This window comes from Sphingomonas kyungheensis (assembly GCF_037120395.1).
Taxonomy (GTDB): Bacteria; Pseudomonadota; Alphaproteobacteria; order Sphingomonadales; family Sphingomonadaceae; genus Sphingomonas; species Sphingomonas kyungheensis.
Genome location: NZ_JBBBDM010000001.1, coordinates 395,027 through 621,317, shown reverse-complemented (window position 1 = coordinate 621,317; position 226,291 = coordinate 395,027). Strand labels below are relative to the sequence as shown.

At 69.2% G+C, this 226,291-nt stretch carries 207 protein-coding genes, 1 tRNA gene and 1 pseudogene (2 of these 209 cut by a window edge); 115 read left to right on the top strand and 94 right to left on the bottom strand.

Going from position 1 to position 226,291, the window contains the following annotated elements; all coding sequences use genetic code 11:
- The 5 genes from glgX to V8201_RS02885 all read left to right on the top strand — a co-directional run.
- On the top strand, positions 1 to 603 hold the end of the coding sequence (gene glgX / locus V8201_RS02905) for a glycogen debranching protein GlgX (RefSeq protein ID WP_336544429.1). It extends 1,515 nt beyond the left edge of the window; 603 of the gene's 2,118 nt are visible here — the last part of the coding sequence; its start codon lies off the left edge, out of view; it ends in the stop codon at positions 601 to 603.
- Entirely contained in the window at positions 600 to 2,294 is a 1,695-nt protein-coding gene (gene treZ / locus V8201_RS02900; protein ID WP_336544428.1) for a malto-oligosyltrehalose trehalohydrolase, read from the top strand. The genes glgX and treZ overlap by 4 nt, the downstream gene beginning before the upstream one ends.
- Positions 2,295 to 2,687: 393 nt before the next feature.
- On the top strand, positions 2,688 to 4,595 hold the full coding sequence (gene malQ / locus V8201_RS02895; protein WP_336544427.1) for a 4-alpha-glucanotransferase: 1,908 nt from the start codon (positions 2,688 to 2,690) through the stop codon (positions 4,593 to 4,595).
- Positions 4,592 to 6,904 carry a malto-oligosyltrehalose synthase gene (treY, locus tag V8201_RS02890; RefSeq protein ID WP_336544426.1) on the top strand — a complete coding sequence of 771 codons (2,313 nt, stop codon included), beginning with the start codon at positions 4,592 to 4,594 and terminating at the stop codon, positions 6,902 to 6,904. The genes malQ and treY overlap by 4 nt, the downstream gene beginning before the upstream one ends.
- 51 nt (positions 6,905 to 6,955) lie before the next feature.
- Positions 6,956 to 7,408 carry a hypothetical protein gene (locus tag V8201_RS02885; protein ID WP_271299312.1) on the top strand — a complete coding sequence of 151 codons (453 nt, stop codon included), beginning with the start codon at positions 6,956 to 6,958 and terminating at the stop codon, positions 7,406 to 7,408.
- On the opposite strand, the gene V8201_RS02880 is transcribed toward V8201_RS02885, so the two are convergent.
- The 3 genes from V8201_RS02880 to V8201_RS02870 form a co-directional block, all read right to left on the bottom strand.
- Positions 7,365 to 7,571 (bottom strand): hypothetical protein, encoded by a 207-nt coding sequence (locus tag V8201_RS02880; protein ID WP_271299313.1) that lies wholly within the window; start codon positions 7,569 to 7,571, stop codon positions 7,365 to 7,367. The two genes, V8201_RS02885 and V8201_RS02880, sit on opposite strands and share 44 nt — an antisense overlap.
- Positions 7,572 to 7,784: 213 nt before the next feature.
- Positions 7,785 to 8,201 (bottom strand): cupin domain-containing protein, encoded by a 417-nt coding sequence (locus tag V8201_RS02875; RefSeq protein WP_037535461.1) that lies wholly within the window; start codon positions 8,199 to 8,201, stop codon positions 7,785 to 7,787.
- A gap of 64 nt (positions 8,202 to 8,265) precedes the next feature.
- Positions 8,266 to 8,463 carry a hypothetical protein gene (locus V8201_RS02870; RefSeq protein WP_037535462.1) on the bottom strand — a complete coding sequence of 66 codons (198 nt, stop codon included), beginning with the start codon at positions 8,461 to 8,463 and terminating at the stop codon, positions 8,266 to 8,268.
- A 175-nt stretch (positions 8,464 to 8,638) separates the two neighbouring features.
- Between V8201_RS02870 and V8201_RS02865 the strand changes: the two genes are divergently transcribed.
- The 6 genes from V8201_RS02865 to V8201_RS02840 all read left to right on the top strand — a co-directional run bounded on the left by V8201_RS02865 (position 8,639) and on the right by V8201_RS02840 (position 22,637).
- The gene (locus V8201_RS02865) at positions 8,639 to 17,134 is read left to right on the top strand and encodes a BapA/Bap/LapF family large adhesin (RefSeq protein ID WP_336544425.1); all 8,496 of its coding nucleotides are present in this window, start codon (positions 8,639 to 8,641) and stop codon (positions 17,132 to 17,134) included.
- A gap of 96 nt (positions 17,135 to 17,230) precedes the next feature.
- Positions 17,231 to 18,526: a TolC family protein gene (locus tag V8201_RS02860; protein ID WP_336544424.1), complete on the top strand. Its 1,296-nt coding sequence runs from the start codon at positions 17,231 to 17,233 to the stop codon at positions 18,524 to 18,526.
- Positions 18,523 to 20,661, top strand: a complete 2,139-nt coding sequence (locus V8201_RS02855) for a type I secretion system permease/ATPase (protein ID WP_336544423.1) — start codon at positions 18,523 to 18,525, stop codon at positions 20,659 to 20,661. The genes V8201_RS02860 and V8201_RS02855 overlap by 4 nt, the downstream gene beginning before the upstream one ends.
- Positions 20,658 to 21,845 carry an HlyD family type I secretion periplasmic adaptor subunit gene (locus V8201_RS02850; protein WP_271299319.1) on the top strand — a complete coding sequence of 396 codons (1,188 nt, stop codon included), beginning with the start codon at positions 20,658 to 20,660 and terminating at the stop codon, positions 21,843 to 21,845. Before V8201_RS02855 ends, V8201_RS02850 begins: the two co-directional genes overlap by 4 nt.
- Positions 21,842 to 22,321, top strand: a complete 480-nt coding sequence (locus V8201_RS02845) for a MarR family winged helix-turn-helix transcriptional regulator (protein WP_051583431.1) — start codon at positions 21,842 to 21,844, stop codon at positions 22,319 to 22,321. The genes V8201_RS02850 and V8201_RS02845 overlap by 4 nt, the downstream gene beginning before the upstream one ends.
- Positions 22,322 to 22,463: 142 nt before the next feature.
- Positions 22,464 to 22,637, top strand: coding sequence for a hypothetical protein (locus tag V8201_RS02840; protein ID WP_153810799.1), 174 nt, complete (start codon positions 22,464 to 22,466; stop codon positions 22,635 to 22,637).
- A gap of 9 nt (positions 22,638 to 22,646) precedes the next feature.
- Here the strand turns inward: V8201_RS02840 and parE are convergent, their stop codons facing one another.
- Positions 22,647 to 24,629, bottom strand: a complete 1,983-nt coding sequence (gene parE / locus V8201_RS02835) for a DNA topoisomerase IV subunit B (protein ID WP_336544422.1) — start codon at positions 24,627 to 24,629, stop codon at positions 22,647 to 22,649.
- Between the two features lie 199 nt (positions 24,630 to 24,828).
- On the opposite strand from parE, the gene V8201_RS02830 reads away from it, so the two are divergent.
- Positions 24,829 to 25,668 carry an outer membrane protein gene (locus tag V8201_RS02830; RefSeq protein WP_336544421.1) on the top strand — a complete coding sequence of 280 codons (840 nt, stop codon included), beginning with the start codon at positions 24,829 to 24,831 and terminating at the stop codon, positions 25,666 to 25,668.
- Between the two features lie 68 nt (positions 25,669 to 25,736).
- Here V8201_RS02830 and V8201_RS02825 read toward each other — a convergent pair whose 3' ends face one another.
- Positions 25,737 to 26,462 carry a GcrA family cell cycle regulator gene (locus V8201_RS02825; protein ID WP_336544420.1) on the bottom strand — a complete coding sequence of 242 codons (726 nt, stop codon included), beginning with the start codon at positions 26,460 to 26,462 and terminating at the stop codon, positions 25,737 to 25,739.
- A 63-nt stretch (positions 26,463 to 26,525) separates the two neighbouring features.
- Here V8201_RS02825 and V8201_RS02820 point away from each other — a divergent pair, with 63 nt between their 5' ends.
- Together V8201_RS02820 and V8201_RS02815 are read left to right on the top strand one after the other, a co-directional pair.
- Positions 26,526 to 27,380 (top strand): ABC transporter permease, encoded by an 855-nt coding sequence (locus tag V8201_RS02820; RefSeq protein WP_336544419.1) that lies wholly within the window; start codon positions 26,526 to 26,528, stop codon positions 27,378 to 27,380.
- Positions 27,338 to 28,666 (top strand): serine hydrolase, encoded by a 1,329-nt coding sequence (locus V8201_RS02815; protein ID WP_336544418.1) that lies wholly within the window; start codon positions 27,338 to 27,340, stop codon positions 28,664 to 28,666. The genes V8201_RS02820 and V8201_RS02815 overlap by 43 nt, the downstream gene beginning before the upstream one ends.
- Here the strand turns inward: V8201_RS02815 and V8201_RS02810 are convergent.
- The 4 genes from V8201_RS02810 to V8201_RS02795 are packed head-to-tail and all read right to left on the bottom strand — an operon-like array spanning position 28,663 to position 31,560.
- Positions 28,663 to 29,178, bottom strand: coding sequence for a GNAT family N-acetyltransferase (locus tag V8201_RS02810; protein WP_336544417.1), 516 nt, complete (start codon positions 29,176 to 29,178; stop codon positions 28,663 to 28,665). The genes V8201_RS02815 and V8201_RS02810 overlap by 4 nt on opposite strands.
- Positions 29,175 to 29,963 carry a LysR family transcriptional regulator gene (locus V8201_RS02805; RefSeq protein WP_336544416.1) on the bottom strand — a complete coding sequence of 263 codons (789 nt, stop codon included), beginning with the start codon at positions 29,961 to 29,963 and terminating at the stop codon, positions 29,175 to 29,177. The genes V8201_RS02810 and V8201_RS02805 overlap by 4 nt, the downstream gene beginning before the upstream one ends.
- The gene (apaG, locus tag V8201_RS02800) at positions 29,960 to 30,358 is read right to left on the bottom strand and encodes a Co2+/Mg2+ efflux facilitator ApaG/CorD (RefSeq protein ID WP_336544415.1); all 399 of its coding nucleotides are present in this window, start codon (positions 30,356 to 30,358) and stop codon (positions 29,960 to 29,962) included. The genes V8201_RS02805 and apaG overlap by 4 nt, the downstream gene beginning before the upstream one ends.
- Positions 30,355 to 31,560, bottom strand: a complete 1,206-nt coding sequence (locus tag V8201_RS02795) for a trans-sulfuration enzyme family protein (protein ID WP_336544414.1) — start codon at positions 31,558 to 31,560, stop codon at positions 30,355 to 30,357. The genes apaG and V8201_RS02795 overlap by 4 nt, the downstream gene beginning before the upstream one ends.
- 466 nt (positions 31,561 to 32,026) lie before the next feature.
- Here V8201_RS02795 and V8201_RS02790 point away from each other — a divergent pair, with 466 nt between their 5' ends.
- Entirely contained in the window at positions 32,027 to 33,259 is a 1,233-nt protein-coding gene (locus V8201_RS02790; RefSeq protein WP_336544413.1) for a phospholipid carrier-dependent glycosyltransferase, read from the top strand.
- Between the two features lie 25 nt (positions 33,260 to 33,284).
- On the opposite strand, the gene V8201_RS02785 is transcribed toward V8201_RS02790, so the two are convergent.
- Genes V8201_RS02785 through recO form a run of 3 tightly spaced genes read right to left on the bottom strand, consistent with a single transcriptional unit; the run spans position 33,285 to position 36,195 of the window.
- Positions 33,285 to 34,382 carry a glycosyltransferase family 2 protein gene (locus V8201_RS02785; protein ID WP_037534276.1) on the bottom strand — a complete coding sequence of 366 codons (1,098 nt, stop codon included), beginning with the start codon at positions 34,380 to 34,382 and terminating at the stop codon, positions 33,285 to 33,287.
- 10 nt (positions 34,383 to 34,392) lie between these two features.
- Entirely contained in the window at positions 34,393 to 35,436 is a 1,044-nt protein-coding gene (leuB, locus tag V8201_RS02780) for a 3-isopropylmalate dehydrogenase (RefSeq protein WP_037534228.1), read from the bottom strand.
- A gap of 27 nt (positions 35,437 to 35,463) precedes the next feature.
- Positions 35,464 to 36,195: a DNA repair protein RecO gene (gene recO, locus V8201_RS02775; RefSeq protein WP_336544412.1), complete on the bottom strand. Its 732-nt coding sequence runs from the start codon at positions 36,193 to 36,195 to the stop codon at positions 35,464 to 35,466.
- A 157-nt stretch (positions 36,196 to 36,352) separates the two neighbouring features.
- Here recO and V8201_RS02770 point away from each other — a divergent pair, with 157 nt between their 5' ends.
- Complete coding sequence (locus V8201_RS02770) at positions 36,353 to 36,520, top strand: hypothetical protein (RefSeq protein WP_336544411.1); 168 nt, start codon at positions 36,353 to 36,355, stop codon at positions 36,518 to 36,520.
- Between the two features lie 128 nt (positions 36,521 to 36,648).
- Here V8201_RS02770 and V8201_RS02765 read toward each other — a convergent pair whose 3' ends face one another.
- The 13 genes from V8201_RS02765 to V8201_RS02705 form a co-directional block, all read right to left on the bottom strand.
- On the bottom strand, positions 36,649 to 37,530 hold the full coding sequence (locus V8201_RS02765) for a GNAT family N-acetyltransferase (protein WP_336544410.1): 882 nt from the start codon (positions 37,528 to 37,530) through the stop codon (positions 36,649 to 36,651).
- Positions 37,527 to 38,477: a polysaccharide deacetylase family protein gene (locus tag V8201_RS02760; protein WP_037534230.1), complete on the bottom strand. Its 951-nt coding sequence runs from the start codon at positions 38,475 to 38,477 to the stop codon at positions 37,527 to 37,529. The genes V8201_RS02765 and V8201_RS02760 overlap by 4 nt, the downstream gene beginning before the upstream one ends.
- Before the next feature lie 40 nt (positions 38,478 to 38,517).
- On the bottom strand, positions 38,518 to 40,440 hold the full coding sequence (uvrC, locus tag V8201_RS02755) for an excinuclease ABC subunit UvrC (protein ID WP_037534279.1): 1,923 nt from the start codon (positions 40,438 to 40,440) through the stop codon (positions 38,518 to 38,520).
- Between the two features lie 96 nt (positions 40,441 to 40,536).
- Entirely contained in the window at positions 40,537 to 40,989 is a 453-nt protein-coding gene (locus tag V8201_RS02750) for a hypothetical protein (protein WP_271299328.1), read from the bottom strand.
- 73 nt (positions 40,990 to 41,062) lie between these two features.
- Positions 41,063 to 41,383: a DMT family transporter gene (locus tag V8201_RS02745; protein ID WP_037534234.1), complete on the bottom strand. Its 321-nt coding sequence runs from the start codon at positions 41,381 to 41,383 to the stop codon at positions 41,063 to 41,065.
- A 189-nt stretch (positions 41,384 to 41,572) separates the two neighbouring features.
- Positions 41,573 to 42,214, bottom strand: coding sequence for a F0F1 ATP synthase subunit B family protein (locus V8201_RS02740; RefSeq protein WP_336544409.1), 642 nt, complete (start codon positions 42,212 to 42,214; stop codon positions 41,573 to 41,575).
- Complete coding sequence (locus tag V8201_RS02735) at positions 42,207 to 42,701, bottom strand: F0F1 ATP synthase subunit B family protein (protein WP_037534236.1); 495 nt, start codon at positions 42,699 to 42,701, stop codon at positions 42,207 to 42,209. Before V8201_RS02735 ends, V8201_RS02740 begins: the two co-directional genes overlap by 8 nt.
- Before the next feature lie 60 nt (positions 42,702 to 42,761).
- Complete coding sequence (locus V8201_RS02730; RefSeq protein ID WP_037534237.1) at positions 42,762 to 42,989, bottom strand: F0F1 ATP synthase subunit C; 228 nt, start codon at positions 42,987 to 42,989, stop codon at positions 42,762 to 42,764.
- Positions 42,990 to 43,030: 41 nt separating this feature from the next.
- Positions 43,031 to 43,822, bottom strand: a complete 792-nt coding sequence (locus V8201_RS02725; RefSeq protein ID WP_037534239.1) for a F0F1 ATP synthase subunit A — start codon at positions 43,820 to 43,822, stop codon at positions 43,031 to 43,033.
- 36 nt (positions 43,823 to 43,858) lie between these two features.
- Entirely contained in the window at positions 43,859 to 44,185 is a 327-nt protein-coding gene (locus V8201_RS02720) for an AtpZ/AtpI family protein (protein ID WP_037534241.1), read from the bottom strand.
- 247 nt (positions 44,186 to 44,432) lie between these two features.
- Entirely contained in the window at positions 44,433 to 44,801 is a 369-nt protein-coding gene (locus tag V8201_RS02715; protein ID WP_336544408.1) for a YdbL family probable chaperone protein, read from the bottom strand.
- A 1-nt stretch (position 44,802) separates the two neighbouring features.
- Positions 44,803 to 44,964 carry a YnbE family lipoprotein gene (locus V8201_RS02710; protein WP_200870400.1) on the bottom strand — a complete coding sequence of 54 codons (162 nt, stop codon included), beginning with the start codon at positions 44,962 to 44,964 and terminating at the stop codon, positions 44,803 to 44,805.
- 44 nt (positions 44,965 to 45,008) lie between these two features.
- Positions 45,009 to 48,164, bottom strand: coding sequence for an intermembrane phospholipid transport YdbH family protein (locus tag V8201_RS02705; protein ID WP_336544407.1), 3,156 nt, complete (start codon positions 48,162 to 48,164; stop codon positions 45,009 to 45,011).
- Positions 48,165 to 48,239: 75 nt separating this feature from the next.
- Between V8201_RS02705 and radC the strand changes: the two genes are divergently transcribed.
- Together radC and purB are read left to right on the top strand one after the other, a co-directional pair.
- Complete coding sequence (gene radC, locus V8201_RS02700) at positions 48,240 to 48,932, top strand: RadC family protein (protein WP_336544406.1); 693 nt, start codon at positions 48,240 to 48,242, stop codon at positions 48,930 to 48,932.
- A gap of 73 nt (positions 48,933 to 49,005) precedes the next feature.
- Positions 49,006 to 50,316 (top strand): adenylosuccinate lyase, encoded by a 1,311-nt coding sequence (purB, locus tag V8201_RS02695; RefSeq protein WP_336544405.1) that lies wholly within the window; start codon positions 49,006 to 49,008, stop codon positions 50,314 to 50,316.
- Between the two features lie 110 nt (positions 50,317 to 50,426).
- Here purB and V8201_RS02690 read toward each other — a convergent pair whose 3' ends face one another.
- The 4 genes from V8201_RS02690 to dnaK form a co-directional block, all read right to left on the bottom strand.
- On the bottom strand, positions 50,427 to 50,945 hold the full coding sequence (locus V8201_RS02690; RefSeq protein WP_037534247.1) for a thioredoxin family protein: 519 nt from the start codon (positions 50,943 to 50,945) through the stop codon (positions 50,427 to 50,429).
- A 330-nt stretch (positions 50,946 to 51,275) separates the two neighbouring features.
- Entirely contained in the window at positions 51,276 to 51,734 is a 459-nt protein-coding gene (locus tag V8201_RS02685) for a TM2 domain-containing protein (protein ID WP_336544404.1), read from the bottom strand.
- 79 nt (positions 51,735 to 51,813) lie between these two features.
- Complete coding sequence (dnaJ, locus tag V8201_RS02680; protein WP_037534251.1) at positions 51,814 to 52,932, bottom strand: molecular chaperone DnaJ; 1,119 nt, start codon at positions 52,930 to 52,932, stop codon at positions 51,814 to 51,816.
- Positions 52,933 to 53,019: 87 nt separating this feature from the next.
- Positions 53,020 to 54,918, bottom strand: a complete 1,899-nt coding sequence (dnaK, locus tag V8201_RS02675; RefSeq protein WP_037534253.1) for a molecular chaperone DnaK — start codon at positions 54,916 to 54,918, stop codon at positions 53,020 to 53,022.
- Between the two features lie 171 nt (positions 54,919 to 55,089).
- Between dnaK and V8201_RS02670 the strand changes: the two genes are divergently transcribed.
- Positions 55,090 to 55,539, top strand: coding sequence for a copper chaperone PCu(A)C (locus V8201_RS02670; RefSeq protein ID WP_037534255.1), 450 nt, complete (start codon positions 55,090 to 55,092; stop codon positions 55,537 to 55,539).
- A 118-nt stretch (positions 55,540 to 55,657) separates the two neighbouring features.
- Positions 55,658 to 56,116, top strand: coding sequence for a vgr related protein (locus V8201_RS02665; protein ID WP_336544403.1), 459 nt, complete (start codon positions 55,658 to 55,660; stop codon positions 56,114 to 56,116).
- Positions 56,117 to 56,277: 161 nt separating this feature from the next.
- On the opposite strand, the gene V8201_RS02660 is transcribed toward V8201_RS02665, so the two are convergent.
- On the bottom strand, positions 56,278 to 57,504 hold the full coding sequence (locus V8201_RS02660) for a threonine synthase (RefSeq protein WP_271299346.1): 1,227 nt from the start codon (positions 57,502 to 57,504) through the stop codon (positions 56,278 to 56,280).
- A 72-nt stretch (positions 57,505 to 57,576) separates the two neighbouring features.
- On the opposite strand from V8201_RS02660, the gene V8201_RS02655 reads away from it, so the two are divergent.
- Positions 57,577 to 57,852, top strand: coding sequence for a BrnT family toxin (locus tag V8201_RS02655; protein ID WP_037534259.1), 276 nt, complete (start codon positions 57,577 to 57,579; stop codon positions 57,850 to 57,852).
- Entirely contained in the window at positions 57,815 to 58,069 is a 255-nt protein-coding gene (locus V8201_RS02650; RefSeq protein WP_271299348.1) for a BrnA antitoxin family protein, read from the top strand. The genes V8201_RS02655 and V8201_RS02650 overlap by 38 nt, the downstream gene beginning before the upstream one ends.
- Positions 58,070 to 58,176: 107 nt before the next feature.
- Here V8201_RS02650 and grpE read toward each other — a convergent pair whose 3' ends face one another.
- Both grpE and hrcA read right to left on the bottom strand, forming a co-directional pair.
- Positions 58,177 to 58,731, bottom strand: a complete 555-nt coding sequence (grpE, locus tag V8201_RS02645) for a nucleotide exchange factor GrpE (RefSeq protein ID WP_037534260.1) — start codon at positions 58,729 to 58,731, stop codon at positions 58,177 to 58,179.
- A gap of 14 nt (positions 58,732 to 58,745) precedes the next feature.
- Positions 58,746 to 59,786, bottom strand: coding sequence for a heat-inducible transcriptional repressor HrcA (gene hrcA / locus V8201_RS02640; protein ID WP_037534261.1), 1,041 nt, complete (start codon positions 59,784 to 59,786; stop codon positions 58,746 to 58,748).
- A 125-nt stretch (positions 59,787 to 59,911) separates the two neighbouring features.
- Here hrcA and rph point away from each other — a divergent pair, with 125 nt between their 5' ends.
- From rph to V8201_RS02620, 4 genes are all read left to right on the top strand, one after another.
- The gene (rph, locus tag V8201_RS02635; protein ID WP_037534263.1) at positions 59,912 to 60,625 is read left to right on the top strand and encodes a ribonuclease PH; all 714 of its coding nucleotides are present in this window, start codon (positions 59,912 to 59,914) and stop codon (positions 60,623 to 60,625) included.
- A complete protein-coding gene (gene rdgB / locus V8201_RS02630; protein WP_271299349.1) occupies positions 60,622 to 61,248 on the top strand; it encodes an RdgB/HAM1 family non-canonical purine NTP pyrophosphatase in 627 nt (208 codons plus the stop codon). The genes rph and rdgB overlap by 4 nt, the downstream gene beginning before the upstream one ends.
- A 4-nt stretch (positions 61,249 to 61,252) precedes the next feature.
- Positions 61,253 to 61,879, top strand: coding sequence for a GNAT family N-acetyltransferase (locus tag V8201_RS02625; RefSeq protein ID WP_336544402.1), 627 nt, complete (start codon positions 61,253 to 61,255; stop codon positions 61,877 to 61,879).
- 103 nt (positions 61,880 to 61,982) lie between these two features.
- Positions 61,983 to 63,332, top strand: coding sequence for an FRG domain-containing protein (locus tag V8201_RS02620; RefSeq protein ID WP_336544401.1), 1,350 nt, complete (start codon positions 61,983 to 61,985; stop codon positions 63,330 to 63,332).
- 6 nt (positions 63,333 to 63,338) lie between these two features.
- On the opposite strand, the gene V8201_RS02615 is transcribed toward V8201_RS02620, so the two are convergent.
- Positions 63,339 to 63,905 carry a CAP domain-containing protein gene (locus V8201_RS02615; RefSeq protein WP_333781833.1) on the bottom strand — a complete coding sequence of 189 codons (567 nt, stop codon included), beginning with the start codon at positions 63,903 to 63,905 and terminating at the stop codon, positions 63,339 to 63,341.
- 21 nt (positions 63,906 to 63,926) lie between these two features.
- On the opposite strand from V8201_RS02615, the gene hemW reads away from it, so the two are divergent.
- Positions 63,927 to 65,084 (top strand): radical SAM family heme chaperone HemW, encoded by a 1,158-nt coding sequence (gene hemW / locus V8201_RS02610; protein ID WP_037534283.1) that lies wholly within the window; start codon positions 63,927 to 63,929, stop codon positions 65,082 to 65,084.
- Between the two features lie 746 nt (positions 65,085 to 65,830).
- Here hemW and V8201_RS02605 read toward each other — a convergent pair.
- Positions 65,831 to 67,036: a penicillin-binding protein activator gene (locus tag V8201_RS02605; protein WP_373276444.1), complete on the bottom strand. Its 1,206-nt coding sequence runs from the start codon at positions 67,034 to 67,036 to the stop codon at positions 65,831 to 65,833.
- On the opposite strand from V8201_RS02605, the gene rsmI reads away from it, so the two are divergent.
- The 5 genes from rsmI to V8201_RS02580 all read left to right on the top strand — a co-directional run bounded on the left by rsmI (position 67,035) and on the right by V8201_RS02580 (position 71,314).
- Positions 67,035 to 67,886 (top strand): 16S rRNA (cytidine(1402)-2'-O)-methyltransferase, encoded by an 852-nt coding sequence (rsmI, locus tag V8201_RS02600; protein ID WP_336544400.1) that lies wholly within the window; start codon positions 67,035 to 67,037, stop codon positions 67,884 to 67,886. The two genes, V8201_RS02605 and rsmI, sit on opposite strands and share 2 nt — an antisense overlap.
- A 225-nt stretch (positions 67,887 to 68,111) precedes the next feature.
- The gene (locus tag V8201_RS02595; RefSeq protein ID WP_336544399.1) at positions 68,112 to 69,155 is read left to right on the top strand and encodes a CAP domain-containing protein; all 1,044 of its coding nucleotides are present in this window, start codon (positions 68,112 to 68,114) and stop codon (positions 69,153 to 69,155) included.
- Between the two features lie 128 nt (positions 69,156 to 69,283).
- Complete coding sequence (locus V8201_RS02590; RefSeq protein ID WP_336544398.1) at positions 69,284 to 69,664, top strand: YraN family protein; 381 nt, start codon at positions 69,284 to 69,286, stop codon at positions 69,662 to 69,664.
- A 68-nt stretch (positions 69,665 to 69,732) separates the two neighbouring features.
- Positions 69,733 to 70,689, top strand: coding sequence for a glutathione synthase (gene gshB, locus V8201_RS02585; RefSeq protein WP_336544397.1), 957 nt, complete (start codon positions 69,733 to 69,735; stop codon positions 70,687 to 70,689).
- A gap of 22 nt (positions 70,690 to 70,711) precedes the next feature.
- Positions 70,712 to 71,314: a DedA family protein gene (locus tag V8201_RS02580; protein ID WP_336544396.1), complete on the top strand. Its 603-nt coding sequence runs from the start codon at positions 70,712 to 70,714 to the stop codon at positions 71,312 to 71,314.
- 36 nt (positions 71,315 to 71,350) lie between these two features.
- Here the strand turns inward: V8201_RS02580 and V8201_RS02575 are convergent, their stop codons facing one another.
- Positions 71,351 to 72,244 (bottom strand): tyrosine recombinase XerC, encoded by an 894-nt coding sequence (locus tag V8201_RS02575; RefSeq protein ID WP_336544395.1) that lies wholly within the window; start codon positions 72,242 to 72,244, stop codon positions 71,351 to 71,353.
- Positions 72,245 to 72,319: 75 nt separating this feature from the next.
- On the opposite strand from V8201_RS02575, the gene V8201_RS02570 reads away from it, so the two are divergent.
- Genes V8201_RS02570 through V8201_RS02560 form a run of 3 tightly spaced genes read left to right on the top strand, consistent with a single transcriptional unit; the run spans position 72,320 to position 76,994 of the window.
- Positions 72,320 to 73,765: a diguanylate cyclase domain-containing protein gene (locus V8201_RS02570; protein ID WP_037535484.1), complete on the top strand. Its 1,446-nt coding sequence runs from the start codon at positions 72,320 to 72,322 to the stop codon at positions 73,763 to 73,765.
- Between the two features lie 39 nt (positions 73,766 to 73,804).
- Entirely contained in the window at positions 73,805 to 75,976 is a 2,172-nt protein-coding gene (locus V8201_RS02565; protein WP_271299360.1) for a primosomal protein N', read from the top strand.
- A gap of 31 nt (positions 75,977 to 76,007) precedes the next feature.
- Positions 76,008 to 76,994, top strand: a complete 987-nt coding sequence (locus V8201_RS02560) for a glycosylasparaginase (RefSeq protein ID WP_037535487.1) — start codon at positions 76,008 to 76,010, stop codon at positions 76,992 to 76,994.
- Between the two features lie 186 nt (positions 76,995 to 77,180).
- Here the strand turns inward: V8201_RS02560 and V8201_RS02555 are convergent, their stop codons facing one another.
- The 6 genes from V8201_RS02555 to V8201_RS02530 all read right to left on the bottom strand — a co-directional run bounded on the left by V8201_RS02555 (position 77,181) and on the right by V8201_RS02530 (position 82,421).
- On the bottom strand, positions 77,181 to 77,432 hold the full coding sequence (locus tag V8201_RS02555; RefSeq protein WP_037535488.1) for an ATP synthase F1 subunit epsilon: 252 nt from the start codon (positions 77,430 to 77,432) through the stop codon (positions 77,181 to 77,183).
- A 5-nt stretch (positions 77,433 to 77,437) separates the two neighbouring features.
- Positions 77,438 to 77,827 carry a CCDC90 family protein gene (locus tag V8201_RS02550; protein ID WP_336544394.1) on the bottom strand — a complete coding sequence of 130 codons (390 nt, stop codon included), beginning with the start codon at positions 77,825 to 77,827 and terminating at the stop codon, positions 77,438 to 77,440.
- 35 nt (positions 77,828 to 77,862) lie between these two features.
- The gene (gene atpD / locus V8201_RS02545) at positions 77,863 to 79,344 is read right to left on the bottom strand and encodes a F0F1 ATP synthase subunit beta (protein ID WP_037532219.1); all 1,482 of its coding nucleotides are present in this window, start codon (positions 79,342 to 79,344) and stop codon (positions 77,863 to 77,865) included.
- 25 nt (positions 79,345 to 79,369) lie between these two features.
- Entirely contained in the window at positions 79,370 to 80,254 is an 885-nt protein-coding gene (locus V8201_RS02540; RefSeq protein WP_037532215.1) for a F0F1 ATP synthase subunit gamma, read from the bottom strand.
- Positions 80,255 to 80,330: 76 nt separating this feature from the next.
- Complete coding sequence (atpA, locus tag V8201_RS02535) at positions 80,331 to 81,860, bottom strand: F0F1 ATP synthase subunit alpha (RefSeq protein WP_037532212.1); 1,530 nt, start codon at positions 81,858 to 81,860, stop codon at positions 80,331 to 80,333.
- A gap of 6 nt (positions 81,861 to 81,866) precedes the next feature.
- Entirely contained in the window at positions 81,867 to 82,421 is a 555-nt protein-coding gene (locus V8201_RS02530; protein ID WP_037532210.1) for a F0F1 ATP synthase subunit delta, read from the bottom strand.
- Between the two features lie 190 nt (positions 82,422 to 82,611).
- Between V8201_RS02530 and V8201_RS02525 the strand changes: the two genes are divergently transcribed.
- Complete coding sequence (locus tag V8201_RS02525) at positions 82,612 to 83,547, top strand: hypothetical protein (protein WP_336544393.1); 936 nt, start codon at positions 82,612 to 82,614, stop codon at positions 83,545 to 83,547.
- Between the two features lie 49 nt (positions 83,548 to 83,596).
- Entirely contained in the window at positions 83,597 to 84,625 is a 1,029-nt protein-coding gene (ada, locus tag V8201_RS02520; RefSeq protein ID WP_336544392.1) for a bifunctional DNA-binding transcriptional regulator/O6-methylguanine-DNA methyltransferase Ada, read from the top strand.
- 6 nt (positions 84,626 to 84,631) lie between these two features.
- Here ada and V8201_RS02515 read toward each other — a convergent pair whose 3' ends face one another.
- On the bottom strand, positions 84,632 to 86,164 hold the full coding sequence (locus tag V8201_RS02515) for a hypothetical protein (RefSeq protein ID WP_336544391.1): 1,533 nt from the start codon (positions 86,162 to 86,164) through the stop codon (positions 84,632 to 84,634).
- A 36-nt stretch (positions 86,165 to 86,200) separates the two neighbouring features.
- Entirely contained in the window at positions 86,201 to 87,712 is a 1,512-nt protein-coding gene (locus tag V8201_RS02510) for a S1C family serine protease (protein WP_336544390.1), read from the bottom strand.
- A gap of 135 nt (positions 87,713 to 87,847) precedes the next feature.
- Here V8201_RS02510 and V8201_RS02505 point away from each other — a divergent pair, with 135 nt between their 5' ends.
- The 4 genes from V8201_RS02505 (at position 87,848) to V8201_RS02490 (ending at position 91,886) form a co-directional block, all read left to right on the top strand.
- On the top strand, positions 87,848 to 89,371 hold the full coding sequence (locus V8201_RS02505) for a TadA family conjugal transfer-associated ATPase (protein WP_200870351.1): 1,524 nt from the start codon (positions 87,848 to 87,850) through the stop codon (positions 89,369 to 89,371).
- A 95-nt stretch (positions 89,372 to 89,466) separates the two neighbouring features.
- Positions 89,467 to 90,132, top strand: a complete 666-nt coding sequence (locus V8201_RS02500; protein WP_336544389.1) for a hypothetical protein — start codon at positions 89,467 to 89,469, stop codon at positions 90,130 to 90,132.
- 250 nt (positions 90,133 to 90,382) lie between these two features.
- A complete protein-coding gene (locus V8201_RS02495) occupies positions 90,383 to 91,498 on the top strand; it encodes a peptidoglycan DD-metalloendopeptidase family protein (RefSeq protein WP_373276454.1) in 1,116 nt (371 codons plus the stop codon).
- Positions 91,499 to 91,502: 4 nt separating this feature from the next.
- Positions 91,503 to 91,886 (top strand): bactofilin family protein, encoded by a 384-nt coding sequence (locus V8201_RS02490; protein WP_037532199.1) that lies wholly within the window; start codon positions 91,503 to 91,505, stop codon positions 91,884 to 91,886.
- Positions 91,887 to 92,064: 178 nt separating this feature from the next.
- On the opposite strand, the gene V8201_RS02485 is transcribed toward V8201_RS02490, so the two are convergent.
- A complete protein-coding gene (locus V8201_RS02485; RefSeq protein ID WP_037532197.1) occupies positions 92,065 to 92,679 on the bottom strand; it encodes a DUF4893 domain-containing protein in 615 nt (204 codons plus the stop codon).
- A complete protein-coding gene (locus V8201_RS02480; RefSeq protein ID WP_336544388.1) occupies positions 92,676 to 93,461 on the bottom strand; it encodes a 3-hydroxybutyrate dehydrogenase in 786 nt (261 codons plus the stop codon). The genes V8201_RS02485 and V8201_RS02480 overlap by 4 nt, the downstream gene beginning before the upstream one ends.
- A 104-nt stretch (positions 93,462 to 93,565) precedes the next feature.
- Between V8201_RS02480 and ypfJ the strand changes: the two genes are divergently transcribed.
- Positions 93,566 to 94,477 (top strand): KPN_02809 family neutral zinc metallopeptidase, encoded by a 912-nt coding sequence (ypfJ, locus tag V8201_RS02475; RefSeq protein ID WP_037532191.1) that lies wholly within the window; start codon positions 93,566 to 93,568, stop codon positions 94,475 to 94,477.
- A 21-nt stretch (positions 94,478 to 94,498) separates the two neighbouring features.
- Here the strand turns inward: ypfJ and V8201_RS02470 are convergent, their stop codons facing one another.
- A complete protein-coding gene (locus V8201_RS02470) occupies positions 94,499 to 95,740 on the bottom strand; it encodes an N-acetylmuramoyl-L-alanine amidase (RefSeq protein WP_037532190.1) in 1,242 nt (413 codons plus the stop codon).
- A 490-nt stretch (positions 95,741 to 96,230) separates the two neighbouring features.
- Here V8201_RS02470 and V8201_RS02465 point away from each other — a divergent pair, with 490 nt between their 5' ends.
- A complete protein-coding gene (locus V8201_RS02465; RefSeq protein ID WP_336544528.1) occupies positions 96,231 to 98,939 on the top strand; it encodes an Rne/Rng family ribonuclease in 2,709 nt (902 codons plus the stop codon).
- Between the two features lie 117 nt (positions 98,940 to 99,056).
- Entirely contained in the window at positions 99,057 to 100,781 is a 1,725-nt protein-coding gene (locus tag V8201_RS02460) for a hypothetical protein (protein ID WP_336544387.1), read from the top strand.
- Here V8201_RS02460 and V8201_RS02455 read toward each other — a convergent pair.
- Together V8201_RS02455 and V8201_RS02450 are read right to left on the bottom strand one after the other, a co-directional pair.
- A complete protein-coding gene (locus tag V8201_RS02455) occupies positions 100,771 to 101,760 on the bottom strand; it encodes an NADP-dependent oxidoreductase (protein WP_336544386.1) in 990 nt (329 codons plus the stop codon). The genes V8201_RS02460 and V8201_RS02455 overlap by 11 nt on opposite strands.
- 115 nt (positions 101,761 to 101,875) lie before the next feature.
- Positions 101,876 to 103,093 carry a DUF2171 domain-containing protein gene (locus V8201_RS02450; RefSeq protein ID WP_336544385.1) on the bottom strand — a complete coding sequence of 406 codons (1,218 nt, stop codon included), beginning with the start codon at positions 103,091 to 103,093 and terminating at the stop codon, positions 101,876 to 101,878.
- Positions 103,094 to 103,373: 280 nt separating this feature from the next.
- On the opposite strand from V8201_RS02450, the gene V8201_RS02445 reads away from it, so the two are divergent.
- From V8201_RS02445 to V8201_RS02435, 3 genes are all read left to right on the top strand, one after another.
- A tRNA-Ala gene (locus V8201_RS02445) sits at positions 103,374 to 103,449 on the top strand.
- Positions 103,450 to 103,508: 59 nt separating this feature from the next.
- Positions 103,509 to 104,252, top strand: coding sequence for an NUDIX hydrolase (locus tag V8201_RS02440; RefSeq protein ID WP_336544384.1), 744 nt, complete (start codon positions 103,509 to 103,511; stop codon positions 104,250 to 104,252).
- The gene (locus V8201_RS02435) at positions 104,252 to 104,977 is read left to right on the top strand and encodes an extensin-like domain-containing protein (RefSeq protein ID WP_336544383.1); all 726 of its coding nucleotides are present in this window, start codon (positions 104,252 to 104,254) and stop codon (positions 104,975 to 104,977) included. Before V8201_RS02440 ends, V8201_RS02435 begins: the two co-directional genes overlap by 1 nt.
- A 20-nt stretch (positions 104,978 to 104,997) precedes the next feature.
- On the opposite strand, the gene V8201_RS02430 is transcribed toward V8201_RS02435, so the two are convergent.
- The 4 genes from V8201_RS02430 to V8201_RS02415 form a co-directional block, all read right to left on the bottom strand.
- Entirely contained in the window at positions 104,998 to 105,555 is a 558-nt protein-coding gene (locus tag V8201_RS02430) for a hypothetical protein (protein ID WP_037532184.1), read from the bottom strand.
- Between the two features lie 238 nt (positions 105,556 to 105,793).
- Positions 105,794 to 106,063, bottom strand: coding sequence for a hypothetical protein (locus V8201_RS02425; protein ID WP_271299375.1), 270 nt, complete (start codon positions 106,061 to 106,063; stop codon positions 105,794 to 105,796).
- A 66-nt stretch (positions 106,064 to 106,129) separates the two neighbouring features.
- Complete coding sequence (locus V8201_RS02420) at positions 106,130 to 106,909, bottom strand: transglutaminase-like domain-containing protein (protein WP_336544382.1); 780 nt, start codon at positions 106,907 to 106,909, stop codon at positions 106,130 to 106,132.
- Positions 106,910 to 106,986: 77 nt separating this feature from the next.
- Positions 106,987 to 107,739 (bottom strand): Bax inhibitor-1/YccA family protein, encoded by a 753-nt coding sequence (locus tag V8201_RS02415; RefSeq protein WP_037532177.1) that lies wholly within the window; start codon positions 107,737 to 107,739, stop codon positions 106,987 to 106,989.
- 134 nt (positions 107,740 to 107,873) lie between these two features.
- Between V8201_RS02415 and thpR the strand changes: the two genes are divergently transcribed.
- Both thpR and V8201_RS02405 read left to right on the top strand, forming a co-directional pair.
- Positions 107,874 to 108,470 carry an RNA 2',3'-cyclic phosphodiesterase gene (gene thpR, locus V8201_RS02410; protein ID WP_336544381.1) on the top strand — a complete coding sequence of 199 codons (597 nt, stop codon included), beginning with the start codon at positions 107,874 to 107,876 and terminating at the stop codon, positions 108,468 to 108,470.
- Positions 108,470 to 109,006 (top strand): superoxide dismutase family protein, encoded by a 537-nt coding sequence (locus V8201_RS02405; RefSeq protein WP_037532173.1) that lies wholly within the window; start codon positions 108,470 to 108,472, stop codon positions 109,004 to 109,006. The genes thpR and V8201_RS02405 overlap by 1 nt, the downstream gene beginning before the upstream one ends.
- 16 nt (positions 109,007 to 109,022) lie before the next feature.
- Here V8201_RS02405 and V8201_RS02400 read toward each other — a convergent pair whose 3' ends face one another.
- From V8201_RS02400 to V8201_RS02390, 3 genes are all read right to left on the bottom strand, one after another.
- Positions 109,023 to 110,576: a spinster family MFS transporter gene (locus V8201_RS02400; protein ID WP_336544380.1), complete on the bottom strand. Its 1,554-nt coding sequence runs from the start codon at positions 110,574 to 110,576 to the stop codon at positions 109,023 to 109,025.
- A gap of 233 nt (positions 110,577 to 110,809) precedes the next feature.
- A complete protein-coding gene (locus V8201_RS02395; protein ID WP_336544379.1) occupies positions 110,810 to 111,631 on the bottom strand; it encodes a hypothetical protein in 822 nt (273 codons plus the stop codon).
- Positions 111,604 to 112,839: a TIGR04063 family PEP-CTERM/XrtA system glycosyltransferase gene (locus V8201_RS02390; RefSeq protein ID WP_336544378.1), complete on the bottom strand. Its 1,236-nt coding sequence runs from the start codon at positions 112,837 to 112,839 to the stop codon at positions 111,604 to 111,606. Before V8201_RS02390 ends, V8201_RS02395 begins: the two co-directional genes overlap by 28 nt.
- A gap of 119 nt (positions 112,840 to 112,958) precedes the next feature.
- Here V8201_RS02390 and V8201_RS02385 point away from each other — a divergent pair, with 119 nt between their 5' ends.
- The 3 genes from V8201_RS02385 (at position 112,959) to V8201_RS02375 (ending at position 115,846) form a co-directional block, all read left to right on the top strand.
- Positions 112,959 to 113,129: a hypothetical protein gene (locus V8201_RS02385; protein WP_336544538.1), complete on the top strand. Its 171-nt coding sequence runs from the start codon at positions 112,959 to 112,961 to the stop codon at positions 113,127 to 113,129.
- Entirely contained in the window at positions 113,122 to 114,471 is a 1,350-nt protein-coding gene (locus V8201_RS02380) for a DUF5935 domain-containing protein (RefSeq protein WP_037532171.1), read from the top strand. The genes V8201_RS02385 and V8201_RS02380 overlap by 8 nt, the downstream gene beginning before the upstream one ends.
- A gap of 364 nt (positions 114,472 to 114,835) precedes the next feature.
- Entirely contained in the window at positions 114,836 to 115,846 is a 1,011-nt protein-coding gene (locus V8201_RS02375) for an acyltransferase family protein (protein WP_336544377.1), read from the top strand.
- Between the two features lie 141 nt (positions 115,847 to 115,987).
- Here the strand turns inward: V8201_RS02375 and V8201_RS02370 are convergent, their stop codons facing one another.
- Positions 115,988 to 116,554, bottom strand: coding sequence for a type 1 glutamine amidotransferase domain-containing protein (locus tag V8201_RS02370; protein ID WP_037532167.1), 567 nt, complete (start codon positions 116,552 to 116,554; stop codon positions 115,988 to 115,990).
- A 109-nt stretch (positions 116,555 to 116,663) separates the two neighbouring features.
- On the opposite strand from V8201_RS02370, the gene V8201_RS02365 reads away from it, so the two are divergent.
- Positions 116,664 to 117,680: a DNA topoisomerase IB gene (locus tag V8201_RS02365; protein ID WP_037532164.1), complete on the top strand. Its 1,017-nt coding sequence runs from the start codon at positions 116,664 to 116,666 to the stop codon at positions 117,678 to 117,680.
- Between the two features lie 11 nt (positions 117,681 to 117,691).
- The gene (locus tag V8201_RS02360) at positions 117,692 to 118,858 is read left to right on the top strand and encodes a mechanosensitive ion channel family protein (RefSeq protein ID WP_271299382.1); all 1,167 of its coding nucleotides are present in this window, start codon (positions 117,692 to 117,694) and stop codon (positions 118,856 to 118,858) included.
- A 9-nt stretch (positions 118,859 to 118,867) separates the two neighbouring features.
- Here the strand turns inward: V8201_RS02360 and V8201_RS02355 are convergent, their stop codons facing one another.
- The gene (locus V8201_RS02355; protein ID WP_336544376.1) at positions 118,868 to 119,821 is read right to left on the bottom strand and encodes a DUF2167 domain-containing protein; all 954 of its coding nucleotides are present in this window, start codon (positions 119,819 to 119,821) and stop codon (positions 118,868 to 118,870) included.
- Positions 119,822 to 120,298: 477 nt separating this feature from the next.
- Positions 120,299 to 123,238: an L-glutamate gamma-semialdehyde dehydrogenase gene (locus tag V8201_RS02350; RefSeq protein WP_373276453.1), complete on the bottom strand. Its 2,940-nt coding sequence runs from the start codon at positions 123,236 to 123,238 to the stop codon at positions 120,299 to 120,301.
- Between the two features lie 156 nt (positions 123,239 to 123,394).
- On the opposite strand from V8201_RS02350, the gene V8201_RS02345 reads away from it, so the two are divergent.
- The 3 genes from V8201_RS02345 (at position 123,395) to V8201_RS02335 (ending at position 125,888) form a co-directional block, all read left to right on the top strand.
- Complete coding sequence (locus tag V8201_RS02345) at positions 123,395 to 123,829, top strand: MaoC family dehydratase (protein WP_336544527.1); 435 nt, start codon at positions 123,395 to 123,397, stop codon at positions 123,827 to 123,829.
- Between the two features lie 39 nt (positions 123,830 to 123,868).
- On the top strand, positions 123,869 to 125,047 hold the full coding sequence (locus V8201_RS02340) for an acetyl-CoA C-acyltransferase (protein WP_037532154.1): 1,179 nt from the start codon (positions 123,869 to 123,871) through the stop codon (positions 125,045 to 125,047).
- A gap of 358 nt (positions 125,048 to 125,405) precedes the next feature.
- The gene (locus V8201_RS02335) at positions 125,406 to 125,888 is read left to right on the top strand and encodes a pyridoxamine 5'-phosphate oxidase family protein (RefSeq protein WP_037532152.1); all 483 of its coding nucleotides are present in this window, start codon (positions 125,406 to 125,408) and stop codon (positions 125,886 to 125,888) included.
- Between the two features lie 36 nt (positions 125,889 to 125,924).
- Here the strand turns inward: V8201_RS02335 and V8201_RS02330 are convergent, their stop codons facing one another.
- Complete coding sequence (locus V8201_RS02330) at positions 125,925 to 127,157, bottom strand: polyhydroxyalkanoate depolymerase (protein WP_336544374.1); 1,233 nt, start codon at positions 127,155 to 127,157, stop codon at positions 125,925 to 125,927.
- 174 nt (positions 127,158 to 127,331) lie between these two features.
- Between V8201_RS02330 and V8201_RS02325 the strand changes: the two genes are divergently transcribed.
- The 5 genes from V8201_RS02325 (at position 127,332) to V8201_RS02305 (ending at position 134,901) form a co-directional block, all read left to right on the top strand.
- The gene (locus tag V8201_RS02325; RefSeq protein WP_037532147.1) at positions 127,332 to 129,101 is read left to right on the top strand and encodes an ABC transporter transmembrane domain-containing protein; all 1,770 of its coding nucleotides are present in this window, start codon (positions 127,332 to 127,334) and stop codon (positions 129,099 to 129,101) included.
- Between the two features lie 159 nt (positions 129,102 to 129,260).
- The gene (locus V8201_RS02320) at positions 129,261 to 130,412 is read left to right on the top strand and encodes a saccharopine dehydrogenase family protein (RefSeq protein WP_336544373.1); all 1,152 of its coding nucleotides are present in this window, start codon (positions 129,261 to 129,263) and stop codon (positions 130,410 to 130,412) included.
- A gap of 75 nt (positions 130,413 to 130,487) precedes the next feature.
- Positions 130,488 to 132,998: a penicillin-binding protein 1A gene (locus V8201_RS02315; RefSeq protein WP_037532145.1), complete on the top strand. Its 2,511-nt coding sequence runs from the start codon at positions 130,488 to 130,490 to the stop codon at positions 132,996 to 132,998.
- Positions 132,999 to 133,054: 56 nt separating this feature from the next.
- A complete protein-coding gene (prfB, locus tag V8201_RS02310; RefSeq protein ID WP_037532143.1) occupies positions 133,055 to 134,182 on the top strand; it encodes a peptide chain release factor 2 in 1,128 nt (375 codons plus the stop codon).
- A gap of 35 nt (positions 134,183 to 134,217) precedes the next feature.
- Positions 134,218 to 134,901 carry a class I SAM-dependent methyltransferase gene (locus V8201_RS02305; protein ID WP_051583271.1) on the top strand — a complete coding sequence of 228 codons (684 nt, stop codon included), beginning with the start codon at positions 134,218 to 134,220 and terminating at the stop codon, positions 134,899 to 134,901.
- A 107-nt stretch (positions 134,902 to 135,008) separates the two neighbouring features.
- Here the strand turns inward: V8201_RS02305 and V8201_RS02300 are convergent, their stop codons facing one another.
- Entirely contained in the window at positions 135,009 to 135,398 is a 390-nt protein-coding gene (locus V8201_RS02300; protein ID WP_336544372.1) for a JAB domain-containing protein, read from the bottom strand.
- A gap of 77 nt (positions 135,399 to 135,475) precedes the next feature.
- On the opposite strand from V8201_RS02300, the gene V8201_RS02295 reads away from it, so the two are divergent.
- From V8201_RS02295 to V8201_RS02270, 6 genes are all read left to right on the top strand, one after another.
- Positions 135,476 to 136,270 (top strand): thymidylate synthase, encoded by a 795-nt coding sequence (locus tag V8201_RS02295; protein WP_037532139.1) that lies wholly within the window; start codon positions 135,476 to 135,478, stop codon positions 136,268 to 136,270.
- The gene (locus tag V8201_RS02290) at positions 136,267 to 136,734 is read left to right on the top strand and encodes a dihydrofolate reductase (RefSeq protein WP_336544371.1); all 468 of its coding nucleotides are present in this window, start codon (positions 136,267 to 136,269) and stop codon (positions 136,732 to 136,734) included. Before V8201_RS02295 ends, V8201_RS02290 begins: the two co-directional genes overlap by 4 nt.
- A 91-nt stretch (positions 136,735 to 136,825) precedes the next feature.
- Positions 136,826 to 138,208, top strand: a complete 1,383-nt coding sequence (locus V8201_RS02285; protein WP_443026750.1) for a M48 family metalloprotease — start codon at positions 136,826 to 136,828, stop codon at positions 138,206 to 138,208.
- Positions 138,205 to 138,918, top strand: coding sequence for a DsbA family protein (locus V8201_RS02280; RefSeq protein WP_336544370.1), 714 nt, complete (start codon positions 138,205 to 138,207; stop codon positions 138,916 to 138,918). Before V8201_RS02285 ends, V8201_RS02280 begins: the two co-directional genes overlap by 4 nt.
- Before the next feature lie 436 nt (positions 138,919 to 139,354).
- Entirely contained in the window at positions 139,355 to 140,284 is a 930-nt protein-coding gene (locus tag V8201_RS02275) for an ABC transporter ATP-binding protein (protein ID WP_037532131.1), read from the top strand.
- Positions 140,281 to 141,042, top strand: a complete 762-nt coding sequence (locus tag V8201_RS02270) for an ABC transporter permease (RefSeq protein WP_037532128.1) — start codon at positions 140,281 to 140,283, stop codon at positions 141,040 to 141,042. Before V8201_RS02275 ends, V8201_RS02270 begins: the two co-directional genes overlap by 4 nt.
- On the opposite strand, the gene V8201_RS02265 is transcribed toward V8201_RS02270, so the two are convergent.
- From V8201_RS02265 to V8201_RS02240, 6 genes are all read right to left on the bottom strand, one after another.
- Positions 141,032 to 141,745, bottom strand: a complete 714-nt coding sequence (locus tag V8201_RS02265) for a CPBP family intramembrane glutamic endopeptidase (RefSeq protein ID WP_336544369.1) — start codon at positions 141,743 to 141,745, stop codon at positions 141,032 to 141,034. The two genes, V8201_RS02270 and V8201_RS02265, sit on opposite strands and share 11 nt — an antisense overlap.
- 190 nt (positions 141,746 to 141,935) lie before the next feature.
- Positions 141,936 to 142,898: a class II fructose-bisphosphatase gene (gene glpX, locus V8201_RS02260; protein WP_271299395.1), complete on the bottom strand. Its 963-nt coding sequence runs from the start codon at positions 142,896 to 142,898 to the stop codon at positions 141,936 to 141,938.
- A 141-nt stretch (positions 142,899 to 143,039) separates the two neighbouring features.
- Entirely contained in the window at positions 143,040 to 144,446 is a 1,407-nt protein-coding gene (locus V8201_RS02255) for a carbohydrate porin (protein ID WP_336544368.1), read from the bottom strand.
- Positions 144,447 to 144,543: 97 nt separating this feature from the next.
- Positions 144,544 to 144,963 carry a hypothetical protein gene (locus tag V8201_RS02250; RefSeq protein ID WP_037532239.1) on the bottom strand — a complete coding sequence of 140 codons (420 nt, stop codon included), beginning with the start codon at positions 144,961 to 144,963 and terminating at the stop codon, positions 144,544 to 144,546.
- Positions 144,960 to 145,709, bottom strand: a complete 750-nt coding sequence (locus V8201_RS02245) for a prepilin peptidase (RefSeq protein WP_336544367.1) — start codon at positions 145,707 to 145,709, stop codon at positions 144,960 to 144,962. Before V8201_RS02245 ends, V8201_RS02250 begins: the two co-directional genes overlap by 4 nt.
- Position 145,710: 1 nt before the next feature.
- Positions 145,711 to 145,971 (bottom strand): hypothetical protein, encoded by a 261-nt coding sequence (locus V8201_RS02240; protein WP_235199541.1) that lies wholly within the window; start codon positions 145,969 to 145,971, stop codon positions 145,711 to 145,713.
- 729 nt (positions 145,972 to 146,700) lie between these two features.
- Between V8201_RS02240 and V8201_RS02235 the strand changes: the two genes are divergently transcribed.
- A complete protein-coding gene (locus V8201_RS02235; protein WP_336544366.1) occupies positions 146,701 to 147,885 on the top strand; it encodes an acetyl-CoA C-acyltransferase in 1,185 nt (394 codons plus the stop codon).
- A 481-nt stretch (positions 147,886 to 148,366) separates the two neighbouring features.
- Here V8201_RS02235 and V8201_RS02230 read toward each other — a convergent pair whose 3' ends face one another.
- Entirely contained in the window at positions 148,367 to 148,855 is a 489-nt protein-coding gene (locus tag V8201_RS02230; protein ID WP_037532116.1) for an SH3 domain-containing protein, read from the bottom strand.
- A 101-nt stretch (positions 148,856 to 148,956) separates the two neighbouring features.
- On the opposite strand from V8201_RS02230, the gene V8201_RS02225 reads away from it, so the two are divergent.
- Complete coding sequence (locus V8201_RS02225) at positions 148,957 to 149,949, top strand: 2-hydroxyacid dehydrogenase (protein WP_336544364.1); 993 nt, start codon at positions 148,957 to 148,959, stop codon at positions 149,947 to 149,949.
- Positions 149,950 to 150,048: 99 nt separating this feature from the next.
- Positions 150,049 to 150,246: a YMGG-like glycine zipper-containing protein gene (locus V8201_RS02220; RefSeq protein ID WP_336544363.1), complete on the top strand. Its 198-nt coding sequence runs from the start codon at positions 150,049 to 150,051 to the stop codon at positions 150,244 to 150,246.
- Positions 150,247 to 150,271: 25 nt separating this feature from the next.
- Here the strand turns inward: V8201_RS02220 and V8201_RS02215 are convergent, their stop codons facing one another.
- Both V8201_RS02215 and V8201_RS02210 read right to left on the bottom strand, forming a co-directional pair.
- Positions 150,272 to 150,733 carry a nucleotidyltransferase domain-containing protein gene (locus tag V8201_RS02215; RefSeq protein WP_336544526.1) on the bottom strand — a complete coding sequence of 154 codons (462 nt, stop codon included), beginning with the start codon at positions 150,731 to 150,733 and terminating at the stop codon, positions 150,272 to 150,274.
- Between the two features lie 19 nt (positions 150,734 to 150,752).
- Positions 150,753 to 152,156 (bottom strand): NAD(P)H-dependent flavin oxidoreductase, encoded by a 1,404-nt coding sequence (locus V8201_RS02210; protein WP_037532111.1) that lies wholly within the window; start codon positions 152,154 to 152,156, stop codon positions 150,753 to 150,755.
- Between the two features lie 176 nt (positions 152,157 to 152,332).
- Here V8201_RS02210 and V8201_RS02205 point away from each other — a divergent pair, with 176 nt between their 5' ends.
- Positions 152,333 to 152,788, top strand: a complete 456-nt coding sequence (locus V8201_RS02205) for a hypothetical protein (RefSeq protein WP_271299402.1) — start codon at positions 152,333 to 152,335, stop codon at positions 152,786 to 152,788.
- A 233-nt stretch (positions 152,789 to 153,021) separates the two neighbouring features.
- Here the strand turns inward: V8201_RS02205 and V8201_RS02200 are convergent, their stop codons facing one another.
- From V8201_RS02200 to V8201_RS02190, 3 genes are read right to left on the bottom strand one after another with little or no spacing between them, the layout of a single operon-like run.
- Positions 153,022 to 154,146 carry a glycosyltransferase family 4 protein gene (locus V8201_RS02200; RefSeq protein ID WP_373276443.1) on the bottom strand — a complete coding sequence of 375 codons (1,125 nt, stop codon included), beginning with the start codon at positions 154,144 to 154,146 and terminating at the stop codon, positions 153,022 to 153,024.
- A 33-nt stretch (positions 154,147 to 154,179) separates the two neighbouring features.
- On the bottom strand, positions 154,180 to 155,382 hold the full coding sequence (locus V8201_RS02195; RefSeq protein ID WP_037532107.1) for a DUF418 domain-containing protein: 1,203 nt from the start codon (positions 155,380 to 155,382) through the stop codon (positions 154,180 to 154,182).
- Entirely contained in the window at positions 155,379 to 156,236 is an 858-nt protein-coding gene (locus V8201_RS02190; protein ID WP_271299405.1) for an alpha/beta fold hydrolase, read from the bottom strand. Before V8201_RS02190 ends, V8201_RS02195 begins: the two co-directional genes overlap by 4 nt.
- A gap of 50 nt (positions 156,237 to 156,286) precedes the next feature.
- Here V8201_RS02190 and V8201_RS02185 point away from each other — a divergent pair, with 50 nt between their 5' ends.
- Positions 156,287 to 157,645: a protein adenylyltransferase SelO family protein gene (locus V8201_RS02185; RefSeq protein WP_336544362.1), complete on the top strand. Its 1,359-nt coding sequence runs from the start codon at positions 156,287 to 156,289 to the stop codon at positions 157,643 to 157,645.
- A 60-nt stretch (positions 157,646 to 157,705) separates the two neighbouring features.
- On the opposite strand, the gene V8201_RS02180 is transcribed toward V8201_RS02185, so the two are convergent.
- Positions 157,706 to 158,143 carry a hypothetical protein gene (locus tag V8201_RS02180; RefSeq protein WP_152542124.1) on the bottom strand — a complete coding sequence of 146 codons (438 nt, stop codon included), beginning with the start codon at positions 158,141 to 158,143 and terminating at the stop codon, positions 157,706 to 157,708.
- A gap of 98 nt (positions 158,144 to 158,241) precedes the next feature.
- Here V8201_RS02180 and astD point away from each other — a divergent pair, with 98 nt between their 5' ends.
- Both astD and V8201_RS02170 read left to right on the top strand, forming a co-directional pair.
- Positions 158,242 to 159,654, top strand: a complete 1,413-nt coding sequence (astD, locus tag V8201_RS02175) for a succinylglutamate-semialdehyde dehydrogenase (protein WP_037532100.1) — start codon at positions 158,242 to 158,244, stop codon at positions 159,652 to 159,654.
- 268 nt (positions 159,655 to 159,922) lie between these two features.
- Complete coding sequence (locus V8201_RS02170; RefSeq protein ID WP_336544361.1) at positions 159,923 to 160,453, top strand: P-loop NTPase family protein; 531 nt, start codon at positions 159,923 to 159,925, stop codon at positions 160,451 to 160,453.
- On the opposite strand, the gene V8201_RS02165 is transcribed toward V8201_RS02170, so the two are convergent.
- Entirely contained in the window at positions 160,440 to 161,153 is a 714-nt protein-coding gene (locus V8201_RS02165) for an EAL domain-containing protein (RefSeq protein WP_271299409.1), read from the bottom strand. The two genes, V8201_RS02170 and V8201_RS02165, sit on opposite strands and share 14 nt — an antisense overlap.
- Positions 161,154 to 161,371: 218 nt before the next feature.
- On the opposite strand from V8201_RS02165, the gene cobA reads away from it, so the two are divergent.
- The 6 genes from cobA (at position 161,372) to V8201_RS02135 (ending at position 167,160) form a co-directional block, all read left to right on the top strand.
- Positions 161,372 to 162,163: a uroporphyrinogen-III C-methyltransferase gene (cobA, locus tag V8201_RS02160; RefSeq protein WP_336544360.1), complete on the top strand. Its 792-nt coding sequence runs from the start codon at positions 161,372 to 161,374 to the stop codon at positions 162,161 to 162,163.
- Positions 162,160 to 162,456: a DUF2849 domain-containing protein gene (locus V8201_RS02155; RefSeq protein ID WP_336544359.1), complete on the top strand. Its 297-nt coding sequence runs from the start codon at positions 162,160 to 162,162 to the stop codon at positions 162,454 to 162,456. The genes cobA and V8201_RS02155 overlap by 4 nt, the downstream gene beginning before the upstream one ends.
- Positions 162,457 to 162,632: 176 nt before the next feature.
- The gene (locus V8201_RS02150) at positions 162,633 to 164,258 is read left to right on the top strand and encodes a nitrite/sulfite reductase (protein ID WP_336544358.1); all 1,626 of its coding nucleotides are present in this window, start codon (positions 162,633 to 162,635) and stop codon (positions 164,256 to 164,258) included.
- Complete coding sequence (locus tag V8201_RS02145; RefSeq protein WP_037532085.1) at positions 164,251 to 164,679, top strand: DUF934 domain-containing protein; 429 nt, start codon at positions 164,251 to 164,253, stop codon at positions 164,677 to 164,679. Before V8201_RS02150 ends, V8201_RS02145 begins: the two co-directional genes overlap by 8 nt.
- Positions 164,672 to 165,430, top strand: coding sequence for a phosphoadenylyl-sulfate reductase (locus V8201_RS02140; protein ID WP_336544357.1), 759 nt, complete (start codon positions 164,672 to 164,674; stop codon positions 165,428 to 165,430). The genes V8201_RS02145 and V8201_RS02140 overlap by 8 nt, the downstream gene beginning before the upstream one ends.
- Positions 165,431 to 165,531: 101 nt before the next feature.
- On the top strand, positions 165,532 to 167,160 hold the full coding sequence (locus tag V8201_RS02135; protein WP_336544356.1) for a histidine kinase famiy protein: 1,629 nt from the start codon (positions 165,532 to 165,534) through the stop codon (positions 167,158 to 167,160).
- A 74-nt stretch (positions 167,161 to 167,234) separates the two neighbouring features.
- On the opposite strand, the gene V8201_RS02130 is transcribed toward V8201_RS02135, so the two are convergent.
- Positions 167,235 to 168,515, bottom strand: coding sequence for a mechanosensitive ion channel (locus V8201_RS02130; RefSeq protein ID WP_271299412.1), 1,281 nt, complete (start codon positions 168,513 to 168,515; stop codon positions 167,235 to 167,237).
- Between the two features lie 89 nt (positions 168,516 to 168,604).
- Complete coding sequence (locus V8201_RS02125) at positions 168,605 to 168,970, bottom strand: hypothetical protein (protein ID WP_051583264.1); 366 nt, start codon at positions 168,968 to 168,970, stop codon at positions 168,605 to 168,607.
- Positions 168,971 to 169,284: 314 nt separating this feature from the next.
- Between V8201_RS02125 and V8201_RS02120 the strand changes: the two genes are divergently transcribed.
- Both V8201_RS02120 and V8201_RS02115 read left to right on the top strand, forming a co-directional pair.
- Entirely contained in the window at positions 169,285 to 169,902 is a 618-nt protein-coding gene (locus tag V8201_RS02120; protein ID WP_336544355.1) for an OB-fold-containig protein, read from the top strand.
- Between the two features lie 35 nt (positions 169,903 to 169,937).
- On the top strand, positions 169,938 to 171,626 hold the full coding sequence (locus tag V8201_RS02115; RefSeq protein ID WP_037532221.1) for a flotillin family protein: 1,689 nt from the start codon (positions 169,938 to 169,940) through the stop codon (positions 171,624 to 171,626).
- Between the two features lie 18 nt (positions 171,627 to 171,644).
- On the opposite strand, the gene V8201_RS02110 is transcribed toward V8201_RS02115, so the two are convergent.
- Positions 171,645 to 172,535: an SDR family oxidoreductase gene (locus tag V8201_RS02110; RefSeq protein WP_336544354.1), complete on the bottom strand. Its 891-nt coding sequence runs from the start codon at positions 172,533 to 172,535 to the stop codon at positions 171,645 to 171,647.
- A 93-nt stretch (positions 172,536 to 172,628) separates the two neighbouring features.
- On the opposite strand from V8201_RS02110, the gene V8201_RS02105 reads away from it, so the two are divergent.
- A complete protein-coding gene (locus V8201_RS02105) occupies positions 172,629 to 173,462 on the top strand; it encodes a helix-turn-helix transcriptional regulator (RefSeq protein WP_336544353.1) in 834 nt (277 codons plus the stop codon).
- Positions 173,463 to 173,489: 27 nt separating this feature from the next.
- Here V8201_RS02105 and V8201_RS02100 read toward each other — a convergent pair whose 3' ends face one another.
- From V8201_RS02100 to V8201_RS02090, 3 genes are all read right to left on the bottom strand, one after another.
- Complete coding sequence (locus V8201_RS02100; RefSeq protein ID WP_271299417.1) at positions 173,490 to 175,109, bottom strand: M28 family peptidase; 1,620 nt, start codon at positions 175,107 to 175,109, stop codon at positions 173,490 to 173,492.
- A 152-nt stretch (positions 175,110 to 175,261) separates the two neighbouring features.
- A complete protein-coding gene (locus V8201_RS02095; protein WP_336544352.1) occupies positions 175,262 to 178,039 on the bottom strand; it encodes a TonB-dependent receptor in 2,778 nt (925 codons plus the stop codon).
- 319 nt (positions 178,040 to 178,358) lie between these two features.
- The gene (locus V8201_RS02090) at positions 178,359 to 181,775 is read right to left on the bottom strand and encodes an autotransporter domain-containing protein (protein WP_336544351.1); all 3,417 of its coding nucleotides are present in this window, start codon (positions 181,773 to 181,775) and stop codon (positions 178,359 to 178,361) included.
- 373 nt (positions 181,776 to 182,148) lie between these two features.
- On the opposite strand from V8201_RS02090, the gene V8201_RS02085 reads away from it, so the two are divergent.
- Together V8201_RS02085 and V8201_RS02080 are read left to right on the top strand one after the other, a co-directional pair.
- The gene (locus V8201_RS02085) at positions 182,149 to 183,522 is read left to right on the top strand and encodes a DEAD/DEAH box helicase (protein ID WP_037534990.1); all 1,374 of its coding nucleotides are present in this window, start codon (positions 182,149 to 182,151) and stop codon (positions 183,520 to 183,522) included.
- 139 nt (positions 183,523 to 183,661) lie between these two features.
- Positions 183,662 to 183,928 (top strand): hypothetical protein, encoded by a 267-nt coding sequence (locus V8201_RS02080; RefSeq protein ID WP_336544350.1) that lies wholly within the window; start codon positions 183,662 to 183,664, stop codon positions 183,926 to 183,928.
- A 97-nt stretch (positions 183,929 to 184,025) separates the two neighbouring features.
- On the opposite strand, the gene V8201_RS02075 is transcribed toward V8201_RS02080, so the two are convergent.
- Positions 184,026 to 184,805 (bottom strand): crotonase/enoyl-CoA hydratase family protein, encoded by a 780-nt coding sequence (locus tag V8201_RS02075; RefSeq protein WP_336544349.1) that lies wholly within the window; start codon positions 184,803 to 184,805, stop codon positions 184,026 to 184,028.
- Positions 184,806 to 184,894: 89 nt separating this feature from the next.
- Here V8201_RS02075 and V8201_RS02070 point away from each other — a divergent pair, with 89 nt between their 5' ends.
- Positions 184,895 to 185,320, top strand: a complete 426-nt coding sequence (locus V8201_RS02070; RefSeq protein ID WP_037534993.1) for a PaaI family thioesterase — start codon at positions 184,895 to 184,897, stop codon at positions 185,318 to 185,320.
- Complete coding sequence (locus V8201_RS02065; RefSeq protein ID WP_037534994.1) at positions 185,317 to 185,712, top strand: PaaI family thioesterase; 396 nt, start codon at positions 185,317 to 185,319, stop codon at positions 185,710 to 185,712. Before V8201_RS02070 ends, V8201_RS02065 begins: the two co-directional genes overlap by 4 nt.
- Before the next feature lie 27 nt (positions 185,713 to 185,739).
- On the opposite strand, the gene V8201_RS02060 is transcribed toward V8201_RS02065, so the two are convergent.
- Positions 185,740 to 186,567, bottom strand: a complete 828-nt coding sequence (locus tag V8201_RS02060; RefSeq protein ID WP_336544348.1) for a shikimate 5-dehydrogenase — start codon at positions 186,565 to 186,567, stop codon at positions 185,740 to 185,742.
- Positions 186,568 to 186,829: 262 nt separating this feature from the next.
- Positions 186,830 to 187,969 (bottom strand): PQQ-dependent sugar dehydrogenase, encoded by a 1,140-nt coding sequence (locus V8201_RS02055; RefSeq protein WP_336544347.1) that lies wholly within the window; start codon positions 187,967 to 187,969, stop codon positions 186,830 to 186,832.
- A gap of 220 nt (positions 187,970 to 188,189) precedes the next feature.
- On the opposite strand from V8201_RS02055, the gene rimP reads away from it, so the two are divergent.
- From rimP to pnp, 13 genes are all read left to right on the top strand, one after another.
- Positions 188,190 to 188,777, top strand: a complete 588-nt coding sequence (gene rimP, locus V8201_RS02050) for a ribosome maturation protein RimP (RefSeq protein ID WP_336544346.1) — start codon at positions 188,190 to 188,192, stop codon at positions 188,775 to 188,777.
- A 1-nt stretch (position 188,778) separates the two neighbouring features.
- Complete coding sequence (gene nusA, locus V8201_RS02045) at positions 188,779 to 190,410, top strand: transcription termination factor NusA (protein ID WP_037534998.1); 1,632 nt, start codon at positions 188,779 to 188,781, stop codon at positions 190,408 to 190,410.
- Positions 190,410 to 190,652: a tautomerase family protein gene (locus V8201_RS02040; protein WP_037534999.1), complete on the top strand. Its 243-nt coding sequence runs from the start codon at positions 190,410 to 190,412 to the stop codon at positions 190,650 to 190,652. The genes nusA and V8201_RS02040 overlap by 1 nt, the downstream gene beginning before the upstream one ends.
- 105 nt (positions 190,653 to 190,757) lie before the next feature.
- Positions 190,758 to 191,492 carry a DUF448 domain-containing protein gene (locus V8201_RS02035; RefSeq protein WP_037535000.1) on the top strand — a complete coding sequence of 245 codons (735 nt, stop codon included), beginning with the start codon at positions 190,758 to 190,760 and terminating at the stop codon, positions 191,490 to 191,492.
- Positions 191,489 to 194,332: a translation initiation factor IF-2 gene (gene infB / locus V8201_RS02030; protein ID WP_336544345.1), complete on the top strand. Its 2,844-nt coding sequence runs from the start codon at positions 191,489 to 191,491 to the stop codon at positions 194,330 to 194,332. The genes V8201_RS02035 and infB overlap by 4 nt, the downstream gene beginning before the upstream one ends.
- Positions 194,333 to 194,535: 203 nt before the next feature.
- On the top strand, positions 194,536 to 194,922 hold the full coding sequence (gene rbfA / locus V8201_RS02025; protein ID WP_200870393.1) for a 30S ribosome-binding factor RbfA: 387 nt from the start codon (positions 194,536 to 194,538) through the stop codon (positions 194,920 to 194,922).
- Between the two features lie 31 nt (positions 194,923 to 194,953).
- A complete protein-coding gene (locus V8201_RS02020) occupies positions 194,954 to 195,235 on the top strand; it encodes an AbrB/MazE/SpoVT family DNA-binding domain-containing protein (protein WP_336544344.1) in 282 nt (93 codons plus the stop codon).
- The gene (locus V8201_RS02015) at positions 195,232 to 195,621 is read left to right on the top strand and encodes a type II toxin-antitoxin system VapC family toxin (protein ID WP_336544343.1); all 390 of its coding nucleotides are present in this window, start codon (positions 195,232 to 195,234) and stop codon (positions 195,619 to 195,621) included. Before V8201_RS02020 ends, V8201_RS02015 begins: the two co-directional genes overlap by 4 nt.
- Entirely contained in the window at positions 195,621 to 196,202 is a 582-nt protein-coding gene (locus tag V8201_RS02010; RefSeq protein WP_336544342.1) for a thymidine kinase, read from the top strand. The genes V8201_RS02015 and V8201_RS02010 overlap by 1 nt, the downstream gene beginning before the upstream one ends.
- 71 nt (positions 196,203 to 196,273) lie before the next feature.
- Positions 196,274 to 196,963, top strand: a complete 690-nt coding sequence (locus tag V8201_RS02005) for a site-2 protease family protein (protein ID WP_336544341.1) — start codon at positions 196,274 to 196,276, stop codon at positions 196,961 to 196,963.
- A gap of 10 nt (positions 196,964 to 196,973) precedes the next feature.
- Positions 196,974 to 197,972 (top strand): tRNA pseudouridine(55) synthase TruB, encoded by a 999-nt coding sequence (truB, locus tag V8201_RS02000; protein WP_336544340.1) that lies wholly within the window; start codon positions 196,974 to 196,976, stop codon positions 197,970 to 197,972.
- A gap of 21 nt (positions 197,973 to 197,993) precedes the next feature.
- Positions 197,994 to 198,263 (top strand): 30S ribosomal protein S15, encoded by a 270-nt coding sequence (gene rpsO / locus V8201_RS01995; protein ID WP_037533902.1) that lies wholly within the window; start codon positions 197,994 to 197,996, stop codon positions 198,261 to 198,263.
- Positions 198,264 to 198,473: 210 nt separating this feature from the next.
- Complete coding sequence (gene pnp, locus V8201_RS01990; protein WP_271299430.1) at positions 198,474 to 200,849, top strand: polyribonucleotide nucleotidyltransferase; 2,376 nt, start codon at positions 198,474 to 198,476, stop codon at positions 200,847 to 200,849.
- A gap of 415 nt (positions 200,850 to 201,264) precedes the next feature.
- Here pnp and V8201_RS01985 read toward each other — a convergent pair whose 3' ends face one another.
- On the bottom strand, positions 201,265 to 201,651 hold the full coding sequence (locus tag V8201_RS01985) for a response regulator (protein WP_271299431.1): 387 nt from the start codon (positions 201,649 to 201,651) through the stop codon (positions 201,265 to 201,267).
- Positions 201,652 to 201,749: 98 nt separating this feature from the next.
- Here V8201_RS01985 and V8201_RS01980 point away from each other — a divergent pair, with 98 nt between their 5' ends.
- From V8201_RS01980 to V8201_RS01970, 3 genes are all read left to right on the top strand, one after another.
- Positions 201,750 to 202,502 carry a Crp/Fnr family transcriptional regulator gene (locus V8201_RS01980; RefSeq protein ID WP_271299432.1) on the top strand — a complete coding sequence of 251 codons (753 nt, stop codon included), beginning with the start codon at positions 201,750 to 201,752 and terminating at the stop codon, positions 202,500 to 202,502.
- Complete coding sequence (locus V8201_RS01975) at positions 202,489 to 203,403, top strand: sensor histidine kinase (RefSeq protein WP_336544339.1); 915 nt, start codon at positions 202,489 to 202,491, stop codon at positions 203,401 to 203,403. The genes V8201_RS01980 and V8201_RS01975 overlap by 14 nt, the downstream gene beginning before the upstream one ends.
- A gap of 85 nt (positions 203,404 to 203,488) precedes the next feature.
- Entirely contained in the window at positions 203,489 to 203,650 is a 162-nt protein-coding gene (locus tag V8201_RS01970; RefSeq protein WP_200870394.1) for a hypothetical protein, read from the top strand.
- A 33-nt stretch (positions 203,651 to 203,683) separates the two neighbouring features.
- On the opposite strand, the gene V8201_RS01965 is transcribed toward V8201_RS01970, so the two are convergent.
- Positions 203,684 to 204,541 carry a 2,4-didehydro-3-deoxy-L-rhamnonate hydrolase gene (locus V8201_RS01965; protein ID WP_037533898.1) on the bottom strand — a complete coding sequence of 286 codons (858 nt, stop codon included), beginning with the start codon at positions 204,539 to 204,541 and terminating at the stop codon, positions 203,684 to 203,686.
- A 216-nt stretch (positions 204,542 to 204,757) separates the two neighbouring features.
- Between V8201_RS01965 and V8201_RS01960 the strand changes: the two genes are divergently transcribed.
- The 3 genes from V8201_RS01960 (at position 204,758) to V8201_RS01950 (ending at position 207,064) form a co-directional block, all read left to right on the top strand.
- Positions 204,758 to 205,858, top strand: a complete 1,101-nt coding sequence (locus tag V8201_RS01960) for an AI-2E family transporter (RefSeq protein ID WP_336544338.1) — start codon at positions 204,758 to 204,760, stop codon at positions 205,856 to 205,858.
- Positions 205,859 to 205,989: 131 nt separating this feature from the next.
- The gene (gene ctrA / locus V8201_RS01955) at positions 205,990 to 206,685 is read left to right on the top strand and encodes a response regulator transcription factor CtrA (RefSeq protein WP_037533896.1); all 696 of its coding nucleotides are present in this window, start codon (positions 205,990 to 205,992) and stop codon (positions 206,683 to 206,685) included.
- 202 nt (positions 206,686 to 206,887) lie between these two features.
- Complete coding sequence (locus V8201_RS01950) at positions 206,888 to 207,064, top strand: hypothetical protein (protein WP_336544337.1); 177 nt, start codon at positions 206,888 to 206,890, stop codon at positions 207,062 to 207,064.
- Position 207,065: 1 nt separating this feature from the next.
- Here the strand turns inward: V8201_RS01950 and V8201_RS01945 are convergent, their stop codons facing one another.
- A complete protein-coding gene (locus V8201_RS01945; RefSeq protein ID WP_336544336.1) occupies positions 207,066 to 208,745 on the bottom strand; it encodes an amidohydrolase in 1,680 nt (559 codons plus the stop codon).
- Positions 208,746 to 208,800: 55 nt separating this feature from the next.
- On the opposite strand from V8201_RS01945, the gene V8201_RS01940 reads away from it, so the two are divergent.
- Positions 208,801 to 210,039 carry a threonine ammonia-lyase gene (locus V8201_RS01940; protein ID WP_037533895.1) on the top strand — a complete coding sequence of 413 codons (1,239 nt, stop codon included), beginning with the start codon at positions 208,801 to 208,803 and terminating at the stop codon, positions 210,037 to 210,039.
- Positions 210,040 to 210,295: 256 nt separating this feature from the next.
- On the opposite strand, the gene V8201_RS01935 is transcribed toward V8201_RS01940, so the two are convergent.
- The gene (locus V8201_RS01935; protein ID WP_037533893.1) at positions 210,296 to 210,538 is read right to left on the bottom strand and encodes a hypothetical protein; all 243 of its coding nucleotides are present in this window, start codon (positions 210,536 to 210,538) and stop codon (positions 210,296 to 210,298) included.
- A 223-nt stretch (positions 210,539 to 210,761) separates the two neighbouring features.
- Between V8201_RS01935 and V8201_RS01930 the strand changes: the two genes are divergently transcribed.
- Positions 210,762 to 211,526, top strand: coding sequence for an arginyltransferase (locus V8201_RS01930; protein ID WP_037533924.1), 765 nt, complete (start codon positions 210,762 to 210,764; stop codon positions 211,524 to 211,526).
- A gap of 6 nt (positions 211,527 to 211,532) precedes the next feature.
- On the opposite strand, the gene V8201_RS01925 is transcribed toward V8201_RS01930, so the two are convergent.
- From V8201_RS01925 to V8201_RS01900, 6 genes are all read right to left on the bottom strand, one after another.
- Positions 211,533 to 212,471: a cell wall hydrolase gene (locus V8201_RS01925; RefSeq protein ID WP_336544335.1), complete on the bottom strand. Its 939-nt coding sequence runs from the start codon at positions 212,469 to 212,471 to the stop codon at positions 211,533 to 211,535.
- A gap of 109 nt (positions 212,472 to 212,580) precedes the next feature.
- On the bottom strand, positions 212,581 to 214,668 hold the full coding sequence (locus tag V8201_RS01920) for a catalase (protein WP_336544334.1): 2,088 nt from the start codon (positions 214,666 to 214,668) through the stop codon (positions 212,581 to 212,583).
- 86 nt (positions 214,669 to 214,754) lie between these two features.
- Positions 214,755 to 215,555 carry a transglutaminase family protein gene (locus tag V8201_RS01915; protein WP_336544333.1) on the bottom strand — a complete coding sequence of 267 codons (801 nt, stop codon included), beginning with the start codon at positions 215,553 to 215,555 and terminating at the stop codon, positions 214,755 to 214,757.
- Positions 215,555 to 216,490: an alpha-E domain-containing protein gene (locus V8201_RS01910; RefSeq protein WP_037533922.1), complete on the bottom strand. Its 936-nt coding sequence runs from the start codon at positions 216,488 to 216,490 to the stop codon at positions 215,555 to 215,557. Before V8201_RS01910 ends, V8201_RS01915 begins: the two co-directional genes overlap by 1 nt.
- A complete protein-coding gene (locus V8201_RS01905; RefSeq protein ID WP_336544332.1) occupies positions 216,490 to 217,995 on the bottom strand; it encodes a circularly permuted type 2 ATP-grasp protein in 1,506 nt (501 codons plus the stop codon). Before V8201_RS01905 ends, V8201_RS01910 begins: the two co-directional genes overlap by 1 nt.
- Before the next feature lie 120 nt (positions 217,996 to 218,115).
- Positions 218,116 to 220,110, bottom strand: coding sequence for a protein-disulfide reductase DsbD family protein (locus V8201_RS01900; RefSeq protein ID WP_336544525.1), 1,995 nt, complete (start codon positions 220,108 to 220,110; stop codon positions 218,116 to 218,118).
- A gap of 91 nt (positions 220,111 to 220,201) precedes the next feature.
- Here V8201_RS01900 and V8201_RS01895 point away from each other — a divergent pair, with 91 nt between their 5' ends.
- From V8201_RS01895 to V8201_RS01880, 4 genes and pseudogenes are all read left to right on the top strand, one after another.
- Positions 220,202 to 221,863 carry an alkaline phosphatase family protein gene (locus V8201_RS01895; protein WP_336544331.1) on the top strand — a complete coding sequence of 554 codons (1,662 nt, stop codon included), beginning with the start codon at positions 220,202 to 220,204 and terminating at the stop codon, positions 221,861 to 221,863.
- A gap of 97 nt (positions 221,864 to 221,960) precedes the next feature.
- Positions 221,961 to 222,770 (top strand): annotated as a pseudogene (locus V8201_RS01890) (sialidase family protein); the annotation flags it as partial.
- Positions 222,771 to 222,843: 73 nt separating this feature from the next.
- Positions 222,844 to 223,023 carry a hypothetical protein gene (locus V8201_RS01885; protein ID WP_336544537.1) on the top strand — a complete coding sequence of 60 codons (180 nt, stop codon included), beginning with the start codon at positions 222,844 to 222,846 and terminating at the stop codon, positions 223,021 to 223,023.
- 6 nt (positions 223,024 to 223,029) lie between these two features.
- Positions 223,030 to 223,269: a hypothetical protein gene (locus tag V8201_RS01880; RefSeq protein ID WP_336544536.1), complete on the top strand. Its 240-nt coding sequence runs from the start codon at positions 223,030 to 223,032 to the stop codon at positions 223,267 to 223,269.
- Positions 223,270 to 223,321: 52 nt separating this feature from the next.
- On the opposite strand, the gene V8201_RS01875 is transcribed toward V8201_RS01880, so the two are convergent.
- Positions 223,322 to 224,248, bottom strand: a complete 927-nt coding sequence (locus V8201_RS01875; protein WP_037533880.1) for a right-handed parallel beta-helix repeat-containing protein — start codon at positions 224,246 to 224,248, stop codon at positions 223,322 to 223,324.
- A 667-nt stretch (positions 224,249 to 224,915) separates the two neighbouring features.
- Here V8201_RS01875 and V8201_RS01870 point away from each other — a divergent pair.
- Both V8201_RS01870 and V8201_RS01865 read left to right on the top strand, forming a co-directional pair.
- Entirely contained in the window at positions 224,916 to 226,124 is a 1,209-nt protein-coding gene (locus V8201_RS01870; RefSeq protein WP_336544330.1) for a cation:proton antiporter, read from the top strand.
- Positions 226,125 to 226,152: 28 nt separating this feature from the next.
- Positions 226,153 to 226,291 carry the 5' portion of a hypothetical protein gene (locus V8201_RS01865; protein WP_153810794.1) on the top strand. It continues 20 nt past the right edge of the window, so the window shows 139 of its 159 coding nt (coding positions 1-139); it begins with the start codon at positions 226,153 to 226,155; its stop codon lies off the right edge, out of view.

Here is a 226,291-nt window from a genome sequence, read left to right as displayed (position 1 = left end):
CGCGGGCGGGTGCAGCGATCGATGCTGACCACCCTGCTCGCCTCGCTCGGCACGCCGATGCTGGTCGCGGGCGACGAATTCGGCCGCACGCAGCAGGGCAACAACAACGCCTATTGCCAGGACAATGCGATCAGCTGGCTCGACTGGCAGGCGGCGGCGAGCGAGGCGGGGCAGACGCAGATCGACTATGTCGCGCGCCTCACCGCGCTGCGCCGCCGCTATCCGGTGCTGCGCGCGGCGACCTTCCTCTACGGACAGGATACGCCGGGCCACGGCATCAACGACATCGAATGGTGGGACGAGCGCGGCGGCCGGCTCAGTCCGGACGACTGGCAGAACCCGGACGGACGCGCGCTGATGATGCGCCGCGCGTCGTGCAATGCGGCGGGCGAGGTCGAGGCGATCTCGCTGCTGCTCAACGGCTCGGCCGATCCGGTCACCTTCCACCTGCCGCCGCCGCAGGCCAAGCGGACCGTGCTGATCGACAGCGCCAAGCCCGATCAGGGCGAGCTGACGATCGACGATCAGTACGAGGTCGCGCCGCAGGGCGCGGTGCTGGTCACCTGGACGCTGCCGCGCGACGACGCGGACGCGGCGGCATGAGCGAACGCTGGGGCGCGCGGCTGCTCGACGACGGCCGCACCCGGTTCGCGCTCTGGGCACCGGCGTGCGAGGCGGTGACGCTGGAGATCGATGCGGGCGAGACGATCGCGATGGATGCGGCGGCGGACGGCTGGTTCGTCGCGACCACCGATGTGCCGGCGGGCACGCGCTATCGCTTCCGTATCGGCGACCTCGCCGTCCCCGATCCGGCGAGCCGCGCGCAATCGGGCGGCGTCCACGGCTGGAGCCTCGTCATCGATCCCGCCTATGACTGGACGACGCCCGACTGGCGCGGCCGGCCGTGGGAAGAGACGGTGCTGATCGAGCTGCACGCCGGCGTGCTCGGCGGCTTTGCCGGGGTGATCGACCAGATCCCGACGCTCGCCGCGCTGGGCATCACCGCGATCGAACTGATGCCGGTCAACGCCTTCGGCGGCACGCGCAACTGGGGCTATGACGGCGTGCTGCCCTATGCACCGGCGGAAAGCTATGGCGCCCCGGCCGAATTGAAGGCGCTGGTCGATACCGCGCACGGCTTCGGCATGTCGGTGTTCCTCGACGTGGTCTACAATCACTTCGGGCCGGACGGCAATTATCTGTCGGCCTATACCCCCGACTTCTTCGATGCCGAGGTCCATACGCCCTGGGGCGGTGCGGTCGCGGTGCACGAGCCGGCGGTGCGGCGCTTCTTCATCGACAACGCCCTGATGTGGCTCGACGAGTATCGCTTCGACGGGCTCCGCTTCGATGCGGTCCATGCGATCGGCGACGATGCCTTCCTCGACGCGATGGCGGCGGAGATCCGCGCCGCGCTGCCCGACCGGCACGTCCATCTCGTGCTCGAGAACGAACGCAACGACGCCGAACGGCTGCGCGACGGCGCTTATGACGCGCAGTGGAACGACGATTTCCACAACGTCCTGCACGTCCTGCTGACCGGCGAGACCAGCGCCTATTACAGCGACTTCGCCGATCGGCCGGCGGAGCGGCTGGCGCGCTGCCTGGCCGAGGGGTTCATCTATCAGGGCGAGGGATCGGGCAATCACGACGGAAAGCCCCGCGGCACGCCGAGCGCGCACCTGTCGCCGACGCGCTTCGTCTCCTTCCTCCAGAACCACGATCAGGTCGGCAATCGCGCCCTCGGCGAACGGCTGACGCGGCTGACCGACACCGACCGGCTGCGCGCGGCGACCGCGCTGCTGCTGCTCGCGCCGCAGGTGCCGATGCTGTTCATGGGCGACACCGAAGGCAGCGAGACGCCCTTCCTGTTCTTCACCGACTTCCACGACGCGCTCGCCGATGCGGTGCGCGAGGGCCGGCGCAAGGAATTTGCCAAGTTCGATGCCTTCGCCGATCCGGCGGCGCGCGCGCGCATCCCCGATCCCAATGCGGTGGCGACGTTCGAGGCGTCACGCCCGACGCCCGGACCGGATGCGACACGCTGGCGCGGGTTGCTCCGCGATCTGATGGCGCTGCGGCAGGCGGCAATCGTGCCGCATCTCGCCGGCACGACCTCGCTGGGCGCGGAAGCGACCGGCGCGGCGGCGGTGGTGGCGCGCTGGCGGCTGGGCGATGGCGCGACGCTGACGATCGCGATCGACCTTGCCGACGCGCCGGGCGGATTGCCCGATGCGGCGGGCGACTTGCTGCATGCCGAGGGTGAGCGCTTTCGCGCGTGGATCGCCCGGTGAGCGGACAGATCACTCCGCCGTTCATCCACCGCCGTGGCCACGCGCCCAAATCAGTGATCCTGGGCATGCACGAATCCAGGGCCCGGCAGAGCGACGTCAGGGTTTCGCAACCCTGGGCTCCGGCTTTCGCGGGAGCACTCGGATATGGGAAGCCGGCTGTTGCCTCTCACGGCGACGGATGCCTCAGCGTGGATCTTTGCGCGCAGAGGCGCAGAAGACGCAGAGAAGAGATTCACGCGAAGACGCGAAGACGCGAAGCCGCGAAGAGCGGGTGCATCCTCTTCGCGGCTTCGCGCCTTCGCGTGACCCAAGTCCAGCCCGGGCCAAACCCGTTCGGACGGCTCACCCTCTCTGCGCCCTCCGCGCCTCTGCGCGCCCCAACGGAGCCTCGGCATGAGTGACCTCGCGCACGAAGCGGAAGCCGCCGGACTGCAGGTCGCGTGGGAGGATGCCGACGGCCGGCAGCATCGCGTCGCCGATACGGTGGTACGCGCGATCCTCGACACGCTCGATACGCGGACGGACGGCGACGCATTCGTCACCGGTGATATCGGCACGGCGATACGGACAAAATCGAGCCCGGGGGCGGCGCGGCTGACGATCGACGGCGGCGAGACGCGCGATGTCGTCATCGCCGCCGACGGGACGATCCCGGCGCTCGATGAGCCGGGCTATCACCGGCTCGAAACGCGCGACGGCCTGGTGACGCTGGCGATCGCGCCGCGGCGATGCGTCGCACCGCCGGCGGGGCATGGCTGGGGTCCGGCGGTGCAGATACCGGCGCTGCGTGGATCGCGCCCCTCGCCGTTCGGCGATCTCGGCGCGCTGGCCGAGGCGGCGGGCGACTTCGCGGCGGCGGGCGCGGATGCGCTCGCGATCAGCCCGACGCATGCCCTCTTTCCTGCCGATGCCGCGCGGTTCAGCCCCTATGCGCCGTCGAGCCGGCTCTATCATCACGCGCTGCTCGCCGATCCGGCGCTCGCCGGGATCGACGGCGCCGGGGAAGCGGGCGGTGCGCTGATCGACTGGACGCAGGCCTGGCCGCACCGGCTCACCCGGTTGCGCGAAGCATTCGACCGGGCGCCGGACGCGATGCGCACCGATTTCGCCACCGCCCGCGCGGCGCATCCCGAATGGGAGGAGCATGCCCGCTTCGACGCGCTGCACGGCCATTTCTTCGCGCAGCGGCGCGCGTGCGGCTGGCAGGACTGGCCCGCCGACTATCACGATCCCGCCGCACCGGCCGTGGCGCGGTTCGTCGCCGGCCATAGCGAGACAGTGGCGTTCCACGCCTTCCTGCAATGGCTTGCCGACGCCAGCCTGGCACAGGCGCAGGCGGCGGCACGCGCGGCGGGGATGCAGATCGGCCTGATCGCCGATCTCGCGGTCGGCATGGATGCGGGCGGCAGCCATGCGTGGAGCCGGCGCGGCGACCTGCTCACCGGCCTGTCGATCGGCGCGCCGCCCGATCCACTCGGGCCGCAGGGGCAGAATTGGGGGATCACCGCGCTGTCGCCCTTTGCCTTGCGACGCACGGGCTTCGACGGCTTCATCCGCACGGTCCGCGCCAGCCTGCGCCATGCCGGCGGCCTGCGGATCGATCATGCGCTCGGCCTCAAGCGGCTGTGGGTCATCCCCGAGGGCGGTGCGGCGAGCGACGGTGCCTATCTGGCCATGCCGTTCGACGATCTGCTGCGCCTGCTCGCGCTCGAATCCCATCGTGCCGGCGCGATCGTGATCGGCGAGGATCTCGGCACCGTGCCGCCGGGCTTCCGCGACACGATGGCGGAACGCGGCATGCTCGGCATGCGGGTGTTGCCGTTCGAGCGCGACGAGGACGGCTTCACGCCCGCGCGCGACTGGGATGCGGCGGCGGTGGCGATGACCGGCACGCACGACACCGCGACGCTCGCCGGCTGGTGGACGGGCCGCGACATCACGTGGAACCACAAGCTGCGCCGCGGCGGCGACGACGAACCCGCCGACCGCCTGCGCCGCGTCGGCGAGAAAGCGACGCTCTGGCGCACCTATCGCGAGGCGGGCGTCGCCGAGGGACCGCCGCCGCAGGACGCCGATGCCGCGATCGATGCGGCGATCGCCTTCACCCGGCAGGCACCCTGCCCGCTGACCATCGTGCCGGTCGAGGATCTGGTCGGCATCGCCGAACAGCCCAATCTGCCCGGCACCACCGACGAGCATCCCAATTGGCGGCGCCGCCTGCCCGACACGACCGCCGGCCTGCTCGCCCGGCCCGAGGTCGCGCGCCGCACCGCCCTCCTCTCAGCCGAGACCCCAGCATGACCGCGCCCCGCCCGCCCCGTGCCACCTACCGGATGCAGTTCCACAAGGACTTCACCTTCGCCGATGCCGAAGCTTTGGTCCCCTATCTCGCCGATCTCGGCATCAGCCACCTCTATGCCTCGCCGATCACCGTCGCGGCCGCCGGGTCGACGCACGGCTATGACGTCATCGACCCGACGCGGATCAACCCCGAACTGGGCGGCGAAGACGCGTTCCGCAGCCTCGTCGCGGCGCTGCACGCGCGCGACATGGGCGTCGTCATCGATATCGTCCCCAACCATATGGGCGTCGCCGGTGGCGGCAATGCCTGGTGGAACGACGTGCTGGCGCGCGGGCCGGACAGTTTGCATGCCCGCGTCTTCGACATCGACTGGTCGCGACCGTTGCTACTGCCGGTGCTCGGCGACACGCTGACCGCGACGATCGCGGCGGGCGATCTGGCGATCGAGGGGCAGCAGGTCGTCGCCTATGGCGAGCATCGCTTTCCGTTGCGCGACGACGTCGCCACCGACGGCGACCTCGCCGAAGTGCTGGCGCAGCAGCATTACCGGCTGGCGAGCTGGCGCGTCGCCAACGACGACCTCAACTGGCGCCGCTTCTTCACCGTCAACGATCTCGCCGGCGTGCGGATCGAGGATCCGGCGGTGTTCGAGGCGACGCACGCCTTGTATTTCCGCCTGTACGCGGAAGGGCTGATCGACGGCGTCCGCGTCGATCATGTCGACGGGCTGACCGATCCGATCGGCTATTGCCGCACGCTGCGTAAGCGCCTCGGCGACGACGCCTATATCGTCATCGAGAAGATCCTCGGCGCGGACGAAGGCCAGCCCGTCGGCTGGGGCGTCGACGGCACCAGCGGCTATGACTTCATGGAACAGGTCGCGACGCTGATCCACGATCCGCTCGGCGCCTTGCCGCTCGAGGAATTGTGGCAGCAGGTCAGCGGCCGCTATCAGGGGTTCGAGGCGGAGGAGTTCGAGGCGCGGCAGGATCTGCTCGCTTGGCAGTTTTCCGGTCAGCTCGACGCCTGCGTCGCCGCCTTCGTGCGGCTCAACCGCGACGAGGCGGTGACCGCGGCGATGCTGCGCCGCGCGATCGAGCGGCTGCTCTGGGTCTTCCCGGTCTATCGCACCTATGGCATCGGTGACGCCGCCGCGCCGCAGGATGCCGCGATCCGCGGGCTGGTGCGCGAACGGGTCGCCTGGCTGATCCCGCCCGGCGAGGCGCATGTCGTCGACCGTATCCTCGCCTGGCTCGCCGGCGACGGGCCCGGCGATGCCGCCGACGCGGTGCGCCGGTTCCAGCAATTGTCCGCGCCGATCGCCGCCAAATCGGTCGAGGACACCGCTTTCTATCGGTCCGGCCGGCTGCTGTCGCGCAACGACGTCGGCTTTGACGCGACGATCCTCGGCGTCCCGGTCGAGGCGTTCCACGCCTTGATGATCGACCGCGCGCGCGAGGTGCCGCAGGCGATGCTGACCACCGCGACGCACGACCACAAACGCGGCGAGGACGTCCGCGCCCGGCTCGCGGTGCTGAGCACCATCCCCGACGTCTGGCGCGCCCGCGTCGAGGCGTGGGAAGCGCTCGCCTGGGGCTGGGGCCATGACGTCGACGGCGGCGACCGCTACATGCTGTTGCAGACGATCGTCGGCGCCTGGCCAGAGGATGGCGCGGACGCGGATTTCGCCGAACGGGTCAAGGCGTGGCAGCAGAAGGCTCTGCGCGAGGCGAAGCTGCGCTCGTCCTGGGAAGCACCCGACGCGGACTATGAGGCGGCGGCGGCGGCGCTGGTCGACCATTACCTCGCCGATCCGCGCTTCTGCGCCGAGGTCACCGCCTTCGTCGCCGAGATCGCACCCGCCGCGCTCGCCAACACCCTGGCGCAGACCGCGCTGCGGCTGACGCTGCCCGGCGTGCCCGACCTGTATCAGGGGTGCGAGCTCGCCGACCTCAGCCTCGTCGATCCCGACAACCGCCGCCCCGTCGATTACGACCGCCGGCGCGCGCTGCTCGGCAGCGCCGAGGCGCCCGACAAGCTGCGATTGATCGCCGATCTGCTGGCGCTGCGGCGGGCGTCGCCGGCGCTGTTCGCCACGGGCGACTATCGTCCGGCGGAGGTCGAGGGCAGCGACCGCATCCTCGCCTTCAGCCGCAGCGCGGGCGACCGGACGCTGCGCGTCGCGGTGCTGATCCGCGGAACCGAGCGGTCGGTCGCGACGATCCGCTTCGCCGATGGCAGGACGCTGTCAGCGGCCGAAGCGTTCGCCGCGGCAACGATCTGGTATGATATCGACGTTACCGACTGATCGGGTCGGAACAAATGGCAAAGACATCTTTTTGAAGCTATATGCCTGCGCATGGTTCGGCAGAAACCAAAGACAGCAAGTTCAGGGAGGACGACAGGGCCGATGCCGCAAGTACGCCGGATCGATTTTTGGGCAAAGGCGATCGCGGCGCGGTCGCCGGCGATGCTGGAACACTTGCAAGGCGTCGCGCGGGCACTTGTCGCGGCGCGACGGGCGATGCGGACGACGCTGCCGCCCGAGTTCGTCAACAATCCGCCGATGGATCTATTGTATACGGTGTTCCTGGCGGACGATCATTGCGCGACGCTACCGCCGCTAATCGCGGCGACCGGCGTTTCCGCGCCGGTGGCGCGGCGATGGATCGACCTGCTGGTCGAGCGTGATCTGGTGTACGAGAGTGCCGGCATGATCCGGCTGACCGATGCCGGGCTGATATTGGTCGCCGAAACCTGTCAGGCGGTCATTGCGTCGCAGACGGGCGTCGATGAGATGAGCTTGAACTGAAGCGCAGCTCGTCGCCGCGCCGGATGACGGTATCGAGCGCCTGTTCGAGCTCCGCCGCCGCCAATGTCTCATCGGCTGCCACGACCAGATCGAGCGCCGCCGCAATCAATTGCCGTGCCTCATCGAGCCGGTCCGCGTTATTCTCTGCCATGCCCAGGATCATGCTCCGAACGAAGGACCTGCCGCCCGGCGTGGGATGCACCATGATCGGAGAAATTCAAACAGGATTCGTATCATCCGGGGGCATTTCATCCCAAGATGATACGGAATCCCATGTGCAATTCGGCGCTGTGGCCGCAACGGCCGAAACTCCGTCGCGATTTACTTCGGGCCGTCAAAAGACTTTGGCAAACCGGACGAAAGTCGTAGCCTAGGATCAGTGGCCGACCGCCGCCTTCACCGCGTCCGCCGCCTTGCTCAGCAAGCCTTTCTCTGCCTCCTCGGCCTCCGCCTTGGTCCTGAACGCGGCGCCTTCCGGTTCGGCGGGCGGGGCATAGACCGAGAACAGCTTGAGCGGCTCGCCGCCCTTGTTGATGATATTGTGCTGCGCGCCCTTGGGCACGACGACGAGGTGATTGGGCGTCGCCTTGGTGGCATGACCATCGATCACCACCTGCGCCTCGCCCGCGACGATGAAGGTGGTCTGGTCGGCGGGGTGCGTCTCCATGCCGATCTCTTCGCCGGCGGGGATCGCCATCAGCACGATCTGCACCTTGGCATCGCGGTACACTTCCTTCTGCCACAGTTCGTTGCGGCCGGCGAGGTCGATCATGTCCTTGTTGAAGATCGTCATAGCGATGTGCGCTCCCGTTGATACGTGCGCAGGTCTGGACGAACGAGCCCGCCTCGGCGTTCCCCTATCCCGCCGCCGCATCCCACAACCGCCGCCAGAGCCGCAGCAGCGGATGCGCCTCCGGCGATAGCGCCGCCCGGCGCGCGGCATAGGCGCTGGCGAGGAGGCGATGCGCGCGCCGTGCCTTCCGGCAGTCGGCGCGGCGCGCCATGCCGCGGGCATGCTGCTCGCGCCGGCGCAAATATTCGACGTCACGCTCCATGATATTGCGCCTCCTGCTGCAAGCAGATCAGCCTAAGGTGCGTGTCCGTGCCGACAACGACTATTGGTTCCGGAAACGGTATTGAAGCAGCTTCGTAACCCCTCCCGCGATTACTGTCCGGGAAAGCGCCGCCCGTGGGGGAAGCGCCGTGCGTAACCGATAGGGGATAGTGCTCATGTCCGTCGAAGTGATCAGCAAGGCGACCGGTGCGGTCCATCAGGTGGCCGGCAACGATGTCGCGCTCGACGCGCCGAGCATCGTCCGCCTCGATATCGCGCGGACGCAGGTCGCCGCCGTCGACCGGCAGGGCAGCGATCTGGTGGTGCGGCTGGTCGACGGCGGGACGGTGCACGTCACCAATTTCTATCCGGCGCAGGCGACCACCACCAACGAACTGGTGTTGCGCGAAAACGACGGCCATCTGTGGGTGGCGCGCGGTACCGGCGTGCCGCGCTTCTCGCTGATCGACGATCTCACCGATCTGACCGCGGCAGCGGGCGGCGGCGGATCGGCGCTTGCGCTGCCGGCGACCCTGCTCGGCGGCGCGGCGGCGGCGGGCGGCGTCGTCGCGCTGGCGAGCGGCGGCGGCAGTGATGCGACCGCGGCCGGCAGCGGCACGCCCGACACCGGCACCGGCACCGGCGCGACCCCCACACCGACGCCGACGCCCACCCCCGACACGACGCCGCCGACAACCCCGACCGCCACCGTCCGCGCCGATGGCGGCGCGATCAGCGGTCAGGGCGAGGCGGGCGCGACCGTCACCGTACGCGACGCCGCCGGTGCGGTGATCGGCTCCACCACCGTCGCCGCGGACGGCAGCTTCGCCGTGCCCCTCGCCCCGGCGCGGGTCGACAATGAGCGGCTCACCGTCACGCAGAGCGATGCGGCGGGCAATGTCTCGCCCGCGGCGACGATCCAGGCCCCCGACCTCACCGCCCCGGCGACCCCGGTCGCGACGATCGACGCGGCCGGGACGAGCGTCAGCGGTCAGGGCGAAGCCGGCGCGACCGTGACGGTGCGTGATGCGAGCGGCGCGGTGATCGGCAGCACCGTGGTCGCGGCGGACGGCAGCTACAGCGTTCCGCTCACGACGCCGCAGGCGAACGGCGGCGCGGTCACGGTGACGCAGGGCGATGCGGCCGGCAACGTCTCGCCGCCGCTCTCGGTCACCGCGCCCGACGTGACCGCCCCCGCCGCTCCGACGGTGGCGATCGACGGCACCGGCACGGTGGTCAGCGGCACCGGCGAGCCGGGCGCGCGCGTCACGATCAGCGGCGCGGGCGGTACGGCGCTCGCCACCGCGATCGTCGCCGCCGACGGCAGCTATAGCGCACCGCTCTCCGCCCCGCAGGTCAACGGCGAGCGGGTCGATGCGAGCCAGTCGGACGCCGCGGGCAATGGTTCGGGCAGCGCCAGCACCACCGCCCCCGATCTGACCGCCCCCGTACAACCGGTCGCGACCATCTCCGCCGACGGTACGCAGGTGACCGGCACCGGCGAGGCCGGCGCGACGGTCAGCGTTGTCACGGCGGCCGGCACCGTGATCGGCAGCGCGACGGTCGCCGCCGACGGCGGCTTCGCGGTGACGCTGACGCCCGCGCAGGCCAATGGCGAGAGCCTGAGCGTGCGCGAGAGCGACGCCGCGGGCAATCAGGCGCCCCCGCTCGCACTGACCGCGCCCGATCTCACCGCCCCCGCCGCCCCGGTGGCGGCGATCGATCCGACCGGCACGACGGTGACCGGCAGCGGCGAGGCCGGCGCGGCGATCACCATCCGCGATGCCGCGGGCAATGAGGTCGGCACCGCGACGGTCGGCGCCAACGGCAGCTATGCCGCGGTGCTGACGGCGCCGCAGATCGACAGCCAGGCGCTGAGCGTGACGCAGAGCGACGCCGCCGGCAACGCCTCGCCCGCGACGCCGCTGACCGCGCCCGACCTGACCGCCCCCGCCGCGCCGACCCTCACCGTCGCCGCGGACGGCGCGAGCGTCAGCGGCAGCGGCGAGCCGGGTGCGACGGTGACCGTGCGTGATCCGGTCGGTACGGTGATCGCGACGGCGACGGTCGCGGCCGACGGCAGCTACAGCGCGCCGCTCACCGTGGCGCAGATCGACGGCGAGCAGCTGAGCGCGCGGCAGGGCGATGTCGCGGGCAATCTCTCGCCCGTCGCCACCGCCAGCGCGCCCGATCTGGCCGCCGACGCACCTCCCGCCGCGCCGAGCGCCACGGTGACGGGGGACGGTAGCGCGGTGACCGGCGTCGCCGGTGCCGGTGCGGCGATCACCCTCTATGACGCCGATGGCCGCGTCATCGCCACCGGCACCGCCGCCGCCGATGGCAGCTACACCGTCGCGCTGACCCCGGCGCGGCTCGACGGCGAGACGATCCGCGTCACCCAGGCGGATGCCGTCGGCGCGGTGTCGCCGCCGGCGACCGCGATCGCGCCCGACCTCACCAATCCCGCCGCGCCGACCGCGACGCTCGATGCGACGGGCACGCTGGTCACCGGCACCGCGGAGGCAGGTGCGACCGTCACCGTCCGCGATGCCGCCGGCGTTGCGCTCGGCAGCGCGGTGGCGACCAGCGCCGGCAGCTATGCGGTGACGCTGACCCCGCCGCAGGCGAACGGCGGCACGCTCGCGGTCACGCAGGCGGATGGTGCGAACAACGTCTCGCCCGCCACCAGCATCGCCGTGCCCGACACCACCGCCCCCGCCGCGCCGAGCGCGCTCGTTGCCGGCGACGGTCTCACCGTCAGCGGAAGTGGCGAGGTCGGCGCGACCGTCACGGTGCGCGACGCGGTGGGCAATCCGCTCGGCAGCGCGACCGTCGCCGCGGACGGCCGCTATACCATCACGCTGACCACGCCGCAGGGCAATGGCGAGACCGTGACCGTCGCGCAGGCGGACGGCGCGGGCAATCCGTCACCTGCCACCGCCGCGGTCGCGCCCGATTTCACCGCGCCGCTCGCACCGACCGCGACCGTCGCGGCGGGCGGCACCCTCGTCACCGGCAGCGGCGAAGCCGGCGCGACCGTGACGATCACCGCCGCCAACGGCAGCGTCCTCGGCACCGGCGTCGTCGCCGGCAACGGCAGCTACAGCGTGACGCTGGCGACGCCGCAGATCGCCAGCGAGCCGCTCACCGCGGTGCAGGCCGACGCCAGCGGCAACGTCTCGCCCGCGACCGGCTTCCTCGCGCCCGATCTCACCGCGCCCGCCGCGCCCGCGGCGACGCTGGACGCGACCGGCAGCATTGTCACCGGCACCGGCGAGATCGGCGCGACCGTCACCGTCCGCGATGCGGCGGGCGTGGTGCTCGGCAGCGCGACGGTGACCGCGCAAGGCTATGCGATCACGCTGACGACGCCGCAGATCGACAGCCAATCTTTGAGCGTGACGCAGAGCGATGCCGCCGGCAACGCCTCGCCCGCGACGCCGCTGACCGCGCCCGACCTCACCGCCCCCGCTGCACCCACCGGCAGCGTCGCGGGCGACGGGCTGACGCTGAGCGGCACCGGCGAGGCCGGCGCGACCGTGGTGGTGCGCAGCCCGGTCGGACTGGAGATCGGCAGCGCGACCGTCGCCGCCGACGGCAGCTATACCGTACAGCTCGCGACCCGGCAGGCGGACGGCGAGGTGCTGACCGTCCGGCAGAGCGACGCGGCCGGCAATGTCTCGCCGGTGATCAGCGCGGTCGCGCCCGATCTCAATCCGGCGACCCTGCCCCCGCCGCCCTTGGCCGAGGTCGCCCCGGATGGCACGGCGGTGGCCGGACGCGGCGTCGGAGCCGCGACGATCACCGTCTATGACGCCGCCGGTACGGTGATCGCCACCGGCACCGCCGCCGCCGACGGCAGCTACAGCGTCACGCTCAGCCCCGCGCGGGTCGACCATGAGACGCTGTACGTCACCCAGACCGATATCGTCGGCGCCTCCGCTCCGACGCAGACGATTGCCCCCGACCTCACCGCACCGGCGGCGCCGAGCGCGACGCTCGATGCGACCGGTGCGATCGTCACCGGCAGCGGCGAGCCCGGCGCGGCGATCGTCGTCCGGGACGTCGCGGGCAATCCGCTCGGCACCGCCATCGTCTCGAGCGCCGGCGGCTATGCGGTGACGCTGGCGACCGCGCAGACCAACGGCGAGCTGCTGAGCGTGACTCAGGCCGATCCGACCGGCAATGTCTCGCCGCCGATCGGACTGGTCGCGGGCGACACCACCCCACCGCTCGCCCCGGTGGCGAGCGTCAGCGGCGACGGCGCCTTCGTCAACGGCAGCGGCGAGCCCGGCACGATGGTGATGGTCCGCGATGCCGGCGGAACCCTGCTCGGCACCGCGACGGTGGCGACGAACGGCAGCTTCTCCGTCGCGCTCACCCCGGCGCAGCTGAACGGCGAGACGGTGCGCGTGACGCTGTCCGATGCGAGCGGCAACGTCTCGCCGTCGGTGACCGCGCCCGCGCCCGACGTCACCGCCCCCGCTGCGCCGGGCCTCGCGGTCAATCCCGACGGGACGGTGGTGACCGGCACCGGCGAGCCCGGCGCGGTCGTGACGATCGCCGCCGGCACCACGCCGCTCGGCTCCGCCACCGTCGCTGCGGACGGCAGCTATACGGTGACGCTGAGCGCGCAGCAGAACAACGGCGGCACGCTGAGCGCGACGCAGGCGGATGCGGCGGGCAATGTCTCGCCCGCCGCCACCGTCACCGCGCCCGACCTGATCGCCCCGGCCGCGCCGACCGCGGGGGTCTCGGCCGACGGCCTGTTCGTCACCGGTACCGGCGAGCCCGGCGCGCGGATCACCGTCACCGACGCGACAGGATCGCCGCTCGGCGTGGCCGTGGTCACCGACGCCGGCAGCTATAGCGTGACGCTGACCAGCCCGCAGGCGAATGGCGAGCGGCTGATTGCGACGCAGACCGATGGCGGCGGCAACGTCTCGCCGCCGGTGGCCGCCTTCGCCCCCGACATCACCGCGCCCGCCGCACCGACGCTGATCGTCGCCGCGGACGGCGCAAGCGCTGGCGGCATCGCCGAGGCCGGAGCGAGCGTCACCGTGACCGGACCGAACTTCACCGCGACGGTCACCGCCGACGCCAATGGCGTCTACAGCGTCGCGATCGATCCGGCGCGGCTCGACGGCGAGACCTTCACCGCGGTGCAGACCGATGCCGCGCTCAACAGCTCGCTGCCGACGAGCGCGCAGGCGCCCGATCTCCTCGCCCTCGCGCCGACCGCGACGATCGCCGCCGACGGCGCGAGCATCACCGGCACCGGCGAGGTCGGCGCGACGGTCACCGTCACCGCCGCCGGCACGGCGACCGTGCTCGGCACCACGACGGTGGCGGCGGACGGCAGCTACACGATCGCGCTGACCCCGGCACAGGTCGACGGCGAGCCGCTCACCGTCTCCCAGACGGACGTGTCGAACAACGTCTCGCCGGGTATCGCGCTGACCGCGCCCGACCTGTTCGCGCCGCCGGCGCCGAGCGCGACGGTGTCCCTCGACGGCACCACCGTCTCCGGCATCGCCGAGGCAGGCGCGACGGTGACCGTCACCGCGCCGGACGGCGATGTCCTCGGGCGTGCGACCGCCGCGGCGGACGGCAGCTACAGCGTCACGCTCACGCCCGCCCAGGGCAATGGCGAACTGCTCGCCGCCACCGCGAGCGACGGCGGCGGCACCTCCGCCGCGACGGCGGTCACCGCGCCCGACTTCACCGCACCGGACGCACCGAGCGCGAGCGTCACCGGCGACGGCCAGTTCGTGATCGGCGCCGGTGAGGCGGGCGCGACCGTCACCGTCCTTGCCGCCAACGGCACGCCGCTCGGCAGCGGCGTGGTCACCGCGACCGGCAGCTATGCTGTGCAGCTCGCCACGCCGCAGGTGAATGGCGAACTGCTCACCGTCCGGCAAACCGATGCCGCGACCAACACGTCGCCGACGGTGCAGGCGGCGGCCCCCGACCTCGCCACCACGGTCGCGCTGACCGCGAGCGTGACCGCGGACGGGGTGGCGGTGACCGGCACCGCCGCCGCCGATGCGGCGATCGTGGTAATGCTCAACGGAGTGACGGTCGGCACCGGCACCGCCGATGGCACCGGCGCCTATTCGGTGACGCTGACAGTCCCGCAGCGCAACGGCGAACTGCTCGACGTCACCCAGTCGGTCGGCGGCGGGACGCCCTCGACGCCGGTGCTGGCGATCGCGCCCGACCTCACCGCCCCCGCCGCGCCGACCGCGAGCGTGATCGGCGGCGGCACGCAGGTGATCGGCACCGGCGAGGCCGGCGCACGCGTCTCGATCCGCTCCGCCGCCGGGGTCGAGATCGGCAGCGCGATCGTCGCCGTTTCCGGCAGTTACGTCGCCGAGCTGACGACGCCCCAGCGCAATGGCGAATCGCTGACCGCGGTGCAGACCGATCCGGCGAGCAACCCCTCGCCGGCGGTGGCGCTGGTCGCGCCCGACATCACCGCACCGCTTGCACCGACCGCCCTCGCGGTCAGCGCGGCCGGCACGACGCTGACCGGCGTCGGCGAGAGCGGCGCACGCGTCTCGGTCCGCAGCGGCACGACGCTGCTCGGCGAGGCGACGGTGGCGAACGACGGCAGTTTCACCGTGGCGCTGACCGCGGCGCAGCTGACCGGCGCGACGCTGACGGTGACGCAGGCGGACCCCGCCGGCAACGTCTCCCCCACCGCCTCGGTCATCGCCCCGTTCGATATCCAGGCGTTCGACAATGCGGCCAATGCGACCATCGACCTGCTTCCCGTCGTCGCCGCGGCGCCCACGCCGATCGGCAGCGTCACCTATGGCGCGCTGCTGTCCGCAGGGGCGCTCAACCTGCAGGCCGAGGCGCTTGGCGAGGCGAATATCCGCTTCACCGTCGCACAGGGGCATAACCTCGCCGCCACCTTCACCTATGACTCGGCGATCAGCATCGGGGCGACGAGCGGCTACAGCGTCGTCGTGCAACGGTTCGACGGCACGCAATGGGTCGCCGTCAACGGCGCATCGGGCGGGTCGCTGCTCGAACTCGGCCTGCTCAACGGCGATCTCACTGCGGCGCAGACACTCGCACCCGGCGAATATCGCGCCTTCGTCACCTATCAGAGCGGGCTCGGCGTCGGCGCCGGCGTGCTCGGCAGCCTGTCGGTCAGCGGCGTCGACATCGACTATACCGATGTCGGCGGCGTCCGCCCGGTGGCGGTGACGGGGAACGTCGTCAGCGATGCCGGGCCCACCGGCGCGGTGGACGTCGTCGCCCCCGGCACGACGATCACCCAGGTGACCAACGGCACGACGGTGACCGACGTCACCGCCAACGGCACGGTCGTCGCCGGCCAATGGGGCACGCTCGTCATCAATCTCGACGGCAGCTACAGCTACACGCCATCGACCAGCGCCACCGCGATCGGCCATACCGACGTCTTCGCCTATACGCTGCTCGATCCGAGCGACGGCGAACGCGAGACCGCCAATCTGTCGATCACGATCGGCAGCGGCGCGATCAGCGGACCGCCGGTGGTGACGGCGGACGTCGCGATCGCCCCGGTGACCTATCAGAACGTCGTCGAGGTGACCGCGCCGGTCGCATCGACCAGCTTCACGGCGACGCCCTTGGTGCAGCTGCCGCTGGCGCCGATCGCAGTCGGGGCGCACGGCGAGGGAACGGGGGCGTTCGTCATCAATCCCGCAACCAAGGCCAACATCACGCTCAGCGCCACCTCGACCAGCGCGCTGTCGGTCGCGCCGACCTATACGCTGACGCTGACCAACACCGATACCAATGCGACGACGACGGTGCGGCAACTGGCGCTGCTCGGCGGCACGGCGTCGACCAGCTTCGCGCTCAACGACCTGCCCGCCGGCCATTACAGCTACCGGCTGGCGGCGGACAGCACGGTCAGCACCAGCTTCGGCACCAATGTGACGCTGGGACGCACGACGACCTTGCTCGACAGCCATGTCGTCGTCAGTCCGGCGGCCGTCGAGGGCAACCTCCTCGCCAACGACAATGCCCACAGCGATTTCATCGCGGTGCGAGTCGGCAGCGGCGCCGCGGCGACGACGCTGACCGAGGTCGGCGAGACGCCGGTGACGCTGACCGGCGCGCACGGCACGCTGACCGTCGACGAGGTCGGCCATTACGTCTATCAGCCGAGCGCATCGCTCGCCTATTCGACGACCGACCTCAGCGACACCTTCACCTATCAGCTCGTCCAGCCCAACGGCAGTGTTGCGACCACGACTCTGACGGTGACGATCGACGTCCCCGGCGACAATGCGTCGGCGGCGGTCCATTATGCGATCGCGCCGGTGCAAAGTATCGAACCCGATGTGGTGTCGATCGATACGACAATGATTGCAAATGACAGCCACACTGTCGCGCTCGACGGCCATACCGCCACGGCCGCGACGGGGGCGGACAGCAGCGTCGCCACCGCGCAGAGCCTCGCCACCTATGACCTGTTCGAAGGGCAAGGCGACATCGGCATCGTCCTCTCACGCTACCTCGATACGCAAGTATCGGGCAGCACGACCCAGACGACAACGACCGACACGACGATCGCCGCTGCCCCCGCGCCGGTCGCCGATCCGCTCGACTATCTCGCCACGCCGGACGATCCGACCCATCATCAGTCAGTCGTCAATCATGTTGTATAAGCAATCCAAAGTGCATCTAAAGTATTGCTGCTGACACATTGAACTATATCATTTGTTAAGCGAACGGGCCTTTCCTGCGGCGCAGGAGAGGTCCCGATGCGTTCAAAACGAGTTCTGGTGGGGATGGCGGCGGCGGGCCTGCTCGTCGGCGCGGCCGGTCGGGCGGCGAGCGGCGACGCGCTGACGCTGGAGGCGGCGGCACGCGATGCGGTCGCCTGGCACCCGTCGGTGATCGAGGCGGCGGGCACGCTCGCGGCGAGCGACGCCGATGTCGCCGCGGCCCGCGCCGGCTATCGCCCGACGCTGAGCGCCGGCCTCGGCAGCGGCTATGACAGCCGGGTCAGCGGCACCTGGCGGCCGCGGCCGCAGTTCGGCGCGTCGCAGATGCTCTACGACTTCGGCAAGGTGTCGAGCGACGTCGCCGCGGCACGCGCCGGCACCCGCGTCAGCCGCGCCGAGATGCTGCTCGCGGTCGATACGCTGATCCGCGACACCGCCTATGCGATCATCGAACTGCAACGCGCCAGCGCGCAGCGGCTGATCGCGCAGGACCAGCTCGCCCGGATCGCCGAGATCAGCAACCTCGTCGGCCAGCGATCGACGATGGGCGCCGCCACCCAATCCGATGCGTTGCAGGCGCAGGCCCGCGTCGAGGCGGCGCAGGCGAGCCTGACGCAGGTCGAGGCGGAGGAGCGGCGCTGGACCAGCAACCTCGTCTTCCTGCTCGGCCATCCGCTGCCCCCCGCCGGCGTGGCGAGCGATGTTCCGGGCTGGCTGGATCAGGGCTGCGCCGGGCCGCCACCGGCGTGGCAGGGCGTCCCCGCCATCGCCGCCGCCGATGCGCAGACCGAGCGCGCCGCCGCCGAGCTGCGCCGCAGCCGCGCCGACCGTTATCCGACGGTGTCGCTCGGCGGCGATGCCTCGACCGACGTCGGATCGCCGTTCGGCGATCGCAGCATCTACAATTTCGGGCTGCGCGTCAGCAGCAACATCTTCGCCGGCGGCCTCACCAAGGCGCGGGTGCGCAGCGCCGGCTTCCGCCTCGCCGCCGCCGAGGCGGGCGCGCGCCGCGTCCGCAACGAAAGCAGCGCGCAGCTCGCCGAGGCGCAGCAGCAGATCGACAGCCTGTCGCGCCTCGCCGCGACGCTCGGCTCGCGCGAGACCAACATGCGCGAGACCGGGCGGCTCTACCGCATCCAATATCTCGAAATGGGGACCCGGACCTTGGTCGACCTGCTGAATGCCGAACAGGAATTGCAACAGGTGCGCTTCGACGCGGTCAATACCACGCAGAACTTGCGTCGACTGCATATCGACTGCCTGTTCACAGCCGGGCGGATGCGCGACGCGTTCGGGCTGGCCGGCACCGCGATCCGCGGGGTGACGCTGTGAGCGTCGCCTTCGCGCCGCCGGGCGCGGTCGATGCCTGGCTCGAACTGCTCGGCCGCGTCGCGCGCGCCTATCGCCTGCCGGTTTCCGACCAGAGCGCGCGGCTCGCCGCGCAATGGGATCTCGGCGGCAACGAGGAGGCGCGCATCCAGGCACTGGCGCGCGCGACCGGCCTTATTCTCCGCTTCGTCTCGCCGCAGGAGGCGCGGCTGAGTGGCTGGCGGCTGCCGATGATCGCCCGCTTCGGCGACGGCGAGATCGCGCTGATCGAGGGGATCGACGGCGAGGACCATGCGCAACTGATCCTCCCCGGCGACCGCGGCGGCCAGACCCGCCGCCCCGTCGCCGAGCTGCGCGCCGCGGCGACCGGATTCGTCGTGCCGCGACCGGCGCGCGCCGCGCCCGATGCGCGGGTCGATACCTATATCCGCCCCTATCAGGAGCATTGGCTGCGCCAGATCCTGATGCGCGACGCCCCCGCCTACAGCCATGTCATGGTCGCCTCGGTCGTCACCAATCTGCTCGGCCTCGCCGGCGTGCTGTTCTCGATGCAGGTCTATGACCGCGTCGTGCCGGCGGCGTCGATCCCGACGCTGACCATCCTGTTCGTCGGCGTGCTCGTCGCGATCGGCTTCGACTATGCCCTGCGGCGGCTGCGCACCAATATCGTCGACGTGCTCGGCAAGCGCGCCGACCTGCGCATCTCCGACCGGGTATTCGGCCATGCATTGCGCGTCCGCAACGCCGCGCGCCCCGCCTCGACCGGCACGTTCATCGCCCAGCTCCGCGATCTCGATCAGGTGCGCGACATGCTGACCTCGACGACGATCGCGGCGGTCGCCGATCTGCCCTTCTTCCTGATGTTCCTCGGCCTGCTCTGGTATATCGGCGGGATGCTCGCGCTGGTGCCGCTGGTCGCGCTGGTGATGCTGCTGCTCCCCGGCCTGCTGGCCCAGCGCCGGCTTCGCCAGCTCGCGACCGAATCGATGCGTGAATCGTCGCTGCGCAACGCGATGCTGGTCGAGGCGATCCAGGGGATCGAGGACATCAAGGCCCTGCAGGCGGAGGAGCGGTTCCACCGCCAGTGGAACCACTACAATGCCGTCGCGGGCGAGGCGCAATTGCGGCTGCGCGGGCTGACCAACAGCCTGTCGGTATGGACGCAGAGCGTGCAGAACGGCGTCTATGCCGCGATCATCTTCGTCGGCGCGCCGCTGGTCATCGCCGGCAGCATCACCACCGGCGTGCTCGTCGCCACGTCGATCCTCGGATCGCGGATGATGGCGCCGATGGCGCAGGTGACGCAATTGCTCGGCCGCTGGCAGCATGCCCGGGTCGCGATGGGCAGCCTCGACCAGATCATGGCGCTGCCCGTCGACAGCGCCGATGCCGATCACCGCATCCCCCTGCCCGCGGTCAACGGTGCCTTCACGCTGCGCCATGCGGTGTTCAGCTATGCCGATCCCAATGCCCCGCCGGCGCTCACCGTCGCCGGGCTCGACATCGCCGCGGGCGAGCGTATCGCGCTCCTCGGCCGCAACGGCGCGGGCAAGTCGACGCTGCTCCAGGGTCTGTCGGGCATGCTGCGGCCGGTGTCGGGCGAGGTGCTGCTCGACGGGCTCGCGCTGCATCAGATCGACCCCGCCGACGTCCGCCGCGACGTCGGCCTGCTCACCCAATCGAGCCGCCTGTTCCACGGCACGCTGCGCGAGAATCTGACGCTCGGCGCCCCCGCGGCGAGCGACGCCGAAATCATGGCCGCGCTCAACATGGTCGGTGCCGAGCCGATGCTGCGCCGGCTGCGCGACGGCCTCGGCCATGTCATCCAGGAAGGCGGGCGCGGCCTGTCCGGCGGGCAGGTGCAGGCGCTGCTGCTCGCCCGGCTGCTGCTGCGCCAGCCGATGGTGGCGCTGCTCGACGAACCGACCGCGGCGATGGACGAGGCGACCGAGCGGCTGTTCATCCAGCGGCTCGGCCAATGGGGGCAGGACCGGACGATCGTCGTCGCGACGCACCGGACGCGGATGCTCGACATCATGGACCGGATCATCGTCATCGATCAGGGCGGCATCGTGCTCGACGGGCCGCGCGACCAGATCCTCGCGACGATGCGCGGCACGCGGAGCGCGGCGGCATGACCAGCATCGCGATGGACGACGACCATCTGTTCGGCGGCGACGGCGAGGCGGCGCGGATCACCGCGACGCGGCTGGTGTGGCTGCTCGCCGGACTGTTCGTCGTCCTGCTCGGCTGGGCGGCGTTCGCCAGCCTCGACGAAGTCGCGACCGGCGAGGCGCGCGTCGTGCCGACCAGCCACGAACAGGTGCTGCAATCGCTCGAGGGCGGCATCCTCGCCAAGCTGCTCGTCCACCAGGATGATATCGTCACACCGGGGCAGTTGCTCGCGCAGCTCGACCCGACGCAGGCGGGATCGACCGTCGAGGAGAGCGCCGCCAAATATCGCGCCGCCCTCGCCAGCGCCGCGCGGCTGACCGCGGAGGCGAACGGCACGCCGCTGCGCTTTTCGCCCGAGCTCGACCGCTTTCCCGACCTCAAGGCTGCGGAGACGCGATTGTACGAGACGCGGCGGCGCAGCCTGCAATCCTCGGTCGGTCTGATCGATCAGAGCCTAGCGCTGATCGGCCGCGAGGTGTCGATCGGCCAGTCGCTGATCACCGTCGGCGCGGCGAGCAACGTCGAGGTGCTGCGCCTGCAACGCCAGCGCGCCGACCTCGAACTCAAGAAGGCCGACCTTCGCTCGCAATATTCGGTCGAGGCGCGACAGGACCTCGCCAAGGTGATGGAGCAGGTCGACACGCTCGGCCCGGTGATCCGCGGCCGCGCCGACACGCTGAGCCGCCTCACCCTGCGCTCGCCGGTACGCGGCGTCGTCAAGAACATCGAGGTGTCGACGATCGGCGGGGTGATCCCGCCCAACGGCAAGGTGATGGAGATCGTGCCGCTCGACGACCGGCTGCTGATCGAGGCGCGCATCCAGCCGCGCGACATCGCCTTCATCCGCCCCGGCCAGCCCGCCAAGGTCAAGGTGACGGCCTATGACTATTCGATCTACGGCGGGCTCGACGGCGTCGTCACCACCATCTCGCCCGATACGATCCGTGACGAGGTGAAGCCCGAGCTGCTCTATTATCGCGTCTTCGTGCGCACCAAGGCGGATTCGCTGGTCAACACGGCGGGGCGGCGCTTCCCGATCACGCCGGGCATGGTCGCGACGGTCGACATCCACACCGGCAGCAAGACGGTGCTGCAATATCTGCTCAAACCGCTCAACCGCGCGCAGGAGGCGCTGCGCGAACGATGAGCCCGCCGCTCGATCACGCCGCCTTCGCCGCAGCGATCGCCGCCGATGCCAATGCGCCGGAGGCGGTGCAGCCGAGCTTCCCGCCGGCGCTGCTCGCCCGCGCGCGGCAGGCGCGGCAGCTGCGCGCGCGAATGAGCCATTTCCTGCCGCGCGACCTGCTGGTCGATCCCGCCTGGGACATGATGATCGACCTGTTCGTCGCGGCGGGCACCGGCGAGCGCCTCTACGTCAAGGACCTGACGCTGATGTCGGGCGAGAGCACGACCAGCGCGATGCGGCGGATCGACCGCCTGCAGGAAGCCGGGCTGCTGTCGCGCCACGCCGATCCTGCCGACCACCGCCGCGTCCGCGTTCGGCTCACCGGCAAGGGCTATCAGGCGATGGCGGCGATGCTCGACCATCTGTTCGACCCGCCCTCCGGCGCGCAGGCCGCCGCCGAGCCGCAGGACTTTGCGCCCGGCCCGGTGCGGGGATGAGGCGGATGCGCCGCGCCACGCCCGCAGCGGTCGGGGAGACGATCGTCCTGATGCAGAGCAGGAATGCCGGCCAACGCGACGAATCGAACCAATTTGATAGTTAACCGGAGGAACGGCGCCGTCGGGGTGGAGTTGGACCGCGATGACCGAAGCCGACACCGTCTTTGCGTTGCGGGAAAATGATCACCTTACCCGCATCCATCTCAAGCTCGCGCTTGAGGATATCGGATTCGTCGTCGACGAAGACGACGTGACCATCCACCTGCGCGGTGCCCCGCAGAACGCGCTCGCCTCGCTGGCCGCCGCCCGCGCCTGATCCTGCCGATCAGGCGTCGATCGCTTCCTCGTCGAGCCGCGCCGCATTCTCCTGGATGAAGGCGAAGCGGTGGGCGGGATTGTTGCCCATCAACCGGTCGACCAGATCCTTCACCCCGGCCCGCTCCTCATATTCCTGCGGCAGCGTGATGCGGATCATGCCGCGCGTCTTGGGGTCCATCGTCGTCTCGCGCAGCTGCGACGGGTTCATTTCGCCGAGACCCTTGAAACGCGCGACCTCGACCTTCTTGCCCTTGAAGGCGGTCCGCTCGATCTCCTCGCGATGCGCGTCGTCGCGGGCATATAATGACTTGGCACCGACGGTGAGCCGGTAGAGCGGCGGCTGCGCGAGATAGAGATGCCCGCGGCGGACGAGGTCCGGCATCTCCTGGAAAAAAAAGGTCATCAGCAGCGTCGCGATATGCGCGCCGTCGACATCGGCGTCGGTCATGATGACGACGCGTTCGTAGCGCAGCTGGCTCGCATCGCAATCCTTGCGCGTGCCGCAGCCGAGCGCCTGGATCAGGTCGGCGATCTCCTGATTGGCGATGATCTTGGCGCTGGTCGCGCTGGCGACGTTGAGGATCTTGCCGCGGATCGGCAGGATCGCCTGCGTCTTGCGGTCGCGCGCCTGTTTCGCCGAGCCCCCCGCCGAATCGCCTTCGACGATGAACAGCTCGGTGCCCTCGTTGCCGTCGCTGGCGCAGTCGGTGAGCTTGCCGGGCAGGCGCAGCTTGCGCGCGCTGGTCGCGGTCTTGCGCTTGACCTCGCGCTCCGCCTTGCGGCGCAGCCGTTCGTCCATCCGGTCGAGCACATAGCCGAGCAGCGCCTTGCCGCGCTCCATATTATGGCCGAGCCAATGGTCGAAATGATCGCGCACCGCCTTCTCGACCAGTCCCGCCGCCTCCGGACTGGTCAGCCGGTCCTTGGTCTGGCTCTGGAATTGCGGATCGCGGATGAAGACGCTGAGCATCAGCTCGCTGCCGATCATCACGTCGTCGGCGGTGATTTCCTTCGCCTTCTTCTGGTGGACGAGCTCGCCGAACGCGCGCAGCCCGCGCACCAGCGCCTGCCGCAGCCCCTGTTCGTGGGTGCCGCCGTCCGGCGTCGGGATGGTGTTGCAATACCAGCTATAGCTGCCGTCGCTCCACAGCGGCCAGGCGACCGCCCATTCGACCCGCCCCTGTTCGTTGGGGAAGTCCTGGCTGCCGGCGAAGAAATCGGAGGTCGCGCGTTCGCGCGTGCCGAGCTGTTCCTTGAGATGATCGCCGAGACCGCCGGGAAACTGGAACACCGCCTCGGCAGGCGTGTCGGTCCCCTCGACCAGTTCGGGCGCGCAATGCCAGCGGATCTCGACCCCGGCGAACAGATAGGCCTTGGAGCGGGCGAGCTGATAGAGCCGCTTGGGCTTGAAGCCGAGATCGGGGCCGAAGATTTCGGTATCGGGGGTGAAGGCGACCGAGGTGCCGCGCCGGTTGGGCGCCGCGCCGACATGGTCGAGCGGCCCCTGCGTCACGCCGCGGCTGAACCGCTGGCGATAGAGCTGCCGATCGCGCGCGACCTCGACGATCGTGTCCGACGACAGCGCGTTGACCACCGAGACGCCGACGCCGTGCAGACCGCCGCTGGTCGCATAGGCCTTGCCCGCGAACTTGCCGCCCGAATGGAGCGTCGACAGGATGACCTCGAGCGCGCTCTTGTCGGGGAATTTCGGATGCGGATCGACCGGAATGCCGCGGCCGTTGTCGACGATCGTCAGCCGGTTGCCCGGCTCCAGCGTCACCTCGATCCGCGTCGCATGGCCGGCGACCGCCTCGTCCATCGCATTGTCGAGCACCTCGGCGGCGAGATGATGCAGCGCCCGCTCGTCGGTGCCGCCGACGTACATGCCGGGGCGGCGGCGGACGGGCTCGAGCCCCTCCAGCACTTCGATCGAAGAGGCGTCATACGAACTGTCGGGCGTCGCGGCGGACGCGAAAAGGTCTTTGGCCATCACCGGGAACCATACGGGAACAGAGCGCCCAACGCCAGCCGCCCGCCGACCTTCGTTCGGTTCCGCCGCCACACCCGCATGTTGCTCGATTATTGCTCATGTGGTGCATATTTGCAACGCTATAGGTGAATCCCTCTGACCATGCATATCCCGCCGCACTGACTCGTTCCTGCGACGCTGCAACACTCCGGGAGAGAATATGCGCAAGACCCTGTTACTCGGCGCAATCGTCGCCGCATCCTTTGCCACTGCCGCGCAGGCACAAGACGGCGGCGAGCCGCTGCCCTTCTCCGGCCTTTATATCGGCGGCGCCGGCGGCTATGACGTTCAGCCCAACGATGTCGGATCGTCGATCCTGTTCGATCGCGGATCGAACGGCAGCTTCGGCGATACGGTGACGACGGCGGCGGGCGCCAACGCCTTCTCGCCCGGCTTCTGTAACGGACGCGCGCGCGGCGCGACGCCGCAGGCGGGCGGCTGCGCCAACGATCGCGACGGCTGGTCCTATTACGGTCGCGTCGGCTTCGATTCGCAGATCGGCAACGTCGTCGTCGGCGCGCTCGGCGAATTCGGCAAGACCGAGATCACCGACAGCGTCAGCGGCTTCTCGACCACGCCCGCCAATTACGTGATGACGCGTGAGGTCAAGTGGGAGGCGAGCGTCCGCGGACGGATCGGCTATGCTCCCGGCACGACGCTGTTCTACGGCACCTTCGGTCCGGGCTATGCCAATATCGATCGCAGCTTCACCTCGACCAACACCGCCAATGCGTTCAGCCAGTTCGGCAAACGCAAGCAGTTCGGCATCGTCGGCGGGGGCGGCGTCGAGCAGAAGCTCGGCGAGCATTTCTCGATCGGGATGGAATATAGCTACCATCTATATCGCGACGACGACGCCCGCGTCCGCGTGACGCAAGGCAGCGCGCCCGCGACCAATCCGTTCATCATCGCCGCGGGTGGCAATTCCACCGACTTCCGCCGGTCGGACACGATGTTCCGCTGGCATTCGCTCCGCGCCACCGCCGCCTTCCGCTTCTGAACGAAGCGCTGAGGCACGAAAAACCCGCGCCGATCACTCGGCGCGGGTTGTTCGGATGCGACGCTGGCTCAGCGGACCCGCGGGCCGCCGAACGGCAGCGGCGGCGGCGGGCGGCGGTCGCGGCGGGGCAGCTGCGCCTGATAGGCGTGGCCGCAATGCGCGACGCAATAGGGAAAACCGGGGTTCACCTTGTCGCCGCAGAAGTGGAAGTCGGGCTCACCGGGATGGCCGAGCGGCCATTTGCAGATCCGGTCGTTGAGATCGAGCAAGGTCGTCTTGCCGGCGATCTCGGGCGAGGGCTTGGCCGGGACGAGCCGACGCGGCGGCGCCGGGGTGGAGGGCGGCTGCTGCTCGCCGGGCGACTGACGGACGAAGCCGCCCGGGCCGACCGAGCGCAGCACCGGCTGCTGCGGTTCGCGACGCACCGGCGCGGCGGCGACATCCTCGTCCTCATCCTCGTCCGCCTCATTTTCGACCGTATCGTCCTCTGCCGCCATGGCGGGCGCAGCGGTGACCGGTTCGGGTGCCGGCGCGGGTGCCGGCGCGGGTGCCGGGCTGGCCGGGGCGGCGACCGGCGCGGCGACGATCTCTGGCTCGGCCTCGGCCGGGATATCGAGCGGCGCGGCCTCGTTGGGCTTGACCGGCGACGGCCGCGATTGCAGCCCCAGCCGGTGCGCCTTGCCGATCACGGCGTTGCGGCTGACGCCGCCCAGCGCCTCGGCGATCTGGCTGGCGGTCTGCCCCGCCTCCCACATCGTCTTGAGCGCATCGATCCGCTCGTCGGTCCACGACATTCGTACTTCCTTATTCCTGCGCCGGGTTGCGGGCGGCTGCGGCTGCGGTTACCCGCTTGGCCCATGAGCAGCCAGCCCCCAATCGGCGAAATCCAATCGGCGATCCGGTCCGCCCCCGGTGTCCCGGTCATCCGGAACGTCAATTGGGGCGGTCTGAGAACCCTCTATGTGAAGGAGGTGCGCCGCTTCTTCAAGGTCCAGCTCCAGACCGTGTGGGCGCCGGCGATGACCACTTTGCTGTTTCTCATCGTCTTCACCATCGCGACCGGCGCCAAGCGGCCGGTGCTGGTCGGCGGCGTCACCGTGCCGTTCGCCGATTTCATCGCGCCCGGGCTGATCATCAGCCAGGGGATGATGGGGCCCGCCTTCGCCAACGCCAGCTTCTCGCTGCTCGTCGGCAAGATCCAGGGGACGATCGTCGATTACCTCCAGCCGCCGCTGTCGACCGCGGAGCTGCTCACCGCGCTGGTCGGCGGAGCGATGACGCGTGCGTTCATCGTCGGCTTCATCTGCTGGTGCGCGATGGCGCTCTACCCCGGCGTCCACGTCACCCCCGCGCATCCGCTCGCGATCCTGTGGTTCGGGCTGCTCGGCGCGGGATTCCTCGCCTTCCTCGGCGTGCTGACCTCGATCTGGGCGGAGAAGTTCGATCATGCCGCGGCGGTGACCAATTTCGTCATCGCGCCATTGTCGCTGCTCTCGGGCACCTTCTATTCGGTTGACCGGCTGGCACCCGCCTTCCGCGCGTTCAGCCACGCCAATCCCTTCTTCTACATCATTTCCGGCTTCCGCTACGGCTTCCTCGGTACTGCCGATTCCCCGGTGGCGATCGGCAGCATCGCGGTACTCGCGGTCGATATCGCTTTGGGGGTGACATGCTATCTCTTGCTCAAGCGCGGCTGGAAGCTCAAAAACTGATCCTGTTCGCGGCGGCAGCGGCGGTTTCGCCGATGCTGTCCGCAGCCGCAGCCGCAGCGGCGCAGGCACCGGCCGCGACCGCGACCGCCGATCCGGCGATGACGACGCAGGCGGCGGCGCTGCTACCGGTGCTCGCCGGCCAGCCCGGTTATGCGGCGCTGTTCACCGACTCGTTCCGGGCGGCGGTGCCGGAGCCGCAATGGACGGCGATCACCTCGCAGCTGCGCACGACGCTCGGTGCGCCGCAGCGGGTGGCGCGGATCGCGCCCGCCGGGCGCTGGGCGGCGACCTGGGTGATCGATTACGCCCGTGGCAGCGCGACGATGCTGGTCGCGCTCGACCCTGCCGTGCCCCATCGCATCGCCGGCTTGCGGATCACCGGCACGACGCTCACCGGCGACAGTCTCGCCAAGCTGCGCGCCGATCTCGCAGCGCTGCCCGCCGGCGTGTCGTTCGGCCTCTACCCGCTCGACGCGACCACCGCGCCGGCCATCGCGCGCGAGGACGACCGGCCGATGCCGCTCGGCTCGGCGTTCAAATTGTGGGTGCTGGCCGAGGCGGCGCGGCAGGTCGCGGCGGGGCGGCATCGCTGGGACGAGGTGGTGCCGGTCGGTCCGCCCTCGCTTCCCTCCGGCATGCTCCAAAGCTGGCCCGCGAAGACGCCGGTGACGCTGCAGACGCTGGCGACGCTGATGATCTCCATCAGCGATAACACCGCGACCGACACGCTGATGCGCGTGCTCGGCCACGACGGGATCGATGCGATCGCCGCCAGATTCGGTGGCGCGACTCCGGTGCCGACAACGCGCGAAGCCTTCGCGATCAAAGCCGACGCGGCCCTGACCAAGCGCTGGACCGCCAGCGACGCCGCCGGACGACGCGCGCTGCTCGATGCGGAGGCCTCCCGGATCGCGGCGGCGCGACTCGATCCGCTGATGTTCTCGTCCGGCGCGGTGGCGAGCGAGTCGGTCGAATGGTTCGCCGCGCCGCGCGACATGGCGCGGCTGCTCGCCTCGCTGCGGGACGCCGGGCCGGTGGTGCGCGCGATCCTCGCGGTCAATCCGGGGATCGACCCGGCGACCGCGGCGCGCTTCGCCTATGTCGGCTTCAAGGGCGGCGCCGAACCGGGAGTCGTCACGCTCAACCTGCTGCTGCATACGCGCGGCGACCGCTGGTATGCGCTCAGCGCCGGCTGGCACCACGCCGAAGGAATCGACGAACCACGCCTGCTCGCGCTGGTGACACGCGCCGCGGCGCTGGTGGCGGACGAGGGACCGAAAGACTAACCCCGCCACTCGCGGGCGAGCAAAGCGTAGAGCAACGTGTCGCGGATGCCGATATGCGTCTGCCACTCCTCGCGTAACCGGCCTTCGCAGACGAAGCCGAGCCGTTCGAGCAGCCGCGCCGACGCCTGCGCGTCGGGATCGACGTCGGCGAAGATCCGCCGCGTGCCGCTGGCGAACAGATGGGTTATCACCGCCGACACCGCTTCGCGCGCGACGCCGCGGCCCCAATGCGCCGGGCCGGTGAGATAGCCGATCTCGCTCACCCCCGGCCGGCGTTCCGCCGCGAAGACGAAGCCGATCACGCCAGGTGTATCCATCACCGCCCAATACCGGGTTCCGGCGGCACGATCGGCGAAATAGCGGCGCAGCTCGGCCTCGTCGACGAACGGCCCGCGCGACCACCAGCGCATCACCGCCGGATCGGCCATCGCCGGGAACAGCGCCGCGGCATCATCCGGCGCGAGGCACCGCAGCGTCAGCCGTGGCGTCGCCAGCGTCGGCGTATCGCTCACCCGGTCAGCGCGTCGACCAGCGCCCGCACCTTCGCCTGCCGCCATTGCGGCAGCGGCGCGACCAGCCAATAGCCGAAGCGCGACGGCTGCGGATCACCGATCACCGACACCTGACCGCCAGCGATCGCCCGCGCGGCGAGCAGTTCGGAGACGGTGGCGCGACCGAGCCCGGCCACCGCCGCGTCGATCGCCAGACCGGCATCGGCGACCCGGACCAGCGCATGACCCTCGCCATTGGGCGCGCCGGGCCAGCCGATCACCGCGTCGCTCGCACCGGGCGCGGCGATCGTCACCATCCCCTCCGATTCGAGCGCCTCGCCCTCATGCTCGCCCGGCCCTTCGCCCCAGCGGATCGCGAGATCGAGATTCGCCTCGGTGAAATCGACCGCATCGTCGGCGGCGATCAGCACGAAGCGCAGCTCGCCGTCCGCCTGCGCGACCTCGGCGAGGCGCGGCATCAGCCATTTTTCGGTCAGGTCGCGCGGCGCGGCGATGGTCAGCGACTTGGACGACTGGCCCGCCTGCATCGCCCGCACCGCTTCCTCGAACTGGAGGAAGCCGCCCCGCAGCGCGCCGAGCCCCGCCTCCGCCTCCGACGTCAGCTCCAGTCCTCGCGTCGTGCGGCGGAACAGCACGACGCCGAGCGTATCTTCGAGCGCGCGGATCTGCTGGCCGACCGCGGCGGGCGTCACCGCCAGTTCGTCGGCGGCGCGGGTGAAGCTGAGGTGGCGCGCCGCGGCATCGAGCACGCGCAGCCCGTTGAGCGGCAGGTGCGTCCGCTTCACGATTCGACCGCCGAGGCGAAGAGCGCGAATTTCGGGATGGTCGCGTCGAAGAAGGCGCCGTCCTCGTCGATCATGCGATAGCTGCCCTGCATCGCGCCGCTCGGCGTCTGCAAGGGGCAGCCCGAGACATAGTCGAAGCTCGCGCCCGGTGCGATCAGCGGCTGTTCACCGACGACGCCTTCGCCCTCCACCGAATGGCGCGCGCCGCGTCCGTCGATGATCACCCAATGGCGGGTGAGCAGCTGCACGGCGCGCGCCGTGTCGTTCTCGATGCGGATATGATAGGCCCAGAACCAGCGGCTCCGCCGCGGCTCGGATTGTTCGGGCAGATAGCTCACCGCGACGCGCACGGTCACCCCATCGGTGGTCGCGGCATGCGGGAAGAATTGCTTCACAGTCCGACCTGGCGGAGCGCCTGGTCGAGATCGTCGATCAGGTCCTGCGGATCCTCGAGCCCGACGTTGAGCCGCAACATGCCCTCGCCGATCCCCATCTCGATCCGCTTGTCCTCGGCGACGCCCGAATGGGTGGTCGAGGCGGGATGCGTCATCAGCGAACGCGAATCGCCGATGTTGTTCGAGATGTCGATCAGCGCGAGCGCGTCGAGCAGGCCATGCGCCTGCGCGCGATCGGCGACCTCGAAGGCGAAGATCGGGCCGGCCGCGCTCATCTGGCGCATCGCGAGATCGTGCTGCGGATGGCTGGCGAGCCCCGGATGCAGGATGCGCGGCACGCGGGCTTCGAGGAAGCGGCCGACGGCGACCGCGCTCTCCGACTGACGGCGGATCCGCAGGTCGAGCGTCTCAAGCCCCTTGAGCACCACCCAGGCGTTGAACGGCGACAGCGTCGGGCCGGTGTTGCGGGTGAAGGGCAGCAGCGTGTTGTCGATGAAGTCCTGGCTGCCGCACACCGCGCCGGCGAGCACGCGGCCCTGCCCGTCCATCATCTTGGTCGCCGAATAGGCGGTGACGTCGGCGCCGAACTCCATCGGCCGCTGCAACGCCGGGGTGGCGAAGGCATTGTCGACGACGGTGGTGATGCCGCGCTCGCGCGCGATGCCGCAGACCGCGCGCAGATCGACGACGTCCATCGTCGGATTGGCGGGCGTCTCGAAGAAGAAGACCTTGGTCTCCGGCCGCACCGCGTCGAGGAACGCCTGCGGATCGCGCGCATCGACGACGGTGGTGGCGATGCCGAACTTGGGCAGCAGCGTATCGGTGAGCCAGCGGCACGAGCCAAAGGCGGCGCGGCCGCCGACGAGATGGTCGCCCGCCTGCAACTGGCAGAGCAGCGCCGCGGTCATCGCCGCCATGCCGGTCGCCATCGTCCGGCACGCCTCGGCCCCTTCGAGCAGCGCGATCCGCTGTTCGAGCATCTCGACCGTCGGGTTTTGCAGCCGGGAATAGGTCATCCCCTCCTGCTCGCCGGCGAAGCGCGCCGCGGCATCGGCGGCCTTGTCGTAGGTATAGCCCGAGGTCAGGAACAGCGCCTCGCTGGTCTCGCCATATTCGCTGCGCGCGGTACCGCCACGCACGGCGAGCGTCGCCGGACGCCAGTTGGCGGTGATCGAACGGTCCTGTCCTGCCTTGCGCTTCATGCGACGCGCTTAGCCGCTGCGGCGCGGACGGTGCAAGGGTCCGCACGTTCCGGCAGGAAGCGCGGGCGCTGGCGCGATGCCCGATCCGCCGCGTCTCGGTCTCGTGCCGACCGGGTCTCTCCCGGCTCTTACCGATCCGCGGGAGGGAAATCCTTGGTGTCGGGCGGCGAGGCATTTGCCCCCCCCTGCGCCTCCCTCCCCAGCGACCGTTCGCAATTCGTGCCGTCCCGCTATGTCCTCCGCGCCTCCGCAAACCCGCTTCTCCGCGACTTCGCCCGACCCATCCTCGTTCAACCGTACATTCGCCCGGCGAGGATACACGCGGAGGCGCGGAGATTGCGTCGGGAACCGTGACTCGCTGCCGATTAGGAGAAGGAATGCGATCCGGCGGCGCGATGGCGCCAGCGATGCCCCAGCGCCGTTTGCCCCCTCTTGCCAATCGTGCGGGCGGCGGAGACAAGGTCGCGTGCGTCTACTGTCCCGCCCCCTCCCCGCCGCGCTGACGATCGGGCTCGTCGCCGAACTGCTGTTCTGCTGGCGGCTGACGACGCCGCATATGCTGGTGTTCGACGAGGTGCATTACGTGCCGGCGGCGCGGATGCTGCGCGATCTCGCCGGTCCGGTGAACATCGAACATCCCTTGCTGGGAAAGACGCTGATCGCGCTCGGCATGCTGATCTTCGGCGACGGGCCGCTCGGCTGGCGGGCGCTGTCGACGGTGGCGGCGACCGGGGTGGTGGTCGGCGTGCATGCGATGCTGTGGCAGATCTTCCGACGGGTGCGCACCGCCAATATCGGCGCGGTGCTGGCGCTGCTCAACTTCACCGTCTTCATTCAGGCGCGGATCGCGATGCTCGACGGCTTCATGGCGGCCTTCGTCGTCGGCGGGCTGGCGATGCTGCTGTGGGCGATGCGGAGCGAGGGCGGCGCGGTCTGGCGGCGGTGGCTGGGCGGCGCGGTGCTGCTCGGCCTAGCGATCGGCACCAAATGGACGGCGCTGCCCTATCTCGGCATGGCGGGCGCCGCCTTCCTGCTCGTCCGCCGCCGTCATCCGGATCTGTGGCCGGGGCTGCCGGCGCTCGCCGGGCTGGCGCTGCTCGGCGGCGCCGCGGCGGCGACCTATTTCGCGACCTTCTGGCCCGCCTTCCTCTACGCCGACCAGCCGCTGACGCTGGCGCGGCTGCTGCCCTTCCAGATCGACATGTACCATCAGCAGACGCAGGTGCTGCCGCCGCATACCTATCAGTCGAACTGGTGGACCTGGCCGTTCGACTGGCGCCCGGTCTGGTATCTCTACGAGCCCGCCGACGGCGCGCAGCGCGGCATCCTGATGCTCGGCAATCCGGTGGTGATGTGGGGCGGGCTGGTCGCGGTGATCGCCTGCCTGATCGCCTGGGCACGCGGCCGCGACGCGCGCGCCGGCGGCATCGCCTTGCTGTGGATCGCCAGCGTCGCGATGTGGGCGCTGATCCCCAAATCGCTCGGCTTCTACTATTATTACTATCTGTCGAGCATCTGGCTGGCGCTGGTGATCGCCGCCGCCTTCGATCACTGGCGCGACCGGCTGCGCTATTGGGACGAGGCGTTCCTGGCGGCGAGCGCGGTGCTGTTCATCCACTTCTATCCCATCCTCTCCGCCGCGGCGCTGCGCGGGCCGCAGTCGTTCCACGGCTGGATGTGGCTCAAGAGCTGGATCTGACCCGGTTCGCGCACCAGCGCGGATCCTAATACCGCCCCCAGACGAACTTCGACGACAAAGCGTAATTCCACACCGCGCCGACGAGGATGCCGAGCAGCGCGGAGGCCGCCGCGCCCTCGTTGTGCACGTCGTGGACGAAGGCGGCGACGCCGACATTGGCGACGACGCCGACCGAGCAGACGACGCAGAAGGACACCCAGCCGTCGACCAGCGCCCTCGCGCCGCGCAGCCGCCGGTCGCGATAGGTGAGCGCGTTGTTGAGGAAGAAGTTGAACGTCATCGCCGCCAGCGCGCCGAGGATCTGCGCGAACAGGAAATGCGCGCCGGCGAGCATCGCCGCGGCGAGCACGCTCATATGCACGCCGACGCCGAGCACGCCGATGCCGGAGAACATCGCGAACCGCACCGGCACGAAGCGGCCGAACATCCGGTCGTAGAGCGCGATCAGATATTCCATCGCGACGACGTGATCGAGCTTCGACTCGCCCTCGCTGCGGCAGCGGAAGGTATAGGGCAGTTCGGCGAAGCGCAGCGGCTCGGGCGCCGCGGTCATCAGGTCGAGCAGGATCTTGAAGCCGATCGCCGACAATTCGGGGGCGAGCCGCCGCGCCTGCTGGGTGCGGATCGCGAAGAAGCCGCTCATCGGATCGCTGAGGTCGCCCTTGAGCACGCGCCGCGACAGGCGAGTGGCGAGGGCCGATTTGGCGACGCGGTCGCGATCCCAGTCGCCGGTGCCGCCACCGTCGACGAAGCGCGAGCCGACGACGAGGTCGAGCTCGGCATCCTGCTGGAGCCGGTCGAGCATGCGCGGCAGCAGCCTCTCGTCATGCTGAAGGTCACCGTCGATCACCGCGACGACGGGCGCGGCGGTGGCGCACATCCCCTCGATACACGCCGAGGACAGGCCACGCCGGCCGATGCGGTGGATCACCCGCACGCGGGGATCGACGCGGCCGATCTCGCGGGCCGCCTCGGCGGTGCCGTCCGGGCTGTCGTCGTCGACGAAGATCGCCTCCCAGCCGCGGCCGGCGAGCGCCTGGTCAAGCCGCGCGACCAGCAGCGGCACGTTGGCGCGCTCGTTGAACGTCGGGATGACGACGGCGATCTCGAGCGGAGCGCTCACGCGGGCGCGATCACAGACCGGCGAGCACCGCATCCCCCATCGCGGAGGTCGACATCGTCCCGCCGAGATCGGCGGTGCGCGCGCCGCCGCGGATCGCCTGCGCCACCGCCGCCTCGATCCGGTCGGCCGGCGCGGCCTGCCCCAGCGAATGGCGCAGCATCATCGCAGCAGAGAGGATCGCCGCGCACGGATTGGCCTTGCCCTGGCCGGCGATGTCCGGGGCGGAGCCGTGGATCGGCTCGTACAGCCCCTTGCCCGCGTCATCGAGGCTCGCCGACGGCAGCATGCCGATCGACCCGACGCACATCGACGCCTGATCCGACAGGATGTCGCCGAACAGATTGCCGGTGACGATGACGTCGAACTGACCCGGATCGCGCACCAGTTGCATCGCCGCATTGTCGACGTACATATGGGTGAGCGTGACGTCGGAATAATCGGCCGCGACCTCGACCACCACGTCGCGCCACAATTGCGAGGTTTCGAGCACGTTCGCCTTGTCGACCGAGCAGAGCCGGCCGCGCCGCTTGCGCGCCGTCGCGAAGCCGACGCGGGCGATGCGGCGCACCTCCGCCTCGCTGTAGCTCATGATATCATAGCCTTCGCGCTGGCCGTCGGCGGTGGTGCGGCGGCCCTTGTCGCCGAAATAGACGTCGCCGTTGAGCTCACGGACGATGACGAGATCGATCGCCCGCGCCACCTCGGGCTTGAGCGCCGAGGCGTCCTCCAGCCCGGCGAACAGCGTCGCCGGGCGCAGGTTGGAGAACAGGCCGAGATGCTTGCGCAGGCCGAGGATCGCCTGTTCGGGGCGCAACGCGCGTTCGAGCGAGTCGCAGCGCGGATCGCCGACCGCGCCGAACAGCAAGGCGTCGGCGCGGCGTGCGAGATCGAGCGTCGCCTCGGGCAGCGGGTGGCCGGCCTGATGATAGGCGACGCCGCCGACCGGCGCCTCCTCGTAGCGGAGGTCGAGGTCGAGCGCGTCGAGCACGCGGCGCGCCTCTGTGATGACTTCGGGGCCGATGCCGTCGCCGGGCAGGAGTGCGATCAATGCCATGGCGCTGCCTAGCCGTGCCGCCGCTACTTACGCAACGGCCCTTTTGAGCATCGCGACCAGCCGTTCGCGCGCGACGAGCGGATCGGCCCGCCGCTCGACCAGCAGGTCGCGGGCGAGGAAATGGCCGGTGATCGCAAGTCCGGCGAGGATATCCGGCCAGTCGGCCGCACCGCCCTCGGTCAGAAAAGCGGGCAGCGCGAACAGCCGCTCCTCATAGCCGAACGCCGCGCCGCGGCTGACCGCCCCCCCGCTGCGCGGGCTGACGAAGGCGAGATCGTCGCCGCCGCCGGTGACGACGCAGGCGCTGAGATCGAGGCCGAAGCCGAGCTCGGCGAGCAGCAGCAGCTCGTAGCGTGCCAGCGCGCTCGCCCAGCCGCGCGCCGCCGGCGCCGCCTCCACCGCATCGAGCACCGCGCCCAAGGCGTCGTAGAGCCGCGGATAGGGCTGCGCCTCGGGCAAGGCGGCAGCGGTCAGCGCGGTCAGCCAGGCGAGCGCCGCGGCGGGGAGCGGCTCGCCGTGCAGCGCGGCGCGACTGTGCAGCGGCTCGACGGTGAGCGCGGCGAGCTGTTCGCCGGTGCGGGCGCGCCATTCGCCGACGATGGCGTTGGCGGGCTGGAGCACCGGCCGCAGCTGCCGCGACCGGCCGCCGCGGACATAGCCCGGCTGCACGCCATCACCGCGGGTCAGCGCCCGCACCACCGCGCCATGCTCGCCATGCGCACGGGTCGCGAGGACGATGGCTTCGGCGCGCAGGTGCATTTGGAGGATATAGGCTGCGGAGGGCCAAGAGTCAGGGCGTGTTCCTTCGCCTGCGGTGCCGGCCTGAGAATGCCAGGGCACCGCCCCTGCGGTCCGTCGAATATGGACGGCCTCCGCGTCCCGGCCTATTGTTACCCAGCGGATCAGGAGCCGGATGATGATGCCAATATGGTTCTATGTCGTCGTCGCGTTCGTCATCGCCGGAGCGTCGTTCGTCGTCGCGCAAATCATCCCCGGCGCCGGCATGACCTTCGTCACCGCTGCATCCACCATATGGGTCAGCTACGCCATCTGGCGCGGACGCCGTCGGACCAGACTCGGCTAGCCTGGGGTGTAACCCGGACGAGACCTTGCCGGGCGGAAAGCGATTCGACCCTCGGAACGCCGTTTCTATCGGTTCAGCGATATCGGATATCCGTCATGATGGTCAGGAAACCCGCGGTCGCTCGGCGTCTACCGTCGCACTTTTCTGGCCAGAGCGGCGATGCGCGGATCAACGGCGGCGCGCTTCGCCCGCGCGATCATCCCGTCGAACGTCGCCAGCGCCAGCGCCAGCGCGCGATTCGACAGGGTCGGGCGCAGCAGCAGCAGGTCGACGCAGGCGATGCCGCCGGTGGCGAACTGGCGTTTGTGCTGGCCCTCGCCCTCGGTGAAGTCGAAGCGGGCGAAGCGGTCGCCGAACAGGTCGCGCAACGCCGCGGCGTGCAGCACAGTGCCGGGCGACAGATCGCCATAGGCCGGATCGTGGCCGACATGATCGTAGCGCAGCGCGCTGCCCTGGGCGGTACAGCAGAGATAGGCGACCGGTGCGTCGTCGATCCGCATCAGCCATGCGCGCAGCCCGTCCGCCGCGGCACAGGCGGCAAGGTGCGCGACCGCTGCCGGATCGTCGGGCAGGCCGGCGTCGAGCAGCCGCTCCTGATAGGTGGTCGCCGAGACGGCGCGGGCAAGCGGATGGAATGCGGCGAAGTCCGCGGCAGTCCGGTAGGCGCGGATCGTCATCCCCGCCGCCTCGGCCTTGCGCATCTTGCGGCGGAGCGTCGCGCGCGCCGATCCCGACAAGGAAGCGAGCCAGGCGTCATGGCCGATGGTGAGATCGGTGTAGAAGCGCGTGTAGCGCTGCCGCACCAGCGCCACCCGGCCGCTGCGATCGATCCGGTCGATCAGCGCGGCGGGAAGCGAGGTGATGAGGTAACCCTCGCCTTCCTGCGGCGGAAGCGACGGCACCGCGCCCGCGAGCGCCGCGTCGAGCGACAGCGCGAGGCGGGTCAGGGTGCGGTGGACGGTGAGGATCGTGCGCGCGCCGATCTGGAACCTCAGCGCGATCCGGCTCATCCGGCGCGTTCCCCCACCCAGTTCGACCAGAGCTGCTCCGCCTGCCGCAGTCGCCGGCGCAGCGCATTGGCGCCGAGCGGGCGGTCGTCGCGATCGAGCGCGAGCGTCGGACGGTCGGCGAAATGCGTCGTCGGCAGCGCCTCGGTGCGCAACGCAAGCAGCCGGCACAGCGTATCGAACCGACGGACATGAACGCCGTTGGCGCGCGTGCCCAGCCGGTTGGCGAGCTCGAAGCCGTGGCTGACGATCGTCACCGCGGCATGATCCTCCGCCACGGCATGATCGAGCGCGGCGGCGGTCTCCGCCCCGGACAGGGCGCACAACTGAAAGGTCCGCCACAGCCCCGGCGCATCCTCGATCACCGTCACCGGCACCTCGACCAGATGATGCGCGACCGGCGCGATCTGCGCCGGCGGCAGCGCGATACGGCTCTCCTCGGGTTCGCCGCCGTTATGGCTGCTGTCATAGACGAAGCCCAGATCGGCGAGTGCGCGCAGTGTATCCTCATTCGCCGCGTAGCCGCCCGCGCGGAAGGCGATCGGCAGCGGCGCCCCCGCCGCGACGAGCAGTTCCACCGCGCCGCGGAGCAGGTCGCGCTGCGCGTCTCGGCCATATTCGTACAATTGGAAGCGGCCGTGATGCGCGCCGCGATCGCCGACCCGCGCCGCGGTCCAGTTCGGATGGAGGTGAAGCTGCACCTCCTGCCCGGCGGCGAGGATCGTCTCGACCATCCGTTTGACCGGAGCGAGGCCGAAGACCAGCGCCGGCATCGGATCGACGAAGAAACACGCCTTCAACCCGTGCGCGGCGAGCCGTTCGAGCTGATAGCCGAGGCCGACGCCGGCCGGCTCGATCGAGCGCGCATAGATCGTCTCGACATCCAGCCCGGCGGCATGGTGCCGCCAGGCGAATTCGGTGTCGATGGTCAGGAAGACGCGCGTCGTCATACCCCGCCTTACGGCAGGAAGATGAACTATTGGTAGGCTTTCACCGCGCGTGGTAGAAGTCGTACACCTGCTGCGCGACACCCGCCGACACGCCCGGTGCCTTCTTGAGATCCTCCAGACTGGCGTTGCGCACGGCGCGGCCGGTGCCGAAATGCATCAGCAGCGCCTTCTTGCGCGCCGGGCCGATACCGGGGACTTCGTCGAGCGGACTCGCGCCGATCGCCTTTGAGCGTTTGTCGCGATGCGCGCCGATCGCGAACCGGTGCACCTCGTCGCGCAGCCGCTGGAGGTAGAAGAGCACCGGCGCATTGACCGGCAGCTGGAACTCGCGCCCGTCGAGCATATGGAACACCTCGCGCCCGTCGCGACCGTGATGCGGCCCCTTGGCGACGCCGACCATGCATACGTCCTCGATACCGAGATCCTCGAGAACCGCCTTGGCCGCGTTGAGCTGCGGCTTGCCGCCGTCGATCAGCACGAGGTCGGGCCAGGTGCCGTCGTCGCGATCCGGCGCCTCGTCGAGCTGGCGGGCGAAGCGGCGGCGGAACACCTCGCGCATCATGCCGACGTCGCTGTCGGTCGCGGCCTCGTTGCCCTTGATGTTGAACTTGCGATACTGGCCCTTGCGGAAGCCCTCCGGCCCGGCGACGACCATCGCGCCGAGCGCGTTCGTCCCCTGGATATGGCTGTTGTCGTACACCTCGATCCGGTCGGGCGGTTCGGGCAGATCGAACAGCTCCGCGACCTCGCGCAGCAGCCGCGCCTGCGTCGTGCTCTCCGCCAGCCGCCGTTCGAGCGCCTCGATCGCGTTGCGCTTGGCCTGGTCCATCAGCCGACGCCGGTCGCCCCGCTGCGGCACCGACAGCGCCACCTTATAGCCGGCCCGTTCGCCGAGCGCCTCGCCGAGCAGCATGCCCTCGCCCAGCTCGCGATCGAGCAGGATCGTCTTGGGCGGCGGCACCTCCTCGTAGAATTGGGTGAGGAAGCTGACCAGCACCTCGTCTTCCGGCACGTCGTTGGTATGCTGCGGGAAGAAGCTGCGATGCCCCCAATTCTGGCCGCCGCGGATGAAGAAGGCCTGGATGCCGATCGTCCCGTCCTTGCAGGCGAGCGCGAAGACATCAGCATCGCCGACCCCTTCCGCGTTGATCGCCTGCGATCCCTGGACGAAGGTGAGCGCCTTCAGCCGGTCCCGCAGCAGCGCGGCCAGCTCGAAGTCCATGTTCTCCGCCGCCGCCTGCATCTGCACGCCGAGCTTGGCCTGTACCTTGGTCGATTTACCGGCGAGGAAGTCGCGGCAGTCGGCGACCAGTTCCTGATATTCCTCCTTGCCGACCCGCCCGACGCACGGCGCTGAGCAGCGCTTGATCTGATAGAGCAGGCACGGCCGGTCGCGCGTCTTGAAGAAACCGTCGGTGCACGAGCGCAGCAGGAACAGCTTCTGCAGCGCGTTGAGCGTGTTGTTGACGCTGCCCGCGCTGGCGAAGGGGCCGTAGTAATTGCCGGGCGCGCGGCGGGCGCCGCGATGCTTCTGCACGCGCGGGAAGTCATGATCGCCGCGCAGCAGGATGAAGGGGAAGCTTTTGTCGTCGCGCAGCAGCACGTTATACGCCGGGCGGTAGCGTTTGATCAGCTGCGCCTCGAGCAGCAGCGCCTCCGCCTCGTTGTTGGTGGTGACGATCGTCATCGAGCGGGTCTGCGCGATCATCCGCTGCAGCCGCTTGGTCAGCCCCTTGACCTGCGTATAATTGGCGACGCGCTGCTTCAGCGAGCGCGCCTTGCCGACGTAGAGCACGTCGCCCTTGGCATCGTGCATGCGATACACGCCGGAGCGGCTGGGCAAGGTCGACAGCACGTTGCGGATCGCCGCGACGCCCGCATCAAGATCCGGCGTATCGGACCCGCGGACGGTGAAAGTGGCGCGTTCTTCGTTGAATCGATCGGGGGGACCGTAACCGGACATCTGCGCCATGTAGGAGTCGACGGCGGGGAGGACCAGAGGCTTGGGGGCGGAAGCGTCGCTGCGCGTTCGCCCGATGCCCTCGGGCGATCGGGTCGCCTACCGGCCGCTCGGCAGCGCGCGGCGCGTCTGGACCTTCGGCAGCGCCGGCTCGGGCGGCGCGCCCTCGATCGCGGCGAGGTCGGTGCCCAGCTTCTTGAGCAGCGCCGGCGTCATCTGCCCGCCGCTCAGCGGGGCGAGCTTGCGCAGCGACAGCGTCTGGAATTTGGGCAGATTGGGATCGTCGCTCATCCCCGGCACGTCGCGATCGAGAATCGCCTTGGTGCGCGAATCGGCGATCAGCTGCGCGATCGGCGTGTCGAGCGAATAGCCGCCGACCGGCGCCGGTGCCGGCGTCGTCACCGGCTGGGGCTCCTGCGCCGTGTTCGGTGACGGCCCGGGCGCCGCGGCGTCGCCCGCTGGCAGATCGAGCGCAAATTTGTCCGCCGCCTGCGCGGCCTGCGACGATTGTGCCTGACCCAGCGTCAGCGCGGCGAGCAGAAGGATCGACATCGGGCCACCTCGACAGCGGCGCATCGAGCCGCGCCGCACCGCCTTGTAGCAGCCCGGCGCGCGCGCGAAAGGGTCAGGCTTGCGCGAACAGCTTGGTGCCGACGATGCCGATCACGGTGAGCGCCATGAACGCCGCCTGCATCCCGCTGACCTTGTCGCCAAACAGCAGCACGCCGCCGATGATGACGCCGACCGCGCCGCAGCCGGTCCACACCGCATAAGCGGTGCCGGCGGGCAGCCCGCGCATCGCCAGCGCGAGCAGCCCCATGTTGACGAACGACAGTATGATCGGAACGCTCGACGCCTGCCACGACGCGACCGTCGCCGCCCATTTCAGGCTGAGCGCCCAGCAGATCTCGGTGAATACGGCAACGGCGAGGATGAGCCACGACATAGGATATCTCCTGTACGGGCTCATTCGGTCGGGACGGCGCCGGAAACCCGGGAAGAGACGCGCGTCGTGATCCTGCCCGGCACGGACCACCGTGCGGCAGGTGGCGGAGGGGCTTCCACACGCGCTTACGCCTGCGGAAGCCCCCCTCCGTCAGCGCTGGCGCGCTGCCACCTCCCCGTGCCGGGAGGATTAATTGGGTCGGCCGAGTCCGGCGATCGAGCGGTCGATCATCGTGCGGTCGGCCTGCGCGTCGAGCTGCTCGGCGATCAGTACCGCGGCGGCCTTGGCGGCCGTTTCGGCGGCGAGCGCGCGCACCTCGGCAATCGCGGTGCGCTCGGCGGCGGCGATCTTGTCCTCGGCGCGCTTGGTGCGGCGGGCCATCAGCTCCTCCGCATCATGCTTGGCCTTGGCGATGATCTGGTTCGCCTCCTGCTGCGCATGGTGGCGCATCGTCGCGGCGTCCGCCTCGGCGGCCTTGGCCTTGGCGGCATATTCGTTGCGCAGCACCTCGGCCTCGGCACGCAACTTCTTCGCCTCGTCGAGCTGCTGCCGCACCGCGGCGATCTGCTTGTCGAGGCCGGCGGCGATCTTGGCGGGCACCTTGACGACGATCATGCCGATCAGCACGACCAGCGCGGCGATACCCACCCATCCGGTGGTGTTAAAGCCGAGCGCGGTCGGCTCCACGACATGGTCCGCCGCCGGTTCGGAGACGTTGGCGGTGAGCTGGCTGCCGTCGCGGACGTCGCGCGGCTGCATCGCCTCCGACGACGCGGCGTCGGACAGATTGGCGGCGACGGTGGCGTTGGGGTTGCTGGCGGCATTAGCCATGCGCATTGCTCCGGCGCACCGCGTCTGCGGCGGCATCGATGCTGACGGTGAGCCCGGCGACCTTGGCGACCAGCTCCTGCGCGACATCCGCCGCGACCGACTGGAGGTTGAGCATCGCCTGCGCCTTGGCATTGCCGACCGCGAGGTCGTGATGCGCAAGCCGCTCGGCGAGCTCGGCGTCGGCCGAGCGGATCTGGCTTTCGGCGGCCTTGGCGGCCTGCGCCTTGGCGGCGCTGGTCTCGGCGAGCGCCGCGGCGCGCGCCTCGTCCATCCTCAGCCGCCAGGCGGCTTCGACCTGGTCGGCGGCGACACGCGCCTGTTCGGCCGCGGCGAGGTCCGCCGCGATCTGGCCTTCCCGCGCGTCCACGGTCGCGATGACCTTCGGCACCATGACCTTGCCGATCCCGAAATACAGGATGCCGAAGGTGATGAGCAGCCAGAAGATCTGCGAGGCGTAGGTAGCAGCGATCTGCGAAATCTGAGGCATTGAAGACCTTTAGCGCGACCGAGCGTCAGGCCGGGGACACCCCGGCCCGACAGCGAGGAATCAGGCGACGAACAGCAGGATGATCATCGTCACGAAGGCGAGCAGGCCGAGCAGCTCGGCGCCCGCGAAACCGATGAACAGACGGCCCTGCTGGCTGTCCGCGGCACCCGGATTGCGCAGTGCGCCCTCGAGGAACTTGGCGAACACGTTGCCCACGCCGAGCGAGGCCACGCCCATGCCGATCGCGGCCAGACCGGCACCGATCATCTTGGCGGCTTCTGCGTCCATGTCAAAACTCCCGTATCATATCAGTTAGGTTGGAAAAAAACTCAGTGCAGGTTGACGGCGTCGTTGAGATAGACGCTCGTCAGCAGCGCAAAGACATAGGCCTGGATGGCGGCGACCAGCAGCTCGAGCAAGGTGATGCCGATCATCAGCAGGAAGCTGGGCAGCGACACGAGCAGGCCATAGCCGATGCCGAGGTTGAGGCCGTTGATGACGAACGCCGCGAGCACCTTGAGCAGGATATGCCCGGCGGTCATCGCCACGAACAGTCGCAGGCCAAGGCTGAACGGCCGCACCAGAAAGCTCATCAGCTCGACGACGAAGATCAGCGGGATCATCAGCTTGGGCGTGCCGTGGGGCACGAACAGGCTGAAGAAGTGGAAGCCGTGCTTGCCGAAACCGACGATCAGCACGATCGCGAAGCTGATGATCGCCAGCACACCGGTGACGGTGAGGTGGCTGGTGATGGTGAACGGATGCCAGCCCGGCACCACGCCGACCGGGGTCAGGCCCCAGACGTTGGCGAACAGGATGAACATGAACAGCGAGAAGACATAGGGCACGAAGCGCTTGCCGGCCGGCCCGATGTTCGAGGTGAGCATGTTGGAGACGAAGCCGGTGAAGCCCTCCACCGCGGCCTGCCAGCGGCCGGGGACGAGCTCGCGCTTCATCCCGCCCAGCATGAACAGCCACAGGCTGACGAGCGTGATCACCATCCACAACGCGGAGTTGGTGAACGAGATGTCGTACCCCGCGACGATCCAATGCCGACCGAACAAAGGTTCGATCAGGAACTGGTGCATCGGATCGATCTTGCTGCCCGATTCTGCCGCCACGCGGGTCTTTCGCTCCCTAATACGACAAACGCCCGGTTATTCCGGGCGTTCGCCTGCAATCCGAATGATCTGCCTGAACGCGACGGCGATTCCGAGGAACAGCATCACGATCAGTGCCCAGGGCGTCGTGCCGAACCAGCGGTCGATACACCAGCCGATCAGCGCACTGCCGACCAGACTCCCGATCAGGGCGGCGAGCACGCGATTGCCGAGCGAATATCCCGCATCGGCCGTCGGCGCCCCCTGCCCCGTCCGCAACGCCTCCTGATGCCGGGCCTCCTTCAACCGCTCGTCGAGCGCGGAAAGCCGCGGATCGTCCGCGCTGGTGAAGTCTCGTCCGGTTCCGTCGTCCGCCACGCGCACCCCCTCGTCTGGTCTCGTCAGCCGGGGGAGAAAGCGCGCAGGGCGACCGATCCCGCCAAGGCAAGGGTCGTTTAGGTAAGGGGTGACAGGGTGTCAACCGTCTGGTTCCTGCCCCAATCCTCGCCGACACGGGGAGGTGGCGGCACGTCAGTGCCGACGAAGGGGGGCTTCCGCAGGCGCTACGCTGGTGGAGAGCCCCCTCGACCGGCGGCAGTGGTCTCCCTCCCCGCAGCCCAAAGGAACAGGCTTATTTGCAGCGCGGGTCGAGTTCCGGCGTGCCGGTATTCTCCTTCCACTGGCCCGACGGCGTCTTGTACATTTCGCCGCGCCCGACCTTGGCGACGAGGTTGCAGCCGCTGGTGAAGGCGAATTGCTCCACCGTCGCGCCGCTCGCCTGCGCGCTCGCGGTATAGGCCGCCTTGCGCTTGATGTTGATGTCGCGAACCAAAGCCTGCACCGAGGCGCCGCCGCTCACCACGCCGAGATAGCCGTCGGGCTGTTCGCCGACCTGCTTGGCCTCACGCGCCGCGGCATAGGCGGGGTCGCGCTGCGCGACCGCCGCCGTGGACAGCGCCGCCAGGGCGAGCGCACCGATACCGATCACCATCGTCTTCATCTTAGAATATCCCCGGATTCTGCTGGATCAGCGACTTCGCCTCGCCATCGAGGCGATAGACCACCTCCTGCGTCACGCTGATGTTGAGGTTGATCTCGATCGGCTTGTCGGGCGCCGACACGTTGATGCAGCCGCCCGTCGTCGCCGTCAGACCGATCGCCATCAGCCTCGTCATGCTTGCAAAGGTCGTGATTCGCTGCCCCATCTTCAATCCTGTTTCGCTTGTGGCACGGTTGCGCTTGCCGAAGGCTGAATGGGCGCGCCCTGTTGCTCTTGCTGCCGCTGGCGTTCGAGCAGGGCGGGCAGGTTGCGCTGGATCAACCGGCTCGGGTCGTAGAACGACTGCGCCGAATCGAGCAGCCCGCGGAACGGCGCCTTGATCCGGATATTGAACACGAACGGCAGCCGTTGCAGCCGCTTGACGATGAAGTTGCTCTTCGCCCCCTGCCCTTGCGTCACCCCGGCGAAGCGCACCTCGGTGATCATTTCGCCGGCGAGCGGCCCGTTCATGCCGATCGTCAGGTTGCGATAGCGCAGCGACTTGAGCGCCTGGAACGCGATATTGCCCCACAGGCCGAGGTCCTTCTGCGACAGGTCGCCGACATAGGCGAGGCTGCCGCCGCCTTGCCGCACGACGAGCCGCCCGCCCTCGATTCGGCCGCCCTGGGCGTCGAACACCATCGGCAGCTCACCGTCGAACACGCCGGTGGCGGTGAGGTTCTTGAAGTCGAACTGTTCGAGGAACTGGTCGGCGGCGGCGCCCTCGATCCGGAAGGTCAGCCGCCGCGCCGCGGTCTCGGTGAAGTCGAGCGTCGTCGGCAGCAGCGTCATCGTGCCGCCGGCGAACGGCCAGCGACCGCCGTCGATGCCGACCTGCAGATCGGGGAGCAGCCGGTAGACGATCGTCCCGTCGGTGACGGCGATACCGGGATTGACCGTCTTGATCGTCGCGACCTGCGCCGGCGCGCTGACCAGGTTGAGCAGATCGGTGAAGGTCAGCGTCGTGCTGATGCCGGTGACCGGCCCGAAGGCGGCGGCAAGGTCGGTGTCCTTGGTGGCGAACCGCCCGGTCGAGCGGACGCCCGCCGCGTCCCAGCCGATATGACCTTCGCCGCTCACCGTGCCGCGCACGTCGGCGACGACGCCGAAGGTCAGCCGGGTGAGCAGATCGGGCTGGAACGTCTTGGTGAAGGTGATGCCGGGCACCGCGATATCCGCCTTGCCCTGCCCGCTCGCCAGCCGGTGATCGATCGTCACGTCGGCGACCTTGACGTCCGCGGTCGGCTCGAACAGCGTGCCGCGCGCGGCGATCGCGCCATCGACCAGCGACAGGCTGACGTCGCGCGCGGCGAGCGTCTTGAAGCGCGGATCGGGCGCGGCATCGTCGACGGTCATCGTCGCGGCGAGATTGAGCGCCCCCTTGCGCAGCGACCAATCCCCCGCCGCCGCACCGAGCAGCAACGGCACGTTGGCGATCTGCCCGGCGCCACCGGTGAACTGTCCGGCGACGCCGCCCGCGGTGATCCGACCGGTCAACGCCGCAAGGTCGATCCGTGTCACCCGCTCCGGCGCGCCGAGCCGCGCCGCGACGCTGGTCAGCGTAAAGCCGCGGTCGGCGAGATGCACCTCCGCCCCGCTCGCCGCGACGCTGATCGGGGTCGTGCCGAGCCGCCCGGTCAATCGCGTCGCCGGCAGTCGCGCGCCACCCGTCAGCGCGCCGCGATTCAGCGTGACCAGCCCGCCCGACAGTGCGCACAATTCGCTGCGCAGCGGATCGAGCACCAGTCCGGCGATCGCGAGCCGCGCGATCGCCAGCGGCGTGCACCCCGGATTGGCGACGAGCCGCCCGCGCTGCCAGCGCAGGTCGAGCGGCAGCGCCAGCCCGTCGACGCGCCCGTCACCGAGCGGCCCCGACAGCGTCGCGCGCGTCGTCACCTGCGTCGCGCCGCCCGGCATCGTCCGGAACAGGACGGGGGCGAGCGCGACGCGCGCCGCGCCGGCGGCATAAGGCGCGATCACCGCACGGCCGGAGATCGCGCCACCCGGCTTCGGCTGACTCAACGCGACCTGCGCGTTGGGCAGGCCGCCGCCCTGCAGCGCCAATCGGGTATCGAGCCGCAGCGGCATACCGGGCCAGCCGATGCTCACCCCGCTACCGCCGTTGAGATCGATCCGTGCGCCGCTCGCCGCCCGCGCCGTCGCCGCGGTGACCCGCGCCTGCCCGCGGCCGTTCGCCTGCACGAGCCTGACGTCGGCCTTGCCGTCGAAGCCCTGCGCGGCGCGGCGCAGCGCCTGGGTCGCCACGGCGAGCAACGGCGCGACCGGCGTACCGGCGGCGGCGACCGGCGCGGGCAGTCGATCGGCGTCGATGACCGCGCCCTGCACCGCGACGCTCCCCGTAAACGCCTGCTGCTCGCCGAGGCGATAGCGGCCGCGGATCGCGGCGCGCCCGGCCTGCAGCGGCGCGACCGTCGCCTGACGCGCGACGAGGTCGACCGCGCCCTCGGTCGCCTTTGCCGATCCGGCGAAGCGGATCGTGCCGTCGATCCCCGCACTGCGCGCGCCCGCGCCTGCGATGGCGCCGCTGGCGAGCCGCAGATCGCCTCGCCAGCCATCGAGCGCCGGCGACAGCCGCACGTCGACGCTCGCGCCGCTCCGCGCCAGCGTCACCCCGGCGCAGCGGACCGCAGCGACCTGCACCGGGCCGCTCAGCCGCGGTGCGGCGGCGGTGACGGACACCTTCAACGCCGCCCGCACGCCCTGCGCGCCGCAGCCGCCTTGCGCGAGGCCATCGCTGACCACCGCCAGCGTCCCGGCGAAGCCGCCGTCGAGCCGGCCGCGCCCGGCCAGCCGCAGGCCCGCGACCCCATAAGGCGTTTCGAGACGCAGCCGCGCGTCGGCGAGCGCAACGTCGAGCGCGGGCAGCGCGAACGGCTTGCCCGATGGCGCGGGCAGCAATTTGTCGATCTCGCCCAGCGTCACCCGCCCGTCGACCATCCGCGCGCGCAGCCGGACGTGACCGGCACGCACGCCGGTCAGCTGCGCACCGTCGAGGCCGATCCGCGTCCGCGTCTCGAGCCAGTCGGCGACCAGATCGGGGTCACGCGGATCGCCGATGACGACATGGGTCAGCCGCTGCCGGCCGAAGCCGAGGTCGTGCACGTCATAGCGGGCGACGACGCCGCGCTTGCCGAGTTCCGAATCGATGACGCGGCCGGCGATCGGCTTGCGCTCGATCCACAGGCCGGCAAGCCCGACGAACAGCGTCCCGCCGACGAGCAGCGCGACCCGCTGTCGTCGCCGCCATCCCGCGACCCGCCGTGGCGGGGACGCTTCGGTCCAATCGTCCTCGCCCTCTCCCATCACCACCCCTCATAGGCGGGGGCGGCGCATCGACGCAATTGCGTCCGTCCCGGCACGACGATAGCCTCCGGCGCGATGGCCGCGCCCCCTCCCCCGCCGGACGACACCGCCGGTCACCGCGAACGGCTGCGCCAGCGCCTGCTCGGCGGCGGCGGCGATGCGCTGCTCGACCATGAGCTGATCGAATATCTGCTGATGCTGGCGATCCCGCGGATCGACACCAAGCCGATCGCCAAGGCGCTGCTGCGCGAATTCGGCGGCATCGGCGGGCTGCTCGCCGCCGATGCCGCGGCGCTCACCCGCGTCAAGGGCGTCGGCGCCTCCGCCGCGGCGGCGATCAAGATCGTCCAGGCGATCGCGGTGCGGCTGCTCCGCAGCGAGACGCTCGACCGGCCGATATTGAGCAACTGGCAGGCGCTGCTCGACTATCTGCGCGCCGACATGGCCTATGGCGGGGTCGAGCGGTTCCGCGTGCTCCACCTCAACACACGCAACATGCTGATCCGCGACGAGGTGATGAGCGAAGGCTCGATCGATCAGGCGGCGGTCCACGTCCGCGAGGTGCTGCGGCGCGCGATGGACCTGGGGTCGGCGGCGATCATCCTCGTCCACAACCATCCCTCCGGCGACCCCGCGCCGAGCCGCGCCGACGTCGCCGTCACCCGCGCGATCACCGATGCCGGCGCGGCGCTCGGCGTCCTCGTCCACGATCACATCATCATCGGCCGCAACAGCCACGTCAGCCTCAAGGCACAGGGGCTGATCTGACGCGCGCCGGAGCATTTGTGGCGGCGCGGCGACGCTGCTAGGGGCGCGGCGGACTCCTGGACGAAGGAACATCATGGTCCCCCGCTATTCCCGCCCCGAGATGACCGCGATCTGGACGCCCGAGGCGCGCTTTCGCATCTGGTTCGAGATCGAAGCCCATGCCACCGATGCGCTCGCCGAGCTCGGCGTCGTGCCGAAAGACGCCGCCGAGGCGCTGTGGGCCTGGTGGCGCACGGATCCGGCGATCGACGTGCCGGCGATCGATGCGATCGAGGCGGTGACCAAGCATGACGTCATCGCCTTCCTCACCTGGGTGGCGGACAATGTCGGCGACCAGGCGCGCTTCATGCATCAGGGCATGACCTCGTCCGACGTTCTCGACACCTGCCTCGCGGTGCAGCTCGCGCGCGCCGCCGATATCCTGCTCACCGATCTCGACGCGCTGCTCGCCGTGCTCAAGCGGCGCGCGATCGAGCATAAGATGACGCCGACGATCGGCCGCAGCCACGGCATCCATGCCGAGCCGGTCACCTTCGGCCTCAAACTCGCCCAGGCCTATGCCGAGTTCGCCCGCTGCCGCGCGCGGCTGGTGGCGGCGCGGGCCGATATCGCCACCTGTGCGATCTCGGGCGCGGTCGGCACCTTCGCCAACATCGATCCCTCGGTGGAGGAGCATGTCGCCGCCAAGCTCGGCCTGACCGTCGAACCGGTGTCGACACAGGTCATCCCGCGCGACCGGCATGCGATGTTCTTCGCGACGCTCGGCGTCATCGCCTCGTCGATCGAGCGGCTGGCGACCGAGGTCCGCCATCTCCAGCGTACCGAGGTGCTGGAAGCGGAGGAATATTTCTCGCCCGGCCAGAAGGGCTCGTCGGCGATGCCGCACAAGCGCAATCCGGTGCTGACCGAGAATCTCACCGGCCTCGCGCGGATGGTGCGCGGCTATGTCACCCCGGCGCTGGAGAATGTCGCGCTGTGGCATGAGCGCGACATCTCGCATTCGTCGGTCGAGCGCTATATCGGCCCTGATGCGACGATTACGCTCGACTTCGCGCTCGCCCGGCTGACCGGCGTCATCGACAAACTGCTCGTCTATCCGGAGCGGATGGACAAGAACCTCAACAAGATGGGTGGCCTCGTCCATTCACAGCGCGTGCTGCTCGCGCTGACCCAGGCGGGGGTGAGCCGCGAGGATTCCTATCGCCTCGTCCAGCGCAACGCGATGAAGGTGTGGGAGTCGGACGGGCAGTTGTCGCTGCTCGACCTGCTCAAGGCCGACCCCGAAGTGACCGCGGCGCTGTCGCCGGCGCAGCTCGAGGAGAAGTTCGACCTCGGCTATCACCTCAAGCACGTCGATACGATCTTCGCGCGGGTGTTCGGCTGAGCCACGGCTCCCCGGCACTGTATAGGGGCTTCCAGACGCGCCGCGCCTGTGGAAGCCCCCCTCCGTCACCGCTGCGCGGTGCCACCTCCCCGTGCCGGGGAGGATTTAGCTCACACCCATTGCGCCAGCCAGTCGGCGAGGCCCTGCGGCGACAGCGAGCGCGCATCCGCCAGCGCGGTCTCGCGTCCGGCGTTGACCAGCCGGTCGGTCTTCGGATCGACGACGAGCAGCGCCGGCACGCCGGCGAGCCGCCCCTTGATGCCGTAATGCGCCGGGATCGCGAGGTTCTTGTCGAACCGGCCGATATCGACGGTGACCACCTCATAATGACGCGCGACGAAGCCGCGCATCGCCGGCAGTTCCATCACCCCGGCAAGCAAGCGGCAGTCGAGGCACCAATTGCCGCCGAGATCGATCAGCAATTTCTTGTGGCCCCTGAGCGCCCGCGCCTTGGCCGCGGCGACCGCGGCGGTCGCATCGGCGCTGGCGTCATAGGGCAGAGGCAGCGGCTGCTTGAGCTGCTCGAACGAGGTCTGGGTCAGGCGCGGCGCGGCGACACGCGCGTCGGCGATGGCGGCGGGCGCCGCGGTCAGCGCGATCGCGGTGGCGAGGGACAGGGCACGGAACATGGCGGTCTCCGAGGACAAAGCGCCAGTCTGACAGCGCGCGGCGGACCGTGGCAAGATATGAGATCTACGCTGCGACGCAGCTCTTGTTACGGTTGCGGGAAACGCATCCTCGCATGCAAGCAACAAAGTTGCGCTTCACGGCAATAAACACCATCTCCCTCTTGCCGGATATTCCTCCGGCATCGGAGACCGTCCATGCGTATGTTCGAAACCGCGGCCAGCAGTGTGCTGGCGATCGCGGCTCAGGCGCTGGTGGTCGGGATGATCATCTCGACGCTGTAAGCCAGACCGACAGCCCCTTTGCCCGACCGGGCCGAGGGGCACAGTCGTTCAAGCAGGGCGCGCATAGCGTACGGCAAACTCCCGCTCCGACATGAAGAGATAGCGCAACGCGTCGATCAGCGCCCAAGGGCCGCTGACCAGCATGCCGACGACGGTGAAGGTCAGCACCAGCATCGTCACCGCCGATCCGGTGCGCCCCAGATAGAAACGATGCACGCCGAGCGTGCCGAGGAAAAACGCCAGCAGCGCGGCGACGAATTTGTTGCGGTCGCTCGCCACCACCCGCGGCGGCGGCGGCGCAAGGACGTGGCGGTCGCCTCCGGGCACGGGCAACGGAAAGACGTTGAGCGCGTGATCGCCGGCGGTTTCGAAATCGACGGTGACACCGATCGCGGGCTCGCCGCGCTGCGCCCAATCCGCCGGCGTGAAGCGGTACCGCTGTCCATCCTCGCCAGCGACGAGTCCGTCGCCACTTCGCTGGTCGACCCCCAAAACCTGTCCGCGCATGCCACCCCCGTCAAGCCGAGCCGACATCTTCCGGATTTGCCGGACGCGCGCAAGATGGCTGCGCCCGCCCGGCATGATCCTATTCCGCCGCAAACACGCCCTTCAGCTTGGCGAAGAAGCCCTGGCTGTCGGGACATTCGTCGCCCGTCTCCGTCTCGCGGAACAGTTCGAGCAATTCGCGCTGGCGCACCGACAATTTGGTCGGCGTCTCGACCTCGATCTGGATCACCAGATCGCCCTGGCCGCGGCCTTGCAGCACCGGCATGCCCGCGCCGCGCTGGCGCAATTGCTTGCCCGACTGGATGCCCGCCGGAATCTTGATGTCGTGCGTCCGCCCGTCGAGCCCCGGGATCGACAGCGCGCCGCCCAACGCCGCGGTGGTGAAGCTGATCGGCGCGCGCGCGAACAGCGTCGTGCCCTCGCGTTCGAAGATCGGGTGACGTTTGACATGGAGGAAGATGTAGAGATCGCCCGCCGGCGCGCCGCGCGGTCCCGCCTCGCCTTCGCCGGACAGGCGGATGCGCGTGCCCTCGTCGACGCCCGGCGGCACGTTGACGCTGAGCGTCTTGGTCTTGTCGACCCGGCCCTCGCCACGGCAGTCGCCGCACGGATCGGCGATGATCTCGCCCGCGCCCTGGCACACCGGACAGGCCCGCTCGACGACGAAGAATCCCTGTTGCGCGCGCACCTTGCCATGGCCGTTACATTGGCGGCAGGTCGACGCATGGGTGCCGGGCTTGGCGCCCGAGCCGTGACAGGTGTCGCATTGCGCCGACACGTCGACGGTGATCTCGGTTGCCTTGCCGTGATAGGCTTCCTCGAGCGTCACTTCCATGTCGTAACGCAGGTCGGCGCCGCGGCGCTGCTGGGCCCGGCCACCGCCGCGCGCCCCGCCCATGAATTCGCCGAACACCGATTCGAAGATGTCGGAGAAGCCGCTGAAATCCTGCGGACCGCCGCCGCCGCCGTTCTGGAAGGCGGCATGGCCGTAGCGATCATAGGCGGCACGCTTCTGCGGGTCCTTGAGCACCTCATAGGCCTCGCTGACCGCCTTGAACTTGGCTTCGCTGTCCTTGCATCCGGCGTTCTTGTCCGGATGGTATTTCATCGCGAGCTTGCGATAGGCGGACTTGATCGTCGCCCCGTCCGCGCCCCGCTCGCATTCGAGCAATTCGTAATAGTCGACTGTGCTGCTCATGCCGGTCCTCTAGCGCGAGACGATAGTCCGGGGCGGCGCCCCCGGAGACATGGCCCCCTCTCCACCGGAGAAGGGGCCTGACGTCACTTACGCCTTGTGGTCGTCGACTTCCGAAAATTCGGCGTCGACCACATCGTCCTTGGGCGCCTCGGCACCGGCGGACTCGGGCGCGGCATCGGCCTGACCCTGCTTGTAGATCGCCTCGCCGAGCTTCATCGCCGACTGGGCGAGCGCCTGGCTCTTCTCGGTCATCTGATCGGCATCGCCGGTCGCGACCGCCGCCTTGGCGGCATCGATCGCCGACTGGATCTCGCCCTTGAGCGCGGCATCGACCTTGTCGCCATTGTCGGCGAGCTGCCGCTCGGTGGTGTGGATCAGCGATTCGGCGTTGTTCTTCGCCTCGGCGCCGGCCCGACGCTTCTTGTCTTCCTCGGCAAAGCGCTCGGCGTCACGGACCATCTGGTCGATGTCGCTGTCCGACAGGCCGCCCGAGGCCTGGATGCGGATCTGCTGCTCCTTGCCGGTGCCCTTGTCCTTGGCGGAGACGTTGACGATGCCGTTGGCATCGATGTCGAACGTCACCTCGATCTGCGGCACGCCGCGCGGCGCCGGCGGGATGCCGACCAGATCGAACTGGCCGAGCAGCTTGTTGTCCGCCGCCATCTCGCGCTCGCCCTGGAAGACGCGGATCGTCACCGCGCCCTGGTTGTCGTCCGCGGTCGAATAGGTCTGCGACTTCTTGGTCGGGATCGTCGTGTTGCGATCGATCATCCGGGTAAACACGCCACCCAAGGTCTCGATGCCGAGCGACAGCGGCGTCACGTCGAGCAGCAGCACGTCCTTGACGTCGCCCTGCAACACGCCTGCCTGGATCGCGGCGCCCATGGCGACGACCTCATCCGGGTTGACGCCGGTGTGCGGTTCCTTGCCGAAGAACTGCTTCACCGCCTCGCGCACCTTGGGCATGCGGGTCATGCCGCCGACGAGGACGACTTCGCTGATGTCGTCGGTCTTGACGCCGGCATCGGCGAGCGCCTTCTTCATCGGCTCGATCGTGCGCTTGATCAGGTCGTCGACGAGACGCTCCAGATCGGCGCGGCTGATCGTCTTGACGAGATGCTTCGGGCCGTTCTGGTCGGCGGTGATGAACGGCAGGTTGACCTCGGTCGAGGCGGCCGACGACAGCTCGATCTTCGCCTTTTCGGCCGCTTCCTTGAGGCGCTGGAGCGCGAGCTTGTCCTTGGTGAGGTCGATGCCCTCATCCTTCTTGAAGCCCTCGGCGAGATAATCGACCAGCTTGTTGTCGAAATCCTCGCCGCCCAGGAAGGTGTCGCCGTTGGTCGCCTTCACCTCGAACACGCCGTCGCCGATCTCGAGGATCGAGACGTCGAAGGTGCCGCCGCCAAGATCGTAGACCGCAATCGTCTTGCCGTCCTGCTTCTCGAGGCCATAAGCCAGCGCCGCCGCGGTCGGCTCGTTGATGATGCGCAGCACTTCGAGGCCGGCGATCTGGCCGGCGTCCTTGGTCGCCTGACGCTGCGCGTCGTTGAAGTACGCCGGCACGGTGATGACCGCCTGCGTCACCGTCTCGCCGAGATAGCTCTCGGCGGTTTCCTTCATCTTCTGCAGCGTGAAGGCGCTGATCTGCGACGGCGAATAATCCTTGCCGCCGGCCTGGACCCAGGCGTCGCCGTTCGGACCACGGACGATATGGTACGGGACCAGCTCGGTGTCCTTCTTGGTGATCGGATCGTCGAACCGGCGGCCGATCAGGCGCTTTACCGCGAAGATCGTGTTGTCGCCGTTGGTCACCGCCTGCCGCTTCGCCGGCTGGCCGACCAGCCGCTCGCCGTCCTTGGCGAAGGCGACGATCGACGGCGTGGTGCGCGCGCCTTCCGCATTCTCGATCACCTTGGGCTTGCCGCCCTCCATCACCGCAACGCAGCTGTTGGTCGTGCCGAGGTCGATACCGATTACTTTAGCCATGTGTGCTTGCTTAGCCCCTCACATACAAAAACCATGGAACCTTTGCCCCGTTACGGCAGCGGAAGGCTCCGATGTATGGCGGCGATATAGGTGGGGTTCCGCTTGCCGCAAGACGGCGTGCGCCATAGGGCTTGCGAAGGAAACGATCGCTTTTGCGGGAAGGAGCCGGGGATGCGCCGGACGGGAGTGGGAGTGGCGCTGGTGCTCGTCGCGGCGCTGGGCGGCTGCGGCGGGCCGGAGCGGGTCACGGCGGATGATGCCTGGATCCGGCTGCCGGCGGTGCCGGGTCGGCCGGGCGCGGCCTATTTCACGCTGCACGGCGGCCGCTCCGATGCGACGCTGATCGACGTTTCCGCCGACATCGCCGTCCGCGGCGAAATGCACGAGAGCATGACCGGGGCCGGCGGCATGGCGGCGATGACACCGCTCGCCAGCGTCGCGGTCCCCGCCAAGGCCAAGGTCGTCTTCGCCCCCGGTGGCCGCCACGTCATGCTGTTCGACATCAACCCCAAGGCCAAGGCGGGGCGGATCTACAATCTGACGCTCAACTTCGCCAATGGCGGGCGCATCTATGTCGGCGCGACGGCGGTGGCGGCAGCGGCGCCGGCACCGTCGTTCTGAGAATGGGCGGCCGAGCCACAGTGTCCATCCGGCGCGGGCAGGTGCCTGTAGACACCGTCGGCGCGGCCGACGAACGACCGGTGCGTCCGGGTCCCCGCCTGTGCGGGGATGACGAAGAATGAGCGCCCCCGCCCGCCCGCTCACGCCCGCCGAACGCGACCTCGCCCGATCGGTCTTCCACGAAACGATCGATTATGACGCGGTGCGGCTGTCGCGGACGAAATGGGCCTTCTTCCAGCCGCGCGACACGGTGATGGCGCCGCGCGGCTGTATCCATTTCCACCCCAAGGGCTCGCAGTGGCGCGACGATTTTGGCACCGCGGCGCTGACCGACCAGGGATTGTTCATCCACGAGATGGTGCACATCTGGCAGCATCAGCGCGGCATCTTCCTGCCGCTCGCGCGCCATCCCTGGTGCCGTTACGATTATGCGATCAAGCCCGGCCAGCCGCTGCACCGCTATGGGATCGAACAGCAGGGCGAGATCGTCCGCCACGCCTTCCTCCTCCGCCATGGCGCCCGCGTCCCCGGCGCACCGCCGCTCGCGCAATATGAGACGTTGCTGCCGTTCCGGTGAGCAACGGCGGGCGGTTTCGGATCCCTCGATCCGGATCCTCTGACGTTGAAAGAGGCCCTCTCATTTTCGTCATCCCGGCTTTCGCCGGGATGACGAAGGTTGGGGGATGACGAGGGTTGGGGGGTGACGCGTCACCCTCTCCCGAAGTGGTGCATCATCTCTCACAAGGCGTCGAAGTCGATCACCCCATGCCGGTCGAGCGTCCGCGGCGCTTCGGGCATCGGATATTTGAGCCCGGTCGCGCAATTGAACAGCACGACGCGCTCCTCCTCGTCGACCTCGCCGGTCCGCAGCGCATCGCGATAGGCGGCGAGCGTCGCGCCGCCCTCGGGGCAGAGCAGTAGTCCATCCTTGCGCGCCGCATCGTCGACCGCCTTGAGGATCGCGGGATCGCCCACGCCCACCGCCTTGCCGCCGCTCGCCCGCACCGCGCGCAGGATCAGGAAGTCGCCGACCGCGCGCGGCACGCGGATGCCCGCGGCGACGGTATGCGCGTCCTCCCAGCGCTCGGCATGCTCCTCGCCCGCCTCGAACGCGCGGACGATCGGCGCGCAACCGCTCGCCTGCACCGCATACATGCGCGGCCGCTTCGATCCGATCCAGCCGAGCGCTTCCAGCTCGTCGAACGCCTTCCACATCCCGATCAACCCGGTGCCGCCGCCGGTCGGGTAGAAGATCGCATCGGGCAGCTGCCAGCCGAATTGCGCGGCGAGCTCCAGCCCCATCGTCTTCTTGCCCTCGATCCGATAGGGCTCTTTCAGCGTCGAAAAGTCGAACCAGCGCCCTTCCGCCGCGCCCTTGCCGACGATCGCTCCGCAATCGTCGATCAGGCCGTTGACCCGCCACACCCGCGCGCCCTGCATCGCGATCTCGCGCACGTTCACCTCGGGCGTATCCTCCGGACAGAAGACGATCGTCTCGATCCCCACCCGCGTCGCATAGGCCGCCAGCGCCGCGCCGGCATTGCCGTTGGTCGGCATCGCGATGCGGGTGACGCCGAGCTCCTTGGCCATCGCCACCGCCATCACCAGTCCGCGCGCCTTGAAGCTGCCGGTCGGCAACCGCCCCTCGTCCTTGACCCAGACGTCGGGCCCGTCGACGCAGCGCCGCAAGGGCACCAGCGGCGTCTCGATCTCGCCGAGGCTGACGATATCGTCCGTCCGCCGCACCGGCAGCAGCTCGCGCCACCGCCACAGATCGGTCGGCCGCGCCGTCAGCGCCTCGCGCGACAGGCTCGCCTGCACCCCTGCCAGATCGTAGCGCACCAGCAACGGCCGCCCGGCGCGCGACAGGCCATGCAGCCGGTCCGCCTCATAACGTTCGCCGGTCAGCGAGCATTCCAGATGCGTGACGAAGGTCGGGCGATCGATGGTGAGATTGGGGTTCATGGCAGCGATACTAGCCGGATCAGGCACATAGCGTCCACTTGATTGACAGGCTGATCGTAGTTACAATCAGCCATGGACGTCACGTTCGATCCGGCCAAGGACGTGATCAACCGCGCCAAGCACGGCGTGCCGCTGGCGTTCGGCGCGCGGATCTTCGCTGACGCTGGCGTGCTGCGCATTCCATCCCCGCGACCGGAAGATGGCGAGGTGCGTTGGAAAGCGGTCGGCATGGTCGACGACCGCCTGTGGACGGCCGTCTTCGTCGAGCGCGCAAACACGACGAGGTTCATCTCGGTGAGGAGAAGTAACGATGCAGAAGCTCGCGGATACCATCGCAATCCCCGCTGATCCGAACGATCCCGAGGACTTTGACATCACCGAAGAAGCGCTCGAACAGGCGCTGATCGAGCGGCGCGAGCGGATGCGGATGCGCGGCGCGCAGGCGGCACCGACCAAGCAGCAGGTGACGCTACGCCTCGACCGCGACGTGCTCGCCAAATTTCGGGAGACCGGACCCGGCTGGCAGGCGCGGATCAACGCGGTGCTCAGGGCGGCGCAGGTCTGACGACCTGTTGGTCCTCATGGCCGACAGGCAAAGGGCCTCAGTCAAACCCACCGCGCGTCGACCTCGCGCTCGAACCCGGCCGGCCCACGAAGGCCGGCCGATCCGCCTTACGCCGGCTTCTTCGCCACGCCGACCAGCGCCGGCCGCAGCAATCGGTCCTTGAGCATATAGCCCGCCTGCATTTCCTGCACGATCGTGCCGGGCTCGGCATCGCTTGCCACTTCCATCATCGCCTGATGCTTGTTGGGATCGAGCAGCGCGCCCATCGCCTCGACCTTGGTGATGCCATTGCGCGCGAACACGCTCTCCAGCTCGCGCCCGGTCGCTTCCAGTCCGGTGATCAGCCCCTTGAGCCGTTCGTCCTCCCGCAGATCGGCGGGGATCGCCGACAGGCCGCGGGCCAGATTGTCGGCGACCGACAGGATGTCGCGCGCGAACGAGGTGGTCGCATAGTTACGCGCGTCGGCCACTTCCTTCTCGGCGCGGCGACGGACGTTCTGAATCTCCGCCTGCGCGTACAGCGTCTGCTGCTTGGCATCGGCGAGCTGATTTTCGAGGTCGGCGATCCGCGCGGCGCTATCGTCATGCTCGGCCACTTCCGGAGCGGCCTCCGCCGTATCCTGGCGCAGCGTGTCCACGTCGATCTTGGTGTCTTCGGTCATGTAGGTCCCTGTGTTCAGCCCATCAAACGGGCGAGCGTTGCCGCCGTGAAATCCACCATGGGCACGACGCGCGCATAGTTCAACCGCGTCGGGCCGATGACCCCGACCACGCCGATCACCCGTCCGCCCGCCCCGCGGAACGGCCGCGCGATCACCGACGAGCCCGACAGCGCGAACAGATTGTTCTCCGCGCCGATGAAGATTCGGGTGGCGTCACCGGCGCTGGCGCTGTCGAGCAGGCGCGCGATGTCCTGCTTGCCCTCGAGATCGTCGAGCAGGTCGCGCACCCGGTCGAGATCCGCGGCGGCGGCGGCGTCGATCAGCCGCCCCTGCCCGCGCACGATCAGCACCGGGCGGCGCGCGCCATCCTCGCTCCACACCGCCAGCCCCGCCTCGACCAGCGCGCGCGCCGCGCCGTCCAGCGCCGCCTCGCCCTCGGCGAGTTGCCGCCCGACGCGCGCGCGCGCCTCGGCGAGTGTCAGGCCGGACAAGGTCGCGGTCATGTAATTGCCCGCCTCTATCAATGCCGAGGGCGTCATGCCCGCCGGCAATCGGATGACGCGGTTCTCCACCGATCCGTCTTCGCTGACCAGCACTGCCATCGCCTGATCGGGAGACAGCGCGACGAAGCCGATCGAGCGCAGCGCCAGCTCGCGCTTGGGCACCATCACCAACCCGGCGCAGGCCGACAGACCGGACAGCGCCGCGGTGGTCGCGGCGAGCGCCTCCTCGACCGGGCCGCGATGGCCGGCGCGCGCCTCGATCGCCGCGCGTTCCTCCGCCGACGGTTCGAGCGCCTGCATCATGCCGTCGACGAACAGCCGCAGCCCGCGTTCGGTCGGGATGCGGCCGGCACTGGTATGCGGGCTGGCGAGCAGTCCCAGCTCCTCCAGCTCCTGCATCACCCCGCGGATCGACGCGGGCGACAGGTTGAGCCCCGAGGCGACCGCGATCGTCTTCGACCCCACCGGCATCCCGCTCGCGACATAGCCGTCGACCACCGCGCGGAAGATGTCGCGCGCACGATCGGTCAGTTCGGTGACGGGCGTAGCCATGGCTCCTTATGTAGACGTGCCGCGCGATGCGGCAACAGCGGCGGCTGGCCGTTCGCCATCTGGCGACTGGCGCGGGCCCGCCCCGCCGTCTAGGGCTGCGCAAAGAGACCCACGAGGAGAATTGCATGCGCCCCAGCGGCCGCGCCCCGGACCAGATGCGCACGATCAGCATCGAACCCAATTTCACCCGCCATGCCGAAGGATCGGTGCTGGTCGGCTTCGGCGACACCAAGGTGCTCGTCACCGCCAGTCTCGAAGAGCGGGTGCCGCCGTTCCTGCGCGGCAAGGGCGAAGGCTGGGTGACCGCCGAATATGGCATGCTGCCCCGCGCCACCCACACCCGCGGCAGCCGCGAGGCCGCCAAGGGCAAGCAATCGGGCCGCACGCAGGAAATCCAGCGGCTGATCGGCCGCTCGCTGCGCTCGGTGGTCGACATGAAGCTGCTCGGCGAACGCCAGATCACGCTCGACTGCGACGTGATCCAGGCCGACGGCGGCACGCGCACCGCGGCGATCTCGGGTGCCTGGGTGGCGCTGCGCCTCGCGGTCAACACGCTGCTGACCAGCGGCAAGCTTACCGCCGATCCGATCCGGCAGAAGGTCGCCGCGGTCAGCTGCGGCATCTACCAGGGTACGCCGGTGCTCGACCTCGATTATGCCGAGGATTCGGCGGCGGATGCGGACGGCAATTTCGTGCTGCTCGAAAACGGCAATATCGCCGAGGCGCAGGCGACCGCCGAACACGCCACCTATGACGAGGAGGCACTGCTCCGCCTGCTCCGCCTCGCGCGGATCGGCTGCGCGGAGATCTTCGCGGCGCAGGACCGGGCGAGCCGATGAGCGGCGAAGGCGATACGCCGCAGGCGATCCGCAAGCTCAGCCCCGGCCGGCTGGTGATCGCCAGTCACAATGCCGGCAAGGTGCGCGAGATCGCCGAATTGCTCGGGCCCTACGGCATCGAGCCGGTGTCGGCGGGCGAACTCGACCTGCCCGAGCCCGAGGAGACCGGCACCACCTTCGTCGCCAATGCCGAACTCAAGGCGTTGCAGGCGGCGGACCTGTCCGGCCTGCCTGCGCTCGCCGACGACAGCGGCCTGTGCGTCGATGCGCTCGGCGGCGATCCCGGCATCTTCTCGGCGCGCTGGGCGGGGGACGCCAAGGACTTCGATCTGGCGATGCGGCTGGTCGAGGATCGGCTCAACGAAGAGCCCGACATGCCGCGCGCTGCGCATTTCGTCTGCGCGCTGGCGCTCGCCTGGCCCGATGGCCATGTCGAATGGTTCGAAGGTCGCGTCGACGGCACGTTGGTGTGGCCGCCGCGCGGCGGCAACGGCTTCGGCTATGACGCGATGTTCCTGCCGATCGGCGGCGAGCAGACGTTCGGCGAGATGGACGCCGCCGCCAAACATGCGATCAGCCACCGCGCCGATGCCTTCCGGCAATTGGTCGCCGCGGTGCTGTAAGGCGATGGCGGGCGTCGATCCGGTCCTGGTGCGGGGCTGGCTCGCCGCCCGCTCGCTGTCGCGCGACCTGCCCGCGCCGGTCGACGATCACGGCGGCTGGCGCGTCGATACCGGCGGCACGATCGAGCGCCGGCGCTATCTCTTCGCCACGCCGGGGCCGGGCCTCACCACACTGCTCGGGTCGATCGATGCGCCGGGCATCTTCGTCAAATTATGCGCCGACGCGGCGACGTTTCGCGCGCTGCTGCCGCCCGGCTGGACGATCACCGACGCCAATTGCATGATGGTGCCCGATCGGCCGGTGGCGGCCGCCCCCGTCCTCCCAATGGATTACCGGCTGAGCGTGACGCGACGTGGCGCGGTGATGCATGCCGTCATCACCACCGACGATGGCGCGGCGGCGGCGAGCGGCTATGCGGCGCAGCATGACGGCATCTTCGTCTACGACCGGATCGTGGTGGGAGACGCGCATCGCCGCCGCGGCCTCGGCCGTGCGCTGATGCTCGCGCTGGGCGCGCAGGCCGATCCCGCCGCGCGGCAGGTGCTCACCGCGACGCAGATGGGCGCCGCTCTGTACGCGACGCTGGGGTGGCGGGTCTATGCGCCCTATACGACGGCGACGATCGGATAGCCTCGGCCGGGTGCCGTTTCCTCCATAACGGCGCGGTCTTTCGCCCCTCGCCGACCGTCATCCTGCACAAGGGTGATCGGACGAGGCAAGCGGCGGTAAATCCATGTTCAACCTGGTGATGATGGGACGCGACGAGGATTGGGACGTACCGATCGGCGAGCCGCATGCCGCCAGTTTCCCGCTCTCCCGCTATCTCGAATATACCGACGTCGCGATCGCCGAGCGGTTGAAACCGGTCGATGCGGCCAGTCTGGCGCAGGTCGGCAGCTTGCCGGCCGTGTTCATGAGCGAGTTGCGCTTCACCGACGCCGGCACCCTCTATGTCACGATGCGGATCGGCCGCATCACCGATCTGCGGGTCGACCGCAACGTCATCCGCTACACCTTCGCGCTCGACCGTCATTTCGGCTGCCTGCCGGTCGAGGACCGCGACGCATTCGAAGCGGCGCTGCATCTCGGAAAATGGGAATTCACCCGCACGCATTGGGCGATCAAGGATGGCGCACTGGAGGACAGCCTCCTCGCGCTCGGCTTGACCGATCGCCGTCACGACGCCGCGGTGCCGCCCGTGACGCTCGCGACGAGCGGCGAGGCGCCAGTCCCTTATCCGGTCGCCGACAGCGTCGAGAGCTTCCTGGCTCATGTGCTCGGCGGGACCATGGATGCCGACGACGTCTTCTACCGCGGCCATGCCGATCATCGCTTTTCGCTCGAACCCTCGTTGTTCCGGCGCAATCCGGACGGCGGCGTGCCACGATATCTGCGCAACGAAGCGGTGATGGTCCGCGAGTTGCTGACCGCGCATCCCGACGAATTCCGCTCCGACACCTTCATGATCGACCGGCTGGTCCGCATGCAGCATTACGGCCTGCCGACCCGCCTGCTCGACGTGACCTCCAATCCGCTCGTCGCGCTCTATTTCTGCTGCTCGGAGAGCATCGTCGACGCGGCGGGCGAGGAGGTCGACGGCCAGGTCGTCATCATCACCACCAAGCGCGCCGACATCAAATTCTTCGACTCGGACACCGTCAGCTGCATCGCCAATCTCGCGATGCTGGAAGACGACCATAAGAACAAGATGCGCACCGATCTGTCGATCGCCGAGTTCAATCGGACCGACGAAGCCAATCGCCTGCTGCACGTCATCCGGGCGGAAAAGCCGTATTTCAAGCCGTGCATCAACCCTGCCGACCTCAGTCGCATCGTCTTCATCAAGGGGCGCAACACCCATGCGCGGATCGCCTCGCAGTCCGGCGCCTTCCTGCTCTTCGGTCACGACGCGCTGCTGCCCGAAACCGGGCACAGCAACCTGGAGGTCCAACGGATCACGATCCGCAACAAGGCGGCGATCCTCGCCACGCTGCACCGGATGAACATCAAGTCGAGCACCATCTATCCGGGCATCGAAAAGACCAGCGGCGAGATCGCCAGACGCTACGAAAACCGCGGGTGAGCGGCCTCAATAGGCGATCGACCCCCAGACGTTGCCCGGCGGCGAATAGCGGCAGACGACATAATCGTCCTTGGCATTGCTGGCGATCGCGCAGCCGACCTGCGTCGTGCCGCGCCAGACGATCTGCGAATAATGGCCGATGTCCTGCCAGCGCCCGGTGCGGCTCGACTGCGGCACGGGCAGGTTGAGGAAGTCCTTCTTCTCCGCGACCCAATGGCCGACCATCTCGTCGAACCGATAGGCGCCGCGCGATCCCATCCACAGGTTTTCGCCCTGCCGGGTCATCCCCTGCGGCTGGTCGGCATGCGCGAAGCGGCCGGTGCGGGCCATCTCCTGCGCATAGGACAAAGCGGCGGCGGCGAGCGGCTCGCTCCACGTCAGCGGCGGCACACCGACATCGGCCCGCGCCGCATTCTGGCCGGCGAGCATCGCCTGCCGCAGCAGCAGCGATCCGCGCGGGGCGGGCCCTTCGGCGGCGCGCGGCTCGACCACCCGCTCGGGCCGCTCGGGCACCTGCGAACAGCCGAGCAGCAGCATCGCCGCGGCGAGCCATGAGTGGCGTTTTGCGATCATCGCCGCCATATCGGCGTCATCATGGATTCCGACAAGACGCCGCTCGCGCTCTACGTTCACTGGCCGTTCTGCGTGTCCAAATGCCCCTATTGCGACTTCAACAGCCACGTCCGCGACAGCGTCGATCAGCAGGCGTGGCGCGACGCGCTGCTCGCCGATCTGGCGCATGAGGCGCGGGCGCTGCCGGGGCGGCGGCTCGGCTCGATCTTCTTCGGCGGCGGCACGCCGTCGCTGATGCCGCCTGCCACCGTCGCCGCGATCCTCGACGCGGCGCAGCGCTACTGGCCGCCGACCGCGGATATCGAGATCACGCTCGAGGCCAACCCCTCCTCGGTCGAGGCGGCGCGCTTCGCCGACATCGCCGCGGCGGGGGTCAACCGCGTCTCGCTCGGGTTGCAATCGCTCGACGAGGCGGCGCTGCGCTTCCTCGATCGCGCGCATGGCGTCGACGAGGGGCTGGCGGCGCTCGCCACCGCGCAGGCGGCGTTCGCGCGCGTCAGCTTCGATCTGATCTACGCCCTGCCCGGCCAGCGGCTGGCGGACTGGGAGGCGGAGCTCGCCCGCGCGCTGGCGCTCGGCACCGAGCATCTCTCGCTCTACCAGCTGACCATCGAGCCGGGGACGCGCTTCGCGACGGAGGCGGCGAAGGGGCGGCTGGTGCTGCCGGACGGCGATGCCGCCGCCGATCTGTTCGAGGCGACGCGCACGCTGACCGACGCCGCCGGCCTGCCCGCCTATGAGACCTCCAACCACGCCCGCCCCGGCGCGGAGAGCCGCCACAATCTCACGTATTGGCGCTACCGCGACTATGCCGGCATCGGCCCGGGTGCGCACGGCCGCCGCGGCGGCCTCGCGACGCAGCGCCACAAGAAGCCGGAGAATTGGCTCGCCGCGGTGGCACGGAACGGTCACGGCCTGCAGATCGAGGAGCCGCTGATCGCGCACGACCGCGCCAGCGAGGCGCTGGTGATGGGCCTGCGGCTGCGCGAGGGCGTCGACCTCTCCCATGTCGCCGCGCTCGCCGGCGGCGAGGCGCCGGTCGACTGGAGCGCGGTGGCGCGGCTCGAGACGCAAGGCCTCGTCGCCCGCACCGACGCCCGGCTGATCGTGACCGCGGCAGGCACGCTGCTGCTCGACGCGATCCTGCCGCTGGTGGTGCGCGATGCGGTGCTGGCGTGAGTGGGTGATCGGGGGGCGCCCGCCGGCGTCCCTGCTGCCGGTCTTGTCCTGCATGCGGAGGTGCGAGGATAGGGCCGGCCGCCAGTCTTCACGGCGATGCCGCGAAGCCGCGTCCTTTCATTTTGCGACGACGATTGCTCAAGGTGCAGTATTCCCGCGCGGGCAAGACCTCTGCAAAAGTCCTGGCCTCGCCCAAAATGCGCCGTCACCCCCGACGTGTTCCGGGGTCCACCGTGCCGCGAAAGCAACACCTTACGCTCTAGCGGAGCAATGGATGCCGGGACACGTCCGGCATGACGTTTCGCAGTATTCCCGCGCAGGCGGGAATCCAGTGGCCAAGCAGAGCAATGGCTGACGGCGTGAAGAACACTGGGCTCCCGCCTCCGCGGGAGCACTGAAGCAAGATCAACGCTCTCGCGCGATAGCAATATTCCAACGTCGCTTCGTACCGTCAGGGAAAGCCAGCACCCTTCCCGATCGCGCCTCCGCGCCTCCGCGTGAGTCAAAATGCCGATCGCGCAGCGTGCCGACGCTGGGTCATTCGTGCGAAGCCGCCAGGACACGACGAAACAGATGGTCACGCGGAGGCGCGGAGGCGCGGAGAAGATGCACGACACGATAGCGCGCGGTCCCACCGTCGATGGTGCAAGTGCAGCACGGCACTCACGCGCACCTTCTTCGCGTCGTCGCGTCTTCGCGTGAACCCAAACCCCGCGGATCAGCCGCCGGTCATCCGGCCGGTCACCCTACTTCCCGAACCCGGCCGGTGCCGGCGAGACCGTCACGGTCGTGCCGTTCTGGATCTCCTGCACCTCCAGCGCCCGCTCGGCGATGCCGTCCCGGCCGAAGCGGAAGGCGCCGTCGATCCCGGCGAAGCCGTCGGCGTCGCGCAGGCGCGCCTCGGGGAAGGGCCGCCCGACCGGCCAGTCGCGCGAGATCCGTACCGTCAACAGGACCGCGTCATAGCCCAGGCTCGACAGGCGATAGGGCGCGGCATTGTAGCGGGCGCGGTATTTGGCGGCATATTGCCGATAGAGCCCGTCGGCGACGCTCGCGAACCAGGCGCCGTTGAGCGCCGGCTTGGCGGCGATGCTCGTCTCCGAATTCCACAATTCGGTGCCGAGGATGTGCGTCGTCGCACCGCTGCCGCGCTTGATCAGCGGTGCAGCGGTGGCGGCGCTCGTGCCGCCGTCGGCGATCAGCACCGCGCCATAGGGCGCCTTGGCAGTGAGCCGCGTCACCGCGCCGGCGATGCCGCCCGCGGTGCGGCCATAGGTCTGCAGCGAGACGACCGATCCCCCCGCTCCCTCGACCGAGCGGAGGAAGGCGGTCGAGGCACGCTCGCCGTACAGGCCGTTGGGGATCAGCCCGGCGAAGCTCGTCACGCCGCGACCGGCGGCATAGCGCACCACCCGATCGATCGACTGCGACGGCGCATAGCCCATCAGATAGGTGCCGTTACCCGCCACCGACGAATCGTTGGAGAAGCTCAGCACCGGCACGTTTGCCGCCTTGGCGATCGGCGCGACCGCGCGCACGTCGTCGGCAAGCAGCGGCCCGAGGATCAGCTGCGCGCCCTCCGCGATCGCGCGATTCGCCGCCGCCGCCGCACCGGTCGCGGTGTCGTAATTGGTGATCCGCACCTTGTCGGTGCCGGTATCGAGCACCGCGAGCATCGTCGCATTGGCGATCGAGCGGCCGACGCCGGCGTTGCTGCCCGACAGCGGCACGAGCAGCGCGACGCGGTTGCGCTGCGTATCGCGCGGCAGCCCCGCCTCGACCGGCTCGGGGCGATTGACCGCCGGCCGGGTCGGCCGGTCGGGCGCGGTCACCGGTGCACGCGGCACCACCGTCGAACAGGCCGCGAGCAGGCTCGCCGCGACCAGGGCGACGCTTCGCCGCAGCCAGCGCCGGGTCATCCCCGGCTGTCCAAGTGTCGCTGCCTCTGCCATGACGTCCCCCGTGGCCATATCCGAACATTTAGAAGCCGGGCTCTACATCGTCGCGACGCCGATCGGCAATCTTGCTGACCTATCACCGCGCGCCGCCGACATTTTGTCCCGCGCCGACGTGATAGCGGTGGAAGACAGCCGCGTCACCGCCGGGCTGCTCCGCCATATCGGCGTCAAGCGGCCGATGATCCCCTATCACGACCATAATGCGGAAGGCATGCGCCCCGGCCTGATCGCGCGCATGGCGACCGAGTCGGTCGCGCTCGTCTCCGACGCGGGAACGCCGCTGATCTCCGATCCGGGCTATAAACTGGTGCGTGATGCCCGTGCCGCCGGACGGCATGTCGTCACCATCCCGGGGCCGTGCGCGGCGATCGCGGCGCTGACGCTTGCCGGCCTGCCGACCGATCGCTTCCTCTTCGTCGGCTTCCTGCCGAGCAAGGCCCAGGCGCGGGCGCAGGCGATCGCCGAGATCGCCCCGGTGCGCGCGACGCTGGTGCTGTACGAGTCCGGGCCCCGACTCGCCGCCTGCCTCGCCGCACTTTCGGAGGGACTCGGCAATCGCGACGCGGCGGTGACGCGCGAGATCAGCAAGCGGTTCGAGGAAGCCGTCACCGGGACGCTCGACCAGCTCGCCGCCCGTTATGCCGATGCGCCGCCCAAGGGGGAGATCGTCATCGTCGTCGCCCCGCCGATCGCACCGTCGCCGCCCGACCCGCTCGACGCCGACGCCGCGCTCGCCGAGGCGCTGACCCGGCTGCCCGTCGCCAAGGCGGCGGGCGAGGTCGCCAAGGCGTTCGGGCTCGATCGCAAGATCCTCTACGCGCGGGCGCTGGCGATGAAGGGATAGCTCGTACCGGGCCGCAGGGACGCGGCGACCCGCCCTGGTCGCATTCGCTCACCCCTGGAAGGACCGCTGACATCGACGGTCGCGCCGCCTGCGCCACGTGTTGCAACGAAGTGGTGACGCGGCACGCCCGGGTTTGCCGACGCCGCGCCGAACCGTGCCAACAGGGCGACAAAAGCAACGTTCAAACAAGACCTTGGCAATAATCCCCCGGCTAGACTGGCGGCCATGCAGATCGCCAGGACCAGCGCCGCAACCGCCCTTCTGATCGCGCTCGCCGGTTGCGGCGGCGGCGGCGGCGACACCAGTACGGCCGGTACTCCGGTCGCGGTCGTCACCACGCCGACCGGGACACCGACGCCGAGCGCCACGCCGACCCCGACTCCCGCGCCAACACCGACGCCAACCCCTGCGCCGACGAGCTGGGCCGCCGCCGCCGGCGCGCTCTACGACGTCGCACCCGATGCCGCGACCTGTCGCGCCGGCACGCTCAAGGCGAGCGTCAAGGCGGATTTCCTCGCCAAGCTCAACGCGATCCGCGCGCTCCACCAGCTCCCCGCCGTCACCTATTCCGATACGGAAGATACGCAGGAGGCCGATTCGTCGCTGATGATGGCGGTCAACAAGCAGCTCAGCCACACGCCGCCGACCAGCTGGACCTGCTATAGTGCGAGCGGCGCCACCGCCGCCGGATCGAGCAACCTGATCGGCGGCTGGGGCAACGGCCTCGGCTTCGACAGCGAGGATGACTATCTCGGCCTGTGGCTGACCGAAGGCGGCAGCGCGTCGATCGGCCACCGCCGCTGGATCCTCAACCCCTTCCTGGGCAAGACCTCCTACGGCCGCGTCACCCTCGTCCTGCCCGACGGCAGCCGCGCCAGCGCCGCCTCGATGCGCGTGTTCAACTTCACCGGCGGCATAGCGGCGCCGGCGAGCGTGCCCGGCTATGTCGCCTATCCGTCGGGCGACTATCCGGCGCGCTATTTCAGCTTATCGAGCTATCTGTCGTTCAGCGTCATCGCCGGGACGACGAGCACCTTCGGCGCCAATGCCAACGTCCGCTTCACCAACGCGACGATCACCGTCACCGGCCCGTCCGGCACGCTCGCCGTCACCGACGTGTCGAGCGACAACGAAGGCTATGGCGTCGCCAACAACATCCAGTGGCGCGTCACCGGCCTGCAAGCGGGCGTGCGCTACACGGTGCGCATCGCCGGCGTCACCGGCGCGCCGCAGAGCGAATATAGCTATATGTTCCGGGTGGTGAGCTGAGCCGCAGCATAGGGAAGCACATCGCTCGCCCTCTCCTCGGCAGCCGGCAGGGCGGCAATAGACTCATTGGGCGCATCGTCATCCCGCCCCATCTTGCCCCGCCCCCGGCCCTGCGGCACCATCGCCACATGCGCCCGCCCCGCCGCGTCACCACCGCCGCCCGTCGCTCAGCCGAAGCGGCGGGGCGGCGCGGCGAGCGGCTCGCCGGATGGTGGCTGCGGCTGCACGGCTGGACGATCCTCGCCCGCCGCGTCCGGACGCCCGCCGGCGAGGTCGACCTGATCGCGCGCCGGGACGCGCTCGTCGCCTTCGTCGAGGTCAAGACGCGGCGTACCCCTGCCGAGCTCGATCGGGCGATCGACGAACGCCGCCTCGCCCGCGTCGCCGCCGCCGCCGAAATGCTGATGGCGGAATACGCCGGACCGGGTGACGACATCCGCATCGACGTCATCCTACTCGCCCCCGGCACGCGGCCGCGGCATATCGAGAATGCCTGGATCGGCAGCTGAGTGCGGGTGACATTCCGCCACCGCCACCCTAAGTCCCGCTCCCAGACCAACAGCCGCGCGAGACCCCGATGCCCCTTACCGTCGCCGTCCAGATGGACCCGCTCGACAGCATCGCCATCGCGGGCGATTCGACCTTCGCGCTGATGCTGTCCGCGCAGGCGCGCGGGCATCGGCTGTTCCATTATGCCGCCGAAGACATCAATTACAGCGACGGCCGAGTCTGGGCGAAGGCGCATCCGGTCACCGTGCAGCGCGTCGAAGGCGACCACTTCCGCTTCGATACGCCCGTCAGCCTCGATCTCGGCGCACAGGCGGACGTGGTGCTGATGCGGCAGGACCCGCCGTTCGACCTCGGTTATATCACCGCGACGCACCTGCTCGAACGGATCGCCGACCGCACCCTGGTGGTCAATGATCCGGTCAGCGTCCGCAACGCGCCCGAGAAGGTGTTCGTGCTCGATTATGCGCGCTTCATGCCGCCGACGCTGATCACCCGCAGCCTCGACGAGGCGCGCGCCTTCCTTGCGCAGCATGGCGAGATCGTCGTCAAGCCGCTGCACGGCAACGGCGGCAAGGCGATCTTCAAGGTCGGCAGCGACGGCGCCAATCTGTCCGCGCTGATCGAGGTGTTCAACCAGACGTGGCGCGAACCGCACATGGTGCAGGCGTTCCTGCCCGCGGTGGCGAAGGGCGACAAGCGGATCGTGCTGGTCGACGGTGTCGTCGCCGGCGCGATCAACCGCCTGCCCGGCGAAGGCGAGATCCGCTCCAACCTTGCGGTCGGCGGTTCGGCGGTGAAGACCGAGCTGACGGCGCGGGAGCGCGAGATTTGCGAGGCGCTCGGGCCGGAGCTCAAGCGCCGAGGGCTGATCTTCGTCGGCATCGACGTGATCGGCGGCGAATGGCTGACCGAGATCAACGTCACCAGCCCGACCGGCATCGTCGCGATCGAGCGGTTCGACGGCACCGATGTCGCCGCGCTGATCTGGGAGGCGATCGAGCGCCGCGTCGCCGAACGCGGCTGACGCCACCGCGCCGCTGGCGATCATGACCGACCTTATCCTCGATGCGATCGCCTGGGGCGGCTATCTCGGCATCGCGCTGCTGATGGCGCTGGAGAACATCATCCCGCCGATCCCGTCGGAGGTGATCATGGGGCTCGGCGGCATGGCGGTGGCGCGCGGGCAGATGGCGATGGTGCCGCTGGTGGTGGCCGGCACTATCGGTTCGACCGCGGGCAATTACGTCTGGTATTATCTCGGCCGCCATATCGGCTATGCCCGCTTCCGCCCCTTCGTCGACCGGCACGGCCGCTGGCTGACGATGGAATGGGAGGATGTCGAGGCGCTGCACCGCTTCTTCGTCCGCCGCGGCGGCGGGGTGGTGTTCGTCTTCCGCTTCATGCCGACCTTTCGCACGATCGTCTCGCTGCCGGCCGGGATCACCGGCATGCCGGTAGGGCGGTTCCTCGTCTGGACCTTCGCGGGCAGCCTGATCTGGAACACCATCCTCGCCGCCGCAGGCGTCTACCTCGGCTCGCGCTTCGCCGAGCTGGATCGCTACGTCGGGCCGCTCGCGATCGCCGTGATGGTCGCGATCGTCATCGGCTATGTCTGGCGCGTCGCCACCTGGAAGCCGCGGCGACGCTGATCCCGCACGCACGCCGCTGCGACAATTGGTACAGCCTCACCCGTGCGGATGCGCGTTGCGGTAGACGTCGAGCAGATGCGCCGCATCGACCGCGGTATAGACCTGCGTAGAACTCAGGCTGGCGTGGCCGAGCAGCTCCTGCAAGGCGCGCAGATCGGCGCCGCGGCCGAGCAGGTGCGTCGCGAAACTATGACGGAGCGCGTGCGGCGTGGTGCTCGCGTCGAGGCCGAGCCGGCCGCGCGCCGCCTGCACCGCCCGCCGGACGACGCCGGGCGCGAGCGGCCCGCCCTTGGCGCCGCGGAACAGCGGTGCGTCGGGGGCGAGCTCCCACGGCTGCTGGCGCAGGTAATCGGCGATCGCGTCGCGCACCGCCGGTAGCAGCGGTACGATCCGCGTCTTGTCGCGCTTGCCGGTCACCGCCAGCGTCTCGCCGAGCGGTAGCACGCGCGCGGGCAGCGCGATCGCCTCGCCGATGCGCAGGCCGGCGCCGTAGAGCAGCAGCAGCACCGCCCAGTCGCGCGTGCCGATCCATGGCTCGGCGGCATCGTCGGCGACGGCGTCGGCGAGCGCGAGCGCTTCATCGGGCGAGATCGGCCGGGGCACCCCCGCCTTGACCCGCGGACCGCGCAGCCGCGGCGCCTCGCCGCCCGGCACGACGAAGGCGAGGAATCCGCGCACCGCCGACAGTTCACGCGCGGCGGAGGCATTGCTCAGCCCCTGCCCGCGTCGCGCGGCAAGGAAGGCGCGGAGATCCGCGGCGGTGACGCGCGCCAGAGCCGCCGCGTCGACGCGCTCGCCCCAATGCGCCTGGAGAAAGGCGGTGAGCCGCTCGGCGGTCGCCTGATAGGCGCGCACGGTATGCGCAGAGCGCCGCCGGTCGCGCGCCAGATGCGCCGCCCACAGCACCGAAGGCGGCGGCGCAGCGGTCATCGCCGGGCGGTCGTTACGACTGGAGTTGTATTCCGAAACAACATCTTAACTCTCACTGGACATAGAGATCAGGTCATGCACGATCTTCCGACAGCGCTGCCCTATGACGAGGTCGGTCGGCTCGCCGCGCTCCATGCGCTGGCGTTGCTCGACAGCGAACCCGAGAAGGAATTCGACGCCCTCGTCGCACTCGCCGCCGAATTGCTCGGCTGCCCGACCGCGCTGCTGACGCTGATCGACCAAAAGCGGCTGTGGATCAAGGCGAGCACCGTGCCGGGCGCGCGCGAGCTCGATCGCGACGTCGCCTTTTGCGACCGGACGATCCGCGAGGACCAGCCGCTCGTCATCGGCGACCTGCGCGACGATCGGCGCTTCGCCGACTTCCCGCTCGTCACCGACGGCGGCATGCGATTCTATGCCGGCACGCCGATCCGTGTCGCCGACGCCAGCGGCACGCGCCAGCCGATCGGCACGCTGTGCGTGCTCGACACGCAGCCGCGCTCGCTCAATGCCGCCGGCCATGCCGCGCTGCGCCACCTCGCCAGCCTGGCCGAGGCGCTGATCGCCGCGCGCCGCAACGCGCTGGAAGCGATCCGCTTCGCCACGTCGAGCGAGGAGATGACCCGGGAGCTGGTGCGCAAGGAACGGATCTTCCGGCAGGCGGAGCGGATCGCCAGGATCGGTTCGTGGCGGCTGTCGATCGCCGATTCCCGGCTGGAATGGTCGGAGAACGTCTTCCGCATCCACGGACTCTCGGACGGAGCAGTGCCGCCGCTCGACAAGGCGCTCGACTTCTATCCGCCGGAGGCGCGGGAGATGGTCAGCGACATCATCGCCCGGACGATCGAAACCGGCCGGCCCTTCGACTTCGAAACCGACCTCATCACCGCCGACGGCCGCCACCTCCGCGTCCGCGCCGCCGGCGAGCCGGAGTCGGCGGACGGCGTCGTGCAGGCGCTGGTCGGCGTGTTCCAGGACATCACCGAACGGTTCGAGCTCGAGACGCGGCTGCGCCATTCCGCCGATACCGATGCGCTGACCGGCATCCCCAATCGCGCCGCCTTCGATCGCGAGCTCGACCGGGCGATGGATCGCGCCCGCGTCGAGGGCACGCCGCTGATGCTCGCGCTGATCGACCTCGACGGGTTCAAGGGCATCAACGATTCGCTCGGCCATGCCGTCGGTGACGACGTGCTGCGGATGACGGGCGCGGCGCTGAGCGAGCCGTGGCTCCACGGCTGCTTCGCGGCGCGGATCGGCGGCGACGAATTCGCGGTGGTGATCACCGACCCCGCGCTGATCGCCGATCCCGACGCCTTGCGCGGCCGGCTCGAATCGGCGTTGCACATCCCGGTCGAGGCGGGCGGCATCACGATGACCAGTGCCGGCTCGGTCGGCCTCGCGCTGTTCGATCAGGACTGCCACTCGCTCCGCGACTTCGCGCGACGTGCCGACGTGGTGCTCTACGCCGCCAAGCGCGCCCGGGTCGGGCAGCGCCCCGGCGTCCGCCGCGCCGCTTAAAGCTTTCCGCCGACTCGCCTAATCCCCATATGGGGCGGCATGTCTTCGCGTGCCCGCGTCCTCGTCCTCAATTCCGCGCTCGGCCCGCTCGATTATCGCGTGCCGGCGGGCATGACGGTCGAGCCGGGATCGGTCGTGATCGCGCCGCTCGGGCCGCGCCAGCTGCTCGGCGTCGTCTGGGAGCCCGAGCGGCTGCCCTCCGATGCGGAGGTCGGCGACAACCGGCTGCGGCCGCTGCTCGGCGTCGTCGACGTGCCGCCGCTCGCCGCGCCGCTGCGCCGGCTGGTCGAATGGACCGCCGATTATTATCTCGCGCCCCCCGCCGCGGTGGTGCGGATGGCGCTCGCCTCGACCTCCGCGCTCGAAGGCAAGCGCACCGCGACCGAATATCGCGTCACCGGCGAGGTGCCGCCGCGGCTCACGCCGCAGCGCGAGCAGGCGCTCGCGCGGATCGGCGACCGGCAGGGGCTGATCCGCGAGCTCGCCGATATCGCCGACGTCTCCGATGCGGTGATCCGTGGGCTGGTCAAGGTCGGCGCGATCGAGGCGGTCGAGGTGGCGATCGACAGTCCCTATCCGCATCCCGACCCCGGCTTCGGCCCGCCGACGCTTGCCGGGGCGCAGGCGGAGGCCGCCGCGACGCTGGTCGAGGGCGTCGCCGCGCAGGCGTTTCGCCCGACGTTGCTCGACGGCGTTACCGGATCGGGCAAGACCGAAGTCTATTTCGAGGCGGTGGCGGAGGCGATCCGGCAGGGCCGGCAGACCTTGGTGCTGCTGCCGGAGATCGCGCTCACCGAACCCTTCCTCAAGCGCTTCCATGACCGGTTCGGCTGCGAGCCCGTCGCCTGGCATTCGGGGCTGCGCTCGACGCAGCGCCGGCGCGCCTGGCGGGCGATCGCCACCGGCGAGGCGCTGGTGACGGTCGGCGCACGGTCGGCGCTGTTCCTGCCCTATCGCAACCTCGGCCTGATCGTCGTCGACGAGGCGCACGAGACGAGCTTCAAGCAGGAAGAGGGCGTCCATTACCACGCCCGCGACGTCGCGGTGATGCGCGGCAAGTTCGAAGGCTGTCCGGTGATCCTCGCCAGCGCCACCCCGGCGATCGAGACGCGCCAGCAGGTCGCGCTCGGCCGCTATGCCGAACTCAAGCTGCCCGGCCGCTATGGCGCGGCGGAGATGCCGACGATCGAGCCGATCGACCTGATCCAGCAGCCGCCCGAACGCGGCCGCTGGCTCGCCCCCAAGCTCGTCACCGCGCTTCAGGAGACGCTGGCCAAGGGCGAACAGTCGCTGCTCTTCCTCAACCGGCGCGGCTATGCGCCGCTGACCCTGTGCCGGACGTGCGGGCATCGCTTCCAATGCCCCAATTGCACCGCCTGGATGGTCGAGCACCGGCTGACGCGGCGGCTCGCCTGCCATCATTGCGGCCATGTCCTGCCGACGCCGCGCGCCTGCCCGGAATGCAAGGAGGAGGACAGCCTCGTCGCCTGCGGCCCCGGCGTCGAGCGGATCGCCGACGAGGTCGCGGCGCTGTTCCCCGAGGCGAAGACCGCGGTGGTCACCTCCGATACGATCTGGTCGCCCGCCAAGGCGGCCGAGTTCGTCGGGCGGATGGAGGCGGGCGACATCGACATCGTCGTTGGTACGCAGCTCGTCACCAAGGGCTATCATTTCCCCAACCTCACGTTGGTGGGGGTGGTCGATGCCGACCTCGGCTTGGAGGGCGGCGACCTGCGCGCGGCGGAGCGGACCTTCCAGCAGATCCGCCAGGTCTCCGGTCGGGCCGGGCGCGGCGCCAAGCCGGGGCATGTCTTCATCCAGACGCACAGCCCCAAGGCGCAGGTGATGCAGGCGCTGATCACCGGCGACGCCGAGGCCTTCTACGACGCGGAGACCGAGGCGCGGCGCGATGCCGGCGCGCCGCCGTTCGGTCGCTATGCGGCGATCGTCGTCTCGTCCGAGGAACAGGCCTGCGCCAACGAGGTCGCGCGGCTGGTCGCGCGCGCCGCGCCGCAGGTCGAGGGGATGGCGGTCTATGGCCCCGCGCCCGCGCCGCTGGCGATGCTGCGCGGCCGCCACCGCTTCCGCCTGCTCGTCCACGCCCGCCGGGCGCTCGACGTGCAGGACGTCATCCGTGACTGGCTCGGCGCACTCGACTGGCCGGCGAAAGCGCGCGTGACGGTGGACGTCGATCCGTATAACTTCCTCTAGCAGACCAATACCGGTTCAACGGGGATGACAGATGACGACACGGCGCGGCTTTCTCGGGGGTGCGGCGGCGACCGCGGGCATGGCGTCGCTCGCCGGCGCGGCGGAGCCTGCCGGCGCGGCGATGATCGTGTCGACCTGGGATTTCGGCGCCGCCGCCAATGACGCCGCCTTCGCCCGGCTGAAGGCGGGCGGCACGCTGATCGATGCGGTCGAGGCGGGCGGCATGGTGCCTGAGGCGGACCCCGACAATCATTCGGTCGGCTATGGCGGCTATCCCGATCGAGACGGCCATGTCACGCTCGATGCGGTGATCATGGACGATGCCGGCGGGGTCGGCGCGGTCGCGGCGCTGGAGGATACCGTCCACGCCATTTCGGTGGCGCGGCGGGTGATGGAGAAGACGCCGCACACCTTCCTCGTCGGCGAGGGCGCGACGCAATTCGCGCGCGACCAGAACTTCCCCAAGGTCAATTTGCTCACGCCCCCCGCCGAACAGGCGTGGCGCGACTGGCTCAAGACCTCCGCCTACAAGCCCGAGGCGAATATCGAGAACCGCCGGCCGCGCGGCGGCGCGCTCGATCATGATACGATCGGCCTGCTCGCCCGCCGCGCCGACGGCCGGATGGCGGGGGCGTGCACGACCTCCGGCATGGCGTTCAAGATGCGCGGCCGGGTCGGCGATTCGCCGCAGGTCGGCGCCGGCCTCTATGTCGAGCGCGGCGTCGGCGCCGCGACCTCGACCGGGCTCGGCGAGGAGGTGACGCGCGTCTCGGGCAGCGCGCGCGTGGTGGCGTCGATGCGCGCCGGTCTTTCGCCGCAGGCGGCGTGCGAGGAAGTGGTGCGCCATATCGCGACGCTGCGCGGCGATGCGATCAAGGGGACGCAGGTCGGCTTCCTCGCGCTGTCGCCCAAGGGCGAAGTCGGTGCATTCTGCCTGCTGCCCGGATTCACCTATGCGGTGACCGACGGCAATGGGGTTACGAAGGTGTACAAGGGCCGGTCGCTGTTCGCGGCGTGATCGATCGGGCCGTAGGTAGGGCCGCGCCCTGCCCGCGGCCGCGCATCGTCCAACATGAACAAGTTGGACACCTTAACGGAAACGATCGCCCCCGATCGTTTCCGGTTTTGGACTGATACGAAAGAGCCGGACGATTCGCCTGCCGCTAGCAACGTCGCGGCGTGTAGGACAGCGCCCGGCCTCGCGTCAGGCGGCGCGCTCGGCGAGCACGGTGAGGCCCTTGGCATTGACCTCGGCGAAACCGCCCTGGATCGCGATCGTCTCGGGCTGGCCGCCCTCGGTCCGATAGACCGACAGCGCGCCGTCGCGCACCGTCGACATCAGCGGCGCATGGCCTTCGAGCACGCCGAAGTCGCCTTCGGTGCCGGGGACGACGACCATATAGACGTCCTCGGAACGGACGAGCTTTTCAGGCGTGACGAGTTCGAAATGGAGCATGGGACCTACAATTTGATGACTGCGATGATGATGCCGGCGAGCGCGATCTGGGTGCCGACAAGGCCGACCAGCAACTGATTGCGCGAGCGTTCGATCTCAGTCCGGACCTGTTCGATCTCGGTGCGCAACCGTTCGATCTTGCCTTCGAGGCTGAGGCGGACCTGCTCGATGCGCCCGTCCAGATCCGACCGAACCTGCTCGATCCGGCTGCCGAGGTCTAACCGGACCTGTTCGATCCGCCCGCTCAGATCCGACCGCGCCAACGCGAGGTCGCCCTTGGTCGCAATCGAGTCGCCGATCACATGGCCGATCGCACTGGCGATCGCTTCCGCTTGTCCGGCAGGAAGTTGTGCAGCCTTGAGATCCCTGGCGATCGAGAGCGTGTCGATGGTCACCAAGGCAGCCTAGCCTAACCTCCTGCCGAAGTCGATTAGGCCTCCTGGGCGAGCTTCTCGGCCTTGGCGACGACCTCGTCGATGCCGCCGACCATGTAGAAGGCTGCTTCCGGCAGATGATCATATTCGCCGTCGACCACCGCCTTGAACGAGCGGACGGTGTCCTCGATCTGCACGAACTTGCCGCTGATGCCGGTGAAGACCTCGGCGACGTGGAACGGCTGGCTGAGGAACTTCTGGATCTTGCGGGCGCGCGTGACGGTCAGCTTATCCTCTTCGGACAGTTCGTCCATGCCGAGGATGGCGATGATGTCCTGCAGCGACTTGTAGCGCTGGAGCAGCGACTGGACCGCACGCGCGGTGTCGTAATGCTCCTGGCCGACGACGCGCGGCTCGAGCACGCGGCTGGTCGAATCGAGCGGATCGACCGCCGGATAGATGCCGAGTTCCGAGATCGCGCGGTTGAGCACGGTGGTCGCGTCCAAGTGGGCGAAGGACGTCGCCGGCGCCGGATCGGTCAGATCGTCCGCGGGAACGTACACGGCCTGCACCGAGGTGATCGAGCCCTTGTTGGTCGAGGTGATCCGCTCCTGGAGCGCGCCCATGTCGGTCGACAGCGTCGGCTGATAGCCCACCGCCGACGGGATGCGGCCGAGCAGCGCCGACACTTCCGCGCCCGCCTGGGTGAAGCGGAAGATGTTGTCGACGAAGAACAGCACGTCCTGCCCTTCCTGATCGCGGAAATATTCGGCGATGGTCAGGCCCGACAGCGCGACGCGGGCGCGGGCGCCCGGCGGCTCATTCATCTGGCCGAACACCAATGCGACCTTCGAGCCCTCGCTGATCGGATTGCCCTCGGCATCCTTGGCGATGACGCCCGCGTCGAGGAATTCGTGATAGAGGTCGTTGCCCTCGCGGGTGCGCTCGCCGACGCCGGCGAACACGCTGGTGCCGCCGTGGCCCTTGGCGATATTGTTGATCAGCTCCTGGATCAGCACGGTCTTGCCGACGCCGGCGCCGCCGAACAGGCCGATCTTGCCGCCCTTGGCGTAGGGCGCGAGCAGGTCGATCACCTTGATGCCGGTGACGAGGATCGCGCTCTCGGTCGACTGGTCGACGAACTCGGGCGCCTTGGCATGGATCGGCGCGCGCAGATCGGTGGCGACCGGGCCGCGCTCGTCGATCGGCTCGCCGACGACGTTCATGATGCGGCCGAGCGTCGCCGGGCCGACCGGGACGCTGATCTGCGAGCCGGTGTCGCGCACCGTCTGGCCGCGGGTCAGCCCCTCGGTCGCGTCCATCGCGATCGTGCGGACGGTGTTCTCGCCGAGATGCTGCGCGACTTCGAGCACCAGCCTATTGCCGTTGTTGTCGGTCTCTAGCGCCGAGAGGATCGCGGGCAGATTGTCCGGGAAGTGGACGTCGACGACGGCGCCGATGACCTGGGCGATCGTGCCGGTGGTGTTGCTGCTGCCCGTCGACTGGGTCGGGCGGATGTCGTCTGCGGCGGTGGCCATGGCGGTTCTTCCTGCTTCGGATTCGTTAGAGCGCTTCGGCGCCGGAGATGATCTCGACCAGTTCGGTCGTGATCGCGGCCTGGCGCGTGCGGTTGTACTGGATCGACAGGCGATTGATCATGTCGCCCGCGTTGCGGGTGGCATTGTCCATCGCGTTCATGCGGCTGCCCTGTTCCGACGCGGCGTTCTCGAGCATCGCGCGGAAGATCTGGATCGCGACGTTGCGCGGCAACAGGTCGGCGAGGATCTGTTCCTCGTCCGGCTCATACTCGACCACGGCGCCGGCCGAGGTGGTGGCGACGGGCGCATTGCCCTCTTCGACCGCGACCGGGATGATCTGACGGCCGACCGGCAGCTGGACCAGCGCCGAGACGAACTTGGCGTAGAACAGATGCGCGACGTCGAACTCGCCCGCGGCATAACGCGCCAGCAGATCGTCGGCGACTTCGCGCGCCTGTTGGAAGCCGAGCGTCTTGTGGCCGCCAAGCTCATGATCGGCGAGGATCGCCTTGGGGTAGAAGCGGCGCAGCACCCGCCCCTTCTTGCCGGCGAGATAGAAGCGCACGGTCTTGCCCTGCGCTTCCAGCTCCTCCGCCTTGCGGCGGGCGGCGCGGACGATGTTGGTGTTGAACGCACCGGCGAGGCCGCGTTCCGAGGTGGCGACGACGAGCAGATGCACCTGATCCTTGCCGGTGCCCGACAGGAGCGGCGACACGCCCGGACCGCCGGCGAGCTGCCGCGACAGGCTGGAGACGACCGCCTCCAGCCGCTCGGCATAGGGACGGCCGGCCTGCGCCGCTTCCTGCGCCCGGCGCAGCTTCGCGGCGGCGACCATCTTCATCGCCTTGGTGATCTTCTGGGTCGACTTGACCGAGTTGATCCGGATCTTGAGGGCCTTCAACGACGCCATTGTTGTCCTTCATGTATCCCCGCGACGGCGGGGACCCAGTACTGGGCTCCCGCCTTCGCGGGAGCACATTGAGCGGTTACGCGAAGGTCTTCGCGAACTGGTCGAGCGCGGCTTTGAGCCCCGACTTGGCCTCGTCGCCGAGATCGCGCGTCTCGCGGATCTTGGTGAGGACGCCGGCGTGGTTGGCGCGCAGGTCGGCGAGCATCGCCGCCTCGTAGCGCGTCACGTCCTGCACCGCGACCTTGTCGAGATAGCCGTTGGTGCCGGCGAAGATCGACGCGGTCTGCTCCTCGAACGGCATCGGGTTGAACTGCGCCTGCTTGAGCAGTTCGGTCAGCCGCGCGCCGCGGTTGAGCAGGCGCTGCGTCGAGGCATCGAGGTCCGAGCCGAACTGCGCGAACGCCGCCATCTCGCGATATTGCGCCAATTCGAGCTTGATGCTGCCCGACACCTTCTTCATCGCCTTGGTCTGCGCGGCCGAGCCGACGCGGCTGACCGACAGGCCGACGTTGATCGCCGGGCGGATGCCGGCGAAGAACAGATCGGTTTCGAGGAAGATCTGGCCGTCGGTGATCGAGATCACGTTGGTCGGGATATAGGCCGACACGTCGCCCGCCTGCGTCTCGATGATCGGCAGCGCGGTCAGCGAACCGCCGCCGTTCGCGTCCGACATCTTGGCGGCGCGCTCGAGCAGGCGGCTGTGCAGATAGAAGACGTCGCCCGGATAGGCCTCGCGGCCCGGCGGACGGCGCAGCAGCAGCGACATCTGGCGATAGGCGACCGCCTGCTTCGACAGATCGTCGAACACGATCAGCGCGTGCATGCCGTTGTCACGGAAGAACTCGCCCATCGCGGTGCCGGTATAGGGCGCGAGGAACTGCAGCGGCGCCGGCTCCGACGCGGTCGCGGCGACGACGATGGAATATTCCATCGCGCCATTCTCTTCGAGCGTCTTGACGAGCTGCGCAACGGTCGAGCGCTTCTGGCCGACCGCGACATAGACGCAATACAGCTTCTTCGATTCGTCCGAGCCGGCGTTGACCGTCTTCTGGTTGATGAAGGTATCGATCGCGACCGCCGACTTGCCGGTCTGGCGATCGCCGATGATCAGCTCGCGCTGGCCGCGGCCGACGGGGACGAGCGCGTCGATCGCCTTGAGGCCCGACTGCATCGGCTCGCTCACCGACTGGCGCGGGATGATGCCGGGTGCCTTGACCTCGACGCGGCTGCGCTTGTCGGCGACGATCGGGCCCTTGCCGTCGATCGGATTGCCGAGGCCATCGACGACGCGGCCGAGCAGGCCCTTGCCGACCGGCACGTCGACGATCGTGCCGGTGCGCTTGACGATGTCGCCCTCGCGGATTTCCGCGTCCGAGCCGAAGATCACGACGCCGACGTTATCGGCTTCGAGGTTGAGCGCCATGCCCTGCACGCCATTGGCGAATTCGACCATCTCGCCCGCCTGGACGTTGTCGAGGCCGTAGATGCGCGCGATGCCGTCGCCGACCGACAGCACCTGGCCGGTCTCGGTGACCTGGGCCTCGGTGCCGAAGTTGCTGATCTGGTCCTTGATGACCTTCGAGATTTCTGCGGCGCGGATATCCATCGTGAGTTAGCCCTTCATCGCCTGCGCGAGAGAATTGAGACGGGTGCGGATCGACGAATCGATCATCTGTGAACCGATGCGGACGACGAGGCCGCCGAGCAGTTCGGGGTCGACCGACAGGTCGACGGAAACGTCGCGGCCGACGCGCTGGCGCAGCTGCTGCTTGAGCGCATCGACCTGCGCGCCGTCGAGCGGATGCGCGCTGACCACTTCCGCGGCGACCTCGCCGCGATGCCGCGCGGCGAGCTGGCGGAAGGCGCGGATGATCGCGGGCAGCTGGCCGAGACGGCGGTTCTCGGCGAGCACGCCGAGGAAATTCTTGGTGGTGCCGTCGACGCCGAGCAGATCGGCGGTGGCGAGCACCGCCTTTACCGCCGCGCCGCGTGCGACCAGCGGGCTGGTGGTCAGCGCGCGGAAGTCGGCGTTCTGCGCGAGCGCGTCGCGGACCGCAGCGAGGCTGGCTTCGACGGTATCGATCGTGCGGGCGTCGCGCGCGAGATCGAACAACGCGATCGCATAGCGCCCACCTAAGCTTGCCTGAATACCGCCGGATGTCTCCACGGAGCTGAAGTCCTCGTGCCGAAATGTTGGCCCATGGGGAAGAGGGCGCGCGATGCACGCCTGCTATGGGTGGCGGGCGGCTAGCATGAGGGGGCGGCAAGCGCAAGTACAGGGGGTGCAAAGTGCTGACGCTTCGGCACTACCGATGCCGGCAGCCTGGGTTCAGATTGGCCGTGTTAGAGGAGCTCCCATGGCTGTGCAGCGTTTTTCGGCAGGGCTGATCGGACTGGCGATGCTGGCCGCGGCGCCGGCCGCCGCGGAGACGCTGCACGTCACCGGCGTGTTCGCGGCGGGCGCGCGCGATGCCAGCCGGCTGTCGACGATCGCGGTCGGCCCGTTCGGCGGGGCGGACGGGGCGGCGCTCGGCGATGCGATCGAGCGGCGGTTGCGCGCGCTCGACCGGGAGCCCCTGCCCCATGTCCGGGTGATCGCGGCGTCGCTGCGCCCCGATGCGGTGCTCACCGGCCGGACCAGCGTCGGCGTGGTCGACGACGCCTATCGCGAGCCGCGCGAGCGCTGTGCCGAGACCAAGGACGGCAAATGCGTGCGGCGGCAGCGCTACAGCGTTGGCTGCATCCGGCGGACGGTGACGCTGCGCGCCGACCTCACGCTCGACGGCCGCGGCCGCTATGCGCCGGTCAGGACGCGCGACGATCGCCACGACTGGTGCGAGGATGGCGGCGTTCCCGGCAATGTCGCGGCCAGCGTCGCGGCGATGATCGAATCGGTCGCCGCCGAGACGCGCGACGACCTCGCGCCGAAACCCGCCGACTATACGATCCGCCTCGACGAGACGCGCGACGGCCTGCCGCCGCCGCTGGCGGCCCGGTTCAAGGCGGCGGTGCGGCTGACCAAGCACGATTCCGCCGCCGCCTGCGCCGCCTTCGCCGCGATCGACCAGGACGCGCCCGATCACGGTCCGACGATGTACGACCTTGCGCTCTGCGCCGAGGCGGCGGGGCGCTATGGCGAGGCGGCGGATCGCTATCTGCGGGCGCGGGTGCTGCTGCCGCGCGCCGGCGGCGAGATCAGCCGCGGCCTGGCGCGGGTCGCATCGCTGGCGGCGGGGGCGGAGGATGTCGCGGCGCTGCGCCGCCTGCCGCCGGTGGTCGGCAGCGGGCTTTGACCGCAAGCCGCGGGATGAGCGCCGCGGCGCGATCGGCTAGACACCTCATATGACGACGATCGATCAGGATGCGGCCTGGGCCGCCTTCGCCGCGCGCGACCGGCGCCACGACGGCCAGTTCGTCGCGGCGGTGCGCTCCACCGGCATCTATTGCCGGCCGAGCTGCCCGGCCCGGCACCCGCGGCGCGAGAATGTGTGCTTCCTGCCCGACGGCGCGGCGGCGCGCGCGGCGGGGTTCCGCGCCTGCCTGCGCTGTACGCCCGACGCGGTCGCGCGCGACAGCCGCGCGGTCGCCGCCGCGATCGAGGCGATCACCGCCGCCGCGTCGCCGCTTCCGCTCGCCGAGCTGGCGGCGCGGGTCGGCTATGCGCCGCATCATTTCCAGCGGCTGTTCACCCGCGCCACCGGGGTCAGCCCCGCCGCCTATGCGCGCGCGCTGCGCGCCGAACGCGCGGGCAGCGCGTTGCAGCGCGAGCGGAGCGTCACCGCAGCGATCTACGACGCCGGCTATGGTGCGGCGAGCCGCTTCTATGCCGAGGGCGCGCAGCGGCTCGGCATGACGCCGTCCGCCTGGGCGCGGGGCGGCGCCGGGGTGACGATCCGCTGGACGATCGCGGCGACGACGCTCGGGCCGCTGCTCGTCGCGGCGACCGACCGGGGGCTGTGCCGCGTCGCCTTCGACGAGGATGAAGCGGCGCTGGCCGCGCGCTTCCCGCAGGCCGAGGTGACGCCGGGCGATGCGTCGCTCGCCACGCTCGCCGCCGCGGTGGTGGCGCTGGTCGAGGGGCGCAGCCAGGATACGACGCTGCCGCTCGACGTGCGCGGCACCGCCTTTCAGGAGGCGGTGTGGCAGGCGCTGCGCGCGATTCCCTCGGGCGAGACGCGCAGCTATGCCGAACTCGCCGCCGCCGCCGGCCGCCCCGGCGCGACGCGGGCGGCGGGCACCGCGTGCGGCAGCAACCCGCTCGCCGTGGTGGTGCCGTGCCACCGGATCACCCGCAGCGACGGCGGGCTTGGCGGCTATGCCTGGGGCGTCGCGCGCAAGCGTGCGTTGCTGGCGCGGGAGAGCGGCGACTGAGCCGGCTCAATCCTCGATCGTAAGCGGCGCCCCCAGCGCGGCGAGCGCCTGCGGCCCGGTCTTGCCGGCGTCGAGCGCGGCGAGCAGGCGGGCGGCGGGATTGTCGGTCTGGCTGTGCGCCGAATAAGCGAGCGGGCGCAGTGCCAGCCGCGCCGCGTCGCGCTTGTCGTCGAGCAGCATCTGCACCGCATAGGTCAGCGCCAGGCCCTCGTCCTGCGGCACCAGCTCATGCGCGCGGCGCAGCGCCGCCTTGGCATTGTCGGTCGGAGGCGTCCCCGCCATGCGGAAGCTCTGGTAGAAGAGCTGCAGCGCATAGGCGTCGTTGGTGTCGATCTTGTTGGCGCGGAGCAGCCAGTTCCGCGCCTCGCGCCACACTGCCGGGTCCGTCGCGTGCGCGGCCGACGCGCGCCGCAGATGCACCTGCGCCTTGTAGACCAGCGCCTGCGACGATTTCGGGTCGATCGCCAGCGCCCGATCGGCGGCGGCATCGGCGAGGTCGAGCCGCCCGGCGTCGAGCGCCATTTCCGCGAACCAGCCCTGCACCACCGCATCCTTCGGATAGCGTTCGGCGATCGGCGTCGCCTCCGCCAGGATCGGTTGCGCGGTCTCGCGGTTGACGCCGCGGTCCGAGCGCATCCGCAGCGTAATCATCTCGCGCTCGCCCGGTGACAGCGCGCGGACGCTGACCACCGGCTTGGGCAGCCGCTCGATCGGGATCCGGTATGCCGCCATCGTCGATTTGTGCAGATAGGCGGACAGCGATTTGTCGAGCGTGCGCAGATCACCGAAGGCGGCGCGCGCCGCCTCCGCGCCCGGCGTGCCGGCGTTGAGCGCGCGCAGATAGGCGTCGAGCTGGGCCTTCCGCGTCGGGTCCATCACGAGATAATGGGTGAGCAGCCAGCCGCGGGCATAAAGCGCCGCCGTCTGCGTATCGCGCAGCTTCTGCGACATGTTGAGCGAGAAGAGCTGCTCCGCACTGAGCGGCGCGGCCATCAGCAGATCATAGGCGCGATGCTGCGCCGGCGTGCCGAGCCAGATGGCGTCCTTGTCGAACCTCGCGGTGGAGAGGAATTCCGGATAGCCCTCCCCGAACCACGCCGGCAGCGCGGTCTCGTAATTGCCTAGCAGCAGATGATGCCCGTATTCGTGGAACAGCACGACCTGCGGGTGGAGCGCATTGATGTCGTCGGGCCGCTCGTCGCGCGCCGGGGTGAAGGCGACCGATCCGCTCGCCCGCCCCTGGTAGAAGCCGGCGATATGGTCGCCGCCCTTGCCGAACAGCCGGCGGACGGCGCTGTCGTCGGCGACGACATAGACGGTGAGCTTGTTCGATCCGTCCCCCTCGTTCGCCGGGATGGCGTTGAACATCCGCACGAGGCCGTCGAACCATTCGAGCCGCTCGGCGCGCTTCTGGACGAGATCGGCGCTGCCTTGCGCATAGACGATGAAATGCTTCGACGTCGCCTCATACCATTCCGCCGCCACTGGCTGTGCGACGGCGAGCGCGAGCAGCGACACCCAAATTTTGCCGAACCGCATCCTCATCTCCCCCTGCGGCACGAGGGTAAACCCGTGTCAGCCCGCATGGCAATTATAGACGAGCTTCTCATTGGGCAGCGGCGGCAGCAGCGCGCGGATCGCCGCCTGCTGCTGCGCGATCCGTTCGATCGCGGCGGGATCGACGGTACATTGCGACGCCTTGCCCTGATCCGCCTGCGCCTGCTGCTTGCGAACCTGCGCCATCGCCTGCGCGCCGAGCATGTAGCGCGTGTCGGTATAGCGGCGGGTGACCGGATCGAAGGTGACGACCGAGACGGTCTGCTCCTGATCGGGCACCACCACCCGCTCCCACCGGTCGGCGGTCGGCAGATATTGCACGCCGCCGGCACAGCCGCTGCGCCCCCAGCGCAACGCGACGTCGCTGGTCGGCGAAACGGTGACGCGGCTGCGATCGGGCTGGAAGGTGCAGACCAACTTGCCGAGCGGGGCATTGGGCACCGACTGGCTGACCACCACCGACACCGGCGGATGCGTCGGCTCGGCGGCCGGGCGCAGCAGGAAGACGACGATCGCGACGATCATCGTCAGCCCGCCGATGCCGCCCGCCCATAGCGCCGCGCGCCGCCGCCGCTGGATCGCGCACAAGGCCGCGGCGCCGACGCCCATCGCGCCGAGCACGAGCAGCAGCCCGGCAACGCCCATCACATTCTCGCGCCGCGTCTGCGCCGCCTGCCGGGCACGGGCGAGCGCCTCCTCGCGATCGATCTCGGCATGGGTGGCGGCGTCGCGCTGGCGGGTCAGCGCGTCGGCGCGGGCGCGGACATCCGCCTCGCTGTCGTCGCGCAGCCGTTCCTCGATCGAGGTGCAGGGCGTGCCGACCGCGACATAGGGCTGTTTCGCCTCGCGCAGAAAGGCGGCCAGCTCGGTATCGGCGATCGCGAAGCCGAACGAGCCGTCGCCCTCCTCGCCGCGGGTGATCGCCGAATTGATGCCGATCACCCGGCCGCAGCGATCGAGCAGCGGCCCGCCCGAATTGCCGCGCGCGATATTGGCGGTGTGGAGCAGCACCTCGGTGCCGGTCAGGCTGCGTCGCCCGGAGAAGACGCCTTCCGACCGCACCGGCGACGTCGGCCGGATATAGTCGGCGGCGGATTGCGCGGTGGCGAGATCGACGTTGCCGGGATAGCCGAGCGCGATCACCGCATCGCCCTCCCCGACCGGCCCGGTATAGAGCGCGGCGGGCGGCAGCTTCGCGCCGGCGAACTCGATCAGCGCGAGGTCGCGCTTGGCATCATAGGCGACGACGCGCCCCTGATAGCTTTTGTCGCCCTCCGACGGCACGACGCCGATCACGACATTGTCGGGATAGCGTTCGGCGAGCTCCATGACGTGCGCATTGGTGACGATGCGGTTGGGCGCGATCGCGACGCCGCTGCCGTGGCCGAAGCCGACCACCTGCCCGTCGACCACCGCAATGGTGACGACACGGACGACGCCGCGCGCGGTCGCGCCGATATCGTCGGCGGCGGCGGGACCGGCGCCGAACAGCAGCCAGATCGGAGCGAGAAGAAGAAGCAGGCGGCTCATCGCGCGCCTTCGAACGGCAGCGGCGCCGCCCTGTCAAGCACGGCATCCAGGCTGCATCGCTACCGTTTTGGTTTGGTTAGGAAAATCTCAAACTCTCCTGCCTAGGCCTGAACGCCGAAGGTCGAGGATAGGTGTATGAGCGCGTTCGGACGTCGGAACGGAATGAGCGGACAGCCGGTGCGGCCGGCGTTTGGCGTGGCGCGGCCGATGCAGGGCGGCGCGATGCCGCGTGCGGAGGACGCCGCCGGCAGCCAGTTCCCGCCGATCGAGACGATCCCGCTGCCCGGCAGCGATGACGCGGGCGCGATGATGCCCGCCGGCACCGTCGACGCGATCCAGCGCCTCACCGACCGGCAGAACGCCAGCGGCGACGCCGGCAGCAGCCGTAACGAGGGCTTCGAGGCCTCGATCCACAAGATCAAGGAACAGGTGCTGCCCCGCCTGCTCGAACGGGTCGATCCGGAAGCGGCGGCGACGCTCGGCAAGGACGAGCTAGCCGAGGAATTCCGCCCGATCATCGGCGAGGTGCTCGCCGAGCTCAAGCTGACGCTCAACCGCCGCGAACAGTTCGCGCTCGAGAAGGTGCTGGTCGACGAGCTGCTCGGCCTCGGGCCGCTTGAGGAACTGCTCGCCGATCCGGCGATCACCGACATCATGGTCAACGGCCCCGACCAGACCTATGTCGAGCGCAAGGGCAAGCTCGAACTCGCGCAGATCCAGTTCCGCGACGAGGAGCATCTGTTCCAGATCGCGCAGCGCATCGTCAATTCGGTCGGCCGCCGCGTCGACCAGACCACGCCGCTCGCCGACGCGCGCCTCAAGGACGGCAGCCGCGTCAACGTCATCGTCCCGCCGCTGAGCTTGCGCGGCACCGCCATCTCGATCCGCAAATTCTCCGCCAAGCCGATCACGCTCGACATGATGGCGGGGTTCGGCTCGATGAGCCCGAAGATGGCGACCGCGCTCAAGATCGCCGGCGCGAGCCGCTTCAACGTCGTCATCTCTGGCGGCACCGGCTCGGGCAAGACGACGATGCTCAACGCCCTGTCGAAGATGATCGACCCCGGCGAGCGCGTGCTGACGATCGAGGACGCCGCCGAACTGCGCCTGCAGCAGCCGCACTGGCTGCCGCTCGAAACGCGGCCCGCCAATCTCGAGGGCCAGGGCGAGGTGAGCATCCGCGACCTCGTCAAGAACGCGCTGCGTATGCGCCCCGACCGCATCATCCTCGGCGAAATCCGCGGGTCCGAATGTTTCGACATGCTCGCAGCGATGAACACCGGTCACGACGGCTCGATGTGCACCCTCCACGCCAACTCCCCGCGCGAGGCGCTGGCGCGTATGGAGAACATGGTGATGATGTCGGACATCAAGGTGCCGAAGGAGGCGATCAGCCGCCAGATCGCCGATTCGGTCGAGCTGATCATCCAGGTCAAGCGCCTGCGCGACGGGTCGCGCCGCGTCACCAACGTCACCGAGGTGATCGGCATGGAAGGCCCGGTGATCGTCACGCAGGAATTGTTCAAGTTCGAATATCTCGACGAGAGCGCCGACGGCAAGATCATCGGCGAATATCGCTCGATGGGCCTGCGCCCGTACACGCTCGACAAGGCGAAGCAGTTTGGCTTCGATCAGGCGTTCCTGGAGGCGTGCCTGTAGGGGGCGGACGCGGGTTGTGGGAAAAGGCCTGACCGGGCCCGCATTCAACGCAATATCCGTTCCCGCACGGCGCCTTTGCCGCTATCTTCGCCGCCATGCGTATCCTGCTTCGCCCGCTCCTCGGCCTCGCCTTGCTGCTCGGGACGCTGTTCGGCGCGGGGCCGGCCTTTGCGGCGGTGACGATCACCTTCTGGAGCCATGAGCTCGGCAACAGTTTCCCGCACGCCTTCTTCACGCTGCGCGGCGTGCCGGACGCAGGCGGCGCACCGGTCGACGTCAATTACGGCTTCACTGCCAAATCGGTGTCGCCCGCCTTGCTGATGGGCAGCGTCGCCGGGCGGCTCGATATCTCCAGGCCCTTCTATATCGGCACCAGCGACGCGCAGTTCGCGGTGGTGCTGAGCGACGCGCAATATACGCAGGTGCTCGGGCTGATCGCGGCGTGGGACGAGAAGACCGGCGACGGCCGCTACAATCTCAACGACCGCAACTGCGTCCACTTCGTCAAGGAAGCCGCGCGCATCGCCGGGCTGACCGGGCTCGATCATCCCAAGCTGATGAAAAAGCCGCGCTCCTATTTGCAGGCGGTGGCGGCGGCCAATCCGGGACACGTCACCGTCATCCACCAGCATGGCAAGGCCTATCTCGCCTCGCTGCCGCCGCTCGCCGCGCTGCCGGTGGCGCAGCCCGCGCCGGCGTTGCCGGCGGCCGCTGCCGCCGCGCCCCCGCTGGCGACGGTGCAGCCGCTGCCAGCCCGCTGACACCATTCGATTCGTCGCAGCTGTGGAGCGGCTGAACGCGGATCGCGGCGACTGACCCGCCCGTGTCGCCGGTCCATGATCCCTCCCCTCTATGATGGGGCAGGGATCATGGGGTCATGGAAGCGGGATCGCTTTGAACAAGCCGAAACCGCATCGCGCGGGCCAATCTGTCGCTCGCGTCACCGTTCGACAACGGTTGACCGACGTGCGCGCGCGCGTCGCGAACTGGTTTCCCGACCGCGAATTCATCATGCGCTCGCAGGGGCAGGTCCGCTTCCTGCGCGTCTCCGGGCGGACGCAGAAGCGTGCCGCGCTCGGCGTCGTGGTGCTGACGCTCGCCTACGGCGGATCGCTGACCGCGCTGACCGTGATCCGCTGGCATGAATCCTACGATATCGACAAATTGCTCAGCCGGCAGGCGCGCGTCGAGAAGGCGGAGAATCGCGTCGCCGCCTATCGCAAGAATCTCGACGGCGTCGCGTCCGACCTGCAACGCCGGCAGGACTTCATCGAGAAGGTGACGCAGACGCGGCTCGGCGAGCTGCCCAAGGCCGCCAGACACGGCGACACCGTCACCAACAGCAGCACCGAAGCCGCCAAGACCGTCCGCAAGGTCAGCGCCGCGGTGCCGGAGGCCGCCAATCTCGCGCGGATGGAGGCGCGGCAGCTCGCCTTCGTCGAGAGCCTGACGCGCTATGCCGATCATCGCAGCGCCGCCGACGTCGCGATGCTGCGCAAGCTCGGCCTCAACCCGCAGATGATGCTCGCCGCGCTCGACGACGGCGACGCGATGGGCGGGCCGCTGTTCCCGATGTCGACCGACGCCGACGGCTCGATCGATCCGCGCTTCGCACGGCTCGGCGCCAGCCTGTCGCGGATGAGCGCGATCGAACAGGGCCTCGCCCGCGTGCCGCAGGTGCTGCCGGCGAGCATGAATTCGATCTCGAGCGGCTTCGGCTTCCGCTCCGATCCCTTCACCCATCACGGCTCGTTCCATCCGGGGCTCGATTTCCGCGGCCCGCGCGGTGCGCCGATCTATGCCGCCGCGCGCGGCGTGGTGACCTTCGTCGGCCAGCGGTCCGGCTATGGCAATTGCGTCGAGGTGACGCATGGCGATGGCCTGGTCACGCGCTACGGCCATATGTCCGGTTTCCACAGCCGTGTCGGCCAGCAGGTCGCCGCTGGCCAGACGATCGGCGCGATCGGCTCGACCGGGCGATCGACCGGACCCCATCTGCATTTCGAGGTGCGGATCAACGACCGCCCCGTCAACCCTCGCCCATTCCTGGAGGCGCGCACCCATGTTTCACCGCCGATCACCCGCCCCGACTCCCGTCCATCATCATCAGCCAAGGGTAGCGACTGAGCCCATGAACAAAGCGTCCACCTTCTCGATGATCGGCGCCGACGTCTTCATCGAAGGCAATCTCTCCGCCACCGCCGATCTGCATATCGACGGCCAGGTCCAGGGCGACATCACCTGCACCTCGCTGGTCCAGGGGCCGTCGAGCGAGCTGACCGGGCTGGTCAGCGCGCAATCGGGGCATCTCGCCGGTACGGTACGCGGCACGATCACGATCAGCACGCTCGTCATCCAGCGCAGCGCGCATATCATCGGCGATGTCCATTATGAATCGCTGACGATCGAACAGGGCGCGCGCGTCGAGGGCCGCTTCGCCAAGGCGGGCAGCGAAGTGCCGATGCCGGTGCCCATGCCGGTCGACGACCATCCGCTGATGCTCGAAAGCGACTGACGCCCGGGCCGGCGGTGCCGGGACCTCCGGGCGGTCGAGACCGCTGCGAACGTCTCGCCGCCGCCCCGGCCTCGTTCCGCGCTCCGACGAGCCGCGAGGTCAGGGGCTGATGCTCCTGAGGAACCGCGGGTGCCGGAACGCGGCCGGCATGTCGGCGGCGGATTTGCAGAGGTTGCGTTCAGTCGGGCACGACCTCGATCACGTCGAGCGTCGAGTGGAAGCCGGGGAACGGCAGCACCAGCCGCCAGCGCGCCGCGTCGATCCGTTCGACCAGCCCCGCCATGTCGCGCTGGCGGTCGCGGCCGTAGCGCATCGGCCGATCCTCGTCGCCGAGCGCGAGCGTGCCGAGGAAGATGGTGCGCGAATCGGTGCTGTCGAACAGATTGCCGCTCGCCCGCTGATCGCCGTCGGTGACGAAGCGACGCTCCATCCCCGCTTCGGTCACCCGGCAGGCGGTCCAGCTGCCGGTGAGCAGCGGCGGCCCGCCCGCGCCGATCCCGCCCAGCCGGTGCGTCCGGCAGCGGTAGCGGCCGGGATGCAGCGCCGCGCCCTCGATCACCCGGTCGGGATCGAACAGCGCCGGGTCGGCAGCGAGTCGCGCCCGCCCCGCCTCGCTGCCGCGGACCTTGGCGAGCGCCTGCACCCAGGCGTCACGCCAGCCGCGCAGCCGTTCGCGATCCTGCCGCGTCGCCACCTTGCGCCAGTCGCGGTCGCTCGTGTCCTGACCGCGCACCGCGGCGGTGGCGAGCATTGCCCCGGCGAGCGAGACGGCGATGATCCGCGCGATCCTCATGCCGCGGTCCAGCCGCCGTCGACCGACAGATTGGCGCCGGTGATCGCCTTCGCCTCGTCGCGGCACAGGAACAGCGCCAGCGCGGCGACCTGTTCGGGGGTGACGAATGCCTTGGTCGGCTGCGCGGCGAGCAGCACGTCGTTCATCACCTGCTCGCGGGTCATGCCGCGCGCCGTCATCGTATCGGGGATCTGCGCCTCGACCAGCGGCGTCCAGACATAGCCGGGCGAGATGCAATTGACGGTGACGCCATGCTGCGCGGTTTCCAGCGCGATCGTCTTGGTCAGCCCGACGAGGCCGTGCTTGGCCATGACATAGGCCGATTTGTTGGGGCTGGCGACGAGGCTGTGCGCCGAGGCGGTCGAGATGATCCGCCCCCAGCCGTTCGCCTTCATCAGCGGCACCGCGGCGCGCATCGCATACCAAGCGCTGGTCAGGTTGATCGCGAGGATCGCCTCCATCTTCTCGGGCGGAAACGACTCGATCGGCGCGACGTGCTGGACGCCGGCGTTGTTGACGAGGATATCGACGCTGCCGGTCTCGTCGGCGGCCCGCTCGACCAAAGAAGCGATCTGCTCGGGTTTCGTCATGTCGGCGGCATCGTAGAGCGCCGCCGCGCCGCTCGCCGCAGCCAGCTCGCCGCGTATCGTCTCGATCGCCTCCGCGTCGCCGAAGCCGTTGATCACCACCGCCGCGCCCTCCGCGGCGAAGGCCAGCGCATAAGCGAGGCCGATGCCCGAGGTGGAACCGGTAATCACGGCGGTCTTGCCCTTGAGGATCATCGCGCTGCTCTCCTGCTGTCGCCTGCCGTGTGCGTCGTCGGCGCGGCCGTTGCAACCGGGAGGCGGGTTGGGGCATTCGTAACGCAAGCTAAACGGAGTTCCGCATGCGCCTCGACGATTTTGACCCCAACATTGACGTCGGCGATCAGGGGAATCGCGGCGGCGGTTTCGGTGGTGGTGGCGGCGGCGGCGGTCTGCTGTTCGGCCTGCTGCCTTTGATCGGCAGTCGATTCGGCTGCGGCGGTATCGTCGTCGTCCTGCTGCTGATGGCGGTATTCGGCGGACTCGGCAATTTGGGCGGGATGCTCGGCGGCGGCGGCAGTGGCACGCAGGTGACGCGCTCCGCTCCGGCGGACGGCGGCTCGGCCACACAAGTCTGTACGTCCGACCCGGCAAAAAAGGCAGCGTGCGATGCCTTCAGCTCGGCACAGAAGACATGGACGGCGCTGTTTGCACAGAGCGGTAAGCGGTTCGAAGCGCCCGGCTTGCGGTTCTTCTCGCAGAACGGCCAGTCTGGCTGCGGCGCGGCGCAGTCGGCGATGGGGCCGTTCTACTGCCCGACGGATCAGCGCATCTATCTCGACACCAGCTTCTTCAACGAACTCGCCAACCGCTTCGGCGCCAAGGGCGATTTCGCGCAGGATTACGTGATCGCACACGAATTCGGCCACCATATCCAGAACCTGCTCGGCACCTCCGATCAGGTGCAGCGCATTCAGCGCAGCGGCAGCGAGACGGAGGGCAATGCCGCCTCGGTCCGGCTCGAGCTTCAGGCGGATTGCTATGCCGGGGTGTGGGCGGCGCAGAACCGCAGCCGGATGGACCAGGGCGATCTCCAGGAAGGGCTGACCGCGGCGCAGGCGATCGGCGACGATACGTTGCAGAAGGAATCGACCGGCCGCGTCGTCCCCGACAGCTTCACCCACGGCACCTCGGCGCAGCGCATGCACTGGCTGCAACGCGGCATCGAGACCGGCGACCCGGCGCAGTGCGATACGTTCAGCGGCGCGATCTGATCGGCGCCGCCGGCGGGGCGATCACCGCCCCGCCAGTTGCCGCGCGAAATGCACCTCGACCGCCTTGGTGACGCTGTCCGCGATCCGCTCGCGGCCTTCCTTGCTGTCGAGGAAGGCGGCGTCGACCGGGTTGGAGATATAGCCCGTCTCGAACAGGATCGAGGGCAGGTCGGGCGCCTTCAGCACCATCAGCGAGGCCATGCGGTGGAACACCGGCTTGGTCGGGATCAGCGGCTTGGCCTCCCGACCGAGCAGCCGCGCGAAGCTCGCCGAGCTGTTCATCGTCTCGCGCTGCGCAAGGTCGATCAGGATCGACGAGACGTCGGCGCCGGCATCGCCGAGATTGACGCCGGCGATCACGTCCGCCTTGTTCTCCCGCATCGCCAGCCGCGCCGCTTCCTTGTCGGAGGCGACCTCCGACAGGGTATAGACCGACGCGCCGCTCGCATCGCCGCTGCCGACGCTGTCGCAATGGATCGAGATGAACAGGCTGGCCTTCAGCCGCCGCGCGACGCCGTAGCGCTCGCGCAGCACGAGGAAGCGGTCGTCGTCGCGGGTCAGCGCCACCCGCACCCGCCCGCTGGCGAGCAGTGCGTCGCGGATCGTCCGGGCGATCGCCAGCGTCACGTCCTTCTCGCGCAGGCCGGTGACGGGGTTGATCGCGCCGGGATCGACGCCGCCATGGCCGGCATCGATCACCACCAGCGGCCGGCTGGCGTCGCCCGTCACCTCGGGTAACGGCGCGCGGCGGGCGGGCGGCGGCACCGGGATCGACAGTTTGTAGCGCGGCCGCGCGCGCCATTGGCCGAGGTCCATGGTGAAGAAGCGCAGCGGCCCTGCCGCCACCGCCGCGGCGACGCGCGCCGGATCGGCGGGTTCGAGCGACACCGTCAGCCGTCCGGCCGCGTCGAAGCCGCCGTCGCCGATCACCGCGGGACGACCGAGATCGAGCAGCAACCGCGTGCCCTGCCCCGCCCGCCATTGCCGCACGCGCGTCACCAGCCCGCCGCCGAGCGCCTGCGCACCGGGAATCGCCTGCGCGATATCGATCGCGATCTGGCGACTGTCGTGGAGCAGGACCGCGGTGGCGTCGCCGACCGGACCGTCGAAACCGATGACGACGCGCCCGCCGCTCACCGCGACGCTGCGGATCGCCGCCGCCTGCGCCGGCACGCTGGTGCACCAGCCGACGATAAGGGCGAGCAACGCAAGCATCGGGCGACCTTGCCGCGTCGCGCGGGCGCTGGTCCAGCGAAAAGCCATGACGAATTCCTTGGCCGACGGTATCTGGCCGTCGCCTGAACCCGATCGGTACGCCGCCGCCTGCCAACACCGGGTTGCCCGGCAAGGTTAAGCCGCCATTCGGCATGATCTTGCCGCAGAGTGCGGCCAATTCGTGCCAGTTGCGATACGAGAAGCGCAATGCTACCAACCGACTGCACCCATGCGTCGCGCTTCATTCGTGCAAGCGACGCATCGGTCGCCGCGCCGTCCTGGCGCGGTTTTAACCAGGTTGACGCTCGCATGACGCATTTTCTCAACGTTCGACACCGCCCGGCTCCGGCCGGCGGCGTGTCGGATGTGTGGGAGGGCCGTGCCCCCCGACATGCGCGGCGAGCAGACGCATTCTCACCATCCCGCGCCGGTCCGCCCGGCGCCACCTATCAACGCGCAAGCGCGCCCTCCGGCTTATTCCTTTCAGGACCGTCCGCAGGAGCGCCACGCGCGCGGAGACCGTTCAATGACCACGCGTATGCTGATCGACGCACGCCACCGGGAGGAAACCCGGGTCGCCGTCGTCAAGAATAACCGCATCGAGGAATTCGACTTCGAGAGCGCCGAGCGCAAGCAGCTCAAGGGTAACATCTATCTCGCCAAGGTGACGCGCGTCGAACCGTCGCTGCAGGCGGCGTTCGTCGATTACGGCGGCAACCGCCACGGCTTCCTCGCCTTCAGCGAAATCCACCCGGATTATTATCAGATCCCCAAGGAGGATCGCGACGCGCTGCTGCGCGAGGAGGCGGAGCATGCCGCCGAGGAAGCTGCGCTGCGCGCCGAGCATGACGACGACGACGCCGAGGGCGACGATCACGACGAGGGCGACGATTACGACGATCACGACGATCACGACGACGCCGATCATGACGAGGCGGGCACCGACGAAGGCACGTCGGACGGCACGTCGAAGAAGCCGCGCACCGCGAACGACGAGGAGGTCGAGGCGCTGCGCCAGCGCCGCATGAACCTGCGCCGCCGCTACAAGATCCAGGACGTGATCCGCCGCCGTCAGGTGCTGCTCGTCCAGGTCGTCAAGGAAGAGCGCGGCAACAAGGGTGCGGCGCTGACCACCTATCTCAGCCTCGCCGGCCGCTATTGCGTGCTGATGCCCAATACGTCGCACGGCGGCGGCATCAGCCGCAAGATCAGCAACGCGTCGGACCGCAAGCGCCTCAAATCGATCATGGCGGACATGCAGTTGCCGCCGTCGATGGGCTGCATCGTCCGCACCGCCGGGCTGCAGCGCACCAAGGTCGAGATCAAGCGCGACTTCGATTACCTGGCGCGGCTGTGGGACGGCATCCGCGACGCGACCCTGGGCTCGTCGGCGCCGGCGCTGATCTATGGCGACAGCGACCTGATCAAGCGCGCGATCCGCGACATCTACAACAAGGACATCGACGAGGTGATCGTCGAGGGCGAGGAGGGCTTCCGCCACGCCAAGGACTTCATGAAGCTGCTGATGCCGAGCCACGCGCGGCGCGTCCGGCAATATGCCGACGCGGTGCCGCTGTTCCAGCGCGCACATGTCGAGGATCAGCTCGCCGCGATGTACCATCCGGTGGTGCAGCTCAAATCGGGCGGCTATCTGGTCATCAACCCGACCGAGGCGCTGGTGTCGATCGACATCAACTCCGGCCGCTCGACGCGCGAGCATAATATCGAGCAGACCGCGACCGCGACCAACCTCGAGGCGGCGCAGGAGATCGCGCGCCAGCTGCGGCTGCGCGACATGGCCGGGCTCGTCGTCATCGACTTCATCGACATGGACAACAATTCCAATGTCCGGAAGGTCGAGAAGGCGATGAAGGAGGCGCTCAAGGACGATCGCGCCCGCATCCAGGTCGGCCGCATCTCGTCCTTCGGGCTGATGGAGATGAGCCGCCAGCGGCTGCGCACTGGCGTGCTCGAGGCGTCGACGCGCGCCTGCCCGCATTGCGAGGGCACCGGGCTCGTCCGCACCGCCTCGTCGGCGGGCCTGTCGGCGCTGCGCCTGATCGAGGAAGAGGCGGCGCGCGGTCGCGGTTCGCTGCTGACGCTGCGCGCCAGCCAGGAAGCGACGATCTACGTGCTCAACCGCAAGCGCGCCGATATCGCCGAGATCGAGGATCGCTACGGCGTCCAGGTCGAGATCATCCCCGATCGCGAGGAGGAGGGCGCGCGCATGTCGGTCGAGGCATCCGGCCCGCCGCCCGCTTATGCGCCCAAGATCGAGGCGCTGGTCGAGGAAGACTATGACGACGTCCCCGAGGAGATCGAGGACGAGGAGGATGAGGAAGAGGTCGTCGAGGCCGAGGCGGAGCCGCGTCGCGAGGGCGGTCGCCGGTCGGAACAGCGCGAGGAGCGCAGCGATGACGACGGCGAAGGCCGTCGGGGTCGCCGCCGCCGTCGGCGCGGGCGTCGCGGACGCAAGGACGAGAATGGCGAGACGTCGCAGGACGAAGCCGCGCTCGACACCGAGTCGGTCGACGGCGAAGCCGAAGCCGAGCCGGTCGAGGCCGATGCCGAAGCCGATGGCGACGCCGAAGCACCGGTCGATTCGGGCGAGCGTGCCGAGGGCGAGGGTCGCCGTCGCCGCGGTCGCCGCGGTCGCCGCGGTGGCCGTCGTCAGGACGCCGCCGGTGACGTCGTCGCGACGGAGGAGGCCGACGGTGGCGCCGAAGCCGATCTGCCGCCGGCCGATCTCGAGCCGATCGTCGAGGCGGCGGATGCCGGCCCGGTGATCACCGGCCTCGATGCGCCCGAGCCCGCCGCCGCCAAGGATGCGACGCCGGTCGAAGCGCCCAAGACGCGCCGCCGTCCGCGTGCCCGTGCCGCCGCTCCGGCCGCCGAGAGCGTCGAGACGACGGCGGTCGCCGAGCCGGTCGAGGCGGCGCCCGCCGCGCCGGCCGAGCCGCTCGCCGAAGCCAAGCCGAAGCGCACGCGCAAGAAGAAGGCCGACGCGCCGGTCGCCGAGGCGGCAGAGCCGGCCCCCGTCGCCGAGGTGGCTTCCGAGGAGAAGCCGAAGCGTCGCCGCACCCGCAAGGCGGCGACCGAAGAGGCCGCACCGGCGGTCGAGACGGCCGCGCCCGCCCCGGCCGAACCCGAAGCCGCCGCAGAGCCTGCGGAAGCGGACGACGCCGCGACCGACGCCGGTGGCGAGACCCCGCGCCGCGGCTGGTGGCAGCGCACCTTCGGCGCCTGAGCCCTGCCCCTTCCCCGTCCGCGCGCCGGACGGGGAAGGAACCCGGCGAACGTCTTGACTTCGCTATATAATGTCTGAATTGGACACAATGGCTGCCGCGGTATACGATCCTGCGGCATGTTCCAGTCGCCCCCTGTCGCCGACCGCCCCCGCATGGTCGTCCGGTCGGCCGCCGTCCTGCTTGTCTATGTCGTGGCGATCGCGCTCTTCTGCCGGTCTGCGCTGGTCAGCGGTTTCGATCTGGGCTTCGGCGAGCGCGGCGATGCGATCATCGAAATCGCGATCATCGAACATTGGCGCAACGTTCTCGCCGGTGTCGCCGCCTGGGACACCAGCTTCTACTTCCATCCCTATCAGGCGACGCTCGGCTATAACGACGGCTATCTGCTGTATGGACTCGTCTACAGCGGCTGGCGGCTGATCGCCGACCCGTTCCACGCCGACACGCTCAACATCCTCACCTTCAAGACGATCGGCTTCGCTGCGGCGTACGCCCTCGTCGCGCGCAGTCTCGGCTGGGGGCAACGCACCGGGCTGGCGGTGGCGCTGCTCTGGACGGTCGCGAGCAATATCACGCTGCAAGCGGTCCATGCCCAGTTGCAGAGCGTCGCCCTGCAGCCCGTCGCGATGATGCTCGCGATCGCCACCCTCCGCGCCGAGCAGGCCGGTCGGCTGACGCGCGCCCGGTTCGCCGCCATGGGGCTCGCGCTGCTGCTCGCCGCATGGCTGCTCACCTCTTATTACATGGCGTGGTTCACGCTCTTCTCCGCTTGTCTTTATCTCGCCTGCTGGGCGGTGGTGACGCGGACGTGGCGGCCCGCTGACTGGATCGCCCTGCTCCGCCGGCATGCGGGGACGATCCTCGCCGGTGTGGCGACGTTCGCGGTCGCGATCCTGCCCTTCCTGCGCCTGTACCTGCCCAAGGTGCGCGAGACGGGCGGCGAGGCGGTCGACGATATGCTCGGCTATCTGGTGACGCCGGTGATCGACATGATCAACGTCGGTCCGGGCAATATCGTCTGGGGATGGCTGTTCCTGCCCCTGTTCGCGCTCGTCCACCGCCTGCTTCCCGACGATCCGGCCCTCCCCGGCCGTGTGCTCGGCGGCGAACATGAGGCGGGGTTTCCGCTGCTGTTCTGCGCGCTGGCGCTGCTCGCCGCATGGCGGATCGTCGCGACGCGGCGGATCGACGGCTGCCGTCCGGCGCCTGCGACGCTGCGCGCCTTCGCCCTGGCGATGCTCGTCGCCTGGCTGTTGACGATACAACTCTGGAAGGCCTCGCCGTGGCTGCTGGTCTTCCACCTCGTCCCCGGCGCCAAGGGCCTGCGGACGATCTCGCGCTACCAATTGTGGCTGACGCTGCCCTTGCTGCTGATCGCCGCCGCGGTCTGGCGGCAGCGGGCGCGGCGGCTGTTCCGCCGCCGACCGTGGCTCGCGACAGGGCTCGCCGCGCTGCTCGTCGCCGAGAATCTCAGCGCCGAGACGCCGGCGCAGCTCAGCCGCGCCGAGCAGCGCGCCGCGCTGATGCATATCTCGCCCCCACCCCCCGGTTGCGCCAGCTTCTACGTCGTCGCCACCCGCCCGACCGAGCCGCTCTACATCAGCCGCGAGCTGCACGCCCGCTACCCGCACAATGTCGATGCGATGCTGCTCGCCGAACTGTGGCGGGTGCCGACGATCAACGGTTTCTCGACCTTCAACCCGCCCGACTGGGATTTCGCGGAGCCGCGCGCCGCCGATTACGACGCGCGGGTCCGCCGCTATGCGCAGCGCCATCGCCTGCGCGGGCTCTGCCGGCTCGACGTTCGTGCGCGGCCGCCCTGGTCGCGGGTTACACCTTGACCAGCATCTTGCCGGTATTGCCGCCCGAGAAGAGGCCGAGGAACGCCTCTGGCATATGGTCGAGGCCGTCGATCACCGTCTCGTGACGCTTGAGCCGGTCTTCCTTGAGCCAGCCGCCCATGTCGCGATAGAAATCGGCGGCACGATCGGTGAAGTCGCTGACGATGAAGCCTTGGATGCGGATGCGATTGCCGATCAAACGGGCGAGGTAGCGCAATTCGGTCGGCTTGCTGCTGTTGTAGACGTCGATCATCCCGCAGATCGCGAAGCGCGCGCGGAGATTGGCGTGCGCCAGCGCCGCATCGAGATGATCGCCGCCGACATTGTCGAAATAGACGTCGATGCCGTTGCGCGCGACTTCGCCAAGCGCCTTCACCACCGGCGTGCCGCTCTTATAGTCGATCACCGCATCCGCGCCGAGCGACTGGACCCAGGCGCATTTCTCCGCGCCGCCGGCCGAGCCGATGACGTGACAGCCCTTGGCCTTGGCGATCTGCACCACCGTCGATCCGACCGCACCCGCCGCGGCGGAGACGAAGACGGTATCGCCCTCCTTCGCCTGCGCGACCTCGAGCAGCCCGAAATAGGCGGTCATCCCCGGCATGCCGAGCTGGCCGAGAAACGCCTGCGGATCGACGTCGAGCTCGGGCAGCGGCTGGACCTGCGACTCGGGCAGCACCGCCTCGTCGCGCCAGCCGGCGAAATGCTGGACGGCATCGCCGGGCTTGAACCGCTCCGACCGGCTTTCGGTGACCGTGCCGATCGCACCGCCTTCCATCGGCTTGCCGAGCGCGAACGGCGGCGTGTAGCTTTTCACGTCGTTCATCCGGCCGCGCATATAGGGATCGACCGACAGCCATTGATTGGCGATGCGCACCTCGCCCTCGGCAAGATCGCGCTGCGGCAGGTCGATCAGGGCGAAATGCTCGTCGCTCGGCAGGCCCTCGGGCCGGGAAGTCAGGCTCCATGCACGTGCCATCGTATCAATCTCCGTTGCTGGTGATGAAGGGGGATCGGGTTGCGCCGATCCCCTGTCCACCGCAACGCAAAAGGCCCGGGACATGCCCGGGCCTTCGCGTGACGGTCGCTCGGGCTCAGTAGGTGCCCGAGAAGCTCTTGTTGAGCGTCTTGCCGTCGCCGTCGGTGCTGCTCGTGCTGGTGCTCGTGCTGCCCGTGGCGGTCGACTGCGTGTTCGACGTCGGGTTGGACGATCGCGTATTCGCATAGGGCTCGCGACGCGACTGGTCCTCGCCGAACATCGCCTGGCTACGCTCCTCGTCGCGCCACGCTTTCTTCGCCTCGGCAGCGGTCTTGCTCAGCGTCACCTTGCCATCGACGCTCTGCAGCCAGTTCGACGGGATCGAATGGTGGCGGCCGCCGGCATCGACGTCGTTCTTGGTCAGGATGATGCGATCGCCGCGCACCTTGTCGACGGTGCCGACATGCTCGCCGTCCGAGCCGACGACGTCCATATGCTCCTCGACCTTGTTGAGCGAGTCACGCTGCGTCTGACGGTTCGAACGCCACGAGCTGAACTCGTTTTCGAACTTGGTACGGTTTTCCTGGCGATACTCGTGGTAATCGCGGTCGAGCGCGTCGATCTGGCCACGGCGCCAGCTATGATAATCGTTGTCGCGATCATGGTTGGCTTGCTGATCCTGGCGCGAATCGAACTCGCGGCGACGCTCGGCGTCCTCGTCCCCGAACCACGAGCGGACCTCGTCCCCGGCACGCGCGAGGAAGCCGCGGTCTTCGTAATCATAGCCCTGCGGCTGGCGGCCATAGCCCTGCTGGCCGCGGCCGCCGGCGTTGCGGTTGCGATCGCGGTAATTGTCGTCGTCGTCGTGACGGTGCGACCCGAAATCCTCGAACCGGCGGCTGCCGCTGCCATAGCTGCCGTGATATTCCTGCTCGCTGCCGCGATACTGGCCCGCACCGGCGCCGTAGCGGTTGCGATTGTCGGAGCGATCCTGGCCGTAGCGGTCGTCCTGGCCGTAGCTGCTGCGCCCGTAGTTGCTGCGACCATAGTCGTTGCCCGAGGCGCCATAGCCGCCGCGTCCGCCCTCATAGCCGCGATCACCGTCATAGCCGCGCCCGCCGCCATAGGACTGGTCGCGCTGGCCGTACCGCTGGTTGCCATAGTCGCGTGCGCCATAGTCCTGACGATCGTTCCGGCCGTCATTGCCGTACCGCCCCGCGGCCTGATAGTCGCGTGCGCTCGAATAGGTGTAATCGCGGCCGTAGCCCTGATTGCCGCCGCTGTTGTAATCGTCGCCGTGCGCGTCGCCTCGGGTATTGCGTTCGTAGACCATGATCGTCTCCTTCGACAAAAGCTCCTGCGGGTGCCGACCGCGTCGTTGCTGCGCGACCGTGCTCCTGATCGAATTAAAGATTAAAATGGCCCTTCGTTCCGACTGTTAGCGCCGCGTAACGGCTTTGCGTCGCAACCAGCCATCGGCCTGCCGCAGCATCGGAAACGCGGGCGCCCACACGCCCCGGGGGATTTTTTGGCAGCAGACGCAAGCGGCTGTTGCATCGCCCGGATCGTGCGGCTAATGGCGTCGCTCTCGGGCTGGTCCCGAGCCGGGGTGCGGGGCTGTAGCTCAGATGGGAGAGCGCTGCAATCGCACTGCAGAGGTCAGGGGTTCGATTCCCCTCAGCTCCACCACCGCACCCCCATCTTCCGCCTTGTGCTCCCATCGCCGCCGCTGAGACGTTCTGCGTGCGATGACCGATCCGATCCCCGCCGCGACACTGATCCTGCTGCGCGACCGCGACGCTGCGCCGCCCGACGTGCTGATGGTCGAACGCGCGCGTGCGCTGGCGTTTGCCGGAGGTGCGCTGGTGTTCCCCGGCGGGCGGATCGATCCGGGCGACGTGGCGCTGGCCGCGGCGATCGATGCGGGCGCGGACGGCGCGGCGCGGATCGCGGCGATCCGCGAGACGATCGAGGAGGCGGGGCTGGCGATCGGGCTCGATCCGCCCCCCTCGCCCGCCGTGGTCAAGACGATCCGCCGCCGCCTGCATGGCGGCGAGCCGTTCGGCGCGATCCTCTCCGACTATGGCATCGCGCTCGATCTCGCGGCGCTGGTGCCGTTCGCGCGCTGGTTGCCCGATCACGTACCGGTGCGCGTCTTCGACACCCTGTTCTTCCTGGCCCGCGCGCCCGCCGATGCGACGGCGAGCGCCGATGCCACCGAGACGGTGCGGCTGTGCTGGAGCAGCGCGGCGGCGGTGTTGCGCGAGGCGGATGCGGGCGCGGTGACGCTGATCTATCCGACGCGGCGGACGCTCGAACGGCTTGCCCTGTTCGCCGATTATGATGCCGCGGTCGCGCAGGCGCGGCGCCACCCGGTCCGCACCATCACGCCCTTCGTCGAGACGCGCGACGGTCAGGACTGGCTCTGCATTCCGGACGATTGCGGCTATCCGATCACCGCAGAGCCCGTCTCGCAGGTGCAGCGCGGCTGATGCGGGCGCTGCGCCGGCTGATCGGCGGCCTTACGCTCCTCGTCGCGCTCGCCGCCGCGGCGCTGCTGCTGTGGGGGCTGCTGCGCGGGCGGTCGGAGGATCTGCCGTGGACGCCGCTCGATCTCGCCGCGCCGGTCGGGCTGTCGACGGGGCGCAAGCTCACCGCCCTGACGCGTGACTTTCCGCTATGCCGCGCGCTGCTCGACCAGGCGGGGGTGCGGTATCGGGTGCTGCCGCCGCGTGAGGAGGGGCGGTGCGGCTATCGCGACGGGGTGCGCTTCGCTGACGGGGGCGCGCGCGCGATCGACTATCGCCCGGCGGGGCTCGGCATCGCCTGCCCGGTCGCCGCGGCGCTGTCCGTATGGGAGTGGCAGGTGGTGCAACCCGCCGCGCAGCGCCGCTTCGGCAGCCGCGTCGTCGCGATCGACCATTTCGGCAGCTATGCGTGCCGGCGCATCTATGGCCGCGACGCCGGGACGTGGAGCGAACATGCCACCGCCGACGCGGTCGATATCGCCGGCTTCCGCCTCGCCGACGGCCGCCGCATCACCGTCGCGCGGGACTGGCGCGGCGACGGCGATGATGCGGCCTTCCTGCACGAGGTGCGCGACGGCGCCTGCCGGCTGTTCGCGACGACGCTGTCCCCCGACTATAACGCCGCGCATCACGACCATCTGCACCTCGATCAGGCCGACCGCACCGCCGGCTGGCGCGCCTGTCGATGACGCCGCCGCCGCCGCCGTGATCAGTGCGGCGCGGCGGCCGATCCCGTGTCGACCTTCTCGACCCAGTGCGGGAAGAACGCCGGCTTGCGGTTCGACCAGCCCGAGGCGGTCGCCGCCGCTTCGCTGATCGACTGGAGCAGCTTGCGGCGCAGCTCCGGGTGAAGGTGCGGCAGCGCCGCCGCGGCGCAGAAGGCGCTCGGCAGCCACGGCCGCGCCGCCGCGCCGATCAGCCGCTCGTAGAGGAAGCGGAACGCGGAAAAGCTGGTCAGCCGCCCCTGCCCCAGATCGAAGCCGACCAACGTCACCAGCGGCGCGAGGAACGGCTCGACCGCGGCGAGATCGGCGTCATCCGGCACCAGCAGCCGCAGATCGGGGAGTGCCCGATACAGTCGCGCCTGCGCGCGGATGCTCGCCGCCTCGACCACGTCGCGCGACCAGCGGACCATGGCGTCGTCGCGATCAAGCCCGATATCGAGGCTGCGCCGGATATAGCGCTGCGTCGAGCTGGGGAAGCTCGCGAATTCCTTCATTTCGGCCAGCGTCATCGCGCCTTCCGCCGGTCTGTTCTTGGCACCCATGTCGTCACCCCACCCGCCAGAGAAGTCGGCACGATCCTCGCTCATGTTGGTTAACAACATCCTGAACGTGGGACGCCCCGCGTCACAAAAGCATCATGAAAGCTGCTGCGGCGCAACATAGATTGCGACGAGCGGAGTGATTTTGGTCGCAAACGTCGCAGGATAGCCGGATCGCCCATAGCAAGACGGCGGCCCCTCGCGGAACCGCCGTCTTTATCCAATCCGATCGGCGCGTGCGTTACCGGTTGCGCTCGGCCTCTTCGTCGAAGCCCGACGAGGGCGCCGGATCGCGGTCGTGACCGGGCTGCGTCATCGAGGGCGGATCGCTCGCATCCATCGATTCGTCGAGACCGGCATCGAGCCGGGCGTCGGCGCTGTCTGGGTTCTTCTCGAGCCGCTTGTTGATCGACTTGTCCTGGCCGGCATCCTGGCGCGGGTCACGCTCCTGGTTGCTGGCGTTCGGCGCGACCGACAGGCTGTCGAGAGCCTTTTCGTCAATTCCGGTCATGATGACACCCTCCTGAGTTTACCAACCAGCAACGTTCGCCCGCGCCGTTCCGTTCCTGCCGGTCAGTCACGCCGCGGTGACCCGGACCGTCTGATTGACGAACTGCGCGATGCCGAACACCGTCATGAAGGCGATGTCGGTCGCGTCGCGTCCGACGCAGACGCGCGCGATCGTCTCGGCGGGCGCCATCCGCGTCGCATCGACGAGCCGCCACGCGCCGTCCAGCCACAGTTCGGCGACCGCATGGAAGTCCGGCGGATCGACGCCGGGTGCGTAGGCGGCGACGCAGCGGGCCGGGATCTCGCCCGCCCGCGCCAAGGCGACGAGCAGATGCGCGTAATCCCGGCAGACGCCCGACCGACTGGCGAAGGTATCGATCGCGGTCGTCTCGCCGCTGCTGGTATTGGCGCGATAGTCGAGCGACTCCGCCACCCAGTCGGCGAGCGCCGTGGCAAGCGCGCCGCCGCCCATGCCGCCGAAGCGACGGCGGACGAAGCCTTCGAGGCGGTCCGACTGGCAATAGCGGCTCGGCAGCAGATAGGGGATGAGCGCGCCGTCGAGCGCGCGCGCCGGCGTCGCCGGCAGGCTGGCGAGATCGACCGGCGCGCGCGTCACCTCGACCTCCGCCCGATAATGCGCCTTGAGCCAGCCGTCGGCGCGGATCCAGCAGCGCTGGCCGATCCCCTCCTCGCCGCGCGCCGCCACCACCGGCGTGTCGCTCCACACGGTCAGCGATTCGGAAACGATCCGCTGGTCGAGCATCGCCGCCGCCTCGATCTGCAACAGCACGTCGCTCGGCGGGCCGAGGATGGCGTAATCGAGCGCGACGTCGATCGAGAGGCGCATCGGCCTATTCCTTCACACGAAAAAGCCCGGCGGCCGTGGCCACCGGGCTCGTTGAACCAGACGGAGGTCCGGTCGGATCAGTTGCGCTGCGAACCGAAGAGACGCAGCACGAAGAGGAACATGTTGATGAAGTCGAGGTAGAGCGACAGCGCCGACATGACCACGGCCTTGCCGACCATGTTGGTGCCCGCGACCTGGAAATACAGGCTCTTGGTGCGCTGCGTATCGTAAGCGGTGAGGCCCGCGAACAGCAGCACGCCGACGATGCTGATCACCAGATTGAGCACGCTCGACTGGAGGAACAGGTTGATCAGGCTGGCGACGATCACGCCGACGAGGCCAATGATCAGGAAGGTGCCGAATGCCGACAGATCCTTCTTGGTCGTATAGCCATAGAGGCTGAGACCGGCGAAGCCCGCTGCGGTCGAGAAGAACGCGCCGGCGATCGACGTCCCGCTATAGACGAGGAAGATCGTCGACAGCGACAGGCCCATCAGCACCGCGAATGCCCAGAACAGCATCTGCAGCGTCGAGGTCTGCATCCGCCCCTGCCCGAAGCTCATCGCGAAGACGACGCCGAGCGGCGCGAACATCAGCACGTAGCGCAGCAAGCCACCGCCCATGAACACCTGGGCCGCGGGCGACGAGGCCCCGCCCCAGGCGAACAGCAGCGCGACGATGCCCGTCAGCAGCACGCCCGAGCCCATGTAATTATAGACCGACAGCATGTACGAGCGCAGACCCGCGTCATAGGCACCGCTGCGCGCTGTGTCGGTGCGCGTGGCCCCGAACGGCGCGGCGCTCGGCCGGGGGTCAGACCAGTTAGCCATGGTATCCAAAACTCCTTTACCGACCACATGCCGGATGACCGAAATATCGGCCTGCCGTGGTCCCATTTCAAGCGAAACCGGCTAAGTCCCGGTTCCAAAGCAACAGAACTTTACAAAGAGGCGTTACCCTCGCCATGCGTCTGTTCGTCGCGCTCCGCCCGCCCGCCGCGATCCGCGATTCGCTGCTCGACGCGATGGACGGCGTACCCGCCGCGCGCTGGCAGGACGATGCGCAATTGCACTGCACGTTGCGCTTCCTCGGCGATGTCGACCGGCCGCAGGCGGAGGATGTCGCCGCGGCGCTCGCCGCGCTCTATGCGCCGGCGCCCTGCGTCCGGCTGCACAGCGTCGGCCAGTTCGCGCACAAGGGGCGAACCGATACCTTGTGGGCGGGGCTCGCCCCGACCGCGGCGCTGCACCACCTCGCCCGCAAGGTCGAACAGGCGTGCACGCGCGCCGGCCTTGCGCCCGAGCGGCGCGCCTATCTGCCGCACGTCACGCTCGCCCGGCTGCCGCGCAGCGCCGGTGCCGCGCCGGAGATCGATGCCTGGCTGGCGCGCCACGCCGCGCTCGCCAGCGATGCCTTCGTGCTGCCGCATCTCATCCTCTACCAGAGCCATCTCGGCCACGGCGGCGCGCTGTACGAGCCGGTGATGCGCTGGCCCCTTGCGCCGCCGGCGGAACCGCCGCAGGTCCTGCCGGTTCGTTCGGAAACCTCGGGAGACCCTTGATGCGCGTTATCCTCGTCCTTGCCGGCCTGTCGTCGCTCGCGCTTGCCGCCTGCGCGCAGAAAGACCCGGTCGCCGTCGGCAGCGCCATCTCGGGCGGCGCACGCGCCACCGCGAGCCTGCGCACCGCCAACGGCCTCGACGCCGGGCACGCCAATGTTGCCGAGGTGGCCGGCGGGCTGCGCTACACCGTCGACGTCAAGGGCCTGCCGGCGGGGACGCATGGCGCGCATATCCACACCACCGGCCGCTGCGACGCGCCCGACTTCACCACCGCGGGCGGCCATTGGAACCCGACGTCCGCGAAGCACGGTAGCATGAACCCGCAGGGGCCGCATGAGGGTGACCTGCCCAATCTGATCGTCGGCACCGACGGCCGCGGCACGCTCGGCGTGACGGTGCCGGGCGCGACCATGGCGGGGCTGCTCGACGCCGATGGCGCCGCGATCGTCATCCATGCCGGCGCCGACGATCTGATGACCGATCCGTCGGGCAACAGCGGCGGCCGTATCGCCTGCGGCGTCTTCACCGCCGCCTGATCGACGCGGCGGCGGGTCATTCCACCGCCGCCGCCCTCGCCTCGCGCGTCGCCTCCGCGGCCGGCACCAGCCGGTAGGCGGCGACCGCGCAGGCGACCGTCACCGGCACGACGGCGAGCAGCGACAGCATTCCGATCGACAGGCTGCCCGACAGCGTCGAGATCCGCCCTGCCGCATAGGGACCGAGCGCGAGGCCGAGCAGCGTCGTGCCGATGAAGAAGGTCGCGGTCGCCGCACCGCGCATCCGCGGCAGCACGAGGTCCTGCGTCGTCGCCGCCGCCGCGCCGAGCGCGCCGCTCGCGGTCAGCCCGGCGAGGAACAGGCTGGGATAGAACACCCACACGTCGCCCGCGGTGAAGGCACCGATCAGGAACGGCACCGGCAGCGTCGCGCCGGCGAGGACGACGATCAGCCGCCCCGCCGGATTGCGCCGCCGCAGCCGGTCGGCGACCAGCCCGCCGATCGTCACGCCGAGGAAGCCGGCGAGCGCCCCGCTGCTGCCCAACCACAGCCCGGCATGCGCCGGCGTCTCGCCGAGCACACGCAGCGCGTAGGGCGCGGCCCAGAAATTGGCGGCATAAGCGAGGAAGGCGATCAGCCCGTACGCCACCACGGTGCAGACGAACGCCGGCGTGCCGACGATCAGCGCAAAGGTCGCCGGATCGCGCCGCCGCAGCGCGCTGCCCCAGGAGAAGACCGCATAGACGCCGGTGCCGACCGCGATCCACTGCGGCGCCGGCTCGCCCAGCGCGATCAGCAGCGTCACCAGCGCCGCCACCCCGGCCAGCACGGCGAGATTGACGAACAGCGCGCGCGCCCCGCCCTGCCACGCACCGATCAGCGTCAGCGGCGGCAGGATGGTGAGCAGCTCGGCGGCGAAGGCGCGAAACGGCGCGGGATGCGGCGGCGGTGCGGGAAGCCCCTCGACCAGCCCGCGTACCGGCTCCCGCAGCGTCGCGATCCACAGCGCGACGAGCAACCCCGGCAGGCCGACCACGAGGAACGCCGCCTGCCAGCCGACCAGCCCGAGCGGGCCGCCGGCCGGAAAGGCGCGGTTCCAGTTCTGCACGACCATCCCGCCGAGGAACAGCGACACGCCGCCGCCAACGTACAGGCCCGCCGAATAGATCGACAGAGCGGTCGCCCGCAGCCGTTTGGGGAAATGGTCCGAGATCAGCGAATAGGCGGCGGGCGATGCCGTGGCCTCGCCGACCCCGACACCGATCCGCGCCGCGGCAAGCTCGCCCCCGGTCCGCGAGAAACCCGACAGCGCGGTCATCGCCGACCATAAGGCGAGCCCCACCGTCATCAGCCGCACCCGATGCCAGGTGTCGGCGAGCCGCCCGAGCGGGATGCCGAACAGCGCGTAGAAGACGCCGAATGCGGTGCCGTAGAGGAAGCCGAGATCCTCGTCCTTGAGCCGCAGGTCGCGCTTGATCTCCTCGGCGAGGATGGCGATCACCTGCCGGTCGATGAAATTGAGGACATAGACGACGAACAGGATGCCGAGCACGTACCAGGCATAAGGCGACGCCCGCTGTTCGCCTGCCCCCGCCGTCGCCTCGGCCATCGCCATCCCCTCGCCTTGCCGGCTCACGCTAGCAGAGGCGTGGCGGGAAGACGATACCCGATGCTCTAAACCGGCCGGACGCGGTCGGCGGGCGGGTTAGGGATGCACGCGGAAGCGCAGAGGACGCAGAGAGAATGGGGTGAAGCGTCCGTGCAGCATCGGCGAGGAGAGGAAGCGCCCGCAGCACACCTCTGCGCCCCCCGCGCCTCTGCGCGACAACATTCGTCGCGGTGCTAAGCGCGCCGTCGCTGCCGCGTGCCGCGCTCAAGCCGGTCGAGCAGCGATTCGATCGATGGCACTTCCGCAGGCGCAGGCGCGGATGCGGGTGCGGGTGCGGGTGCGGGTGCGGGAGATGCAGCGGGGGCTTCGACTATCGGCTCAGCGACAGGTTCGGTGATGGCCGGCGCGGCTTCGACACTCTCTTCGTCTTCCGGCTTCACCTCAGGCTCAGGCTCAGGCTCAGGCTCAGGTTCGATCGCCACCGGCTCCGGCTCCACGACCGACACCGGCGGGCGCAGCGGCATCACCGGGCGGACGGGTTCGCGCGGCACGTCGGGCAGCGCGCCGGGGTGATAGGCGGCAAGCGGCTGGTTGAGATCGACCGGGATCGATTGCACCACCGGCGGCTCGTCCGCAGCGGCCGGCGGCGTCGGCGGCGGCAGCGGCGTACCGAGATCGGCCGCCGACATCGGCCGGCGCGCCGGCGCATCGGGATGCGCGTCGGCGCGGCGCAGCACCGGCACGCCGGTGTCCGCCGCAGCCGTGCGCGCGAACAGACCACCCGCGCCGAACAACAGGAACAGCGCCGACCAGGCCACCGCCGCGGTGACCAGCCCGCCGCCGAGCGCGAGCAGCGCACGCGCCGTCGCGCCGAGCGGCGGCGCGGCGGCGGCGATCAGCGCCGGCATGCCGCTCTGCCATACCCAATCCTCCAGCACGGTCTGCGGCACGAGCAGGAAGAGCGCCGCCACCGCGATGCCGCCGGCGATGCCGCCGGTCGGCGCGATCCAGGCGGTGGAGCGTGCTGTCATCGATTGGCCGGGGAACGCTGCCATGATCCATCCACTGTCGCGGCCATGGTCAGCCGCTGGTAAATTGGTTCGTAACGACCAATGTTTGACGACCAGTTACGCTCCTGTTCGACGAAGGCGCGCGCCGCCGTCCGCCGCCGCGCCCAGCCGCTGCGATCGGCGAGCAGCGTGGCGAGCGCCGCCGCGATACCCGCCGGATCGTCGGCGGGAAAGAGCGTGCCGGTGACGCCGTCGCGGATCAGCTCGCGATGCCCGCCGACGTCGGACGCCGCGACCAGCTTGCCCTGCGCCATCGCCTCGAGCGGCTTGAGCGGCGTCACCAGGTCGGTGAGCCGCATCGCCTTGCGCGGATAGGCGAGCACGTCGACCAGCGCATAATAGCGCTCCACCTCGGTATGCGGCACCCGGCCGACGAAGCGGATCGCCGCCGCCACCGGCGACGCCGCCGCCTGCGCGCGCAGCGCCGCCTCCATCGGCCCGCCGCCGACGAGCAGCAGCCGCGCCTTGGGCCGTGTCGCGACCAGCGCCGGCATCGCCGCGATCAGATCGTCGAGCCCTTCATAATCGTAGAAGCTGCCGATGAAGCCGATCGTCTCGGCATCGCCGAGCCCGAGACTGTCGGCGAGCGCGGCGTCGCGCGCGGCGGGCTCACCGAACAGGTCGAGATCGACACCATTGGGCGAGACGACGATCTTCTCGCGGTCGATGCCGCGTGCGATCAGGTCGTCGCGCAGCCCGTCGCAGATCACCGCCACCGCATCGGCGCGCTGCACCGCCCAGCTTTCGAGCGCCCGCGTCGCGCGATAGCGTGCCGAGCCCTCGCGCCCGGTACCGTTGCCGACCGCGGCGTCCTCCCAAAAGGCGCGTATCTCATAGACCAGCGGCAGGCCGCGCTGCCGGGCGACGCGCAACGCGGCGAGCGCGCCGAGCACCGGCGAATGGGCGTGCAGGATATCCGGCCGGAAGGCATCCACCGCCGCCGCGATCCGCCGCGCGAAGGCGGCGATCCCCGCCACCTCGCCGACCAGCCCCGCCGGGCGCTTCGCCAGCGTGCGGTGGAAGGTCAGCCCGTCGACCGACTCGACCGCATCGGCCACCGCCCCCTGCCGCGGCCCGGTCACCGCCGCCACCTGCCACCCGCGCGCCTCCTGCGCCTTGAGGATCGCGCGGGTGCGGAAGGTATAGCCGCTCTGCAGCGGCAGGCCGTGATCGAGGACGTGAAGGATGCGCATCGCCACGCCTTATGCCACGCGGGTTTAAGGACGCGTCAATCGCGGCGACGCGCGGGACTTAACGTGACATCAACCCGGTGCGCCGCATAGGCTGCGGCCATGCGGACCGGCGCCCTTCGATGATCGACAATCTGTCGCTGGCGATCACCCATGCGCTGATGCTGCTCGCCGCCTGGCTGCTGCTCAAACGGCCGGACCTCGATGCGGAATCGCCGGCGCCGCGTCACTGGCGCGCACGCGGGCGCGGCGCGACTCCGCCGCCGCCGCAGGATCTGCCGCCCGGTGCGTGACCTCGTCTTCGTCGCCTTTCTCGCCGCGATCTTCGGCATGGGGTTGCGGCGGCCGTTCCTGCTCGTGCTCGCCTATGTCTATATCGACATCGTCTCGCCGCAGCGGCTGACTTATATCCTCCTCAACAGCGTGCCGATCTCGCTGATCGCGGTGGCGCTGGCGGTGGGCGGCTGGCTGCTGATCGACGACAAGAGCGACAGCCGGTTCGCGCCGCGGCAGGGGCTGATCGTGCTGCTGCTGCTCTACTGTTGGGCGACCACGGCCGGCGCCGATTTCCCACACGACGCCAAGGACAAATGGGACTGGGTGTGGAAATGCCTCGCCTTTGCCGCCTTCCTGCCGCTGACGCTGCGGACGCGGCTGCGCATCGAGGCGCTGCTGCTGTTCATGATCCTGTCCGCCGCGTCGATCATCATCGTCGGCGGGATCAAGACCGCGGCGGGCGGTGGCGGCTATGGCCAGCTCGACCTGATGGTCAACAACAATTCGGGGCTGTACGAGGGCAGCACCATCTCCACCGTCGCGGTGGCGATCGTGCCGCTGATCGTCTGGTTCATGCGCCACGGCACGATCTTCCCGCCCGACTGGAAGGTGAAGGGCTTTTGCCTGTGCCTGGTCTTCGCCTGCCTGCTGATCCCGGTCGGCACGTCGACGCGGACCGGGCTGCTCTGCATCCTGCTCGTCGCGGCGCTCTCGCTGCGCAACACGCAGCGCAAGCTGCTCTACCTCGCGATGATCGGCGCCGCCGGCTTGCTCGCGGTGCCGTTCCTGCCGGCGAGCTTCACGCAGCGGATGAGCACGATCAAGAGCCATGACGCCGATGAATCCGCCTCGACCCGGATCGCGGTGTGGCAGTGGACGATCGACTATGCCAAGACCCACCCGTTCGGCGGCGGCTTCGACGCCTATCGCGGCAACCATATCCGCTACGAGATCCGCAAGACCGACGGCAGCGGCGCCGACCCCGGCATCACCGACCAGGCGATCACCGACAAGGCGCGCGGCTATCACAGCGCCTATTTCGAGATGCTCGGCGAACAGGGTTATCCGGGGCTGTTGCTGTGGCTGAGCATCAGCGTGATCGGGCTGGTCCGGATGGAGGTGCTGCGCCGCCGCTACCGCGATCCGGCGGGCGAGTTCGGCTGGGCGGGGCCGTTGGCGGCGGCGTTGCAGACCGCGCATCTCGTCTATCTGCTCGGCGCGGCGTTCATCGCCATCGCCTTCCAGCCCTTCGTCTACATGCTGATCGGGGCGCAGATCGGCCTCGATTCCTATCTGTCGCGGCGGCGCGCGGAAGCGGGGCAGACGCCGATGCGGCGGCCGCGCCCGGTGGCGGCGTGAGCGACGCGATGGCGGGCTGTGGCCGGCTTGGGACACCCGTGCTCCTGCGAACGCAGGCGCCCAGGGTTGCGGGGGTGACGCGCCGTTGGGCTGCGTGCCGTCCGGCGAGCGCTGGATCCCAGCGACACCCCTTCCGTCATGCCGGACGTGGTCCGGCATCCACGGTCCCGCAAGAGCCTGAGCCGTCAGGTTTGCGGCACGGTGGACGCCGGACCAAGTGCGGGGTGACGGCGTGGTTCGGGCGCGGTCGAGACGGCCGCGGAGGTCCCGCATCTATGGGGTTACTGGATAAGCACCGTCGGCGACCGTCCCAGCGCCGCCGCCTTGGCCGTGATGCCGGCCCTGCGCTCCGCAACGCCGTCGCATGACCGAGCTGCGCGCGCTCACCAGCCTGCGCGGGATCGCGGCGTGGCTGGTCGTCCTCTACCATATCCGCGGCGGAATCGCCGGTCTGCCCGCTGCCGGCGAGCGCCTCCTCGCCAAAGGCTATTTGGCGGTCGACGTGTTCTTCCTGCTGTCGGGCTTCGTCATCTGGCTGACCTGGCATGCGCGGCTCGCTGCGCCGGGCGCGGCGGCGCGGTTCCTGCGCAAGCGGGTGGCGCGGATCTGGCCGTTGCACGCGGTGATGCTCGCCGCGGCGGTGGCGCTCGCGCTCTTGTTGCGCGCGACCGGGCGCAGCGACCCTGCCTTTCCGTTCGCCGAGCTGCCGCTGCACCTGCTGCTCGTCCAGAATTGGGGGCTGACCGACCGGCTGCACTGGAATGATCCCGCATGGTCGATCAGCTGCGAACTTGCCGCCTATCTGCTCTTCCCGCTGCTGGTGCGCGCGATCGACTGGCGGCGGGTGCCGCTGGCCGCGCTCTGTGCGGTCGCCGCGGCGCTGCTGCTCGCGCTGCATGGTGCTATGCGCGGGGCGCCGACGCTCGGCACCGATATTCCGCGCTTCGGGCTGGTCCGCTGCCTCGCCGAATTCGGCGCCGGGACGATCCTCGCGGCGATCTTCCTGCGCCGGCCGCCACTCGTCGCGCCGGTCGCGATCGGCGTGATCGCCGCCATCGGCTGGGCGCTTGGCGCACCCGAAACGCTCGTCGCGCCGGCGACCTTCGCCGCGTTGCTGCTGGCGCTCGCCCTTACCGCCGGACGTCCGCGCCATCCGTTGGAGGGGCGCCTGCTGCACGGTCTCGGCGAGATCAGCTATGCGACCTATCTCGCGCATTTCCTGCTGTGGAAGGCGTTCCGCATCCCGCTCGCCGCACCGGTGCTCGGGCCGCGGCTGATCGCGGTCTATCTGTTGCTGCTGCTGGTCGTTTCGGTCGTGCTCTACCGGTGTGTCGAGCGTCCGGCGCAGCGCTTCATCAACGGAGCGTCGCTCTAGAGTATCGGGTTCGCGCGGAGGCGCGGAGGGTCAGGTTTCGGAGACGCTTTGCCTCTCCTCAACTGAGTCAAAGCCGCTGCGCGGCACCTCTGCGTCCTCTGCGCGAACCGATACGGGCGAGCAAGGCTCGCCCGCAGGACTTCAGGCGTCCTCGCTTTCCTCTTCCAACTCGTCCGCCAGCGCGTCGAGGATCGCCTGGTTGAACGCCGGGATATCGTCGGGCTTGCGGCTGGTGATGAGGTTGCCGTCGACCACCACAGCCTCGTCAACCACATCGGCGCCGGCGTTCTCCAGATCGGTGCGTACCGACGGCCAGCTCGTCACGCGACGGCCGTCGACCACGTCCGCCTCAACCAGCAGCCACGGCGCGTGGCAGATCGCCGCGACGATCTTGTCGTCTTCCATGAATTCGGTGACGATCTCGATCGCCCGCTCCTGCAGGCGCATCTTGTCGGGATTGCCGACGCCGCCCGGCAGTAGCAGCGCGTCATAATCGTCGGTGTCGACGGCATCGAGCGTCAGCTCGGGGGTGATGCTCTGCCCCTTTTCGCTGTCGTTGATGACGCCGGTGATCGGATCGGTCTTGATCGAGGCCAGCGTGATCTGCACGCCGGCGTCGAGCAGCGCCTGCCGCGGCTTGAACAATTCGTCCTGTTCGAACCCGTCGGTGGCGAGGATCAGCACGCGCGCTTGGGCAAGGTCGGCCATGTCATGTCTCCTGGGATGCGCGGCACCAACCGCCACCCCGGCCCGACGTTCCCGGAACACTCCGCATGGCCCACGCATTTCCTCTTTCCCCGTCGACGAGGAGCAAAGGGTGGCAGCGCGTCTGGTCTATTGCGACGATTCGAAACCCGGCATCACCCGGCGCAAGATGCGCCACGGCTGGGGCTATTTCGATGCGTCGGGGGCGCGCATCACCGACCGCGACGAGATCGACCGGCTCAATGCGATCGGCCTGCCCCCCGCCTATCGCGACGCGTGGTTCTGCCCCAAAGCCAACGGCCATATCCAGGCGGTCGGCTGGGACGAGAAGGGCCGCAAGCAATATCGCTACCACACCGGCTTCCGTGAGGCGCAGGAGGCGGCGAAATACGAGAAATGCGCCGATTTCGGCCATTGCCTGCCGCGCATCCGCAAGCAGGTGGAGGCCGATCTCGCCAGCCGCGGCCTGACCAAGGACCGCGCCGTCGCCGCGGTCGTCCGCCTGCTCGACATCGGCCATATCCGCGTCGGCAACGAAGCCTATACGCAGGCGAATGCCAGTTATGGCGCGACGACGCTGCGCAAGCGCCATGGCGAGGTGCGCGGCGCGACGCTCAAGCTGCGCTACAAGGGCAAGTCGGGCAAGGAACGCGACATGCGCGTCACCGACAAGCGCCTCGCCGCGGCGGTGCGCAAGATGCAGGACCTCGACGAACAGCATCTGTTCGCCTGGGTCGACGACGATGGCATGGCGCATCCCGTCACCTCGTCCGACGTCAACGACTATATCCGGCGCGTCGGCGGCGGCGACTTCACCGCCAAGCATTTCCGCACCTGGGGCGCGAGCGTCACCGCGTTCGAGGCGCTCGCCCATGCGCAAGCCGACCTCAGCCTCAAGGCGTTGCTCGAGCCGGTCGTCGCGCGGCTCGGCAATACGCCGGCGATCGCGCGCAAGAGCTATGTCCACCCCTCGCTCATCGGCCTCGTCAAACAGGGCCAGAGCGCATTCCGCAAGGCGCTGCGTCTGCCGCGTTCCGCCCGCTACCTCAGCCGCTGCGAACGCGGTCTGATCGCCTTCCTGGAGGCGGGCACCCCCGCGGCGCTGCCGATGCTCAAGGCAGCCGCCTGACAAGGTCGATCATGTCCAATACCACCTCCGCCGCCGCCAAGGCGCCGATCTTCGACGCCGGTTCGGTCCAGAACCAGATCGGCGACTTCTACACCGCCAGCGAGATCTGGCTGCACACCCACTGGCTGCAGATCCTGATTGCCTTCGCGATCGGCACGGTGATCGTGGTCGCGTTGCACGGGCTGCGCCGGCTCGGCCAGAAATTGTGCGGCGCGGAGGTCGGCCGGCGCGGCTGGGGGACGATCCTCGGCCGGGCGGTGACGCGGACCAGCAACTTCTTCATCATCATGCTCGCCGCCAAACTGGTCGTCGGCTATGCCGGCGCGCCGAGCCAGGTGGCGACGACGGTCAATTTCCTGTGGACGGTCGCCTCGGTCTTCCAGGCGGCGATCTGGGCGCGTGAGCTGATCCTCGGCGCGATCGAGCATCGCACCAGCAGCGAACATTACAGCGGCGAGGCGTTGCTGTCGGCGATGGGGCTGATCCGGCTGCTCGTCACCGTCGCGCTGTTCGCCATCGCGCTGGTCGTCGTACTTGATAATTTGGGCGTCAACGTCACCGGCCTCGTCGCCGGGCTCGGCGTCGGCGGCATCGCCATCGGTCTCGCCGCGCAGGGCATCTTCGGCGACCTGTTCGCGGCGCTGGCGATCATCTTCGACCGGCCGTTCCGCCGCGGCGACAAGATCAGCTACGGGACCACCAACGGCGTGATCGAATCGATCGGCCTCAAGAGCACGCGCATCCGCGCCTTTACCGGCGAGCTGCGGGTGATCAGCAACAAGCAGCTGCTCGACAAGGAAATCCAGAACACCAGCGTGCGCGACCATATCCGCATCGCCTTCACCATCGGCGCCGCCTACGAGACGCCGCCCGAAACGCTGGCGCGCATCCCGGCGATGCTGAGCGAGATCGTCGTCGCGGAGGGCGGCAAGGTCGCCCGGTCGGGCTTCGAGACGTTCGGCGCGTCGAGCCTCGACTTCGCGCTGCAATTCGACATTCCGGGCGACGACTGGGCGACCGCGCATCCGATGCGCGACCGGATCATGGTGGCGATCATGACCCGCTTCGCCGAGGAAGGCATCACCATTCCCTATCCAACGCAGACCAACTACACCGCCGCACCCGACGGCACGCTGGTGATGCCCTATGCCGCGGGGGGTGAGCCGGGCGCCAAATAGTCGCGCTCGTCATTCCTTCGTGTCGGGCTCGTCCTCTGCATCGCTCCCACCCTGTGCGCGTCCGCGCAGACGGCCGGCAAACCCCTTGGCGTAGCGGGTGATGGCGGCGCCGGCGGCGAGGAAGAGGATCAGGAACTTCTTGCCGAAGGCGAGCAGGATCGCGAGCAGGCCCAGCTTCTTCGCCACGGCGACGCCGGCGCCCGCCGCGACCAGTCCGGCAAGGCCATAGGCCGCCGTCTTGTCGACCGAGGGGTCGTAATCGGCATAGGCGGCGCCCCTGGCGAACTGCGCCGCGCCGGCGAGCGCCTGCGCCGCGCCGCGCACCTCGACGAGCTGCGGCATGCCCGAGATCATGTTGAGGCTCAGCACGCCGTCGCGGCCGAGCAGCCGCACGTCGTAATTGAGGACGTTGGTCTTGCTGTCGGAGAAGCGGATATTGCGCGCCCAGATCAGTGCGTGGCGCGCCGGATCGTAGGTCGGCGCCTGCGCCCAGCCGACGAAATATTCGGTCGGATAGCCGGCCTTCTGCCGCTTCGGATTCTCCGCCTGCTCGTTCGCCCGGATCTCGGCGACCAGCGCGTCATAATCCTCGGACGCCGCGTCCTTGTCGCTGACGTGGCCGGTCCGATCGTAGGTGACGACCGCGCCCCAATCGTTGTCATAGCTGGTGCGGTCCTTTTCGAAGACGATGCCGAGCACGCCCTCCCCCGCGTCGGGCGGGTTGCCCCATAATTTGACGATGACCGCCTTCGCATCGTCGGCCGGGACGAAATAATAGCGGGTCCCGAGATGCAGCGTCGCCTTGGCGGGGCCGACGACGACATCGCCATATTGCCGGGTGAGCGCCTTGTCGAAGGCGACGATCGCCGCCTTGTCGTGCAGCACCCCCGGTTGCGCCGCCGCCGGCACGGCGGCGCCCTGCAAGCCGAGACACACCGCCAGCGCTGCCACCCACGTCTTCATGATGCCCCCCGTCTGATCCGTTATAGAGGATCATTCCGGTGGGCCGTTCACGCCGGGGCGCAGGTGTGCGGGAGGGCAGCTGGGTGCGCGGCTGAGTTCATCCTGCCGTGTGTGGGTTCGTGCAGCCCGGACGCGCATCTCCGCGCCTCTCCGCGCTTCCGCGCCTCCGCGCGAACTATATCGTGGCCGTCTTTCAGATTCTCGCGTCAGCCCGTCTTTGCGGAACACTTGCTCGCAGTGCTCCCGCGAAGGCGGGGAGCCCGGAGTCTTCTTGCCGCAAGCCGTTGTTCTGCTTGGCTACTGGATTCCCGCTTTCGCGGGAATACTGGTCTTTGGCAGGGAGCTTTTCACGGGCCCTGAGCATGCGGGGCGAGGCGTCTCAGGACTATCTGGAACTGCCCCGGCCGGACTGCCGGGCCGGCACTTGCGGCCACCCTCCGCACGATCCGCCCGCGCCTCCCACACGCGGGCCGCCGCTCAGATCCCCCCTTCGTCGAGCGAGAGCAGCGTCGCATTGCCGCCGGCCGAGGTGGTGTCGACCGACACCGCGCGCTCGGCGCAGAAGCGATAGAGATAGTGCGGACCGCCCGCCTTGGGGCCGGTGCCGGACAGGCCCTCGCCGCCGAACGGCTGCGAGCCGACCACCGCGCCGATCATCGACCGGTTGATGTAGAGGTTGCCGACCGCCGCCGCTGCCTCGGTCACCTCGGCGGCGCGCGCGATACGGCTGTGCAGGCCCATCGTCAGGCCATAGCCCTTGGCATTGACCCGCGCGATCGTCTCCTCGAGCTTGCCCGCCTCCCAGGTCGCGACGTGCAGGATCGGGCCGAACCATTCGCGGTCGAGGTCCTCGATCCGGTCGATCCGCACCAGTGTGGGCGGCACGAACAGACCCTCGGCCGGCGCGGGCAGCGTCTTCACCGTGCGGTCGGCGACGCTGGCGCGATAGGCCATCAATTTGTCGTAGGAGGCGCGATCGATCACCGGCCCGACGTCGGTCGCCGGATCGGCCGGATCGCCGAGCCGCAGCGTGTCCATCGCGCCGGTGAGCATCTCGATCACCGTCTCCGCGACATCCGCCTGCACCAGCAGCAGCCGCAACGCCGAACAGCGCTGTCCCGCCGACCGGAAGGACGAGGTGACGACGTCCGCCACCACCTGTTCGGGCAGAGCGGTGCTGTCGACGATCATCGCGTTGATCCCGCCGGTTTCGGCGATCAGCGGCACGATCGGGCGATCGTCGTCCGCCACCAGCGTGCGCGCGATCCGCTTGGCGGTGGCGGTCGATCCGGTGAAGGCGACGCCGGCGATGCGCACGTCCGCGGTCAACGCCGCGCCGACCTGCGGCCCGCCGGGGACGAGGATCAGCGCGTCGCGCGGCACGCCGGCCTGATGCGCGAGCTCGACCGCGACGCGGGCGATCTCGGGCGTCTGCGGCGCCGGCTTGGCGACGACGGTATTGCCGGCGACCAGCGCCGCGACCGTCTGGCCGAGGAAAATGGCGAGCGGGAAGTTCCACGGCGCAATCGTCGCCCAGACGCCGCGCCCCTCGATATGCAGCATGTTGCGCTCGCCGGTCGGTCCGGGCAGTTCGACCGCGCGCAACCGGCTGCGCGCCTCGCCGGCGTAATAGCGGCAGAAATCGGCGGCCTCGCGCACCTCGCCGATCGCGTCGGGGATGGTCTTGAACGCCTCCTGCACGCAGATCGCCATCAGCCGGTCGCGATGCGCTTCGAGCAGGTCGGCGAGCCGCTCCAGACACGCGGCGCGCTCGTCCACCGGCGTGCGCGACCAGGTGGGGAAGGCGGTGTGGGCACGGGAGACGGCCGTCGTGACGATCGCCACATCATCCTCGCCGCCGGCAGCACGGGCCAGCGGCTGTCTGACCGCGGCGACCGTCGCCTCCAGCGTCGCGACATCGCTGAGGTCGAGCCCGCTCGAATTGCGGTGGCCCGGCGCGAACAGATCCTTGGGCAGCGGGATGCTGGGATGGCGCGCGCCGCCGACCGCGGCGATCTTCGCGACCGGATCGGCGAGGATCTCGTCCTCGCTCAGCCGCGCGTCCGCGAGCTGGTGGACGAAGCTCGAATTGGCGCCATTCTCCAGCAGGCGCCGCACCAGATAGGCGAGCAGATCGCGGTGCCCGCCGACCGGCGCGTAGATGCGGCAGTGATAGCCGTTCTCGCGCACCAGCCGCTCGTACAGCCCGTCGCCCATGCCGTGCAGCCGCTGGAATTCGAAGTCGCGCGCATTGCCCGCCCATTCGAGGATCGTCGCGACGGTCAGCGCATTGTGGCTGGCGAAGGCGGGGCGGATGTTCTCGGCAGCCAGCATGTCCTTGGCCACCGCCAGATAGGAGACGTCGGTCGCCGCCTTGCGGGTGAACAGCGGATAGTCGCTCAGCCCCTCGACCTGCGTGCGCTTGATCTCGCTGTCCCAATAGGCGCCCTTGACCAGCCGCACGTTCATCACCCGGCCGAGTTCGTTCGCCCAGGCGACCACCGGTCGCGCGCGCTTGCCATAGGCCTGCACCGCCATGCCGAAGCCGTCCCAGCCCTTGAGGCTGGGCAGCGCCGCGACCGCGCCGATGATGTCGAGGCTCATCTCGAGCCGCTCGGATTCCTCGGCGTCAACGGTGAGCGCGATGCCCTTGCCCGCCGCCTGCACCGCCAGCGCCTCGAGCATCTCGGTCAGCGCGGGGACGCATTCGCTCCACCGCGCGACTTCGTAGCGTGGGTGCAACGCCGACAGCTTGACCGAGATCGAATGGCCCGCGGCGGGATCGCGCCCGACCGCGTCGATCGCGCCGACATAGGCCTCGTAATAGCGGCGCCCGTCGGCAAACGTCCGCGCCGCCTCGCCCAGCATGTCGAAGCTGGCGGTGAAGCCCTTGTTGTCGGGCTTCTTCATCCGCCGCATCGCCTCGTCGATGGTGCGGCCCATGACGAAGATCTCGCCCATCCGCTTCATCGCCTCGCCGACCGCCATGCGGACGAACGGCTCGCCGGCGCGGCCGATCAGCCGGCGCAGCGGTCCCGACGGCCCTTCGCCGACGAGCACGCGGCCGACCACCAGCCCCCAGGTGGCGCCGTTGACCAATTTGCTGTTCGACTGGCCGGCATGCGCGCGCCAGTCGGCATCGCCCAGTTTGTCCGCGATCAGCAGGTCGGCGGTCTCCGGATCGGGAACGCGCAGGAACGCTTCGGCAAGGCTGAGCAGCGCCACGCCCTCCGACGAATTGAGCCGATATTCTTGGAGGAACTGGTTGACCCAGCCGCGGTTCTGCGCCGCGCGCAGATCGGCGAGCAGGCCGGAGGCGTGGCCGATGATCCGCTCGCGCGAATCGGGCGACGCGGAGGCGCGGTCGAGCAGCGGCTTTAGAACATCGGGTTCGCTGGCCCGATAGAGTTGGGCCATCGATTTGCGGGCAGCGGAGGCGGAAGCAGCGGACATTTTCAAGCTTTCGGTCGGTCCAGGCTTGCGAGGAACACCCTGCCGTGCCTAGAAGATGCGCCGCCTCTAGCGCCCCAGGCCAGCGAAGGAAATCCGGTGACGTTTCTCAACGCCGAGCAGATGCGGGCCCGGATCGGTAGCGAGACGGTGTCCGACTGGGTCGAGGTCAGCCAGGCGATGATCGATCGTTTCGCCGCCGCGACCGGCGATGACCAGTTCATCCATGTCGATCCGGTCGCCGCCGCGGCGACGCCGTTCGGCGGCACGATCGCGCATGGTTTCCTGACGCTGTCGCTGATGCCGCTGCTCGCGTCGAAGGTGCCGGATGCGCCGCAGCTCGCGGGTGCGCGGATGGGGATCAATTACGGCGGCAACAGCGTCCGCTTCCTCACCCCGGTGCGCGCCGGCAGCCGCGTCCGCGGCCGGTTCCGCCTGCTCGCCTTCGACGAGAAGAGTCCCGGCCGCTTCCAGCAGACCACCCAATTCACTGTCGAGATCGACGGCGTCGAGAAACCGGCGCTGGTCGCCGAATGGATCGGCCAGATCGTCACCTAACCCGCCCCCGCACGTCCGTGCCTTGAGGATCAACCGTCTATGCGTTCCGCCGTCATCGTCTCCACCGCCCGCACCCCGATCGGCCGCGCCTATCGCGGCGCGTTCAACGACACCACGCCGCAGGCGCTCGCCGGCCATGCGATCCGCCACGCCGTCGAGCGTGCCGGGATCGACGGCGCGGAGGTCGCGGATGTCGTGCTCGGCGCGGCGCTCCAGCAGGGGCATCAGGCGGGCAATATCGCCCGCCAGGCGGCGTTGCGCGCCGGGCTGCCGACGTCGGTGCCCGGCATGTCGCTCGACCGGCAATGCGCCAGCGGCCTGATGGCGATCGCCACCGCCGCCAAGCAGATCGTGCTCGACGGCATGGACATCGCGGTCGGCGGCGGGGTCGAGAGCATCAGCCTCGTCCAGACGCCGCAGATGCGCGTCGCGCCCGACCGGCAGCTGATCGCGATGCACGGCGACATCTACATGCCGATGCTCCAGACCGCGGAGATCGTCGCCAGCCGCTACGGCATCAGCCGCGAGGCGCAGGATGCCTATGCGCTCCAGTCGCAGCAGCGCACCGCCGCCGCCCAGGCCGCCGGCCGTTTCGACGCCGAGATCGTGCCGCTGCCCGCGACGATGACCGTCACCGACAAGGTCACCAAGGCAGTGAGCCAGCAGGAGGTGACGCTCGACAAGGACGAGGGCAATCGCGCCGATACGACGATCGAGGGGCTGCAGAAGCTGCAACCCGTCGTCGGGCCGGACGGCGTCATCACCGCCGGCAACGCCAGCCAGCTCTCCGACGGCGCCTCCGCCTGCGTGCTGATGGAGGAAGGCGTCGCCGCCGCGCGCGGCCTGACGCCGCTCGGCCGCTACGTCGGCATGGCGGTGGCGGGGACCAAGCCCGACGAGATGGGCATCGGCCCGGTCTATGCCGTGCCCAAATTGCTCGAAGCGAACGGGCTCACGATGGCCGACATCGGCCTGTGGGAACTCAACGAGGCGTTTGCGGTGCAAGTGCTCTACTGCCGCGATACGCTCGGCATCCCCGACGAATTGCTCAACGTCAACGGCGGCGCGATTGCGATCGGCCACCCCTATGGCATGTCGGGCGCGCGGATGACCGGCCATGCGCTGATCGAGGGCAAGCGGCGCGGCGCGAAATATGTCGTGGTGACGATGTGCGTCGGCGGCGGCATGGGCGCGGCGGGGCTGTTCGAGGTGCTGTGAGGTTGATCGCCAACCGGCCCGACGGTATATATCGTCGTCGGAAGGGTCATGCGCTCTCTCTATCGAGCCCCGGTCGCTGCTACGGCCGGGGCTCAAATCGTTTGGAGCTCAGGCTGCTACCCGAGCCCCGCCCGTGCACCTATCGCCTACGTGCCACTTCCACAATCTTCAGAACGAAGGTTCCGAAGCCGCAAAGCGCACCCAGGAACAGGCACAGTTCGGAAAGAGTCATGCATGCGCCTTTCCATCACGACGGCGGGATTGCCGCCGGCCCGGATCATGACCGGGCCGGCCCTACCGCGCAACCAACCCACGGCGCGCTCGTTCTCCCGCAAACCCCCGCACAAGGAGACGCGTCATGGCCGATCACGACAATCCGCAGGAAATCGCTGCCAAGTTCCTCGACAAGCTGCGCAGCAGCCCGTTCGTGATGATCGGCCTGACGGACGGCGAACATGCCGAGCCGATGACCGCGCAGATCGACGACGATCAGCCCAACACGCTGTTCTTCTTTGCCGGCCGCGACAATCGCATCGCCAAGGGCGGCGACGCGATGGCGCAGTTCGTCGGCAAGGGGCATGACTTCTTCGCCTGCCTCGCCGGCACGGTCAGCACCGACAACGATCGGGCGCAGATCGACAAATTGTGGAATAACCAGGTCGAGGCGTGGTTCCCCGGCGGCAAGCAGGACCCGAACCTGACGCTGCTCCGCTTCGACATCGACAGCGCCGAGCTGTGGGAGACCGACATCTCGATCTCGGGGCGCGTCAAGATGCTGTTCGGCGGCACGATCCGCGGCGATGAATCGAGCAGCCACGCGGTGGTCGACTCGGTCGCCTGACCCGCGCCTGGGGCGGCGTCTGCCGCCCCCGATCGGTCAGGCGTTGGCGGCGATCCACTCCTCGACCACCGGCGCGACCCTGTTGCGCCACTTGGAGCCGTTGAAGATGCCGTAATGGCCGGCACCTTCCGCCATATAATAGCGCTTCTTGTCCTCGGGGAGCGCGGTCGCCAGCGTCAGCGCGGCGCGCGTCTGCCCCAGGCCGGAGATATCGTCGCGCTCGCCCTCGATCGCGAGAATGCCGACATCGGTGATCGCCGCCGGATCGACGCGCCGGCCACGATGCATCATCTCGCCGCGCGGCAACGCATGGCGCTGGAACACCAGTTCGATCGTCTGCAGGTAGAATTCGGCGGTCATGTCGCAGACCGAGCGATATTCCTCGTAGAAGTTTTTCGTCGCATCGGCGCTCTCGCCGTCACCCTGGACGAGGTGTTTGAACATCTCCCAATGCGACATCATGTGGTTGCCGAGGTTCATCGACATGAAGCCGGCGAGCTGGAGAAAGCCGGGATAGACCTTCCGGCCGGCGCCCGGATACATCATCGGTACGGTGACGATGACATTCTGTTCGAACCAGGCATGCGGCCGTTCGGTGGCGAGCGTGTTGACCGCGGTCGGCGCCTCGCGCGTGTCGACCGGGCCGCCCATCATCGTCAGCGTCTTCGGCCGGCAGGGATGACGGTCGGCGCTCATCAGCGCCACCGCCGCATAGCAGGGCACCGACGGCTGGCACACGGCGAGCATATGCGTGCCGCCCTGTCCCTCGTTCGGCCCGATCGCTTCGAGGAAGGCGACGAGATAGTCGATATAATCGTCGAGGTCGAAGCTGCCGTCGCCGAGCGGCACCAGCTTGGCGTCGCGCCAGTCGGTGATGTAGACGTCCGCGCTCGGCAGCATCCGCTCGACCGTGCCGCGCAGCAGCGTCGCGAAATGACCCGACATCGGCGCGACGATCAGCAGCTTCGGCCCGCCCTCGACACCGTCGCGGCGAAAGCGCTTCAACTGGCCGAACGGCTTTTGCAGCACGATCTCCTCGTGCACCGACACCGTCCGGCCGTCGATCACCGTGTCGGTCAGCCCGAAGGCGGGCTTGCCGCGCGTCGCCGAGGCATGCGCGAAGACCTCGAGCGCCGAACTGACCACCGATCCGCCGTCGAGGTACGACCAGGGGTTGGCGGGGTTGCGCATCCAGTCGGCGCCGAAGCTCGCCATCGCGCTGGCGCCGGCGAGCATCGAGCGCTGCATTTCATAGGCATCGTAGAGCATGATCGGGATCTTCGCCTGAAAAGGTTTCCGTATACGTAATGTATTTTCCGCAAGGTGCAAACGGACCATTCGCACCCGCACAATCGGCTGAACGCCCGACACGGCCGACAGGGCCCCTGCCGCCGGAGTGGGCGGCGTTGAGCCGGTCCGCCCCGCCTGCTAGGCGCGGGGACGATGGCCCGTACCCCGCTCCCGACCAACCGCCGCCTCGGCGACCTTCGCCTCGTCTGGGATCGCGTGCTCTGCTACCCGCGCCAGTTGACCGTGGCGCTGCTCGCGCTCGCCACCACCTCCGCGGCGACAATCGGCATCCCTTATGGGTTCAAGCGGGTGATCGACCGCGGCTTCGCCCCCGGCGGCGAAGGCTCGGTCGCGGCGTCCTTCCATTATCTGCTGATGATCGTCGCGGTGCTCGCGGTGGCGACGGCGATCCGCTTCTACTGCGTGTCGTGGCTCGGCGAGCGCGTCGTCGCCGACATCCGCACCCGCGTCCATGCGCATCTGCTCGCGCTCACCCCGCGCTTCTTCGAGGAGAACCGGCCGTCGGAGATCGCCTCGCGCCTCACCGCCGATACCGTGCTGATCGAGGGCGTCGTCGGCAGCACGGTGTCGATCGCGCTGCGCAACACCTTCACCGGCGTCGGCGGGATGATCTACCTGTTCGCGCTGTCGCCCAAGCTCGCCGGCATGCTGCTGCTCGGCATCCCGCTGATCATCCTGCCGGTGACGATCCTCGGCCGCCGCATCCGCAACCTGTCGCGCGCGTCGCAGGATCGCGTCGCCGACGTCAGCGCGCTCGCCACCGAGATGCTCGGCGCGATGAAGATCGTCCAGGCGTTCGGCCAGGAGCCGCGCGAGGCGCAGCGCTTCGCCGGGGCGGTGGATGCGACCTTCGCCGCCGCGAAGCGGCGCATCGGCCTCCGCGCGGTGATGACCGCGATCATGATCTTCCTGATCTTCGGCTCGATCACCCTCGTCCTGTGGGAGGGGGCGACCGACGTCGCGGCGGGGCGCATCTCGGGCGGGGCGATCGCCGCCTTCGTGCTGACCGGCGGCATCGTCGCCGGCGCGTTCGGCGCGCTCACCGAAGTCTATGGCGACCTGCTGCGCGGCGCCGGCGCCGCCGGCCGGCTCGCCGAGCTGCTGCGCGAACAGCCCGAGATCACCCGCCCCGCGGCGCCGATCCCGCTGCCCGTGCCGGTGAGCGGTGCGCTGACTTTCGATCATGTCCGCTTCCACTATCCGACCCGACCCGACGTCGCCGCGCTCGACGACGTCACGCTGGCGATCCGCGCCGGCGAGACGGTGGCGGTGGTCGGCCCGTCGGGGGCCGGCAAGTCGACCTTGTTCCAGCTCGCCGAGCGTTTCTACGATCCGGCCGAGGGCCGCATCCTGCTCGACGGCGTCGACCTGCGCGAGGCGGACCCCGCCGCGATCCGCGCTCAGATCGCGATCGTGCCGCAGGACAATGTCATCTTCGGCGCGAGCGCGCGCGACAATCTGCGCTACGGCCGCTGGGAGGCGGGCGACGACGAACTGTGGGCCGCCGCGGAGGCCGCCAATGCCGCCGACTTCCTGCGCGCCCTGCCCGAGGGACTCGACACCAACCTCGGCGAAGGCGGCGCGCGTCTTTCGGGCGGCCAGCGCCAGCGCATCACCATCGCTCGCGCGCTGCTCCGCGACGCGCCGATCCTGCTGCTCGACGAGGCGACCAGCGCGCTCGACGCGGAGAGCGAGCGGCTCGTCCAGCAGGCGCTGCAACGGCTGATGGAGCATCGCACCACCCTGGTGATCGCCCACCGCCTCGCGACGGTGCGCGCCGCGCAGCGCATCGTGGTGATGGACGCCGGCCGCATCGTCGAGGAGGGCAACCACGCCTCGCTCATCACCCGCGGCGGCCTCTACGCACGGCTGGCGAGCCTGCAGTTCAGCGAGGCGGCGTAGGGGCGGGCTTCTTCCGCGGACACTCTACCGTTGACCGCCATCCCTCGCCATCCCATCATTCGGACCCTGCATTCGTGTGAGCGCGCCGCTAGACTAGCCGCGCCTTGATCCCCCGCCCCCGGCGGCGCATCATCGTCGCGCACAGAGCAGGAGGCACAGATGCGCGACCATGACCTGATCGTCTATGGCGCGACCGGCTTCACCGGCCGGCTCGTCGCCGAATATTGCGTCGAACGGAAGCTGGAGCGGTGGGCGATGGCCGGGCGCAGCCGCGCCAGGCTGGAGGCGGTGCGCGATGCGATCGGTGCGCCTGCGGACACGCCGCTGATCGTCGCCGAGGCCGACGATCCCGCCGCGCTCGCGGCGCTCGCCGCCTCGACCCGCGCGGTGATCACCACGGTGGGGCCGTATCAGCTCCACGGCGCGCTGCTCGTCGCCGCCTGCGCCGCGGCGGGCACCGGCTATCTCGACCTGTGCGGCGAGCCGGCCTGGATGCGGCAGATGATCGACGCGCATCAGGCGGCGGCGCAGGCGAGCGGGGCGCGCATCCTCTTCTCGTGCGGCTTCGATTCGATCCCCTTCGATCTCGGCGTGCTGACCTTGCAGGAGTGCGCGCTTGCCCAGCACGGCCGCCCCGCGCCGCGCGTCAAGGGTCGCGTCCGCGCGATGCAGGGCGGCTTCTCCGGCGGCACCGCGGCGAGCCTCAAGGCGACGCTCGCCGCCGCGGCGCGCGATCCGTCGATCCTCGGGCTGCTCGCCAATCCGTTCGCGCTGACGCCGGGATTCAGCGGCCCGCATCAGCCGACCGGCCTGTTCCCGGAATTCGACGCGACGCTCAACACCTGGGTGGCGCCGTTCATCATGGCGGCGATCAACACCAAGAACGTCCACCGCACCAACTTCCTGCTCGGCCACCGCTACGGCACCGACTTCGTCTATGACGAGATGGTCGTCGCCGGACTGGGCGAGATGGGCAAGGCCGCCGCCGAGGCGATCGCCAAGCTCAATCCCCTGCTCGGCAAGGGGCCGCAGCCCGGCGAAGGCCCGAGCAAGGCGGAGCGCGACGCGGGCCATTACGACCTGCTGTTCGTCGGCCTGATGCCGGACGGCACACGCCTCGACGCGGTCGTCACCGGGGATCGCGATCCGGGCTATGGCTCGACCAGCCGGATGATCGTCGAGACCGCCTTATGCCTGCTCGACCGGGAGGGCGAAACCGTCGGCGGTGTCTGGACGCCCGCCGCGCTGCTCGGCACGGCGCTGCGCGACCGGTTGCAGGCGCGCGCCGGCCTCGGCTTCACCGCGGGCTGACGCACCGGCGCGCGGCCCCCGCGCCGCCAGCGAGGGTGGCAAGCGCGCGCGAACCTGCTACACGCCCGCGGCGTTATGGCGTCCGAAGCTCCCCGATCCCGCCTCCAGGCGTTCCGCGACACCGGCGGCCTCCGCGGCGCGGTGCGGCGTGCGTGGCGACGCTGGTGGATCAAGGGACTGGCGATCCTCGCGGTGCTCGCGGCGATCGGCTATGGCGTGCTGTGGGTGACGATCCTGCGCGCCTTGCCTTCGGTGGACCAGTTGCGCACCTATGAGCCGCCGCTGCCGACCAACGTCCGCGGCATCGACGGCACGCCGATCCAATCCTATGCGCGCGAGCGCCGCGTCGAGCTGAGCTTCGCCGAATATCCGCCGCTGCTCGTCCGCGCCTTCCTCGCCGCCGAGGACAAGACCTTCTTCGAGCATCACGGCGTCGACTATCCCGGCCTCGGCGGGGCGGTGATCGATTACGCGCGCAAGTTCGGCAGCGGCCGCCGCGCCAAGGGCGGTTCGACCATCACCCAGCAGGTCGCCAAGAACCTGCTGATCGGCGCCGAATATTCGCCGACGCGCAAGATCAAGGAAGCGATCCTCGCCTATCGGATCGAGGATACGCTGACCAAGCCGCAGATCCTCGAACTCTATCTCAACCAGATCGCGCTGGGGCGGAACGCCTTCGGCGTCGAGGCGGCGAGCCACGCCTATTTCGACAAGGAGCTCGACGAGCTCGATCTCGCCCAGCTCGCCTATCTCGCCATCCTGCCCAAGGGGCCGTCCAACTACGATCCGGTCCGTCATGCCGATCGCGCGCTGGCGCGGCGCAATTACGTGCTCGGCGAGATGCTGCGCAACGGCTTCATCAACCAGGCGCAGCATGACGAGGCGGTCGCCGAGCCGCTCGGCACGATCCTGCGCCGCACCCCCAAGTTCGAACGCGTCGGCGGCTATTTCGTCGAGGAGGTCCGCCGCCAGCTGATCGGCAAGTTCGGCGAAACCGCGCGCGACGGGCCCTATGGCGTCTATCAGGGCGGGCTGTGGGTGCGCACCTCGCTCGACACGCGTTTGCAGGACCTCGCCGCGCAGGCGCTGCGCGACGGGCTGCTCCGCTACGATCGCGGGCGCGGCTGGGCCGGGCCGATCACGCACAAGGAGGTCGACGCCGATTCGTGGCAGCAGACGCTGCTCAACACCAATATCGGCCTCGACTATAGCGACTGGCGCGCCGCGATCGTCATCGCGCGCGACGGCGATGCGTGGCAGCTCGGCTTCGCCGACGGCCAGACCGGCCGCCTGCCGCGCAGCGGCGCGCAGATGCCGGTCCGCGGCAAGGGCGGCACCAGCTTCGCCGCGATCCGCGCCGGCGACATCATCGCCGTCGCGCCGGAGGGCAGCAGCTACGGCCTGCGCTCGGTGCCGAAGATCTCGGGCGGCTTCGTCGTCGAGGAGCCGGCGACCGGCCGCGTGCTGGCGATGCAGGGCGGCTTCGACAGCCGCCTGCAGCCGTTCAACCGCGCGACGCAGGCGCTGCGCCAGCCGGGATCGACGATCAAGCCGATCGTCTATTCCGCCGCGCTGGAGAACGGCATGACGCCCGCGTCGATCATCATCGACGGCCCGTTCTGCGTCTACCAGGGCGCGGCGCTCGGCAACAAATGCTTCCGCAACTTCGGCAATTCGCGCGGCGCCGGGCCGCATACGATGCGCTGGGGGATCGAACAGTCGCGCAACCTGATGACGGTGCGCGCCGCCGCCGCCACCGGCATGCCCAAGGTGGTCGACGTGATGAAGCGGATGGGCGTCGGCGACTATCAGCCCTATCTCGCCAATGCGCTCGGCGCGGGCGTCACCACCGTCAGCCGGATGGTCAACGCTTATGCGACGCTCGCCAACAACGGCCGCGCGCACAGTCCGACGCTGATCGACTTCGTCCAGGACCGCCACGGCAAGGTGATCCTGCCGGAGAATTGGCGCGCCTGCGACGGCTGCAACGCCCCCGACTGGGACGGCAAGCCGATGCCGCGGCCGGGCGATCGCGCACGCCAGGTGATCGACGCGATGACCGCCTATCAGATGGTCCATATCACCGAAGGCGTCGTCCAGCGCGGCACCGCGGTGGTGCTGCGCGACCTCGACCGGCCGATGTTCGGCAAGACCGGGACGACCAGCGGCCCGACCGACGTCTGGTTCATCGGCGGCACGCCGCAATTCATCGGCGGACTCTATGTCGGCTATGACACACCCAGCAATCTCGGCGGCTATGCGCAGGGCGGCACCTTCGCCGCGCCGATCTTCAAGGACTTCGCGGTCAAGGCCTATGAAGGGATGGAGAAGATCCCGTTCCGAGCGGCGCCCGGCATCCGCATGGTCCGCATCGATCGCGCCAGCGGCAAGCCGGTGTTCGGCACCTTCCCGACCGACGCCGATCCCAAGGCGGCGGTGATCTGGGAAGCGTTCAAGCCGCAGAGCGAACCGCGCCGCGCCATCCACCGCGGCCCCGCCCCCGCCGCCGCGGCGACCACCCCGGCCCGCGCCCGCGCCGCACCGCGCGACAGCGATTTCTTGCAAAGACAAGGCGGAATCTACTAGCGCCTGCTCCTACATAGGCGTCATCGCCCCGTTCCTTCGCTTACCGGAGACTTCCCATGCGCGCCGAAGCGCAGTCCCACGTCGACAGCATCAAAGAGGCGCTGGCGCTGCTGCGCCGGTTCCTCGATTGGGACCGTGCGCTCCGCCGTCTCGACGAGCTCAACGCCCGCGTCGAGGATCAGGCGCTGTGGAGCGACCCCAAGGCGGCGCAGGAGGTGATGCGCGAACGGCGCCGGCTCGACGAGGCGATTACCGCGACGCGCGCGATCCAGTCCGAACTCGACGACACCGTCGAGCTGATCGAGATGGCCGAGGCCGAGGGCGACACCGCGATGGAGGCGGAGGGCGTCGAGGCGCTCGCCGCGCTGGCGCAGCGCGCCGATCACGACAAGATCCAGGCGCTGCTCGCCGGCGAGGCGGACGCCAACGACACCTATATCGAGATCAACTCGGGCGCCGGCGGCACCGAGAGCCAGGACTGGGCGGGCATGCTGCAACGCATGTACACGCGCTGGGCGGAGCGCCGCGGCATGAAGGTCGAACTGATCGACTATCACGCGGGCGAGCAGGCGGGCATCAAGTCGGCGACGTTGCTGGTCAAGGGCGAGAACGCCTATGGCTATGCCAAGACCGAGAGCGGCGTGCATCGCCTCGTCCGCATCAGCCCCTATGACAGCGCGGCACGGCGCCACACCAGCTTTTCGAGCGTGTGGGTCTATCCGGTGATCGACGACAATATCGAGGTCGAATATAACGAAAGCGACCTGCGCATCGACACCTATCGGGCGAGCGGCGCCGGCGGCCAGCATATCAACACCACCGATTCGGCGGTGCGCATCACGCACATCCCGACCGGCATCGTCGTCCAGTGCCAGAACCAGCGGTCGCAGCACAAGAACAAGGCGGAGGCGTACAACCAGCTGCGCGCGCGCCTCTACGAACGCGAACTCGCGATCCGCGAACAGGCGGCCAATGCGGAAAATGCCACCAAGACCGATATCGGCTGGGGCCATCAGATCCGCTCCTACGTTTTGCAGCCGTATCAGCTGGTCAAGGACCTGCGCACCGGCACGACCTCAACCGCGCCGGGCGACGTGCTCGACGGGGCGCTCGATCCGTTCATGGCGGCGGCGCTGTCGCAGCGCGTGACGGGCGAGAAGGTCGAGGTGGAGGACGTCGATTGAGCCTGCGCCCGGCCTTGCTGCTGACCTTCGCGACGATGCTCGCCGCGACCGCGTGCGACGGTTCGAAACCGCTGATCCGCCAGGATGAGAAGCCGATGCTCTTCCCCGCCGCGGATCGGCCAGTGGCGCATATCGTCTCGGCGCGCTGGTCGAACGAGGAAGCGCGCGACCGCGTCAACGAGGCGGGCGAGGTGATGAGCAAGGCGGGGATCGCCAAGGGCATGACCGTCGCCGACATCGGCGCGGGCGAAGGCTATTACACGATCCGCCTCGCCAGCCGCGTCGGCAAGGACGGACGCGTGCTCGCCGAGGATATCGTCGCCAGCGTCCGCGACACGCTCGCCGAACGCGTCGCGCGCGAGGATCTGGAGAATGTCTCGGTGCGGCTCGGCACGCCGGACGATCCCAAATTGCCCGACGCGAGCTTCGATCGCGTGCTGATGGTGCACATGTATCACGAGATCGCGCAGCCCTATGAATTCCTCTGGCGGCTGCGGCCGTCGCTCAAGCCCGACGGGCTGGTGGTGGTGGTCGACGCCAATCGCCAGACGCAGAACCACGGCACCCCGCCCGCGCTGCTGCGCTGCGAGTTCGAGGCGGTCGGCTATCGCCAGGTGTCGATGAGCGACATGCCCTCGGCCGGCGGCTATCTTGCCACCTTCCGCGCCGTCGGCCCCCGCCCCGAACCCGAGGCGATCAAGCCCTGCGTCCTGCGCTAGCGGCGGTCGTATCGCCGCGGCGACGGGAGTGGGCGGATGCCGCGCAGTGCCGTGTCCGCGCCTCTGTGCGAACCCGCCTCTCCACCATCCGAGCTGACGCCCGAATCTCAGAGCAACCGAACGTCGAACAGGCTCGTCACCTGCCCCGCGGCGAGGATCAGATGATCGGCGAGCATCATGTCGAGCGCCTCGGCGACGCGCGCCAGCGTGCGGGTATAGTCGAGATCGGCGGCGCTCGGCCGCGGATCGCCGCCGGGATGATTGTGCGCGAGGATCAGCCGCGCGGCATCGAGCCGCAGCGCCTCGGCGATGATCGCGCGCAGCGGCGGCGCGACCTGCTCGCTCGTCCCGACGAAATCGAGCCGGCCGAGATATATCCAATTCGGATCAAGATACAGGACGGTCGCGCGCTCGAGCGTCGCGTCACCCAGGTCCGCGAGCATACGGATGACGGCGTGAGGATCGGTGATGAGGATCGGGACAGGATCATCCGGCACGACGGTTTGTCGCGCACGCGGCGGATCGTCGCAGCAAAAAGCTCGCCCAAAACGGCGCCACGCGATAGGCGGTCGCGATGCGCCAATATCTCGACCTGATCGATCGCGTGCTGACCAGCGGCACCACCCAGATGGACCGGACCGGCACCGGCACGCGCGCCGTCTTCGGCGCGCAGATGCGATTCGACCTGGCGCAGGGCTTTCCGGTGCTGACCACCAAGAAGCTGCATCTGCGCTCGATCATCATCGAATTGCTGTGGTTCCTGCGCGGCGACACCAACGTGCGCTGGCTGCAGGAGCAGAAGGTCAGCATCTGGGACGAATGGGCGGACGAAGCGGGCGATCTCGGCCCGGTCTATGGCAAGCAATGGCGCGACTGGGCCACCGCCGATGGCCGCCATATCGATCAGATCGCCGAGCTGATCGCCCAGATCCGCAGCCAGCCCGCCTCCCGCCGCCAGATCGTCTCGGCCTGGAACCCCGGCGATCTCCACGCGATGGCGCTGGCGCCCTGCCACTGCCTGTTCCAGACGCACGTCGCCGACGGCCGCCTCTCGCTCCAGCTCTACCAGCGGTCGGCGGACATCTTCCTCGGCGTGCCGTTCAACATCGCCAGTTATGCGCTGCTCACCCATATCCTCGCGCAGCAGTGCGATCTGGCGGTCGGCGAGTTCATCTGGACCGGCGGCGATTGCCACCTCTATACGAACCACCTCGATCAGGCGCGGCTGCAACTGACGCGGACGCCGGGGCCGCTGCCGCGACTCGAGATCACCCGCCGACCCGATTCGATCGACGCTTATGCCTATGAGGATTTCGTGCTGCACGATTATGTCGCGCAGCCGCATATCAAGGCGGCGGTGTCGGTGTGATCAGCTTCCACCTCGCCCGCGCCGACAATGGCGTGATCGGCCGGGACGGTCGCCTCCCCTGGCATCTTCCCGCCGACCTCAAGCGGTTCAAGGCGATGACATTGGGCCGTCCGATGCTGATGGGGCGCAAGACGTTCGACAGCTTCCCGGCGCCGCTGCCGGGCCGCCGCCATATCGTGCTGACCCGCGACCGCCAGTGGTCTGCGCCCGGGGCCGAGGTCGCGCATGATGTCGACGCGGCGCTGGCGCTCGCCGGTGCGGATGTCGCGGTGATCGGCGGCGCGGAGATCTTCGCGCTGCTCCGCGACCGCGCCGACCGGATCGAATTGACCGAGGTCCATTGCGACGCCGACGGCGACGTCACCATGCCCGGCTTCGCCGACTGGCGTGAGATCGCCCGTGAGGACATCGCCGCAGCGGACGGGCGCCCCGCGTACAGCTTCGTGACGCTGATACCGCGATAGCCGCGGCAATTTGACCGACGGCCGAATCGGAGGCCGCTGCGGCGCCCCGCCCCACCGCTTTCGCCGTGACCTTCCTCCGCCGCCTGCCTATATGGAGCGGGTGATCGCCCGCTCTCCCCGCATCATGCGACTCGCCGTGTGCACCGCCGCCGCCGCGCTGGTCTGCGCCGCGCCGGTGCAGGCGCAGTCGATCCTGCGCGATGCCGAGACCGAGGCGATGTTCAGCGACATGTCGGTGCCGCTCATCAAGGCCGCCGGCCTCTCCCCGCGCGACGTCAAGGTCGTGCTGATCAACGACGATTCGATCAACGCCTTCGTCGCCGGCGGCCAGACCGTCTACGTCCATTCCGGTCTGCTCCAGGCGGCGGTCAACGCCAATCAGGTGCAGGGCGTCATCGCGCACGAACTCGGCCATATCGCCGCCGGCCACGTCGTGCTGGCCGACAATGGCATCAAGCCGGCGATGCACATCACCTTGCTGTCGATGGTGCTCGGCCTCGCCGCGGTGGCGGCCGGCGCGGGCGAGGCGGGCGCGGGGCTGATGGCGCTCGGCCAGTCCGCCGGCATGGCCAAATATCTGTCGTTCAGCCGCACGCAGGAAAATGCCGCCGATGCCGCCGGTGCGCGCTTCCTCAACAGCGCCGGCGTCACCGGCAAGGGCATGCTGAGCTTCTTCGGCACGCTCCAGCAGCAGGAATATCGCTACGGCGTCGAGAATATCGATCCGTTCATGCAGACGCACCCGCTGTCCGGCGACCGCATCGCCAGCCTCACCGCGGTGCTCAAGGCGTCGCCGTCGTGGAACAAGCCGTCCGACCCGGCGATCGAGGAACGCTTCCGCCGCGTCAAGGCGAAGCTCGAAGGCTATGTGATGAGCCCGGAGCGGACGCTCAAGGACTTTCCGGAGAGCGACACCAGCATCTACGCGCATTACGCCCGCGCCTATGCCTGGCATAAGGCGGGCTATCCGGACAAGGCGGATGCCGAATCGGTCGCGCTGATCAAGGCCAAGCCCGACGACCCCTATTTCCAGGAGATCCGCGGCCAGATCCTGCTCGAAGCGGGCCATCCCGCCGACGCCGTCGCGCCGTTGCGCGCCGCCACCGAAGGCTCGCGCAACAATCCGCTGATCGCCACCACCTTCGGCCACGCGCTGATCGCTACCGAGGACAAGGCCAATTATCCCGAGGCGGTGCGCGTGCTGCGCGTCGCGGTCGGCCGCGATGACGAAAACCCCTTCGCCTGGTATCAGCTCGGCACGGTCTATGAACTGACCGGCGACACGCCGCGCGCCGCGCTCGCCACCGCCGAGCGCGCCAGCATGGAGGGCGATCAGCGGACCGCCGCGCAAAGTGCGCGCTATGCGCTCGCCAACCTTCCCGCCAACTCGTCCGACTGGATCCGCGCGCAGGACATTGCGATGGCCGCGCAGAACGACATGGACGACAATCCGAAGAAATATAAAAAACGATGACGCGTTTTACCTTGCCGCTGGTCGCGGCGCTCGGCGGCCTGATCGGTGCCGGCGCGGTGTGGAGCTATGAGCGGTTCGCCAGCCCCGGCGGTGCCGATCAGGCGCGGATCGAGCGTGTCGTCCACGATTACGTCCTCGCCCATCCCGAGATCATCCCGCAGGCGATGCAGGGGTTGCAGGAGCGTCAGTCGGGCGAATTGGTCGCCGCGAACCGCGAGGCGATCGTCACGCCGTTCGGCAGCGCCTGGGCGGGCAATCCGCAGGGCGACGTCACGTTGGTCGAATATTTCGACTATAATTGCGGCTATTGCCGCGCATCGCTGCCGATGATCGCCGATCTGCTCAAGCGCGACGGGAAATTGCGCATCGTCTATCGCGACCTGCCGATCCTGTCCGAGGCGAGCCGCACCGCCGCCCGTGCCAGCCTCGCCGCGGCGCAGCAGGGCAAGTTCCTCGCCTTCCATGACGCGCTCTACGCCGGCGGCCCGGTCAGCGACGCCTCGATCACCGCCGCCGCCGTCAAGGCCGGCGTCGGCCTCGGCGCGGTCGACAGCGGCACGATCGACGCCGAGATCGCCAAGAACATGACCGTCGCCGCCAAGCTCGGCATGAACGGCACGCCGAGCTGGGTGGTCGGCAACCGCGTCCTGTCCGGCGCGCTGCCGATCGAGGAACTGGAGAAGGCGATCGCCGCCGCGCGGGGGGCATAGGGGCTTCGAGTCGGGTGTGGGGTGTCGGGCGCGAGGCGTCGGATGTTGAGCGCGGGGCGTCAGCCGTCAGTCGTTGGCTGGAACGCCCCTCTCCTTCGTCATCCCGGCGCAGGCCGGGATCCATGGACACGGCGCCACCCATGGCAGCACGCGCCATCAGCCGACCGCCTCCATGGATCCCGGCTTCCGCCGGGATGACGAATGGGGGGAGCGACCCGGCCAAGACAATGGAATGGACCCTCAATACCCTAGGGTTCCGTATCGCGTTCATTGTCCTCTCGCCGTCCCGCGCGCGGAGCGAACCCGGCTGCACGCTCCGACAGCCTCCGACGCGAGAGGAGCGCCTGAGGCCCCCCTCATCCAGCGCCATCCCGCCGAGGCCCCTTATCAACCCGCCCTCGCCCCCCTATCTGCGGCGCAACCGGGGGACGTCCGCATGCCAGAACCGATACTCGCCGTCGCCGGCGTGTCCAAGACGTACAAGGGCGGCTTCACCGCGCTCCACCATGTCGACCTCGCCATCCGGAAGGGCGAGATCTTCGCGCTGCTCGGGCCCAATGGCGCGGGCAAGACCACGCTGATCAGCATCATCTGCGGCATCGTCACGCCGAGCAGCGGCACGATCACCGTCGCCGGCCACGATGCGCTCGGCGATTATAAGGCCGCACGGCGCCGCATCGGCCTCGTGCCGCAGGAGCTGTCGGTCGACATGTTCGAGACGGTGCTCGCCACCGTCACCTTCTCGCGCCGGCTGTTCGGTCATCCCGCCAACCCCGCGCATATCGAGCGCGTGCTGCGCGACCTGTCGCTGTGGGACAAGCGCAATACCAAGATCATGGCGCTGTCCGGCGGGATGAAGCGCCGCGTGCTGATCGCCAAGGCGCTGGCGCACGAGCCGGAAATCCTGTTCCTCGACGAGCCGACCGCCGGCGTCGACGTCGCGCTCCGCCGCGACATGTGGAAGCTGGTGCACGGCCTGCGCGAACAGGGCACGACGATCATCCTCACCACCCATTATATCGAGGAGGCCGAGGAGATGGCCGACCGGGTCGGCGTGATCGACAAGGGACGGCTGCTGCTCGTCGAGGAAAAGGCCGCGCTGATGCACAAGCTCGGCAAGCGCGAGCTCGACCTGACGCTGGTCGAGCCGCTCGCCGCGGTGCCGCCCGGCCTGGAGCGCTGGCAGCTCAGCCTCGTCAACGACGGCAAGGTGCTGCGCTACGTCTTCGACGCGACCGAGGAGCATACCGGCATCCCGTCGCTGCTGCGCGCGCTGGCGGAACAGTCGATCTCCTTCAAGGATCTCGAGACCTCCAAGTCGAGCCTCGAAGACATTTTCGTCGATCTGGTGGGGGAACGCGCATGAACCTGCACGGTGTCTGGGCGATCTATCGCTTCGAGATGGCGCGCGCTTTGCGCACGCTCTGGCAGAGCCTCGTCGCGCCGGTGCTGACCACCAGCCTCTATTTCATCGTCTTCGGCGGCGCGATCGGCAGCCGGATGCAGACGGTCGACGGCGTCGGCTATGGCAGTTTCATCGTCCCCGGCCTGATCATGCTGTCGCTGCTGACGCAGAGCGTCGGCAATGCCTCGATCGGCATCTACTTCCCCAAGTTCACCGGCACCGTCTTCGAACTGCTGTCCGCGCCGATCTCGGCGATGGAGATGGTGCTCGGCTATGTCGGTGCGGCGGCGACCAAGTCGGTGGTGCTCGGCCTGATCATACTAGCCACCTCCGCCTTTTTCGTGCCGATCACGGTGCTGCATCCCGGCGCGATGATCGCCTTCCTGCTGCTTACCGCCCTCGCCTTCAGCCTGTTCGGCTTCATCCTCGGAATCTGGGCGGGCAGCTTCGAACAGCTCAACTTCGTGCCGATGCTGCTGATCACGCCGCTGACCTTCCTCGGCGGCAGCTTCTATTCGATCGACATGCTGCCGCAGCCGTGGCGGACGGTCAGCCTGTTCAACCCGGTCGTCTATCTGGTCAGCGGCTTCCGCTGGAGCTTCTTCGGCAAGGGCGATGTCGACATCGCGCTCAGCCTCGGCGTGACGCTCGGCTTCCTCGTCGTCTGCCTCGCGATCATCGCCTGGATCTTCAAGAGCGGCTGGCGGCTCAAGAGCTGAGCCGCCGCCGCACCCGCGCCGACAGCGCCGGCCGCAGCACCAGCGCGTTGAGGTCGACCAGCACGTGCACCGCCATCGGCACCCACAGCGCGCCGGTGCCCATATAGAGCGCGGAGAGCAAAGCGCCGCCGACGAAGGTCGCGGCGACGCCGATCCAGCCCTGATAGCGGTGCATCGCCGCAAAGGCGGTATTTGCGACGATCACGCCGGCAAGCCCCGATCCGCTCGCCATCGCCACCACCACCGGCAGATGCAGCCGGTAGAAGAGCTCCTCGGCCGTCCCCGCCGACAGCGCGAGCGCGGCGGCGGGCCACAAATCGGCATCGCTGGTCGGCATCACCGCGCGCGCGTCGCCCGCGGTCCACGGCGCCCGGCCGCGCCGCGCCCGCCACCAGGTCAGCAGCAGCCCGAGCAGGCTGCCGCCGACGAGCCCGATCGCCACCGTATCCGCGCCGATCGAGCCGGGCGGCACCTCCGCGACGACGGCGAGCGCCCAGAACTCCGCCGGCAGTCGCCAGACGCCGGACAGGCGCTGCACCGCCGCCAGCCCGGCGAGCGCGACGAGGCCATAGCCGATCCACAAGGTCAGCGCCCAGCGCAGATGCCGCGCCTCGAACCGCACGCGCGCCCAGACGAACATCCGCCCACGCCGCAACAGGGCGATCTGATAGGCGAGCGTCAGGACGAGGATGATGGCGAGCATGTCCGTCCATCACCCCGGACGCACGGCGAAGTCCATGGGTGAGTGCGTCACAGCCACTCCTTCAATCGTCATCCCCGCGAAGCCGGGATGACGATTGGGAGGGAGAGGGCGCCGGCCCCGACGTCCGAGCGGCACCGGCATCGGCCTGGCACGGCACAGACACGCCAACGCCACCGGCACCCCGCCCCGGTCAATCGGTGCGGTGTTCGCCCTTGACCCAGCGCACCGTGCCGGTCGAGGCGCGCATCACCACGCTCTCGGTGGTCATCTTGCCCTTCCTGCGCTTGACGCCGGCGAGCAGCGAGCCGTCGGTCACGCCGGTCGCGGCGAAGATGCAGTCGCCGCGCGCCAGCTCCTCGAGGTCATATTGCTTGTCGAGATCGGCGATGCCCCATTTGCGGGCGCGGGCGCGCTCGTCGTCGTTGCGGAACAGCAGCCGGCCCTTGAACTGACCGCCGACGCAGCGCAGCGCGGCGCAGGCGAGCACCCCCTCCGGCGCGCCGCCCGAGCCCATATAGACGTCGATCGTCGTGTCGGGATCGGCGGTGGCGATCACCCCGGCGACGTCGCCGTCGCCGATCAGCATCACGCCGCAGCCGATCGCACGCAGTTCGGCGATCAACGCCTCGTGCCGCGGCCGGTCGAGCACGCAGGCGATGATCGCATTGGGGGCGACGCCCTTGGCGGCGGCAATCGCGTGGATGTTCTCGGTCGGCGTACGGTCGAGGTCGATCACCCCCGCCGGCAGGTTCGGCCCGACCGCGATCTTGTCCATATAGACGTCGGGGGCGTTGAGCAGGCCGCCCTTTTCGGCGATCGCCAGCACCGCGAGGCTGTTCGGCCCGGCCTTGGCGCAGATCGTCGTGCCTTCGAGCGGATCGAGCGCGATGTCGATCGCCGGGCCGTTGCCGGTACCGACCTTCTCGCCGATGAACAGCATCGGCGCCTCGTCGCGCTCGCCCTCGCCGATCACCACCGTGCCGTCGATGTCGAGTTCGTTGAGCGCGGCGCGCATCGCCTCGACCGCGGCGGCATCCGCCGCCTTCTCGTCGCCGCGCCCGGTCAGCGTCGAGGCGGACACTGCCGCCGCCTCGGTGACGCGCACCATCTCGAGGACGAGGACGCGATCGAGGACCTGGCTGGCGGTTTGCATGCTATACCTCTGTTTAACGTGTATAACACCGGTCTACCCCGGCAGCGGCGGCACGACAAGCACGGATCGCGTCCCGGCGCGGGTCAAGGCGAGCCGGCGCGACGCGCCGGCCAGAGCGTCACCGCCGACCGGCGCCCCTGCTCAGAGCGTCACCGCCGCCTTCATCCCCAGGATGCCGACGTCATGCGCTTCCCGGATGCCGCCGGGTTGGTGGATATATTGCAGATTGGGACGCAGCTCGAGCCAGGCGGCGGGGTGAATGCTGTAATAGACCTCGGCGGCATATTCGGCGTCGCGGACCGGTGTGCCGGGCACCAGCCGGTCGGCGATCGCGGCGCGGCCGTTGACGTTGGTCCGCGCCGCCGCGACGCCGAGCACGTCGCCCGGCACCGCCGGCACCAGCCCCTTGTAGAACAGGCCCAGCGACACCTGATTGTCGGTCACTGACGTCGCCCGGTCCGCCTGCGTGACATTGGCGAACATCGACAGCCCGGTCAGCGCCTTGCCGTCTTTCGACTCGCCCGTCAGCTGCTGCTGTACCGTCGCATAGATGCCGTATCGGCTGGCATGTTCGAGCGGCGACAGACCGGTGACGACGCGCGGCGCGCGGTTCACGTCGAGCAGCACGTCGTCACCGCGCGCCGTGCCGATCCAGCCGCCGACCTTGTACGATCCGACATGACCGTCGTCGCCGCCGCGCGTCCAGCCGACCTCCGCCGGGATCAGCGCGCCGGTCGCGCCATGCAGCCGCCACAGGAAGAAGCCGGTGTCGAGATTGCGCGGATTGATCTCATAGACGCCGCCCTGCACGTAGAGGTCGTGCGGCAGGTCGACGCGGACCCGCCCGCCCCATTGGCCGACCGGCCAGTTCTGCCAATAATCGCCGACCAGATTGCCCGGCTGCGCGCCGCAGAAGCTGAGATTCATGAAGTGGCAGGAGAAGACCGCGAAATCCTCGCCCGGGTTGGTGCGGCCGAGCTTGACCTCGACGCGCTGGCCGAGCCTTTGCTCATACCATAATTGCGTGACGCGGACGGTCTGGCCGCGGCCATAGACCTCCTGCACCTGTTGCAGCGCATCGATCCCGGCGTCGGCGGTCAGGTTGCGACCGCGCCGCCACGTCACCGTCGCCTGGAAGGCGCCGCCGGTCAGCCCGACGAGCTTGTCTAGGTCGAGCAGCATGCCCGCGTCGAATTGCCCCGTCTCGCGCAACAGCTTCCGCGTGCCGCCCGCGATATTATAGCCGCTCTCCGACGCATAACGCGCGGTGACGCCGATGCCGCGGGCGCCGAGCCGGGTGCGGATCGTCTGCCAGTCGCCGATCAGCCCCGGCGGCGGCGCGCTCTGCGTATCGCCGATCAGCGCCGATGGCGACGTGTCGCGCGCGCGGCGGATCGGCGTGCGCGGCCGGTGCTGGGTATCCGCCTGGCCGTTGGTGGGCGTCGCCGCGTCCGGGGCTGCCGGAGCGCCGACATCCACCTGTTGCGCCTGCACGGGTGCGGCCGACAGCGCGGCGCACGCCGCGAGCAGGAAAGATCGTGTCATCATGCTCGTCCCCCTCATTGGCGAGGGGTAGAACCGTTATGAACGATGTTTGTTCTACCTGCGCAACGACAGGGTGCGATGGACGGCGGCTCGGTCGCGCTCAGCTGCGGCAGCCGACCAGCCCGGCGACGGGGAGGACGAGCGCGTCCTGCCCCGGTCGGTCGACCTGCAACGAGGCCTGCGGCACGCGCGCGCCGGCGGTGAGGCCGTCCTGCTGGACGATCGTCATCGCCAGCCGGACGTGGAGGTCGCCGCCGACATAGTCCGTCGCCTCGGCAAAGCCGAGCGCCGCCGCCGCCCCGCCGCCGCTGCGCGCGAGATCGATCGTCTTGCCGCCGACCGCGATGCGCAACGTCGCCGGGTCCGCGGTCGCCATCGCGACGAGCTGGCGGTCGGCCGGGTTCCACAGATAGGCGGCACACCCCTTCGCAGGCAGATGCTGCTGGCCGATCGCGCCAAGCCCGGTCGGGGCGGCGGGCGCGGCGGTCTGCAGGGCGGCGGCGAGCAACAGCGCGATCATGGCGCCCACCCTACCATGGCGAGCCACGCGGGGTAAGCCGCGACTCCCAGCAACGCGCCGAACGGCAGCGCCGTATCGCGCGCGATCGCCCGGCCGGTGACGCGGGCGAACAGCGCGACGCCGAGCCCGACGAGGCTGGCGATCACCAGCACCGCGGGCAGCATCCGCCAGCCGAGCCACAGGCCGATCGCGCCGAACAATTTGGGATCGCCGCCGCCCATGCCGTCATGCCCGCGCCACGCCTTGTAGCCCCAGGCGATCGCGGCGAGCGCACCATAGCCGGCCCCCCCGCCGATCAACCGGTCGGTCCAGCCGGGGGGCAGATCCGCGAGGCCGCTCGCCAGTCCCGCCGCCGCGAGCAGCGCGGTCAGCCGGTCGGGCAGCCACAAGGCGACGATATCGAGCGCGGCGAGGGCGAGCAGCAGCCAGCCGAAGGTCGCGCCGGCGATCCCGCCCCAGCCCGGCGCCACCGCCCCCGCCGCCGCGCCGATCGCCACCGCCGCCAGCTCGATCCACAGATGCGTCGGCTCGATCCGCGCGCCACAGGCGCGGCAGCGTCCGCGCTGGGCAAGGAAGCTGACGATCGGCACCAGCTCGAGCGGCGACAGCGTCCGCTCGCATGCATCGCACGCCGACCGGCCCTGCAGCACCGATCGGCCCGCCGGCCAGCGGATCACCAGCGCGGCGATGAAGCTGCCGAAGATCGCGCCGAGCCCGCCGAGCGCGAGCGCCCAGCCGACGCTCACGTCACGCCTCGCCGGGAGCCGGCTCGCGAATCAGATAGCGGTAGACGCCGAGCAGATCGATCAGCAGCAGCACGATGTTCTGCGAGCCCAGCGCCCAGTCCCGCATCATCGCCGCGCCGGCGAGCCACGCCACTGCCGACAGGCAGAACAGCACCATCGCCCAGCCGGTATCGCGCCGCCCCCAGTCCAGTGCCACGATGGTCGCCGCGATCATCCCGCTGATCGACGCGAACCAGCGGATCGGCTCGATATACGTCTCCATCCCCGCTGAGCGAGTGGTGCCGCAAAAGTATCCCGTGGAAATAAAGGCTTACGGACGATTTGCCGTGCCGCGAAGGTATCTCCGCCGCGAAACCCGACGGCGGCGCGACGGCGCTCGCAATGTCGCTGACGAGAAGGGGGGACCTCGGCAAAACCCCCGCCGTCATGCCGCACCCGGTCCGGCATCCACGCCGCAGGAGCGTCAGCCGGTGATGGCGCGGCAGGGTGGACCGCGAAACACGTCCGGGGTGACGGCGCGTTTCGGGTGATGCCGAGACTTTTGCGAGAGCCTCGTCAAAACATGAGTCTGCCGATCGTCGCGCCTCAGCCAGTCGCTCTGCCCGGCTCCCGCAACTCCGCCTGCGCACGACCGCTGCGAAACCCTCCCGACCACCCCGGCGGGGGCCGGGGCCCAGTTGGAGACCCGTACTGAGGCAGGACAACGCTTCACCCGACTGGACCCCGGCCTCCGCCGGGGTGGTAAATCGGTGAGTGCATCCGTCCGAGGTTCGCCAGGCTCTCAACTCGGTCCGGCAGCCACAAGCACGCAGCCGCCGAGCTTCATGCCAGCGCGGCACGGCGGACGCCCGGACGGGTCCGGCATCCCCCCTCCAACCAAGGGAACGCACGCCCGCCGGCCGGCACCGCCCGGCCGCTTTCACCGCACACCGCATTGCCCCGCCTCCCGCCACCACCTAGATCGCACGCAACTAGAAACACCGGAGAGCGCATGTCTACCGATCCCGTCGTCATCGTCAGTTATGCCCGCACGCCGATGGGCTCGTTCCAGGGGTCGCTCGCCGGCGCCTCGGCGACCGAGCTCGGCGCCGCCGCCGTCGCCGCCGCGGTCGAGCGCGCACAGGCGCCCGCCGAGGCGATCGAGCGGATCTACATGGGCTGCGTGCTGCCCGCCGGGCTCGGCCAAGCGCCGGCGCGGCAGGCAGCGATCGGCGCGGGGCTCGGCACGCATGTCGAGGCGACGACGGTCAACAAGATGTGCGGATCGGGGATGCAGGCGGCGATCATGGCCGCGGATGCCCTCGCCGCGGGCTCTGCCGACCTGCTCGTCGCCGGCGGAATGGAGAGCATGACCAATGCCCCCTATCTGTCCAAGACGCATCGCAGCGGCGCACGCATCGGCCACGACACGATGTACGATCATATGTACCTCGACGGGCTGGAGGATGCGTACGAGCCGGGCCGGCTGATGGGCCATTTCGCCGAAGAAACCGCGGCCGATTACCAGTTCACGCGTCAGGCGATGGACGATTATGCGATCGAATCGCTGCACCGGGCGCAGCGCGCGCAGACCAGCGGTGCGTTCGATCGGGAGATCGTTGCGGTCGAGGTCAAGGGCCGCAAGGGCAGCACGACGGTGGCGCGCGACGAGCAGCCGGCGCGCGGCGACGTCGCCAAGATCCCGACGCTCAAGCCCGCCTTCTCGCGCGACGGCACGATCACCGCCGCCAACGCCTCGTCGATCTCGGACGGCGCCGCCGCACTAGTGATGACGCGCGCCAGCGTCGCCGAGCGGCTCGGCCTCTCGCCGGTCGCGCGGATCGTCGCACATGCCGCGCATGCGCATGCGCCGGCGAAGTTCACCACCGCGCCGGTGTTCGCGATGCGCAAGGCGATGGAGCGCGCCGGCTGGAGCCGCGACGACGTCGACCTGTTCGAGGTCAACGAGGCGTTCGCGGTGGTGTCGATGATTGCGATCCACGATCTCGGCCTCGATCCGGCGCGGCTCAACGTCCATGGCGGCGCCTGCGCGCTCGGCCATCCGATCGGCGCGAGCGGCGCGCGCATCCTCGCGACGTTGCTGTCGGCGCTCGAGACCAACGGCCAGCGCCGCGGCCTCGCCTCGCTGTGCATCGGCGGCGGCGAGGCGACGGCGATGGCGGTCGAACTGGTGTGACCTAGCGAGGTCGCGCGGAGGCGCGGTGGGATCGCTTGGGACGTGCCGACGCCTTGCGGGCCGCCGCGGCGCCAGCCGCTATCCGGGCGAAGCCACCGCCCTTTCTTCTCCGCGCCTCCGCGTGGATCATTGACCGTGCTGTGAACGCACGTCGTTGCGGGTTCACGCGAAGACGCGAAGACGCGAAGATAAGAAGAGGTTCACGCGGAGGCGCGGAGGCGCGGAGAAGAAGGAGGGAACGGCCCCGTCCAGCCTTCGCTCAAAGAGGTCGAGGAAGTGCGCTCACGCGCACCATCTTCGCGTCTTCGCGTGCATCATTCGGCGTCAGCCGTCTGACCGGTCGAGGCGGTCGCGCCATTCCATCGACCGCCCTTCTCTGCGCCTCTGCGCGAAAACATCCGGCCGCGATAAGCAGTGCGGCTTGGTAATGGAGGACGGCGCACAGGGTCGCTCGGACCGCGGCAGGCGAAAGCCGGCGACGTTACGGCAGCTGCTCGCCCGGCTCGACGCCCCACAGGCCGCTCGACTCGACATAGCCCGCCTGACCGTGGACGTCGAAGCGGCACCAGCCGCCGCCGCAGGCGCTGAGCCGGCCGACGACGCCCGGCGCCGCGCGCCACAGCAGCTTGGTGCCCGACGAGGCGCGTTCGTGCATCTCGAGCGGCTGGGGGCCGCGGACGATCGCGGTGCGTCGGTCGCTGAGCAGCGCGGCGAGCATCCACCCCTGCGTGCCGCCGGGGTCCTCGACCTTGCGCCATTGCTTGAACACCGCGACCACCCGCACCGGCAGGTCGGCACGCTGGTAGAGCCAGCTCGCCGGATAGGTGCGGTCCGGCCCGGTGCGCATCCGCGCGCGGCCGGCGCTGATCGACGCGTAATAGGGGAGCGTCCGCTTCGCTTCGGCTGCCTGCGCGCTGCCGTCCGCCGTCAGCATCGCCAGCCCTGCGATCGCTAAAGCCCGAAGGCGCATGGTAACATTCCTTGACCGTGAAGCCCCTCTCTAGCGCAGGCGCCGGCCGGAGCAACGATCCGTTGACGCGGCGGATAGGCTCCGCCAAGCCGCTGGACGCGATGCCACAGCCCCGCCAGACCCCGACGGTGATCGTCACCCGCGAACTCGCCGACACGGTGATGGACCGGCTGGAGGCGCTGTTCGATACGCGCAACAACCGGGGCGACACGGTGATGAGCCGCGCGGCGCTCGCCGCGGCGATGGCGGAATGCGACGTACTCGTCCCCACCGTCACCGACGATATCGACGCCGCGCTGATCGCGGGCGCCGGCCCGCGCCTCAAGCTGATCGCCAATTACGGCGCGGGCGTGAATCATATCGCGCTCCAGGCGGCGCGCGCGCGCGGCATCATCGTCACCAACACGCCCGGCGTGCTGACCGAGGATACCGCCGACGTCGCGATGGCGCTGATCGTCTCGGTGCCGCGGCGGCTGGCGGAGGGCGAGAAGCTGGTGCGCGAGGGCGCATGGCATGGCTGGAGCCCGGGGGGCATGCTCGGCCACCGCATCGGCGGCAAGGCGCTCGGCATCGTCGGCATGGGGCGGATCGGCCAGGCGGTGGCGCGGCGCGCGCGCGCCTTCGGGCTCGCCATCCATTACCACAACCGCCGCCGCCTGCCCGCGGTGCTCGAGGACGAGCTCGCCGCGACCTATCACGCCGATCTCGACGCAATGCTCGGCGCGATCGACATCCTCAGCATCCATACGCCGCTCAACGCCGACAGCCGCGACCTGATCGACCGGCGCCGCATCGGGCTGATGCGGCGCCACGTCCATGTCATCAACACCTCGCGCGGCGGCATCCTCGACGAAGTCGCGCTGGTCGATGCGTTGGAGGCGGGACAGCTCGCCGGCGCGGGGCTCGACGTATGGGAGCATGAACCGCGCATCGATCCGCGCCTGCTCGCCCTCCCCAATGTGGTGATGACGCCGCATATGGGATCGGCGACGTTCGAGGGCCGCCGCGCCTCGGGCGAGCGGGTCATCCAGAACATCCGCATGTGGGCAGACGGCCATCGCCCGCCCGATCAGGTGCTCGACGGCTGGGCGTGAGCCGATTGGCTCACCGATCGTGAGAAAATGTGTCTGATCGGAACACTTTGCTGCGCAGCACCATTTAGGGGCCTTCCAGTCAGAACAAGGATTAGCCCCATGTCCCGCAAGCTGCTCGCCTCCGTCGCCCTGCTCGCCGGCGTCGCGCTCAGCCTGTCGGCCTGTTCGACGCTCAAGGGCGCCGGCATCGGCGCGGCGGGTGGCGCGGGCGTCGCCGCCGCCACCGGCGGCAGCGTCGAAAAGGGTGCGGCGGTCGGCGGCACCGCCGGCGCCGTGGTCGGCACCGTCGCCGACTGAACCAGGTTCGGGAGCGCCGAGCGCCTCAACCCGGCGCTCCCGTACACTCTAGAATGTGCGCCCGTTCCCGGTCCTTGTCGCGGCCGAAGCGGGTGAGGATCGCGATCATCTCCGCCCGTCCGGGAACGTAGACGGTCGATGTCGCGACGGGCCGGGCTTGGCGCGTGCGCGGTGTCATCGACTGCCACGCCGGGCCGTCGGCGAGCCTCAGCTCACCCATGATCTCGACGTCGCGATCCGCCCGCTGCCAGCGGGCGAAGAGTCGCGATCGAAACTGCGGATGGCGATCGGGCGCAGCGACCGTGAGCCCGAGCCACAGCACCAGCGCCTCGGCATCGCGCCGGCTCGTCAACACATCGATGTCGGCGACACTGGTCGCACCGCCCAGCAGGACGACCGCGGCGCTGCCGATGATCCACCACGGATCGCGCGCCGGCCGCATCGCCTCCGCGACGGCAATCAGCGCGGCGGCGATATCCAGGTCCATCGCCACCGGGCCGCCGTCCTCAGTCCCCGGTCAGGATGCGATCGACGAGCTGCTTCACCGTCGGCACGAAACCGTTCGAATAGAAGGGATCGCGCTTGAAGTTATACGCCGCATGGCCGGCGAACATCAGGTTCTGGTCGATGTCGCCGCCATGCGCGATGTCCTGCAACGTCTTCTGAATGCAGAAGCTGCGCGGATCGGCGAGTCGGCCGGTCGAATTGGTTTCGCTGTCCGCCCAGCTTGAGAAGGAGCATTGCGACAGACAGCCCATGCAATCGGCCTGGTCCTTGCGGATGATGCCCTTTTCGGTCGGCGTCACGAACACCAACGTATTATCGGGCGTCTTGAGCGCGTCGGTGAAGCCCTCGCCGAACCACTGGCGCGCGCGGAGCAGGTCGTTGCGCGTCACCCAGAAATTCTTGCCCTTCACGCCGACGTCGAGCTGGAAGACGTGGTCGCCGGCCTCTTGCGTCGAAAAGGCGATCTGCCGCTCGGAGCGCGCTTCGAGATTGCGCAGGAAGGGATTGCGCACCGCCGACGAATAGAAACCGGTCGGCGAGAAGCGATGGAGCAGCACCTCGCCTTCCTCGATCTCGGTCAGCTTCGCCTTCCACGCCTCGGGGATCGGGCTTTCCTGCGTCAGCAGCGGGCGGGTGCCATATTGGAAGGCGATCGTGCCGAGCTCGGGATGGTCGATCCAGTCGTTCCAGTCGCGCAGATACCAGACGCCGCCCGCCATCACGATCGGCGTCGTGTCGGGGATGCCGCCTTCGCGCATCACCGCGCGCAGCTCGGCGACGCGCGGGAACGGATCCTGCGGCTTGAGCGGGTCTTCGGCGTTCGACAGGCCGTTGTGGCCGCCGGCGAGCCAGGGGTCCTCATAAACCACCGCCGCCAGCCATTCCGCCGCCTTCGAATAGGCGCGCTTCCACAGCGCGCGGAAGGCGCGGCCCGACGAGACGATCGGCAGATAGGACACACCGTAGGAAGCGGTGATCTCGGACAGCTTGTACGGCATGCCCGCGCCGCAGGTGACGCCCGCGACCATGCCGCGGGTGCGTTCCAGCACGCCGTGCAGGATCCGCTGCGCGCCGCCCATCTCCCACAGCACGTTGATGTTGATCGCGCCCTTGCCGCCGGCGATCTCGAACGCGCGATGGACCTGCTGCACCGCGCCCTCGATCGCATAGGCGATCAGTTCCTCGTGCCGCTCGCGCCGGGTCAGCGCGCGATAGACCTGCGGGATGATCTTGCCCTCGGGGTCATAGCTGTCGGCATTGACCGCGGAGACCGTGCCGATCCCGCCCGCTGCGGCCCAGGCGCCGGCGGAGGCGTGGTTGGTCGCGGCGACCCCCTTGCCCCCCTCGACCAGTGGCCAGACCTCGCGGCCATTGTAGACGATCGGCTTCAGGCCCTTGAACACGGAAAATTGCACCTCATCCGGGGTAAATGCGGCCGGCTATACAAGAAGCCGGCGGCGAAGCGAAGCAATTGCGCGTTGCGCGCGATCAGACCGACCTGCTGCCCTTTAGCCGACGGTTAACGCCGATGCGCCACAAGCCCCGCTCGACACGCGATGCGAGGGGGGAAGGACGGGCGATGGGGATCCTCAATCATCTGATTGCGCCGCGCCGCGCCGGGGCGATGCACGCCGCACTGGCGCAGGCGCCGTTCGGTGCGCTGCTGCTGCCGCAGTTCGAACGGCTCGGGCGTGCGGCGGGGCGGCTGCCGGAGGGTGGGCCGACCGGCTCGGCCTGGTCGCGCGCCTATGTGCTCGGCGCGGCCTGCGCGTCGTTGCAGCAGCCGGGCGGTGCGCCGATCAGCGACCAGACCTGCTTCGCCACCGCGCTCGACGCCTTCACGCTGACCTATGGCGCACGCCGTGCCCGCGCGATCCTCGCCGCCACCATCGCCGCCGCCGAGGCGCAGGAGCCCGAGGTGGAGGACGGCCTGTTGCAGGGCGCCGCCGATCTCGCTTTGGTCGCGGCGGGCGCACCGGGCGCATCGCTCCATTTCGCGACACGGATCGTGGAGGAACTCGCCGAAGCGGCATGAGGCGCCACCTACGTCCGGTCGACATCGAGTCGCCGGCTAAGCCGCGTGCTGCGGCCGAAAATTGGTTCGCGCGGAGGCGCAGAGGACGCGGAGAGACTGGATTCGGGCGACGCGCGCCTGCATGTCCGTGGCGTGAGATCGCAGGTGCCAGCGCGGCGCGCGCACCCCTCCGCGCCTCTGCGCGAACCCCTTCGACGCATCCGGATCTTGCGCGGCGGTGATCGCCGATCCGGCTAGAACCCCCGCCCCAGCGTCGCACCGTACAGCGACTCGTAGCGCGCGATCATCGCCGCTTCGTCATAGGCGGCGCGCGCCTTCTCCCGGTTCGCCGCGCCGATCCGCGCCCGCAGGGCGGCGTCCGAGACCAGCGCCTGCAACGCATCGCGCAACAGCACCTCGTCGCCACCGGTGACATAGGGCGCATTCTCCGCGGCGACCATCTGCGGCACGTCGCCGACCGGGGTGCTGACCACCGGCAGCCCCGCCGCCATCCCCTCGACGACGCTGATCGGGAATTGCTCGCTCGCCGACGACAGCGCGAGGATGTCGAAATGGCCGATGTAGCGGTGCGGGTCGGCGAGGAAGCCCGGCAGCACGACGCGGTCGGCGATGCCCATGGCGCGCGCGGTCGATTCGATCGCGGCGCGTTCCGGCCCCTCGCCGACGATCACCAGCCGGAACTTGCCGGCGATGCCGCCGCAGGCCCGGACCAGCAGCGGCAGGTTCTTGACCGTGCGCAGGCCGGCGAGCGCCCCGATCACCACCTCCTTGCCGTTGGCGACGAAGCCGGGGATCGCCCGCGGATCGGGCTTCTTCGTGTAGAGCGCGGTGGGAATGCCGTTGCTGATGCGGTGGACGCGCGCGGGCGGCTGCTTCCACGTCCGCAGCGCGATCCGTTCGAGCGATTCGGACGGCACGACCAGCGCCTGCGCCGCACTCAGGGCGATGCGACGGTAGACGTTGCGCTCGACCTTCAGCCCCTGCGCCTCGTCGGCGTTGAAGCCGTCCTCGTGATGGATCAGCGGCGGCGCGCCCTTGGCGAAGACGCGCCGCGCCATCACCCCGTCGATCGCGCCCCAATTATAGGTCAGCACCAGGTCGAAGCGCCGCATGAACCGCGCCAGCGCCTCGTAGCGCGCCACCGACGGGCGTCCGGTCAGCGCCGGCGGATCCTGCGCGATCTCGTAGCGCACGCCCTTGGCGATCGCGGCGCGCGCGCCGAGCTGGTCGGGAACGCCGCTGACGATGGTATGGCGCAGCCGATCGCCGAAGGCGTTCATCAGCCGTACGGCACGCGCCTCCTTGCCGCCCAGGCTGAAGCTCGAATGAAGGTGGAGGACATGCGGCGTCATGCGCATCGATCTACCCGCGTCCGCCGCCATTCAAAAGCGTTAGCGCAAGCGCAGCAGCCGCCCCTCGACCAGCGATCGCCACAGCCATTCGACCGGCGCGATGCGGAAGCGGCGCAACCACCCGACCGCGGCGGCGAGCAGCAGCGCGTCGACGGCGAACGCCACCGCCATCATCGCCGCCCAGCCCATCCGTCCGTAGAGTCCGAGGCCATAGGGCGAGAAGATCAGCCACGAGACGATCAGCGTCTGCGCGATATACACGGTCAGCGCGCATCGCCCCGCCGCCGCGAACGGTACTAGCCAGGCGCGACCGCGCGGATGCGACAGCAGCAGCGCCAGTCCCGCGACATGACCCGCGGTCGTCGCCAGCCGCGCGATGTCCTCGACCATCCAGACATGGCCGACCTGCCCGTCGAAGCGCGTCGCCTCCCACGCGCCGGCGATGCGCAGTGGCAGGCCGATGCCGTACCCCCAGGCGAGCATCCGCCGATAGCGACGCCGCGACCAGCCGCCCTGCAACGCCCCCATCCGGAACAGCGCCGCGCCGACCAGCATCGTCGCCGCCGCCTCCCAGACATAGACGATCTCCTCGCCGCCCAGCCGCTCCAGCGCGACGCGCCGCTGCCCGGCGGTCCAGGCGGCGCGATCGCCGTGGCCGAAGGCGTCTTCGCGCACCACCGCCGCCGCATCCGCCGCCGCCGCCTGCGCGCGGGCCGCCGCCGGCACCTGCGTCGTCAGCCCGGCGGCGAGCGTGAAGGCGGCATAGGAGAGCCCGAGTACGATCAGCGCGCGGGTCGACACCCGCCGCGCCGCGCACGCGAGCAGCGCGGCGACCGCATAAGTGTGAAGGATATCGCCCGGCCACAGCAGCAGGAACATATGCGTGATGCCCAGGGCCCACAGCACGAGGTTGCGCCAGCCGTAGCGCAAGGTCACCCCGAGCGGATGATCGCTCGCCGCCGCGAAGCGATCGGTGAGGATCAGCATCCCCGCACCGAACAGCATCTCGAGCAGCGCGCGTGCCGTCCCCTCGACGAGCAGCGTCTGCGTCCACCAGGCGATCCGGTCGGCGCCGCTCCAGCCGATATGGCGGATGTCGGACCAATTGGCGGTCATCGACGCGCCCATCTCGCCGATGTTCATGAACAGGATGGCGAGGATCGCCACGCCGCGCAGCACGTCGAGCTGGATCAGCCGCGGCGCGCCGTCGGGCTCGTCCGCGGGCGGCGCGGCTGCGGTCATGCCGCAGCGCGCGCGAGCAGCCGGTCGATCGGATCGTGCAGCGCCGCCTCGGCGAGGGTCGGCGCGTGGCCGAGACCCGGCAGCGTCACCAGCTCGGCCCGGTCGAGCGCGGCGACCATCCGCTCGGCGACCGGCTGCGACAGCACGTCGGATCGCCCGCCGCGCACGACCAGCACCGGCACGTCGCGCAATGCCGCCAGCGCCGTCCACATGTCCGGCCCGCTCTCGTTGCCGGGGGTGCGGAACGGCTCGGCGATCTTGAGGTCATAGTCGAGCACGATGCGCCCGCTGCTGGTCAGCCGATAGACGCGCTTGGCCATCGCCAGCCAGTCCTCGATCCGCCAGTCGGGATAGATGTCGGCATTGCCGTCCTGCAGCGCGCGCGCGGCGTGCATCCAGGTCGGACAGCTGCTCGCCTTGCCGACATAGCCGCGGATGCGGCTGATCCCGCCCGCCTCGATCTCCGGGCCGACGTCGTTGAGCAGCGCCGCGGCGATCCCCGCCCCGGCCTGCGCGAGCAGCATCGTCACGATCCCGCCGAGCGAGGTACCGACCGCGACGAAGCGGGTGATGCCGCGCTCGGCAAGCAGGGCCTGCACGTCGGCGACATAGGTGGCCGGGACATAGGTCGCCGGGTCCTTGGCATAGTCGCTGCGGCCGCGACCGCGGAAATCAACCGCGATGACCTGCCGCGGACCGGCGAGCCGCGCGGCGAGGTGATCGAAGTCGCGCGCATTGCGGGTCAGCCCCGGCAGGCACAGCACCGGCGGCGCCGCGGCATCGCCGGGATAGAGCCGATAATGCAGCTTGAGCCCGTCGGCGGACGACCAATAGCAATGTTCGTAGGCGGCCATATCGGTATCCCGGGGTTGCGCGCGGCGCTGCGCGCCCTCCATATCCACGGATGCCCACCGACCCGCAAGCATACCACCCCGCCGCCGCATTGCTCGATCTCGGCACCACGCTGTCGGACCCGGTGGAGGCGGCGCGCTTCCCCGCGACGCGGCTGCGCTTCCGCAACGACCGCGCCGCCGCCGGGGTCGGGCTGGCGACGCTCGACGACGGCGAGTGGATCGACGCCTTCGGCCGCTTCGTGCCGCTGCCCGGCACGCTGCCGCAGCCGCTCGCGCTGCGCTATCACGGCCATCAGTTCCGCCAGTATAATCCGGACATCGGCGATGGCCGCGGCTTTACCTTCGCCCAGTTGCACGATCGCGACGGCCGGCTGATGGACCTCGGCACCAAGGGGTCGGGCACGACGCCGTACAGCCGCTTCGGCGACGGTCGGCTGACGCTCAAGGGCGGCGTGCGCGAGATCCTCGCCACCGAGATGCTCGAGGCGCTCAACGTGCCGACCAGCCGCACGCTGTCGCTGATCGAGACGGGTGAGGAGCTGGTCCGCGGCGACGAACCCTCGCCGACCCGTTCGGCGGTGCTCGTCCGGCTGAGTCACGGCCATATCCGCATCGGCAGCTTCCAGCGGCTCGCCTATCATCAGGACGAGGCGGGGATGCGCGCGCTCGTCCGCTACGTGCTCGCCAACCTCTACGGCGAGGAGTTGGACGATCCGATCCGCCTGCTCGACCATGTCGTCGGCCGCACCGCGACGCTCGCCGCGCGCTACATGGCGGCGGGGTTCGTCCACGGTGTGCTCAACAGCGACAATATCAACGTCACCGGCGAGAGCTTCGACTACGGCCCGTGGCGGTTCGCGCCGACCTGGGACGCCGCCTTCACCGCCGCCTATTTCGATCACGCCGGCCTCTACGCCTTCGGTCGCCAGCCCGAAGCGATCCACTGGGACGTGATGCAGCTCGCCAGCAGTCTGCGCGTGATCGCCGAGAGCGACCCGCTGATCGCGACGCTCGAAACCTTCGCGCCGCGCTATCAGGAGGCGATCACCGCCGCCCTGCTCTGGCGGCTCGGCGTCGTGCCGCACACGCCCGACGCCGACCGCGCGCTCGTCCAGACGATGGAGCGGGCGCTGCGGACCACGCAGGTGCCGCTCGACCGTTTCTTCTTCGACGTGTTCGGCGGCGTGCTGCCGGCGGACTATGGCGAGGACTGGCAGGCGCTGCGCGCGGCGCTCGCCGGTTATGCGTCGCGCACGTCACGCGGCCATCGTTACTGGCGAGGCGAACCGTGTGGCCTGCTGATCGACGAGGTCGAGGCGATCTGGGCGCCGATCGCCGCCGCGGACGACTGGACCGCGCTCAACGACAAGGTCGCGGCGATCCGCGAGATGGGCGAGGCGCTCGCCTAGTGGCAAGACGGATTGAGCGAGCGCAAACGCCCGTGATATATTCAGGGCCGTGCGCGCGGCTCATAACGAAATAACGCCTTCTATTTCGACGTATGCCTCTCCAAAATTCGGACGATGAGCCGATCGACAAAGCAGGCCGTTCGGAGCGGTGACGACCCGTGCGCCATTCATCTTCAACGCGTGAGCAACGGCGTCAACAGCAAAGAAAACTTCCTTCCATTTAATTTCTTTTGGCGGGGAAAAACAGATCTGGAAAGCCTGCAGCCTATCCCCCATCCAGTTATCGACGGCGTTCTTGACCACACCCAGCTGGTCTGGCGTCAGCTCGCTTTGATCGCCGAACCGGACGATGAAGGGCCCTGCAATTGGATCGTATGTCCTCATCACCGGCGGTGGCGACAGCGTTCGCGCCTGATCTGCCGGCGGCGGCAATAGCCCGATTGCAGCAACCACTAGAATGCGCTGGGACAGAGCAAAAAGAGAGAAGATATCGACCATGCGCGCAATGGTAATTCGGCGCTGCCGCCTTACAACGCCCGATCTTGCCGCCCCGCCGTCATTCGCCTAACCCGCTGCGCATAAACGACGGGACAGGCATGGCTGACGCGATCAACTCCCACGAACCCGCCACCGGCGCGCTGCTCTGGAGCGGCGCGATCGGCGATGTCGACGCCGAGGTCGCCGCCGCGCGCAACGGCTGGGCGCAATGGGCGGCGCTGCCGCTGACCGTGCGGATCGAGACGTTGCGCCGCTTCGGCAACGTCGTCCGCCAGCGCCACGAGCCCTTCGCCGACCTGATCGCCCGAGAAACCGGCAAACCCCTGTGGGAGGCGCGGACCGAGGTCGACAGCGTCATCGCCAAGGTCGACATTTCGGTGACCGCCTATGCCGAGCGGAGCGCGCAGCGCCGGCTCGAATCGCCGATGGGCAGCCGCATGGCGCTGCGCCACAAGCCGCACGGCGTGCTGGCGGTGCTCGGCCCGTATAATTTCCCGGCGCATCTGCCCAACGGCCATATCGTCCCCGCGCTGCTCGCCGGCAATGCGGTGGTGTTCAAGCCGTCCGAGAAGACGCCGGCGACCGGCGCCTATCTGGTCGACTGTTTCCGCGCCGCCGGCGTGCCCGAAGCGTGCATCCGCCTGCTCGTCGGCGGCCCGGCGGAGGGCAAGGCGCTCGCCGACCACGACGATATCGACGGGCTGCTGTTCACCGGCTCGGCGCGCACCGGCCTGGCGCTCAACCGCGCCTTCGCCACCAAGCCCGAGAAGATCCTCGCGCTGGAGATGGGCGGCAACAATCCGATCCTCGTCTGGGACACGCCCGACCTTCATTCCGCGGCGGTGCTGGTCATCCAGTCCGCCTTCACCACCGCCGGCCAGCGCTGCACCGCCGCGCGTCGGCTGATCGTCGAGGAGCGGCTGTACGAACCGCTGATCGAGGCGATCTGCGGACTGGTCGGCCGGCTGATCGTCGGCAGCCCGCACGACGATCCGCAGCCGTTCATGGGGCCGGTGATCGACAATGACGTCGCCGACCAGCTCGGCGAGAGCTTCCTCGAACTGCTGATGCGCGGCGGCCGGCCGATCCGCCACCTCGAACGCCCGGTCGCCGACCGCCCCTTCCTCACCCCGGCGCTGATCGACATGACCGCGGCGACCGAGCATCCCGACATCGAGCTGTTCGGCCCCATCCTCCAGGTGTATCGCGCCACCGACTTCGACGAGGCGATCGGCATCGCCAACACCACCCGCTACGGCCTGTCCGCGGCATTGGTCAGCCAGACGCCGGCGCTCTACGACCGCTTCTGGGCGAGCATCCGCGCCGGCATCGTCAACTGGAACCGCCCGACCAACGGCGCCTCCTCCGCCGCGCCGTTCGGCGGCATCGGCTGGAGCGGCAACCACCGCCCGAGCGCCTATTACGCCGCCGACTACTGCGCCTATCCGGTGGTCAGCAACGAAGCGGAAGCCGCACGCGCCAACCTCGGCATCGGCCTGCGCGACGCGTGAGGAGGGTGGCACCCGAAGAATCTCTGAAGGAGGGGTAGGTCCGCCCCGGCAAGCGAGACTTCTGTGACAGTCCATTAGGCTGCCAAACGCACCGGCTTTCCCGCGCATGCGGGCACCTAGTGGCCAAGCAGAACAAACACCCGATGCAAGAAGAGAACCGGGCTCCCGCCTTCGGGAGCACTGATGGGACTGGATAGATTGGCGGCAAGCACCCCTGGATCGGCGATCAGCCACTTCTGATACCGCGGCGCGCGCCTAAGATGAGGCCATGCCCCTCACCGCCCTTGGCCAGCGTATCTGCATCATCGGACCGTCGAACAGCGGCAAGTCGACGCTGGCGCAGGCGATCGGCCGTGTGCGGGAGCTGCCGGTGGTGCATCTCGACCGCCTTTACCATCTGCCCGGCACCGACTGGCAGCCGCGCGCCACCGCCGACTTCGTCGCGCTGCACGATGCGGCGATCGCCGGCGAGCGCTGGGTGATCGACGGCAATTACGCGATCTGCCAGCCGCAGCGGCTGGCGCGCGCCACCGGCGTCATCCTGCTCGACGTGCCGACGCTGACCAGCCTGCGCCGCTATGTCCTGCGCTGCTGGTCGGCGGGGAATCGCGTCGGTGGCCTCGACGGCGGGCGCGACAGCGTCAAATGGGCGATGCTCCGCCATATCGCCGGCACCACCCGCGCCAACCGGCGCCGCTACGCCGCGCTGGCCGGCACGCTTGCCGTGCCGCACATCCGCCTTGCTGGTCCGCGCGCGATCGCCGCTTTCTACCGCCGCACCGGGCTCACGCCGCGGTGACGTGGCGGACGGCGGGCATCGTCACCGCCGGCAGGCAGCGGAAGCCGGGTCGGGCGAGCAGATAGCCCTGGATGTAGCGGATGCCGAGGCCGCGCAGCACGTCATATTCCGCGATCGTCTCGATCCCCTCGGCGATCACCGTGATGCCGAGCGACCGCGCGATCCGCACCACGCCTTCGACGATCATCCGGCGCGGCAGGCTGGTGTCGATGTCGCGGATCAGGTCCATGTCGAGCTTGAGGAAATCGGTCTGGAAGCGGGCGAGCAGCGCAAGCCCCGCATGGCCCGCGCCGAAATCGTCGACGGCGGTGCCGAAGCCCATCGCCGCATAGGATTCGACGATCGTCTTGACGTGCGCGGTGTCGGTCATCTCCTCATTCTCGGTGAATTCGAAGATCAGCCGGTCGGTCGGCAGGCCGGTGGCATGCGCGGTGCGCAGCGTCAGCTGGATGCAGGCGAGCGGCGAATAGACGGCATTGGGCAGGAAGTTGATCGACAGCCGCGCGTCGCCGTCGAGGATTCCCGCCGCCACCGCGCCCTCGATCGCCGCGACCCGGCATTGCTGGTCGAAGGCGTAGCGATTGTCCGGCGTCACCTGCGCCAGCACCGCCGCCGCCCCTGCCCCGTCGGCGCCGCGGACCAGCGCCTCGTAAGCGAAGGGCCTGCCGGTCTCGACATCGACGATCGGCTGGAACGCCATGGCGATGGCGAAGCGATGCTGCTCCGATTGACATCCCTGACATCCGGCGGACTGAACGTGCTGCATCGGTTCAGCTAGGACCGGGGGTGCTAAACTTTCGTGAAGATGACTTTAACCGGTGAAACGGGCGCAAGGGCCGCCGTCCCAAGTTCGCCTAGTCCGCGGCCAAGCAACGCTGGCTTGTTCCGCTGCCGCCGTCGCGCCATCTGCTCACCATCATGGCCACGCTTCTCGATCCCAATGCCCGCGGGCGCGTCATCCTGGTCGGTGCCGGACCCGGCGATCCCGGTCTGCTCACCGTGCGCGCGGTCGAGGCGCTGCGCAGCGCCGACATCGTCGTCCACGACGGGCTGATCGACGCGCGCGTGCTCGACATCGCGCCACCGCAGGCGCAGCGCATTTCGGTCGCGAAGCGGCGCGCGCGGCATACGCTGCCGCAGGAGGCGATCAACGCGCTGATCGTCGCGCATGTGAAGACCGGCGCGATCGTCGTCCGGCTCAAGGGCGGCGACCCGTTCATCTTCGGACGCGGCGGCGAGGAGGTCGAGGCGGTGCGCGCCGCCGGTCTGCCGGTCGAGGTGATCCCCGGCGTCTCGGCGGCGCTCGGCTGCGCGGCGGAGGCGATGCTGCCGCTCACCCATCGCGACCACAGCAGCGCGGTCAGCTTCGTCGCCGGCCAGTGCAAGGGGCTGGCGGATCAGGACTGGGCGGGGCTCGCCGGACAGGGTCGCACGCTCGTCATCTACATGGGCGTCGCCACTGCCGCCGACATCGCCGACAAATTGATGGCGGACGGCGTCGCGCCCGACATGCCGGTCGCGGTGCTCGAACGCGGCACGCTCGCGGGCAGCCGCGCGCTGCGCACCCTGCTCGCCGATCTCGGGCCGATGGTGACACGCGAGGCGGTGCAGAGCCCGGCGATCATCGTCGTCGGCGAGGTGGTCGAACTGTCCGACGCCGAGGACAAGCTCGCCCGCTGGGCGCGCGTCGCCGAGGGGATGGTGGCATGAGACTGCTCACCGGCAACGACCTGCCGACCGGCGACGTCGTCTGGTGGACCGGCAGCGGCTGGTCGCGCCACGTCGAGGACGCCGCCGACGTCGGCCAGGAGGGCGAGGCGATCCTGCGCCGCGAGGAAGGCGCGCGCCGGGTCAACGTCCCCTATCTGATCGACGCGATCGCGACCCCCGACGGGCCGCGGCCTGCGCATATCAAGGACCGTATCCGCGCGCTCGGCCCGACGGTGCGGCCCGACCTGACCTTGCGGGCGGCGGACCCCGCCGCGGGGAGCTGGGTGATATGAGCGGGCGACGAGCGGTACCCGGCGGTCGTCGGGCCCGTACGAAAATGTGGAAGCCGACCCCCTCCCCATCGTCATCCCGGCGCAGGCCGGGATGACGATGGAGGGAAGGTCTCCCGTACCGACACAGTCTCACCCCCGCCCCGTCTTCATCGGCACGAACCAAGGCCGGACCCAGAATGTATAGATACGACCAATATGACCAGGCGATCGTCGATGCCCGCGTCGACGAGTTCCGCGACCAGGTGGAGCGCCGCCTGTCGGGCCAGCTCAGCGAGGATCAGTTCAAGCCGCTGCGGCTGATGAACGGCCTCTACCTGCAGCTTCATGCCTATATGCTGCGCGTCGCCATTCCCTATGGCACGCTCGATTCGCGGCAGATGCGCATGCTCGCCGGCATCGCCCGCGACTATGATCGCGGCTACGGCCATTTCACCACGCGCCAGAACCTGCAGTTCAACTGGATCAAGCTTGCCGACACGCCCGACATCCTCGCGCGGCTGGCGACGGTGCAGATGCATGCGATCCAGACCAGCGGCAATTGCATCCGCAACATCAGCGCCGATCAATATGCCGGCGCCGCCGCGGACGAGGTCGCCGATCCCCGTCCCTGGGCCGAGCTGATCCGCCAGTGGAGCACCTTCCACCCCGAATTCAGCTACCTGCCGCGCAAGTTCAAATTCGCCGTGATCGCCGCCGAGGAGGATCGCGCGGCGATGCGGCTGCACGACATCGGCATCCGGCTGGTGACGCGCGACGGCGAGCTTGGCGCGTCGATCTATGTCGGCGGCGGCATGGGACGCACGCCGATGATCAGCCATCTGGTGCGCGACTTCGTCGGCTCCGACGATCTGATGAGCTATCTGGAGGCGTGCCTGCGCGTCTACAATCGCTACGGCCGTCGCGACAATATCTACAAGGCGCGGATCAAGATCCTGCTCCACGAGATCGGCGCCGACGAATATCGTCGCCAGGTCGAGGAGGAGTTCCTGCTCGTCAAGCAGCTCGGGATCGACCCGCCGCGCGCCGAGCTGGAGCGGATCACCGCGATGTTCGCGCCTCCCGCCTTCGACCCGGCGGCGCCCGATGCCGTCGACCGCAGCGACCCCGATTTCGCCGTCTGGCTCGACCAGAACGTCGCCGCGCACAAACAGCCCGGCTATGCGATCGTCAACGTCAGCCTCAAGCCGATCGGCGGCATCCCCGGCGATGCCGATGCCGATCAGATCGCGCTGCTCGCCGATCTCGGCGCCGCCTATTCGTTCGACGAATTGCGCGTCACCCATGCGCAGAACATCGTCCTGCCGCACGTCGCCAAGCGCGACCTCCACGCGATATGGCGTCGCCTCACGGAGGCTGGTCTCGCCGAGCCCAACCTCGACCTGATCACCGACATCATCGCCTGCCCGGGGCTCGATTATTGCAGTCTCGCCAATGCGCGCTCGATCCCGCTGGCGCAGAAGATCGCGACCCGCTTCGCCGATCGCCAGCGCGAACTCGGCGAGCTGAAGCTCAAGATCTCGGGCTGCATCAACGCCTGCGGCCATCATCACGCCGGCCACATCGGCATCCTCGGCGTCGACAAGAAGGGCACCGAAAACTATCAGCTGTCGCTCGGCGGATCCGGGGCGGAGGACGTCAGCCTCGCCAAGATCACCGGTCCCGGTTTTTCCGAGGATGGCGTCGTCGACGCGATCGAGCGGGTCACCGACCGCTATCTCGCGACGCGCGAGCCGGGCGAACGCTTTCTCGACACCTATCGCCGCGTCGGGTTCGAACCGTTCAAGGACGCCATTTATGGTTGATGCCCCGCTGCGCTTCCGCGACGACGAGCCGCACGACGAACCGGCGGTGACGCTCGACGCCTTCCTCGGCCAGAGCAACGCCACGGCGGTTCGGCTCGAGGCGGGCGAGGACGCGCGCGCGCTGCTGCCGCAGATCGGCCAGATCGCGCTGGTCGAGGTCAGCTTCCCGAGCTTCCGCGACGGCCGCGGCTACAGCGCCGCGCGCGTGTTGCGCGAGGCGGGCTATACCGGCGAATTGCGCGCGGCGGGCGATGTGCTCGTCGACCAATTGCCGCTGATGCGCCGCTGTGGCTTCGACAGTTTCGCGCCGGAAGCGCCGATCGATCCGGAGGCGTTGCAACGCAGCCTCGACCGCTACGACTATCGCTACCAGCCCGCCGCCGACGGAATCGTGCCGGTGTGGAAATTGCGCCATGGCTGAATCTGCGCGCGCGGCCGACGTGATCGACGTCGCGCCGCCCTTCACCACCGCCGATGCCGCGGCGATGCAGATCCGCTTCGCCGGCGTGCCCGCCGCGGCGATGCTGCGCGAGCTGCTCACCGGCGAGCTCGCCGGGCGGGTCGCTTCGGTCTCCTCCTACGGCGCCGAATCGGCGGTGCTGCTGCATATGGTGGCGAGCATCGACAAGGACGTGCCGGTGATCTTCACCAACACGCAGAAGATGTTCGGCGAGACTTTGGCCTATCGGGACGAACTGTCCGAGCGGCTCGGCCTCACCGACCTGCGCGTCTTCCGTCCCGATCCGCGCATGCTCGCGCTGCGCGATGCGACCGGCATGCGCTGGTCCTACGATCCCGACGGCTGTTGCGAGATCCGCAAGGTCGAACCGCTGCGCCGCGCGCTGGCGCCGTTCGACGCGTGGATTTCGGGACGCAAGGGATTCCAGGCGGGGACGCGCACGGCCCTGCCGCGGTTCGAGGAGGATGAGGGCCGGTTGAAGCTCAACCCGCTCGCCGACTGGAACAAGGATCAGCTCAACGCCTATTTCGAGGAGCATGACCTGCCGCGTCATCCGCTGGAGGCGCAGGGCTATCTGTCGATCGGCTGCGCGCCGTGCACCAGCAAGGTCAAGCCCGGCGAGGACCCGCGCGCCGGCCGCTGGCGCGGTTGGGACAAGGTGGAATGCGGCATCCATGTCGCGACGACCGGCGAGGACGACCCGGCGTTCTGAGCCCGACCGTCTTATGCCGGGAACATCGTTGATCTCGATGGGTTTTCCGATCGACCCGGCAATGTCATAAGGCCCGGCCTGACTCTAGCGCTTGGATCCCCATGGCCGACGGAACGCCGGAAAAGCCGCGGGGCGGTCCGCCCCCGCATCTGCAACGCGTCACCAATCACGATATGGCGGATGACCGCAACGGCATCTTCTTCGCCGCGGTGTCGACGACGCGGATGCCGATGATCGTCACCGATCCCAATCAGCCCGACAATCCGATCGTCTTCGCCAATCCCGCCTTCATCACCATGACCGGTTATGCGCGCGACGAACTGATCGGCCGCAACTGCCGGCTGCTCCAGGGGCCGGAGACCGATCCGGACACCGTCGCCGAGCTGCGCCGCGCGATCAGCCAGCAGCGCGAAACCTCCGTCGAGATCCTCAATTACAAGAAGAACGGCGCCGTCTTCTGGAACGCTTTGTTCGTATCGCCGGTGTTCGATTGCGACGGCAAGGTCGTCTATCATTTCGCCTCGCAGCTCGACGTCACGCGGCGCCGCGATGCCGAGGAAGGGCTGCGCCGGGCGCAGACGATGGAGGCGGTCGGCCAGCTCACCGGCGGTGTCGCGCATGATTTCAACAATCTGCTTACCGTGATCCAGGGGTTCGGCGACATCATCCTCGCCAATCTCGAACGCGACGGCGAGTTCGACCGCCGCAAGGCGGCCCGCTCGATGCGCGCGGTGCTGCAGGCCGCCGAACGCGGCGCGACGCTGACCCAGCAATTGCTCGCTTTCTCGCGCCGGCAGAAACTGCAAGGCCGCGTCGTCAATCTCGGCGATCTGCTCGACCATCTCCAGCCGCTGATCGAGCGCACCGCCGGCGGCGCGGTCACCGTCGCCGTGCGCAGCGATCCGCATATCTGCAATGCCCGGATCGATCCGACGCAGGCCGAACTCGCCGTCATCAACATCCTGCGCAACGCGCGCGACGCGATGCCCGATGGCGGCACGATCACGATCGAAGCGAGCAACCGCTCGATCGAAGCCGGCGACAAGGGCTTCGGCGAACTCGCGCCCGGCACCTATGTCATGCTGACCATCACCGATCAGGGCATCGGCATGTCGCCGGACATCCTCGCCCGCGTCACCGAACCGTTCTTCACCACCAAGGATCAGGGCAAGGGCACCGGGCTCGGCCTGTCGATGGTCTACGGCTTCATGAAACAGTCGGGCGGCTTGCTCCGCATCACGTCCGAAGAGGGGCGCGGCACGACGGTACGGATGCTGTTCCCGTGCGAGGCGGCGGCGGCGGAGCCGCAGGGCGCGCCGGCGTCGCGTCCGCTCGCCGACAAGCGCGGACATGAGACGGTGCTGGTCGTCGAGGATCAGGTCGACGTCGGCGACTATGCCGAGGCGGTGCTCACCGACTTCGGCTATACCGTGCTGCGCGCCGACAATGCCGATGCCGCGCTCGAACTGCTCGATGGCGCCGGTCCTATCGATCTGCTGTTCAGCGACCTGATCATGCCGGGCGGGACGAACGGCGTGATGCTGGCGCGCGAGGTCAAGCGCCGGCGGCCAAGGATCTGCGTGCTGCTGACGACCGGTTATGCCGAATCCTCGATCGAGCGGGTCGACGCGCGCGGCGCCGAATTCGACCTGATCCAGAAACCCTACAAGCGCAGCGAACTTGCCATCAAGGTCCGCCGCGTCATCGACGGACCGACCGGGGTCGGCTGACCGGCGGCGGCGGCCGTGCACCGGGGCACGGCATTGCACCATCCCGGCGAACCGGGATGGTGCTCTTGATCGCCTCAGACAAGCGGCTCGCGCGGCGCATCGAGATCCGCGGCACGTTCGGCCGTGCGGGTGTCGCGACGGCTGCCGTCGAGCATCCGTCGTACCGCCTGCCCCGCCGCCTCGCGGCCGCCAAGGCCGAAGGCGAGCGCGAAGGCGACCGCAATCGCGCCGAGCAGCAGCCCGAAGGCGAGATTGATGATGTCGTCGGCAAGACCCATGAAGCGCAGGCCGATCGCGGTGCCGAGGACGATGATCGCCACCCGGACGATCGGCGCGGCGATGCGCGTGCCGCTGTCGCCGCTGCTGCGCGCGATGGCCTGTGCGACGAAGCGGGCGATGATCACCGCGGCGACGATGATCACCGTACCGAAGACGACCTGGCCGAACAGCGCCAGCACCTCCGCCATGATCTTCGATCCATAAGCGAAATTGAGCTGGCGGAAGGCTTCCATCAGCCCGAAGATGAGGATCGCGACGAACGCGCCGGTCCCCGCCGCCTTGGACGGCACGATGGCGGGCGCCTCGCCCGGTGCGGTGTTGAACAGGCGCAGCGCGCCGACGCTGCGGTCGAAGGCGGTGGTGGCAAGGAACTGCGTCAGCAGGCGCGACGCGAACCGCGCGATGACATAGGCGACCGCGAGGATCATGCCGGCGGCGATGACGTGCGGGATCGCATCGAGGATGATGCGCAGCATCGCGGTGGCGGGCTGTGAGATGGCGGCGATGTTGAGCGTGTCGAGCGCGGCGATGGCGACCGGGATGATGATCAGCGCGAAGACGATGGCACCGACGGTGCGCGGCAGCATCGTCGGATCGGCCGGCGCGGCGGCGCCGATCCGCGTCGAGAAGCGCTCGACATGGCTGGCGGTGATCACCGCCTCGACCGCCTTCTTCGTCACCTTGGCGAGCACATAGCCGAGGAAGAAGATGAGGCCGGCGCCGATGATCCGCGGCACCGCGGCGCCGAAGCCGCGCAGCATGTCGCCGAGCGGGCCGGTCGCGCCGGTCAGGCCGAGCGGCTGCGTTGCGAGGAACAGCGCGATCAGCAGCACCACCCAATAGACCGCATCGCCGACCTGCGCGCCGATCGACGAGGGATGCCGCTCGCCGACCTCGGGCGCATTGGCGTGATGGGCGAGCGGCGTGCGGTTGACGAGCTTCGCCACGCCCCATTTCGCCGCGCGCGCGATCAGCCAGCCGATCGCCAGCACGAGCAGCGCCGCGACGATGCGCGGCCCCCAGATTTCGATCAGGTCGAGCGCGCGCGCGCCGAGGTCGCGGGTCTGTGACACCATCGTGTCACCCGCATAGTCTACACCTTGCATGGTCCTTGGTCCCTTTTACGTAACGAGGCACGGCGACCGCGGCCGCCGCGCATGGCCGCTCACAACGGCGAGGCGGGGTCGGTGAGGATGCCGCAGGCCGCCGCGGCCTTGCCGACTTCGAGCGGCACCTTGGGGTCCTTGACCTGACCGGCGACGCGGACGAAGTCGCTCACCGTCAGCCGGCCCGGCGTGGTGTCGCCCTCGCGCGAGGCGCGGGCGGCGCGACCGAGCTGCTGGAGCTGGCCGAGCGACAGATTCGCCTCCAGCCGGTCGCCGACGCATTGCGACTGCGCCGGCTGGAAGCCATAGCCTTCGAGCGACGTCGCGATCTTCTCCGACGGGTTGACGCAACCGGCGATCGCCAGCGCCGTGATCCCGGCGCAGAGCAGGCCGACGCGCCCGCCCGGCAGACTATATGTCGTCATCGCAAACCCCTGTCGTTCTGGTGATGCTTCGCCGCGCCACGCGGGACATCCTATCCGATCGACCAACCGTTCGTGCCGGCGAAGTATCCGAGGTATTGATGCACTAGATAGGGGTATATCCAAGCCAATGGATTAGCCGGAAAACGTCAGCTTCTACGTCGTTTCAGACTGTTTATTGCCAACTATACTGTCCTAAATCGTTGCCGAATTTCTGATTATCTTACTTCGCCCGGCGGGAGCCCCGGCGCGCGCCGCCGGGTTCCGGCAAGGGCGCCGCACGGGACATCGGGCCGGGCGGGTGATAGGCTGCGGCAATGTTCGCGATCTTCCTCACCCCCGCCTATCTGCCCTTCGCGATCGCCTTCGTCGTGATGATCGGCATCGGGCTGATCGAGGCGATCGGGCTCGGGCTCGGCCATCTCGATCTCGACGGCGACGTCGGCGCGGACGGGCACGGTGGCGTGCTCGACTGGCTCGGCCTCGGCGGCGAATTGCCGATCCTGATCTGGCTGACCTCGCTGCTCGGCTGTTTCACGCTCGCCGGCGTGGCGATCCAGCAGCTCGCCGAGAGCCTGCGCGGCGCGCCGCTCGGCGGGCCGGCGGCGAGCGGTGTGGCGCTGGTCGTCGGCCTGCTGCTCAACACGCTTGCCGCCAACGGGCTCGCGCGGATCATGCCGGGGTTCGAGACGAGCGTGATCTCGAGCGACGACCTGCTCCGCCAGCGCGCCACCGTGCTCGAGGGCGTCGCGCGGCGCGGCGCGCCGGCGCGCGCCAAGATCGTCGATCGCCACGGCCAGGCGCACGTCATCCTGATCGAGCCGCACGACGACGCCGATGCGATCCCCGCCGGCGCAACGGTGCTGATCGTCCGGCGCGACGGCGCCCGTTTCTTCGCGCTCGCCAGCGAGGACACCTTTCTTCAACCCCTATGATGGACAGACGGGGGGGAACGCCGGGGGATATGCTCATGCCTGCATCATTGTATAACATACTGATCTACGCAGGGATCGTCCTGCTCGCCTTGGTCGTGATCGGGATCATCCTGACCCGCCTCTACCGCCGCGCGACCAAGGACGTCGCGCTGATCCGCACCGGCTTCGGCGGCGAGAAGGTCGTGCTCAACGGCGGCATCATGGTGATCCCGGTGCTGCACGAGCTGATGCAGGTGCGGCTGACGACGGTGAAGCTGGAGGTGTCGCGGCTCAACAAGGACGCGCTGATCACGCTCGACAAGCTGCGCGTCGACGTGGTCGGGCTGTTCCACATCAAGGTCAAGCCGGACGCCGAATCGATCGCCGCCGCCGCGCAGACGCTCGGCAATGCGGTCAACAGTCCGGAGGCGGTCAAGTCGCTGCTCGACGGCAAGCTGGTCTCGGCACTGCGTTCGGTCGCCGCGACGATGACGATGGAGCATCTCCACGCCAACCGCGCCGACTTCATCCAGAAGGTGCAGGAGGCGCTGCTCACCGACCTCGACATGAACGGCTTCCATCTCGAATCGGTGTCGATCACCCATTTCGACCAGACCGCCTTCGAGCATTTCAACGAGAACAACGCCTTCGACGCCGAAGGCCTGACCGTACTGACCCGCACGATCGAGGAGCGCAAGAAGACGCGCAACGACATCGTCGCGACCAACCGCGTCGCGATCGAGCAGCGCAACCTGGAGGCGAACAACCAGTCGCTCGAAATCGCCCAGGCCGCCGAACAGGCGCGGCTGACGCAGGAACAGGCGCTCGCCGCCCGCCGCGCCGAACAGGCGACCGCGATCGCCACCGCCACCGCCGAGCAGACGCGCCTCGCCGAGATCGCGCGGATCACCGCGATGCAGGCGCAGACCGTCGCGCAGACCGAGGCGGACAAGGTGGTCAAGACCGCGACGATCGCGCGCGACGGTGCGATCCAGACCGCGACGATCGAACGCGACCGCACGATCGAGATCGCCCGCATCACCACCGCGGTGCAGACCGCGCAGAAATCGGAGGAGGAATCGACTGCGGCGGCGGCGGCCAACGAGGCGCGCGCCCTCGCCGTCCGCGCCGAGGAAAGCGTCGCCACCGCCAAGGCGACCGAGATCGCCAACCGCAACAAGAACGTCGCGGTGATCGCCGCCACCCAGCGGGCGCAGGAGGAAGCGGTGCAGATCACCGTCGCCGCCTCCGCCGAGAAGGAAGCCGCCGAAGCGCGCGCGATCGCGTTGCGCACCGAGGCACAGGCCGAGGCGGACGCCGAAAAGGCGCGCGCCGAAGGTCGCGAGGCAGCGTTCAGGGTCGATGCCGCGGGTCAGGCGGCGATCAACGAGGCGACCAATATCCTCAGCGAGGCGCAGACCGCGCTGCTCGTCCGCAAGGCGATGCTCGACGCGCTGCCGGCGATCATCGCCGCCGCCGCCAAGCCGATCGAGAATATCGACCGGATCAGCATCCTCGATGCGCGGGGGCTGCACGGCGACGGCGGCACGGGGGACGCAGCCGCGGCGACGGGTCAGGGCAATCTTGCCGATGCCGCGGTCGCCGCGGCGATGCGCTATCGGGTCGGCGGGCCGCTGATCGACGGACTGATGGCCGAGCTCGGCATGACCGGCGGCACGCTCAACGGCATGCTCGCCGGCAGCGACGCCGCGGGCAAGGCGGCGCCGGATCAGGGTCAGGACTGATCCGCCGCGCAGGTCCGGTCAGCCGGCATAGTCCATCGCGGCAAGGTCGCTGAGCAGATCGGGGCCGCCCGGCTGCCAGCCGAGCCGCTCGCGCGTCCAGGCACTCGACGCGGTCATGTCGAGCGCGGCGAACGGCGCCATCCAGCCGAAATGCTGTGCGACCGCCTCGGCGTCGATCGAGCGCACCGGCAGGCCGGTCCCCTTGCCGATCGCCTCGGCGATCGCACGCGCCGATACGCCCTCCTCGACCGAGGCGTGGTAGCGCGCGCCCGGCTCGCCGCGGTCGAGCGCCAGGGCGTACAGCCGCGCGACATCGCTGACATGCGCCGCCGCCCAGCGCGTCTCGCCCGCGCCCAGATAGGCGATTGCGCCGGCGCGGCGCGCCTCGGCGATCAGCGGCGTGATCAGCCCCGCCTTGCGCATGTCGTGTACCTGCGGCAGCCGGATCGTCCGCACGTCGATCCGTCGCGCGAGCAGCGCCGCGCCGGCGAGTTCGGTGGCGATGCGCGGATTGGCATGATGCGGATTGAGCACGTCCTCGCGCGCCGAGCCGCCGTCGCGCGGCGTGCCGATGCCGACGCCCGAGGTGATCAGCAGCGGCTTGCGCGTCCCGGCGAGCGCCTCCCCCATCGCCAGGATGTTGCGCTCGTCCTTGCCGGTATTGGCGACGAAGTTGCTGAAGTCGTGATCGAAGGCGCAATGGATCACCGCCTCGGCGGCCGCCGCGCCGGCCGCCAGCGTCTCGGGCTGGTCGAGGTCGCCGCGATGCACCGCCGCCCCCGCCGCTTCGAGCCGGTCCGCCCCCTCCGCCGAGCGAGCGAGACCGAGCACCTGATGCCCGCGGGCGAGCAGTTCGGGAATGACGTGCGAGCCGATGAAACCGGTGGCACCGGTGAGGAAGATGCGCATGGGACTTCTCCTAGTGTCCCGCCGCTATCGGACCGCCGCCCACCCTGTTAAAGTAGTGTCCGTATCGGGGTATAACGAACAACAGGATCGATCATGGCCAGCGCTGCGGACAATCCGCTCGGCACCTATCTGCGCGATCGCCGCACCCGGCTCGATCCGGCGGCGTTCGGCTTCGGCGGCGGCCGGCGGCGCACCCCCGGCCTGCGCCGCGAGGAGGTGGCGAGCCGCGCCAATATCAGCGCGACCTGGTATACCTGGCTCGAACAGGGGCGCGGCGGCGCGCCCTCCGCCGACGTGCTCGACCGTATCGCCAAGGGGCTGATGCTCACCGAGCCGGAGCGCGAGCATCTCTATATGCTCGGCCTCGGCCGGCCGCCCGAGGCGCGCTATCGGCCGGTCGACGGCATCTCGCCGCGGTTGCAGCGCGTGCTCGACGGCATGACGCTGAGCCCGGCGATCATCAAGACGGCGATGTGGGATGTCGTCGGCTGGAACCGCGCGGCGACGCTATTGCTCACCGATTATGCCACTTTGCCGCCGGACGGGCGCAACATCCTCCGCCTGATGTTCGGGAACGCGCAGGCCCGCGCGCGCAACGCTGACTGGGACAGCGTCGCGCGTTTCGTCGTCGCCGCCTTCAGGGCCGACATGACCCGCGCCGGCGGCAGCGCCGCGGCAGCCGGACTGGTCGCCGAACTCAGCGCGCTCAGTCCCGATTTCGACCGGCTGTGGCGCGACAATGACGTCGTCGCGCACAACGAAGGGGTGAAGCGCCTCCACCATCCCGTCGCCGGCCCGCTGGCGATGGAATTCGCCACCTTCACCGTCGAAGGGCGGCCCGATCTCGGCATGATCGTCTACAATCCCGCCACCTCCGCGGATGCCGAGCGGTTGCACCGGCTGCTCGCCGCCGCGCCGGACGGCTGATCGCAGCGGCCACAACCGGCGCCGCGCCTAGCGCCGCGCCGCGTCCGTCTTGGCGCGCTCCGCCGCAAAGGGTTCGGTGGCGTTCCAGCCCGGCCAGTTTCGCCCGTTCGCGATCTCGCGGCCGAGCGCATAAGCGACGCTGCCCTCCTGCGCCGCGCCGGTCATATCCCAGCGCGGATCATATTCGTCGCAGGTCTGATGATAGCATTGCGCATTGTAGCGCGCGCGCTTGCGCTCGCCCGCCGCCATGCCGCCGTCGACCAGATCGCGGCCGGCGCGGAAGTAGACGCCCGGCACGCCTTTCTGCGCGAAGGCGAAATGATCCGATCGATAATACCAGCCCGCCTCCGTATTCTCCTCGGGCACGATCCGCAGCCCCTGCGTCGCCGCGACGCGGGCGAGGTCCGCCTCGAGCGGCGTGCGGCCGACGCCGATCAGTTCGAGGTCGCGCGTCCGCCCGAGCACGACATGCGGGTCGAGGTTGAACTGCGCCGCGGTGGTGGCGAGCGGCAGAGCGGGATGATCGGCATACCAGCTCGCGCCGAGCAGCCCCTTTTCCTCCGCCGTCCACAGGGCGAAGACGATCGAGCGGCGCGTGCGCGGTGCCGCCGCGAAGGTGCGGGCGATCTCGAGCAAGGTCGCGGTGCCGGTGCCATTGTCGATCGCGCCGTTGCGGATGCGGTCGGCGGGCGGATCGAAGTCGTTCTCGCCATAGGCGTCCCAATGCGCGCCGTAGAGGATGCTGCCCGCCGCCGGATCGCTGCCCGGCAGGATCGCGACGACATTGTGGCTGACCGCGCGGTCGAGGCTGGTCCGGACCGTGCCCGACAGCGTCACCCCGGCAAGCGCGACGCCGCTGAAGTCGGCCGCCTGCGCCGCGCGCTTGGCGGCGGCATAGTCGAGCCCGCCCTGCCGCAGCATCGCGACGCCGATGTCGTTGCGCAGCGTGCCGCGGATGCCGAATGCGGGCGGCACCGTGCCCGTGTCGAGCGCATAGCCCGGCACCGCATCGCCCTTGGCCAGTTGCAGCCACGGGTAGCTCGACGGAAAGGTGTCATGGATCTGGAAGAAGGCCGCGGCGCCGCGTTTCTGCGCCTCGGCGAGCTTGGTGCGCGAGGCGGGGCTCGCCGCGCGCCCGCCGAAGCCGAGATCGCGCCCCGCCTCGACATCCGGATCGCCGGCGAGTGCCACCACCACCTTGCCGCGCACGTCGAGCCCGCGATACGGATCATAGCCGAGCCGCGGCTCGACCACGCCATAGCCGACGAACACCACCGGTGCCTGCGCCAGCGTCGTCGTCCCGACGATCCGCGACGACACCGCGACCTCGACGCCCGGCGTCAGCGCCCGCGTCGCGCCGCCGATCGCCAGATCGAGCCGCGCCGCCTCGCGCGTCCAGCGCAGCAGCGGCACCGTCTGGCGGTAGCCCGCATTACCCGCCGGCTTGAGACCGAGCGCAGCGAAGCGCTTGTCGAGGAAATCGAGCGTCACCGCCTCGCCTGGCTGCGTCGGCCCGCGGCCGTGGAAATCGTCGGCGCTGAGCGTGTGCACATCGGCCTTGATCCGTTCGGGCGACAGAATCGGCACGCGCGGCCCGCCCGGAGCGGCGGCGACGGTGAGCAGGAGAAGCGGGAGCCAGCGTTTCATGGCACCAGCGTGACGGCTCGCGACGGACGGCGCAAGCGGGATATGCCGGTCGCCGGACGCGCTTACCGGGTGGTGTCGGCTGGGTCGCAGACGTGCTGATCGTCATGGCAGATCGCCTGACGGCGCACGCCTTCCGATGCCGGCCGCCGCCGTCACAGCCGCCGGCGTACCGACAGGTTGATCGTGCGGCCGTAGGGATCGATCGCGTCGGGCTGGTAGAGCAGCGGCGTCGCGCCGGTCGCGTCGGTGACGCGCTGGCGCGTGTTGAGGACGTTGCCGAGGGTCAGCGATACCCGCGTGCCGCGCGCCCAGCCGCGACCGGGGAAGCGATTGGCGAGTTCGGCGAACAGCCGCAGGTCGAACGTCGCCAGCGCGTGGAAGCGCAGGTCACCCGCTGCGCTGCCGGCATCGGCGCGGACGCGGGTGGCGCTCTTCCAATTGCCGCTCAGCCGCAGGCCGACGCCATTGTCTATCAGCCCGGTGTTGAGCTGAACGGTATGACGCGCCTGTCCGCCGGCGCCGATCGTCCCGCCGTCGAGCAGATCGATCGTCGGGCCGCCGTCCTTCAGCAGGATGGCGTCGCGGAAGAACCAGCTGTGATAGAGCGACATCTGGACACGCGCGCCATTGTCGCTGCCGCCGAACGCGTCCGGCCCGCCCGGCCCGCCCGGCCCACCGGGACCGCCACCCGGCGGCGGTCCATCCGGGGGCGGACCGCCAGGCGGGGGACCACCGGGCGGGGGACCACCCGGCGGCGGCCCCATACCGTCGTCGGGCGGCGGCCCCGGCGGCGGGCCGTCGCCCTCGTCCCGTCGCCGGCCTTCGACGACGATATCCTCCCCGGCCGCGGGATCGCCGGCCGCGGGATCGCCGGCGGGCGGGGCATCGCGCGCCGCGGTCGCGTCCGCGCCGGCAGGCGGCGGTGCCTCCCCCTGCCCCGACACCGCCTTGCCGGCCCCCGCCGGCCCGCGCATGGGAGGATGCGGCCGCCGCGGCGCGCGCAGGATGCCCGTAAGGTTCACCCCCCAGCGGATCTCCTCGCGATCCTCGCGCGCGAAATTGACCGCGCGACTGTCGACCGCGGTCAGCATGCCGGTGTCGTCGCGGGTGAAGCGCTCGGCGAAGGCCGCTTCGATCGCGGCGGTCGCGCCGCTCAGCGTGCCGATCGGATTGCGCGTCCGGCTGTTGATGTAATTGGCCGAAAGCGACAGATTGCGCCGCGGGAACGGCTTGAGCGCGACGCCGAGCTTGACGACGTGACGATCGTCGGCGGCGAGCGCGGCATTGCCGCCGGTGCTCTGCAACACCGTCACCGTCGCGCCCGTCACCGCATCGTAGACGCGCGCCTGGGTGACGACGACCGGCGCATTGAGCTGCTGCAACGTCGGCGCGACGCGATCTTCGTTGACCGAGGCGATCACGCTGATCCCGGTGCGCGGCGTCCAGTTGAGCCCATAGCCGAAGGTCGCGAGCGTGCCGTAATCGGCGACCTGCGTCGCACCCGCGTTCAGATTGGCGGTGAGGTTGCCGAGACCGCTGAGGAAGCCGCTGCGCCGGCTGGTCAGCGGCACGTCGAGGCTGATCTGCCCGCGCCCGGTGGTGCGCGTCGCCGCGCTCGTCCGGGTGACGCCGGCATAAGCGGTCGATGAGCGCAAAGCGCTGACGTCGCCGCCCAGCCGCAGCGACACACGGATGTCGCCCGCCGGCATCGCGAACAGCCGCCCCATCAGCACGGCGCTGGCGCTGCCGGCGTCCGATCGCGCCACCGCCCGCTCGCGCTGCAGCGGCCCCAGCAAGGCGGCGGAGAGCGGGCCGTACGGATCCACCGCGATGGCGTTCGCCGCGATCGCCTGTTGCAGCGCCGCCGTATCATAGCCGCGGTCGGTCACGGTGCGCGTGTCGCCGTGATCGTAATTGGCGATCACCGACAGCTTCCACCGCGTCGACACATCGGCGTTGAGCGTCGCGCCGAGATGCCCGCTTGCGGTCGCGATATCCTGGCGCAGCGCCTGCGTGTCGAGATAGCGGTCGATCGTGGCATCCGACATACTGGTGGCGAAGGGATTGTCGGCGGTGACGTCGAGCGTCGCGGTCGCTAGCCCCTGCAGGGCGGCGCTGGTGGCGTAGCTTGCACCGGCATTGAGCGAGGCGGTCACCGCGTCGCTCACCTGATGCGCGACCGCGCCGTTGAGCGACCAGGTCCGCGTCGCCGGCACGAGCGTGCGATAGGCGGTGTCGTCGGCGATCCGTCCGGTCGGATCGATCGCGCCGGTCGCCGAGATCAGGCCGCGCTCGCTCTCGCGCGCCGACGCCGTCGATTCGACGCGCGCGGCGACATTGACCCGGTCGTTGTCGTGGATGCGGGTATAGGTGACGTCGGCCCTGGCCTTCTCGCCCTGCCCCGCCAGCGAGCCGCCGCCGCCGATATTGGCGACGGTGGTGCGGATCCGCCGCCGCAGGATGAGATTGACGACCTTCTGCTGCGCGTCATAGCCATATTTGAGCGCGACCTCCTCGGGCAGGATGTCGACGCGCAGGATCGCCTCGGTCGGCAGGTCGCCGATCTCGTTGACGCCGGAGATCCTCTTGCCGTTGACCAGTACGACAGGGCCGCTGCTGCTGTCGCGACCCTGATCGCTCTGCGTCTGGCCGCTGATCTGGTCGAGCAATTCGGTGACGGTGCCGACGCCATAGCCGGCGATATCGGCGGGCGAGAGGCGGTTCTCGGCGGGAATGTCGCCGATCACCGCACCGGGCACCGCGCGGCCGGTGACGACGATATCCTCGTCGCGCGCGGTGGCGGGCGCGGCGGTGCGGGTCGCCGGCTGCGCGGCCGGCGCGCCGCCGCTCTGCGCCGCCGCCGCAGGCGCTAGCGCGCCACCGACCAGCAGCGCGAGCAGGCAGGATGCAGGATAAGAAGGGCTGCTCATCGCCGCGCCTTCGGGTCGGATTGTGTCAGACCGATTTCATCACGATTGCGCCGGCTGCAACCTGACGCGGTGGTCGGGTGGGATGAGGCTTTGGTGGGCGGATGGCGAGCAGCCCCCCCCCTCGCAAAGCATACCGCAAGGCCGTCATCCCGCACGACGCGCGTTCCTTGGATATCGGCACCAGACGGCGCGAGGTTCCAACCGCCTCAATGTCTGTCGTGGCACCGCGGCCCGCTATGGGCGATGGGCCATTCTTCCAAAGCTATAGTCGATCCCGCCGCAGCTTAGATTTCGCTGCGGCGGGCGCGACCCGGCCGGATCAGAATTTGAAGGTCACCGCACCATGATAGGCTTGGTTGCGCACGTCGCGGCGCAGCGCGGTGGTGTCGGCGCTGAGCGATAGCGTGACACGGTCGGTGGTGTAGGACAGTCCCGCGGTCAGCTCGACCCAGTCATGATCCTGGCTCGCCAGCCGGAAGGCCGCCGAGGGCGTGCCGCCGATGAAATTGGCGGTGAACACGCCCGGCCGATCCTCGAAATCATGGACGTAATAGACCGAGCCGAACGGCTTGATCGCCTCCCCGCCGGCGATCTGCACACCGGCGCGTGCCTGGGCGCTGTCCAGCGAGTAGCGATCGAAGCGCAGCGCGCCGTCCCCGCCCGTTTCGACCGTCGGCGTGAAGCCGATATGGCTGACGCGGGCGGCGAGGCGCGGACCGACCTGCAGGCCGGCAAGATCGAATTGCTGGCCGACGCCGACTTCGGCGGACAGGGCGAAGGCGTCGTCGCGGCTGCGCAGCGTTTCACCGATTCCTGCCAGCGCGACGCTGCGCCGCGTGCTCGCCTGGAACACGCCGGCGCTGACCTGCGCGTCGAGCAGCTGACCGCGACTGCCCTGCGCCTTGCCGAACAGCGTACCCTGGAACAGCTCGCCGACCGCATGCTGCGCGACGCCTCCAGTGGTGCCGTCGAGCTTGGTGAAGCCGAAGCCGAAGCCGAGCACGCTGGTGTCGCTGACCTTCGTCTCGATGCCGCTGACCACGTAGAAGCCGTCGAACGAGTCGCGCCCGCCCGCCGGGCTGGCGTCGCGCAGGCTGCGGCTGCTGCCGTCGACATAGCCGCCGGCGATGAAGACGTTGACGTTCTCCGGCAGCACGTTTTCGCGCACCGTGGTGGTGGCGTCGCTCGCGGTGGCCTGCGCCATCGGCAGATCGCGCGCCATCAGCGCGGCGAATTGCAGCGGCTGGCCCGTCATCGTCAGCGTCCCCGACAGCGGCTGGCGCGCGTCGATCGCGCCGAGATGCTGGCGGTAATAGCGCGCGACATTGTCGGTCGCGACGATGCCCATGCCCTGGACGAGCGGCGTGGTGCGCGGCGCCAGCCCCTCCAGCGTCGTGCGGATCGTCGCCGCATTCTGGAGATCGAGCACGCCGTAGAGGCCGGCGAGCTTGGCATATTGGCCGCGGTCGCGATCGAGCAATCCGGCGAAGGCGGTCTGGATCGGCGTGTTGGCGACGACGCTCGCATAGCTGCCGGCGACGACATGCGCCTGCACCGCCGTATCGGAATAGAGCAGCTCCGGCTTGAGGATCGCGGAGATCGGCACGACCCCGTCGAATTGGCCGATGACGCCGCCGGTCGCGGTGACGATCGTGTAGCGATCATTGTAGCGCAGGATATGGCCGGCGACCGGCGCCAGCCCGACGCGGCCGCCGAGCGCGGCAAAGCCGTCGTCGGCGCCGGTGCCGACCACGGCGATCCGGTCGGACGTGCCGTTCGGCCCGACGTCGATCAGCACGCGGCTGCCCGAGGCGAGGATGAGATTGCCGCCGATCGTCAGCGTGCCGATCGTCCCCAGCGTTCCCGGCGCGATCAGGCCGGCGACGCTGGTGAGATAGGGCGTGTTGATCCGCCCGCTGCCGGTGAGCAGGCCTTGCAGCAGGAAGTAATCGCCCGGCGTCGACAGCTGGCCGTCGACGCTGACCGTGCCGCTATACTGGTTGACGGCGATCAGGCTGGTCAGCGACCCCGCACGGGTGATCGCCAGCTTGGCGGCATCGCCGCTGATCGTGAACTGGTCGACCGTCGCCGCGGTATCGAGCATCGTCGTACCGGCCGCAGCCAGCGTCACGTCGAAATAGCGTCCGCTGCGCTGCGTCGCGGCATCGGGATCGATATTGTCGGGCACGAAGCCGGTCGCGCCGGGCAGGCCGTTGGCGAGCGTCGGCGTCGGCAGCGCTGCGGTCCTGGCGTCCGCGGCACTGGATGGAGCGCCGATCCACGTCCCCGCCGCGCGGCCGCCATCGGCCTCGCCCTGCTGCGTGGCGGCGACCGGCTTGCCGTCGATATAGGTGACGCCGGTGTGGAGATCGTAGCATTGGTCGTAGCCGATGCGCGGTTCCTGGTCACACACCTGCCCGAACTTGTTCTGCGTATCGTTGGCGGTGCCGAGCCCCGGCGTCGTCGGCACGCCATTGACGAGCTGGCCGTCGGCGATGATCTGATAGGCCGGATCGAGCCGGGTGACCCAGTGGCTGGCGTCACTCCATTTGCCGTCCCCAGCCACTGCGCCGACATAGCGATAGGGGTTGTTGGCGACGATATAGTCCCAATAGAGATATAGCGGCTGGTAGAAGGACGTCGTGCCGTAGCCCGCCGATTTCTGGCCAGAGAAGGTGTAGCTTCCCGACAGCACGCCGATCACCGTCGATAGGTTGGTGCCGCCGCGCTTGAACGTCTGATCGAGGATCAGCGGCCCGCCCGAATCGCCGGAGGCGGTCAGGCCTTCGTGCGGCAGCGCCTTGTCCTTGAAGAGATTATAATCGCCCGGCGCCTTGCGGGTCGGGTCGTCGAAGTCGAGCTGATACAGGTTGGCCGGGAAACCGGCATTGCCGCCGAACAGGCCGTAATAGAAATCGTCGATCGAGCCGAGCACACCGATATAATTTTCGGCGACGCGACGACGGAAGTCGATGGCGCCGGTACTGCCGGTGGTACCCGTACCGTTCTTGCCATAGCCGGTGACGGTGACGTGATATCCGGTGCCGGTGGTATCGTCGATCGCTGCGGGTGCCGGGAGCGGCGAGAACAGCAATGTCCAGGTCGGCACGTCGGGAACCGGCGTATCGGTGGTCGCCAGCGCGATGTCGGCCTGCATGAAGTTCTTGTTCATGCCAAAGGCGAGCGACTGCGAGTTATAGACGACTTGACTGACGTTGTAGAAATGATTGTCGGCGTTGGTCGCATGACCGCCGTAAAGCCAGTTCTGCACACCGGGCCGGGTATTGGCTTCGAACCCGAACCCGATCGGCAACTGCCCGGCCGCCGTGCCGTAATTCCACGGGTTCATCGCGGTGCCGTCGGGTGCTTCGTTGACGCAATGCGCCGCGAACAGAACCGTGCGCGGATTGATCAGCGTGCCTGTGCACATGTAGATATATTTGTAGTTCTGATCCGTCGGCGTCTGGTCGATGATCATCTGCCCGACGCCGTTGACGCCCTGGTCGAGATCCGACTTGGGCGTGCCGGGATCGGAGATGACGATCTGGGGTTGAGCATGCGGCGGCTGCAGCAGAACCTCGCGCGCCGCGGGCGCGGCGATCGGGGCAGCCGTCTTCAGCCCGTCGAGCAGATCGGACGTCCTCGCCTGTGCCTGCGCCGCTACCGGCGTGAGGATCATCGCCGTCGAGGCGAGCAGGACGTATCGCGACAGGCGACGCAGCGGCGTGTGGCTCATACAGTATTTCCCCCTGATCGTACCGGACGGCTCTCCCGCTCCGGCTGACCCACGCAATGTGTCAGATCTGGTCACAAACCTGTCAAGTCGTCGCCATGGTTGCATCTTTCTTAATGATCCATATCGGTCAGATCGTGTCGGACCCGCAACACCAGCCCCCGGCACCTTGACTTTTGCCGCAATGCAGCGCACATCCGCTGCATCGAGGCGTCATGCAGCGTGAACGGGTTGGCCTGGCCACCCCCGGCTCCGCCTCGGTCGATATGCTCAGGGCTTCCCTATTCACGCGGGGTGTCAGTTTTCCCCGCCCCCTGCGAGCCGTGTCCGGTCCGGACACCGGCGCGCGGGTTGGGCCCGTTTTGGAAGTTGTTTCATGACCTTCGCCAATCTCGGCCTCGCCGAGCCGCTTGTCCGCGCGCTCGAAGCCAAAGGCTATACCAACCCGACGCCGATCCAGGCGCAGTCGATCCCGATCCTGCTCGAAGGCGGCGACCTGCTCGGCATCGCCCAGACCGGCACCGGCAAGACCGCGGCCTTCGTGCTGCCGTCGATCCAGCGACTCGCCGCCGCGCAGAAGCGCGTGCTGCCGACCCACGTCCGCATGCTCGTCCTCGCGCCGACGCGCGAACTCGCGAGCCAGATCGCCGACAATGCGCGCGGCTACGGCCAGTTCAGCAAGCTGTCGGTCGCGACCGTGTTCGGCGGCACCAGCATCAACAAGAACCGGCAGGATCTCAGCCGCGGCGTCGACATCCTCGTCGCCACGCCTGGCCGCCTGATCGACCTCGTCGAACAGGGCATGTGCAACCTGTCGATGATCGAGATCCTCGTGCTCGACGAAGCCGACCAGATGATGGACCTCGGCTTCATCCACGCGCTCAAGAAGATCGTGCGGATGATCCCGCGCAAGCGCCAGACGCTGTTCTTCTCGGCAACGATGCCGGTGGCGATCCGCGAACTCGCCAACCAGTTCCTGCACGAGCCGAAGACGGTGTCGGTCGTCCCCGCCTCGACCACTGCCGAGCGCGTCGACCAATATGTCACCTTCGTCAACCAGACGGAGAAGCAGGCGCTGCTGACGCTGACGCTGCAGGATCCGACGATCAACCGCGCGCTGGTCTTCACCCGCACCAAGCATGGCGCCGACCGCGTCGTGAAGCTGCTCGCCGGCAACGGCATCGCCGCCAATGCGATCCACGGCAACAAGAGCCAGGGCCAGCGCGAGCGCGCGCTCGGCGAGTTCAAGGACGGCAAGACCAAGGTGCTGGTCGCCACCGACATCGCCGCGCGCGGCATCGACGTGTCGGGGGTCAGCCACGTCATCAACTTCGAGCTGCCGAATGTCGCCGAGCAATATGTCCACCGCATCGGGCGGACCGCGCGGGCCGGCAACAGCGGCATCGCCATCGCCTTCTGCGCGGATGACGAGCGCGCCTATCTGAAGGACATCGAGAAGCTGACCCGCCAGAAGGTGACAGTGCGGCCGCTACCGGACAATTTCACCGCGCTATCGAACGAGATCAAGGCGACCCGCGTCAAGGCGATCGGCGCCGATCCCGCGCCGCGCGCCGACCTGCCGCGCGGCCAGCGTCAGCCGGCGCGCCCGCGGGCGACGCACGCGCCGACCGCGACGCGCAACTACGCCAATGCGAGCCGTGGCGGCCAGCGTGGCGGCGGCGGCGGTGGTCGTGGTGGCCGCTCGGGCGGCGGTGGTGGTCGCGGCCAGGGCGCCGGCGCGGCGCGCTAAGCCGCATCGGCTGCGGCGCACCTGCGTCGCGTCGCATGGATATTCGAACGGCCCCGCAGGCGCGATCCTGCGGGGCCGTTTGCGTTCGGGGCAACCCGCCGCCGCGTGGCGCATTGACTCCCCCAGAGGAGAGACTGCCATGGACGTTTCCACCACCCCGCTGCCCGAACGGATCGCCCGCGTGCTCGCCGGGCAGCGGATCAGCGCCAATGCCGGCGGCGATGCCGAGAGCGCCGGCGATCAGGTCGACGGGGCGTGGCGCGACTATCTCGATGACGCGCGCGCGGTGCTGCGCACGCTGCGCGAACCCGACCGCAGGATGGCCGCGGCCGGCGACCCGGCGGTGTGGGAGCGGATGGTGCTGTCGGCGATCGACGAGGCGAAGCCGGAGACGGTGGTTCTCTAACGGATCGCAGGCGGCGTTCCGCCCTGCCCTCACCCTATCGCCGTCTCCTCCCTCTCCCACCGGGAGAGGGAGGAGAGACCGGGCGCTGCCTCCGTGGTCAATCGTCGAACACCGGCGGGCGCTTGGCGAGATTGGCGGCGACTGCCTCCATCATCGCCGGGCGGCCGATCACCTTGAGCTGCTCCTCGGTTTCCGCGGCGAGCATCGTCCGCGGATCGGCATCATGCGCCATGTTGAGCAGGCGCTTGGCACCGCGGATCGCCGGCGGGCTGCGTCCGGCGATCGTGCGGGCGAGCGCCAGTGCCGCCGCCAGCGGATCGGCGTCGAGCCGCGTCACGAAGCCCTGCGCCAGCGCTTCGTCGGCGGCGAATTCCCGCGCGGTATAGACGAATTCGCGCAGCACGTCGTCGCGCACCGATCCGCGCCACAGCGCAAAGCCCGCCATGTCGGGCACCAGCCCCCAATGCAGCTCGCGGATCGCGAAGCGCGTGTCGGGCGCGGCGATGCGGATGTCCGCGCCGGCCATGATCTGCAAGCCGCCGCCGAAGGCGACGCCGTGCACCGCAGCGATCACCGGCATCGGCAATTGCCGCCAGCCCCAGCTGACATGCTGCGGCAGGATCGCGCCGGCGGCGTTGCGCGTCGTCGCGACGCCCGATCCGCCCTGCGCCATGCTCGCCATGTCGAGCCCGGCGCAAAAGCCGCGTCCCTCGCCCGACAGCACGACGCAGCGCACGTCGCGGCGGTCGGCGAGCGCATCGATCGTCGCGCCGATGCCCTCGAACATCGCCGGGTCGATCGCGTTCATCTTGTCAGGCCGGGCGAGGCGGACGTCGGCGATGCCATCGGCGACGGCGAGGGTGACGCGATCGGGCAAGACTCTCTCCCACAGCAGGGGGCCCGATCCGGCCTCGGACGCTTCCCCGGTGCGTTGCGCTACTGCGGATGGCGTGTAGAGACAATGCGATGAGCGGCTTCAACATCGACGCATTCATGGCGCACCGCTTCGGCGGCCATGCCGGTGCGCTCGGCATCGTCTATCATGCGAAAGGGCCCGGCTGGGTCGAGCTCGCCCTGCCCTATCGCGACGCGCTGATCGGCGATCCGGCGAGCGGCGTGCTGGCGTCGGGCCCGATCATCGCGCTGATGGACATGGCGACGAGCATCGCCGTGTGGGTCAAGCGCGACCGGTTCGCGCCGCAGGCGACGCTCGACCTGCGGGTCGACTATCTCCGGCCGGCGGTGCCGGGGCGGACGGTGATCGGCCGCGGCGAATGCCTGCGGCTGACCCGCTCGATCGCCTTCGTCCGCGGCATCGCCTATGACGAGACGCCCGACGATCCGCTCGCACAGGTCGCGGGCACCTTCATGCTGATGGACCGCGCGGCATGAGCCCGCTCGACGCGCTGCCGCCGTATGCCGAGCTGCTCGGCATCACCCTCACCCCGCGCGACGGCGCCGCGCCGACGCTGCTGCTGCCGTTCCGCGACGCGGTGCTCGGCCGGCCCGGCTTCCTGCACGGCGGCGCGATCGCCGGGCTGCTCGAGGTCGCGGCGATCGTCTCGCTGCAACATGCGCTCGCCGGTGAGGGCGGCGGGCGGATCAAGCCGGTCAACGTCACCGTCGACTTCATGCGCGGCGGCCGCGACAAGCCGACCCATGCCGAGGGGATCGTCACCCGGCTCGGTACGCGGATCGCCAATGTCGAGGCGCTGGCCTGGCAGGACGACCGCGCCCGCCCGATTGCCAGCGCGCGGATGAACTATCTGATCGTGCGGGAGTAGCTCGGACCGACCGGCATCTCTCAGGTCTTACCCCCGCGCCACCCGCTCCGCATCGGCGACCTGTTCGGGAGTCGGCGTCACCCCGGTGTAGAGCACGAATTGTTCGAGCGCCTGCAACGTCCCGATCGCCGCGCCGGTGATCACCGTCTTGCCCGCCGCGCGCGCGGCGCGGAGCAGCGGCGTGTCGGGCGGCAGCGCCACCGCATCGAGGACGATCCCGGCCGTGGCGATCGTCTCCGCCGGAAAGGCGAGCGCATCCGCATCCGCCCCCTCCATGCCGAGCGGCGTGACATTGGCGAGGAGGTCGGCGCGCTCCGCCGCCACCTCCGCAGCCCAGCGCCAGCCGACCGAGGCGGCGAGCGCCTGCCCGCGCTCGGCATTGCGCGCGACGATGACGCCATCGGTCAGCCCGGCATCGCGCAGCGCCGTCGCCACCGCCTTGCCCATCCCGCCCGAACCGCGCAGCATCACCCGCGCCGCCGGATCGATGCCGGCCTGCTCGACCAGCGTGCGCACCGCCGAATAATCGGTGTTGTAGCCCGTCAGCCGGCCATCGTCGTTGACGATCGTGTTGACGCTGTCGATCGCCGCCGCCGATCCCTCCAGGCGATCGAGCAGCGGGATCACCGCTTCCTTGAACGGCATCGAGATCGCGCAGCCGCGGATGCCGAGCGCGCGGATGCCGCCGATCGCCGCGGGCAGATCGGTGGTGGTGAACGCCTTGTAGACATAATCGAGGCCGCACCGCTCGTAGAGCCGGTTGTGGAAGCGCGTCCCGAAATTGCTCGGCCGCGCCGACAGCGACATGCACAACCGGGTGTCGCGGCCGATCAGGGGTTTGGGAGGTGTCGTCATGCGGCGGTGATAGGCGCTCCATGGCGCGTCGCCAACAACAGCGGCGCCGGAGACGCGATGACCGGTGCAAGGCAAACCGTCTCTCCACATCGGTTCGAGGCCTCGGCAAAACCGTGTCAATGCTCCTGCGCAAGCAGGAGCCTAGGGCCGCAAACGCTACATGGCGTTGTCTGCTTGACCCTGTGTTCCTGCTTTCGCAGGAACACAGTCATTGAAGACCATGCTCCCTGTTCACAGAGGCCACGTTCGGCCGATCCGCCCCCTACCGCGGCGTCAGCCGGATCAACCGCCCCGCCGACTTGCCGCCGTCCTCGATCAGCCAGATCGCGCCGTCGGGCCCCTGGTCTACGTCGCGGATGCGCGCGCCCATCGGCCATTGGTCCGCCTTGCCCGCGGTCTGGCCGTCGAGGTCGACGTGGACGAGCGACTGGGACGACAGGCCGCCGATGAAGGCATCGCCCTTCCACTGCGGGAAGAGATTTCCCGAATAGATCATCAGCCCGCCCGGCGAGATCACCGGGTTCCACCAGACCTTGGGCGGCTCATAGCCGTCGCCCGGCGCATGATCGGGGATGTCGCGGCCGTCGTAATGGCTGCCGTTCGATACGGTCGGCCAGCCATAGTTGCGGCCGGGCAGGATCAGGTTGAGCTCGTCGCCGCCCTTCGGCCCCATCTCCTGCTCCCACAACCGCCCCGCGCCGTCGAAGGCGATGCCGAGCAGGTTGCGATGGCCATAGCTCCATACCTCCGGCGCGAAGCCCTTGACGGCGAGCGGGTTGCCCGGCGCGGGCTTGCCGTCGAGCGTCAGCCGCAACACCTTGCCGAGCGTCGCCTGCGGATCCTGCGCCGGCGTGAACTTCTGCCGTTCGCCATTGGTGAAGAACAGCGACTGGCCATCGGGTGCAAAGGCGATGCGGCCGGAATAATGGCCGTCCCCCGCGACGAACGGCCGCGCCTGGAACACGGCCTCGATCTCGCCGAGCCGGTCGCCTCCCCGCCCGTCGTCACGCAGCCGGCCGCGCGCCAGCACGACGCCCTTGCCGCCCGCGCCCTTCGCCGAATAGCTGAAATAGATCCGCCGGCTGGTCGCGAAATCGGGCGCGGGAACGACATCCATCAGCCCGCCCTGCCCGGCGCTGTCGACGGGCAGCGTCGCGATCGTCTGGCGGCGCCTGCCGTCGGCGGACAGCAGGATCATCTGCCCCGCCTTTTCGGTGACGAGGATGCGCTCGTCGGGCAGGAAGGCGATCGCCCAGGGCGAGACGAAATCGGCGATCACCGTCTCGCGGAACGGCTTGGCCGAGGGCGGCGTCTCCCCCGCCTGCCCCGCTGCCGCGATCGAAGGGGCGCCCGCACCGGCGAGCAAGACGAGCGGCAGGGTGGCGAGCAGAGTGAGGCGCATGTGAGTCTCCCGGATACACCCGATCGCAAACGCGCCGGCGACGACGATGGATGCTTGTATCGCCCGACAGGTCGGCGTATATGACGGTTGCCTTCTCTTACATCGTCAGGTGAAAGAGGCTGCGGAGGATCTCCCCCGCGGCGGCGAAGACGCATATTCCCGCGGCGGCAGCCGCAATCCTTTCCCGGCGGCGGGCAGCCGCATGATTTCTGGAGCCTGCATGGCGGACATCGCCCTTCTCACGCAATTGATCGAACCCGAGGCCCGCGCGCTGGGTTTCGACCTCGTGCGCGTGAAGATGTTCGGCGGCAAGTCCGACCCGACCCTGCAGGTGATGGCCGAGCGCCCCGACACCGGCCAGCTGACGATCGACGACTGCGCCGACCTGTCGCGCCGCATCTCCGACCGGCTCGACGCGCTGGAAGCCGAGGGCAAGGATCCGATCGAGGACGCCTATCGGCTCGAAGTGTCGTCGCCCGGCATCGACCGGCCGCTGACCCGCCCGCAGGATTATGCCAATTGGGTCGGGCATGAGGCGAAGATCACGCTCGCCGAGAAGATCGACAACCGCAAGATCCTGACCGGCGACCTCGTCGGCATCGACGGCGACAAGGTGACGATCGACGTGCGCGGCCACCAGCCGATGACGGTCGCGCTCGACCAGGTCCACGACGCCAAGCTGACGATCACCGACCGGCTGCTCGCCGCCACCGCGCCTTTGTCTTCGGACGGCGCCGACGAATTCGAAGAGGTGTCCGACGACACCGACAGCAACGACACCCATGCCCTGAACGAAGGACAGCAGTAAGATGGCCACCGTCGCCACCGCCAACCGCGCGGAACTGATCGCGATCGCCAATTCGGTCGCTTCGGAGAAGATGATCGACAAGAGCATCGTCATCGAGGCGCTGGAAGAGGCGATCCAGCGCGCCGCGAAGACGCGCTACGGCATCGAGAACGACATCCGCGCCAAGCTCGATCCCAACACCGGCGATCTGCGGCTGTGGCGCGTCGTCGAAGTGGTCGAGGCGGTCGACGATTATTTCAAGCAGGTCGACGTCAATCAGGCGCAGAAGCTCCAGAAGGGCGCGGTCGTCGGCGATTATATCGTCGATCCGTTGCCGCCGATCGAATTCGGCCGCATCCAGGCGCAGGCGTCGAAGCAGATCATCTTCCAGAAGGTGCGCGACGCCGAGCGCGACCGCCAGTATGAAGAGTTCAAGGATCGCCAGGGTGAAATCATCACCGGCGTCGTCAAGCGCGTCGAATTCGGCCATGTCGTCGTCGACCTCGGCCGCGCCGAGGGCGTCATCCGCCGCGACCAGCAGATCCCGCGCGAAGTGGTGCGCGTCAACGACCGCATCCGGTCGCTGATCCTCAACGTCCGCCGCGAGAACCGCGGCCCGCAGATCTTCCTCAGCCGCGCGCACCCCGACTTCATGAAGAAGCTGTTCGCGCAGGAAGTGCCCGAGATCTACGACGGCATCATCACCATCCAGGCCGCCGCGCGCGATCCGGGCAGCCGCGCCAAGATCGGCGTCATCAGCCGCGACAGCAGTATCGATCCGGTCGGCGCCTGCGTCGGCATGAAGGGCAGCCGCGTCCAGGCCGTCGTGCAGGAGATGCAGGGCGAGAAGATCGACATCATCCCCTGGTCGCCCGATATCGCCACCTTCGTCGTCAATGCGTTGCAGCCGGCGTCGGTCAGCCGCGTCGTGATCGACGAGGAAGAGGAGCGGATCGAGGTCGTCGTCCCCGACGATCAGCTCAGCCTCGCGATCGGTCGCCGCGGCCAGAACGTCCGCCTCGCCAGCCAGTTGACCGGCAAGGCGATCGACATCCTCACCGAGCAGGATGCGAGCGAAAAGCGCCAGAAGGAATTCACCGAGCGCACCGAGATGTTCCAGAACGAGCTGGACGTCGACGAGACGCTGGCGCAGCTGCTCGTCGCCGAAGGCTTCGGCGCGCTCGAGGAGGTCGCGTATGTCGAGCTCGACGAGATCGCCGGCATCGAGGGCTTCGACGAGGACCTCGGCCAGGAATTGCAGAGCCGCGCGCAGGAAGCGCTCGATCGCCGCGAGGCCGCCAATCGCGAGGAGCGGATCGCGCTCGGCGTCGAGGATGCGCTGATCGACATGCCCTATCTGACCGAGGCGATGCTGGTCACGCTCGGCAAGGCGGGGATCAAGACGCTCGACGATCTCGCCGACCTCGCCACCGACGAGCTGGTCGAGAAGAAGCGCGTCGAACCGCGCCGCCGCAACGAGGACGCGCCCAAGCGCCCCGAGCCGAAGGGCGGCATCCTCGCGGAATATGGCCTCAGCGACGAGCAGGGCAACGAAATCATCATGGCGGCGCGCCAGCATTGGTTCGCCGACGAGGAGGCTCCTGCCGAGGCCGAAGCCCATGCCGACGCCGACGCGGCGGACGGGCAAGCCTGATGCCGTTCGTCTCGATCCGACTGGCGGGCAGCGCCACGCGCGAGCAGAAGGCGGGGATCGTCGCCGACGTCACCGCATCGCTGGTGACGCGGCTGGGCAAGAACCCGGCCGCGGTCCAGGTCGTGATCGACGAGGTCTCGACCGAGAATTACGGCGCCGGCGGCCAGCTGATCGCCGACCGCGACGCCCCCGCCGCCCCGCCGCCATCGAGGGAGGACGCGCATGCGGTTCCCTCACAATGAGACGCTAGGGCTCCAGCAGATTGGCGACGGGCGACGCGACCCGCGGGTGACCGCGGGATCGCATATGCCTGCGCGTCACGCCGTGCCGGCGACGCGAGGCCGCGCATGACCGATCCCGTCCGCAAGTGCATCCTCACCCAGGACCGCGATCATCGCGAGAATCTCATCCGGCTGGCGATCGCGCCCGACGGACAGGTGCTGCCCGACGTACGCGCCAAGGCGCCCGGTCGCGGCGCGTGGATCGGCGTCACCCGCGCCGCGCTGGAAGAGGCGATCGCCAAGAAGAAGCTGCGCGGCGCGCTCGCCCGCGCCTTCAAGGGCGCGGAGCTCGTCATCCCTGACGACCTGCCCGAGCGGATCGCCACCGCGCTCGAACGCAATGCGCTCGACCGGCTCGGTCTCGAATCGCGGTCGGGCCTGTTGCTCACCGGATCGGAGAAGATCGAGACCGCGGCGCGCGCCGGGCAATTGCACGCGCTCTACCATGCCGCGGACGCGGGCAGCGACGGCAACCGCAAGCTCGACCAGGCGTGGCGGATCGGCGCGGATCGCGAAGGATCCGCGCTGCGAGGCGTTGTTTTGCCGATGCCGCGCCCCATATTGTCGTTGGCGCTGGGCCGCGAGAATGTGGTACACATCGGCCTGACCGACCGCGCTGCCGCCGCGCGGGTGAGCGATGCGCTCGACCGCTGGCTGCATTTTATCGGACCTGAACCCACTCCCGTGCCTTGCGAAACGGCCTCGCAAGGCGCATCGGCGCCCGGACTTTCCTCAGCGACTCTGAGGGATGCATCCGACGGGCTGCGACCGGCCGTAGACGTGAACGAGGAATTTGAGTGAGCGACACCGACAACGATAAGCCGAAACTTGGCATGCGCGCACCCTTGGGGTTGAAGCGCACGGTCGAGACCGGCCAGGTGAAGCAAAGCTTCAGCCACGGCCGGTCCAATACGGTGATCGTGGAAACCAAGAAGCGGCGCGTTCTCGGCCGTCCGGGCGAGGCACAGGCCGCGCCCGAGCCGCAGGTCGAGGCGCCCGTCGCCGCGCCTGCTCCGGCGCCCCGCCCCGCCCCTGCCCCGCGCCCGGCACCGTCGAACGAGACGCCGCAGGAGCGTCAGGCACGCCTGCTGCGCGAAGCGGAAGACCAGCGGATGCACGCGCTCGAGGAAGCGCGTCGCCGCGAGGAAGCCGCGCGCGTCCAGGCCGCGGAAGACGAGCGCGCCCGCGCCGCCGAAAAGGCTGCCGCGGCCGCCGCTGCTGCCGCCGCACCGCCGGCACCGCCGCCCGCGCCCGAGCCCGCACCGGTCGAGCCGACCCCGGCTCCGGTCGCCGCGGCTCCGGCGCCCGCTCCCGTCGTCGTGCCGACGCCGGCCGGCCGTGGCTTCCGCCCGGTCGAGCGCGCCGTGCCGCCCGCGCCGGTCGAGGCGCCCGTGCCTGCGCCGGCACCCGAGCCGGTCGCCGCACCCGCTCCGGCACCGACGCCCGCCCCCGCGCCTGCTCCGGTCGCCGCCGCGCCGGCGCCCGCGCCCGCGCCTGCCCCGATCGTCGGCTTCGGTCGCGACCCGTCGCTGCCTGCGCCGCGCCGCTTCTCGCCGGTCGCCCGTCCCGAGATTCCCAAGCCGCAGCCCAAGCCTGCGCCGGCTCCCACGCCTGCGCCGACGCCGGCCGCGACCACCGCGTCGGGCAATGCCGGTGGCGCCGCCTCGCGCAGCCTGCCCTCGGGCCAGGCGACGCCGCGCAACGCGCCGCCGAGCCGGCCGACGCAGCGCGACCGCAAGGGCGACGAACGCCGCGGCGGCAAGCTGACGGTCAATCGCGCGCTCGGCGACGATGGTGCGCGCTCGCGCAGCCTCGCCGCGCTCAAGCGTGCGCGTGAGAAGGAAAAGCGTCACTTCGGCGGCCCGCGCGAACAGCAGGCCAAGCAGATCCGCGACGTCCAGGTGCCCGAGGCGATCACCGTCCAGGAACTCGCCAACCGTATGGCGGAAAAGGGCGCCGATCTGGTCAAGACGCTGTTCAAGATGGGCATGCCCGTCACGATGACGCAGACGATCGACCAGGACACCGCCGAGCTGCTGGTGACCGAATTCGGCCATAACATCGTCCGCGTCAGCGACAGCGACATCGACCTGGCGCTCGACACCGGCGAGGATGCCGACGACACGCTGCGTCCGCGTCCGCCGGTCGTCACGATCATGGGTCACGTCGATCACGGCAAGACCAGCCTGCTCGACGCGCTGCGCGGCACCGACGTGGTGCGCGGCGAGGCCGGCGGCATCACGCAGCATATCGGCGCCTATCAGGTGACGCTCAAGGACAAGTCGAAGGTCACCTTCCTCGACACGCCGGGCCATGAGGCGTTCACGCAGATGCGCGCCCGCGGCGCCGACGTCACCGATATCGTCGTGCTGGTCGTCGCTGCCGACGACGGGCTGATGCCGCAGACGATCGAGGCGATCAACCACACCAAGGCGGCCGGCGTGCCGATGATCGTGGCGATCAACAAGATCGACAAATATGAGGCGAATGCCCAGCGCGTGCGCGAGCGGCTGCTCGAACATGAGGTAGTGGTCGAGGAAATGGGCGGCGACGTCCAGGACGTCGAGGTGTCCGCGCTCAAGAAGACCGGGCTCGACACGCTGATCGAGAAGATCCAGCTCCAGGCCGAGCTGCTCGAACTGCGCGCCAATCCCGATCGCCCGGCAGAGGGCACGGTGATCGAGGCGAAGCTCGACAAGGGCCGCGGCCCGGTCGCGACGATCCTCGTCAACCGCGGCACGCTCAAGGTCGGCGACGTGTTCGTCATCGGCGCGGAAAGCGGCAAGGTCCGTGCGCTGATCGACGACAAGGGCCGTCAGGTGAAGGAAGCCGGCCCGGCGATGCCGGTCGAGGTGCTCGGCATGACCGGCGTCCCCTCGGCAGGCGATCCGTTGCAGGTCGTCGAGAGCGAGGCGCGCGCCCGCGAGGTCGCCGAATATCGCCAGAGCGTGCTGACGCAGAAGCGCACCACCACCGCGCCGGCGAGCCTGGAGAGCATGTTCTCCGCGCTCAAGGCGAATGCGGCGATCGAATATCCGCTGGTGGTCAAGGCCGACACCCAGGGTACAGTCGAGGCGATCGTGGCGTCGATCAACAAGATCTCGACCGATCTCATCAAGGCCCGCGTGCTGCACTCGGGCGTCGGTGGCATCACCGAGAGCGACGTGACGCTGGCCGGGGCATCGGGCGCGCCGATCATCGGCTTCAACGTCCGCGCCAATGCCAAGGCCCGCGAGATCGCCGACCGGCAGAAGGTGGCGTTGAAATATTACGACGTCATCTACGACCTGATCGACGAGATCCGCGCCGGCATGGCGGGCGAGCTCGGGCCGGAAGCGTTCGAGACGGTGGTCGGCCGGGCGGAGATCCGCGAGGTCTTCTCGGCGGGCAAGCACGGCAAGGCGGCGGGTCTGCTCGTCACCGAAGGCGTCATCCGCAAGGCGCTCAAGGCCCGTATCACCCGCAACGATGTCATCATCTATCAGGGTGAGATCGCCAGCCTGCGTCGCTTCAAGGACGATGTCGCCGAAGTGCGCGCCGGTCTGGAATGCGGCGTGACGTTCACGCAGAATTTCGTCGACATCAAGTCGGGCGACTATCTCGAAACCTTCGAGGTCGAGATGCGCGAACGGACCCTCTAAATACGGTCCCTCTCCCATTTGGGAGAGGGAGGGCGCTGCCGCAGGCAGCGGAAGGGTGAGGATAGCATAGCGCAGCCCCTCACCCTCCCACCCCTATCGACGGCGGGGCCCTCCAGCATCAGGTGAACAGCGCCCCGCGCTGTTCAGTCCATGCTGGGAGCATGGACGACCTGATACTCCGATGGGAGAGGGTAAGAGGCATCATGAACAAAGACCCCCAGGAAAAATCGGTCCGCACGCTCCGCGTCGGCGAACAGGTGCGCCACGTGCTGTCGGAGATCCTTCAGCGCGGCGACGTGCATGACGAGACTCTGGCCAAGCATATGGTGTCGATCACCGAGGTTCGGATGTCGCCCGACCTGCGCCATGCGACGGTGTTCGTGAAGCCGCTGCTCGGCAAGGACGAAGCCGCGGTGCTCAAGGCGCTGCGCACCAACACCGCCTATCTCCAGCGCGAGGTCGCGCACCGCATCCAGACCAAATATGCCGCCAAGCTCAAGTTCCTCGGCGACGAGAGCTTCGACGAGGGCAGCCATATCGACGCGCTGCTGCGCAAGCCGGAGGTCGCGCGGGATCTGGGCGAGGATTGACGGGGCGGCTGGGCGGTCGCATCTTGTAGGCATGAACGCCTTCGTCGAATTGTCGGATCAGGGGCAGGTCGCCATCCCGCAGGACATTCGGGAGCGGCTTCGCCTCGTCTCGGGTGACCGGCTGGAATTGATCGAACGGTCCGATGGCGTTTTCGTGCGCAAGTCGCCGGTCCGGTCAGGCGAAAGCTTCGAGGCGATCACTGCGCGCATTCGTGCGCGTGTCCCGAAGTACAATCGGTCGACGTCGATTGAGGACATGAATGCCGCCGTCGCCGAAATGTGGGCGCAGGGCGGCCCGCATTGGGATCGATGAAGGCGGTCGATACCAATATCGTCGTTCGCTACGTTACGGATGACGATCCGGTTCAGAGCCCGATCGCAACCCGCCTGCTGAGCGACCCTTGCTACGTTTCGGACACGGTCCTGCTCGAAACCGCGTGGCTACGGTCGTCGCCTTACGGCTTCGGCCGGACACTTCTCGCAGCGACGCTTGCCGACCTGATCCGATTGCCGACGATCACGCTCAGCGATCCCGCGTGGATTGCATGGGCGATCGAGCGATTTGTCAGAGGCGCGGATTTGGCCGACATGATCCATCTGGTGAATGCGCGACACATGGACGCGTTCATCTCTTTCGAGAAGCGGCTAGGTCGCCTCGCCGGTTCGAAGACGCCGTTGCCAATCGAGCGTCCTTCGTAATGGCCAAGCTCTATTTCTATTACGCCTCGATGAACGCCGGCAAGTCGACGACGCTGTTGCAGGCGGACTTCAACTATCGCGAGCGCGGCATGAACACGATGCTGTTCACCGCCGCGGTCGACGATCGCTTCGCGGCGGGGACGATCACCAGCCGGATCGGGCTGGAGGCGCCGGCGACGCCGTTCGACGCCGCCACCGACCTTGCCGCCTGCGTCGCCGAGCGGCAGGCGCGCGAGCCGCTCGCCTGCGTCTTGGTCGACGAGGCGCAGTTCCTCACCGCCGGACAGGTGACGCAGCTCGCGCGCATCTGCGACCGGCTCAATGTGCCGGTGCTCGCTTATGGTCTGCGCACCGACTTCCAGGGGCGGTTGTTCGAAGGATCGGCACGACTGCTGGCGATCGCGGACGCGCTCATCGAGATCAAATCGGTCTGCGTGTGCGGGCGCAAGGCGATCATGAACCTGCGCGTCGACGCGCAAGGCCGCGCCATAGCGGAAGGAGCGCAGACCGAAATCGGCGGCAACGACCGCTACGTCGCGCTGTGCCGACGGCATTTCAGCGAGGCGCTCGATACCAACTGACCGACAGGGCCGAGCGAAGGCGTGCGTCTCCGCACTGGCGCACCGCCCTGCCCCGCGCCATATCGCTGCGCATGAACCCCGAACACATCGTCTACCGCACGGCGGTATGGATCATCCCGCTGGTGATCGCGATCGTCTTCCATGAGGTGGCGCATGGCTGGATGGCGAAGTGGCTCGGCGATCCGACCGCGCAGGAGCAGCGCCGGCTGAGCTTCAACCCGCTTCGCCACGTCGATCCGGTCGGCACGGTGATCCTGCCGCTCGGCCTCGCCATCGCCGGTGCGCCGGTGTTCGGTTGGGCGAAGCCGGTGCCGGTGATCGCGCAACGGCTGCGCAACCCGCGCTGGGGCATGGTCGCGGTGGCGCTGGCGGGTCCGGGCATGAACTTCCTGCTGGCGACGATCGCCGCGGTGACGATCGGCGCGATCGCCGCGAGCGCGGGCGGCACGGTACCCGGCGGGATCGGCGGATTCCTGCTCGCCAATCTCGTCAACTTCCTGCTCGTCAATGTCTTCCTCGCGATCTTCAACCTGCTGCCGATGCCGCCCTTCGACGGCGGCCATGTCGTCGAGGGGCTGCTGCCGCGTCCGCTCGCCGCGCAATATGCCAAGATCGGGCGGTTCGGCTTCCTTCTGCTGATCCTCGTGCTCGTCGTGCTGCCGATGATCGTCCCGCGCGCCGATCTGGTCGGCCGTGTGGTCGGGCCGCCGGCCCAGGCGATCGTCGGCTGGTTTCTGGCCTTGGCGCAGGCGATCGCCTAACGCGCTGCCGATGCACGGCTGGATCATCATCGACAAACCCCTCGGGCTCGGCAGCACGCAGGTCGTCTCCGCGGTCAAACGCGCGTTGCGGCAGGGCGACTATGGCAAGTGGAAGGTCGGCCACGGCGGCACGCTCGATCCGCTCGCCACCGGCGTGCTGCCGGTCGCGGTCGGCGAGGCGACCAAGCTCGCCGGACGGATGCTCGACAGCGACAAGGTCTACGATTTCACGATCCGTTTCGGCGAGCAGACCGATACGCTTGATGCCGAGGGCGTGGTGATCGCGACTTCCGACGTGCGGCCGACCGCGGCGCAGGTCGCCGCGGTGCTGCCGCGCTTCACCGGGCCGATCACGCAGGTGCCGCCGGCCTATTCGGCGCTGAAGGTGGATGGCGCGCGAGCCTATGACCTCGCGCGGGCGGGCGAAGAGGTGGTGCTGGCGAGCCGCGCGGTGACGATCCACGCGCTCTACTCCTCCCCAGGATGGGGAGGGGGACCGCCGGCGTCAGCCGGTGGTGGAGGGGGGCTTCCACAGGCGGCACCTCTTGGGGAAGCCCTCCTCCACCATCCTTCGGATGGTCCCCCTCCCCTTGCAGGGGAGGAATTGCCCGAACTTACCCTCACCGCGCACGTCTCGAAGGGCACCTATATCCGCAGCCTGGCGCGCGACATCGCACTGGCGCTCGGTACGGTCGGGCACGTCACCATGCTCCGCCGCACCAAGGCCGGCCCCTTCACCCTCACCCCGGCGATATCGCTGGACAAATTGGCTGAGGCCGCTATGGCGCGCACCCTTGAACAGTTGATCCTGCCGTTGAGGGCGGGGCTGGACGACATCCCGGCTCTATCCCTCTCCCCCGATCAGGCAGGGGCGCTCCGCCAGGGGCGTGTTCTGACCGGGATTGCCGAGGACGATGGCCCCTATTTCGCGTGTGACGGCGACAAGCCGGTCGCGCTGGTAGCGGTCGAGGGCCATGAGGCCCGCGTCGTCCGCGGCTTCAATCTGTGACACGATGTCGAGGACTGACGCATGACGATCACCGCCGAACGCAAGACCGAGCTGGTCAAGGAACACGCCCGCCAGGAAGGCGACACCGGTTCGCCCGAGGTGCAGGTCGCGATCCTGTCGGAGCGCATCAAGAACCTGACCGAGCATTTCAAGGGTCACAAGAAGGACAACCATTCGCGCCGCGGGCTGCTGATGATGGTCAACAAGCGGCGCTCGCTGCTCGACTATCTGCGCAAGACCGACGGCCAGCGGTATCTGGACCTGATCGCGAAGCTCGGCCTTCGCAAGTAACAAGAGGGCGACCTTCGGGTCGCCCTTTTCGTATCGCCGTGCTATGAGCGGCCACGGAATTTTCGAATACCGGCATGATGCCGGCTGAGCGGAGACGGGCAATCCGGCCCCGATCCACCGGAGCGACACAACGCTCCACACCGACGCGGGCCGGCTAGCCCGCGATATAGGCCCCGGCCGGGATCTGCCCGCCGGAGTGAAGGAAAATACATGTTCAATGCCAAGAAGGTATCGATCGAGTGGGGCGGCCAGACGCTGACCCTCGAAACGGGCAAGGTTGCCCGCCAGGCCGACGGCGCGGTGATCGCGACGCTCGGCGAGACGGTCGTGCTCTGCGCGGTCACCGCCGCCAAGTCGGTCAAGGAAGGGCAGGATTTCTTCCCGCTCACCGTCCATTACCAGGAAAAGTTCTCCGCCAGCGGCCGCATCCCCGGCGGCTTCTTCAAGCGCGAGCGCGGCGCGACCGAGCGTGAGACGTTGGTCAGCCGCCTGATCGATCGCCCGATCCGCCCGCTGTTCCCCGAAGGCTTCTACAACGAGATCAACTGCATCGCGCAGGTGCTCAGCTATGACGGCGAGAATGAGCCCGACCTGCTGGCGATGATCGCCGCCTCGGCCGCGATGACGCTGTCGGGCGTGCCCTTCATGGGCCCGATCGGCGCGGCGCGCGTCGGCTATCAGGACGGCGAATATATCCTCAACCCGTCCGACGCCAAGGTCGTCGAGGGCGAGCTCGACCTGATGGTCGCCGCCACGCATGACGCGGTGATGATGGTCGAATCGGAAGCCAAGGAGCTTTCGGAAGAGGTCATGCTCGGCGCCGTGATGTTCGCGCACAAGGCGTCGCAGGACGTCATCAACGCGATCATCGATCTCGCCGAACAGGCCGCCAAGGATCCGTGGGAGCTGAAGGTGCAGGCCGACAGCTCGGCGGTGAAGGCCAAGCTCAAGAAGCTGATCGGCAAGGACCTCGAGGCGGCGTACAAGCTGACCGACAAGCAGCAGCGGCAGACCGCGATCAACGAGGCGCGCACCAAGGCGCGCGACGGCATGGCCGACCTCAAGGACAGCGATCCGCAGGCCTATCTCGCCAGCCTCAAGCTGGTGAAGAAGCTGGAGGCGGACATCGTCCGCACCGCGATCCTCAAGACCGGTCGCCGCATCGACGGCCGCGACACCAAGACGGTCCGTCCGATCGAGGCGGAAGTCCACTTCCTGCCGCGCGCGCACGGCTCGGCGCTGTTCACCCGCGGTGAGACGCAGACGATCGCGACGACCACGCTCGGCACGCGCGACGCGGAGCAGATGATCGACGGCCTCAACGGCCTGTCGTACCAGAACTTCATGCTCCACTATAACTTCCCGCCCTATTCGGTCGGCGAAGTCGGCCGCTTCGGTGCGCCGGGCCGTCGCGAAGTCGGTCACGGCAAGCTCGCCTGGCGCGCGCTGCACCCGGTGCTGCCGACCAAGGAGGAATTCCCCTACACGATCCGCGTCACCAGCGACATCACGGAGAGCAACGGCTCGTCGTCGATGGCGACGGTGTGCGGCGGTTCGCTGTCGATGATGGACGCGGGCGTGCCGCTCAAGCGCCCGGTGTCGGGCATCGCGATGGGCCTGATCCTCGAAGGCAAGGACTTCGCCGTCCTGTCGGACATCCTGGGCGACGAGGATCACCTCGGCGACATGGACTTCAAGGTCGCCGGCACCAGCGAGGGCATCACCGCGCTGCAGATGGACATCAAGATCTCCGGCATCACCGAAGAGATCATGAAGGTCGCGCTGGCGCAGGCGCACGAGGGTCGCGCACACATCCTCGGCGAAATGGCCAAGGCGCTGGGCGAGACCCGCTCGGAGCTGTCGGCGCATGCGCCGCGCATCGAGACCTTCTCGATCGACAAGTCGAAGATCCGCGAAGTGATCGGCACCGGCGGCAAGGTGATCCGCGAGATCGTCGCGCAGACCGGCGCCAAGGTCGACATCGACGACGAGGGCGTCATCAAGGTCTCCTCGTCCGATCCGGCGCAGATCGATGCGGCGGTGAAGTGGATCAAGGGCCTCGTCGAGGAAGCGGAAGTCGGCAAGGTCTATGACGGCAAGGTCGTCAACCTCGTCGATTTCGGCGCCTTCGTGAACTTCATGGGCGGCAAGGACGGTCTGGTCCACGTCTCGGAGATCAAGAACGAGCGCGTCGAGAAGGTGTCCGACGTCCTGTCCGAAGGCCAGGCGGTCAAGGTCAAGGTCCTCGAGATCGATCCGCGCGGCAAGGTCCGCCTGTCGATGCGTGTCGTCGACCAGGAAACCGGCGCCGAGCTGGAGGACACGCGTCCGGCCCGCGAACCGCGCGAAGGCGGTGATCGTGGTCCGCGCGGACCGCGCAGCGGCGGCGGCGATCGGGACGGCGGTGGTCGTGGTCCGCGCCGCGACGGCAGCGGCCGTGACGGCGGCGGGCGCGGACCGCGTCGCGACGGCGGCGATCGTGGCCCCCGCGGCGAGGGCGGCGACCGTGGCCCGCGCAACGGCGGCAACGACGACGGCCCCGCGCCCGCGTTCGCGCCGGCGTTCCTGACCGGCGATCGCGACTGATCGATCGCGTCCTCGTGACACGAAGGGGTCCGGCAGCGATGCCGGGCCCCTTTTGTTATGGGGATTGAGGCCTCATCCCAGCCGCTCCACGGTCGGGCAAACTCCGACGTCTGACACTGCGGGGAACGCCGAGCGGGAGGGGCGCCCGGCGCCACCGTGGACGCTGCTGGCGGGGCAGCGCATCCCTATGCGCACGCGATCGGTCTCTGCGCGAAGGTGGCAAAAGCGCGTAGAAGCACCACTGTTCCCCCGCCGGCGGGATTCCACTGCCACAAAGAGCGACGGCTGGCGGCGCGACGCAACCCTGCGCTCCGGCCTGCGGGGAGCACCGGCATGGGTCAGGCTCAAGCGAATACACGGCGCCAGGCCATTGCCGGGTTCGCCGCTCGGAAACCCAGCGCGGCCGACCGCCGCCCTACCCGCGCGCCGCCTCGTCGAACAACGCCTCCGCCGCGCGGCGCAGGCGTTCGGTGGTCACCGGTTTCTCGCAGCGCGGCAGGTCGTGATAGCGGTCGAGGATCATCGCCTCGTCATAGCCGCTGGTCAGCAGGACCTTCACGCCCGCGGCGAGCAGCGCGTCGATCAGCGGATAGACGAGCATCTCGCGCAGATTGATGTCGAGAATCGCAAGGTCGAGCGCCCCCGCGTCGCTCAGCCGCATCGCCTGCGGCAGCGATGCCGCCGGCCCGACGACATGCGCGCCGGCACCGCGCAATTCGCGCGCGAGGTCGTCGGCGATCATATATTCGTCCTCGACGACGAGCACCGCCTTGCCGACGAGCGGCGATATCCCTGACGTCATTGCGCTACTCCTTGCTAAATCGCGGGATAAAGCCTCAGTAATGGTTGGCGTTAACATGGGTGAACGAGCAGGCGCGACAAATGCTGTCAGGTCGCACCATGTCTGCCCCGCCCGCTCACCGCCTGCTCGCCCGGTTACGACATTTCACCGTCTTCTCGCCCGAGGAGCGGAATGCGATCAATACGGCCTGCGGCGGATCGGCGCTCGTCGCCCGCCAGCGCCGCGATCTGATCCGCGAAGGCGATCGGCCGCGCGGCGTGCCGCTGATCCTCGAGGGCTGGGCGTTCCGCTACAAGACGCTTGAAGACGGCCGCCGCCAGATCATCGCCCTCCATCTGCCCGGCGATCTGTGTGACATCCACGGCTCGATCCTGCGCAAAATGGATCATTCGATCGGCGCGCTGACCCAGGTCCGCTATGTCGAGCTGACCCGCGACCAGATCGACGATCTGGCGGCGCTCGGACCGCGCGTCCATCAGGCCCTGTGGTGGGATTCGCTGACCACCGCGGCGATCCAGCGCGAATGGACGGTCAATCTCGGCCAGCGCGACGCGCTCGAACGCCTGTCGCACCTGTTCTGCGAGCTGATCTTCCGCCTGCGCGCGGTCGGGATGATCGACGGGCTGCGCTGCGAAATCCCGCTGACCCAGACCGATCTCGCCGAGGCGACCGGCATGACGCCGGTGCATGTCAACAGGATGGTGCAGGAGTTGCGCTCGCGCCAGTTGATCCGCTGGAAAGGACGCGAATTCGAGGCACTTGATCTTGACGGTCTGTGCGATGTCGCGATGTTCAATCCGGCCTATCTCCACCTCGACCACGAAGGACGGCATCTCGATGCCCTTGGGTGATCCCGCCGCCGCTGCCGATCCGATCGCCCCTCTGGCCTGGCATGCGGCGGCGGACGGCGCGGCGCTGCGCTTTCTCCGCGCGGCCGACGATGCGGTCAGCGTCCATCCCGACGATCACGACCGGCTCGGCGCCCAATGGCGCCGCGCCGCCGGTCTGGCGCTGTTCAGCGCCGACGTGCGCGTGCGGCTCGCGCCGGCAGAGGCCTATCGCTGGCTGCGGTTGAGCGGCGTGCCGGATGCGGACGGATGGCAGGGCGTCGCGGTCGACGTCACCGATCTGTGCGACGGCCTCGCGAGCGAACGGCGCCGCCGCTACACGCTCCATCACCGGGTGCGCAACACGCTGGCGATCATCCGCTCGATCGCGCGCCGCACCGCCGAGACCAGCGAGACGATCGACGACTATCGCTATCGCTTCGACGGCCGGCTCGCCGCAGTGGCGCGGACGCAAAGCCAGATCATGGGCGCGGGCGACCGTGGCGTCGATCTCGAGACCTTGCTGGTCGACGCCTTGCTCGCGCATCAGCTCGGCGGGCGGGTCGATTATGGCGGCCCCGAGGTGCGGCTGCCGCCGCAGCTCGCCGAACAATTCGGCCTCGCGCTGCACGAGCTGACCGACAATGCGGTCCAGCATGGCGCGCTGAGCCGCGATGATGGCACGCTGGCGGTACGCTGGACGGTCGAGGAGGCGCCCGACGCGCAGCTGCGCCTGGACTGGAACGAGACGAGCCGCGACGGCGCCGGCCCGCCCGCGCGCGAGGGCTTCGGTCTCGAACTGCTCACCCGCGCGCTGGCCTATGAGATCGATGCCGAGGTGACGCTCACCTTCGGCGCGCGCGGCATGACCTGCCGGATACGGCTGCCGCTCGCCGCGCCTCATGCGTCGATAAAGCCCGCGTAAGCGATCGAAAAAGCTGCTAATATGCAGATGGTTACCGCCGGCCCGCGGGTGAGTCGGCGGATGGCATGCGGGGACGCGAGCGATGATGGCCGCCGATATCGCTTTCTACCAACGTCGCGCCGAGCAGGAGCGGCGCCTTGCGGATCGCAGCGCCACGCCTGATGCGCGACGGGTCCATCGCGAGATGGCGAAACGCTATGCGCGGCTGATCGCCGAGCTGGATTCGGGCAACCCCGCAGCGCCCTGAACGGGGCGGCCGCAGCCGCCCCGCACGCGCCGGTCAGGCGAGCGGCGCGTCGCCGAGCTGCCGCCACGCGACGACCTGCTGGCGCTGCGTGCCGAGCCGGTCGACGCCTAGTTCGATCACGTCGCCGGCCTTGAGATAGACCGCCTCGGGCTTCTTGCCCTCGCCGACGCCCGGCGGCGTCCCGGTGATCAGCAGATCGCCCGGATAGAGTGTGATATATTCGCTGACATAGGCGATCAGCTGCTTGAGATCGAAGATCATCGTCCGGGTATTGCCGGTCTGCATCCGCTCGCCGTTGACGTCGAGATACATGTCGAGCGCCTGCGCGTCGCCGACCTCGTCGGGCGTCACCAGCCACGGGCCGACCGGGCAGAAGGTGTCATGCCCCTTGCCCTTCGACCATTGCGAGCCGCGCTGCTTCTGGTTGAACCGCTCCGACACGTCGTTGACCAGCACATAGCCGGCGACCTTGTCGAGCGCCTCGTCCTCGCTGACGTAGCGGCAGGTCTTGCCGATGATCACGCCCAGTTCGACCTCCCAGTCGCTATGCGTCGAATCGCGCGGCAGCATGACGTCGTCATAGGGACCCGACAGGCTCGACAGCGGCTTCTGGAACATCATCGGCTCGGTCGGGATCGGCAGGTTCGATTCGATCGCATGGTCGCGATAGTTGAGCCCGATCGCGACGATCTTGCCGATGCCCTTGACCGGCACGCCATAGCGCGGCGTCCCCTCGACCACCGGCAGGCTGGCGACATCGGCGGCCCGCACCGTGGCGAGCGTATCGACGGTGATGTCGCCGACCAGCGCGGACAGGTCGCGGATGCGGCCCGTATCGTCGATGAGGCCGGGCTGTTCCTGGCCGGGCTGGCCGAAGCGGCAGAATTTCATATCATCGGTCTTTCGCAAGCGTGCAGGGATATCCCCGATCGGGGCAGCGGCGACAGGGTCCGTACAGCCCTACCCTGCGCGACGGAAGCGTACACGCCAGGACATGCGGCCAAATCGCGGAATCGGACGTTTAACCGCGCACAGGTCGATGCGGCCCCAAGGAGATGCGTACGTGACCATTGCCGCCTGCGTACCCTCCCCTGCCCGTCCGCCCGCATGAACCGCCTTGCCCCCGACGCTGCCGACAGCCGCTTCATCCGGCGGCTGGTCTATATCCTGATCATCGCCGCGGTCGCCGCGGCTCTGTTCAAGGCGGGCAATCTGCTCATCCTCGCCTTCGGGTCGATGCTCGGCGCGATCGCCATTCACGCGATTGCCGATCTGTACCGCGATCATCTGCGCGTTCCCGAGAAGGCGTCAATCGGCCTGGGCATCGCCACCGCCTTCGGCATCGTCGGCTTCCTCGTCTGGCTGTTCGGCGTCCAGTTCCGCGAACAGGTCAACGTGCTGGTGACGCAATTGCCCAGCCTGCTCGACCAGCTCGCCGCCTGGGCGTCGCGCAGTCCGGTCGGCGCCAAGCTGGTCGACGCGGTGCAGCAGGCCTATGCCGGGTCGCGTGCCGCGCAGGACGTCAGCGGCCTGCTCCAGGGCGGCGGCGAACTGGTGCTCAACAGCCTGCTGCTGCTCGTCGGCGCCGCCTTCTTCGCCGCCGATCCCGGCATCTACCAGCGCGGCTTCCTGTTCCTGATCCCGCGCGGCAAGCGTCCGGCGATCGAGGATGCGCTGTTCGACGTCGGCTCGACCTTGCGGCTGTGGCTGCGCTCGTCGCTGATCCTGATGACGAGCATGGGGATATTGGTCGGCATCGGCCTGTGGATTTCGGGCGTACCGTCGGCCGCGGCGCTGGGGCTGCTCGCCGGCCTGTCGGAGTTCATTCCCTATATCGGCCCGACCGCGGCGATGGTGCCAGCGCTCGGCCTCGCCGCGACGCAGGGGACCGGGCCGCTGATCGGCACGCTCGTCACCTATGCGGTGGTGCGGCTGATCCAGACCAATTTCATCACGCCCTATGTGCAGGCCCGCGTCATCTCGATCCCGCCGGCGATCACCGTCTTCGCGATCATCGGCATCGGCGTGATCTTCGGCATCTTCGGCCTGTTCTTCTCGGCGGCGCTGCTGGTGGTGATCTTCACCCTTGTCCGCAGCCTCTACCTGCGCGAGGTGCTCGGCGAGGACATTCCGCGCAGCCGCCACCAGACGCTGCTCGGACCGGACCTGACGCCGACCGATCCCGACGAGGAAGCTAAAAAAGATTAACTATCCGCACCGTTCAGCGCGCTGGATTAAATCCTAATTAACCTTTTGCCTTCAGATGTTCTTTGGTTAATGGAATCGGGTCGCGCCGTGCAGCAGGGGTGCTCAGGGTCGGACCAACAGGGGTTGATGCGATGCGAGTGCTGTTGATCGAAGACGAGCCCACCACCGCCAAGGCGATCGAGCTGATGCTCGGCACGGAAGGGTTCAACGTCTACACCACCGATCTGGGCGAGGAAGGCCTCGATCTGGGAAAGCTGTACGATTACGACATCATCCTGCTCGACCTCAACCTGCCCGACATGCACGGCTATGACGTGCTCAAGAAGCTGCGCGTCGCGCGGGTCGCGACGCCGGTGCTGATCCTGTCGGGGATCAACGAAATGGATTCGAAGGTGCGCAGCTTCGGCTTCGGCGCCGACGATTACGTCACCAAGCCGTTCCACCGCGAAGAACTGATCGCGCGCATCCACGCCGTCGTCCGCCGCTCGAAGGGCCACAGCCAGTCGGTCATCCGCACCGGCAAGCTCGCGGTCAATCTCGACGCCAAGACGGTCGAGGTCGATGGCAGCCGTGTCCATCTGACCGGCAAGGAATATGCGATGCTCGAGCTGCTCTCGCTGCGCAAGGGCACCACGCTGACCAAGGAAATGTTCCTCAATCACCTGTACGGCGGCATGGACGAGCCGGAATTGAAGATCATCGACGTCTTTATCTGCAAGTTGCGCAAGAAGCTCAGCCTGGCCTGCGACGGCGAGAATTATATCGAGACGGTATGGGGCCGCGGCTACGTCCTGCGCGAGCCCGAGGAGATCGGCGCGGTCGCCTGACGCCCGTTCGTCTGTTCGGTCTACTATGAAAGGCCGCGGCATCCCCCGATGCCGCGGCCTTATTGTTACTTGTGCGCATACCGCTCACTATACTTGCCATCGCGGATCGGCCTGATCCAAATCAGCTACAAATACTGACTGGTTATTAACGCCACCTTATGAGACGAGATAATAAAGGAGTCGCAGTACGACGAGGCCGATGATGACGAATGACTTGAATCAGCAGAATGATCTGGCAACGGCAACTGCCCGCGCCCTGATTGCAGACGCCCTGCAACTGCTGGACAACATGCCGACCTTCTCGTCTCAGATCGCCGCCGCGCACCTCGCCCACGCGATCGAGCTGATCGACGCCGCCGACACCGCGCCCAACGGCTGAGCTACTTGCGCTCCCAGACCTTCCGCCCGCCGACCCAGGTTTCCTGCACGCGCGTCGCGCGCAGGTCGGCGGGGGAGGCGAGCAGCGGGTCCTGATCGACGATGACGAAGTCCGCGTCGAGCCCGGGGGCGAGCCGGCCGATCCGGTCCTCGGCGAAACCGGCATAGGCCGCGCCGCCGGTGAAGGCCCACCACGCCTGTTCGCGCGTCACCGCCTCCTCGGGCCGCCAGCCCCCCGACGGCTGACCGTCGGCACCCTGGCGGGTGAAGGCCGCCGCCCAGCCTGCCCAGGGATCGGGCCGCTCGACCGGATAGTCCGACCCGAAGGCGAGCTTGGCACCGTTGCGCAGCATCGACGCCCAGGCATAGGCCCCGGTCAGCCGCGCCGCGCCGAGCCGCGCCTCCGCCATCGTCCGGTCGCTGGTCTCGTGCGTCGGCTGCATCGACGCGATCGTGCCGTAGCGGCCGAAGCGCGGCAGATCGACCGGATCGATGATCTGCGCATGTTCGACCCGCCAGCGCCGGTCGCCCTTGTAGGTCTGCGCCATCTCGTCGATCGCATCGAGCACCTCGGCATTGGCGCGGTCGCCGATCGCGTGGACCGCGACCTGATAGCCGTCCATCGCCGCGCGGCTCATCAGGTTGCGCAGCACCGTATCGCTCATGAAGCCCGCGCCCGACTGGCCCGGCGCATCGGCATAGGGCGCCTTGAGCCACGCCCCCCGCGAACCCAGCGCGCCATCGGCATAGAGCTTGACGCCGACCAGCTTGAGCCGGTCGCCGTACAGCCACGGCGTGGGCCCGGTGCCGCCGATCTGCACCGTCGTGTCGACGCCCATGCCGTAGCTCATGATCCGCACGCGCAGGCCGCCGAGATCGCCGATGCGGCGATAGGTCAGCCAGTCCTCGATGGTCGTGCCCATGTCGGCGGTGGCGGTGACGCCGTAACCGAGCAGGATCGTCTGCGCCTTGAGGAAGGCGGCGTTGCGATCCTTGCCGAGCGGCTGCGGCACCACCTTGGCGACGAGCGCCTGCGCGGCGTCGACGAACACGCCCGCGGGCTGGCCCCCTGCCCCCTTTTCGATCCGCCCGCCTGCGGGCGAGACGCTCTTGGCGGTGACGCCCGCCGCCTTGAGCGCGGCGCTATTGCCCCAGCTCGCATGGCCGTCGGCGCGGGCGAGCCAGACCGGCCGGTCGGGCACCGCCGCGTCGAGCTCGGCAGCAGTCGGGAAGCGGCCGAGATTCCACGCCTCCTGGTTCCAGCCGCCGCCGATGATCCAGGCGCGATCCGGATTGGCGCGGGCATAATCGGCGATCTTCGCCTGCGCCTCGGCGAGGCTCTTCGTCTCCGACAGATCGAGTTCGAGCGCGCGGAAGCCCAGTTCCATGACGTGGCCGTGCGCGTCGATCATGCCGGGCAGCAAGGTCTTGCCCTTGAAATCGGCACGCCAGTCGAGCTTGTCGGGCCGCTTGTCCTTGGCGCTGAGCAGCCGCGCGACATGGCCGTCGGGCGTGACCAGCATCGCCTGGAAGCGGACGACCTTGCCGTCCTTGTCGAGCGTCATGCCGTTGACGTTGTCGACCAGCCCGTCCGCCGCGGCGACTCCGGGCAGCAGCGCCGCCGCCAGCGTGAGGGTCGTGATCGCCGTCCCGGCGAAGGTGCTGAAAAGCCGTCGTGCCATGCCGTGCGCATAAGCGCTGTTCCCCCGCTGCACCAGATGGTCTAGCGGGACCGATATGGCCACGAACCCTGCCGCCGCCGCGCTGCCCGTATCGATCGACGACGTCCGCGCCGCCCATGCCCGCATCCGCGACAAGATCGTCCGCACGCCGACGCTGATCAGCCGCACGCTGAGCGAGATGACCGGCGCCAACGTCTACCTCAAGTTCGAGAATCTGCAGTTCACTGCGGCGTACAAGGAGCGTGGCGCGCTCAACACGCTGTTGCAGCTGTCGCCGGAGGCGCGCGCCAAGGGCGTCATCGCCGCCTCGGCGGGCAATCACGCGCAGGGCCTCGCCTATCACGCCAACCGGCTCGGCATTCCGGCGACGATCGTCATGCCGCGCACCACGCCGACGGTGAAGGTGATGCAGACCGAGGGCCATAAGGCGACGGTGGTGCTGGAGGGCGAGACGTTCGACGCCGCCTACGCCCATGCCCGCGTGCTCGAGGCGGAGCGCGACTTCACCTTCGTCCACCCGTTCGACGATCCGCGCGTCATCGCCGGCCAGGGCACCGCCGCGGCGGAGATGCTGGAGGACGTGCCGACGCTCGATACGCTGCTGATCCCGATCGGCGGCGGCGGGCTGATCTCGGGCACCGCGATCGTCGCGCGTGCGGCCGATCACCCGATCGAGGTGGTCGGCGTGCAGGCCGAACTGTTTCCGTCGATGTACAATCGCATCCGCGGCACCAGCCTGCCCTGCGCCGGCGATACGCTCGCCGAGGGGATTGCGGTCAAGGAGCCGGGCGGGATCACCGCGCGGATGGTCGCCGAGCTAGTCGACGACATCGTGCTGGTCGGCGAGCGCAACCTCGAAGAGGCGGTCAGCCTGCTGCTCCAGATCGAGAAGACGGTGGTCGAGGGCGCCGGCGCCGCGGGGCTCGCCGCACTGATGGCCTATCCCGAGCGGTTCCGCGGGCGGACCGTCGGTATCATCCTGTGCGGCGGCAATATCGACACGCGGCTGCTTGCCAACGTGCTGCTGCGCGACCTCGCCCGGTCGGGGCGGCTGGCACGCCTGCGCGTGCGCCTCCAGGACCAGCCGGGCGCGCTGTTCCACGTCGCGCGCATCTTCGACGCGCAGCGCGTCAACATCATCGAAGTCTATCACCAGCGCATCTTCACCTCGCTGCCGGCCAAGGGCCTGTTCACCGAGATCGAATGCGAAACCCGCGACCGCCCGCACCTCGACCGGCTGATCGCGGCGCTGCGCGAAGGCGGGTTCGAGACGAGCATGATCGAGCAGGCGTAGGCCGGCGGGGCTTCCGTCGGGAAGCGATGGACGTCCTTTGGACCGATCGCCCGACTAAGCCCTGCCCTTATTCGGCGCCGCGCGAAGTATCAGTGCTCCGGCGAAGGCGGGAGTTCAGTATTCTTGCCATGAGCGGTTGTCCTGCTCGGCCACGGGATCCCCGCCGGCGCGGTTAAGCTGGGGCTGCCAAGACACCGGACGCAAAAACGGGGGCCGCGCCGTGGCGCAGCCCCCGTTCGAAAGCATAAGCCGAAGCTTAGTTGCTGTCGGCGTTGTCGTCCTGCACGACGGCGACGACGCCGATCGCGACCACGCCAGCGACGATCAGCGCGGCGAGCAGACCGCCACCAGCCAGGTCGCTCTTCTTCGCCGACGGCGCGCTGGCGCGGACCGACTTGGCAACCGACAGCGACGCGGCGGGGTTGGCAGGAGCGGCGCTAGCAGCGACCGGGGCGGCAATCATCGCCAGGGCGGCGAGCGAACCAGCAAACTTCGACATAAACAGAAAACTCCAAGCGGATTGGATACCGGGAACGAGCGGTTACCAACTTTGTTCCTGCGGTGCAACATTGACTTGATCTGACGGCAAGCCAACGCACGAAAAGACAATTAGCCGCAAATTAACCGTTTCCGACCGGAAAGCCACTTTGCAAGGCGGCACGCTTCTTTCATAGGTCGGGTGGTACCGCTTCGCGCGTGACGTTCCCAGGAGATTGCCGGCGGTGACTGCGCCATTCCGTTTTCCGCGCTTCTTCGTCACGACGCCCGCACCCTGCCCGTATCTGCCCGGGCGGCAGGAACGCAAGGTGTTCACCGAATTGAGCGGCCCGCATGCCAGCGAACTCAACGACGCGCTGAGCCGGATCGGCTTCCGTCGCTCGCAGGGGGTCGCCTATCGTCCGTCGTGCGCAGGCTGCACCGCCTGCGTCTCGGTCCGTATCGTCACCCAGGCGTTCACGCCCAATGCCAGCCAGCGCAAGCTGCTGCGCCGCAATGCCGATCTCGACATCGCGATCTGCCGGCCGTGGGCGACCGACGAACAGTTCCAGCTGCTGCGCCGCTACCTCGCCGCGCGCCACCCCGGCGGCGGCATGGCCGGGATGGACGAGGACGATTACGCCGACATGATCGAACATTCGCCGGTCAATTCGATGATCGTCGAATATCGCACCCGCACCGCCGACGGGTCGCGCGGCGAACTGGTCGGCGCCTGCCTCACCGACCGGCAGGCGGACGGCCTGTCGATGATCTACAGCTTCTTCGCCGCGGATACCGAAGGCGGCGACGGTCGCCCGGGCCTCGGCAACGTGATCATCATGGATCACATCATGCGCGCGCGCGAATCGGGACTGCCCTACGTCTATCTCGGCTATTGGGTGAAGGGCTCGGCGCGGATGGCGTACAAGACGCGCTATCGCCCGCTGGAGATGCTCGGGCCGAACGGCTGGCGGCCGCTCAGCGACGCGGATCTCGCCGCCGCGGTGTGACACCGCTCAGCCGGGATCGCTTTCCTCGCCGACCGTCGCGCCCTCGGTGACGACGCGCGTCGGCGCGACGCTGCCGAGATGGACGCGCACGCCCGCGGTAACCGTCATCCGCGGCGCCGCGACGGCAATGGCGGTGCCGGCCGGCGAATCGGGGCGGACGATCGCGGCGAGCTGCCCGCGATGGACGGTGACGCCGCCATCCTCGCCGCTGTCGCGATAGAGCGCCGCGGTCTGCGCGACCGGTTCCGACGGCGCCGCGAGCGGCTCGACGCCGGCATAAGCGGCGCGGAAGCTCAACGCCCCCTCCATCGCGCCGCGCCAGCGGTAGAAGATGTGCGCGCCGACCGAGCCGATCCGCGCAAGGCTCGATGCCCACCACGGCAGGATCGCGCTGGTGTGATAGAAGGTCGCCCCACCGATCGGCGCATAGACGCTGCCGGCGAGCGCCGCCTCGGCGACCGCGCGCGCCCGCGCCCACGCACCGGGTTCGCGGCGATAGGCCATCGATCCGTCGCAGGTGAAGGAGAATTGGCAACCGGTGCGCCGGTTCGAACCCTGGAAGACGACGCCGCAGACGCTGTGCGGGAAAGCCCGGTCGCGCACCCGGTTGAGCACCACCTGGGCGACCGCGCGCTGACCGTCGAGCGGTTCGGAGCGCGCCTCGTAATAGACCGCGGCGGTCAGGCAGTCGCTGGCGCGCGCCGCATCCTCCGCGCTCGCCGCCTGGGCGAGGAAGGCGGGCGCGGCCTGCGGATTCGCCGCACCGTCGTCTTCCGCGGCGAGCGAGGCGCGCAGCGTATCGGGCAGACCGTCGAGACCGGGGGTGTCGAGCGCGAGCGCGCGCAGCAACTGGCGCGGGCTCGGCGCCGGCACCGCCTGCGCGACCCGCGTCGCATCGTTGCCGGAGGGCATGCAGGACGAGGTGACGAGCAGCGTCAGCCCCATGAATGCCTGCCCGAAGAAAGAGATATGCCGCCCGCTCACCGTATGACGGGTAGAGCGGGCGGCTTATGATAGGGTTAATGGCGGCAGCTGGGGCTGCCGCCCGGGGCCGTTACGCCAGCGTGCGCACCTTCGCCTCGCGATCCCAATAGCGCTGCTTCGCCGCCTCGACGAAGCCGGCGAGATCGGTAACGCCCTCGTCCGCCTCGACGCCCGCCTTGTCGAGCAGCGGCTTGGCCGCCTCGTTCGCGCCGATCGCCTTGAGGTGACCGAAGGCGTCCATCACCCACTGGACCGCCGCGCCTTCCTTGACGAGCTTGGCCGCCGCCGCGTCGGACAGGATTACCGCGCAGGCATCGACCGTCACCGAAGGCTGGCCGAACAATTGCGCATCGGCGGCGATCGTCGATCCGTCGGAGAGCGGCACCTTGCCGACCTTGGGCGCGATCGTCATCGCATGACCACCGGCCGCCTTGACCGCATCCTTGAGCGTGGCGAGCGCCGCCGCATCGCTGCCGTCGGCGATCAGGATGCCCACGGTGCGCCCCTCGAGCGTATGCTTTTCGAGCGGCCCGCGGATGATGCGCAACGCCGGCGACACCGCCATGTCGAGCACCGGCGCGGCGGTCGGGGCGGCGTCCGGCAGATCCATCGCCAGTCCCTCGGCGACGCGCGTCGCAAGATCCTCATCGACGTTGCGCAGGTTGGCGAGCATCGCGGTGCGGATATGGTCGAGGCTGACCTTCGACAGTTCGAACACCAGCGCCGATGCGATATGCGCCTGTTCCGCCGTATCCATCGAGCGGAAGAACAGCCGCGCCTGGCTGTAATGATCGGCGAAGCTCTCGGGGCGGATACGCAGCTTCTGTCCCTGCTCCTCCGACGGGAAGGTCTTGTAGCCCTTGGCCGGGTCTTCGCGCGCGCCCGCCTCTTCCCCTGCCTTGGCGAGGCTGTTGGGCTCGTAGTTGGCGCGTCCCTTGGGCACCGCCATCTGCATGTGGCCGTCGCGCTGCTGGTTGAGGAACGGACAGCCTGTCGCCGCCTCGCGGCCCTTGGCGGCGTTGATCGGCAACTGGTGGAAGTTGACCGAGCCGAGACGCGACAATTGCGTGTCGGTGTAGCTGAACAGCCGACCCTGCAACAACGGATCGTTGGAGAAGCCGATGCCCGGTACGACATGGCTCGGCACGAACGCCGCCTGCTCCGTCTCGGCGAAGTAATTGTCGGGATAGCGATCGAGCACCATCTTGCCGACGATCTTCACCGGCAGGACTTCCTCGGGGATGATCTTGGTCGCGTCGAGGACGTCATAGGGCTGGCTGTTGGCGAAATCCTCGTCGAACAACTGCACGCCGAGATCCCAGGTCGGGTAATCGCCGCGCTCGATCCGCTCGAACAGGTCGCGGCGCTGGAAGTCGGGATCGGCACCGGCGATCTTCACCGTCTCGTCCCAGATCGTCGAGGCGAGGCCGGCGCGCGGCTTCCAGTGGAACTTGACGAAGGTGCTCCTGCCCTCGGCGTTGATGAAGCGGAAGGTGTGGACGCCGAAACCTTCCATATTGGCGAAGGTGCGCGGCAGCGTGCGGTCCGACATCGCCCACATGATCATGTGCGTCGCCTCGGGCATCAGGCTGATGAAGTCCCAGAAGGTGTCATGCGCGGTCGCCGCCTGCGGATAGCCGCGGTCGGCCTCCATCTTGGCGGCATGGATCAGATCGGGGAATTTGATCGCATCCTGGATGAAGAAGACCGGGATGTTGTTGCCGACCAGGTCCCAATTGCCTTCGCGCGTGTAGAATTTGACCGCGAAGCCGCGCACGTCGCGCGGCGTGTCGACCGATCCCGCGCCACCCGCGACGGTCGAGAAGCGGGTGAACACCTCGGTGCGCTGGCCCTTCTTCTGGAACAGGTCGGCGACGGTGATGTCGGCGAGGCTTTCGGTACATTCGAAATAGCCGTGCGCCGCCGAACCGCGCGCATGGACGATCCGCTCTGGAATGCGCTCGTGATCGAAATGGTTGATCTTCTCGCGATAGACCTCATCCTCGAGCAGCACCGGGCCGCGCGCACCGGCTTTCAGCTGGTTCTGGTTGTCGCTGATCGGCGTGCCGTGATTGGTGGTGAGCACCGGATGGTCGGCGTCGGTGGTCTGATGCGTCTCGCCGCCGTTGCCGGGGTTGCGGGCCAGGGTATCGGTCATGATCGGAAATCTCGCTTCGCAGGGATCTGCGCTCACTCAACGAAGCTGATCGAAGTCGGTGCCTTCGTGACACCGAGTTTAATGCCCTACTGGGCGGATACGGTGACCGCGACGTCGAGTTCCTCCTCGCCCTCGCCGAGCCGCGATCCCGCCACCGGCGCCGCGCCCGCCGCATCGAGCGCCGCGGCGACGCGGACGCTCTCCTCCTGCGGCGAGCGGCCGGTGAAGGGATCGAAGCCGACCCAGCCGAGCCCTTCGACGAAGGCCTCCGCCCAGCCGTGCGGGGTCGGCCGCGTCGCGCCCTCGACGATGCTGTAGCCGGTGACGTAGCGCGCCGGCACGTCGAGCGACCGCGCCGCCACCGCGAAGATCTGCGCGAGATCGCGCGACGTCGCGGTCGGTCGGTCGAAGGCCGCCGCGGCGCTCAGCCCCGGCTCCGGCCGCGCGCGGTCGGCGGTGAAGCGCGCATGGATCGCGCGGTTGAGCCCGTGCAGCATGCCGACGACGCCATCCGCCGCGGCGGTGATTCCGGCGGCGAAGGCGGCGATCGCCGGATCGCGCGGCGTCGCCTCGGTCGCGCGCAGGAAGACGGCGGGCGGCAGCGCTTCTGACACGCCGCGCACCACGCCGTCGGAATGGCTGGTCAGCACCTCGCCGCGCACCGCGATCTCGATGTCGGCGATCGGCCCCTCGGCGTAGAGCATCGTGATTGCATTGCCGAAACCGTCGCGCCCGCGCCGCATCTTGACGTCGCAATCGACGTCGATCCGCCAGCGCGCCACCGTCTGGTCGTGGCTGTTCTCGGGCGTCATGCGCAGCATCTGCACCAGCCGGCTCTGCGGCTCGCTGAAGCGGTAGACGGTACGGTGATCGATCGACAGGCGCATCAGCCGAACCGGAACTGGCGGCCGATCGCTTCGTGCAGCTGGCCGTTCTCGCGGATGAAGGCTTGCAGATATTGGTGCAGGCCGCTGGCGATGACCTCGCCCGAGCGGGTCTTGCCGAGCCGCGTCGCGCGCATCCGCGCCATCCGGTCGGCCTCGCCATGGCTGCCGGTGCGTTCGGCGAGCAGGCCGAGCAGCTCGACCGTCGTGTCCGCCGAGGCCATCAGGCTGCGCGGCAGGTCGCGGCTGGCGATCAGCAGGTCGATGACGTTGGCGGGGACCAGCCCGTCCGAATAGAGCCAGCGATAGGCGGTCACCGCTGACACCGTCTGCAGGATCGTCGTCCATTGATCGCGATCGACGACGCCGCCGACCGTCTCGCCGGCGGGGAGCAGGATATGATATTTGACGTCGAGCAGCCGCGCGGTGTTGTCGGCGCGCTCCACGGCTTGCCCCAGCCGGATGAACCAATGCGCCTGATTGCGCAGCATCTGGTGCACCGCGCCCTCGAAACCGCGCGTCTCGTTCTTCACCGCCTCGACCAGGCTGAGCGTCGCCTGCGTCTCGCCGATCTGGCGGCGGTTCTCGAACACCAGCCAGGCGCGGTTGATCGCGGTCCACGCCTCGCGGCTCAGCGCGGTGCGCACCGCCTTGGCGTTGGTGCGCGCGCGGTCGAGGCAGCGGATCACCGAGCCGCCGTGCCGCGTGTCGAGCGCGAGGAAGCGCACCACGTCGGTCTGCGTCAACTCGCCGCCGAACGCCGCAAAGTCCGCCTCGGTATCGGTCACCGCCAGCGCCGACGACCAGGCGACCTCGCCCGCGGGGCGCGACGACATCACGTCGAGCCGCACCGTCGCCTCGATCAGCCGCGCGTAGAAATCCGCGCGCTCGATATAGCGGCCAAGCCAGTAGAGCGACGACGCGGTGCGCGAGAGCATCATGCGCCGCCTCCCTGCCGCTGCGTCATCCCGCCCATCGTCTGGGTCTGCGACTGCCCCGCAGGCTCCGCCATCAGCACGAAACTGTCCTTGGTGCCGCCGCCCTGGCTCGAATTGACGACCAGCGATCCTTGCTTGAGAGCCACCCGCGTCAGCCCGCCGGGCACCACCTGCACGCCGTTCGATCCGGTCAGCACGAACGGGCGGAAGTCGACGTGGCGCGGGCTGAGCCCGCTGTCGGCGAGCGTCGGTACGGTCGACAGCGCCAGCGTCGGCTGCGCGATATAGCGATGCGGCTCGGCGATCAGCGCGGCGCGGAAGGCGTCGATCTCGGCGCGGCTCGCGGTCGGGCCGACCAGCATGCCGTAGCCGCCCGATCCGTCGACCAGCTTGACCACCAGCTCGTCGAGATGGTCGAGCACGTAGCGCAGCGCCTTCGGCTCGCGGCAGCGCCACGTCTCGACATTGGGCAGCTTCGCCTCGCCGCCCGAATAGAAGCGGACGATCTCGGGCATATAGCTGTAGATCGCCTTGTCGTCGGCGATGCCGTTGCCGGGCGCGTTGATGATCGCGACATTGCCCGCGGCATAAGCGGCGATCAGCCCCGGCACGCCGAGCATCGAATCGGCGCGGAAGACGAGCGGGTCGAGATAATCGTCGTCGACCCGGCGATAGATGACGTCGACGCGCACCCGCCCGGCGATCGTGCGCATCCAGACGTAATCGTCGTCGACGACGAGATCGGCCGCCTCGACCAGCTCGATCCCCATCGAATCGGCGAGGAAGCTGTGTTCGTAATAAGCGGAATTGTAATGACCCGGCGTCAGCACGACGCAGACCGGCCCCGCCGACCCGCCGCGCACACCCGGCGGTGCCACCGATTTCATCGTCGCGAGCAGCCGGTCGGGATAGCTGTCGACCGGCTCGACGCGGTATTCGCGGAACAGCTCGGGGCACAGCCGCACCATCGCCTCGCGATTTTCGAGCATATAGCTGACGCCCGACGGCGTGCGCGCATTGTCCTCGAGCACGAAGAATTCGTCGGGGCCGGTGCGCACCAGGTCGATGCCGCAGATATGCGCCCAGATGCCGTGCGGCGGGCGCATCCCGGCGATCTCCGGGCGGAACTGCGGATTGCCGAGGATCAGGTCGGGCGGCAGCACGCCTTCGGCCAGGATGCGGCGCTCGCCGTAGATATCGTCGAGGAAGGCGTTGATCGCCTCGACGCGCTGCACCAGTCCTTCGGACAGCCGTGCCCATTCGTCGGCGAGGAAGACGCGCGGGACGATATCGAACGGGATGATCCGCTCGCGGGTATCGCTGTCGCCATAGACGGCGAAGGTGATGCCGAGCTGGCGGAAGGTCGTTTCCGCCGCCTCCTGACGGCGGCGCAGTTCGTCGTCTGGGGTCTGGTCGAGCCAGCGACCGAGCGCGGCGAGCGCGGGACGCGGCGGCGCCTCGCCGGACATCCCCATGATCTCATCGAACGCCGGTCGTTTCCCCATCGGAACGGTAAAGCCCTCCTCCGCCTGCCGGTTCCATGCTGCGGGCAATCGCTGCGTCGCACAAGAGGCTTACGACGGAAGTAACCGCCTAAATCCGCTCCGTTCCGAGACCGATGGCGATCACCGCAGGGTCGTCAGCATGCCTGGCGTCAGCACCTGCGGCAGGACGCGTGGCTCCGCCGCCCCCGGTGCGTAATAGAGGTAGAGCGGCACCCCGGCGCGATTGTGCGCCTGGATGAAGCGGCCGAGCGCGGGATCGCCGTCGGTCCAGTCGCCGACCAGCACCGCGACCTTGTGCTTTGCGAAAGCGGCGCGCGTCGCCGCGGTGTCGATCGACGAGGCTTCGTTGACCTTGCACGACAGGCACCAGTCGGCGGTGAAATAAGCGAACACCGGCCGCCCCTGTCGGCGCAGCGCGGCGAGTCGCGCCTCGCTGAACGCATCGCCGCCGACCGCGGCGGGCTTGGCCGCGCCGCCGGTCAGCGCCGCGGCGAGGCCGGCGGGGAGCAGCAAGGCGGCGAGCGCCAGCGCCCAGCCGAAGCCGGCACCGCGCCGCTGCCGTGCGCCGCCGAGCGACAGGACGAGGCCGGTGACCACCATCGTCGCGATGCCGATCGCCAGTCCCATCGTCCCCGCCTGCCGCCACGCCAGCCACAGCAGCGCCAGCACGGTCAGCGCCATCGGCACCGCGAGGATGCGGCGGAACCGCTCCATCCACAGCCCCGGCCGCGGCAGCCGCCGCCGCAGCGCCGGCACGAAGCCGATCGCGAGGAAGGGCAGCGCCAGCCCGATCCCCAGCCCGGCGAACACCGCCAGCGCCGCCGGCCACGGCAGCACCAGCGCTGCGCCGAGCGCCGCGCCCATGAACGGCCCGCTGCACGGCGTCGCGACGAAGGCGGCGAGCGCTCCCGTCGCCACCGATCCCGCCGCGCCGCCATGGCTGGCGAATTGCGGCACCGGGATCTCGAACCGCCCGGCGAGATTGAGCGTGATCGCGAAGGTCAGCGCGATCAGCAGCACGACGATGCGCGGGTCCTGCAACTGGAACGCCCAGCCGACCACCGAACCGCCGGCGCGCAAGGCCAGGATCAGCCCGCCGAGCGCAACGCACATCAGCACCGTACCCAGCAGATAGCCGAGCGCATCGATCCGCGCCGCGCGCTCGTCCTCGCCGCCGCGGGCGAGATGCAGCGCCTTGAGGCTGAGGATCGGGAAGACGCAGGGCATGACGTTGAGGATCAGCCCGCCGAGCACCGCCCCGGCGAAGGCGAGCAGCGCCGCCGCCCAGCCGCTGCGATCGCTCGCCTGCGCCACCGTCCCCGCCGTCGCATGGATGCTGAGGCCGAGATCGGGTCCGATGCGCAGCACGCCCGTGATCGGCCCCTTGGGCGCACCCTTGGTGGCGATCAGCAGCCGGTCGCCGTCGCGCGTCACCGTCTGCGGCGCGGCATAGGTGATCATGTCCGGCCCGAACGGGAAGAAGGCGGCCTTGTCCACCTTCGCCGCCGCCGGCAGCGGCACGGCGATAACGAGCGCGCCGTCCTTGACCTGATAGGTCCCCGCCGCGTCGAGCGGCTTGGGGATGGCGGCGCGCCAGCGGTCGAAGTCCGCGCCATGCGCGGGCGCCCCGTCGCCGACGACGAGGTCGAGGTCGAGCGTCTGCTGCTCGGGCACGCAGATCGCATTGGTGCAGACGAGATAGTTGATCGCAAGCTTGATCGGCAGCGGCGTGCCCTTCGCAAGACCCGCCGGCACGCGCAGGCTGACCAGCGGCGCATAGGGCGCTTCATAGACGTAGTTCATCAGCCCGGCGACGAGCAACGTCGTCGGCACCGGCCATTGCACCTCGCCGCCGAGGCTGGCGCCCTTGGGCAGCGTCCAGTCGAACGCCGGGGCGAAGCCGGCATCGCCGGGATTGCGCCAATAGCCGTGCCAGCCCGGCGCCGGCCGCGTGTCGATCGCCAGCGTCACGCTCTGGCCGGCACGCGGCGCGTCGCTGTCGGCGACGAGTCGCATCGCCAGATGTTTCGGCCCGTCCGCCGGCGCGAGATCGGCATGCGCCGCCCCCGTCCAGAACAGCGCCAGCGTCATCAACACGCAACACAGCGCGCGCATCGCTTTCACGGCGGCATACCGCCCGACCTGAGTTGCCCGATTCATCGCCGACCGCCATAGCGGCGCCGGCCCCGCAAAACGAGTGTTCCCGATGAAAGCGCTGATCGCCGCCGCCCTGCTTGCTTCTTCCGGCTTCGCGGCCACCGCCGCCGCCCAGTCCGTGCCCCCGGCAGCGACGCCCGCGCCCGTCGCCACCGCCGCAGCGCCGACCACGCCGCCACGGCTGATCGTCGCGATCTCGGTCGATCAATTCTCCGCCGATCTGTTCCAGCAATATCGCAACCATTTCACCGGCGGCTTTGCGCGGCTGCTGACCGGCGCGGTCTTCCCCTCGGGCTATCAGAGCCATGCCGCGACCGAGACCTGCCCGGGCCATTCGACCATCCTCACCGGCATGCGCCCGGCGCACACCGGCATCGTCGCCAACAACTGGATCGACCAGTCGGTCGCGCGCGCCGACAAGACGGTCTATTGCAGCGAGGACGAGACCGTCCCCGGCACCGACCACAACAATTACGTCGTCAGCGACAAGCACCTCAAGGTGCCGACGCTGGGCGAGATGATGAAGGCGGCGCACCCGGCGACGCGCGTCGTCTCGGTCGCCGGCAAGGACCGCGCCGCGGTGATGATGGGCGGCCACAAGGTCGACGAACTCTGGTGGTGGGACGGCAAGACCTACAGCAGCTACGCCGGCCGCGCGGTGCCGCGCGCGGTGCAGCGCGGGCGCGACGCGGTCGCCGCGATGGTCGCCAAGCCGCAGCCGGCGCTGCCGCTGCCCGGATTCTGCCAGCCGCTCGACCGGCCGATCACCGTCGCCGGCACCGTCTACGGCCAGGGCCGGTTCGAACGCGCCGCGGGCGACCTCAAGGCGTTCCGCGCCTCGCCCGCCAGCGACGCGGCGGTGTTCGCGATCGCCGCCGGGCTGATCCAGGACATGAAGCTCGGCCGGGGCGAAACCACCGACATCATCGACATCGGCGCCTCGGCGACCGACTATATCGGCCATTCGCTGGGCACGCAGGGCACCGAAATGTGCATCCAGATGGATCAGCTCGACCAGACGCTCGCCAGCTTCTTCCAGACGCTCGACGGCTGGGGCCTCGATTACGAGGTGGTGCTGACCGCCGACCATGGCGCGCACGACATGACCGAGCGGCAGCAGCAGCATGCGATGCCGATGGAGAGCCACGTCTCCGGCGACGCGACGATCAAGGCGGTCGATGCCGCGGTCTCGGCGGCGCTCGGGCTCAAGGGGCCGGTGCTGGTCGGGGCGGAGGGCGACGTCTATCTCGCCAAGGGCCTGTCGCCGGCGAATCGCGCCCGCGTGCTGGCGGAAGCGCAGAAGCGCTTCGCCGCGCAGCCGCAGGTCGCCGCCGCCTTTACCCGCGCGCAGATCGCGGCGCAGCCGTTCGCGACGACCCCGCCCGAAACCTGGACTTTGCTCGAACGTGCCCGCGCCTCGTTCAACCCCGCCGTGTCGGGCGACCTGCTCGTCCTGCTCAAACCGCGCGTGACGACGATCGAGACGCCCGGCCCGGGCTATGTCGAGACGCACGGCAGCCCGTGGGATTACGATCGCCGCGTGCCGATCCTGTTCTGGCGCAAGGGCATGGCCGGCTTCGAACAGCCGCTGTCGGTCGAGACGGTCGACATCGCGCCGACGCTGGCGGCGACGATCGGCCTGCCGGTGCACGGCCTCGACGGCCGCTGCCTCGATCTCGATCCGGGCGCGGGCGACACCTGCGCGCGGTAAGGGGCGGCAAACCAACGCGGGGGTAGCCAGCCCCCGCGCTTCCCCCCGCCGCCACACCGATGCTAACGCACCCGTCCCCGCCGGCATCGGAACCCTTATGATAGCCATATCCGCGCTGCTCATTGCCGCCGCCTCGCCGATCGTGAGCAGCGCGTTCATCGATCCCGCGCCGCCGTACCCGCAGGCGCATGCCTCGACGCTCGCCGAGCTGCCCGACGGGACGATCGCCGCCGCCTGGTTCGGCGGCAGCGGCGAGAGCCGGCCGGACGTCACCATCTGGTTCGCCCGCCACGACCGCTCCGGCTGGAGCAAGCCGGTCAGCGTCGCCGACGGGCGCAGCGCCGATGGCCAACGCTACCCGACGTGGAACCCGGTGCTGTTCGCACCCCACGGCCAGCCGCTCCACCTGTTCTACAAGGTCGGGCCGAATCCACGCGCCTGGTGGGGCATGGAGATCGTGTCACGCGACGGCGGCCGCCACTGGAGCGCACCGCGCCGCCTGCCCGACGGCGTGCTCGGTCCGATCAAGAACAAGCCGGTGGTGACGCCGGAGGGCGCCTGGCTCGCTCCGTCGAGTCGCGAGGAGGGCACGCCCGAGCACAATCGCTGGTTCCTGCGCATGGAACGCTCAACCGACGCGGGTGCGAGCTGGCAGGTCGGGCCGCCGATCGCCTCGCCGATGGGGATCGAGGCGATCCAGCCGAGCGTGCTCGTCTATCCCGATCGCCGGCTCGAGCTCGTCGCGCGCACCCGGCAGGGGGCGCTGGCGATGAGCTGGTCGCGTGACGACGGGCGCAGCTGGTCGCCGCTCGCCGCGATCGACCTGCCCAATCCCAATGCCGGCACCGATGCGGTGACGCTCACCGACGGGCGGCAGCTGATCGTCTACAATCACAGCGCGCACTGGCCCGACCGGCCCGGCGACGGCCCGCGCTATCCGCTCGCCGTCGCGCTGTCCGACGACGGCGTGCTGGCAGCCGGTGCTGACGCTGGAAAGCAAGCCGCGGCCCGACGGCTATGCCTATCCCGCGGTGATCCAGAGCCGCGACGGGCTGATCCATATCAGCTATACGTGGAACCGCACGCACATCCGCTATGTGGTGCTCGATCCGCGGCGGCTGCGCGTCGCGCCGGGACCGTCAGACCGCGTCGCACGTTGAGCGGTCATGGCCAGGCACCATCCCCACCAGCCGAACGCCCAGCGCGCGGCGTTCACCCTGCGCCTGGGCAAACGCAGCCGTGTGCGCGCCGAGCTGACGATGACGCCGGCCGGGCTGCTCTCGGTCGGCGCGCTCGTCTCGTCGATCCTGCTGTCGACCGCGGTGATCGTCCGCACCGCCCGCCGACCGGCGGAAGTTCCGCCCGCGCTGCCCGACGAGGGCGAGACGATAGAGCGCCTCCGCTGATTCAATACATCGCCGTCAGGCGGTTACGAGCTCGACGAAGCGACCGCCGCGCTCAGCGCGTCTCGAACATCCGGATCCCCGCCCCCAGCCGGTTCGCGCCGACCGCCAGCCGCTCGTGGCTCAAGTCGGCGACGAAGGCCGGGTTGCCCGGCGCCCCCGGGGCGAGGCGCGCGTCATTGTCCTCGATGCGCAAGCCCGCCGACGGATAGGTCCGGGCTTCCGCCGCCACCACGATCAGCCCGCTGCTATTCTCCTTGCCGCGCCCCTGGACGAAGCTGTTGCGCGCGATCAGCCCGCGGGCGCCATCCGGCAGGTCGATCATATAGTTCGTCTTGCGCCCGGCGGTGTCGTCAAAGCTGTTGTCGGTGATCGTCACGTTGGGGACGCGCAGCTTGACGTAATGGCCGCCGGTGCCGCGCTCGAAACGCGAACGGGTGATCGTCACCTGCCCGCGATTGGCGAGGTAGATGGCGTGCGCGCAATTGGGTGCCTCGTCGCACTGGCCGAGCCCGGCGAAGGTCGAATGATCGATGGTAATCCGCTGCCCGGTCGGCTCGCCGCCGAGGATGCCCTCCTGACTGTCGAGGAACATCGCATTGCTGACGGTGAGGTCGCCCATCTCGGTCCGGATGCCCGCGCCATTGCCATCGGCGACGCGATAGCCGCGGAACACCAATCCGTCGACGCGCGAGCCCTGCCCGCGAAGCACCAGCGCCGCCTTGTCCTCGCACGTCTGCTTCTCGAAGATCGCGGTGCCCGGCGTCACCGCCTGATAGGTGATCCGCCCGCCCTGCTGCACCGCGCATTGCCGATAGACGCCGGGCGCGATCCGGATCGTCGCGGTGCCCATCCGCACCGACGAGACCGCCGCCTGCAGATCGTCGAACCCCTCGCCCGTCTCGGCGATGGTGAACGGCTTGCCGCTTTGCGCGAAGGCGGGAGCGGCGAGCAGGGCGAGCGCGAGCAGCAGACGGGTCATGCCGCGCACCTTATCGCCTCTCGCGCCGCGCCGCCGCAGCGATCCGCACGCGCGGCGTCCCGGATTGATGCAAGGATGCGCCGGCGGGCGCTGTCGCCGAGGGCGCTTCGCGTGTCTGGCAGGCGCCAAGGCCGGTCGGCAGAACCGGTGCGTAAAACGCTGAAGCTGATACTTATCTAGTATTCCCGCGCAGGCGGGAATCCAGTGGCCAAGCAGAGCGACGGCTGGCGTGGGAAGAAGCACTGGCTCCCGTTTGCGCGAGACCTCTGCGAAACCCCCGTCGTCATGCCGGACGTGTTCCGGAATTCACTGTTCCGTAAGAGCGAAGGCGTTGTTTACGCGGCACGGTGGACCCCGGAACACGTCCGGGGTGACGACGCATTTTGGGCGAGGCCAGGACTGTTGCAGAGGTCTTACTTCCGCGGGAGCACTGGTGGGACCTGTGCTAGACACCCGCGATGACGAGCGCGCAACGGCCAAGACGGACCGAGGCTAGCCATCATCCCGACGCGTGACGCGCCCCTCCGGGACGATACGGCCAGATCGCCAAAGAGGCGTCCGGCCGACACCCGCATCAACCAACTGATGATTGCGCTCCCAGCACCGCCTCGGCTAACCCCTTGAGCAAGGGAGACGGCGGCCGGGGGGCCGCACGGGGGGGGATTCGATGCACGCCATGTCGCCGACGGAGATCTTTCTCCTCGCCATCCTGATCATCTTCACGCTGCCGTGGCTAATCTGGCGCGTCGGGCGGACCGATTATTGGGCGCCGCTGGTCGTCGTGCAGATCATCGGCGGCATCCTGCTCGGACCGGGGGTGGTCGGCGCGATCTTCCCCGATTATTATGCCTTCGTCTTCGCCCCGGCGACGATGGGCGCGCTCAACGGCATCGCCTGGTGGTCGGTGATGCTGTTCGTCTGGGTGGCGGGGCTCGAACTCGACATCGGCGAGGCGTGGCGGCGGCGTGGCGAGACCGGGATCACTGCCGGCCTCGCGCTCGGCGTGCCGTTGCTCGCGGGCAGCGCCGCGGCGCTGCTGATGCTGCGCTATCCCGGCTGGCGCGGGCCGCTCGGCGCGGAATGGCAGGTGGTGCTCGGCATCGGCATGGCCTGCGCGGTCACCGCGCTACCGATCCTCGTCCTGTTCATGGAGAAGCTCGACATCCTGCGCGCGCCGTTCGGCCAGCGCGTGCTGCGCTATGCCAGCCTCGACGATATCGCGATCTGGGGCGTGCTCGCGCTGATCCTGCTCGACTGGGAGCGGGTCGGCCGGCAGGTGGGGTTCCTGATCGGGTTTGCGGTGGCGACCTGGGCGATCCGCCGCCTGCTGCGCGCGCTCGGCGAGAATGATCGCTGGTATGTCGGGCTGATCTGGCTGGCGCTGTGCGGCTTTGCGGCGGACTGGGCGGGGCTGCACTTCATGGTCGGCGCATTCCTGGCCGGCGCCGTGCTCGACGCGCATTGGTTCGGCGAGGCGCGGATGGACCGCTTCCGGCAGACGATCCTGCTCGCCGTGATGCCGGTCTATTTCCTGTCGACCGGCCTGAAGACGCAATGGGGCGTCGGCGGCGCTTCGGTGTTCGCGGTGGCGGCGCTGCTGCTCGCCGCCTCGGTCGGCGGCAAGCTCGCCGGCATCCACCTTGCCGGCCGCATCCTCAAATGGCCCAAGGGCGATGCGCGCGCGATCGGCTGGCTGTTGCAGACCAAGGCGCTGATCATGATCATCTTCGCCAACATCCTGCTCGACAAGCAGATCATCACGCATGAGACGTTCACCGCATTGCTGCTGATGGCGGTGGCGAGCACGATGATGACGATCCCCGTCGTCGCGCCGATGCTGAAACGCGACGCCTCGCTGCGCCGTCGCGGGTCCTGACCGCGGCGGGGCCGGACCGATCGGGGTCATGACATGGCTCGCCGAATGGGCGGCGGAGGCGGCGCTGAGCGTCTGGACCGAGGTCGTCCGCTTCACCTACCGCCATCTGGGCTGGGCCGGCGGCATATTGGCGACCCTCCTGCCGCCCGCCTTGGTGGGAATGGCCT

Excerpts from the sequence above, each read along its gene's own strand:
- treZ (WP_336544428.1), top strand. The coding sequence starts at position 600 with ATGAGCGAACGCTGGGGCGCGCGGCTGCTCGACGACGGCCGCACCCGG.
- malQ (WP_336544427.1), top strand. The coding sequence starts at position 2,688 with ATGAGTGACCTCGCGCACGAAGCGGAAGCCGCCGGACTGCAGGTCGCG.
- treY (WP_336544426.1), top strand. The coding sequence starts at position 4,592 with ATGACCGCGCCCCGCCCGCCCCGTGCCACCTACCGGATGCAGTTCCAC.
- V8201_RS02885 (WP_271299312.1), top strand. The coding sequence starts at position 6,956 with ATGGTTCGGCAGAAACCAAAGACAGCAAGTTCAGGGAGGACGACAGGG.
- V8201_RS02880 (WP_271299313.1), bottom strand. The coding sequence starts at position 7,571 with ATGATCCTGGGCATGGCAGAGAATAACGCGGACCGGCTCGATGAGGCA.
- V8201_RS02875 (WP_037535461.1), bottom strand. The coding sequence starts at position 8,201 with ATGACGATCTTCAACAAGGACATGATCGACCTCGCCGGCCGCAACGAA.
- V8201_RS02870 (WP_037535462.1), bottom strand. The coding sequence starts at position 8,463 with ATGGAGCGTGACGTCGAATATTTGCGCCGGCGCGAGCAGCATGCCCGC.
- V8201_RS02865 (WP_336544425.1), top strand. The coding sequence starts at position 8,639 with ATGTCCGTCGAAGTGATCAGCAAGGCGACCGGTGCGGTCCATCAGGTG.
- V8201_RS02860 (WP_336544424.1), top strand. The coding sequence starts at position 17,231 with ATGCGTTCAAAACGAGTTCTGGTGGGGATGGCGGCGGCGGGCCTGCTC.
- V8201_RS02850 (WP_271299319.1), top strand. The coding sequence starts at position 20,658 with ATGACCAGCATCGCGATGGACGACGACCATCTGTTCGGCGGCGACGGC.
- V8201_RS02845 (WP_051583431.1), top strand. The coding sequence starts at position 21,842 with ATGAGCCCGCCGCTCGATCACGCCGCCTTCGCCGCAGCGATCGCCGCC.
- V8201_RS02840 (WP_153810799.1), top strand. The coding sequence starts at position 22,464 with ATGACCGAAGCCGACACCGTCTTTGCGTTGCGGGAAAATGATCACCTT.
- parE (WP_336544422.1), bottom strand. The coding sequence starts at position 24,629 with ATGGCCAAAGACCTTTTCGCGTCCGCCGCGACGCCCGACAGTTCGTAT.
- V8201_RS02830 (WP_336544421.1), top strand. The coding sequence starts at position 24,829 with ATGCGCAAGACCCTGTTACTCGGCGCAATCGTCGCCGCATCCTTTGCC.
- V8201_RS02825 (WP_336544420.1), bottom strand. The coding sequence starts at position 26,462 with ATGTCGTGGACCGACGAGCGGATCGATGCGCTCAAGACGATGTGGGAG.
- V8201_RS02820 (WP_336544419.1), top strand. The coding sequence starts at position 26,526 with ATGAGCAGCCAGCCCCCAATCGGCGAAATCCAATCGGCGATCCGGTCC.
- V8201_RS02815 (WP_336544418.1), top strand. The coding sequence starts at position 27,338 with ATGCTATCTCTTGCTCAAGCGCGGCTGGAAGCTCAAAAACTGATCCTG.
- V8201_RS02795 (WP_336544414.1), bottom strand. The coding sequence starts at position 31,560 with ATGAAGCGCAAGGCAGGACAGGACCGTTCGATCACCGCCAACTGGCGT.
- leuB (WP_037534228.1), bottom strand. The coding sequence starts at position 35,436 with ATGGCATTGATCGCACTCCTGCCCGGCGACGGCATCGGCCCCGAAGTC.
- recO (WP_336544412.1), bottom strand. The coding sequence starts at position 36,195 with ATGCACCTGCGCGCCGAAGCCATCGTCCTCGCGACCCGTGCGCATGGC.
- V8201_RS02770 (WP_336544411.1), top strand. The coding sequence starts at position 36,353 with ATGATGCCAATATGGTTCTATGTCGTCGTCGCGTTCGTCATCGCCGGA.
- V8201_RS02765 (WP_336544410.1), bottom strand. The coding sequence starts at position 37,530 with ATGAGCCGGATCGCGCTGAGGTTCCAGATCGGCGCGCGCACGATCCTC.
- V8201_RS02760 (WP_037534230.1), bottom strand. The coding sequence starts at position 38,477 with ATGACGACGCGCGTCTTCCTGACCATCGACACCGAATTCGCCTGGCGG.
- uvrC (WP_037534279.1), bottom strand. The coding sequence starts at position 40,440 with ATGTCCGGTTACGGTCCCCCCGATCGATTCAACGAAGAACGCGCCACT.
- V8201_RS02750 (WP_271299328.1), bottom strand. The coding sequence starts at position 40,989 with ATGTCGATCCTTCTGCTCGCCGCGCTGACGCTGGGTCAGGCACAATCG.
- V8201_RS02745 (WP_037534234.1), bottom strand. The coding sequence starts at position 41,383 with ATGTCGTGGCTCATCCTCGCCGTTGCCGTATTCACCGAGATCTGCTGG.
- V8201_RS02740 (WP_336544409.1), bottom strand. The coding sequence starts at position 42,214 with ATGGCTAATGCCGCCAGCAACCCCAACGCCACCGTCGCCGCCAATCTG.
- V8201_RS02735 (WP_037534236.1), bottom strand. The coding sequence starts at position 42,701 with ATGCCTCAGATTTCGCAGATCGCTGCTACCTACGCCTCGCAGATCTTC.
- V8201_RS02730 (WP_037534237.1), bottom strand. The coding sequence starts at position 42,989 with ATGGACGCAGAAGCCGCCAAGATGATCGGTGCCGGTCTGGCCGCGATC.
- V8201_RS02715 (WP_336544408.1), bottom strand. The coding sequence starts at position 44,801 with ATGAAGACGATGGTGATCGGTATCGGTGCGCTCGCCCTGGCGGCGCTG.
- V8201_RS02710 (WP_200870400.1), bottom strand. The coding sequence starts at position 44,964 with ATGGCGATCGGTCTGACGGCGACGACGGGCGGCTGCATCAACGTGTCG.
- V8201_RS02705 (WP_336544407.1), bottom strand. The coding sequence starts at position 48,164 with ATGGGAGAGGGCGAGGACGATTGGACCGAAGCGTCCCCGCCACGGCGG.
- radC (WP_336544406.1), top strand. The coding sequence starts at position 48,240 with ATGGCCGCGCCCCCTCCCCCGCCGGACGACACCGCCGGTCACCGCGAA.
- purB (WP_336544405.1), top strand. The coding sequence starts at position 49,006 with ATGGTCCCCCGCTATTCCCGCCCCGAGATGACCGCGATCTGGACGCCC.
- V8201_RS02690 (WP_037534247.1), bottom strand. The coding sequence starts at position 50,945 with ATGTTCCGTGCCCTGTCCCTCGCCACCGCGATCGCGCTGACCGCGGCG.
- V8201_RS02685 (WP_336544404.1), bottom strand. The coding sequence starts at position 51,734 with ATGCGCGGACAGGTTTTGGGGGTCGACCAGCGAAGTGGCGACGGACTC.
- dnaJ (WP_037534251.1), bottom strand. The coding sequence starts at position 52,932 with ATGAGCAGCACAGTCGACTATTACGAATTGCTCGAATGCGAGCGGGGC.
- dnaK (WP_037534253.1), bottom strand. The coding sequence starts at position 54,918 with ATGGCTAAAGTAATCGGTATCGACCTCGGCACGACCAACAGCTGCGTT.
- V8201_RS02670 (WP_037534255.1), top strand. The coding sequence starts at position 55,090 with ATGCGCCGGACGGGAGTGGGAGTGGCGCTGGTGCTCGTCGCGGCGCTG.
- V8201_RS02665 (WP_336544403.1), top strand. The coding sequence starts at position 55,658 with ATGAGCGCCCCCGCCCGCCCGCTCACGCCCGCCGAACGCGACCTCGCC.
- V8201_RS02660 (WP_271299346.1), bottom strand. The coding sequence starts at position 57,504 with ATGAACCCCAATCTCACCATCGATCGCCCGACCTTCGTCACGCATCTG.
- V8201_RS02655 (WP_037534259.1), top strand. The coding sequence starts at position 57,577 with ATGGACGTCACGTTCGATCCGGCCAAGGACGTGATCAACCGCGCCAAG.
- V8201_RS02650 (WP_271299348.1), top strand. The coding sequence starts at position 57,815 with ATGCAGAAGCTCGCGGATACCATCGCAATCCCCGCTGATCCGAACGAT.
- grpE (WP_037534260.1), bottom strand. The coding sequence starts at position 58,731 with ATGACCGAAGACACCAAGATCGACGTGGACACGCTGCGCCAGGATACG.
- hrcA (WP_037534261.1), bottom strand. The coding sequence starts at position 59,786 with ATGGCTACGCCCGTCACCGAACTGACCGATCGTGCGCGCGACATCTTC.
- rph (WP_037534263.1), top strand. The coding sequence starts at position 59,912 with ATGCGCCCCAGCGGCCGCGCCCCGGACCAGATGCGCACGATCAGCATC.
- rdgB (WP_271299349.1), top strand. The coding sequence starts at position 60,622 with ATGAGCGGCGAAGGCGATACGCCGCAGGCGATCCGCAAGCTCAGCCCC.
- V8201_RS02625 (WP_336544402.1), top strand. The coding sequence starts at position 61,253 with ATGGCGGGCGTCGATCCGGTCCTGGTGCGGGGCTGGCTCGCCGCCCGC.
- V8201_RS02620 (WP_336544401.1), top strand. The coding sequence starts at position 61,983 with ATGTTCAACCTGGTGATGATGGGACGCGACGAGGATTGGGACGTACCG.
- V8201_RS02615 (WP_333781833.1), bottom strand. The coding sequence starts at position 63,905 with ATGATCGCAAAACGCCACTCATGGCTCGCCGCGGCGATGCTGCTGCTC.
- hemW (WP_037534283.1), top strand. The coding sequence starts at position 63,927 with ATGGATTCCGACAAGACGCCGCTCGCGCTCTACGTTCACTGGCCGTTC.
- rsmI (WP_336544400.1), top strand. The coding sequence starts at position 67,035 with ATGACGTCCCCCGTGGCCATATCCGAACATTTAGAAGCCGGGCTCTAC.
- V8201_RS02605 (WP_373276444.1), bottom strand. The coding sequence starts at position 67,036 with ATGGCAGAGGCAGCGACACTTGGACAGCCGGGGATGACCCGGCGCTGG.
- V8201_RS02595 (WP_336544399.1), top strand. The coding sequence starts at position 68,112 with ATGCAGATCGCCAGGACCAGCGCCGCAACCGCCCTTCTGATCGCGCTC.
- V8201_RS02590 (WP_336544398.1), top strand. The coding sequence starts at position 69,284 with ATGCGCCCGCCCCGCCGCGTCACCACCGCCGCCCGTCGCTCAGCCGAA.
- gshB (WP_336544397.1), top strand. The coding sequence starts at position 69,733 with ATGCCCCTTACCGTCGCCGTCCAGATGGACCCGCTCGACAGCATCGCC.
- V8201_RS02580 (WP_336544396.1), top strand. The coding sequence starts at position 70,712 with ATGACCGACCTTATCCTCGATGCGATCGCCTGGGGCGGCTATCTCGGC.
- V8201_RS02575 (WP_336544395.1), bottom strand. The coding sequence starts at position 72,244 with ATGACCGCTGCGCCGCCGCCTTCGGTGCTGTGGGCGGCGCATCTGGCG.
- V8201_RS02570 (WP_037535484.1), top strand. The coding sequence starts at position 72,320 with ATGCACGATCTTCCGACAGCGCTGCCCTATGACGAGGTCGGTCGGCTC.
- V8201_RS02565 (WP_271299360.1), top strand. The coding sequence starts at position 73,805 with ATGTCTTCGCGTGCCCGCGTCCTCGTCCTCAATTCCGCGCTCGGCCCG.
- V8201_RS02560 (WP_037535487.1), top strand. The coding sequence starts at position 76,008 with ATGACGACACGGCGCGGCTTTCTCGGGGGTGCGGCGGCGACCGCGGGC.
- V8201_RS02555 (WP_037535488.1), bottom strand. The coding sequence starts at position 77,432 with ATGCTCCATTTCGAACTCGTCACGCCTGAAAAGCTCGTCCGTTCCGAG.
- atpD (WP_037532219.1), bottom strand. The coding sequence starts at position 79,344 with ATGGCCACCGCCGCAGACGACATCCGCCCGACCCAGTCGACGGGCAGC.
- V8201_RS02540 (WP_037532215.1), bottom strand. The coding sequence starts at position 80,254 with ATGGCGTCGTTGAAGGCCCTCAAGATCCGGATCAACTCGGTCAAGTCG.
- atpA (WP_037532212.1), bottom strand. The coding sequence starts at position 81,860 with ATGGATATCCGCGCCGCAGAAATCTCGAAGGTCATCAAGGACCAGATC.
- V8201_RS02525 (WP_336544393.1), top strand. The coding sequence starts at position 82,612 with ATGGCTGTGCAGCGTTTTTCGGCAGGGCTGATCGGACTGGCGATGCTG.
- ada (WP_336544392.1), top strand. The coding sequence starts at position 83,597 with ATGACGACGATCGATCAGGATGCGGCCTGGGCCGCCTTCGCCGCGCGC.
- V8201_RS02515 (WP_336544391.1), bottom strand. The coding sequence starts at position 86,164 with ATGCGGTTCGGCAAAATTTGGGTGTCGCTGCTCGCGCTCGCCGTCGCA.
- V8201_RS02510 (WP_336544390.1), bottom strand. The coding sequence starts at position 87,712 with ATGAGCCGCCTGCTTCTTCTTCTCGCTCCGATCTGGCTGCTGTTCGGC.
- V8201_RS02505 (WP_200870351.1), top strand. The coding sequence starts at position 87,848 with ATGAGCGCGTTCGGACGTCGGAACGGAATGAGCGGACAGCCGGTGCGG.
- V8201_RS02500 (WP_336544389.1), top strand. The coding sequence starts at position 89,467 with ATGCGTATCCTGCTTCGCCCGCTCCTCGGCCTCGCCTTGCTGCTCGGG.
- V8201_RS02495 (WP_373276454.1), top strand. The coding sequence starts at position 90,383 with ATGCGCTCGCAGGGGCAGGTCCGCTTCCTGCGCGTCTCCGGGCGGACG.
- V8201_RS02490 (WP_037532199.1), top strand. The coding sequence starts at position 91,503 with ATGAACAAAGCGTCCACCTTCTCGATGATCGGCGCCGACGTCTTCATC.
- V8201_RS02485 (WP_037532197.1), bottom strand. The coding sequence starts at position 92,679 with ATGAGGATCGCGCGGATCATCGCCGTCTCGCTCGCCGGGGCAATGCTC.
- V8201_RS02480 (WP_336544388.1), bottom strand. The coding sequence starts at position 93,461 with ATGATCCTCAAGGGCAAGACCGCCGTGATTACCGGTTCCACCTCGGGC.
- ypfJ (WP_037532191.1), top strand. The coding sequence starts at position 93,566 with ATGCGCCTCGACGATTTTGACCCCAACATTGACGTCGGCGATCAGGGG.
- V8201_RS02470 (WP_037532190.1), bottom strand. The coding sequence starts at position 95,740 with ATGGCTTTTCGCTGGACCAGCGCCCGCGCGACGCGGCAAGGTCGCCCG.
- V8201_RS02465 (WP_336544528.1), top strand. The coding sequence starts at position 96,231 with ATGCTGATCGACGCACGCCACCGGGAGGAAACCCGGGTCGCCGTCGTC.
- V8201_RS02460 (WP_336544387.1), top strand. The coding sequence starts at position 99,057 with ATGTTCCAGTCGCCCCCTGTCGCCGACCGCCCCCGCATGGTCGTCCGG.
- V8201_RS02455 (WP_336544386.1), bottom strand. The coding sequence starts at position 101,760 with ATGGCACGTGCATGGAGCCTGACTTCCCGGCCCGAGGGCCTGCCGAGC.
- V8201_RS02450 (WP_336544385.1), bottom strand. The coding sequence starts at position 103,093 with ATGGTCTACGAACGCAATACCCGAGGCGACGCGCACGGCGACGATTAC.
- V8201_RS02440 (WP_336544384.1), top strand. The coding sequence starts at position 103,509 with ATGACCGATCCGATCCCCGCCGCGACACTGATCCTGCTGCGCGACCGC.
- V8201_RS02435 (WP_336544383.1), top strand. The coding sequence starts at position 104,252 with ATGCGGGCGCTGCGCCGGCTGATCGGCGGCCTTACGCTCCTCGTCGCG.
- V8201_RS02430 (WP_037532184.1), bottom strand. The coding sequence starts at position 105,555 with ATGGGTGCCAAGAACAGACCGGCGGAAGGCGCGATGACGCTGGCCGAA.
- V8201_RS02425 (WP_271299375.1), bottom strand. The coding sequence starts at position 106,063 with ATGACCGGAATTGACGAAAAGGCTCTCGACAGCCTGTCGGTCGCGCCG.
- V8201_RS02420 (WP_336544382.1), bottom strand. The coding sequence starts at position 106,909 with ATGCGCCTCTCGATCGACGTCGCGCTCGATTACGCCATCCTCGGCCCG.
- V8201_RS02415 (WP_037532177.1), bottom strand. The coding sequence starts at position 107,739 with ATGGCTAACTGGTCTGACCCCCGGCCGAGCGCCGCGCCGTTCGGGGCC.
- thpR (WP_336544381.1), top strand. The coding sequence starts at position 107,874 with ATGCGTCTGTTCGTCGCGCTCCGCCCGCCCGCCGCGATCCGCGATTCG.
- V8201_RS02405 (WP_037532173.1), top strand. The coding sequence starts at position 108,470 with ATGCGCGTTATCCTCGTCCTTGCCGGCCTGTCGTCGCTCGCGCTTGCC.
- V8201_RS02400 (WP_336544380.1), bottom strand. The coding sequence starts at position 110,576 with ATGGCCGAGGCGACGGCGGGGGCAGGCGAACAGCGGGCGTCGCCTTAT.
- V8201_RS02395 (WP_336544379.1), bottom strand. The coding sequence starts at position 111,631 with ATGGCAGCGTTCCCCGGCCAATCGATGACAGCACGCTCCACCGCCTGG.
- V8201_RS02390 (WP_336544378.1), bottom strand. The coding sequence starts at position 112,839 with ATGCGCATCCTTCACGTCCTCGATCACGGCCTGCCGCTGCAGAGCGGC.
- V8201_RS02385 (WP_336544538.1), top strand. The coding sequence starts at position 112,959 with ATGATCGACAATCTGTCGCTGGCGATCACCCATGCGCTGATGCTGCTC.
- V8201_RS02375 (WP_336544377.1), top strand. The coding sequence starts at position 114,836 with ATGACCGAGCTGCGCGCGCTCACCAGCCTGCGCGGGATCGCGGCGTGG.
- V8201_RS02370 (WP_037532167.1), bottom strand. The coding sequence starts at position 116,554 with ATGGCCGACCTTGCCCAAGCGCGCGTGCTGATCCTCGCCACCGACGGG.
- V8201_RS02360 (WP_271299382.1), top strand. The coding sequence starts at position 117,692 with ATGTCCAATACCACCTCCGCCGCCGCCAAGGCGCCGATCTTCGACGCC.
- V8201_RS02355 (WP_336544376.1), bottom strand. The coding sequence starts at position 119,821 with ATGAAGACGTGGGTGGCAGCGCTGGCGGTGTGTCTCGGCTTGCAGGGC.
- V8201_RS02350 (WP_373276453.1), bottom strand. The coding sequence starts at position 123,238 with ATGGCCCAACTCTATCGGGCCAGCGAACCCGATGTTCTAAAGCCGCTG.
- V8201_RS02345 (WP_336544527.1), top strand. The coding sequence starts at position 123,395 with ATGCGGGCCCGGATCGGTAGCGAGACGGTGTCCGACTGGGTCGAGGTC.
- V8201_RS02340 (WP_037532154.1), top strand. The coding sequence starts at position 123,869 with ATGCGTTCCGCCGTCATCGTCTCCACCGCCCGCACCCCGATCGGCCGC.
- V8201_RS02335 (WP_037532152.1), top strand. The coding sequence starts at position 125,406 with ATGGCCGATCACGACAATCCGCAGGAAATCGCTGCCAAGTTCCTCGAC.
- V8201_RS02330 (WP_336544374.1), bottom strand. The coding sequence starts at position 127,157 with ATGCTCTACGATGCCTATGAAATGCAGCGCTCGATGCTCGCCGGCGCC.
- V8201_RS02325 (WP_037532147.1), top strand. The coding sequence starts at position 127,332 with ATGGCCCGTACCCCGCTCCCGACCAACCGCCGCCTCGGCGACCTTCGC.
- V8201_RS02320 (WP_336544373.1), top strand. The coding sequence starts at position 129,261 with ATGCGCGACCATGACCTGATCGTCTATGGCGCGACCGGCTTCACCGGC.
- V8201_RS02315 (WP_037532145.1), top strand. The coding sequence starts at position 130,488 with ATGGCGTCCGAAGCTCCCCGATCCCGCCTCCAGGCGTTCCGCGACACC.
- prfB (WP_037532143.1), top strand. The coding sequence starts at position 133,055 with ATGCGCGCCGAAGCGCAGTCCCACGTCGACAGCATCAAAGAGGCGCTG.
- V8201_RS02305 (WP_051583271.1), top strand. The coding sequence starts at position 134,218 with ATGCTCGCCGCGACCGCGTGCGACGGTTCGAAACCGCTGATCCGCCAG.
- V8201_RS02295 (WP_037532139.1), top strand. The coding sequence starts at position 135,476 with ATGCGCCAATATCTCGACCTGATCGATCGCGTGCTGACCAGCGGCACC.
- V8201_RS02285 (WP_443026750.1), top strand. The coding sequence starts at position 136,826 with ATGGAGCGGGTGATCGCCCGCTCTCCCCGCATCATGCGACTCGCCGTG.
- V8201_RS02280 (WP_336544370.1), top strand. The coding sequence starts at position 138,205 with ATGACGCGTTTTACCTTGCCGCTGGTCGCGGCGCTCGGCGGCCTGATC.
- V8201_RS02275 (WP_037532131.1), top strand. The coding sequence starts at position 139,355 with ATGCCAGAACCGATACTCGCCGTCGCCGGCGTGTCCAAGACGTACAAG.
- V8201_RS02270 (WP_037532128.1), top strand. The coding sequence starts at position 140,281 with ATGAACCTGCACGGTGTCTGGGCGATCTATCGCTTCGAGATGGCGCGC.
- V8201_RS02265 (WP_336544369.1), bottom strand. The coding sequence starts at position 141,745 with ATGCTCGCCATCATCCTCGTCCTGACGCTCGCCTATCAGATCGCCCTG.
- glpX (WP_271299395.1), bottom strand. The coding sequence starts at position 142,898 with ATGCAAACCGCCAGCCAGGTCCTCGATCGCGTCCTCGTCCTCGAGATG.
- V8201_RS02255 (WP_336544368.1), bottom strand. The coding sequence starts at position 144,446 with ATGATGACACGATCTTTCCTGCTCGCGGCGTGCGCCGCGCTGTCGGCC.
- V8201_RS02250 (WP_037532239.1), bottom strand. The coding sequence starts at position 144,963 with ATGATCGCGCTGTTGCTCGCCGCCGCCCTGCAGACCGCCGCGCCCGCC.
- V8201_RS02240 (WP_235199541.1), bottom strand. The coding sequence starts at position 145,971 with ATGGAGACGTATATCGAGCCGATCCGCTGGTTCGCGTCGATCAGCGGG.
- V8201_RS02235 (WP_336544366.1), top strand. The coding sequence starts at position 146,701 with ATGTCTACCGATCCCGTCGTCATCGTCAGTTATGCCCGCACGCCGATG.
- V8201_RS02230 (WP_037532116.1), bottom strand. The coding sequence starts at position 148,855 with ATGCGCCTTCGGGCTTTAGCGATCGCAGGGCTGGCGATGCTGACGGCG.
- V8201_RS02225 (WP_336544364.1), top strand. The coding sequence starts at position 148,957 with ATGCCACAGCCCCGCCAGACCCCGACGGTGATCGTCACCCGCGAACTC.
- V8201_RS02220 (WP_336544363.1), top strand. The coding sequence starts at position 150,049 with ATGTCCCGCAAGCTGCTCGCCTCCGTCGCCCTGCTCGCCGGCGTCGCG.
- V8201_RS02215 (WP_336544526.1), bottom strand. The coding sequence starts at position 150,733 with ATGGACCTGGATATCGCCGCCGCGCTGATTGCCGTCGCGGAGGCGATG.
- V8201_RS02205 (WP_271299402.1), top strand. The coding sequence starts at position 152,333 with ATGGGGATCCTCAATCATCTGATTGCGCCGCGCCGCGCCGGGGCGATG.
- V8201_RS02200 (WP_373276443.1), bottom strand. The coding sequence starts at position 154,146 with ATGCGCATGACGCCGCATGTCCTCCACCTTCATTCGAGCTTCAGCCTG.
- V8201_RS02195 (WP_037532107.1), bottom strand. The coding sequence starts at position 155,382 with ATGACCGCAGCCGCGCCGCCCGCGGACGAGCCCGACGGCGCGCCGCGG.
- V8201_RS02190 (WP_271299405.1), bottom strand. The coding sequence starts at position 156,236 with ATGGCCGCCTACGAACATTGCTATTGGTCGTCCGCCGACGGGCTCAAG.
- V8201_RS02185 (WP_336544362.1), top strand. The coding sequence starts at position 156,287 with ATGCCCACCGACCCGCAAGCATACCACCCCGCCGCCGCATTGCTCGAT.
- V8201_RS02180 (WP_152542124.1), bottom strand. The coding sequence starts at position 158,143 with ATGGTCGATATCTTCTCTCTTTTTGCTCTGTCCCAGCGCATTCTAGTG.
- astD (WP_037532100.1), top strand. The coding sequence starts at position 158,242 with ATGGCTGACGCGATCAACTCCCACGAACCCGCCACCGGCGCGCTGCTC.
- V8201_RS02170 (WP_336544361.1), top strand. The coding sequence starts at position 159,923 with ATGCCCCTCACCGCCCTTGGCCAGCGTATCTGCATCATCGGACCGTCG.
- V8201_RS02165 (WP_271299409.1), bottom strand. The coding sequence starts at position 161,153 with ATGGCGTTCCAGCCGATCGTCGATGTCGAGACCGGCAGGCCCTTCGCT.
- cobA (WP_336544360.1), top strand. The coding sequence starts at position 161,372 with ATGGCCACGCTTCTCGATCCCAATGCCCGCGGGCGCGTCATCCTGGTC.
- V8201_RS02155 (WP_336544359.1), top strand. The coding sequence starts at position 162,160 with ATGAGACTGCTCACCGGCAACGACCTGCCGACCGGCGACGTCGTCTGG.
- V8201_RS02150 (WP_336544358.1), top strand. The coding sequence starts at position 162,633 with ATGTATAGATACGACCAATATGACCAGGCGATCGTCGATGCCCGCGTC.
- V8201_RS02145 (WP_037532085.1), top strand. The coding sequence starts at position 164,251 with ATGGTTGATGCCCCGCTGCGCTTCCGCGACGACGAGCCGCACGACGAA.
- V8201_RS02140 (WP_336544357.1), top strand. The coding sequence starts at position 164,672 with ATGGCTGAATCTGCGCGCGCGGCCGACGTGATCGACGTCGCGCCGCCC.
- V8201_RS02135 (WP_336544356.1), top strand. The coding sequence starts at position 165,532 with ATGGCCGACGGAACGCCGGAAAAGCCGCGGGGCGGTCCGCCCCCGCAT.
- V8201_RS02130 (WP_271299412.1), bottom strand. The coding sequence starts at position 168,515 with ATGGTGTCACAGACCCGCGACCTCGGCGCGCGCGCGCTCGACCTGATC.
- V8201_RS02125 (WP_051583264.1), bottom strand. The coding sequence starts at position 168,970 with ATGACGACATATAGTCTGCCGGGCGGGCGCGTCGGCCTGCTCTGCGCC.
- V8201_RS02120 (WP_336544355.1), top strand. The coding sequence starts at position 169,285 with ATGTTCGCGATCTTCCTCACCCCCGCCTATCTGCCCTTCGCGATCGCC.
- V8201_RS02115 (WP_037532221.1), top strand. The coding sequence starts at position 169,938 with ATGCCTGCATCATTGTATAACATACTGATCTACGCAGGGATCGTCCTG.
- V8201_RS02110 (WP_336544354.1), bottom strand. The coding sequence starts at position 172,535 with ATGCGCATCTTCCTCACCGGTGCCACCGGTTTCATCGGCTCGCACGTC.
- V8201_RS02105 (WP_336544353.1), top strand. The coding sequence starts at position 172,629 with ATGGCCAGCGCTGCGGACAATCCGCTCGGCACCTATCTGCGCGATCGC.
- V8201_RS02100 (WP_271299417.1), bottom strand. The coding sequence starts at position 175,109 with ATGAAACGCTGGCTCCCGCTTCTCCTGCTCACCGTCGCCGCCGCTCCG.
- V8201_RS02095 (WP_336544352.1), bottom strand. The coding sequence starts at position 178,039 with ATGAGCAGCCCTTCTTATCCTGCATCCTGCCTGCTCGCGCTGCTGGTC.
- V8201_RS02090 (WP_336544351.1), bottom strand. The coding sequence starts at position 181,775 with ATGAGCCACACGCCGCTGCGTCGCCTGTCGCGATACGTCCTGCTCGCC.
- V8201_RS02085 (WP_037534990.1), top strand. The coding sequence starts at position 182,149 with ATGACCTTCGCCAATCTCGGCCTCGCCGAGCCGCTTGTCCGCGCGCTC.
- V8201_RS02080 (WP_336544350.1), top strand. The coding sequence starts at position 183,662 with ATGGACGTTTCCACCACCCCGCTGCCCGAACGGATCGCCCGCGTGCTC.
- V8201_RS02070 (WP_037534993.1), top strand. The coding sequence starts at position 184,895 with ATGAGCGGCTTCAACATCGACGCATTCATGGCGCACCGCTTCGGCGGC.
- V8201_RS02065 (WP_037534994.1), top strand. The coding sequence starts at position 185,317 with ATGAGCCCGCTCGACGCGCTGCCGCCGTATGCCGAGCTGCTCGGCATC.
- V8201_RS02060 (WP_336544348.1), bottom strand. The coding sequence starts at position 186,567 with ATGACGACACCTCCCAAACCCCTGATCGGCCGCGACACCCGGTTGTGC.
- V8201_RS02055 (WP_336544347.1), bottom strand. The coding sequence starts at position 187,969 with ATGCGCCTCACTCTGCTCGCCACCCTGCCGCTCGTCTTGCTCGCCGGT.
- rimP (WP_336544346.1), top strand. The coding sequence starts at position 188,190 with ATGGCGGACATCGCCCTTCTCACGCAATTGATCGAACCCGAGGCCCGC.
- nusA (WP_037534998.1), top strand. The coding sequence starts at position 188,779 with ATGGCCACCGTCGCCACCGCCAACCGCGCGGAACTGATCGCGATCGCC.
- V8201_RS02040 (WP_037534999.1), top strand. The coding sequence starts at position 190,410 with ATGCCGTTCGTCTCGATCCGACTGGCGGGCAGCGCCACGCGCGAGCAG.
- V8201_RS02035 (WP_037535000.1), top strand. The coding sequence starts at position 190,758 with ATGACCGATCCCGTCCGCAAGTGCATCCTCACCCAGGACCGCGATCAT.
- rbfA (WP_200870393.1), top strand. The coding sequence starts at position 194,536 with ATGAACAAAGACCCCCAGGAAAAATCGGTCCGCACGCTCCGCGTCGGC.
- V8201_RS02020 (WP_336544344.1), top strand. The coding sequence starts at position 194,954 with ATGAACGCCTTCGTCGAATTGTCGGATCAGGGGCAGGTCGCCATCCCG.
- V8201_RS02015 (WP_336544343.1), top strand. The coding sequence starts at position 195,232 with ATGAAGGCGGTCGATACCAATATCGTCGTTCGCTACGTTACGGATGAC.
- V8201_RS02010 (WP_336544342.1), top strand. The coding sequence starts at position 195,621 with ATGGCCAAGCTCTATTTCTATTACGCCTCGATGAACGCCGGCAAGTCG.
- V8201_RS02005 (WP_336544341.1), top strand. The coding sequence starts at position 196,274 with ATGAACCCCGAACACATCGTCTACCGCACGGCGGTATGGATCATCCCG.
- truB (WP_336544340.1), top strand. The coding sequence starts at position 196,974 with ATGCACGGCTGGATCATCATCGACAAACCCCTCGGGCTCGGCAGCACG.
- rpsO (WP_037533902.1), top strand. The coding sequence starts at position 197,994 with ATGACGATCACCGCCGAACGCAAGACCGAGCTGGTCAAGGAACACGCC.
- pnp (WP_271299430.1), top strand. The coding sequence starts at position 198,474 with ATGTTCAATGCCAAGAAGGTATCGATCGAGTGGGGCGGCCAGACGCTG.
- V8201_RS01985 (WP_271299431.1), bottom strand. The coding sequence starts at position 201,651 with ATGACGTCAGGGATATCGCCGCTCGTCGGCAAGGCGGTGCTCGTCGTC.
- V8201_RS01980 (WP_271299432.1), top strand. The coding sequence starts at position 201,750 with ATGTCTGCCCCGCCCGCTCACCGCCTGCTCGCCCGGTTACGACATTTC.
- V8201_RS01975 (WP_336544339.1), top strand. The coding sequence starts at position 202,489 with ATGCCCTTGGGTGATCCCGCCGCCGCTGCCGATCCGATCGCCCCTCTG.
- V8201_RS01970 (WP_200870394.1), top strand. The coding sequence starts at position 203,489 with ATGGCCGCCGATATCGCTTTCTACCAACGTCGCGCCGAGCAGGAGCGG.
- V8201_RS01965 (WP_037533898.1), bottom strand. The coding sequence starts at position 204,541 with ATGAAATTCTGCCGCTTCGGCCAGCCCGGCCAGGAACAGCCCGGCCTC.
- V8201_RS01960 (WP_336544338.1), top strand. The coding sequence starts at position 204,758 with ATGAACCGCCTTGCCCCCGACGCTGCCGACAGCCGCTTCATCCGGCGG.
- ctrA (WP_037533896.1), top strand. The coding sequence starts at position 205,990 with ATGCGAGTGCTGTTGATCGAAGACGAGCCCACCACCGCCAAGGCGATC.
- V8201_RS01950 (WP_336544337.1), top strand. The coding sequence starts at position 206,888 with ATGACGAATGACTTGAATCAGCAGAATGATCTGGCAACGGCAACTGCC.
- V8201_RS01945 (WP_336544336.1), bottom strand. The coding sequence starts at position 208,745 with ATGGCACGACGGCTTTTCAGCACCTTCGCCGGGACGGCGATCACGACC.
- V8201_RS01940 (WP_037533895.1), top strand. The coding sequence starts at position 208,801 with ATGGCCACGAACCCTGCCGCCGCCGCGCTGCCCGTATCGATCGACGAC.
- V8201_RS01935 (WP_037533893.1), bottom strand. The coding sequence starts at position 210,538 with ATGTCGAAGTTTGCTGGTTCGCTCGCCGCCCTGGCGATGATTGCCGCC.
- V8201_RS01925 (WP_336544335.1), bottom strand. The coding sequence starts at position 212,471 with ATGGGGCTGACGCTGCTCGTCACCTCGTCCTGCATGCCCTCCGGCAAC.
- V8201_RS01920 (WP_336544334.1), bottom strand. The coding sequence starts at position 214,668 with ATGACCGATACCCTGGCCCGCAACCCCGGCAACGGCGGCGAGACGCAT.
- V8201_RS01915 (WP_336544333.1), bottom strand. The coding sequence starts at position 215,555 with ATGCGCCTGTCGATCGATCACCGTACCGTCTACCGCTTCAGCGAGCCG.
- V8201_RS01910 (WP_037533922.1), bottom strand. The coding sequence starts at position 216,490 with ATGCTCTCGCGCACCGCGTCGTCGCTCTACTGGCTTGGCCGCTATATC.
- V8201_RS01905 (WP_336544332.1), bottom strand. The coding sequence starts at position 217,995 with ATGGGGAAACGACCGGCGTTCGATGAGATCATGGGGATGTCCGGCGAG.
- V8201_RS01900 (WP_336544525.1), bottom strand. The coding sequence starts at position 220,110 with ATGCGCGCGCTGTGTTGCGTGTTGATGACGCTGGCGCTGTTCTGGACG.
- V8201_RS01895 (WP_336544331.1), top strand. The coding sequence starts at position 220,202 with ATGAAAGCGCTGATCGCCGCCGCCCTGCTTGCTTCTTCCGGCTTCGCG.
- V8201_RS01880 (WP_336544536.1), top strand. The coding sequence starts at position 223,030 with ATGGCCAGGCACCATCCCCACCAGCCGAACGCCCAGCGCGCGGCGTTC.
- V8201_RS01875 (WP_037533880.1), bottom strand. The coding sequence starts at position 224,248 with ATGACCCGTCTGCTGCTCGCGCTCGCCCTGCTCGCCGCTCCCGCCTTC.
- V8201_RS01870 (WP_336544330.1), top strand. The coding sequence starts at position 224,916 with ATGCACGCCATGTCGCCGACGGAGATCTTTCTCCTCGCCATCCTGATC.